The sequence below is a fragment of the Marinobacter suaedae genome (genome assembly GCF_030519635.1).
Classification (GTDB): Bacteria; Pseudomonadota; Gammaproteobacteria; order Pseudomonadales; family Oleiphilaceae; genus Marinobacter; species Marinobacter suaedae.
Window position 1 is genome coordinate 1,262,351 of the sequence record NZ_JAUMIS010000002.1, and the last position, 182,243, is coordinate 1,444,593.

Consider the following 182,243-nt stretch of genomic DNA (forward strand, 5'->3'; position numbering starts at 1 on the left):
GGGGCAGCTGTGGTACTGATGTTGACCACAGCACTGGAGTTATCCTCCACCAGATCGGTGAAGTCCGGCAGCCCACGGGCACCTGCGCTGGAACTCCAGGCACTCAAAACCAATAAAGACAGCATGAGCAGCGCCCCGAACATAGCCTGGGCCCGGAGCGCGGGTGCAGGCTGGACAGCCGCAGTAATTAGTCTCGGCATGACATACTCCCTTGTTTTCAATACCCAAAACGTAATCTTGAGTTGACTGGACTGTTTTTCAACTTACAAAACGGTAGGGTTTGCACGGCAACTACCTGCCAGCGCCTGATGGAATCCGGTTCACCCGCAACAGCCTTGGCTCATAAGCGTCCCCTGAACGGGCGTGGAGCCCCCGTCCGATGAAAAAACCAGCGCCGAGCCCGAGAACGGCGCCGACTATGGCCCAAAGATCCTCCCCCCCGGATAGACTATGGCCGGCCACGCTGGCAACAACCAGCAACACCAGCGGAATGGCGTAGGCCAGCATGGATGCGCCAAGCAGGGCCCGCTCATCAATGCCCAGAGTCACCTCATCCCCGACAACAGCGTTCACCGAATTCGTGACCAGCACCTGATTGGCCCGACCGGATGTCGCCGCGGCAAGCACTCGCTGACCACACCCACTGCGTGCCGAGCAAGTACTGCAGGCGCTCTGGCGAATGGTTTGCACCCAGACGCGACCGTCTTTCACAGCCACAACTTTTCCGGTCTCAGTTATCATCAACTACCTCATTCAACGCCAGCGCATCCTCTACGCGTACCGACTCGGCCACCTGCCGCGCGGTGTCCGGAGGAATCTCGCCTACCACCGTGACCTGATACCGACCTCCACTTATCTCCAGCGCCCGCATGTAAACGGTCGTTGCACCGATTCGGGAGACTCCGGTCGGCATTTGAACATCCCCCTCCGGCTCGACAAACACGGAAAAGGCAGCGATGCCATCGGAATAGGCAATCGCCTGCCCACGCCCTGAGCGAGGCGTGGCTGCGACCATAAAACCATCAGGAAACCAGTCAAGGCTCCAGCCATCGGACGCCGCCAGCTCACCTGCTGATGCGGAGTCGCCCTCGAGCGGAATGGTCACTTCCTGCCCCTTGCTCAGAATCTCAAACTCCTCATCCGCAATATCGTTGGTGATCTCCAGGCTGGTGAACTGGAAGTGCTCCAGCACCGTCCCGTCCGGATACCCTATTTGCCCTTTCACCAGCAATGCGGTCTTCTTTTCCAGCCAGAGACGATGGCTGTACCGATGTCCATCCTTGGCTGTCAGCGTAATCACGACAACCGGATACCCGGCAACCCGCCCCTCGCCGGCAAGCTCCGCGGTGTACCAGCGATTCATGGATACACCGGTACCGGCGTAGGCTTCGGCAAAAGGCCCCGACGGAATAACCTGATCCAGCCGGACCTGCCCCCGACGGGGCAGTACGCAGACCACTTCCATCCCTTTACGAACGATTTCGCCTCCGCCGCCATCCTGGAGAACCAGGCGTTCCTGCACCATACCATCCCGATACCGATGGGCAATTTGCAGGGAGTGCATCTGACTGCCTCGCCCGTATACAAAGACGCCCCGATAAGAGGTCATATTCAGGGCGGGTCCCAGTCGTTCAAGCCACTGGTCCGCGGTCAGCTCCTCGGCCCTCAGGGGTAATATGAGAAAAAACAGAAGGGTTAATAGCGGCCAGCGTATATAGGCGTTGCCGGTTGGGTGTCCATCAGTGTCCGCCTGTTGCTCCATGCTCAACCTCATCAATAACCGCTACCAGACACACTCACCAGACGCGCATAGCCAACGGCACCACGACCGGCAGCCACGCTGTTGTGCTGTGCGTGCTCCAACAGATACCGGCTCATATGATCCCACTGGGCCTGATCCAGCCCCTGCAGAGTGACTTCCGGTGTCTTTTCAACCGGACCGTCGGAGGCCACCACCGCCGGAACGGCAGGCGCGTCCAGGGCTTCCCAGTTGGCTCCGGCTCCGAATCCGACCACAAGGGCCAGCGCCACCATGGCAACCGCCGGCCACTGCCAGCGGGTTCGGGGTGCCGAACGCTCGCCACCCTTTGGAATTCCGGGCACCGGCTTGCCCTCCAGGGCCTGCCAGACACCATAGCTCACATCGAAGCCGTCGACCGGCGAAGGCCTGCTATGCATCAGGCAGCGCACCTGCTGCCAACGCTGCCACTGATCACGGACTTCGCTCTGCCCGTCGTGGGACAGCAGGCGTCTGACAGACAGCTCGTCCGCTTCGTCATCCATCATCGCCGATAGTGTTTCTCTGAGACGATCATCCATAAGAAGCAACCTTGATCATGTCACTGAATGATTGAGCAGCGGTCCGAGCTGCCGATCAACCGCATCCCGCGCACGGAAGATGCGGGAACGCACCGTACCGATCGGGCACTCAAGAATCCGCGCTATATCTTCGTAACTTAAGCCTTCGTACTCACGAAGCAGAAACGCCGAGCGGAGTTCCTCTGGCAGGTGCTCGATCGCATCCTGCAGTTCGGCCTGCAACTCCTGGCGCTGCAAAAGGCGCTCAGGTGAGGCAACATCTCGAAGACGCTGGCCATCCTCAAAGGTTTCCGCCTCGGCAACATCGGCGCTGCCTTGCGGCCGCCGGCCCCGGGATTCCAGGAAATTCTTGGCGGTATTGACCGCAATCCGGTACAGCCAGGTGTAGAACGCGCTGTCACCCCGGAAACGGTCGAGAGCCCGATACGCTTTGACGAACGTTTCCTGAGTCAGGTCCATGACTTCCTGACTGTCGTACACGTAGCGACTGATGATGGAGGCAACCCTCGACTGGTATTTCAGCACCAGCAGATCGAACGCAGAACGTTCCCCGTTGCGCACCTTGCGCACGAGTTGCAGGTCAGTCTGGCTGTCAGGAACGCTGCCCTGTCGCTGATCTTCGTCGGGAGTCATGGAGAATGTGCCGGGCTTCCCTGTTATGCTGACCGGCTCGCCGGTCTTCGTGAGCGCTTTTTGAATCATAGTAGCTGTCCGGCGTTTTCAGGCACGCGATGTCTGGAACCGCGTCAGAGGCCTTTACTGTCAGGCCAAATAGACAGCACGGACAAAGTTTAGTTCAATAGGCATCCACATTATGCCCCTCGATCACAACCCGATGCCACAGTCCTTCGAATACGACGTTCTTATCATTGGCAGTGGTGCCGCCGGCCTGACCGTCGCCCTGAACCTGCCCGAGCATTTGCGTGTCTGCGTGCTCAGCAAGACCGATATCACCAGCGGGGCCACCCTGTGGGCCCAGGGTGGTATTGCCGCCGTCCTGGACGACGATGACTCCACCGAAGATCACGTCAGGGACACCCTGGCCGCTGGCGCGGGTTTGTGTCATGAGGACGCCGTCCGCTTTACCGTCGAACACGGCCGGGAAAGCATCGACTGGCTGGTCAATTCCGGCGTCAACTTTACCCGGGATGAAAACGCCGGCTTCCACCTGACCCGCGAGGGTGGGCACAGCCGCCGGAGAATCATCCATGCGGCAGATGCCACCGGCCACGCGGTATCGACCACTCTGGCGGAACAGGCCGCGGCCCGGCCCAACATCAAGCTACAGTCCAGCCGGGTGGCCATTGACCTGATTACCCATCGTAAGCTGAACCTGCCCGGCAATCGCTGTGTTGGTGCCTATGTCCTGAACCTTGAGGACAATCACGTTGAGCTGTTTCGCGCCCGGTTCACGGTCATCGCCACCGGCGGCGCCTCCAAGGCCTACCGGTACACCACCAATCCGGACGGTGCCTCCGGCGACGGAATCGCCATGGCCTGGCGGGCCGGATGCCGGGTGGCCAACATGGAGTTCAACCAGTTCCACCCGACCTGTCTGTACCACCCCCATGCCAAGTCGTTCCTGATTACCGAGGCGGTTCGGGGCGAAGGCGGCCTGTTGAGGCTGCCCGACGGCAGCCGCTTCATGGATCGATTCGACGACCGGGCCGAGCTGGCACCCCGGGATATTGTTGCCCGCGCCATTGACCATGAAATGAAGCGTCTGGGTGCCGACCACCTGTACCTGGACATCAGCCACAAGCCAGCCGACTTTATCCAGCGCCACTTCCCGACCATCTACGAGAAGTGCCTTGGCTTTGGCATCGATATCACCCAAGACCCGATCCCGGTGGTACCTGCCGCCCATTACACCTGTGGCGGCATCATGACCGATGACCGCGCTCGCTCCGATGTAAACGACCTGTACGTGGTTGGAGAGGCCGCGTTCACCGGCCTGCACGGCGCCAACCGTATGGCCAGCAACTCCCTGCTGGAATGCCTGGTATACGGTCGAGCGGCCGCAGCGGATATTGCCAGCCGGGAGTCTGCCGTGCCGTCGGCGCCAGACGCTCCCGACTGGGATGAAAGCCAAGTGCGTGATTCCGACGAGGATGTTGTAATTTCCCACAACTGGGACGAGCTGCGCCATTTCATGTGGGACTACGTCGGCATTGTCAGAACCACCAAACGACTGCAGCGTGCCAAGCACCGGGTGGATCTGCTGTCCAGTGAAATCGGCGAGTTCTACAGTAACTACAGGGTATCCAACGATCTGCTGGAACTGCGTAATTTGGTCACGGTGTCAGACCTGATTATCTGCTCGGCCCTGCAACGAAAGGAAAGCCGTGGTCTGCACTATACCCTCGACTATCCCGGACTGAGCAGCGAAGCCGGGGATACCGTTCTGGTGCCAACCACCTACCGAACGCTTGCCCCCTGACCCGGGGCTTCGAACCCTGGAAATTTATCCAACCTGATGGAAGTAACTATGTCCGCACCTTCAGACAACTCCGAATTCAACCGCCTCTGGTGGCACAGCCGGCGCGGCATGCTGGAACTTGATGTACTGCTGATTCCGTTTATCGAGGAGGTCTACCGTGACCTTCCTGCGGAAGACCAGGCCCGTTACCAGAAGCTGCTCAGCTGTGAGGACACGGACATGTTCGAGTGGTTCATGCAGCGGAGCCGTCCGGCCGATCCCGACCTTCAACGCATCGTGGACATGATTGTCAACCGTGTTCAACCGGATTGAGCTGCCACTGCGCCCATCCATACTGTCCGGGGTAGTCGCCGCACTACCCTGGCTGGCCATCGCAGCTTTCCTCATTGTCGTTGGCTACACCCGCATTCCCTGGTTTCTGGGCGCGGTACCCGCCGCACTCTGTGGCAGCTGGATTTACTTCCGCCGTATGGGGCAACTGAAAGGCAAGACTGCCGTCACGTCACTCCTGCTGGAACAGGGCCAGCTTTACGCCCAACTGGGCAGTGGTGAGCGCAAGCCGGTGTCACCATCCCCCGCCAGCAGACTCGGCAGACGCCTGTCCCTCTTGAAACTTCGGGCGAACGACTCCACTGTCAGAGCGTATTCCGCCATCCTGATTGACGGCGGCACGATCTGCCATGGGAACGTACCCGGCAACGAATACCGTCGACTGCGAGTCTGGCTAAGACTCGGCCAGCACACCCTAACGACCCGAACTGGAGCAACGAATGACTGACACACAGGCACCGGTTTCCCCGACCACCGCACAGGTTCCCCGGCCAGAATCCGGCTGGGCGGCACTCACGGACCGGGTGATCATTCGAGTCAGCGGCACGGGGACAGACCCGTTTTTGCAAGGCCAGTTCAGTCAGAACCTGGCCGAAGTGGTGCCTGGCTACTCCCCCCGTGCGGCTGCGGCCAATCCCAAGGGTCGGGCCTACTGCCTGACCCGCATGGTCCGGGAAGGCGAGGACATCCTCCTCGACTTACCGGCGGCTCTGGCTGACAGCACGCTTGCTCACCTGCAAAAGTATCTGATGCTGTTCCGCGGCACCTCCGCCAGCATAGAATCGGAGGGCCGCATACTGGGCCTGTTCGGGACTGATGCGGCCAGCGTTCTGGCCGGTGATCGCCTGCCAGAACTAAAAGCCCCGGGCGATACCCTGGCGATAAAGGAAGGCTGCCTCATTCGGGTGGAACCTACCGCAGAGGGTCTTCCGCGTTTTGAGCTGTGGTGCCTGACCGGTGCGGTCGAATTCGCCAACCTCCAGGAGCACTCTCTCGCGGACTGGCAGGCCACGGAAGTGGCAGCGGGAGTCGCGATTCTGAGTCCCGCTACACAGGAAGAATTTGTTCCCCAGATGCTCAACTGGCAGCATTTGGGTGGTGTCCATTTCAAGAAGGGCTGCTATACCGGACAGGAAGTCATTGCCCGAATGCACTTTCTCGGGCAGCTCAAAAAAAGCCTGTTTCGTTTTGCGCTGAACGACGCAGCCACAGCGCCCACGCCAGGTTCTGCCCTGCTCGCCGGTGATCGCTCCGTCGGAACCGTGGTCAATGCCATCCAGTACGGAAACGGCCGTTGCGAGCTGCTGGCGGTGGTCCGGCACGATGCCGATGTGAAGGCGCTCCGCGCAGAAGACGCACCCGATCACTCACTCGAACCACTGCCACTTCCCTACGCCGTTCCAGAGCAAACGCCGCCTGCACGAACAGATACATAAGTCTGCAGAAAGCCAAGGCCAGACTTGCCATAAACTGTTCTTTCGTTGAGAAAAATGCAGACATAGGCGCTCGTTCAATCGGTATTTGTGGCAGCCTAAGGTTTAACGGCATCGCCGCCGTCAAAAACCTGAACGACGTTCGATCACGCAGACATGGATACGTGCCAGGACGATCTGGGCGCCAAGATGGAAGCAGCCATGTCCCGCGTCGTAAGTTCAGCTACTGATAACGAGCCTGCAGATCGGCTCTGGAGGGTAGCGCCCAGTTGATGGGTTGCTGTCCTTTTTGCTGCAACCACTCATTGGCGCGAGAGAAATGCTTGCAACCGAAGAAGCCGCGATAGGCACTGAGCGGCGAGGGATGCGGCCCTTCCAGAACGAAGTGCCGGTTCCGGTCAATGTGCAGACCTTTCTTGCGGGCGTAACTGCCCCAGAGCAGGAAGACCACGCCGTCGCGTTCCCGATTGATGGTTTCCACCACCTTATCGGTAAATCGTTCCCAGCCTTGTCCCTGGTGAGCGCCAGCCTGCCCCTGAACCACCGTCAGAACGCTGTTAAGCAACAACACGCCCTCTTCTGCCCAGGGCTGAAGGCAGCCATGATCCGGCGGTGAAATACCCAGGTCCGCCTGGATTTCCTTGAATATATTCACCAGAGACGGTGGCGCAGGCACCTCCGGCCGAACCGAGAAGCAAAGGCCATGGGCCTGTCCCGGGCCGTGGTAGGGGTCCTGCCCCAGAATCACCACGGATACCTTGTCCAGTGACGTGGTATTGAGGGCGTTAAAACAGTGCTTGCTGGAGGGAAACAGCACCTTGCCCGCCTGCTCTTCCTGGGCCAGGAATTCCGCAAGCCTATGCATGTAGGGCTCGCGGAACTCCGGGGCAAGGTGTTCGGACCAGCCCCGGTCAGGCCTGAGCTGATTTGCCAGAGCCTCGACCGGATGCATGGTTACTTCTCGTCCTGATGAATCTCGACCTTATGCTCCGGACGCATGGCCGGGAACAGAATCACGTCACGGATGGACGGACTGTCGGTCAGCAGCATGGCCAGACGGTCGATACCGATACCTTCACCGGCGGTAGGCGGCAGGCCGTATTCCAGAGCCATGACGTAGTCTTCGTCGTAGAACATGGCCTCGTCATCCCCGGCGTCCTTTTCAGCCACCTGGGCGTGGAAACGCTCAGCCTGGTCCTCGGCATCGTTAAGCTCAGAGAAACCATTGGCCAGCTCACGACCACCGACGAAGAATTCGAACCGTTCGGTGACGAACGGATCGCTGTCCTTGCAGCGGGCCAGCGGAGACACCTCTTTCGGGTAATCGGTGATGAAGGTCGGCTGAACCAGCTTGTGCTCTGCCGTAGCTTCAAAAATCTCGATCTGAACCTTACCCAGCCCCCAGTTGTCCTTCAGCGGGATGCCAAGCGAGTCTGCGACGCGGCGCGCGCTGGCTTCGTCACCCAGTTGACCGGCCTGGATGTCCGGATTGTGCTCAAGGATGGCCTCCACCACAGTCATGCGACGGAACGGTTTGCCGAAATCGTATTCGACAGTTTCCGTGTCGCCATTGGCCAGTTCGCGAGTGTTGACCACAGTCGTGGTGCCCAACACCTCTCTGGTGATCTGGCGCAGCATATCTTCGGTGAGGTCCATCAGGTCGTTGTAATCCGCATAGGCCTGGTAGAACTCCACCATGGTGAATTCCGGGTTGTGCCGGGTGGACAACCCCTCGTTACGGAAGTTGCGATTGATCTCGAACACCCGCTCGAAGCCGCCCACCACCAGACGCTTGAGGTACAGCTCTGGCGCAATGCGCATGTACATATCGCGACCAAGCGCATTATGGTGAGTGATAAACGGACGCGCCGTCGCACCGCCCGGAATCACCTGCAGCATCGGCGTTTCCACTTCCATGAAGCCGCGGGCGTTGAAATAGTTCCGCATGGCATTGATCAGGCTCGTGCGAATCTGGAACGTCTTGCGAGTTTCCTCGTTCACCATCAGGTCCACATACCGGTGCCGGTAGCGGGCTTCCATATCGGTCAGGCCCTTGTGCTTCTCAGGCAGCGGACGCAGTGACTTGGTGAGCAGGACATACTCATCCATCATCACATACAGGTCACCCTTGCCGGACTTGCACAGGGTACCCCGGACTCCAACGATATCGCCCATATCCCAGTGCTTGGTGTCTTTCTGCACGTGTTTGGTGGCGTAGATCTGGATACGCCCGGTCATGTCCTGAACCACTTTGAACGCTTTCCGATCCAGCATCATGCGGCCGGCAATGGCCACCTTGATATCCAGCGCTTCCAACTCTTCCTTGCTCTTGTCGCCGTATTTCTCCTGCAGCTCGGCTGCCGTGGCGTCGCGACGGAAGTCATTGGGGAACGGATTGCCCTGGGTGCGCATGTCCGCCAGCTTGGCGCGGCGCTCGGCAATCAGCTTGTTGTCCTCGTGCTGTGCATTCTGAGTGTGTTCAGTCATGTTGGCTCACTAAAATCGGGGATGTCCGGGTTCGTCTGGCGCTGTTGCTTACAGCGCCATCTTCAGGCTGGCTTCGATGAACTTATCGATGTCGCCGTCCAGCACGGCCTGGGTATTGCTGGTTTCCACCTTGGTGCGCAGATCCTTGATACGACTGTCGTCCAGCACGTAAGAACGGATCTGGCTACCCCAGCCGATGTCGGCTTTGGCGTCCTCGGCCTTCTGCTTCTCGGCGTTGCGCTCCTGCATCTCGCGCTCGAACAGCTTGGCTTTCAGCTGTTTCATGGCCTGGTCTTTGTTCTGGTGCTGGCTTCGGCCAGCCTGACAGGCCACGACAATGCCGGTGGGGTTGTGGGTCAGACGAACCGCCGATTCGGTCCGGTTAACGTGCTGACCACCAGCACCGGAGGCGCGGTAAACATCCACACGCAGATCCGCCGGATTGATTTCAATCTCGAAGCTGTCGTCCACTTCCGGTGACACAAATACCGAAGAAAACGAGGTATGACGACGGTTGCCGGAATCGAACGGCGACTTCCGAACCAGGCGATGAACGCCGGTTTCAGTGCGCAACCAGCCGTAGGCATAGTCACCCTGAATGTGGACCGTGGCGCTCTTGATGCCGGCCACTTCACCTTCCTGCAGTTCGACAATCTCGGCTTTGAAACCGCGACGCTCGGCCCAGCGCAGGTACATTCTCAGCAGCATGTTGCCCCAGTCCTGGGCTTCGGTACCACCGGAACCAGCCTGGATATCCAGGTAGGCATTGTTGGCGTCCATCTCACCGGAAAACATGCGGCGGAATTCCAGCTTCTCGAGTTCCTGATCCAGGCCGCCAAGATCCGACTCGATCTCCTCAACGGTCCCTTCATCGTCCTCTTCCACCGCCATGTCCAGCAGGCTCTCTGCATCAGAAAGACCGTTGGTCAGGTTGTCGATGGTCTTGACGATCAATTCCAGATCGGCGCGTTCCTTACCCAGCCCCTGGGCCCGCTCGGGATCATCCCAGACTGAGGGCTGCTCCAGCTCGCGTTCTACTTCAACCAGACGTTCACTACGCTGGTCGTAGTCAAAGATACCCCCTGAGCGCTTCAGTGCGCTCACGAAGCTCTTTAATCTTCGTCACAATGGGATTAATTTCCATGAAACCCTTACTCGCTCTTGAAAATGGTGAGTAAAAACAGTGGCGGGATTCTACCGGAATTCTGCAGCCAAATCAGCCGCGGTAAACCGAACCCCTAGGCCAGGGGTTCAAGGTGGTCGATCAGCAGCTGCAGGGTTGTCCGGCCACGGAAGGTGTTGGCATCGGGCTTGTAGACCACCCTGGCCCCCGTGCGGGTGAAGTCCGGCACTTCCGGCCCGGTGTTGAAAGCAATACCGTCAACGAGATCGCCGCCTTCCACGGATTTGAGCACCACTTTGAGATGGTTCTCTCCAACAATACGCTGGCTTACCACGTGAAACTCGCCGTCGAACACCGGTTCGGGGAAATGCTGCCCCCAGGGGCCTGCTCGTTTAAGAAGCAGGGCCGTATCCAGACACAGTTCGTCGACACTGAGCGGGCCATCGGTCACGATGGTGGCTTCCAGGTCCTCGGCGTCCAGGGATTCCCGCACGACCTCATCGAAAGCCCGGGAAAATTGCTCAAGGTCCTCGCGAGCCAGAGTCATTCCAGCGGCCATGGCGTGCCCGCCGAACTTTTTGATCATACCCGGATGCCGGGCATCCACAGACGCCAGAACATCCCGAATGTGCAGCCCTGGAATTGATCGGGCCGAGCCCTTGATGTCTTCTCCATTGTCGTCGCTGGCAAAGGCAATGGTGGGGCGATGGGTTTGCTCCCGGATTCTTGCCGCCAGGATACCAATCACGCCCTGGTGCCAGTCCGGATCAAACAGCGCCAATCCCCAGGGCAATCCTTCAAGATCCAGCGACATAGATGCCAGCAGCTCCTGCGCCTGAGCCTTCATATCCCGCTCGATGTTTCGGCGCTCCCTGTTGAAGGTATCCAGCTCTCGGGCGAGGCGTTGCGCTTCCTGTTCGCTGTCGGCCAGCAAACAGGCAATACCCACGCTCATGTCATCCAGGCGACCCGCCGCATTGATCCGGGGCCCTACCACAAACCCCAGATCGGAAGAACTGATGGCCGAGTGATCTCGCCCGGCCACCTCAAGCAGCGCAAGAATGCCCGGTCGCGCGGCCCCCTGACGGATGCGACGAATTCCCTGCTCGACAAAGATCCGATTGTTATGGTCCAGCGGCACAACATCCGCCACGGTTCCCAGCGCCACCAGATCCAGCAGTTTGCCCAGATTCGGTTCCGGCGTGGGCAAGCGTCCGCTGTCCCGCAGCCGTTTTCGCAACCCTGTCAGCACATAGAACATCACCCCGACACCAGCGGCGTTTTTGCTGAGGAATTCACAACCGGGCTGATTCGGGTTCACGATGGCGTCCGCTTCCGGCAACTCCTTCCCCGCGAGGTGATGATCGGTGATCACCACCTTGACCCCCAGATCACGGGCGGCCCTGACGCCCTCGATGGCAGAAATGCCATTGTCTACGGTTACCAGCAGATCGGGCAGATCGCCGTCATCCCGCAACCGTTCGATGATGCCAGGTGTCAGTCCGTAACCATCAGAGAACCGGCTGGGTACCCGAAAATCGACATTCCGGAGCCCCAGCATGGACAACCCCAGCATCGCCACGGCGGTACTCGTCGCGCCATCGGCATCGAAGTCACCCAGGATAACAACGCGCTGCTGTTGCTCCACCGCCTTCGCGAGCAACTCGATAGCTCGGTCCATCCCCTTCAGGGACATCGGTGAGGCGAGGGATCGAAGGGTATAGTCAAGCTGCTCGTCCGAGCTGACACCTCGGGCGGCATACAGACGCTGGAGTATCGGAGGAAGCGATTGCCCCCAGGCCGGAGCCTGCTCCGGCCTGGGGCGTCGAACGATCTTTTTGGGAGTCATGCCGGATCAGGCATTTTTCCAGTGGGAAGCGATGAACTCCTGGACACCGGCAATGTTGTTATCCAGCACGGTGTAACGCTCCTCACGGTCGAACAGGTCTGCCATATGGGCCGGCAACACCGGCTTCACAGTCAGCCCCGACTCGGCAATGGCGTCCGGGAACTTGGCCGGATGCGCGGTACCCAAGGTAATCATCGGCACCTTGTCATCGCGACGACAGTTCCGGGCAGCACGCACACCAATGGCCGTGTGGGGGTCAAGCAGGTACTCGTTCTGCTCGTAGATTTCCCGGATGGTATCGCAGGTCGCCTGGTCGTCCACCGTGTCACTATCGAACAGCTTGCGGGCGTGCCGCCAGCGGTAATCCTCGATACTCACTGGTCCCTTTGCGGCGTCTTCAAGCAGCGTCTTGATGGCCTCGCCGTTACGCCCATGAAGATCGAACAACAGGCGCTCAAAGTTACTGGACACCATGATGTCCATGCTCGGCGACAGGGTGTGCTCCAGCGTACGCTGCTCATAGCGGTTGCCGCTCATGAAACGGTGCAGGATGTCGTTTCGGTTGGTGGCAATGACCAGCTGGGAAATCGGCAGCCCCATTTTCTTGGCCAGGTAACCGGCAAAGATGTCACCAAAGTTCCCGGTCGGTACCGAGAACGCCATACTCCGGTCCGGACCGCCCAGAGCCAGGGACGCCTGAAAGTAGTAGACAATCTGGGCCATGATCCGGGCCCAGTTGATGGAATTGACGGCAGCCAGCTGCGTCTTGCCGCCCAGGAAGCTCTGATTACCAAAGCTATCCTTGACCATGCGCTGACAGTCGTCAAAGTTGCCGCGAACGGCTATGTTGTGAATGTTGTCGCCCAGCACGGTCGTCATTTGACGACGCTGCACTTCAGAAACCCGCTCGTGAGGATGCAGGATAAAGATGTCCACATGCTTGCAGCGGCGGCATCCCTCTATAGCGGCCGAACCGGTGTCACCGGAGGTGGCTCCCATGATCACCACATGCTGGTTGCGCTTTTCCAGCACATAATCCAGCAGGCGTCCCAGCAACTGCAGAGCAAAGTCCTTGAACGCGAGGGTCGGCCCGCGGAACAGTTCCATCACCCACTCGTTGCTGTCAAGCTGGACCAGCGGCGCCACGGCCTTGTGATTGAAGGCCGCGTAGGTTTCCTCCAGCATCTTCCGGAAGTCATCCTCCGGAACCGCGTCATCCACAAACGGATACATCACGTTAAACGCCAGCTCGCTGTATGGGAGCCCGCGCCAACTGCGAATTTCTTCAAGACTGAAATGCGGGAGGGATTCGGGCACATACAGGCCGCCATCGGAGGCCAGGCCAGTTAACAGAACGTCCTCAAAGCCCAATGCGGGAGCTTCACCCCGCGTACTGATGTATCTCACTGGGGTACCTGTCAGTTAAAGTTTTCAGCGCGGATGCGAACCACCTGGCCATCCGTGTCGGCCAGAGCTTCCAATTCTTCGATAGCCTGGTTCATCTGCCGTTCCTGAACCGTGTGGGTCAGGATAATCACCGGTATGCGCCCATCCTTGAGTTCGGATTCTTTCTGCATGATGGACTCAATGTTGATGCCATGCTCACTCAGGATGGAAGAAATGTTAGCCAGCACCCCCGGGCGGTCGAGCGCCGTAATCCGGAGGTAATAAGCCGAATGCACGTCCTCCATGGGCAGCACGGAAAGATCTTCTACTGCTTCCGGCTCAAATCCGAGATAGGGAATCCGCTGCTCGCTGCCGATGGAAACGGCTCGAGCCACATCAACGATGTCAGCGATTACAGCAGAAGCCGTTGCCTCGTCACCGGCGCCTGGACCGTAATACATGGTCTGGCCAACGGCGTCGCCATCCACCAGAACGGCGTTCAGCACGCCATCGACCTTGGCAATGAGATGGCTTTGGGGAATCAGCGTCGGATGAACTCTCAATTCGATACCGTCCTCACGGCGACGGGCAATGCCCAGATGCTTGATGCGGTAACCGAGCAATTCTGCATGGGCGATGTCGTAAGGGGTAATCTTGGAAATCCCCTCGGTAAAGCCTTTCTCAAACTGCAGGGGAACACCAAAACCCGCGGATGCCAGGATGGTCAGCTTATGGGCCGCGTCGATACCCTCAACATCAAAAGTCGGGTCTGCCTCGGCATAACCCAGCTCCTGTGCTTCCTTGAGCACTTCGGCAAACTCGCGACCGGCCCGCATCTCAGTCAGGATGTAGTTCCCGGTGCCGTTGATGATGCCCGCGATCCAGTCAATACGGTTGGCGGCCATACCCTCGCGAATCGCCTTGATCACCGGAATACCACCGGCCACACCGGCTTCGTACGCTACAACCACACCGGCTTTCTGGGCAGCGTCAAAAATTTCGTTGCCGTGCACGGCGATCAGCGCCTTGTTGGCGGTGACCACGTGCTTGCCATTGCGAATGGCTGCCAAGACCAATTCCTTGGCCGTGTCGTAGCCGCCAATCAGCTCAACAACAATATCAACAGAGGGGTCGTTGACGACATCAAAGATGTCGGTGGTGAAAGGAATGTCACCAAGATCCATATCGTCACGGGGACGACGACTGGCGATTCGGATGATGTTAATACTGCAGCCTGCCCTGCCGGCAATCAGCCGGGCATTACGGGTCAAGACATTGAACGTACCGCTACCAACGGTCCCCAGTCCGCAAATTCCGACATTAACGTCCTTCAAACTATTACCCTCTGATCCCGAAAAATTCACTAAGAGGGGGCATAGTATACTGATTAGGGTGCCACTGATAAGCCCCGGCCTGGAAACGCATCAGGACCAGTGCGAGACCCAGGCCGGCATGGCAGAAGGTTGGAAATCAGAGCAAGCCAAGCCCCTTGGCAAGGTTAGCCGCAGGCACGTACCCGCGCACGATGTTACCGTCTTCCAGAATGATCGCCGGTGTACCGGTCACCCCGACGCGACCACCGAGCTGGAATTGCTCCTGCACCGGATTATCACACTTGGCCGGCTCAACCGAACGCCCTCCTTTGGCTGCATCCATCGCTGCCTGCTGGTCTTCGGAACACCAGACCGACACGTATTTATCAAACGACGGCGTACCGGGACCGGAGCGGGGAAAACCATAATAATTGACGGTGATGCCGTAAGCGTTCAACTGCGGAACCTCATCGTGCAGCTTGCGGCAGTAAGGGCAGTCAATGTCCGTAAAGACATCAATCACCGCCTTCTCCTCGCCATCCGCCGGAAAGCTGATCGCCTGCCCATCGCCATAGCTGGCCATCAATTCGTTGCGGCGGTTGGCCCGAGCCTCTTCGGTCACATTGGCGACACCCGCTTCCGTTAACCGAAGCAGATCACCGTTCAACAGATATTTGCCATCGGCTGTACTGTAAATGGTGTCTCCGCTGCTGGTTTCGACCGTGTACAGCCCTTTGGCCTCGGATTCCTCAACAGACTCGATCTTCAAGCCGGGAACCATGGAGGTAAGACGCTCGGCAATAGCATCTTCAACCTCACCAGCCGATACCGACGATGCGATCCCGAAGCCGGAGATCAAACCAACCATAGCAATAACGCTTCGCACATTTAGTCTGGCAACCATAAATACTACCCAGTTAGATGATATTCGGCCGCTGCCGGGCATCGGCAGGCCGCGAAAGGCACGGAGTTGCGACATAGGCATCCGGCAAAAGTTCAGACAACACCATACCCAAAAACACCCCGATCAGCCACGGGGATGATGGGACTGATGCAGGGACTGAAGGCGCTGACGCGCCACATGGGTATAGATCTGCGTTGTCGACAGGTCCGCATGCCCAAGCAACATCTGAACAACGCGGAGGTCAGCACCGTGATTGAGCAGGTGTGTGGCGAAAGCATGACGCAAAGTGTGAGGAGATAAATGTTTGCGGATACCCACCCGGGCAGCGTAATGCTTGATTCGATGCCAGAAGGTCTGCCGGGTCATGGCGGCGGCCCGGCTTCCGGGGAACAGTGCATCGCAGGTTTGCCCCTTGAGCAACTCGGAACGAGCTTCCCTCATGTAGCGGAGCAGCCAGTCAACCGCTTCTTCCCCAAGAGGCACCAGTCGCTCTTTACCCCCCTTACCGGTAATGCGCACCACGCCTTGGCGAAGGTTTACCTGATCCACCATCAGACCCGTTAGTTCGGACACCCGCAGGCCACAACCGTACAGCACCTCAAGCATGGCTTTGTCGCGAAGCTCAATGGGCACGTCAGGATCCGGCTCAGTCAGCAACGCATCGACCTCCTCTTCCGTGAGAGCGTCGGGCAGTCGCCGCGGCAAACGTGGACTCTCGATTCTGAGGGTGGGGTCTTCCGATATACCGCCCTCACGCAGGAGGAAACGATAGAAACGACGTAAACCAGAAAGCCTCCTGGCCGCCGTGGACGCCTTCACACCCTCAACCAGCCCCTGGGACACCCAGGCCAGCACATCCGACCGTTTGGCGTCCAGCAACAGGGGCTGACCCGGACGCATGTCGAGCCATTGAGCAAACCTGGCAAGATCGCTCTGGTAGGCAGATCGGGTTTTCTCACCCAAGCCGTCTTCTAACCAGAGCGCATCGGTAAAACGGGCGACTACCGCCTCATCGTCTGGCCTCACGCCACTCACCTCAAAACCATCACTGCGAAAGGATGCCCCAATTTTCGTGCAGGCACAAAAAAGGCAGCCCGAGGGCTGCCTTTTTCTCCAGTCTACTCAGCTGAGTGCTGATCAGCCCAGCTTCTCCTTGATACGAGCTGCCTTACCAGACAGGTCGCGCAGGTAGTACAGCTTGGCCTGACGCACATCACCGCGACGCTTCACGTTGATGCTGTCGATCAGCTTGGAGTGAGTCTGGAAGGTACGCTCCACGCCCACACCGTAAGAAATCTTACGTACGGTGAAGGAGGAGTTCAGACCACGGTTACGCTTACCGATCACAACGCCTTCGAACGCCTGCAGACGCTCACGGTTTCCCTCGGTAACACGAACCTGAACAACCACGGTGTCGCCCGGCGCGAACGCAGGGATTTCCTTGGTCATCTGTTCCGCTTCAATTTGACTGATGATGTTGTTCTTGCCGCTCATCGTAATGCTCCTGATACCCAATCTTTCAATGCCCTGATTATTCAGAGGCACCCGGTTCGTTCAAAATCTCATCCAGTAGCTGACGCTCTTCTTCCGTAAACACCCGCTTTTCCAGCAGGTCGGGGCGCCGCTCCAGAGTTCGCCTCAGCGACTGCTGCAGTCGCCAACGCCGGATCTGATCATGGTGACCGCCCAATAAAACATCCGGCACTGCCTGACCTTCATAAACTTCTGGCCGGGTGTAGTGCGGACAATCCAGCAAACCGTCAGCAAACGAATCCTGCTCTGCTGACTGCGCATGACCCAGCGCTCCGGGGATGAGGCGCGTAACCGCATCAATCACTGACATCGCAGCCAGTTCGCCACCGGAGAGTACAAAATCACCCAGCGACACTTCCCGATCCACCTCGGAGGCAATCAGGCGCTCATCGACACCCTCGTAGCGGCCTGCAACCAGGATCAGGGACTCATTTGAAGCCAGCGACTCCACACCAGCCTGATCCAGTCTCTCGCCCTGGGGCGACAGGTACACCACGCAAGCCTTACCGGGTGCTGATTCCCGCGCCGCATGAATTGCGTCCCGGAGCGGCTGAATTTTCATCAGCATTCCGGGACCGCCGCCATACGGCCGGTCATCCACGGTGCGGTGCCGGTCATGGGTGAAATCCCGGGGATTCCACGCATTAAAAGTAAGGAGCCCGTCCCGGACCGCCCTACCCGTAATTCCGTAATCCGTTACCGCATTGAACATTTCCGGGAACAGACTGACTGCGCCAATCCACACCCGTCAGAACTCCGGATCCCAGTCTACAGTCATACGACCAGCTGCCAGATCTACGTCTTTCACGACCTGATCTGGCAGATAGGGAATCAAACGCTCCCGCTGATCAATAGAAGCCGATGATGCATGCACGACCAATACATCATTGGAACCCGTTTCCATCAGATGATGCACCTTGCCCAGGCACTCATCATTCACCGTGAAAACGTCGAGACCTTCAAGCTGGTACCAGTAGAACTCACCCTCAGGGAGTTCTGGCAACTCGTCGGTCCCAACCCGCACCTCTGCGCCGCAGTAGGTCCGGGCAACGTCACGGTCATCAATACCTTTAAGCCTGACAACGAGCCCCTGCCCCTGGCGACGCCCCTCTTCAAGCTTTGCAGGAATACGCTTACCGTCCAGATCAAGGATCCAATCCCGGTAGTCCAGTATTCCTTCTTTGGGATCAGTGTAGGAATAGACTTTCAGCCATCCCTTAACCCCGAACACCGAGGTAATCCGGCCGATCACAGTTTCCTGCGAATGCTGTGTCATGACCAGACCCCGGCTTGGAACGAAATTACTTAGCAGCTTTCAGCAGCTGTGCAACACGCTCGCTGGTTTGGGCGCCCTGGCCCAGCCAGAAATCAACGCGGTCGCGATCAACACGCAGACGCTCTTCCTGGCCCCGGGCAACCGGGTTGAAGAAACCAACACGCTCAATGAAACGACCGTCGCGGGAGTTGCGGCTGTCAGTGACTGTCAGATGGTAGAACGGGCGCTTCTTAGAGCCGCCACGAGCCAAACGGATAGTTACCATTTAACTAATATCCTGTCCTGTTGTACGAACTTTGTACGCTTCACACCTCGCCAAACAAGGCTGGCGGGAAGACCCATACTCGAAAGGGCCGCTATTCTATGCTAAAAAATCGCCAATGAAAACAGGGAAACGCCCTGTTTCCCTGTTTTCCTTATACGGCATTTTACATACGCCCGAAGGGTGGCATTCCACCACCGCCACCGCCCGGCGGCATCATACCACCCATGCCGCGCATCATGTTGGCCATGGCACCTTTCTTACTGAACTTTTTCATCATCTTCTGCATCTGCTTGTGCTGCTTGAGCAGCCGGTTCACGTCCTGAATCTGGGTACCGGAACCTGAAGCAATACGGCGCTTGCGGGAGTTATTGATCACATCGGGATAACGCCGTTCCTTGGGCGTCATGGAGCTGATGATCGCCTCCATCTGACCGACTGACTTGTCATTCACCTGCTGCTGGGCCATCTGAGCCATCTGCCCCATACCCGGCAACTTGTCCAGCAGACCGCCAATACCACCCATGTTCTTCATCTGCTGCAACTGGTCCCGGAAGTCTTCCAGATCAAAACCCTTGCCTTTCTTGATCTTCTTGGTGAGCTTCTGGGCCTTCTGTTTATCCAGCTTGCGCTCAGCTTCCTCAATCAGGGAAAGCACATCCCCCATACCAAGAATGCGTGACGCCACCCGGTCCGGATGGAAAGGCTCCAGGGCATCGCTCTTCTCGCCCACACCAAGGAATTTGATCGGCTTGCCGGTGATATGACGGACTGACAACGCCGCACCACCCCGGGCATCACCATCCGTTTTGGTCAGAACCACACCGGTCAGAGGCAGCGCGTCATTAAACGCTTTAGCGGTATTCGCCGCATCCTGCCCCGTCATTGCATCGACGACGAACAGCGTCTCTACCGGCTCAACCGCTTGATGCAGCCGACCGATCTCGCCCATCATCTGCTCGTCAATGTGCAAACGGCCAGCAGTATCCAGAATCACCACATCAATGTGCTTCTTGCGCGCAGCGTCGATCGCACCCTCGGCAATGTCTACCGGATCCTGGTCACCGGTACTCGGGAAAAACTCAACCCCGACCTCACCCGCGAGCGTCTCGAGCTGCTTGATGGCAGCCGGGCGGTAAACGTCTGCGCTCACGACCATTACCGACTTCTTTTCACGCTCTTTCAGGAAGCGGGACAACTTTGCAACGGTGGTGGTTTTACCCGCGCCCTGCAAGCCCGCCATCATGATCACGGCCGGTGGGCGCGTTGCCAGATTCAGGGAGGCACTGCCATCCCCCATCACCCGCTCCAGCTCCTGCTGGACAACCTTCACGAACACCTGGCCAGGCGTCAGGCTGCGCTGAACCTCCTGTCCAATAGCGCGCTTGCGCACACCTTCAACAAAATCCTTGACGACTGGCAGGGCGACGTCTGCCTCAAGCAGGGCCATACGCACTTCGCGGAGCGTGCTCTTGATATTGTCATCGGTTAGCCGCGCCTGACCCGAAATCTTACGCAGGCTACCGGAAAGTCGGTCTTGGAGATTCTCAAACATTTGGCTCTTCCGTACCCCGGATAAATTAAGTGCATGGTCCTCAGAGCCGGATTAGGCTCCTTGATTCCAGTTGCATAATCGCGACATTATAAACAGACTATCGCACTGAAACGACCGGCACGGTCAAATCGGTGCGACAGACCCACCGTTTTCTTACTTTGCAAAGCATTAAATAAGGACAACATGGGAACGCTGATTCTCGCGGTCACCTCTCTTCTTTTATACAGCGTTGGTACCGCATTGCAGGCGCTCCACTTCAGAGGCCGCTTCAACAGTAATCTAGCCATCACCACCGTCATCGGCGCGCTCGCCCTGATCAGTCATGGCTTACTGATCACCCAGAGTGTGTATCACGATGGCGGCTTTGACTTCAGCTTTTTCAAAAGTTCCGTACTGATCTCGTGGCTCATCGTCGTGCTACTGGTGGGACTTAATCTGCGAAAACCGGTTCAGAATCTGTTTTTAGGCGCGTACCCGATTGCAGCGCTGACGATTATCCTTGCCCTGATTACCCACGCTCCGTCCCGACTCGTTTCGGGAGACAGCTACGGAATGCTCTCCCATATTGCCCTGTCCATCACGGCCTACAGCCTGTTCACACTCGCCGCACTTCAGGCCATTCTCCTGTCTGTCCAGAACCGTCAGTTGAAGCACAACTACAACAGCCTTCTGGTACGCAACCTGCCGCCACTGCAAACCATGGAATCACTGCTGTTTGAGCTGGTATGGGCTGGTGTAGTTGTCCTGGTGCTTGCGATCGCGACCGGCGCACTGTTTGTCGAAGACCTGTTTGCCCAGCATCTCGCCCACAAAACCGTCTTCTCGCTGCTGTCACTGGCCGTTTTTGTTGGCCTCCTGATCGGCCGATACACCAAAGGCTGGCGCGGAATGACGGCCACTCGCTGGACCCTCGCGGGCTGTATACTGCTAATGCTAGCGTTCTACGGCAGCAAATTTGTTCTGGAACTGCTGTTTCAGCGCGCAGGCTAACAGCCTGAGGTTCGCGGCTTGACAGCACCCGCAGGCACCCCCTATTTTCCCAACTTGTCAGCCAAATAAGGACACCACTCTTGAACGAAACATCGCTTACCGCGCTGTTTATTCTCCTAGTTGGCCTCATCATTCTCTCCGGTTTCTTTTCCAGCTCCGAAACCGGCATGATGTCACTGAACCGCTATCGCCTGTCCCACCTGGCCAAGACCGGCCACAAAGGCGCCAAGCGAGCACAGCGATTACTGCAGCGAACTGACCAGCTGATCGGTGTCATTCTGATCGGCAACAACTTCGTGAACATCCTCGCGTCATCCATCGCCACCGTCATCGCGATCGAACTTTGGGGTGATGCCGGTATTGCCATTGCCACCATTCTGCTGACGCTGGTCATCCTGGTGTTTGCCGAGGTGACCCCAAAAACGCTGGCAGCCCTCTTTCCGGAGAAGATCGCCTTTCCCGCCAGCTACGTTCTCGCGCCCCTACTAAAACTACTTTATCCCCTTGTGTGGGCCGTAAATCTGTTCACCGGCGCCATCCTGAAGCTTCTGCGAGTGTCGCCAGAGGATGCTGCCAACGATCACTTGAGCCGGGAAGAGCTTCGCACACTGGTGAACGAAGCCGGCAGCCTGATTCCCGCCAAGCACAAGGACATGCTGGTCAGCATTCTTGACCTGGAAAAGGTGACCGTGAATGACATCATGGTGCCCCGTAACGAAGTAGTCGGCGTCGACCTGGATGACGATACCGATACCATTCTGCGTCAGCTCAGAAGCAGCCAGCACACCCGGCTACCGGTGTTCAAAGGCGACATCAATAACATTCAGGGCATCCTCCACCTGAGAAGCGCCTCAAAACTGGTGCAGCAGGAAGAGATCAACAAAGCGATGATCATGCAACTGTGCCAGGAGCCTTACTTCATTCCCGAAAGCACACCGCTCAATACACAGCTTATCAACTTCCAGAAGGGCAAGCGGCGTTTCGGTGTGGTGGTGGATGAGTACGGCGATGTTCTTGGACTCGCCACCCTTGAAGACATACTGGAAGAAATCGTCGGCGAGTTCACGACGGATTACGCCGCCACCAGCCCCGACATTATTCCGCAGGATGACGGCACGTTTATCATCGATGGCACGGCAGCAGTACGAACCATCAACAAAACCCTTGGCTGGAAGCTACCGACGGATGGTCCGAAGACTCTCAACGGACTGATTACCGAGGCACTGGAAAACATTCCGGACACCAACGTTTGCCTGAAGGTCGCAGACCATCGACTGGAAGTGCTGCAAATCAAGGACAACGTGGTGAAGGCCGCCATCGTACACCCGAAAAAACGCCGAAAATCCGGCAAACCGCAATGAGAAGCAGCTAGCCGGGCGAAAGAGACCAGCCGGTGCCAGAATATATGACGAACGTCCCAGCTCGGCGTTTCTGCATGGGCAGTTTGGCAAAAATGCGGTAAATTTAATCAATAACGTAAAATATCAGGATTGAAAGCTCGGTCATGTATCCGGTTGAGGCGCATAAAGGAACCAGCCATGAATAAGCAGCCCGGTATACATTACCTCCGCGAACACAGGGACGCCGCAGCCGTGCCCGTGGAGGTGACACGAATCAAAGACACTGTTGTTGCAGGACTCGGCGATCTGCTGCAGGGCGCCTTCGATGCCGTTGACGACTCGCTGTTTGAGCTGGCCAATAATGCCCGAAGCAACAACGAGCAGAACCGCTATTTCGAAGCCATGCGAGAAATTCGCATCAAGCGAAAGGGCGTTGAAAAGCAGTTTCACGATACCATCGGTTCGCTATTTTCAAACCCTCCACGCATCGGCCAGTTAAACACCGACACACCCAAGCCAGCGGATACAGCCGAGTCGCTCTCTCTGCTAGGTGACGACACCCTGGAAGAACAGGTCGCTCTTAACGTGATGGCCACCAAGGCCAGGGCCCACTTCCAGGGACAACTACTGCAATTGCAGACCCGGTTTAGCGAAGTCTATCCTGGTGCCGGCGAGCAGTCGCCAGTCAATCCAATGGCGCCGGAACACCTCTGCGCCGCCTTCGCAGAGGCGATTCAAAACCTTGATGTCGACATTCGTGAACGCCTGATACTTCTCAAGCAATACGATCGCTACGTTATCTCAAACCTTGGCATGCTTCTGGACGAATCTAACCGGATTTTAATCCAGGCCGGCGTTATTCCAAATTTCCGCTACCATGGCCGCACATCGTCGTCAGAGACCGCCAGCAAGGACGCCAGCCAAAACACCGGGGTCAAAGCTTTCTCCGAAGCGAGCGCCCAGCCGGAGGACCGAAACAACAGCTTGATGTTTGAGCAGATCCGGCAATTGCTGGCTGACCAAAGGGCCGGCCAAGGCGCCCGACTTCGATCTACAGACCCTAACCTCCGGGTCATCGCAGATCATGAACTTGTGGAACTGCTTAACCGCATGCCCTCGCCAGATCCCCGCCCCATCAGCGGCAACCTGAGCGATGGCGATCCGATCACCATTGACCTGCGACACCTGGTTACTCAACTGATCACCAGTGCGGATGCCGCAACAGGCAAAGACGCGGCGCTGAACGAGGCTGACGAGGACCTGATCAACCTGGTGTCCATGTTGTTCGAGTTCATTTTGGACGACTACAACCTGTCAGCGCCGGTTCAGGTTCTGATCAGCCGCCTGCAAATCCCGATCCTGAAAGTGGTCCTGAAAGACAAGGACTTCTTCAACAGGTCTACACATCCGGCCCGCCGATTGCTCAATTCGCTGGCTCGCTCCGGAATTGGCTGGAGCTCCAGTGACGAAAAAGCCAGGGACAAGCTGTACAACCAGATTCATAACACCGTCCAGCGCATACTGAATGAGTTTGACGGTGACATTAGCCTGTTTGAAACCCTGAACCAGGAGTTTGACGCCTTTCTGGAGAAAGAAAACCGTCGTGCCTCGTTGGTCGAACAGCGAACCCGGGAATCCGAGCGAGGTCGAATCAAGTCCCAGAAGGCCCAGGAAACCGTCGACCACCTGCTGAAAGAGAAGGTCGCCCGCTACAAGCTGCCCTACACCATCAACAACATCCTGATGAATGGATGGAGCCGCGTCCTTTTTCTCGCCTACCTCCGGGATGACGCAGAGCATCGCTGGAAAGATCGAGTGCGGGTTGTCGATGACCTCATCTGGTGCCTGCACCCGCATCAGGGCGAACACGAGCGAGATCAATGGGTCAGACTCGTCCCCAAACTGCTTAAAGAAATACGCTCCGGACTCGAAGAGGTTTCCTACAACTCCTCACGCCTCGACGACATGATGGGCCAGATCAAAGTGGAGCTGACCGATGCCTTCCGGGCCAATGGCACTATCGAAACACGGCAGGAATCTCCCGCTCGACAGAATCAGGCATCGCTATCCACGGAGGCACTGCAGCACACCGCCGCCAACCATCAGGCGGAGCTGGAAGATGCAACTGTGGCAGAATACATCACCCAGATTGACAACCTCTCGATCGGTAATTGGGTGGAGTTTCGACTGGTCAACGGTGCCAGCTTCCGCTGCAAACTGTCTGCTGTCATTGAGGATGCAGACAGCTTCGTGTTCGTGAACCGGATGGGCCTGAAAGTTATCGAGAAGAATCGTATCGAACTCGCCCATGAAATGCGGCGCGGCCGCCTTAAACTACTGGAACAGGGCGCACTGGTAGATCGGGCGCTGAACGCGGTTGTCGGCAATTTGCGGAACAAGACAGCCTGACCCGATGAGGGAACCATCGACCCTTTATCAGAGCGTTCCGGCCGAATACAGGATTGGTCTTGCCTTGTCGATGGCCATCCTGTTTCACGCTGTCTTATTATCCTTCCCGTCGGCCCCGCCCTCAAAGCCTGAAGCCCATCGAAATACCGTGAGGTTTGAACTATTGGCGAGCGCTCGCAGCCCCAGTTCCCTGGCCACAACGCCATCAGAGGGATCAAACCGCAATCCACAGTTCGATATCCCTCCGCTTCAGGACGAAAGGTCTTCCGCCATAACTGAGGCAACCACAACCACAGGCCAGCGCAAAGCTAGAGATGTATCGCCGGCGGATACATACCACGCCGAATCAGAGCAGACCAACGCCGCTACGAAACCAAGCGTCATTTCTTCGTCGATGAGCCGCTCATCAGCCAGCAGGCCTCAAACAGAGAATGAACGGAGCGAGGGGGAGGAAAACGGACGGGATACCAATAATCAGGTTTCGACCAACCCTGCGGAGCAAGACCCGTATTTGATCACCCTCGCCAGCCATTTGGGACGAGAGATCGAGAGATTGAGCATACCCGGCGTCAGCCAGCTATCCGAGAAACTATCGCTGGAAGTCGAGCTTCAACTGCTCGGTAATGGCGCGCTCACCAGAGCAAAAATCCTGAAGTCCTCGGGTATCAAGAGACTGGATAATGCGGCCTACCACGCCTCGCTGTCCGCCAGCCCTTACCCGGCACCACCGGCCCACCATAACGACCAGAACCGCTTCGAGGTCGAACTCATTTTTTCCCCGAAACGATTCTGACAGGAATATCAGGCTTCCGTCTGTTTGGCAGCAGCCTTAACCATGGTTGCCAGCTCACCACTCTCGGACATTTCCAGAACGATATCGCAGCCACCAACCAGGTCACCATTGATGTAAAGCTGCGGGTAAGTTGGCCAGCTGGAATACACTTTCAGAGCTTCGCGCAGCTCCTGGTTATCCAGAATGTTAACAAAGGCAAAGCGCTCGCCGCACGCCATCAGCGCCTGAACCGTCTTGGCTGAAAACCCACACTGAGGTGCCTGTGGCGTGCCCTTCATGTACAGAATGATCGGGTTTTCGTCGAGCTGGCTTTTGATAGTTTCGTTAATGTCCATGAACATACACCTCTTGGGTAGATAGAATCGCCCGAAGGCTATTTAACATTCAGTTTGGCAGCATTGTACACGCCCCGCATTCGGCGCACCAAACCCTGAGTTTGCCGGTCCGCAGAAGCACGGAGTGCGCCGTTGTCTTCCTTTTTACGAGGGGCTAGACTTGGAGCCCATTTTTTCCTCGATTTTTCACCTACCCTCGTAAGTTGGGTTTTTGTTGATATGAAGGACCATTGAATGGCGGCAAGGCATTTTCTTACGCTTGATGACATGACAGCGTCCGAGCTGGACAGCTTGGTAAATCACGCCAGCAAGCTCCGGACCGAGTGGCGCGAAGGGAAGGTCCGGGATTCACTGAAGAACCGCGTTCTGTCGATGATTTTCGAAAAATCGTCGACCCGGACCCGGGTTTCGTTCGAGGCTGGCATGGCCCAGCTCGGCGGCTCCGCCATGTTCCTGTCACCGAGAGACACCCAGCTCGGCCGCGGTGAACCCATCGAAGATTCGGCGATCGTTATCTCGAGCATGGTGGATGCGGTGATGATCCGCACCTTTGCCCATGAAACAGTGGAACGTTTCGCCCAGGCCTCCAGGGTGCCGGTGATCAATGCGCTGACCGATGATTTTCATCCCTGTCAGCTTCTGGCTGATATGCAGACCTACCGCGAGCATCGCGGCAGCATCAAAGGCGCGACCGTGGCCTGGATTGGTGATGGCAACAACATGTGCCACTCCTATATGAACGCAGCAGCCCAGTTCGGTTTCCATCTCAATGTAGCGTGTCCGGAAGGCTATGAACCCGATCCGGCCCTGATGGACAAGCACAGCAGTCGCGTTACCCTGTATCGCGAGCCCGCCGAAGCGGCACGGAACGCCAACGTACTGGTTACTGACGTGTGGGCCTCCATGGGTCAGGAAGAGGAACAGAAGGCGAGAGAGCAGGCCTTCAAGCGTTTCCAGATTAACCGGGAACTTATGCAACTGGCCGACAAGGATGTCCTGTTCATGCACTGCCTGCCGGCCCATCGCGGCGAAGAAATTTCCCACGACATGATGGAGCATCCCGGCTCCGTGGTATGGGATGAAGCGGAGAACCGCCTGCACGCTCAAAAAGCGCTGCTGGAATTCCTGATTCTGGGTACGCTGGACTGAACATGACCCTAGGCACCATTGCGCCAGACGACTGGCTACTTGAAGTCAACAACCTGTCTTGCGGCTACGGCGGGGACTCGGTTATCCGCGATGTCAGCTTTGCCCTCAGCCACGGTGACATCGGTTGCCTTCTGGGCCCCAGCGGTTGCGGGAAAAGCACCATTCTTCGGGCTCTGGCGGGCTTTTTGTCGCCAAACACCGGCGAAATCCGACTGCAGTCCCGGGCCATTAGCCTGCCGGGCCGGTCCTTGCCACCGGAAAAGCGCAAAATTGGCATGGTCTTTCAGGACTACGCCTTGTTTCCACACCTGACAATCGCTGACAACGTCGGTTTTGGCCTGAAGGACCTGCCAAAACCGGAAAAACGCCAGAAGGTGATGGAGCTACTTAAACTGGTTCATCTGCAGGACCTGGCAAACAGCTATCCCCACGAACTGTCAGGCGGTCAGCAGCAGCGTGTCGCCCTTGCCCGGGCACTCGCCCCCGAACCCACACTGATCTTGCTCGACGAGCCTTTCTCCAATCTGGATGCAGACCTGCGTCGCAGGCTGAGCCTGGATGTTCGTGAGATTCTCAAAACCCTGGGCATCAGTGCCATTCTGGTCACCCACGACCAACAGGAAGCCTTTGCCATGTGCGACCAGGTGGCCGTGTTGCGAGATGGCCAGATCCAGCAATGGGATGTCCCCTACAACCTGTATCACGAACCCTCTAACCGGTTCGTCGCGAGTTTCGTTGGCCAGGGAGGTTTCATTCCGGGCAAGGCTCTGGGGCCGGACACGATCGAGTCGGAGCTGGGGGTTATCGAGGGCAACCGGGCTTACAAATGGGAAGCGGGCACGCTGGTGGATGTCCTCATTCGACCGGACGACATCGTGTATGATCCGGAGTCCACGCTACGACCGAAAGTGGTTGAGAAAACCTTTGCCGGCACATCGACCCTCTACCGGTTCCGCTGCTCAGAGGAAACTGAGTTCGAGGCGCTGTTCCGCAGCCACCTGGATTTTCACCTTGGCGAATCGGTCCCCGTGCGCGTCGAGGCCGATCACCTGATCGCCTTCGAGCGCACGGGCTAACACCTTTTTTAGTTATTGCAAACGCGCTCTACTGCATCCAGCCAGCCTGAATAGAGCGATTCCCGTAATGCGGGCGTCATCACCGGATGGAATTGGCGCTCGCATTCCCAGAGCGCAGACACTTCATCGAGGCTTTCGTACACGCCGGTTTGCAATCCGGCTAGGAAAGCCGCACCCAGAGCGGTTGTCTCGGTCACTCTCGGGCGGTCAACCGTGACGTTGAGAATATCCGCCAGGAACTGCATCACCCAGTCGTTCACTGACATTCCGCCATCAACCCGTAAACCTTCCAGCGGCGCGCCATCGTTCTGGATAGCCCGAACCAGATCTTTGGTTTGGTAACAGACCGACTGCAGACCAGCCGTAACGATTTCCGCGATGCCCGTGTCACGGGTCAACCCCATGATGGCTCCGCGAGCATGAGGATCCCAGTGAGGGGCGCCCAAACCGGTGAATGCCGGCACCAGGTAAACCGGGTTGTTGACCCCCACCGTTTCCGCGTGGGCCGAGGACTCGCTGGCGTGACTGATAAGCTTCAGACCATCCCGCAACCACTGCATGGCCGCCCCCGCCACAAAAATACTCCCTTCCATGGCATAGCATGGCTTGCCATTGAGGCGGTAAGCCATAGTCGTCAGCAACCGGTTTTCCGACCGAAGGGCCTGATCCCCGGTGTTCAGCATGAGGAAGCAGCCAGTGCCGTAGGTACTCTTGGCCATGCCCGGCTGAAAGCAGGCCTGCCCGATCAATGCCGCATGCTGATCACCGGCAATACCGGCAATGGCTACCGGCGCTCCCAGCCATCTTGACTCTGTGGTTCCAAAATCAGCTGCGCTGTCGAGCACGTCTGGCAAAATGGCTTTCGGCACACGGAACAGCTTCAGGAGCTCGTCATCCCAGGACTGGTCGTGAATATTGAAGAGCGCCGTCCGGGACGCATTCGTAGCATCGGTATAGTGGGACTGGCCATCGGTCAGATTCCATAACAACCAGCTATCCACCGTTCCGAACGCAAGTTCGCCGTCTTCCGCACGCTGACGGGCGCCATCAACATGATCAAGAATCCAGGCCGCCTTTGTCGCAGAAAAGTAGGGATCGATCAGCAGCCCGGTTCTTTCTACCACCAGGTCTTCATACCCGTCAGACTTCAGCTTTGTACACAATGACGCCGTTCGCCGATCCTGCCAGACGATGGCGCGGTAGATGGGCTCGCCCGTTTGACGATCCCACACCACCGTCGTTTCCCGCTGATTGGTAATACCAATGCCCGACAGGCCAGCCGCTTCAATACCTGCTTTTGCCAGGGCCCCACGACACACGGCGAGTGTACTGTCCCAGATTTCGGTCGCATCATGCTCGACCCAGCCGTCCCGTGGGAAGTATTGGCGAAATTCCTGCTGGTCGACACCAACAATGGTGCCCGTTTCATCGAATACGATGGCGCGAGAGCTTGTCGTTCCCTGATCGATGGCAAGCAGATAGCGACTCATGAGTTCCTCCGGTGATTTTTCCCGGAGTTTAGCAACCCGCTCACCTGAGGGAGAGGACTCAGCACAAAAAAATGGAAGGAAAAGATAAAAAAAGGGCCGGAAAACCGGCCCTCAAAATGACGAATGAAACAAGGAAAGTTCGTAAGAACTACAACCTCAAAAGTCATCCCTTACGTTTTCCATTATTGGGAAAAGCCCACTACACGTCAGTAGCGGTTCTGTAGCCGCTTTGTTACATAAGGTGAGAGGGCGAGAAGTGGCTCACACAATGGCGTCCACCGGCTTCTTGCGGGGCCATACAAGGCTGAAACGAGCACCGCCCAAACGCTCACTTCGGCCGACAAATGCCTGCCCACCATGCCAATACAGAATCCGGCGCACAATCGATAACCCCAGACCATAACCACCGGAGGTGCGAGTCCGGCTATCATCCAGGCGGGCAAAGGCTGTGAACACCTTTTCCCAGTCACTTTCAGGGATACCGGGGCCATCATCCTCGACGTCGACCCGGCAGTTATCTTCATCAATGTGGCAATGCACTCTCACCCTGCCGGCCGCATATCTCCCGGCGTTACCAACAAGGTTCTGAATGGCCCGGTGAATATATCGAGGCTCGATATCCGCCATGGCCCACTGCTCTGAACCCTCTTCGATATCCGCCTCAATAGTCAGTGCCGGCCGGATTAACTGCTGCTCGGAGACAACCTGCCGCACCAGATCGGTGACCGATCCTTCCTGAAGAGAAAACACCGGCCCACCTTGTTCAAGGCGGGCATAGGTCAGTATTTCGTCAATCAGTTCATCCAGTTCCTGGATGTCCCCATCAATACCTTCCAGCTGCTTCTCCAGCCGCTTTTCATCCTCACAGTTTTCAATCATCTGAACCCCGAAACGAATCCGGGCAACAGGCGTCCGAAGCTCATGGGACACCGCATGGATCATTTCCCGCTGAACCTGAACCAGTCGCTGAATGTGTTCTGCCATGCCATTGAACGATGCGGCAAGCCGGGAAACCAATGTACCCGAACCAGATTCGACTCTGGCTCCCATCTCGCCACGGGCAATGCGGACAACAACGGACTCAACCATTCGCAAGTTGTTGTCGACCTCCCGAAGTGCAAGTACCAGTACCACCGCCAGCACGCCACCGACGGCCATGACAAGCAGAACAATGACGGGCAAGGCCCAGGGATCAAACGGCCGAGCCATATCAATGCGGAACAACTCCCCGTCGGACAGCTGCATCAACACATGGCCCACGCCGCCAGAGTCGTCACGAAAGAAGACGACACCGCGGCGCAGAACCTGCTCCAGCACTTCATCAGACGGCAGGGTTTCCGGCTCTGAAACCCGGCCTATGCCCACAGCCAGTGCCTCGCCAAGCTGCTTCGCCAGGACCGCCCGGTCATCCGGCATTGCGGCATCGAGATGGCGAAGAACGATCATGGCTGTTGCCTCGGAAACCCCGCGATACAATTCCTCAAATCGAACCTGGATGACCTTGCCATCACCACCCTGGGCAAGTACCCGATAACCTACGCCGGTTTCGAGGGAAACAACCTGATCGTAACCAAGCCGTTCTTCCACCAACGGCGCCAACTTCAACTCATTGATATCAACAATTCTGAAGTCGTAGCCGGCATGGAGCCAGTGCTCCGGAGCATTCAAATCGGGCTCGGCCTGAAGCCAACGCATCAGCGGATCGGGGAAGTGCTCATGCCAGGCCATGGAACGCACGGCGTTAACCCCTACGAACAGGGCAACGCACAGCAGCATAACCAGCACCATGAGGCCGGCAAAGCGGGCATAGAGTTTGAGAAAAAACGTCAGGGACATGTCACAAACCCTGGTGGGCGTCGCCGGTGAACACCCGGGGTGTTGTCACCGGCACTGAGGGCAGCGGAGTCAGGCTTCCTTAACGAACAGATAACCTTTGCTGCGAACCGTTTTGATGCGTCGTGGGTGAATCGGATCGTCGCCAATCTTGGGACGAATTCTCGATACCCGAACGTCGATGGAGCGATCCTGACCGTCGTATTCAATACCCCGCAGGGCGGTAAAGATTTCCTCGCGGCTGAGTACTCGGCCGGCGTTGCTTGCCAGGAGCCAGAGCAAGTCAAACTCAGCGCTTGTGAGGTCAATACTCTCGTCGTTAAGCCAGGCTTCACGCATGGAGCGATCAACAACAAGATCGTTGAACTGGAGACGAACCGGTTCTTCACCACTGGCTTTTTCGTCGCCGCCCTGACCGGACTCCGTCACTCGACGGAGCATCGCACGGATGCGGGCCAGAAGAACACGGGGTTTGACCGGCTTGCCAATGTAGTCATCTGCGCCCATTTCCAACCCGAGAACCTGGTCGAGATCGTCAGTTCGGGCTGTCAGCATAATGATCGGACCGGTGAAAAACGGGCGGACCCGCCGACAAATGGACAGACCGTCTTCGCCGGGAAGCATTAGATCCAGAACCACCAGATCTGGCTGCTCGTTCCGGATACGTTCAACCGCTGCGCCTCCATTGGTCTCGAGCGTCACCTGCAGGCCGTTACTCTCCAGGTACTCCCTGGTCAGCTCTGCCAGTCGTTCGTCGTCTTCGACAATGAGAATTCGCCAACTTTCGTTCGTCTGTTCCACGCCGTCTATCTCTGATTTTGTTATCGCGGGTTTGGAAAGACCACCTGCCACCGGGGGCCGATAGCCTGATGTTTCAGCAATTATACATGCTGCCACCGAATATACATGGAACAACGCTGCTGTTACACCCCGTGACAGAGCTTAGACAAGATAAGTATTAAATGCCTGTCACAAACATGCCACAAAGCAGAATTAATTCTAACAATCAGGCGCAATTGGTCGTTTTAACTCAGAAAAGCGGACGCCCCTGAGCAACCTCGTCATCGGTCGCCGGCCGACGACCGACAATTTCGAGATCAAAATAGAGGGTATAGCCAGCGAGAGGATGATTTGCATCCACTTTCACCAGATTGCCATCGATCGCCACAACCTTGACGACCTGCGCCTGATCGCCGGTGTTGGTCTGGAACTTCATACCCACTTCCAGCTTCTCAATCCCTTCGAACATCGAGCGTGGCACCTTGCGAATCAACTCAGGGTTATGCTCGCCATAGGCCATGGCTGGCGGCACGGTGACCTCAAGGCAGTCCCCTACACCGCGATCCTTCACGGCCTCCTGAATACCTTCAATGATATTCGGGCTCCCATAGACGAAATGGAGGGGTTCGCTCCCTTCTGAAGTATCGACCAGATCACCAAGCTTGTTTTTCAGAACGTAGTGAACCGTGAAAACATCGGGTTTGACACTTGCATCAACCATCAGCCGCTTGAATTTCCTGTATTGGTGGGTGGCTCAGTCAGCTGCAGGCCATAAATCACGAGGCGCTGATCCAGCGTCTGCCTCAACCCTTTCGGGTTGGACAATCCCATGCGATCGAGAAGGGGCTGGTAAATGCCCTCCTCATCCCGCACCCGGATAGCCTGCAATATGGCGCGGAGTTTACCACGACGACTGCCGGTTGCGGCCTTAAGCGCCTTAAGGGCTTTCCCTAACCTCAACTCATCATCCGTAAAATCGCAACCGAATGGGAATGCCGGAAACAGATCGGGCCGTCCTGGCGCAGCCAACGCCTTGCGAACAGCCTCTGGCGTGTTATTGCACCAGGCATCGGGCAATCGAAAGTTCGGATCGACCTTGCCCGCTTTCTGCGCTTGCTTGAGCAATGAAGCCTGGAAACGCGAGTCGGCAATTCGGATCAGTCGCAGATAGACCTGCTCATCAGGCTGTCCCCGCAGATCGGCAATGCCATACTCGGTAATAACCACGTCCCGTAGATGTCGTGGAATCGTGCAGTGGGCGTAATTGAACACAATGTTGGACAGGATCTCACCACCGGATTTCCGGGTTGCCCGCATGGTGAGGATGGATCGCCCGCCCGGTAACTCATGGGCCATAGCAACAAAGTTGTACTGACCACCAACCCCACTCACTACCCGGCCGTCCGCCAGCCCATCCGATACGGCGGCGCCGCTGAGGGTATACATCATCGCCGAATTAATAAACCGGCCATCGACCCGCTGGGCCGCCTTAAGCCGCTGATTGCCATAGCGATGATCGTAGAGCTGATTGATATAGTTGACGCTGGTCATGCACACCTGAGCGCGTTGTTCATCGGTCATTTCCCGAAGTGCCTGGTAAAACCGTTCCGGACCGACATAGAAACCACCGTGCATGACAATACCGCCTCGTAACCGGTCTCCCAGCAGGTAGGCCTCAATGGCCTTGCGCGCGTCTGGGTTATCCAGATCACCTTCCACAGAGTGCTCGCCAATGAGCAATCGGCCACCCCGAAACTCCACGGAGTCCTTGAGAACCCCCAGGCTCACCAGCCAGGTCACGTCTCTGGACCGGAAAGGTGAATCAATCAACTGGTGCTTGCGAAGCACGTCCAGAGACTCGATGGTAATGGCGTCGCTCAGCTCGCCGCGATTGATCAATTCCTGCAGGTCCGCATTGTCGTAAACCTGACGTTTCAGGATGCCGGCCTGCATCAGATACAGGAAGCCATCCACCATCATTTCACTGCAACCATAGAGCCCTTTTTCGAAGGTTCCTGTCCCTCCTTCTGCAGCGACCATTGGAAATTGGCCCGCCACATCAAGGTGATCGAATACCGCCTGCCAATCCGGGTTCTGGGTGTGACGGAGAATTGTGCTGTAGACCAGGGCCGCACCCAAAGAGCCGATACCCACCTGCAGGGTACCGCCATCCCGCAGCAACGCGCTGGCGTAGAATCCGATCAGATGATCCTCGGGACTGATGGCCAATGCTGGAGCCGAGAACAGCGGATAGTCCGTGGAAGGCTGCTCAAACACCACATCGAAATCCGTCTCGCCGACGGCGGCGTGATTTCCCATGTAGGGAAGATTCCGGTTTATTTCCGCCACCAGGGCCACAGGCTGCCCACCCGCTTCCCGCTCCCGCATCAGCGGAATCAGGTCCAGCGTCAGATCCGGATTGCAGCTCAGGCTGGCCCGCCCCGGATCGCCCGCACGCTCTCCGGGAGACACCATTTGCGCAACCACGTTGATCCCCTGGGACATCAGGTCCCGCACGGCGTGGGTGTAATTGCTGCTGACGTAATGACGCTGCTGGGACTGGTTGTTCAGGTAACTGCCGGCCTTGAAGAAGAACTCAGAAACCGTCACGTTGGGCGGCAGGGCATTACTGGACACCGCCCGGGCATAGGCCAGCTCGGGGATTTCACCGTACAGGCGTTCGGTGAAAGGCTCGAGGAAACGCTTCTCGAGGGAGGAACCTCCTCTGGGAGCAAGTAACGACAGAGCCGTTACGATGTGCAGCTTGATATCCGGATCGGCCTTGGCGCGCTCGTAAAGAGCGTTGGCAAACCGAACCGGTTTTCCCAGCCCCAGGGGCATACCGAGAGTAATGCTCTTGCCAACCCGACGAATGACTTCGTCGACGCAAGTCTCGACATCATTCAATCGACGACCGCTTTCCTGCGCCATTCCCAAGCTCCTTCTTATTCTCAGCCCGTTGTTTGACCAATGATGATCACATGGCCGATCAGGAGTGGCAATGTACTCGGAGGGGTTTTGTATTTTTTTTGATCAGAAATTTAGAGAAACACTGATCTGGATCAGAAGATCCACTTGAGATTGAGGCAGGCGCCTTCGTTCAGCAGAGCAACGCCATGGTCTGGCTGGGCAGGTTCGGAGGCAAAGCGCTTGTCGTCATCTCGGCGGGACAGGGACCAGGTCAGTAGACGGGAGCCAAGCTCGGAGAAAACACCGACCGAAACGTCGTCATTGTCATTGCCGGCGAGGCGTTCCTGGGCGCCGATAATCCCTTCAACGGCACTGCTTTCCGAACGCTCCTCAAAGACACGCTCGTCGGCTTCGGCACGAACCACAAAGGCGACCAGATTGAGAACGAGCAGTGCGACAAATAGACGAATAATCATGACACTTCTGAAACCTGAAAAATCGAAACGCGATACGGATATCAACTAATTCTAAAGTCTAATGATTGTGCGCCGAAAAGGTGTGAAGTTGTACACAAAGCAGTCATTTATTTGTCATCTTTTAACTTTCTTTTTGTCAAAAAATAATCCTGAATATTTCCGGATGTAATCGGAGCTGCCTTTGCCCCGGCCTGGTGCCGGGGCGAAAGGACCCAAAAGAGAGCGTCAAGGACAGGGGTAAGTATATGTTTGGTGAAGATTTTCCAAAGACGCCAACAACTCTTCGCTGAGCTCGATGAACGCTGACCCCAGGTTTTCCTGAAGCTGCTCCAATGTCGTCGCACCAATGATATTACTGGTGACAAAACTCCGACTATTTACATAGGCCAATGCCATCTGTGACGGCGACAACCCGTACTCTTTCGCCAAGTCCACGTAGGCTCGGGTGGCAGCCATTCCTTGCTCGCCAGTGTAACGGCTAAACCGCTCGAAGAGCGTCAGTCGCCCGTTCTCTGGCCAGACATCGCCAAGATATTTCCCGGACAGCATGCCAAACGCCAGAGGCGAATAGGCCAAAAGCCCAACACCCTCACGATGGGCAACTTCGGCAAGACCAACCTCGAAAGAACGATTCAACAGGTTGTAGGGGTTCTGGATACTGACGGGCCTGGGCCAGTCATTTTCCCGGGAAAGGCGCAGGTACTCCATGGTCCCCCAGGGGGTTTCATTTGACAGACCAACATGACGAACCTTGCCCTCCCTGACCAGTTCATCAAGAGCCTCAAGAGTCTCTTCTATGGGAGTGAAATGTTCATTCGCCTTGTGCTCGTAACCCAGCTTCCCAAAGAAATTGGCGCCCCGGTCTGGCCAGTGCACCTGGTACAGGTCGATATAATCGGTCTGCAACCGCTTGAGGCTGGCCTCACAGGCCTCGCGGATGTGGTTGCGGGTAAGACGCGGTCCATTTCTCAGATAGGTCAACCCATTGCCCGGCCCCGCCACTTTAGAGGCAATCACCAGATCGTCCCTGCGCCCCCGGCGTGCCAGCCAGTTGCCCAGATAGGTTTCCGTAAGGCCCTGGGTCTCCGCGCGGGGCGGCACCGGATACATTTCGGCCGCATCAATAAAATTCACACCCTCCGAGGTGGCTAAATCCAGTTGCTCGAAGGCTTCCTGCTCGGTGTTCTGTTCGCCCCAGGTCATGGTCCCCAGGCAAATCAGACTGACATCGAGATCGGTCTTACCCAACTTCCGGGTTTCCATAGCAGCTCCTTGTTGATGTGTGACATGAAGAATAGTGAGGGTCGCGCCACGCCCGCGGGTTTCAGTCGAACAATCTCAACTGGGTCACAGGCGCATCGTCATTGCGGAAGCGTACGCCCATTCCAAGCAACCGGACCGGACGGTCGCCCTCGGCGACTAACTCCCGAAACAAAGGCAGATAGTCATCGAGCGCTGGCAACTCAATATGTTCGCGCACCCTTTCCAGCGTATGAGTAGAGAAATCACTGTAGCGTACTTTGACAAACAGCTTGTGGATCGGCTTCTTCCGGCCTTTGCGGGTCAAACGGTGAGTCAGGTCGTCCACCAGCGATGCCATCACCGTTTCACAGGCCGCCCGGTCGGGTAAATCCTGGGAAAATGTCCGCTCAACACTGACTGACTTGGCCACCCGGGAAACCACCACCGAACGCTCATCACGCCCATGGGCCATTTCGTAAAGGCGGTAACCCTGTTTGCCAAAGCGATCAATCATTACTTCCGGCGCCAGAGCCCGGATGTCACCACAGGTTTTTATCCCCAGACCGTACAGTTTTTTGGCCGTCACCTCCCCCACACCGAAAAGCTTTTCAACAGGCAGTTCCATCACAAAGGCATCAACATCTTCCGGACGGACGACAAACAGTCCGTCGGGTTTTTGCCAATCACTGGCAATCTTGGCGAGGAATTTGTTCGGAGCCACTCCCGCCGACACAGTGATGCCCACCTCCTCGAGGATGCGCGCCCGCAGTTTCCGGGCCATCAGCGTTGCGCTGCCCCTGCAATCAGTAACGTCAGTGACGTCAAGAAAGGCTTCATCCAGAGACAAAGGCTCTACCAGGTCGGTCATTTCCCGCAAAATGGCCATCACCTGTTGCGACACAGCCCGGTAACGCGCCATATCCGGCGGGACCGTCACCAGGCCCGGGCACAGGCGGCGTGCCTCACTGCCGGGCATGGCAGAGCGAACTCCAAATGCCCGCGCTTTATAATTACAGGTAGTGACCACACCCCTGCCCCCGTCGCCGCCCACCGCCAGGGGAACATCGCGCAAAGAGGGATCGTCACGCATCTCCACCGCTGCGTAAAAACAGTCGCAATCAATGTGGATGATTTTGCGCTGACTCATGGCTCGGGGCTCACAACAAGACACATGTACATTTATACAGCCTTGTATCTTAAGCTAACATACAGAGAATGTCAGGAAGAGTAGTCATCGCAACACAAAAACATCGCGAGGCCCCATGAGCAATCCAATCCCAGAATCCCGTCGCACCGAAATCGAGGCGGCCGCTTTTCGACGCCTAGTAAAACACCTGCAGGAACACACCGATGTGCAGAACATCGACTTGATGAACCTGGCCAGTTTCTGCCGGAATTGCCTGTCGAAATGGTATCGCGCCGAGGCCCAGGAGCGTGGCTTTGACATTTCCGATCCGGATGCCCGGGAGGAAATCTACGGCATGCCCTATGACGAATGGAAAAGCCGATACCAGTCTGGAGAAAAACAGCAGGCCCCCAAGGAATGATCGTCAACGAAGCTGTACGCATCCACCTGGCGTCGCTGGCGGCAGGTCATGGCGACTTTGCCGGGACGCTGGCACTGGTTGAGCGCTTCTTCGATTATCAGCCTACGGGGTTTCACAATGGGCCACTCGCTAACGCGCCGGGCGAAAACTCCGGCTCCTGCCGGGTGTTCGCCCTGGGGCGGTACTGCAACCTCCCCGAGTCCGACACGCTTGCGCTGTTTGCCGAGCACTACCAGCAGGTCATTAACGACCCATCGGGCAGCAGCCATGCTAACATCCGGCAGTTCATCAGTACTGGCTGGTCGGGCATCCGCTTTGACGTCGAACCGCTCCGGCCGCGCCCAGCGCCCAACACCACGGAAGAGAAACATTCATGACCGATAACGCCAAGGCCGGGGTTACACAGGTTTTCCAGCTCAAGAGTGCCAGCCTATCCATTACCGCTATAGAGCTGTATTTTTTCGATAACGACGAGTTTGAAGCCACACTTCGGGACAAAATCAGTCAGGCCCCGGGCTTCTTCAAGGACATTCCCGTCATCATTGCCCTGGAAAAATACGAAGGCCTGGACAGCGAACTGGATTTTTTCAAAATTATTGGCATCTGCCGCAGGCATAACATGCATGTCGTGGGTGTTCGCGGCGGAACCGACGATCAGCGACGCCTTGCCCGTGGTGCTGCACTGGCGTTGCTGCCGGCCGCCGGCCAGAAAGAACCGGCCCGGGAGCCCGACCCTGCACCACAACAGGTCCAGGAGGCATCACCCGCCGCCCAACCCGCAGTAGAGGTCAAATCGAGCGAAGCCGTGCCGGCAAGGGTTGTCTCCCAGCCAGTTCGTTCGGGCCAGCAAGTGTACGCACCCGAAGGCGATCTGATCATTCTGGCCCCGGTACAAGCCGGCGCGGAAGTCCTCGCGGGCGGCAACATCCACGTGTATGGGCCACTGCGGGGCAGAGCCCTGGCTGGCATCCATGGCGCCCAGAACGCCAGAATTTTTTGCCAATCCCTTGAAGCAGAGCTTGTGTCCATTGCCGGACACTATAAAATTTCAGAAGATCTTCAGAATGACGGCTGGAAAAGCGCGGTTCAAATCCAGCAAAAGGACGATTTGCTGGTGGTAACGCCACTAGACAAAGCCTGACAGTAAGACAAAATACAACAATAGAAGCATTCATTCGGCATATTCCGACGAACTCACCGCGATACAGGAAATGAACCTTGGCTAGAATCATTGTCGTCACCTCAGGAAAAGGCGGCGTTGGCAAAACCACCACCAGCGCCTCAATCAGCACCGGTCTTGCCAAGCGCGGCCACAAAACCGTCGTCATCGATTTTGATGTTGGCCTGCGAAATCTGGACCTGATCATGAACTGCGAGCGACGGGTCGTTTACGACTTCGTCAATGTCATTCAGGGAGAAGCCTCCCTCACCCAGGCACTGATCCGCGACAAGCGGGTTGAGAACCTCTACATTCTTCCTGCCTCACAGACCCGGGAAAAGGAAGCCCTGACCAAAGATGGCGTGGAAAAGGTGATCAACGAGCTGTCTGAAAACTTCGACTACATCGTGTGCGACTCACCTGCGGGCATCGAGCACGGCGCTCTGATGGCGCTGTACTACGCCGACGAGGCAGTTGTCGTTACCAACCCGGAAGTGTCCTCAGTCCGTGACTCCGACCGCATCCTTGGCATCTTGCAAAGCAAATCCCGTCGCGCCGAGATGGGCCAGGATCCGGTCAAGGAACACCTGTTGCTGACTCGCTATAACCCGGCCCGGGTTGAGCGGGGCGAAATGCTGTCCGTTAACGACGTGGAAGAAATTCTGGCCATCCCCCTGCTGGGCGTGATCCCGGAAAGTCAGGTCGTGCTTAATGCATCCAACCAGGGCGTACCGGTCATCCTGGAAGAAGAGAGTGACGCGGGCCAGGCCTACGATGACGCAGTCAGCCGCCTTCTGGGCGAAGAGCGCGAGCACCGTTTCATGACAGCCCAGAAGAAAGGCTTCTTCTCCCGCATGTTCAAGGGAGGTTAAGGCATGAGCTTCCTTGATTATTTCCGGGGCAGCAAGAAGAACACCGCCAACGTCGCCAAAGAGCGCCTGCAGATTATTGTTGCGCACGAACGCGGTCAGCGCGAGCAGCCGGACTATCTGCCGCAACTGCAGCAGGAGCTTCTGAATGTCATTCGCAAGTACGTGCAGATCAGTGATGACATGGTGCAGGTAGAGGTTGACCGGAACGACGACGTCTCCGTTCTGGAACTCAACGTCACCCTGCCCGAGCGGTAATTCGCCAGAGTTCGCCCTTCGCTGGTGGTCCCGACCGGGGCCTACCAGCGGGCGTAATGGTCTTCCATCAGGCCTCGCATGCCCCTGATGGCGATGCACTCTCCGTCATCGCCTGTCATCTGGCCCTCAAACGTCCCGATAAACTGCCGGAAGTTGGACGCCAGCACGACCGCATTCAGCTTTTCCTTGCGCACACCTCCGGGTTGAAAGGTCAGATCAACCCGCCCGTCATCGGTCGTCACTCGCCAGGGTTGCTCAGGGTGATATCGATCAAAGTCGAAACAGGCGATACCCAGCTTCACACAACGGCCATCCAGCCACAGCGCATTTTCGGTCACGCCAGTTTCATTCACCCCCGCCGCCAGATTCAGCCCTATTGATCGCCCATCGGGCAACTGACCGGCCATGCAGGCCCAGTTCCAGGCTGTCTCCCGCCGCATGAAACCACAGCTCCAGTCTACGGAGCCGCGGGTTGCCTCATCCGTACGCCAGACCTCCTGTCCCCAGCGGACCTCACCATCCACTGCGAGCCCAGCTGATTTGCGGGTGAAAACCCACCCGTTATAGCCAGCCGGACTCACCAGGCGAAGCGGATCCGAATCCTGCCGAAGCGTCAGGTCTACCTGAATATTCCCGGGAGCCTTCACCTGGATGTGCCGTCCGTCCACATCGGGCATGATACTCATGTTGACCTTTGCATTGGCGAATATCGCCGCTCCGCGCTCCGGCAGGGGATCAATTTCTACCCCCCGCGCCAGTGGCGCCAGGAACGACTGTTCATGCAAGGTTCCGGTCGAGAAGTCGTACAGGTAGAAAAACCCATTGGCCACCAGCTTGAGATCGACGATCGCGATACCAAACACCCAGTCGGCTCCCATGACACTGACAAACTGGAACTGGTTGAACCGCCAGCGCCGCGCCCATCGGGATCGGGGCCGGTCCATAACAGTTCGAAGGTCATAGTCCTGGAAATTGATCTCTTCGACAGCTCCCTTCAGGAGACCCGGGGTAATCTTTCCACACTCATCAATCAGTTTTTCGACCATCACAAATCCGTCAGCTTGGGCCATTTCTCGTGAGGACACCGCCAGTGAGATACCTGGTTCACAATCCCCGGTTTAAGAAAACTGAACAGCCCGACACCCATGCTAGACTCGGACCACAATTGTCAAGGAAGCATACTTCATGAGAACTACCAGAGCCCAGAGCATTACGGGCTGGATGGCGGCCATGGGCGGCGCACTGCTTGGCTTTTTCGTTTCCGCCTCCACTGCGAGCGCAGAGTTACCGGCAGAGAACGCCAAGGATTGGAAACTGCGCCAGGAAGTCGGCAACATCCGGGTCTATACCATCGACCAGTCCGATTCCAGTTTCAAGGCGTTCAAGGCTGAAGCGCTTCTGGACACCCCCATCGAAAACCTGATGGCGGTCATGATCAACCCCGGCTCCTGCCTGGAGTGGGTTCACAACTGCACCGAATCCTACGCATTTGGAGAGGGCAATTTCCACGACCGCTACGCCTACTCGGTCAACAACATGCCCTGGCCAGTCACCGACCGGGATTACGTGCTTCGCATCCGGACTCAGGGTGACGAGGAAACCGGCGAAATCATCATGGACCTCAATGCAACCCCGAACCAACGTGAGGAGTTCAGGGACCGGATTCGCGTCGACCGCTCTGACACCCTCTACCGTTTCATCCCCAGAGGCGAGCAGACCCGCATGGTCTGGGTTCAGCACACCGACCCAAACGGTTCCCTTCCCGGCTGGCTGGTTAACTCACTTCTGGTGGACATTCCCGTGCGCTCCCTGCAGGCACTGGAACGCGTCGCGAACAAGGAACGCTATCAGGGCTATGAACTGGTCTATGACGAGACTGGCAAACTGACCAGTGTTCGCAACTCAGCTCGTTAGCAAGAAGGGGATGACTCGTCTCCGGTGAGACGATAAGCTTGGGCAAAAGAACCACAAAAGGCAGGCACCGATCCATGACGGTTCTCGCTTACGAGATCATGACTCCCAGCATCAAGGCTGTTCCCCAGGCCTGGACCATGGACCGGCTCGCCCGCTTCCTCATCGACAACGAAATAACCGGCAGCCCGGTCACCAATGACCAGGGCGACATTGTCGGGATTGTCACCCTCAAGGACATCACCGAGTTCCGCTGGAATGCCAACCGGTCTGAAACCGATAACCGTCTGACCCCGGAAGAGGAGGAAGAGGCCAGGCGCCTGCGCATGTTCATTTTCGAGGAAATGAGCAAAGTCCCGGTGGAAGTTCGGGACATCATGACCCCCAGCGTCCTGTCCGTCGACGAACAAACCCCGGTTCACGACATCGCGGACATCATGATGCGCGAACACCTGCACCGGATCTTTGTAAAAAAAGATAAAAAAATAACGGGAATAATAACCACATACGATATGCTCAAGTTAATCTCAGACAAGGAACTGATGCAGCGATGTGCCCTGTAACAACAGCCTGACCAGAGAGGTAGCGCGACCTATGCCCGGAGCACCTGAAGCTCACAAGAAGATGTACGTCCTCGACACCAACGTCCTGATTCACGATCCCAACGCCCTCCTGAATTTTGAAGAACACGATGTCATCATCCCGATGACAGTCCTCGAAGAACTCGACAACCTCAAATCCGGCAAGCAGGCCGTTGCCGCCGATTGCCGCCAGGCCATCCGAAACATCGACAAACTCCTCGGCGATGCCACCCCGAAGGAAATCGAAAAGGGTGTTCCCATTGTCCGTGCCGAAAAAGCGGATCCATTGGGCAGGCTACTGATTCTGATGAGCACGCAGCACTCCGAGACTCACTCGCTGCCAGAGCACCTGAACGACAACAAGATCATCAATACCCTTGCGGCCCTGCAGGAAAAGCACGAAGGCTATGAGATCATCCTCGTCAGCAAAGACATCAACATGCGCCTGAAAGCTCGCGGGTTCGGTGTCGAAGCGCAGGACTACCACAACGACCAGTTGCTGGACGACATTGACCTGTTGCCCAAGGGCTACCACGAGTTCCCCAACTCTTTCTGGGACACCATTGAGAAAGTTGAAACCGTGCAGCGCGAAGGTGTTACTGAACACATCCTCAGGCGAGAGGGCGCGCTGGCACAGTTGCACATCAACGAGTTCGTGATTGACGAGCAGGGCTTCGTGGGCCGGGTTACCGACCTGTCCAGCGATCAAATCGTCATTCGTGACCTGCATCAGCACGACCTGATGGATGAGGAGGTCTGGGGTCTGGTGCCACGGGACATTTACCAGGCACTGGCCCTGAACCTGCTGCTCGACCCGGAAGTCCATCTGGTGAACCTGACCGGCTCTGCAGGCTCTGGTAAAACCATCCTGGCGCTGGCCGCCTGCATCGAAATGACCGTGGCCAGCAAGCTTTACAAGCGCATCATTGCCACCCGCTCCACCCAGGGTCTGGATGAGGACATTGGTTTCCTGCCGGGCACCGAAGCCGAGAAAATGGAGCCCTGGCTGGGGGCCATCGTGGATAACCTCGAAGCCCTGCACGAAGACGACGAGAACATGACGGCAAGCGTGGATTACATCCTCAGCAAGGTGCCACTGCACTTCAAGTCGATGAACTACATCCGGGGCCGGAGCTTCCAGCACAGCCTGATCATCATCGATGAGTCACAAAACCTGACGCCACACCAGATCAAGACGATCATCACCCGGGCCGGCAACGGTTCCAAGGTGATCTGTCTGGGTAACCTGGCTCAGATCGATACCCCGTACCTCAGTTCCCTGAGTTCAGGCCTGACCTATATGACCGAGCGCTTCAAGAATTTTCGTCACGGCGGACACATCCATCTGCAAGGCGTGCCCAGATCGGCCCTGGCGGAATACGCCGAAGCCAACCTCTAACGCAAAACACCCCAACCGGGAATTTACCGGTTGGGGTGTTTGCTCAGGGCTACAGATGCCTTTGTCGCCCACAGGGCGTTGCTGTCTCTGGCGTCAGGCGGTCGCCACCTTCTCCGCCCGCTGGCGCTGCAGCAGAAACGCCACAACCGCCAGCGCGATACCGCCAAGATCGGTCCAGACTCCACCTTCGATCATCAGTAGGGCCGACGCAATCAGCAGAAGCCTGACCAGCCACGGCGCCGCAGCCCGGGCAAACCAGCCCAGCACACCACCGGAGAGCAGATACACACCAAAGGTCGCAGTGATCAAAGCCCGCACAATGTCAAACCAGCCTGCTTCCATCAATAGCGCACTGTTGTAGAAGAACATGAACGGCACGATGAAAGCGGCAATGCCGATCCGGAAAGACGCCACCGAGGTTTCCATGGCATTGGCTCCCGAGATGCCGGCGGCGGCGTAGGACGCCAGGGCCACCGGCGGTGTGATGGCTGACACCACGGCAAAGTAGAACACAAAGAAGTGCGCGGTGAGCGGATCGATACCCAACTGCACCAGGCCCGGTGCCACCACGGATGCCGCCACCGCGTACGCAGCGGTCGTGGGCATGCCCATACCGAGCAATATCGAAATCAGCATGGCAAAGATGAGCGCCAGCAGATGACTTGCCTCCGCCAGGTCCAGGAGCAACACGGAAAAGCGAGCGCCAACCCCGGTCAGTGAAATGACCCCAACGATCACTCCCGCAGCAGCACATACGGCGATGATCTGGACCGACATGTAGGAGGCGATTTCCAGGGCCTTGAGAACACTACGCCATCCCATCTTGTTCGGTGACAGCCAGCTCACCACCGCCGCTGAAACCGTGGCCAGGGTGCCCGCCCGGATTACCGAGTACCCCTGAAACAGGGCCACAATCAGAATCAGGATGGGGATAAACAGGTATACCTGCTTGAGCAGACGCTTCAGGTTCGGCAACTCGTCTTCACGCATGCCGCGCATGCCAAGTTTTTTCGCCTCGAAGTCCACCATGAAAAACACAGAGGCAAAGTAAAGGATGGCCGGGATGATGGCGGCGATAGCAATCTCGGTATAAGGGATACCGGTGATCTCCGCCATGATGAACGCGCCCGCCCCCATGATCGGTGGCATGATCTGGCCACCGGTAGAGGCGGCCGCTTCAACGGCACCCGCCGACTTCTTGCTGTAACCCACCCGTTTCATCAGCGGTATGGTCAGGGAGCCGGTCGATACAACGTTTCCGGCACTGGTGCCGTTGATCATGCCCATCAGACCAGAGGCAAAGATAGCGACCTTGGCGGGACCACCCCGGGAGCGACCAGCGGCCGCAAAGGCGAAGTTTACGAAATAGTCCCCGACCTTCGACGCCTGCAAAAAGGCCGCGAAGATGATGAACAGGATAATGTAAGTCGATGACACTGCGGTCGTTGGCCCGAGAATACCCGCGTCCGTATAGACCTGGCTGAAGAAGCGCTGCACGGACAGCCCCGGATACCCGAGGAAGCCCGGCAGATAGGGCCCAGCAAACACGTAGCCCAGGAAGATCAGCCCTATGACAACCAGTGCGAGGCCCGCGACCCGACGGGTCAACTCCATGATCAGAGCGGTGCCGGCAATCGCGGCGAATGAAATCCCGATGGGCGCAAATGAGGTGCCCGTGGACATCCTCATGGAGGTGTTATAAACCACCAGCAGGTAACCCGCGACAACGATTGAACACACCACCAGGACCAGGTCCGGAAGACTGAAGTGTTCACGATCACGCTGATGGAACCAGGTAACCAGTATGCCGAGCCCGGTCGCGGCCAGCAGCGGCCAGCCGAAATGCCAGGTTTCCAGTTCGGCAGGAATCCGCATGGTTCCACTCTGGATCATCCCGTGGAAAACATACACCTGATAGAGCGCGTAAAGGGCCGGAAGCATCAGCACCCAGGCAGCCCACGTGGTCCAGCGCCGGCGATGCCAGCCTTCTTCAATCGTCACAAATCGCGCGCCGGCATACAGGATGAAGCCAAGCACCAGCGCGCCGGCGATATGCACGATGCGGAAGGACCAGGTTTCCAGTGGCGCAATATTCAGGGTATACAGGTGAAACGCGGAGTAAACGATCGCCAGGAACATCACCAGCTTGAGCAATCCGCCGGTAAAAAGGCGCCTGTTTGCCTCGACAGGTTCCTCGTCCACATCGTGGGCGAGCATATGGTCAGCGTCTTCTGGCAAAGGGGTACTGTTGTTTTTCGGATGCGTGTCTTCGGCCATAAATCAACCTTGGTATGCGGGAACTGCCGCCGGCAAATATAAAAAGGGCCACTCTTGTGGCCCTTCACTACAGCTGGTTACTACTTGATCGCGCCGTCTTCAATGGGGAAACCGTTCTCATTGAACCAGCGAGCGGCTCCTGGGTGCCACGGCAACACGTTGTTCTTGTCGTAGTTCTCAGGAACGGAGTGCCGGGCGGCCTTGTGGATGGATACCATCTTGTCGTTGTTTTCCATGGTCAGCTTAGTAATTTCATACACGAAGCTTTCCGGAACGTCGCAGTTGACCATGGCGAAGTTCCACATGGAGACAACCCGGGACGGCTCGTCCAACGACTGGTAGGTTCCTGGCTGGATGTTGAACTCGGAAACCGGAAACGCCTCGGTAATCTTGGCCGCTTCCTCATCGGTCATGCTGATGATGTTAACGTCGGTCTGAGCCTCAAGCTGGCTTACGGCAGGCACTGGCACACCGGCTGCAAACGCAACGACGTCGATCAGACCATCCTGGAGCTGGCCACCAAGATCAGACCAGCTACCGTTACGGCGCTCGAAGTTGACGCCCAGAGTTTCCATCATCCGGGGGAAATAAGTGTCTGACGTGGAACCGGCAGGGCCAAAGCCGATGGTGGCACCATCCGGAATATCAGAAATAGACTTGATGCCGGAACTGGACAGAGCGGTCACTGAAAACGGCGTTTCGTACATCGGGAACATGGCGCACACATTGTTCATTTTCATACCTGGCGCCAGCGGACTATTACCGTCCATGGATTCCCGCGCCGGGCCAAGCGTGGTCAGACCAAACTTGAGGTCGCCGGTGTGCACCAGGGCCATATTCTGCATCGGACCACCCGTGATTTCACCGCCGCCAGAAACGCCCAGGTTTTCGGCAACAAAGTTCGCCCAGCCAGATCCATAGGCAAAATAGGTTCCCCCCTGACTGGCGGTTCCAACGGTAAAGCTCTCCGGCCAGCCTTCACGGTCCTGAGCCGAAATCGGAGTTGCAACAACGAGAGTAGAGGCTAGCGCAGCCAGAACGGCTTGTTTTTTCATGGTGATCGATCTCCCTTTCTTTATTGTTTATCAGTACTGAGCAAGAAATGATATTGCCCTGTCCGCCCTGATTCGATTCGGGCCAGGCGCACGGAGATTACCTCCAGCATTCGGTTTCCAAACGCAAAACTGATTAGGAAACATCCCGTTATCAGTCTAGCTGGGATATTCGGAGAAAGGTCTAGGACGAAAGTCGAAGGGAATCACCAGCGCCCCTGAAGCGTCGCAACCAGCCGCCGACTTCCGGCCCGGTTCCGATGCTCACACAGGTAAATTCCCTGCCAGGTACCAAGGGCAAGGCGCCCCTGATGAATGGGTAGCGTCAGCGAGGGGCCGATCATGATGTTTTTGATGTGGGCAGGCATGTCATCCGGTCCCTCCATGACATGGGCATAGTGCGGGGCATTCTCCGGCACCATCACATTGAAATGACGCTCCAGATCACCTCGCACATCCGGATCGGCATTCTCGTTGACCGCCAGCGACGCGGAGGTGTGCTGAATGAACAGGTGCAGCAACCCCACTTCACAATGGGTCAGTTCCGGGGCCTGTGCCAGAATTTCATTAGTCACGAGATGAAAGCCCCTGGGCAGGGGCGAGAGCTCAATGATAGTTTGATCCCAAATCATCCCACGCCTCCCGGACACAGGCCTATCGTTGCAAATCGTCCCACGGATGCACCGGAACAACCGCATCGGGCGATTCGTTTTCCAGGGAGCTTCGGAAATAATCCATGGCCTTCTCTGCCTCGCCCAGCTCCTCGAAACGGGCGATGTGATAGATCGCCTCCCCCTCGTTCACCAAGGGGAGGTTATTCACGCAGATCACGATGCCGGAACAGGGCGACAGCACGGTCGCTTCGGATTCCCCGAAAGGGTCTGCCACCATGGCCAGACGCTGGCCTTTGCGTACCTTCTGCCCAAGCCAGGCAATGGGACGCATGATCCCGTCAATGTCGGCCCGCACCCACTGGGATGTAACGGCCGTTTCCGAACGGTTTTTGGGCGCCTTGGGGGCTTTTTTCACCGGGATCATTTCCAGTTCCCGCATTACCCGGATCACTCCCCTGGCACCGCTGGTGATGACCACCTCGTCAAAGCGTAGGGCTTCGCCGCCTTCAAAGGTGATGACGGGAATGTCCAGAGAATCGGCGTAGGCTCGCAAGCTGCCCTCCCGCAGTCCGGCCTTGATGATGATCGGCGCACCAAAAGCGTTGGCCATGCGTTCGGTTTCCGGGTTGTTCAGCTCAGCACGGATTTGCGGCAGATTAAAGCGGTGAATGGCTCCGGTGTGCAGATCGATGATGTGAGTGACTTTCTCCATGATCTGGGTGCGCAGCAAGTACGCAATGCGCCCTCCCAGAGAACCGGTTTCATTGCCCGGAAAACACCGGTTCAGGTCCCGGCGGTCCGGCAGGTAACGGGTGCGCTGGACGAAGCCAAAGATGTTTACGATGGGAACCGCCACCAGCGTTCCCCGGAGATGCCGGAGTGCCGAGTTCTTCAGCACCCGGCGAATGATTTCCACGCCATTGATCTCGTCGCCATGAATCGCGGCACATACCATCATGACGGGGCCGTCCCGGCGACCGTGAATCACCTCCACCGGGATATGCAGCGGCGTATGGGTGTAGAGTTTGGCAACCGGCACTTCCACGGTTTCCCGCGTACCCGGTTTTATCAGCGTCCCTGCTATTTCAAATGGCTCACGAGCCATACATCATCCCCGCCCTTTAGTTCTTGTTTTCCACGGCTTGTAGTTCTTTTCGGTCCAGTTGATGATCATGCCGGCGACATTCTTGCCGGTCGCACTCTCAATGCCCTCCAGCCCCGGTGAGGAATTCACCTCCATCACCAGTGGCCCACGGCTGGAGCGCAGTAAGTCCACACCAGCCACATTCAGCCCCATGGATTTGGCCGCCATGACCGCCGTGCGCCTTTCTTCCGGAGTAATCCGAACCAGGGAGGCCGTACCACCACGGTGCAAATTGGAGCGGAATTCCCCGTCGGCCCCTTGCCGCTTCATCGCAGCGATGACCTTGTCGCCGATCACGAAGCAGCGAATATCCGCACCGCCTGCTTCCTTGATGAACTCCTGCACAAGGATATCGGCTTTCAAGCCCATGAAGGCCTCAATCACACTCTCCGCCGCCTTGCGGGTTTCCGCCAGCACAACGCCAATACCCTGGGTGCCCTGCAGCAACTTGATCACCACCGGCGCACCGCCCACCATTTTGAGCAGCTCGGGCACGTTATCCGGCTTGTTGGCAAAGCCTGTCACCGGCATGCCCACGCCTTTGCGGGCCAGAAGCTGCAGTGAACGAAGCTTATCCCGCGATCTGGAAATTGCGACCGACTCATTAACAGGGAAAACCCCCATCATCTCAAACTGACGCAGCACAGCCGTGCCGTAGAAGGTGACCGACGCACCGATCCGGGGGATGACCACGTCAAACCCGTCCAGGATTTCCTCGTGATAATGGATCTGGGGGTTGGCGGAGGTAATGTTCATGGAACAGTGCAGGCAGTCGATGACATGTACCTCATGCCCCCGATTGATGCCCTCCTCCACCATGCGTCGGGTGGAATACAGATTCTTGTTCCGGGATAAAACCGCAATTTTCATACGTCAGTCCTTAGGTCCGGTTCTCCGGCGAGGTACGAGGCTTCAGGGTGGACAACAGCGCGTCTGGCCATTGCCGTGCGTCCCAACAACATCCGGAAACGCATGGAATCCCTGTTGGTCAGTGTCATTTCAACGGGCCAGCGCTGCTGCCCGACAACCAGCGTTGTTTCGATCACCAGGCGTTCCTCACGGTGGCCACCGGAGTCGGATACCACCCGTTCATCCAGAATCCTGGCATCGCATTCAATCACTTCGTGCAGATCGTTTTGCACCGGATGGACCCAGAATCGGACCCTGCGTTCACCGTTTTCCGTGTAGGGCTCCGTGCGAAACGCGTGCAGGCAGGACGTTCTGGCGCCCGTGTCCACTTTGGCTTTGATCCGGTTGATATCGAGGTCAGGCAGTGCGACCCATTCTCGCCAGCCCAGGGCCATTTTGGCGCTGTCGGTGACCTGCTCATCAGGCTCGATGCCTTTCTCATTTTTCGTCGACATCCAGAATTTCCTTATTATCTTGAGTGTCCGGTCCCAGAAGCTGAACGCGGAACGGTGCGGAGTGGCTGCCCGCGTAGACACTGGTATGTGGGAAGGGGATTTCGATGCCTTCGCGATCAAGCATTTTCTTGATGGCCACCATGATGCTGCTACGCCCATCGAGGACTTTGTCCTGCGGCACCCAGACGGAAAACTGCACGTCTACTGACGATGGACCGAAGGCCGTGACCACGACAAAGGGCTTTGGCTCCTCAAGACAAACCGGCTCGTTTTCGGCCAGTTTGAGCAACAAGGTTTCCACGCGCTCTACATCTTCAGCGTAGGCAATCCCTACGACCAGGTCGAGCCTGCGTATCGGGAACCTCGACCGGTTCACCACTCTGGACTTGATCAGGGTTTCGTTGGGAATACGAACGTAAAGGTTGTCCGGCGTGCGCAGTTTGACACTCAGCAAGTCGATCGCCACCACCTCACCGATGGTTCCCTCCACCTCAATCACATCACCAATCTCGAAGGATTTCTCCATCAACAGGAATAATCCGCTGATCATGTTGGACGCCGAGGTCTGGGATGCAAAACCGAGGGCAACGGTCAGGATACCAGCGGCACCCAGCACCACATCCAGGGAAAAGCCGGCTTCCCGAAGGGCCGCCATGGCAAACAGCAGGACCACCACATAAAACACCAGGCGCCGGATAACGACATTATGGTGCCGGGATGTGCGGTCCCCAATGAGCCGGGAGATACTCCTGGCTGCCAACGAGCCCAGTATCAGCCCAAGAATCACCAGAAACGCCGCATTCAGCCACTGGCTGAGGTCAGTGCTGATCCATCCGAACAGGGCGTCGGTGCCCGCGTTGTCTTCCAATGTCTGCTCCTTGAATTACCCGAACATCCGGTCAAAGGCCCGAATCAGTCGGCCACGGGAAACCCGCTCCCGGGCCGGCCCAACTTGTTGGGCGTCTCCCGCCGCCGGCATCAGGGCCTGGTCCACACGCAGGGTGGCAGAATTCATATCGGTTTCACACTCCACCGTCACACCAGGCGTCCACAGCTGCCCCTTCGAATTCAAGTGAAGCGACAGCAACGGCGTGGGAAGGCTGAAGCGCTCCAGCAGCAGAGGCTCCTTTCGTCGGTTGATGATGGTCACCGGGGTAATGGCTCGCCAGGGTCGCTTGGGCACCGCTTCCAACACCAGACGAGCAAAACTGGCCGATGAATAACAAAGTTCGCCTTCCATTGTGTTGGGACCAACCCAGGTCATGGAGGGCACCGCCAGCGGGACTTCCGTCAGAACCGACTGACTCTCACCAACACAGACCTTCATCCACACCAGGGTTCCAACGTAAATCACACAGCGCTGACCGGCAGGAATGGTCATGGCCTGGTATGGGCGGATCACCGTTGGCAGGGAGGCGACCGCCGGAATGAAAGTGACGGATTCGGTGTCCGTATCGGTGGTCCGGATAAACCGCTGAAGCGGCACGTCGATTGAGGGCAGCACATGACTGACGCCTTCCGTCCAGGTGACCGGGTCTGTTCCCGATTCCAGAGTCTGAGCCCTTACCTGCCATTCGCGATCCAGCAACGTGATCCAGAGGCGAACCTGACCAAGCTCATGATACTGGGTTTGCCCCGACGACAAACTGTAGGGCTTTGCCCACACGCCGTCACTACGGCCCTCGGCTACCGAATCCATGTCTGCTGGGCATCTCCTGTAACAATGAAGCGATACGGCGTCTACTATAATCCAAACACTCGCCCACGACGAATACCCAAGTCTGTGATTTCATTGAATCAATTAGTCGTAGTTACGCCTATTCGCTCCCCGACCACCCAACAGGACAGACGATGAAAGAACTGGTCTGGTTTCGTAACGACTTGCGGGTCGCCGACAACCCCGCCCTGACAGCGGCATGCAAACAGAACAACGGCGTACAGGCCTGCTTTGTGGTCACACCGCGCCAGTGGCAGGAACACGACTGGTCTCCCGCACGGGTTCAGTTCGTGATCGCCCACGCCAACGCTTTAGCCGAGGACCTGGCCGCGCTCGGCATCCCTCTGACGTTGATCCAGGCCCAAACGTTTGACGACAGCGTGGAAAAGCTCGAACAGTTTTGTCGGGAACAGGGCATTGTCCGACTCCACTTTAACGAGGAATACGGCATTAACGAACGCCGCCGGGACAAGCGCCTGAAACAACGGTTGGACGAGCTGGGCGTGAATGTCTGCAAGTATCGCGATCAAACCGTTGCTCCGGTGGGCGCGGTGCTCACCCAACAGGAAGAACCCTACTCCGTATTCACTCCGTTTTCTCGGCGCTGGAAGGCGTGGATTGAGGAAAACCAGCCGGTGGTTTTGCCTCGCCCTGCATCTCAGGGTGCAGCGATCAAGCCAGAAAAGCTGACCGACATCCCGGATGCTTTCCGGGAGGCACCCACGCCCCTCGTCGAAACCGGGGAAACCGCCGCGCATCAGCAACTTGAGACCTTTCTCGAAGAATCCGCCGGTCGGTACAAAGAAGACCGGGATTTCCCGGCTATTGATGGCACCAGCCAGCTTTCGCCCTACCTGGCCAATGGCGTTCTGTCCGGCCGGCAGTGCCTGCTCGCCGCCCGGGAAGCCCAAGGAGGCGGAGGCAACCAGGAGGGATACGTCACCTGGATCAGCGAAATCGCCTGGCGGGACTTCTACATCAACATTCTGTATCACTATCCCCGCATCAGTATGCACCGGGCCTTCAAACCCGAGACCGAGGCGCTGAAGTGGAACGAGCCGGGCGACGCGTTCGAAGCCTGGAAAACGGGTAACACCGGGATACCTGTTGTTGATGCCGCCATGCGCCAGCTCAACAAGACAGGCTGGATGCATAATCGCCTGCGAATGATCGCCGCGATGTTCCTGACCAAGAACCTGTTTATTGACTGGCGGCTTGGCGAAGCCTACTTCATGTCCAAGCTGGTGGATGGATTCCTGGCCTCGAACAACGGCGGCTGGCAGTGGAGTGCCTCAACCGGAACCGATGCGGCGCCCTACTTCCGGGTGTTCAACCCCACCACCCAGAGTGAACGGTTCGACCCGAAGGGGCTGTTCATCCGCCAGTGGGTGCCCGAACTGGCGAAACTGGATAACAAGCGGATTCATGACCCCGGCAAGGGGGGCGTGATTCCCGGCGGGTATCCCAGGCCAATCGTGGACCTGAAGGAAAGCCGGAAAGAAGCAATAGCCAAGTTTCAGGCACTGAAGGATTGATTCAGGGGGGGGCAGGCAACTCAGGAGTCTACAGGAGAGACTGGCAGGCCTTGCCAGGCTCGACATACTCCCAGCTGCGGTCACTGCAGACCGCACACCGGGCACTCAGGATCACGCGCCAGCTTCATGTCCCGCCATTGCATGTCCCAGGCATCCAGAACCAGCAATCGCCCGACGAGCGGTGTCCCCACACCCGATACCATCTTGATGGCTTCCATGGCCTGCGCCGAACCGATCATGCCCACCAGCGGTGCAATCACACCGGCCTGGGAGCAGCTCAGGTCTTCATTACCCTGCTCGGGGTACAGGCAGTGGTAGCAGGGGCTTTCGTTGTCGCGGGGATCAAACACCGCGAGCTGGCCTTCGCCACGGATGGCTGCACCGGATACCAGCGGCACACCGGCTTTCACGCTGGCGCGATTCAGGGCGAAGCGGGTGGCAAAGTTGTCACTGCAGTCCACCACCAGTGATGCTGCGGCAACCTTTTGATGCAACAAGTCCCCATCCAGCCGCTCCGTGATGGCTTCCACAGACACCAGCGGGTTGATCTGCCGCACCCGCTCGGCCAAGGCAGCGGCCTTCGGCTCGCCAAGTTGCAATTGATCGAACCCGATCTGCCGCTGCAGGTTGGCCAGCTCCACTGTGTCGTCATCAACCAGGGTGAGACTCCCTGCACCGGCAGCTCCCAGATACAAGGCAACGGGGCAACCCAGTCCGCCAGCGCCAACCACCAGAATGCTGGCCTCACGCAGCTTTGCCTGACCTGCCACATCAAAACGGGGCAACAGAATCTGCCGGCTGTAGCGAATCAGTTCCTCGTCGCTGAGCATGGAATTGTCCTTATGTTTGCGGTTCCTTAACGCCCTTGGAGGGCCACTGCCCGAGCGTCATACGCTTGTGATTACCATAGTCCTTTCGGCTTTCAACTGCACCAAAACCTCGATCTCGGAAGAGCGCCTGTACGGCATTCGCCTGATCGTATCCGTGCTCCACCAGCAGCCAGCCGCCGGTATTCAGCCAATCCGGCGCCTGGTCGACGATCAGCCGCAAATCGTCCAGTCCATCCTGTCCGGCCACCAGCGCAGATGTCGGCTCAAAGCGCACATCGCCCTCCCCCAGATGGTGGTCATCCGCAGCAATATAAGGAGGGTTCGACACAATGAGATCGAACCGACCTGGCGGCAGGCTCGCAAACCAGGAACTCTGGAACACCTGCACCGGCAGCCCATGCTCCCGGGCATTGCTCTTGGCCAGCTCAACCGCTTCTTCGACAACATCGCAGGCGGTCACCTGCCAGTTCGGTCGTTCACTGGCCAACGCCAGCGCGATGGCGCCGGTACCGGTGCCAAGATCCAGGACATTGGCTGATTCGGGAAGATCAAGTGTCAGGGCCTGCTCCACCAGACACTCGGTATCGGGACGGGGAATGAGGGTAGAAGAGCTTACACGCAAAGGCAGCGACCAGAACTCCTGATGGCCGAGCAAATGGGCGATCGGTCTGCCCGTGATACGGTCGAGCACCAGCCGCTCGAAGGATTCCGTCTGCTCCGGAGTAATTAGCCGCTCGGGCCAGGCACGAAAACTGGTACGACTCAGGCCGGTGATATGGCTGAGCAGAAGCTCTGCATCCAGCCGGGGGCTGTCACCGCCGATGCGCTCAGCGGCCTTTCTTATCAGACTCTCACAGGTCAGTGAGGATTTACTGATCATCAGACAGCGAGGCGAGGAGTTCGGCCTGGTGCTCCTGCTGCAAAGGAACCACCACCGCGTCGAGATCACCGGACACGACCTCGTCCAGCTTATACAGCGTCAGGTTAATCCTATGATCAGTCACCCGTCCCTGGGGGAAGTTATAGGTGCGGATACGCTCGGACCGGTCACCACTGCCCACCAGGCTCTTGCGGGTTTCCGCCACTTCCTTTTGCTGGCGTTCAATTTCAACATTCTGCAACCGGGACGCCAGCAGACTCAGGGCCTTGGCGCGGTTCTTATGCTGGGAACGCTCTTCCTGACACTCCACCACGATGCCCGTAGGCAGGTGGGTAATCCGGATGGCGGAATCGGTTTTGTTAACGTGCTGACCACCCGCCCCAGAGGCACGGAAGGTATCCACCCGCAAATCCGCTTTGTTGATCTCCACCGCTTCGGCCTCATCGGCCTCGGGCATGACGGCCACGGTACAGGCCGAGGTGTGAATACGCCCCTGGGATTCGGTTTCCGGAACCCGCTGAACCCGGTGGGCGCCGGACTCAAATTTCAACGCACCGTAGACGCCCTCACCACCGACCCGGGCAATCACTTCCTTATAGCCACCGTGCTCGCCTTCACTCTCACTCAGAAGCTCCACCTGCCAGCGCCGCTTTTCAGCGTAGCGGCTGTACATGCGGAAAAGATCGCCGGCGAAGATCGCAGCCTCATCACCGCCGGTTCCCGCACGAATCTCGAGGAACACACTCTTCTTATCGTTCGGATCCTTGGGCAACATCAGGCGCTGGAGTTCTTCATCCAGCTCTTCGCTCCTGGCCTGGGCCGCCTCCAGCTCCTCGGCGGCCATTTCGCGCATATCGGCGTCGCCATCCTCCGCCAGCTCCCGAGCGGCTTCAATGTCCGCAAGCGACTCCCGCCAGGCCTTGAAACATTGAACAATCGGCTCAATCTCGGCGAATTCCTGGGACAGCTCCCGGAATTTACTCTGATCGGAAATGACCGAGGCATCGCTCAGCAACGCGCTGACTTCCTCGTAACGATCACTCAGATGATCGAGACGGTTTTCAATCGATGGTTTCATAGTTTTTCCGTGGTGGTCGGCTCGTCGGCTTCCAACGCGTCCAGCTTATGGAGCTCACGCAGCCACTCCGTGACCTCAGGGCGTCCTTCGGTGGTCGCTTTACGCACCTGGACCGAAGGTTCATGCAACAGTTTGTTGGTCAGGCCTCGGGCGAGGCTTCGCAGAATCGTCTCAGGGTCGCCGCCGTTGCGCAGTGACCGGAGAGCTTTCTCCGTTTCCATATCACGCAGAATCTCGGCACGGCGTCGGAACTGCTTGAGCGTCGAAACCGCATCCAGGGCACGCAACTGATTCTGGAAATCCTGAACCCCTGCAGCCACCAGGTTTTCCGCCTCACGGGCAGCCCCTTCGCGGGAACGGATATTCTCTTCGATGACCTGGCGCAGATCGTCCACGGTATAGAGGTACACGTCATCCAGAGACGACACTTCCGGCTCAATGTCCCGGGGAACGGCGATGTCCACCATGAAATAGGGTTTGTGCTTGCGGGTTTTCAGGGCCCGCTCCACCGCGCCTTTACCCAAGATGGGCAAGGAACTGGCGGTAGAGGAAATGATGATATCGACGTCTGCCAGGTGCTCAGGGATATCGGACAACAACAGGCCCTGCCCACCATACTGGCCGGCAAGATTCTGCGCACGTTCCAGGGTGCGATTGGCCACCAGAAACTCGGTAACGCCGGCATCGGACAGGTGCTTTGCCACCAGCTCGATGGTATTGCCCGCCCCGATCAGCAGCGCTTTGTTACGGGACAGGTCGGAAAAGATATGCTGGGCCATACTGACGGCCGCATAGGCGACAGACACCGGGTTCTCACCGATGGCGGTCTGGGTCCGGACACGTTTTGCGACGGAGAAGGTCTGTTCAAACAACCGCGACAGGAAGGACCCGCTGGCCTGGTTTTCCCGCGCCAGGGCATAGGCGTCCTTCAGCTGGCCGAGAATCTGGGGTTCGCCCAGCACCATGGAATCCAGCCCTGCAGCAACTCGCATCATGTGACGAACCGCGTCGCCATCCCTGTGCACATAGAAGGACTGTTCAAGATCCGCCACATCCACATCATGAAAACCAGCCAGCCAGCGCAGGACCAGCGGTGCACAGTCGTCATCACCGGCCAGGTAAAGTTCGGTGCGGTTACAGGTGGAAAGGATGGCAGTTTCACTGGCGCCGGAGGCGGCGCGGAGTTCGGTGAACGCCTCGGCCATTCGCTCGGGCGTAAACGCAACGCGCTCGCGCAGCTCCACGGGAGCAGTACGATGATTGATACCGAGCGTAACCAGTGCCATATCGGGTTTGAACAACCTTACGGATTCAGGGGATATTTTCCGGCATTTTACCGGTCAGAGCCTGCTACTGCCACCATAAAGCCCTGTCGATTCGGGAAGTGCGGACAGGTTGGGCAAGATGAAAGGCTTATGCCATTATAGGGGCTCGGCCACGGCTGCGTGCCTCCTCGGCGTATAACAGTTATTCGCGGCCGTTACGCTTGACGCGCTGTCGACATAATCATGGGAAGATGCATGTACAAATTCGCACCACTGCTGACCAGCTGCCTGATCGCACTTTCGCTCACGGGCTGCGCCAGCCTGACCGGCCCTAACGAAGAGCCGGCAGAGCAAAAGGAACCGGCTCCAGCCGAGGCCGCAGGCGAACAGCAAGAAGCCATCGAATACGCGGAATTCGAGCCGGAAGTACTTTACCTCCTGCTGTCCGGGGAAATTGCAGCTCAACGTGGTCGCTACGACATCACCCTCGTCAACTACCTCCAGGCCGCCAAGCTGTCCCGCGACAAGGGAGTCATCTCCCGCGCGATGCGGATTGCCCAGTCGCTTAATGGCGACAACGCACAGCAGCAACTGGCAAACCTCTGGCTTGAGGTCGAACCAGACAGCGTGGAGGCGCATCGCATCGCCGCCATCCAGGCGGTAAAAAGAAATGAACTGGAAGCTGCGCTCGGGCACATGGAAACCCTGATGGACCTGGGGGCCGATGCCGACTTCGACGCCCTTGCCATCATGGCCAGCAACCTGCCTCCCGAACGGCAGGCAGAGCTTCTGGCCCTTTACAAGGAAATGGCCGAGCAGCACCCCGAATCGGTGGAACTGGAATACAGCACTGCCTTACTGTTGAAAATGAACGGCAGCCCTGACGAAGCTCTCAGCCGCATAGACGCCCTACTCGAGGACAACCCGAACTTTCAGCCGGGCATCACCCTCAAGGGCGATCTCCTCTACCAGACCGGACAGAAGCGGGAAGCCCTCGACTACCTGCTCACCAACACCCGGCGCTATCCATCCAACCGCCAGATGGGCACCCTGTATGGCCGCGTACTGATTAACGAAGGGGAGGTTCGCGCCGCGCAGGACGAGTTCGATCGACTGGTCAACCAGTTTCCGGATACTCCGGGCCTGCGGTTATCCCATGCACTGGTGGCCATTGAAAACGGCGAGACCGATCTGGCCAGGGAAGACCTCACCCAGCTGATTGAAGAAGGTCACCATATCAGCGAAGCCAATTACTACCTCGGACGGATCGAAGACGGCGAAGGCAACATCCAGCCCGCCATCAACTACTATGGACGGGTGGCAGAAGGCAATTTCTACTTTTCCGCACTGGCTCGAAAGAGCGCGCTTCTTGCCGAGAACGACCAGCTCGACGAAGCCGTCAGCAACATACGCAATCTTCGCGAGGCCAACCCGGCACAGGATGAAAATTATCGCCTGCTGGAAGTCAACTTGCTGATGGAACAGGAAGAAGAGCAGACTGCGCTCGAAAGCGCCTCCCGTGCGGTAGAGCTCTACCCCGAAAACATTCAGATCCGCTATGCCCGGGCCATGCTGCTGGACATGCAGGGGCAAACAGCCCCGGCGGAGGAAGACCTCCAGCTCATCATCAACCAGGATCCGGGCAACTCGGTAGCCCTCAACGCACTTGGCTACATCCTGACCACCAAGACTGACCGGCTGGACGAGGCCCGCAATTACATCGAACGGGCCCTGGCACTGGACCCGGAGAACCCGGCCATCCTGGACAGCATGGGCTGGGTCCTGTTTCTTGAGGGCGATGTAGAGCAGGCACTGGACTACCTGTCCCGAGCATGGTCCGAATACACCGATCCGGAAATCGCCGCTCACTATGGCGAAGCACTGTGGACAACTGGCGCGCGCGAGCAGGCCCGCATCATCTGGAAAGAAGGGCTGGATATGGATCCGGATCACGAGATTCTCAGGGAAACCATCGAACGACTGACCGAAAGCAGCGACAATTAATGACACAGCTGATCCGCTTCTGGCTGCTCCTTCCATTGATCGCTCTCGTTTCCGCCTGTACCACCATACAGGTGGAACCATTACCAGAAGGCATGACCGACCAACCCCCAGCCAACTGGACCGGGCGAAGCGAACAGCTTCGCCAGTTCGACCACTGGCGGTTGATGGGTAAACTGGCCATCCGCCAACCCTCTGACAGTGGTACGGCCCTGATTAACCAGTGGGTACAGAAGGGCGAGGTTTACGACCTCGCCCTGTCGTCATCGTTCCTCGGCATGGGCAGCACTCGACTGAAAGGTACGCCGGGATTCATTGAACTGACCCTTCCCGGTGGCGACATCTACCAATCCGGTGATCCGGAAGCCCTGGTCGAAGCAGCCACCGGCTGGCAACTGCCGCTGAACCATCTGATCTGGTGGATACGTGGACTGCCTGCCCCGGGCGAGGATTTTCGACTGCTGTTCGGCACCGATCAGCAACTGGCCATCATTCGCCAATCCGGCTGGGAAATCCGCTACGACCGCTGGCAAAAATTCTTGCCCAGCCACCCGAGTCTGCCTGCGAAAATCACCGCCCTGAAGGACGACAAACGGGTTCGACTGGTCATCAGCGATTGGCGAGAACTCGGAAACACAAAGTGAAGACCTCGATTACCCTGCCATCTCCGGCAAAGCTGAACCTGTTTTTGCACATCGTTGGCCGCCGACCGGATGGCTATCACGAACTGCAGACCCTGTTTCAGTTTCTGGATTACGGAGACGACCTCACGTTCACCCTGACCCCCGACCAGCCGGGAGTCCGCCTGACCGAATCTCTTCCTGGCGTTGCAGAGGAAGACAATCTGATCATCCGGGCAGCCAATGCGCTGATCGACCAGGCCAGACACCCTCTTCCGGGCGTGACCATCAGCATCGACAAGCGCCTTCCCATGGGGGGCGGACTTGGAGGCGGGAGTTCCAATGCAGCCACCACACTGGTAGGACTGAATCACCTCTGGGAGCTAAACCTGTCTGCCGATGCACTGGCGGACATCGGCCTGGGCCTGGGCGCCGATGTGCCGGTATTCGTACGCGGCCATGCCGCCTTCGGTGAAGGCGTTGGCGAGCAGCTCACACCAGCCAATCCTCCCGAAGACTGGTTCGTTGTTCTCAAGCCAGACTGCAGCATCAACACCGGCAAGATTTTTTCCGAGGAAGGGTTGACAAGGGACACCCCGAGAATCAAAATAGCGCCCGCTTTTGAGGGAGACGCCTCGAGGTACCGAAACGACTGTGAGGATGTAGTTCGCAAACTGTATCCTGAGGTTAAAGAAAGCCTGGACTGGCTGACACAATTCGGACCTGCAAGATTAACCGGAACCGGGGCTTGCATTTTTGGACGTTTCCCGACAGAATCCGCAGCCCGGATTATCTGGGAAAGCAAACCCTCCGGCATCACGGGGTTCGTAGCTAGAGGGGTGAACATTTCACCTCTACACGAAAAGCTGACAGAGCTAAACTGATGCCAAGAAAGCACGATACTGGGGTGTCGCCAAGTGGTAAGGCAACGGGTTTTGATCCCGTCATGCGCAGGTTCGAATCCTGCCACCCCAGCCACCTCTCTCCCGCTCGCTCTGAATCAAACGCTGATACTGAGAAGGATGCCGTCGTGTCCAAACTGATGATTTTCGCTGGCAACGCCAATCCGGAACTTGCCAAGGCCATCGCGCAGAAACTGCACATTCCCATGGGCCAGGCCACCGTTGGCCGTTTCAGCGACGGCGAAACCGCTGTCGAAATCAACGAAAATGTGCGCGGCCATGATGTCTTCATCATCCAGCCGACCTGCTACCCGACCAACGATAACCTGATGGAACTGATCGTGATGGCTGACGCACTGCGTCGTGCCTCCGCGACTCGCGTTACTGCGGTAATCCCCTACTACGGATACGCACGCCAGGATCGCCGGGTACGCTCTACCAGGGTCGCCATCAGCGCCAAAGTCGTTGCCGATATGATTTCCAGCATCGGCGTGGATCGCGTACTGACCGTCGATCTGCACGCCGACCAGATTCAGGGCTTCTTCGACATTCCAGTGGACAACATCTACGCGACCCCGGTCATGCTCGAAGACATTGAAAAGCAGCGTTTTGAAAACTTCGTTGTGGTTTCACCAGACGTTGGCGGTGTCGTTCGCGCCCGCGCCGTGGCGAAGAAACTGGACGACGCCGACCTGGCCATCATCGACAAGCGTCGCCCGAAAGCGAACGTAGCCCAGGTCATGCACATCATCGGTGACGTCAAAGACAAGACCTGCATCCTGGTAGACGACATCATCGATACCGCCGGCACCCTGTGCAAAGCGGCCAACGCGCTCAAGGAGCATGGTGCTTCCCGCGTGGTTGCCTACATCACCCACCCGGTACTGTCCGGACCGGCTATCGATAACATCAACGCCTCCACCCTGGATGAACTGGTTGTCTGCGACACCATTCCGGTGGATGACAAAGCCCGGAATTGTGATAGAATCCGCGTCCTCGGAATGGCCGGACTGCTGGCAGAGTCGATTCGTCGCGTCAGCAACGAAGAGTCCATCAGCGCCATGTTCGATAACGCCTGAACGACGTCCGGGAAACCGGGTTCAGGCCAGGAACGCAGTTAACGGATCGGGAGCCTACCATGGGCTCCCGATCCTTTTCGTCGGTCGGGAAAAGATTCCCGGCTATATTAACCATCATCTGAACCGAGCCTGGTCGCGGGCCGATCAGATGACACGTGAGGTAATACCATGTCTCAGGATTTTGTGATTGAAGCATTTCCTCGTGACGATCAGGGGAAAGGTGCGAGCCGCCGCCTGCGTCGCGAAGAGCGTAAGATTCCGGCCATCATCTACGGCGGCGGAAAAGACGCTGTTGCCATTTCCATCTGGCACAACGAGCTGAAGAAGGCCCTCGAAAACGAAGCCTTCTTCTCACACGTTCTGACCGTCGATATCGCGGGTAAGAAAGAAAGCGTCATCCTGAAGGATCTGCAGCGTCACCCGTACAAGCCGATCCTGACCCACGCTGACTTCCTGCGTGTGGACAAGGACCACGACATCCACGTCAACGTACCGCTGCACTTCATTAATGAAGAAACAGCGTCTGCCGTGAAGAATCAGGGTGGTATCGTGACCCACCAGATGAACGAAGTAGAAGTGATCTGCCGTCCGCAGAACCTGCCTGAGTTCATCGAAGTGGACATGCAGGACGTAGAGATGGACCAGGTTATTCACCTGAGCGACCTGAAACTGCCCAAGGGTGTTGTTATCGCTGCGTTGCAGCAAGGTGAGGACCACGACCTGCCGGTTGTTGCTATTCACATGCCCAAGGGCACCAAGGCTGACGAAGCCGAGGACGCCGAAGGCGAAGGTGAAGGCGAAGAAGGCGGCGAGGAGTAAGTTCTCCCGGGGCGACGGCACATGGCACAGGACATTCTCATGGTGGTGGGGCTGGGTAACCCCGGTTCCGACTATGAAAATACCCGCCACAATGCCGGCGCCCTGTTCGTCGAGGCACTGGCCCGCCATGCGGGCCAGTCGCTGCGCCCCGAGCGCAAGTACCACGGGCTGTACGCCCGCATTCACTGGCAGGGCATGGACCTGCATCTTCTGAACCCCACCACCTTCATGAACCGCAGCGGCCTCTCCATCAAGGCACTGGCGGATTTCTTCAAGATCACCCCCGAGCAGATTCTCGTCGCCCACGACGAACTCGACCTGCCACCCGGTACCGCCAAGCTGAAAAAAGGCGGCGGACACGGTGGACATAACGGCCTGCGGGATACCATCAGCCATCTGAGCACTCGCGATTTCCAACGCCTGCGCCTCGGTATCGGACACCCCGGCGACAGCCGACAGGTGACCGGCTACGTTCTAGGCCGATTTGGCAAGCGTGAGCATGAGCAACTGGACGCTGTGATTGATGAAGTGATTCGGGTGTTACCGGATGCGGCCAATGGCAAACTGGCGGCTGCCATGAACCGGCTGCACAGTTTCAAGTCCGAGTAACTCTTCCCCCCTGCCCGAGGGCCTGGCGGCACCAACTCCGTATTCCTCCTACTCGCACCCCGGTGCCTCGACCGGTATAATCCGGCCACATTTTTTCAAGCATCAGCAGAGGCATTCCATGGGCTTTAACTGCGGCATCGTTGGCCTTCCCAACGTCGGCAAATCCACCCTGTTCAACGCGCTGACCAAAGCCGGCATTGGCGCCGAGAACTTTCCGTTCTGCACGATTGAACCCAACGCCGGCGTGGTCCCCATGCCGGACCCGCGCCTGAACAAACTGGCCGAGATCGTCAAACCCGAGCGCGTGGTGCCCACCTCCATGGAATTTGTGGACATTGCAGGCCTGGTGGCCGGTGCCTCCAAGGGCGAAGGCCTGGGCAACCAGTTCCTCGCCAATATTCGCCAGACCGATGCCATTGCCCACGTGGTCCGCTGCTTCGAAGACGACAACGTTATCCATGTCGCTAACAAGGTACACCCGGCTGCCGACATAGAGGTCATCAACACCGAACTGGCGCTGGCCGACATGGACACCGTCGAGAACGCCATCAAACGGGTACAGCGCGTCGCCAAGAGCGGTGACAAAACGGCCAAAGCCCAACTTGAGGTGTTCGAGAAACTTCTGCCGGTGTTGAACGAGGGTAAGCCCGTGCGCGGCATGGATCTGGCCGACGAAGAAAAAGCGCTGATCCGGGAGCTGTGCCTTCTGACCGTCAAGCCCACCATGTACATCGCCAACGTCAGCGAGGACGGGTTCGAGAACAATCCGTACCTGGATGAGGTAAAGGCCATCGCGGCAGAGGAAGGTGCCGTTGTCGTGCCCATCTGCAACAAAATTGAAGCCGAAATTTCCGAACTGGAGGATGACGAAAAGAGCATGTTCCTGGATGAAATGGGCATGGAAGAGCCTGGCCTGGACCGCGTGATTCGCGCCGGCTACAACCTGCTGGGCCTGCAGACCTATTTCACCGCCGGCGTTAAGGAAGTCCGCGCCTGGACCACCAAGATCGGCGCCACAGCGCCCCAGTCTGCCGGCGTGATTCATACCGATTTCGAGCGGGGCTTTATCCGGGCAGAGGTGGTCAGCTACGACGATTACGTGGCAGGCAACGGCGAAGCCGGTGCCAAGGAAGCGGGTAAATGGCGCCTGGAAGGCAAGGATTACATCGTTAAGGACGGCGACGTTATTCACTTCCGTTTTAACGTGTAATTTTTGCTGGAAAAAGCTGGCCGGAGGCCTTGACAGCCCCCGCACAAATGCTGAAAATACGCGCCTCGTTTGGGGCGATGCCCAGAACGATTTGGCAAGGTAGCTCAGTTGGTTAGAGCACAGCACTCATAATGCTGGGGTCGGCGGTTCGACTCCGCCCCTTGCTACCAGTTTTTCGAAAGCCCGCTTCCTAGCGGGCTTTTTTTTGCCTCCATGGTGACCCGCCCTGACAAGAGCCAGTCGACATATCGACTCCCGCGACGAAACATTGAACCAGCTCCGAAAAAGGAGTCCGCAAGGTACCGTCGCGTCTACGATGGGAAACGATGATAACCTACGTGGAACGGATACCCACCTATGCCCCAGGATTTCAGCGGCCCCAGACAGATAAAACTGCCCGGATACACATGTCTGGCGTTCAACGAACACAGTAAGGGTGTCCCCGTTGTTCTGATCCACGGACTGATCAGCTCGGTGTATTTCTGGCACCCGCCCCATTTATCCGTGTTTGGCGACCGTCCGGTCTACGCCATTGCCCTGCCCGGGCACTACCCCTCAGCAAGCCTTTCAAGCTCAGAGCAGATTAATGAGCAGCGACTCACGAACGCCCTGCTTGAGCAGATCAACACACTGATCGGCGACCAGCCATGCATCCTGGTCGGCCACTCCACAGGCGGGCAGGCCGCCCTTTTCGCCGCAACCCGGCATCCTGATCGTGTCCTGGGCGTCATCGCGATGGGAAGTGCCTTAACGGGGCAGGAAGAAAACGGGGTATATGCCGCCTTTCAGTGGCTGGCAACCCGGTTGGGCCAGGTGGGGCGAGGCCTCGTGTCCATGATTCTGAAGATGAATGCCCTCTCGGAGCCCATTCATCGGCTGTTCTTGCGGGATGTTGTGGCCTCTCCCGGGGAGTTTTTCGCCCACGCGGAGTTTCCGGGTTACCTGCAGTACTATTTCCCGGCGATGCAGAAAATCTGCCGGCGTTCCATGGGCATCTACTTCCGGGACCTGGTGAGGCTGGACCTTACCCCTCACCTGCCATCACTCAAGCGTCCAGCTCTCGTTCTATGCGGTAACAAAGATCCGTATGTTTCTATCGAGCGCACACACGAACTTGCAGATGCCGTTCCCGGCTCGCGAAAGGTGTTCATTGAAGGAAGTGGACATATGCCGATGTTCGAGAACTGGCCGGCGTACTCGAAAGCCATCACTGAGTTCATTCAGGGAATTCAGGACCGCGGCCGGACCAAGGCGCAGAATCTGGTCGACAGAGGACATCCTCCCATTCCAGCCATACTTGGCCCATAACTAAAGAGTCAATGTGCGATCATCGGCACGTAAACCTGCACACTCCTCGCCCCTAGTAATACCGATTGGCCATCAGATCATTTTGCCCACCAGAGACCTGAATCCAGGCAGCCAGGGCATCGCCATCAGCACCCAGGGCGATGCCAGGCTCAAAGAGAGCACCGGAAACACCACTGATGCGTTCCCGGTCTTCCCACGCATTCTCGCCACGATCAAAACTTCGGGCATTTATGTAATACCCACCATCCTCACGCTGCACCCACACCACAACGGCATCGCCATTGGCAGCCGCCGCAACCTTTGGGTCGTCGGCCTGGTCAGCCGTGGTCTGAAGGTTGGTGATTCCCTGCCAGCCACCACTGAACCGGTTTACCTGAATGCGATAGCGTCCGTCACTGAATTGTCGCCATGTAACAAAGGCGTTGCCGCGACCATCCGTGGCTATGTGGGGCTGAACACCGTTGGGGACGCCCGAGCCGATAGGCACCGCACCCGACCATCCTCCGGAGCCCACCACGCGACTTGCGTAGATATTCTGGTTGCCACCATCCGACTGCCGCCAGACAACAAAGGCCCGGCCTGACTGGTCCATCGCTAACTCCGGTGGGGCCGCGGGGTTCACGCTGGGGCCAACGGGCTCCGGACCACGCCATCCAGAACCTGTAATGAATCGATTCGCGTAGACAGTGAAGGTATTGAAGATGCTGAAAAAACTAACCCGCTGTCGCCAGACGACCACCGCGTTACCATTGGCATCCATGGCGACTTGCGGCCGGCGACTGTGATCAGAAAGGTTTTCAAGACGCACAGGATCACCCCAGTCGCCCCTTCCCGCCAACCGACTCGCGTAGATGTTGTTCGAGAGAGCCCCACGTTGCTGCCAGACTGCGATAGCCCCACCCCGGGCGTCCATAGCCACTCTGGGATTACTGGCGTCGTCACCCCCGATGCGGGTGTCTTTCTCCCAACGTCCACGGCCTGCGTCGAATCGTCGAGCGTAGACGCGATCGTTGTTCTCCTTACTCCAGACCACCACCGCATTGCCTGAAGGATCCATTGCCACATGGGGCCTGGCGCTGTCTTCCACCTTCCCTTTGATGCGCTCGATACTGCGCCATGAGCCGTCATCCCCATCGAATATTCGGGCATATAGGTCCTCGTCCTGGACCCAGACAACAATGGCATCGCCTCTTGCGTTGCTGGCCAGTTGGGGCCCGATGACCGGGCCTGAGTCTGCGTCCAGGACAACCGCGTCTGCCCAGTATGGCCCGGAGGTGGTAAAGGACCATCGGTATGCTTCCCCCAGGGGGCTCCCGTTCAGATCAGCAACCTGATCATCCACAACTGCGTCGATGAGGGCTGTCTTTGGCAAGCGGTCTTCAGGTGAAAAATTCAGGGTATTGGTTTCCGCATCAAACCGAACGGCGCCGGGAACAGCCTCACCACCAGCGCTCAGCGTCAGGCTGCTGCCGGAAATACTGGTGCCAAGGATGTCTTCACTAAACCGGACGCTGATATCAGCGGTGCGATCGACCTCGCCGGCATTGTTTTCCGGCGTAGTGGCAATAACCCTCGGCGGGCTTAGACGGGGTTCCGGGCCGCCGCTCGGATCGGGGTCAGATCCACCGCCCCCCGGATCGGCCCCGGGTATCTGGGCCGCCCCGGAGCCGGTATCCTCTTTAAAGGTTGTCTCACTTTCGGTACAGCCAAACACGAGAGCACAGAGCGCCAGGATCACAGCGCTGGACGACGGTTTGGTATTCATGGCTCGGCTTCCTTGATCGCGCCAGGCGGAAGGTCGAAGGTCTCTTGGTGTCCAATTAACCAAGTAGTATAGAAACAATGTGATACTACGCACACTTTAAAACAACATTAAGAATGGTCTGCCCTGCCTTATTCGCAGGCAGCCGCTCAGTGGGGCAACTCCAGCCGCCCCACTGAGCGCCCACGTCAGTCATACCGGTTCGTTTGCAGCGCACTTCCGCTGTCGTTCACTTCGACCCAGCCAGCTACTGCGTCGGCATTCGGATCCATCACGATCTCCGGCGCAAACAGCTCTGTGGATGCACCGCTCAGGCGGGTGATGCTCCCCCACCCCCCTTCACTGGCCACGTAGGTCCGGGCTTCCGCGAAGAATCCACTGCCCTCACGCTGAGACCAGACAACAACCGCATCACCGCTTCCGCTGGTGGCGATACTGGGCACATCCGCCCGCTCAAGGCTGGCCTGTATCGTCGTCGCTCCCTGCCAACCGTTGCTAAACCGGTTAACCTGGATGCGAGAGCCACTGTTGTCGTAACGCTGCCAGACCACAAAGGCATTTCCCGGGCCAGCGGCTGCTATATCCGGCCGGGTGACGCTGGCACCGGCAATACCGATGCGTTCAGCCACGTCCCAGTGACCAGACTCCGTCGTGGACGTCGCATAGATGCCCTGGCTTCCGCCATCGTTCTGGCGCCACGCGACGAAAGCCCGCCCCGCCGAGTCCACCGCCACCTGAGGTGACGCGACCGAATTGACGCCGTCACCGAGCGCTGCCACGCCCTGCCACACCCCGGAAACAAGCCGGTTGGCATGAACATCAAACGTGCTGAGGCTGCCGAAGGCAGATACCCTCTGTCGCCACACCACGACGGCATCGCCATCGGCAGTCATGGCAACTGTGGGTTGGTGGCTTTCGTCGGGATGAGTATCAATCCGATCGAAGGCTGCCCAGTTCTCACTGCCTGCGGAAAGACGGCCGGCGAAGATACTCAATGCCAGGCCATCGCGCTGCTGCCATACGGCCAGCGCATTACCTTGGGCATCCATGGCCACCTGCGGATAACCTGCCTCCCCGGCCAGATTGCCAACACGGCGTTCGCTTTCCCAGCTACCCAGCAGGGTGTTCCATCGCCTTGCGTAAAGTGCCCCATCGTCAGCGTTATTCCAGATCACAACGGCGTCACCCCTCGGGCTCACGGCAACATGAGGCCTCGCTGTAGCGCCGGCATTGCTGCCCACACGTTCTGCACTCAACCAGTTTCCAGAGGCTGCATCAAAGCGGCTGGCGAAGACATGCTGGTTCTGCACCCACACCACGAGGGTATCGCCGTCGTCATTGGCAGCAAACTGCAGTTTCGAGAGCGGGCCGGAACTGACCTGCAGCACTTCCCCATCACCCCAGGAAGCGCCTTCGGTCATGAAGGACCAGCGGTACTCGGCACCCAGCACATTGCCTTCAATATCCGCCACGCCCTCGTCGACGGTTGCCTCTACCCGAGTCGACTTCGGCAGCTTTTTCTCTGGCGCAAAGGCCAGAGTATTTGACCGGGCATCGAACTGCAGAGCCCCATCAATTGGCTGACCATCGGCACTGAGAGTCAGGCTGTTGTCACTGACACTGGTAACCAGAATGTCTTCTCCAAACTGGGCACTGACCGTACCTGTCCGGTCAACGTCGAGCGCTTCGCTCTCGGGCGTTGTAGCGATAGCGATCGATGTTGACGCTCCTACCAAGGGCTCCTGGAACGTCAGCGGTTCGAACGCAAGTGATTGCCCCTCAACGAGCAGTGGACCTGTATCGCCATCAGGTTCCGGTTCCGGTTCCGGCTCAGGTTCCGGCTCAGGTTCTGGCTCCGGTGGTGGCGGAGGTGGCGGCCCCGGCTCTGGCTCCGGCTCCGGCTCTGGCTCCGGTTCAGGCTCCGGTTCAGGCTCCGGTTCAGGCTCAGGCTCAGGCTCAGGCTCAGGCTCAGGCTCAGGCTCAGGCTCAGGCTCAGGCTCAGGCTCCGGTTCAGGTTCCGGCTCAGGCTCTGGTTCCGGCTCAGGCTCTGGTTCCGGCTCAGGCTCTGGTTCCGGCTCAGGCTCTGGTTCCGGCTCAGGCTCTGGTTCCGGCTCAGGCTCTGGTGGTGGCGGAGGCGGAGGTGGTGGAGGCTCAGGTTCTGGCTCCGGTTCCGGTTCCGGTTCTGGCTCCGGTTCCGGTTCAGGCTCCGGTTCAGGCTCCGGTTCAGGCTCCGGTTCAGGCTCCGGTTCAGGCTCCGGTTCAGGCTCCGGTTCCGGTTCACCCGGAAAAGGCATTCTCGGCTCGCCCGGCGACGGAGCAGCCCTGGGAGGAGGAGCCGTATCCGGGTCCTCCTTGAACGTCGTTTCGCTCTCGGTACAGCCAAACCCGAATGTGACCAGCACCCACAGTGAGGTCCTGAACAGCGGTTTGGTTTTCATTGCTCGGCTTCCTTGATCTCGCCAGGCGTGGGACATCTTTGTCCCCGGGTAGTCTAGCAGTATAGGAAATACGTGACGTACCGCACGTTTTTCGCGACAGATAACCCCCGAAAAAGTGACGGTGACACCCCCCCTTCTCCCCGCATCGACATTGGCATAAGCTCCCTACTCTGCCGAGGAGAACCGTATGTCTGCCGATGACGATGTCGCTGGCTTTTCAGTCGAGCGCCTTGAACGCATTGCCGCTTATCTGGATCACCATTACCTGCAACCGCGCAAGCTTCCTTGTGCAGTCACGCTGGTAGCCCGCCACGGGAAAGTAGTATGGCAACGCGCGCAGGGCTGGATGGATGTAGAGCGCCAGAGACCCCTGGCTGATGATACGATTTTCCGGATCTACTCGATGACCAAGCCGGTCACCTCCATTGCCATGATGCAGCTTTATGAGAGGGGCCTGTTCAAGCTGGACGATCCCGTGCACCGTTATATTCCGGGGTGGCAGCGTCTGGAAGTCTACGACAACGGGCACTGGCCCGATTTCCAGACCCGTTCTCTCAGCAAGCCGATGACCATTCGGGATCTGATGACCCATACTTCCGGGCTGACCTATGGCTTCCTGGAGCAAACGCCGGTAGATGCCGCGTATCGTCGTCTGAAGCTGGATGGCAGCGGCACCCTGACGCTGGACAAGCTGATCCAGCGCCTGACCGATCTGCCACTGGAGTTCTCACCCGGTACTGCCTGGAATTACTCGGTATCCACCGATGTGCTGGGTTACCTGGTCCAGCAACTATCCGGCCAGTCGCTGGCTGACTATTTCCAGCAGCACATTTTTCGCCCACTGGGCATGGACGACACCGGTTTTCATGTTCCACCAGAGAAACGATCGCGCCTTGCCGCCTGCTACCTGCACCAACCGGGTGACCAGATGAAGCTGCAGGACGACCCGGAGCGCTCCCGCTACTTGCGCGAACCCCGTTTCCTGTCCGGGGGCGGGGGACTGGTGTCCACCCTGGACGACTACCACGCTTTCGCCCAGGCTCTGTGCCAGGGCGGTGAATACCGCGGGCGCCGTATCATCCGCCGTGACACCCTGGATCTGATGCGCCAGAACCACCTGCCGGACAATAAAGACATCCCGGCACTGTCGATCGGTCCATTCAGCGAATCATCCCGAATTGGCAATGGTTTTGGGCTCGGCTTTGCCGTCAGAATTGCCGAATCGCCCCACTCAACCGTGGGCTCCATTGGCGAGTTTGGCTGGGGAGGTCTGGCAGGCACCTATTTCCAGGTTGACCCAGCCAACGAACTGGTCCTAATTTTTATGACACAGTTGATGCCTTCGTCGGCCTACCCGGTTCGGGAGGACGTCCGCAAACTGGTATACGACGCAATGATCTGACCGGTAATTTACCGGACACGATTCAATCCAGAAAGGAATTACCCAACAACACCAACAACCAACCTGCAAGGACGTTGCAATGAAACTCGAAACGCTCGCTCTGCACGCCGGATTCAATGGCGATCCCACGACTCATGCGGCCACCACGCCCATCTACCAGACCACATCGTTCACCTTTGACAATACCCAGCATGGGGCTGACCTCTTCGACCTGAAAGTCCCGGGCAACATCTATTCGCGCATCATGAATCCAACCAATGCGGTGCTGGAAGAACGGATGACACAACTGGAAGGTGGCGTCGGCGCACTCGCACTGGCCTCGGGCATGGCCGCCATCACCTACTCCCTGCAGACGATCTGTAAGGTTGGTAACAACATCGTCAGCACCAGCCAGCTGTATGGTGGCACCTACAATCTGTTCGCCCATTCATTGCCCAACCAGGGCATTGAGTGTCGCATGGTGCCCCACGATGACTTCGACGCGGTGGAAAAGGCGATCGATGAGAACACTCGCGCCCTGTTCTGCGAGTCCATCGGTAATCCGGCGGGCAACATCGTCGACATTCAGCGCTGGGCCGAGATCGCCCACCGCCACGGCATTCCCCTGATGGTGGACAACACCGTCGCAACCCCCTTCCTGTGTCGCCCCATCGAGTACGGTGCAGATATCGTCATCCACTCGCTGACCAAGTACATCGGTGGGCACGGAACGACCGTGGCGGGCATCGTCGTGGATTCCGGCAAGTTCGACTGGAAAGCCAGCGCCGACAAGTTCCCGATGCTGAACGAGCCGGATCCGTCCTACCACGGCGTGGTGTACACCGAAGCCCTTGGCCCTGCCGCCTTCATTGGCCGATGCCGGGTCGTCCCCCTGCGCAACACCGGTGCGGCCCTGTCACCGTTCAATGCCTTCCTGATCATGCAGGGGCTTGAAACCCTGTCTCTCCGTATGGAGCGCCACTGCCAGAATGCCGAGACAGTTGCCAGCTTCCTGGAACAGCACGAGGCGGTTGAGTGGGTCAATTATGCAGCCTTGCCGAACAGCCCCTACAAAGCCACCTGTGACAAGATCTGTGGCGGCAAGGCCTCTGGCATCCTGAGCTTTGGCATTCGGGGCGGGCTGGAAGCCGGTGCAAAATTCATTGATGCCCTGCAGCTGATTTACCGTCTGGTGAACATCGGCGATGCGAAATCCCTGGCCTGCCACCCGGCGAGCACTACCCACCGCCAGCTGGGGCCGGATGAGTTGCGCAGCGCCGGCGTCAGTGAGGACCTTGTCCGGCTGTCCATTGGCCTTGAACATGTGGACGACATCATCGCAGACATCACTCAGGCACTGGCGGCTTCCCAGGCCTGACCCAGACACCGGGTACGACCAATGTCGTGCCCGGTCGATCCCCGTGATTGCCCGTACCCGCCTTGTATCTCCGGGGGCCGGACATTACTCTTAAATGCCCCGCAAGCCTCAACAAAAGAGTCCGGTAGGAATGAGCGACAGCGCAAAACCCCGCATTACCAGTGGTTCCAAATTTCGCAGTGAGCACGGCTTTTCTGCCATCAAGGATGGTGTGAAGCGATCCTCCGGCGACAACTCCGAGAACCGCCCGCTGGAACGCAAGCCAAAGTGGCTGCGGGCCCGCATGCCCGGCGGGGAGCGCTATGAAGCCGTTCGTCGCAACGTTCAGGAACACCGACTGAGTACCGTTTGCCAGGAATCCCATTGCCCCAATATCGGCGAGTGCTGGACCGCGGGCACCGCCACCATCATGGTGATGGGATCGGTCTGTACCCGGGCCTGCAAGTTCTGCGCTGTCGACACCGGGAATCCCAAGGGGTGGCTGGATCACGAAGAGCCCGAGAATACGGCCAAGTCGGTCGAACTGATGGGGCTTCGCTACATCGTGCTCACCTCCGTCGACCGTGACGACCTTGCCGATGGCGGTGCCAGCCACTACGCCGCCTGCGTGGCGGCCATCAAACAGCGCACACCCGAAGTGGCGGTCGAAGCACTGACCCCCGATTTCGACGCGGTAATGTCGGACGTCGAGAAAGTGGTGGATTCAGGACTCGACGTCTTCGCCCAGAATGTCGAAACCGTGGAGCGGCTGACCCAACGCGTCCGCGATCCGCGCGCTGGCTACCAGAAAACCCTGAGTGTTCTGAAACACGCCAAGGATTACCGCCCGGACATCCTGACCAAGACCAGCCTGATGCTGGGCCTGGGCGAAACCGAAGACGAAATTCTGCAAACCATGGACGACCTGCGTGCCATTGGCGTGGACATCCTTACTCTGGGCCAGTACCTTCGCCCGACACCCAACCACCTGCCGGTTGAGCGTTACGTCACCCCCGAGGAGTTCAACCGTTACCGGGAAATCGGTCTGGAAAAAGGTTTCATGGAAGTGCCGTCCGGCCCCATGGTCCGCTCCAGTTATCGGGCCGACAAGGTGTTCGACAAGAACAACCTTGGCCTGGCGGTGCCAGACGTTCCTGCGTCGGCCAATGCGATGCAAATTCCTGTCAAATCCCTCGACTGACGCCCACGGATCGCCGATAACCCGCCCCGAAAGGTCACAGTTTACCGGCATTTATGGCAAACTCTGCGCTCGTTTTTGCGCAGAGTTGTCCATCCATGAACCGGCTTTCCAATCTGTATAATCGCCTGATACTGCCACACCCGCTGATGGTGCTGGCCGCCCTCGCCCTTCTCTTGGGCCTGGCAGCCCTTCGTTTTGACCAGTTCCGCCTCGATGCTTCGGCCGAATCCCTGGTTCTGGAGAACGACCGATCACTGGAACAGTACCGTCAGGTGAACCGGCGTTTCACCACCTCCGACGATTTCCTGGTGGTTACCTACACGCCCCACGACACGCTTTTCTCCGAGCAGGGTCTGTCGGATCTGCGCGGTCTGCGGGACGAACTTCAGGCACTGGACGCCGTTGGCTCGACCAACAGCATCCTCAATGTGCCACTGCTCCACAGCCCGGACCTGACGCTGGACACCGCCGACTCAGAAATCAAAACCCTGGACGAGCATGACGTTCCGCCTGAAACCGCGCGCGGTGCCCTGCTCAACAACCCGCTGTACCCCAACCTGCTGATCAGCGAGGACGGTCAGACCACCGCCATTCAGGTCAATCTACCCACCCCAGAGAAATACTTTGAATTACTGAACGAACGCAATCGACTGCGTGACCTCTTGGCCGCCGGCGATGCAAGCGCCGGGCAACAGACTCAATACGAAAGGGCGCGGGACGCTTTTATCGGTTATACCGAGCAACTCGGAAAGGAGCGGGACGCCACCATTAATCGCGTTCGAGACATTCTCGACCAGCATCGCCACAAGGCTGATATTCACCTTGGCGGTGTACCCATGGTGGTTTCGGACATGATCCGGTTTATCCAGAACGACCTGTCCACCTTCGGTCTGGGCGTTCTGGTGTTCCTGTTGGTGACGCTGGCGATCATCTTCCGCCAGTGGCGCTGGGTGCTGGTGCCCCTGCTGTGCTGCAGCTTTACCGTGTGGTTGATGATTGGCTTCCTTGGCTGGGCACAGTGGCCGGTGACGGTGATTTCCTCAAATTTCGTCGCCCTGCTGCTGATCATGACCCTGTCACTGACCATCCACCTGATCGTGCGCTACCGGGAGTTCCAGCACGACGAACCGGAAGTCGCCGCCCGCGATACGCTCCGCAAGACCGTGTATGCCATGGTCAAACCCTGTTTCTACATGGCAATCACCACCATTGTGGCGTTTGGCTCCCTGACCTTCAGCGGTATCCGCCCGGTCATTGATTTTGGCTGGATGATGACCCTCGGCCTCGCCGTGGCCTTCCTGATCACCTTCGTGGTCTTCCCGGCGCTTCTGGCGTTGCTACCGCCGCCTCTTGACAAGCGGGTGACCTCCGACCGAATTCCCTTTACCGATGCTTTCGCCCGCTTTACCGAACGGTTTGGCTCATTGGTGCTCGTGGGATCGCTGGTCATCGCAGTACTGTGTGTGATCGGTATCAGCCGACTGACGGTGGAAAACAGCTTCGTCGATTACTTCAAGTCATCGACGGAAATCCACCAGGGCATGGTGACCATCGATAACCGGCTGGGCGGCACCACGCCGCTGGATGTGGTGATTACCGACGACCTGCCGCCTGAAGACGCGGCGGTGGATGGCGACCCCTTTGCCAGCAGTTGCGATCCGTTTGTCGACGATTGTGGCGGCGCCGAGGAGTACCGGGACACCTGGTACACCTATCAGAAAATGAGTCGGCTGGAGAAGGTCCACAGTTATCTGGAGAGCCTGCCGGAAACCGGCAAGGTGCTGTCCATCGACACCACTCTCGCGATTCTGGCCACGATCAATCAGGGCGAGCCTCTGGACGCGCTGGAACTGGCGTTTGTACCGGCGGCCGTGCCGGACGATCTCAAGGATATTCTGCTCACGCCCTACATTTCCGAAGAACACGACCAGGCCCGTTTCAGCATCCGTATCCTGGAAACCATGCCAGACCTCCGGCGCCAGGCACTGCTGGATCGCATCAGAGAGCACCTGACCACGGAACTGGCCTTCGAGGATGACCAGGTGCTCTTCACCGGCATGACCGTGATGTACAACAATATGCTGCAAAGCCTGTTCGACTCCCAGATCAAGACCATTGGTGTGGTGCTGCTGGCCATTCTGGTGATGTTCCTGCTGCTGTTCCGGTCGCTGAAGCTGGCGCTGTTGGGTATTGCCCCCAACCTCATTGCCGCCGGATCGGTCCTGGGGCTGATGGGTTGGCTGGGCATTCCGCTGGATATGATGACCATCACCGTCGCGGCCATCACCGTGGGCATTGCCGTCGACGACACCATCCACTATATCCACCGGTTCCGTGTGGAAATCCGTAAGGACGGTGACTACCTGGCCGCCATGCATCGCTGCCATCGCAGCATCGGCCAGGCGATGTTCTACACCTCCCTGACGATCATCTCGGGCTTCTCCATCCTGGTGCTGTCAAACTTTATTCCGACCATCTACTTTGGTCTGTTCACCGGCTTCGCCATGTTCATGGCACTGGTTGGCGCACTGACATTGCTGCCGCGCCTGATTGTCCTGACCAAACCCTTCGGTCCGGAAGGCAGTTCCAGCAACACCCAGACTGCCAACTGACACAAAAAAGGCCGCATCAAATGATGCGGCCTTTTCATTTCAACGATACAGGCAGAGCCGTATTACTGCCCCGGCTGCTGCATCATCTGACGCTGTTGTTGCATCTGCTGTTGCATCTGCTTCATCCGGCGGTCCAGTTCGTCACGCTGCTCATCAGTGAACACGCTGTCTACTTTGGCCTGCATCAGGGTCGACAATGCAGCGATTTCACCAGTCAGCTCGCCCAGCTCCTCGGCACTTTCACGAATCGTGGCTTCATCGTAGTCGGCCTTGATTTCGGCCTGCAGTGCCTGCTGTAGTGTCCGGGCTTCCTGCTGAAGCTCGCCAATCTGCCCCTGCATCTCGTCAATAATGCCGCGGATCTCTGTTTGCTGGTCATCCGACAACCCTACCAGCTGCGCCAGCTGATCTACCTGGTCGGGCTGACCAGCCGGGGCCTGCGCAGCTACCGGCGCTGACAAAGACAGAGCGATGAGTGCCGAACCAATCAATTTACCGAGCTTCATAAACTTCTCCGTTAATGGGGTAGCCTAACTCAAGAGGCCACAAACATGTATTTTTCTCGTCACAGGTCGTACACCCTAAAACATCCGGGCCCGCCTTTGCATCCCATTCCTGCCCCTTTGTGGTGGATTTCTCGTATGCATTTCCGTTTGGCGCTGCCCGGGTGACTCACATCCGGGCAGCCTTCAACAAGTGAAAAACTGGCCATTCCCCTTCATAATGGCGCCGTTCAATCACCGGCGGAGTAGCAATCATGGCAATTAACTGGTTTCCCGGGCATATGCACAAGGCCCGCAAGGAGATCAAACAAGTCATGCCCCAGATGGATCTGATCATCGAAGTGCTCGATGCCCGGATACCGTTCAGCAGCGAAAATCCGCTGGTGCCGGCCCTGCGTGGAGACAAACCCGTCATCAAGGTTCTGAACAAGCGCGACCTGGCGGATCCGGAGATCACAGAACGCTGGCAGACCTGGCTTGAGCGCGAGCGGGGGGTTCGCACCATCACCCTCACCCACAACCAGCGCCACGAAGCCCTCGGCATCCTGGAGCTGGCCCAGGAGATGACGCCCGACCATGATCGGCAGAAAAGCGCCCTTCGGGTAATGATTCTGGGCATTCCGAATGTCGGGAAATCCACCATCATAAACACACTGGCTGGCCGCCCGGTGGCAAAAACCGGCAACGAGCCGGCCGTTACCCGGGCCCAACAGGCCATCAAGCTGCCAGATAACATCCTGCTGTACGATACCCCGGGCTTTCTCTGGCCCAAACTGTCACCGGAGGCCAGTGGTTACCGGCTTGCCGTCAGCGGTGCCATTCGCAGTGCCGTACTGGATTTCGAAGACATCGCTCTGTTTGAAGCGGACTACCTGATACAGGCCTACCCGGAGCTGGTGCAGGCGCGCTACGGACTGAATCCATTGCCGGAAGACGGACTTGGGCTGATGGACGCCATTGCCGCCAAACGGCGCTTTTTCGGTCGAGGCAGCATACCCGACCTGCACAAGGTATCGGAGGTGCTGCTGAACGAGTTCCGCAGCGGTACATTGGGTCAGATCTCTCTGGAAACACCGGAGATGGTGGAACAGGAACTGGCTGAGGCCGAACGCGAAGCTGCCGAAAAGGCTGCCCAGAAAACGGCTCAAAAGGATGTTAAGGGGAAGAAGAAAGGCCGCACCGGCAAACGTTGAACCAGCCAGTGGTGACGTATTCGGATGGCAGGGCATCGAACATGTCACGGGCCGTTCGTACAAAATGGGGCTGGTCGTAGAATCCGGCGTCCAGGGCGAGCTGGGACACGGTTTTTCCCCGCTCCCAGTGGGCCAATACCTGGTTCACCTTCAGGTGCAACAGAAACCGTCGCAGGGGAACACCCACCTGCTGCCGAAATAAATGGCTGAGCCGCGACGGTGACAGCCCCACCGAAGCCGCCAGTGAAGCCACCTGAATTCTTTCAGGCAACTCGGCCCTCAGTAATCCACACACCTGTTGAACCCGGTCATCCAGTGGTTCGGGCCTCTCGCCCAATGCCTGCAAGATATTCAGCAGAGCCTCATGCACCCCGGCACAGCCCATGTCCGCGATGCTATCCAACTCCTCTACTGAATGGGAGACCTCAACCCAACTCCGCTCCTCAAGCAAATGACACAGCGAACGCCAGTAACGGCTGTCCGGGTCCAGTTGGGCGCACCACATTCGGGTATCGCCTGGCTCCAGGGACTGCTCCACATCCGGTGCGACGAGAACAGCGCGCGTCATTCGCCAGTGGCCATCCACGCGGATACGGAAACACCCATCCAACCCCACCAGCCAGGACGCACTGATGTGCCGGTGCGGACGATTGGGCATCAGGCGCCCGACCACGTGCCAGTGATCGGGCCATAGAAACAGGGTGCCGTGGGGCGATTGCTGCATAACCAAGCCAGTCATAAATTTCGTTGTCTGCCCGAAGCATACCGCAGGCCGGCGCAATCGCCATCCGCTACCAGCAAACCGTCAATTAATGGTTCTGGGCTGGTGTGTTGCCACCGGTACCCTGGGCGTGGGGCACGGGAATCCCCAGCTTGGCCGCAAATTCAACACTGACGAAAATCGGGCCAATCAGCAGAAACACCAGGTCTTCCACGAAGGACGGCTTCTTACCCTCGACCTTGTGGCCGTATACCTGAACGGCCCAGGCCAGCACCCAGATAATAAGACTGGTCCAGAACAGCGACCATCCCGCGGCCTTCACACTCAGGATTGCCCAGACGGACACCGCAAACCAGCCCACCATCAGCAGGAATACCCAGAACGACAATCGCAGGTACAGAATGCCGGAGAGCACGCCCAGCAGGGTGGCGCCGTTTACCCATTCCGCCGCTGCCCCACTCAGGCCGAGCCAGCTACCAATGGGCACCAGCCATAGCAGGCCCAGAGTCGAGATAAGAATGGCGGGTACACAGACAATATGAATCCACTGATTGAGTGGATTCTGGTGGCTGTCTCCGTAGTCACTCAAAAATTGCTGCAACGAACGCATGTCAATTCTCCTTGTTGTTGTCCCATCAGATACCGTCACTTTACCAGTAGATAAACTCTCGGACTTGTACGAAACAGCTATGGCTCTAAAACCAGCGCGAACGGCCGTCTCTTACCAAGGTCAAATATCCCCCGGAGCACCCAGGGCCTACACTGTCCCCTATTCCACGATTTCAACCGCCCCGATGCATTAAACGGGGCAACAGGAGGAGCATATGAGACGCGTTGTCGTCACCGGCATGGGCATCGTGTCCTGTCTTGGAAACAGCCTGGAGGAGGTTGTTGAGAGCCTGAAACACGGACGGTCCGGCATCGGTTTCAACCAGACCTACGCCGACAAGGGATTTCGCAGCCAGGTTTCCGGTTCACCGGACATCGACACATCCGTTATCGACCGGAAGATACGGCGCTTCATGGGGCCATCCGCCATGTACAGCTACCTGGCCATGGAACAGGCCATCGCCCAGGCCGGCCTGACCGACGAGTTGATTTCCAACGATCGGACCGGGCTCATTGCCGGTTCCGGCGGCGCCTCCTGTTCCAGCCAGGTGGAAGCCACCGACACAATGCGGGAGAAAGGCGTCAAACGTATCGGCCCGTATATGGTGCCGCGCATCATGACCAGCACCGTATCGGCGTGCCTGGCCACGGCCTACAAGATCCGGGGTGTGAACTATTCCATGTCCTCGGCCTGCGCCACCAGCGCCCACTGCATCGGCCACGCCATGGAACAGATCCAGGCCGGCAAGCAGGACATCGTGTTTGCAGGCGGCGGTGAGGAAGAAGACTGGAGCCTGACCATGATGTTCGACGCCATGGGCGCACTTTCCACCAAGTACAACGACGCCCCTGAGACAGCCTCCCGCCCGTTCGACAGCGGGCGCGATGGTTTCGTGATCGCCGGCGGCGGCGGGATGATGGTATTGGAGGAACTGGAGCACGCCCGCAAACGCGGTGCAACGATTCTGGCGGAGCTGACCGGCTATGGTGCAACGTCAGATGGCTACGACATGGTCGCCCCCTCCGGCGAGGGTGCCCAGCGCTGCATGCAGCAGGCAATGGCCACCATTCGCGGCAAGGTGCAGTACATCAATGCCCACGGCACCAGTACCCCAGTGGGGGATGTGGCGGAAATGGGCGCATTGCGAAACACCTTTGGCGATGATGTGCCCGCCGTCTCCTCAACCAAGTCCCTTTCCGGGCACTCCCTGGGCGCCGCGGGCGTACACGAAGCCATCTATTCGCTATTGATGCTGCAGCACGGATTCATTGCCGGAACCGCCAATCTGCAGAATCTGGATGAAAAGATTCAGGGGCTGCCTATCGTGGGGCCCGAGTCCCGAGAGGCCGATCTGTCCACCGTGATGTCGAACAGTTTCGGGTTCGGAGGCACCAACGCCACCCTGGTGTTCGAAAAACTGATGGACTGAATCTTCGGAGGCACCAGCCGGGCCTGTGTCTCACGGCCCGGCAATACGTCAGTCCAACGATTGGCAAAGACACCGTTACGTATTAAGGTACGGGTTTGTCAGGGATAAGAACGAACGGATCGTCTCGCTATGGCCCAACCTATCCGGCTCCATCGGACCTCCTCACCACTCAAAGCCTCATGTCACCAGTGCAGTCTCAGCAATCTGTGCCTGCCTCTGGCTGTGGAAGAAAATGAGCTTGATCGACTGGAAGACATTGTCCAGCAAGGGCGCATTTTCAATCGTGGTGAGCACATCTTTGATCAGAGCACGCCGTTCCGCGCCTGTTTTGCAGTGCGCAGCGGGTCCGTCAAGACCTCCATCATCACTGAAAGCGGCGAAGAACAGATTACCGGGTTCTTCATGCCGGGCGAACTGGTCGGGCTCGACAGCATGAGCCACGAGACCTATGCCTGCACCGCACGGGCCCTTGAACGCACCAGTATCTGCGAGTTTCCGGTTGATAAGCTGGAAGAGCTGACCGGCAAAATGCCGGAACTTCAGCACCACATGTATCACCTGATGAGCCAGGAAATCCAGAACGGCCATCAGCTGGCCATGTTGCTGAGCAAGAATACGGCTGAGGAGCGCATCGCCGCTTTGCTGCTGTCCCTGTCCTCCCGTTTTGAGCGTCGTCGGATGTCAGGCACCCACTTCAGCCTGCCGATGGCTCGCAGTGATATTGCCAATTTCCTGGGCCTTGCCGTGGAAACGGTGAGCCGGGTCTTCACGAGATTTCAGAACCAGGGACTGATCAAGGCGCGAGGCCGGGACGTGGAACTGCTGGATGTGGATGCTCTGCAACTGGTGGCTCGCGATTCTACCCGGCAGGACTAACGGCCGGCCTGGTTAGTTGGCCGGCACCCTTTCCGCTTTCGTTGCAGGCTCTGTCAGCATGGCGGCTTCGTCCGCCAGAAACGACCGCCAGGGCTGCTGCTTGATGCCAAAGGTATTACGGATTTTGGTGCAGATTAACGTGGTATTGAGCGGTTCCAGCTGAGCCCAATCCGGCACGTCATCCACGACCCTTGTGCTCTCCGGGATACCGGGCAAACCCACAATCACCTGTCCCAGTTCGTACAGATTCACCTCTTCGGCACCTGCATACTGATAGGTCCCCCAAACCTCAGCGCCGCAATCGAGCTGAAGAATGACAGCAGCCATCACCCGGGCCAGATCGGCCACGGCAACCGGCAATCCCCGGCAGCGACCCGGCATGGACAACGCATTCCCGGCAGAGGCGCTCGCCTGAACCTTGCGAATAAACCGCGACAGACTCCACCCGGTACGCAAGATAATGTGCCTCGGCAACAGCGTGCGCAGAGCCTGTTCACACTCCCACTGCCAGTTACCCAATTCATTGAAAGGCTGCCCCGGGTTCGAGGTGATGTAGCCCCGCTGCTTGCGACCATCGAAGACATAACACGAGGACAACTGGAACAGGGCAATGTCCCGGTCCCGGGCACATTCGGCCAATGCCACTGGTAAGGAAAAGGCCGCCTTGTGGGTGTCTTCCGGATCTTTCTGGGCATCCTCCGGATCCACCAGCCAGAGTGCGTTGACGATCAGGTCGGTATCTTCCGGAACCCAGCTCTGTACCGCGTGAAGATCGGCGCTGGCCGGGTCACTGACCAGCAGTGGAGTCACCTGCAACGGAGTGTTGCGCAGGCGTTCGAGCAGCAACGTCCCAAGTGGACCATAATCATGAACAACAAGTACGTGCACGACGAGTTAACGCCTCCAGACTATTACAGATATGACGGCAGCCCCGAAAAGGTCAGCCAATGGCTTCTTGAAGCCGAGGCATACAATAACAGCTTGTCCGGGCTACCGGCAGTTTATATCGTTATCTTCACTTATGAGTAAGTAACAGGAAACAAGATGCTGAAACAACAGAGCCACATTGTGGCGCCGATTCCGGATGAACTACGCACCCGAGCTCTGTACACCGTCAGCCAGCTCCGCAGCCGGGGCAAGGCCGACAAGGAAGCCATCGATCAGCTTTACTCCCTGATCGTCGAACTGACCGAGAACGGGCTCGACTTCTTCTTCATCGAACCGCTGCGCCGCCTGAGAGCGGGCAGCATGATGATGGGCATGGCCAACATGGGCATCGGCAGCATGCTGAAAGGCAGCAAGATGGTAGTCCACAAAGTGCTCAAGAAGCTCGACGACAGAAGCCTGGCGGCCATTCTCGATTTCATTGAAGAAATCATTCACGAACCCGAACAGGCCTGATTAAAGCGTCTGCTATTGATACAGCCTGGGAACCCGGGCTGTAATGCCGGTCAGCAACTCGTAGGCAATGGTTTCGGCACAGCGCGCGACGTCATCCACACTGACGTTTGGGCCCCAAAGTTCCACCGTGTCGCCCTCGGCAGCATCCGGTGCCCCACTCAGATCCACCGCCAGCATATCCATCGAGACCCGACCAATCAGGCGGATTTTCTGCCCCCGAATGGCCGCCGGAGTGTCGGTGCCCGCATGCCGGGGATAGCCATCCCCATATCCAATACTGACCATACCCATTCGCATGTCACGATCGGCAATAAAACCGGCCCCATAGCCAACGCTTTCACCCTTGCAGAGGGTACGCGTGGAAATGAGCGGCGCCTCGAGGGTCATCACTGGCTTGAGCCCGAGCTCGGGGCCAGTTCTAGCCGCCATGGGTGAGCTGCCATACAGCATGATCCCTGGCCGGCTCCAGTCAAACAAAGGCTGACCCGGGATAAAATGCGCGCCGGAGTTACCCACACTTCTCATGTAATCCGGCCAGGGCGCTGTTGCGTCCACGAAACTGGCGGTCTGCTGGGCGGTCATCGAACTCGACTCATCATCGGCGCAGGCGAAATGGGTGACAAAGCCCAACAAACTTTTGTTTGCGCCAATGGCCTCCAATCGCCCCATCACATCAGCCAGCCCTCGCGGCGCATAGCCGAGACGGTTCATGCCACTGTTTACTTTCAACCAGAAGGGGCCGCGAGAGACGCTTTTTTCGACCCAGCCAAGTTGCTGCTCACTGTGCAGGACCGGCTCAAAGCCTTGCTCAGCGCAACGCTCGATGTCGCCAAATTCATGAGGCCCCTGCAACAGAACCACCGGCTGGGTATGCCCGGCACTGCGAATTGCCTGCGCCTCCTGCAGGCTGGCCACCGCAAATTTTGGCGCCAGATCAGCCAGCGCAGAGGCGACCTGAACAATCCCGTGCCCGTAACCGTCCGCCTTGATCACGGCCATGGCTTGAGCAGAACCGGCCCGTTCCGACGCCAATTGATAGTTGTAGCGCAGGGAGTCCAAGTGAATTCGTGCAACAGTACTTCGCGGCATTAATACTCTCCGTCAAAATCGCCATAATCACCGTGTGCCAGGTCTTCGAACTTGGTGTACTTACCAATGAAGGCCAGGCGAACCGTACCAATAGGGCCATTACGCTGCTTACCAATGATGATTTCAGCAATGCCTTTGTCCGGCGTGTCTTCGTTGTAGACCTCATCCCGGTATACGAACATGATGACGTCCGCATCCTGCTCGATCGCCCCGGATTCACGAAGGTCCGAGTTTACCGGACGCTTGTTCGGGCGTTGCTCCAGACTCCGGTTGAGCTGCGACAGAGCCACTACAGGGCAATTCAATTCCTTAGCGATACCCTTGAGCGAGCGCGAGATTTCGGAAATTTCCGCCGTCCGGCCTTCGGTATTGCCCGGCACCCGCATCAGCTGCAGGTAGTCCACCATGATCAGGCCCATCTTGCCGTCATTTTCCCGGGCAACACGACGGGCGCGGGAACGCATTTCAGTCGGACTCAGTCCCGGGGTGTCATCGATGTACAGGGGCTTATCCTTCAACAGGCTCACTGCCGATGTCAGCCGAGGCCAGTCGTCTTCTTCGAGCTTACCGCTTCGCACCTTGGTCTGATCAATACGACCGAGCGACGACAGCATCCGCATGGCCAGAGAATCCGCGGGCATTTCCATACTGAACACAAGAACCGGCGTGCCCGTACTGATCAGAGAGTTCTCTACCAGGTTCATGGAAAACGTGGTCTTACCCATGGAGGGACGACCCGCTACGATGATCAGATCCGCCGGCTGCATACCGGATGTCTTTTCATCCAGATCCCGGAAACCGGTCGTCAGCCCCGTGGTTTGTTCGCCGGATTCAAACAATTCCTCGATACGACTCAGGGCCTTGGTCAGGATCGGGTTGATCGTCTGTGGTCCCGTGCCCTGTTTGTTACGGGACTCGGCAATCTGGAACACACTCCGTTCTGCCTCATCCAGTACCTCATCACTGGTGCGCCCCTGTGGATTGAACGCAGAGTCTGCGATAGTCCCGGACACCTCGACCAGCTGACGGAGCACCGACCGCTCGCGCACGATAGTGGCGTAGGCCTTGATGTTAGCCGCACCCGGAGTTTTCTCGGCCAGCTCCGCAAGATACGAAAGTCCGCCGGCGTCTTCGATATCACCCGCGCGCTCCAGAAACTCGGCCAGGGTAACAACATCCAGGGGCTCACTTTCGCTGGCGAGACGTTCGACGGCACCGAAAATCAGGCGATGATCCTGACGGTAAAAATCCTCGGCGGAAATCAGTTCCGAGACCTCATCGAATCGCCGGTTATCCAGCATGAGACCGCCCAGGACCGCCTGCTCCGCCTCAACAGAATGCGGCGGCACTTTCACACGACTGGTTTCAAGATCAGTAGTAGAGGATTTCAGATTGGACTTGGCCATAACGACGTCTTCAGTTTGATACCACGAAGCTGACAGTTTACGGGCTGGGCTTCGATTTTGGGAGTGCTTGTTTTTGCCATGATACATACAAAAACGGGCCCGGAGCCATTGACGGCCCGGGCCCGTTTACATCAAGCCAGGCCGGGAGATCCCGGCCCGCCAGAGGGACGTTGACGATTATTCGGCAACGACCGCCAGCTTGATGGTCACTTCAACGTCAGAGTGCAGCTGAAGGTCGATGTCGTACTCACCAGTAACCCGCAGCGGGCCTTCCGGCAGACGCACTTCGCTCTTCTCTACCTCGGTACCACCGGCAGTCACCGCATCCGCGATGTCACGCACACCGATAGAACCAAACAGCTTGCCTTCATCACCCGCTTTGGAGGTGATGGTGAAGGACGCACCTTCCAGAGCCTCGGCGCGAGCCTGGGCAGCGGCCAGCTTCTCAGCGGCAGCCTTTTCCAGCTCTGCACGACGCTCTTCAAACGCCTTCACGTTCTCTGCGGTAGCAGGAACGGCTTTGCCATAAGGAAGCAGGAAATTACGACCGTAACCGGCCTTAACCTTAACCTTGTCACCCAGTGAGCCAAGGTTTGCAACTTTCTCGAGCAGAATAACTTCCATCTCGTTAACCTCTTCGTGCTTTATTCAGCCGGTCCGGAAGGCTTGATGCGCCCCCGAAAATCCAGCCAGCTATCCACAAAAGCCAAAAACACCAACAGAATCATCAGACTTGGCCCCAACAGAACCAGAGCGATGTAAAACATCACCAGCCATTGGCCACTCAGCTGCTTACGTCCCACGAAACCATGCACCAATGCCACACCAGCAATAAATAGCGGTGTACCCGCTACCCAGACCAGCAACATGGCGTTAAGCCCGAGCATCGGGCCAACCACCATGACGACCGCACAGCCCACCGCAATGGCAGGTGACAATCGCAGGGCATGGAATTCCTCTCGGAATCCGCCGGGGTTATACAGCCCGGCTTGCCAAGCCCTCGCCAGCATTGTCATGGCAATACCTGTTGCCAGGTACGTGCCCGCCATGCTGGCGTTCATGGTCTCCCGAACGACTTTTTCGAGGTTATCCCCGAGCGTCTGGGCGACCTGGGCATTGTAGTCTTCGTAAAAACTGACCCCGGCGCGGACCAGTTCGTCCAGCAATCCGGGATACACCACAGGCAACAACAGGCCCGTGATGATGGCCAGAAAGCTCCCCGCAAGCAGGGCTCTTTCCCAGGACAGCGTGGTTCTGAGCACCGACGCCATCAGCATTACCTGAAGCAGCACAGCCAGAGCCGTTGGGTCCTGCCCAAACCAGCTCCAGCCCAGCGCCGGAAGCAATGCCCAGAGGCCAATATTGAACCCCTGGCTGATGCCAAGCCTGAGAATCACCAGACCGACAACAGCTGCGCCAATCCAGAACAGCAAAGGCAACGCCGTCGTTATGACGGCTACCCCGCTGGCCTGCAGGGGACCTCGCATTACATACTGCGCGAGTGCACGCATGGTCCCAAGTCCTGTCTATCTGTTATTAGTGATCGTGGCTGTCCGAGTACGGCAGCAGTGCCAGGTAGCGGGCACGCTTGATAGCGGTAGCCAGCTGACGCTGATAACGTGCTTTGGTGCCGGTGATGCGGCTGGGCACGATTTTGCCGGTTTCAGTGATGTAGCCTTTCAGGGTGTCCAGATCTTTGTAATCGATCTCTTTAACACCTTCTGCCGTGAAACGGCAGAACTTACGACGTCTGAAAAAACGAGCCATAACGGTAACTCCTCAACTCCGATTAATTACTCTTCTTCGTCCTGGGTTTCAGCTTTACGGCGATCTTCGCCTTCAGCTGAACGACGCGGACGATCCTCTCCACCGCCACGACGGTCTTCACGGGACTCGGCAGCTTTCATCGGAGACAGGTCGGTAACTGCTTCATCACGACGCAGAATCAGGTCGCGGATGATGGCATCGTTGAACCGGAAGTTGTGAGTCAGCTCGTCCATAGCGGCCTTTGAACATTCAATGTTCATCAGCACGTAATGAGCTTTATGAATCTTGTTGATCGGGTAAGCCAGGTGACGACGGCCCCAATCTTCCAGGCGGTGAACCTGACCGCCATCTTCACTGATAATACTGGTGTAACGCTCGATCATCGCGGGCACCTGCTCGCTCTGATCCGGGTGCACCATAAATACGATTTCGTAGTGACGCATGAGTTCTCCCTACGGATTTAACAGCTTCCTTTTCGACCCACGGGCGAAGCCTGCGAGCCAAACATGAAAGCAAGGAGGAAACAGCCGGAGCTGTCAGTTTCAATTTTTTGCTTTCGGTTCAGCCTCATACGTACCGAGACTGACCGAAGGCGAGACGCGGAGTGCCTGTTATTCAGACAAAAACACGCCATCCCCAGAAAAAGGGGTGACGTATTCTAGGCACCCAAAGACAGATGTGCAAGCATTAACCAAGTCGCTGGCGTAGCGCTTCGTACAGGCAGACACCGGTAGCCACAGAGACGTTCAGGCTGTCTACATGGCCCAACATGGGGATATTGATCAGTTGATCACAATGCTCCCGCGTCAGCCGGCGCATACCCTTGCCCTCAGCCCCCATCACGAGCGCAACGGGACCCTTGAAATCAGCCTGATAGAGAGTCGCCTGAGCCTCCCCTGCGGTTCCGATCAGCCAAACCCCCTCGTCCTTTATAGTCCGCAGAAAACGGGCAAGGTTGGTCACCCGAACGAAGGGCACGGTCTCAGCCGCTCCGCACGCAACCTTACGCGCCACAGGTGTCAGCGAGGCAGACTTGTCTTTTGGAACAACAACTGCCTGAACCCCAACCGCGTCGGCCGTGCGCAGACAAGCCCCGAGATTGTGGGGATCCGTCACACCGTCCAGGACCAACAAAAAGGCCGGGGCATCGGCGGCGGAAAGCATCGAGAGCAGGTCATCTTCCGTCCACTCACGGCTCTCGCTCACCGCCGCAACAATGCCCTGGTGAACCCCGGACACCCTTTCATCCAGCTCTCTCCGGTGCACCACTTTCCAGGCAACACCCAGATCCTCCAGCGTCTCAGTAATCCGTCCGACGCGCTTGTCCTGCCTTCCGGTCTGGATCCAGACCCTTTGCAGCCTCTCGGGCTCTCTTTTAAGCACAGCTTCAACGGCGTGCCAGCCAAACACATAATCTTTCGACACGAGCTAAGGCCCCTGTTACTTGCTGGATTTTCTGGGGCGGCGCAGCCCGCCCGATGAGCGATCACCATCCCCTTTTTGTTTTTTTCCGGCCTCACGGGCCGCCTCGGCCACCAGGCGATCTTTGGCACTGCCGGCTTGTGGCTTGCGGCCGTCCTTGCGCGCTGACGCAGACTGCCCATTGGACGACGACTTCCGACGACCTGTTTTCTTGCCAGACGCTTTCTCAGCACGCTTCGATTTTTTACCGGCCTCACGCCGAGAAACCTCGAGGGCATCAAGATCTGCTCGACGGCGCCGCGGCTGACTGACCAGCTCCAGGTCGATCTTCCGATCCTCGAGATCCACTCGTACCACTTTAACCCGGACTTCGTCCCCCAACCGGAAGCTCACCGCTGTTCGCTCACCGATCAGCCGGTGTTTCGCCGAATCGTGATGGAAGTAATCACCACTGAGGGTGGAGACATGCACCAACCCCTCGATGTAGACATCGTTCAACTCCACGAAGAAGCCAAAGGGAACAACTGCCGCAATGATGCCATCAAATTCCTCACCGACGTGATCCCTGAGGAACTCACACTTCAACCACGCCATAACATCCCGGGTGGCATCGTCGGCCCGGCGCTCGGTCATGGAGGTGTGTTCACCCATCTGAACCATTTGCGCATGATCGTAGGGGTATTCAGCCAGTTCCGGATCCTGGTGGGGAGGCGTCACCACATCCTTGGTCACGTCCGGATTATGAATCCGCGACTTGATTGCCCGATGAACAATCAGATCCGGATAACGACGAATGGGCGAAGTGAAATGCGTATAGCTGGCAAAACCAAGCCCGAAGTGTCCGCTCTCGTCGGGACTGTACACAGCTTGACTGAGCGACCGGAGCATCACCGTCTGTATGACGTGGGCATCCGGGCGATCAGCCACCTGAGCAAGGAGGGCCTGATAATCGGCGGAGGTCGGCTTGTCACCACCCCCAAGGAACAAGCCAAGTTCCCCCAGGAAAAGGCGCAGAGCCATCAGGCGATCTTCCGAAGGACCATCGTGCACCCGATAGAGCGCCGGCATTTTGTGCTTTTTCAGGAATCGGGCCGTCGCTACATTGGCGCACAGCATGCACTCTTCGACAATCTTGTGAGCATCGTTGCGATGGATCGGCACGATCTCTTCAATTTTGCGCTGGGCATCAAACACGACCCGGGTTTCCGTCGTCTCAAAATCAATGGCACCACGCTCTGTTCGAGCCTTACGCAACAACTTGTAGAGGGCGTAAAGGTTATGCAGATGCGGCAACAGATCCGCATACTGCTCCGCCAACCGGTAGCCAGGTTCAGAATCCGGCCGCTCCAGCATGTCGCTGACCTTGGTATAGGTCAGCCTCGCATGGCTGCGCATGACGGCCTGATAGAAGGTGTAACCGCTGATACTACCGGCTGCACTGATGGTCATATCCGCCACCATGCACAAACGGTCCACGTCCGGATTCAGCGAACACAGCCCGTTCGACAGTTTCTCCGGCAGCATGGGCACCACGTGATCCGGAAAATACACCGAGTTACCACGGCGCACGGCCTCGTCATCCAGCGGCGAGCCGGGGCGGACATAGTGCGATACGTCCGCTATGGCCACTACCAGGCGGTAACCACCCCGAGGGCGAGACTCACAGTAAATGGCGTCGTCAAAATCGCGAGCTGTTTCAGCGTCGATGGTCACAAGAGGCAGGTCACGAATATCGACACGATTGGCCTTATCCTTCTCCTGGACCTCATCAGGAATGGCCGCAACCTGATCTCCGAGTGCCTGGGACCAGGCATGTGGGATATCGTAAGACCGGATGGCCACATCGATTTCCATGCCCGGTGCCATGTGCTCACCCAGGACCTCAACCACCTTACCGGTCGGCTGACGCCTTATCGTGGGCTGACGCAGGATCTCAACCACCACATACTGACCGTGCCTGGCGTTGCCGGCACTCTCATCCGGCACCAGAACCTCTTGGTTTATGCGGCTGTTTTCCGGAACCACGAAATTGATGCCACTCTCTTTGAAGAAGCGACCGACCGTCTGCTGGGTACGATGCTCCAGTACCTCAACAATCACGCCCTCCCGGCGCCCCCGGTCATCCACCCGATCAACCCGGGCTGCGACCCGGTCGCCATGAAAGACTTGCCGCATTTGACGGGCAGTAAGAAAAAGATCACTTCCGCCGTCATCCGGGGACAAAAAGCCGAAACCGTCCTTGTGGCCGATGATTTTCCCGGTCACCAGATCCGCTTCTTCAATGGGCAAGTAAGCGCCGCGTCGGTTGCAGATCAACTGGCCATCACGACACATGGCAATCAAACGACGGCGCAGCGCCTCAATGCCATCTGCAGACGCTTGTCCTAACTCTGAACACAACGTCTCGTGAGTCGCAGGAGCCCCCCGGTCCTTGAGATGGGCGAGGATAAATTCACGACTCTGGATAGGGTTGTCGTACTTCTGCGCCTCACGACTTGCGTGAGGGTCACTTACATTTTTCTTCCTGGAAACCATTCGAATCCTTGTTGAAAGCGGCACGGATGTGTCGTATGGCGTGAAGTATAACGCTGGTAACGCCTCCCTGCCCAACAAGGACTTACCACGGCATAAAACAGGGAGTATTAGCTTGAGAAAATTTTTCCCAAAAAATGTTTGACAGGTTTTGAGGGAATCATTAAAGTACGCGCCATCGGTTGAGGGGCACTCCTCAACAGCGGCAGACGAGCGAGGTTTTCAACAAACCGAGCGGCTCTGCAAATCACCTGCCGAGGTGGTGAAATTGGTAGACACGCTAGCTTCAGGTGCTAGTGGGGGCAACCCCGTGGAGGTTCAAGTCCTCTCCTCGGCACCATTTCTTTCCTCAAGAAATGGCGATATTCCTAAACTTCCCTTAAAGATTAATCACTCATCAAGTATTGACCTTATCTGTTCTGCTTGCGCGTCTTAAATAGGCGGGAGAAAGTGACGGGGCGCCGTCTATTGCAGCCGTCCTATCAGGTGGTCTGATAGTCTTTGATAGGAATATCTAACCGAAGCAAACAGCCCACTGCTAGCCGGCTCAAACACACGACTGCAGCCCTTAACCCCTGCATACCTAAGCAACTCAGCTTTGGCAATCAGATTGGGCTGTTCCGGCACAAAGCCTGGACCTTCGACAGCTTCATAAAACATTTGCCACTCAAAACCACTGTCCACATTCACATTGGGCAACCCAGCCATATCTTGGTCGAGAAACCCAAATCTTAGTAAGCGCTGGACACCAAAGCTATCCGAGGGCAGATCAATCCCGAATGAGCGTACATCAAGTTCAGAGACTGCATTGTCGAGACTGCCTGAACTCGTGGTGAAGGCGTACGGTTGATAAGCACTGACGAGGTGACTTGCCCCAGCATCGGATTCCGCTGGAGGTGGACAAGCCGAAACGCCACCCACGAAGTCTAGGGATGCGATGTCGCCATCACTATCCGAGAGAGAAAACCCGGAAAGTGCATGCACAGCCGACGATGAATTGGTGACATATTCCCTGGTGAAGAGCGAATCGTTTGCCCCCCGCATCTGCGAAACCAACTTCACCTCGCCACCAATAAATTCCCAGATATAGGTGACTTCCGGCACACCACCAAGCTCTGAACCAGCCTCAATGCCGAGGTTCTGGTGACACGTCGTCGCGCTATCGAACAAGATTCGCTGATTATCCCAGTCAAACTCAAGACGCTCATCGACTTCGCGATCATTGTTGAACTGCATCAAGCTCTCATTGAACGCAAGCGAGACTGAAGGCATCCACTGAGTATCCAACTCCGCCATATATCCGTTGTGTTTTACTAAGCGCGCCAATTCAGCCATGGAGGGAACGATACATCCGTCGACGTCCACCGATTGAATCCGGCCATCTTCACTATAAAAGAAAGTGAGCTGTGCAGATTCATCCAGACTCGATCCTGATATGGGCAAATTGCTCTGAGAACTGGGGTAGGCATAAATCCGTTGGCCGGTCACCAAAACCGGATCATTCAGATCAATGGAGGCACCGGGAAGACTAAGCGCCTTTATATCGACATTCGGATACCCACCCTGCAACGCGGCATTATCCACCAGATCAACGAGTGTGCTGGCGTATTTAACCAATGAAATACCAAGGAGGTGAGCCGCTTCCTCGCTTAAAAAGCGCTCGGTTCCATTGGCATTTGCCTGCTCCAGAACGCCGCTGTAGCTTTCGGGAAACTGGCTCGCCAAAAACCGTGCAAAAGTCTGAGCATAAGCATGCGCTTGTTCATCCCCTGCCTGAATATAATCACGGACCAAGTTAAGACTAGAGAGCCCTTCAGGCAGACTGCTGCCTGAAAAATCGGGCAAGAAAAACATTCTTCGAAAACGCGCCAACATGCTCAAGGGGGTAACATTACGGACTCCGGGGGCAGCCGATAGCATATAGGCGCCCTCCACCGGAACGTCCCCGCTATGGGCTTCCTCCAGGGTTTTACCGGGCAAAATCAGCGCAAACAAAGGGTAATCCCTCGGATCAAGATTCGGCCCTACGTCTGCAGAAATCTCAAACTCTGAGATATCCAGGGAGAACCTGCCGCCAGCCCCACTCATAGCTGTTGGCTCGCCCGATTCCAGCACTACCTCATTGCCGTTATCCAGAGTGATAAGCATCGGCCCCGATGTGTACTGACTGTCACCATCCATATCCAGCCAAACCCGGGCATTTTTTAGGTAACCATCAATGACCCGCCCAGTGTATGGAGCCAATTCCGCATACCTATCTCCATCAAACTCCCGCCCATCCACAGGCGATACAGCGGACTCTTCGCCGCAACCAGCGAGAGCGAGGGCAATTACAGGGACAGAGAGAGAAGGAAAGCGTTTCATTGCGGCAACCATTTATCCTTTTTAGAGGTTGTGCCGCTACTTTAGGTGAAGTGGGTACCGGAGACCTTGACTGGTTTGGCAAATTGTAAACTTAAGTATCAGAGGTGTTATTTTCGACCGTGGTAGCGCGACGCCTCCGGTGGATGAAGATGTTTCCTTCAGATAGGGCCGTTCGCGCATCTCTCAGAAAAGACCTCAAGGTCAGGGATGTCCCCTTGAGGTCAGAGGGCCAGGCAATACTCAGCTTCCTCAGAGACGCTTTTCTGAAATCTGCAGAGAGTGCCCCGGAATAGATGGTTAAAACTTTTCCCTGAAGTGGCCACTCTCAAAAGGAGCGAGCCACAATCTCCTTCATGATTTCATTGGTGCCGGCATAAATACGCTGCACCCGGGAATCCGCCCAGGCCCGGGCAATGGGGTATTCCCACATATAGCCATAGCCGCCATGGAGTTGGACACACTCGTCCATCACACGGCATTGCAGATCTGTGGTGTGTTGCTTGAGCATGGCAGCCGTCGGGATATCCAGCTTCTTGTCCAGATGCAGCTCAAGGCACCGGTCAGTAAAGACCCGGGCAGCAGTGATTTCCGCCTTCAGCTCCGCCAGCTTGAAGCGCGTGTTCTGGAATGCGATCACGGGCTTTTCGAACGCCTTGCGCTCTTTCACGTAATCCAGCGTCCACTGCCATGCAGCCTCGGCCGCCGCCACCGCCGCAATGGCTACCTGCAGACGCTCGGCGGGGAGTTCCTGCATGAGCTGAAAGAAGCCCTGCCCTTCCATCGGGCCCAGCAAGTGAGTTAACGGCACGCTCACGTCCTGGAAGAACAGCTCGGAGGTGTCCTGCGCTTTCATCCCTACTTTCTGCAGATTCTGTCCTTTTTCGAACCCATCCCATTCGGATTCAACGAGCAGCAGACTGATGCCCTTGGCGCCTTCACGCGGATCGGTTTTAGCCACTACGATGACCAGATCGGCCAGCTGTCCGTTGGTAATAAAGGTCTTGGAACCGTTGAGGATGTATTCATCACCCTGTTTTACCGCTGTCGTTTTGATGCCTTGCAGATCGGACCCGGCGCCCGGCTCCGTCATTGCGATGGCGGTGATCATCTCGCCGGAAACCAGCTTGGGGAGGTAGTGCTTTTTCTGATCTTCAGTGCCGTGATTGAGAATATAGGGCGCCACGATGTCTGAATGAAGGCCCCAGCCAATACCGGACAATCCGGCTCGCGAGACTTCCTCCATGACCACAGCACTGTACCGGAAATCCGCGCCGACACCGCCATATTCCTCCGGAATCGTGGGGCACAGGAACCCGAGTTCTCCGGCCTTGTGCCAGAGCTCACGGCTGACCTGCCCATCCTTTTCCCACTGCTCGTGGTAGGGCGCGGCTTCCTGCTCAAGGAATTTTCGGACAGAATCCCGGAAACTCTCCAGATCGGCATCGAAAAGGGTGCGTGGAATCATGTGGAACCTCGGTACTTGGCCAGTGTTGTGTTTATATGGCACCAAGTCTCGGCCGAGGGGGCTCAGGTCTCAATGGTGAAAACCATCAATCGGGCTGACCAAAAGCATCGCTGCCGCCCGAATCAGCTGTCCCGTTTGCGCTCCGCACGTGCTTCACCCCAGCGGGGCATCAGGGTTTGGGGAACATCAAGATGATCCAGAAGTCGGGCCACGACAAAGTCGACCAGGTCCTGGACTGATTCAGGTTTGTGATAGAACCCCGGACTGGCCGGCAAGATCACCGCACCCATGCGGGTGAGCTTGAGCATGTTTTCCAGGTGAACTTCCGAGTAAGGCGCTTCCCGGGGAACCAGAATCAGAGGCCGGCGCTCTTTCAGCGCCACGTCCCCTGCCCGTTCGATGAGATTGTTGCTGGCACCGGTCGCCAGAGCAGACAGCGTACCGGTGCTGCAGGGACAGACAATCATCGGCGCCTTTTCACCGGAACCCGACGCCGGCGGCGCAAACCAGTCTTCCCGACCGAACACCAACACTTGCCCGGACTCGGCTCCGGCCCATTCGGCGAGGGCCGCCTGCATGGCCGGAGGTGTGCCCGGGAGCTTGAGGTCGGTTTCAGTGGCGATCACCACCTGTGCCGCCCGGCTCACCATCACGTTGACCCGGCAACCGGCCGCCACCAGACACTCCAGCAGCCGCAACCCGTACTGGGCTCCGGACGCTCCCGTTATCGCCAGATTGATCGTTCGAACCTGTTCAGACATCCCGTTCATCCCCGTTCCTGCGATCTCAGCCAAGACGACGCTTCAGCTCGCCCACCAATTTGCCGTGAATTCCGCCAAAGCCACCGTTACTCATGATGACGATGTGACAAGGCCCTGACAGATCTGCAAGCGCCTGATCAATCAATCCCTCCACGGTGGATTCAACGCGATGCTGGTCTGACGTTGCTCCGGCAGCGCACCACTCCGACACCAGCGTTTCCAGCCAGTCCATGTCGTTGAGATTCGCCCACAACACCTGATCGGCGGCCGCGGCGCTCGGCAACAAGGTTTGCTGGTGAACCCCCTGCTTCATGGTATTGGAACGGGGCTCGATGAGCGCCACGATGGGCTCCTCGCCCACCTGCGCACGCAGCCCTTCGAGCGTGGTGGCTATCGCGGTGGGGTGATGAGCGAAATCATCGTAGACGCGCACACCTCCAACATCCGCCAGGAGCTCCATGCGTCGCTTAACGCCGGAGAATCGACACAAGGCAGCCACCGCATGATCCGGAGTCACGCCCACATGCCGCGCTGCCGCGATCGCCGCCAGCGCATTACGCACATTGTGCATGCCGGTTTGCGGCCAGTTGACCGTTGCGACCGGCTGCTCATGATGTATCACCATGAACCGGCTCCCGTCTTCTGACAACAGCTCGGCACGCCAGTCCGAGGCCCGGGAAATCTCACTGCCGATGGCCGTATCCTGCACCGGGCTCCAGCAGCCCATCGCGAGGGCGTTATCGAGGTGCTCGTCCACTGCGGGGCGAACAATCAACCCTTTGGAGGGTACGGTGCGGACCAGGTGGTGGAACTGCCGCTCGATGGCTTCCACGTTGTCAAAAATGTCCGCATGATCGAATTCCAGATTGTTCAGAATCAGGGTATGCGGTCGGTAGTGAACAAACTTGGAACGCTTATCGAAAAACGCACTGTCGTATTCATCGGCTTCAATGACGAAAAAATCGCTTTTGCCCAGCCGGGCCGACACCGGAAAGTCTTTGGGCACACCACCAACGAGGTATCCCGGCTCGAATCCTGCCTGCTCCAGTATCCACAAGAGCATGGAGGTTGTAGTTGTCTTGCCATGGGTGCCCGCCACCGCCAGAACCCAGCGATGACGCAGGACCTCACGAGCCAGCCATTCTGGTCCGGACATGTAATCGATATTCTGGTTGAGCACCGCCTCAACCTCGGCGTTACCCCGGGACATGGCATTGCCAATCAGCACCAGATCCGGCTTCGGTTCCAGGTGATCGGCACTATACCCTTCCATCAGCTCGATTCCCTGTGCCTCAAGCTGGGTGCTCATGGGCGGGTAGACCCCCTGATCCGAACCGGTGACCGTATGCCCCAGCTCTCGGGCCAGGACAGCCAGACTCCCCATAAAGGTGCCGCAGATGCCCAGAATATGAATATGCATGCCAGAATACTTCCTTAGTCTTAAAGTCCGACAAGACTCCCGTATCCGTTCCACCCCGTCAAGAGCCGCGCCATCCGCAATCCTGCTCATGAAAATCGGCGCCTTTTGGCGTATCATCTGCGCGATTATCGAACCAGCAGGAGGCTTCAGCCCAAGATGGCCATCAAGAATGCATTCTACGCTCAGTCTGGCGGTGTGACCGCCGTCATCAACGCCAGTGCCTGTGGCGTCATTGAGACCGCCCGCAAACATCCGGACAAGATTGGTAAGGTGTTCGCCGGTCGCAATGGCATTCTGGGTGCGCTTAAGGAAGAGCTGATTGATACCAGCCTGGAGAGCGACGACGCGATTCACGAGCTGATTCATACACCGGGCGGCGCCTTTGGCTCATGCCGCTACAAGCTCAAGAACATCTCCGAGAATCGCCGTGAATACGAGCGCCTGATCGAAGTCTTCCGTGCTCACGACATTGGCTATTTCTTCTATAACGGCGGCGGCGACTCCCAGGACACCGCGTATAAGGTGTCCCAGCTCGCCGACAAGATGGGCTACCCGATTACCTGTATTGGTGTGCCCAAAACCGTCGACAACGACCTGCCGTTTACCGACTGCTGTCCGGGCTTTGGTTCCGTGGCCAAGTACATCGCCACCTCCACCCTGGAAGCCAGCCTGGACATCAAGTCCATGTGCGAGACATCCACCAAGGTATTCATCCTGGAAGTGATGGGCCGTCACGCTGGCTGGATCGCAGCAGCAGGTGGCCTGGCAGGCCAGCGTGAAGGCGAACCCCCTCACATCATCCTGTTCCCGGAAATTCCGTTCGATCGCGAAGCCTTCCTGGCTCGCGTTGACCACTGCGTCAAAGAATATGGCTACTGCGTCATCGTGGCATCCGAAGGCGCCCAGTACGAAGACGGTCGCTTCCTCGCGGACGCCGGTGCCAAGGATGCCTTCGGCCACACACAGCTGGGTGGCGTCGCGCCGGCGCTGGCCAACATGGTAAAGCAGGCACTTGGCCACAAATACCACTGGGCCGTCGCAGACTACCTGCAACGTAGCGCCCGCCACATTGCCTCCGGCACCGACGTTGAGCAGGCCTATGCGGTAGGAAAGGCGGCCGTAGAAATGGCCGTTAGCGGCAAGCAGGCGGTTATGCCAACCATCGTTCGCGAGCAGGGTGGACCCTACAGGTGGAAGATTGGTGAAGCGCCCCTGAGCGAAGTCGCCAACCAAGAGAAAAAGATGCCTATCCACTACATCACGGATGACGGCTTCGGCATCACTCAGGACTGCCGTGAATACCTCTCCCCACTGATTGCCGGTGAAAGTTTCCCGCCGTTTGATAACGGCCTGCCACGAGTCGCCAAGCTGAAAAATCAGCTGGTGGACAAGAAGCTGAAAACCGACTTCGAGATTTAATCCGCTCCAAAAAAACGCCCGGCCTGAGAGCCGGGCGTTTTTTATTAGTGCACAAATTCAAATGCTCAAGTTGCCAGCGCTGCTTCATTCTCACGAACAAAGGCGAAGAAATCATCGCACCCGCCGATGTACCGGTCTCCCACCAGAATTTGCGGTACCGTGTAAACCGGTCGACCGATCTTTGCTGCGATATCTTCCTTAGTCAGACCCTCTTCCATCATATCCACCCAGGTGAATGGCAGCCCCTTGGCTTCACACAGGCCTCTCGCCCTCAGGCAGAAACCGCAACTGGCACGGCCGTAGATCGTAACCTGATCCATAACTCACTCCTGCGCATCAGAGTTACTGATGCATGCTAATAATTGATGGCGGAATGATCTCACGACTAAGAAATTTTGAAAATTGAGGCTTTAAATGACAGCCATAGGGCGGAGCCATGGATGACGGACTTTCGCCCCTGTAACGGACGGCCCAGATTGGCCTCAGCGCGATCACAAAGACAAAGAGTTTGAATTGGAGGGAGAGCTGTCTCATCGTATGAGATAACTTTCGTGAAGAAATTTGAAATCTTCCCTCAAGGAGACCCGATTGGCGTATTTAACGCTTTTCCTGACGGCCTTTGCCGCTGCCACCCTTCTCCCTGCGTACTCTGAAATTCTGTTAGGCACACTCGTCAGTCAGGGACTGTCGTACTGGTGGCTCTGGTTCTGGGCCACGCTCGGCAATACCCTGGGCTCCGTGGTTAACGGGGTTATCGGCAGGCAAGTGGATCGCTTTAAGGAAAAACGCTGGTTTCCCATTACTGAACAGCAGTTGGAACAGGCGCGGGCGCGCTTCAACCGCTATGGTCAGTGGTCCCTGCTGCTGGGCTGGCTGCCACTGGGCGGGGATGCACTGACACTGGTGGGCGGCATTATGCGCGTGCCGTGGCTCAATTTCGTCATTCTGGTGGGCATCGGCAAAGGCCTGCGCTACGCCTTTGTGCTCTGGCTGGTTGCCGAAGCGTCATCGGCCGGATCCTGATACAGATATTTGCGCAGCAAATGTTCGCCATTGAATTCCGAGTGCAGGACGGCAATGAAGGTGTAGACGCCAATCAGTTTGCGGTTCAGGAACACAAATTCTTTTGGCGGTACCCGGAAATAGCGGCTGATGGCTGATCGAGCCGCACGGCGGGCGACCCTTGATGGCAAGTCACTCTGTTTCCAGCGGTACTCTCCCTGCCCGTTGACCGCGTAGTCGGGCCATTCGTTGTGGTCGGGCGCCAGCGGCTCCAGCACCGACATACAGACCGACCCGAATGTTTCCAGCACCTCCTCTGGCCAGTCCCGGCTCATGAAGCGAAGTTTCACGCCCCCGTCGATGACGGCATCCAGATCGTTCTCGTAGGAGGCCCGAATCATCTGGCGCACCGGATCAAGGAACTCATCGGTATAGGACTGCACTGCACCGAAATCCAGCAGGACGACACGGTCGTAACCCGGGTCGTCACCGTCCTCGCCGGCGAAACGGATCCGGTAATTGCCAAAGTTGGGATCGGTCTGGATCTCGCCCCAGACAAACAGCTCCCGAAAGAACAGCTCCAGCGCGGCCTTGCCCAGCGCACTCCGCCGCTCCAGAGGCAAGTCCCTGACGGGCTTCGAGTTGAGCGAGTGGCCATGCTCGAAGGTGGATGCAATGATGTGGGCGGTCGAGTACTCCTGCAACACACGCGGTACGATGAAGCGCGGGTCGGACGACAGCATCTTTCGGAATTTCTCGGTGGTTCTGGCTTCCAGGCGATAGTCCACCTCGCGGTGCATCATCTCCCGGACCTCTTCCAGCCAATCATTGAACTCGGGCCCCATGCTGACCAGCCGGGCCACTTTCAAGAGCTGGGCGACGGCATTCAGATCACTGTCCACGGCATCCGCCACACCCGGATACTGGACTTTCAGTACCAGCTCCAGACCATCGCTGCGACGGACCGCCCGGTGCACCTGTCCCAGTGACGCAGCTCCGATCGGATCGGGATCCACGTCCAGTTCGGCCAGTCTATCGTTTCCCAATTCATCCTTGAGAACCTTCTCAATAGCAGGCCACTCCAGCGATGTCGTTTGATCTTCCAGCGTGTGCAGAGCTTCTGTGACTTCCTCCGGCAGGAAGTGCTCACCATACAACGCCATAACCTGACCGATCTTGACCACACTGCCCTTCAGCTGCCCAAGTTCGTGCACCAGGAAACGGGCCTGGTTCGACAGCATCGCGCGGTGCTTCTCTTCCCGCTTTTCCTTACTGCCTATCCAGTTGGTGGCCATATGCGAGGCCAAGCGTGTACCAGCGAAAAGACCAGCCCTCGTCAGGCTGAGCCTGCGCTCGAAGCTGCCGGTTTTGATGCGGGAGACAGATTTTCCTGAACGTCTGGATGACATGGGCGACCTATCCGGTTCCGAGAATTTTGCCGTTCACGACGGCTTGGACCATTATACGAATAGCTGCGCGGCGTAACCTAACCCGTCCGCCAGCAGCACAACGGCCTCCAGGCCAATGCGCCTGCAGTGCCGAAACGATAGACCTGTGTATTGGTTACAGTTTACGCGTGCATTACGGTTCTGGCCCAGCTTAGCGCTTCAGAACCGAGACAACGAGCGGTTACCAGGCAAATGACAAAAACAACAAGACAAATCATGAACAGAGACACACCAACGACGCCCGATACAGGCGAATGTCGGGTTCCGGGCGAAATCCCGGTACCGATCCTGATCAATTGGCTGACGGCTGCCGCCATTCCGCTGCTCGTGTTCTTTGCCTGGCGCTCTGGACTTCAAGGTGACTGGATCACCTCGCCGCTGCTACTCACAGTGGCAGTTCTGCTCGCTTTCAATAGTGTCCTGTACTGGACGCTCGAGAACATCACCCTGCTCCGTCGCGGCTTCCTCATCCTGATTACCGTGTTATTCACATACCTGGCCGTGCAGGGGCCGGAAAATGGCGCGGCGATCCTCTGGCTGTTTGCCTACCCCCCCATTGTCTTTTACATTCACGATGCCCGGACCGGTGTCATTGCCTGTGCAGGTGGTTTTATTGGCCTGGTGTTGCTATTCAGTCCCGTCGGTGACGCCCTGTTTGCCCCTGCCCATGACCCGAGCTTCCGGCTGCTGATGCTTGCTGCGCTGGGGTTCGAGATGTTCACCTGTTTCGTACTGGACCAGAGTCGTCGCCGGGCCCGGCAGGAGCTGATCAGCCTGGCATCGAAGTTTGAATATGCGGCCAAGCACGACACCCTCACCGGCCTCGCCAACCGCCGGGAAGCCGTAGCGCAACTGGAGCAGGAATTCGCCCGTTATCGACGGAACGCCCGCACGTTCGCCATCCTGCTCATGGACATCGACCTGTTCAAATCGGTGAACGATACCCATGGTCACCATATCGGCGATCAGGTGATTGTCTTGGTGGCCCAGACCCTGCGTGATCAGTGCCGCAAGATCGACACCATGGCCCGTTGGGGTGGCGAGGAATATCTGGTGGTGTTGCCGGAAACGGAAACCGGGGAAGCCCTTCAGATGGCCGAACGTATTCGCAAGCAGATTGCGACCTCATCCGTCGATGTGGATGGTCAACCAGTGGCGGCCACGATCAGCGTTGGCGTGGCCAGCATTCATCCGTCGGAGTCCATTGACGGCCTCCTGCAGCGCGCCGACGAGGCCCTGTACAAGGCAAAATCACTGGGACGAAACCGGGTCTGCGCCCACGAGGCCGAAGCCCCCGCCTGACATCTAGCAGGCGGGACCAGGACCTACCAGCCCTCCCGGTGCTCAACCTCTGATGCGCCCAGTCCCTCGCACAAATGCGCGACCAGCCGCCTTTCGAGATCAGCCACCGTGGCACCCGGAACAGAGTCCCTAACCTGGCTCATGGGCATACCAGCGTAGCCACAGGGGTTGATTCGGGCAAAGGGTTCCAGGTCCATATCCACGTTCAAAGCCAGTCCATGGAAGGAACATCCCCGTCGAACCCTCAGACCAAGCGAAGCGATCTTGGCATCACCGGTGTAGACCCCGGGTGCATCCGGTCGGGGTGCTGACTCGATATCCAGCTCAGCAAGTGTTCGTACGAGCGCCTGCTCAATCTTGTCCACCAGTGCGCGAACCCCGAGCTTGCGCCGGCTCAGGTCGATCAAAAGGTAAATGACCAGTTGGCCGGGGCCGTGATAGGTCACCTGCCCGCCCCGGTCGACCTGGACGACCGGAATATCGCCCGGTGCCAGGATGTGCTCAGCCTTACCCGCCTGCCCCTGGGTATAGACGGGCGGATGCTCGAGGCACCAGAGCTCATCCACAGTACTGTCGTCGCGATCCGCCGTGAATGACTTCATGGCTTCCCAGGTTTCCAGATAGGGCTGTTGCCCAAGGGAACGAACAATCAGATTCTTCATATCGTGATGAAAACAACAGCCCTCCGGATAGATACTCTTGCTGGGAACGCCTAGGAGCCCAGCAATGGAAATTTGAAATTTTCAAAACCGTCGGAAGCGTAAACGGTGCAACCATTGATGCAGTTGGCCTCATCACTGACCAGGAACGCAACCACATTGGCGATTTCCTCAGGCTGAGTAAACGTCTGGCGCATCTGCTCCCGACGGATATGGTCCCACAGCCCAAGCTCTTCGTATTTGCGCAGCAACGGCGTATCCACTCGCCCTGGTGCAACCGCACACACCCGGATGCCCGCCGGACCAAGCTCCAATGCGGCGCACTTGGTCATCATGTCTACGGCGGCTTTACTGACGTTATACGTAAAGGTCAATTCGGACGCCATATGACCATAGACCGAGGAAGTGTTAAGAATGACACCTCCGGTTCCCTGGGTCCTGAATTGCCGTGCGCCCGCCAGAATGCCGTAATACACGCCCTTCTGATTTACCGCCGTCACGCCCTCAAAATCCGCAATGGGGTCGTGATCAAGCAACGGCTTCGGAACACCGATTCCCGCATTGTTGATGACGATGTCCAGATGCCCGAACCGTTCTGCCGCCCGAGCCATCATTCCGGCAACCTGATCGTAGTCGGTCACATCCACGACCACCGTATCCACCGCATCGCCATGTTCTGCCTTTACTGCCGCCAGCCCTTCCTCTGACAGGTCAACCGCCAGTACCTTGCCGCCCTCACTGACCAGCTTTTTCAGAATTTCCAGGCCTATTCCACCGCAGGCGCCGGTCAGAACCGCAACTTTTCCATTCAGTCTGTCCATCTTACTCTCCTAAAATACCAACTGAGTTTTGCTCAACCATCAATGTAGGCGGCAACCTGGCCTCTGAACAGGAATGGTAGTGACAGGGAAGAATGTCGCAGATCAGTGAAAACAGCCGGACCAGAAACCATTGTGCCTCTGGCCCGGGCAACAGGCGGAAGTTATTGGAGACGCAAAGCGCCCTCAAAGCACCATATGTACGCGGCCACTGGCCTTGAGTTCCTCAAACAGCGCTTTGAGTTGGGGCTCGCCGGTGGCGACGATCTTCAACTGGACCGATGAAAATCGGCCCTTGCTGCTCTCGTTGACTGAAATACGGGATTCGTCGATACCGGGTGCGTGACGCTCGACCACTTCGACCACAAAGTCGGTGAAATCCGGCGCGGCGTTTCCAATGACCTTGATGACATAGTCACAGGGAAACTCGATTTTTGGTGCTTTCGGCTCACTCATGCCGTGATACTCCCCAGGGGACGCTGGTCACCCTCACTGAAATAACTGGAAGAAGAAGAGCTTGATGGCGTCCCAGATGCGTTTGATAAAACCACCTTCCGGCACATCGGTCAGCGCCAGCACCGGCTGATCCACCAACACTTCTCCTTCAAGGGCTACCCGGACACGGCCAAGCTCGTCTCCCGCCTTAATGGGGGCCTTGATGACAGAATCCAAGTCCACGGTGGACTCAAGGTTGCCGCGGGAACCTCTCGGAATGGTGACAAAGGCGTCCTCAATCAAACCAACCGACAACTGGTCAGACTGACCACCCCAGACCCGGGCTTCCATGAGCTCCTGGCCGGCACTGAACAGACGCTCGCTTTCGTAATAGCGGAAGCCGAAATTGAGCATCTTCTGGACTTCCTGGGCGCGGGCTTCGGCACTGCTGGTACCCATCACCACGGCGATAAACCGGGTATCGTTGCGCTTGGCTGAGGCCACGAGACAGTAACCCGCTTCTTCCGTATGACCGGTTTTCAGGCCATCCACGCTGTCATCACGCCACAGCAGGCTGTTCCGGTTGGGCTGGCGAATGTTGTTGTAGGTGAACTGTTTTTCAGCGTAGATCGGGTAGTTTTCCGGGTAATCGTTAATGATTGCCTTGGCGAGCAATGCCAGGTCGTAAGCCGTGGAGTAATGGTCTTCCGCCGGCAAACCGGTGGCGTTGGCAAAACTGGTGTCCTTCATGCCCAGCAGTTGGGCCTGCTGGTTCATGATATCGACGAAGGCCCCTTCACTGCCGGCGACGAACTCCGCCAGCGCCACTGAAGCATCGTTGCCAGACTGAATAATGACGCCCTTGAGCAGGGTTTCCACCGGTACGCTGGTACCTTCACGCACGAAAGTACGAGATCCCTCGGTCTTCCACGCCCGAACACTGATCGGCACCATATCGGACATACTGATCCGGCCCTCGTCCAGCTCCCGCTCGACGATGTACGCGGTCATCATCTTGGTCAGGCTGGCCGGTGGCAGTCGTTCATGGCTGTTTTCCTCCATGATGATCTGACCACTTTTCGGATCCATGAGTACGTAGGAGCTGCCGGCAATCTGGGGCGGCGATGGGATCAGCACGGCCTGGGCCAATGCGTTGCCCGAAAGCAGCAGAATAAGGATCACGGAAAAAGAATGAAGCAATCGTTTAAGGGCCATGAGTCTTTTCGTTCGTCGTCAGGTGTGTTTCGTGGAATTCGAAATCAGTGATGATCAGTCAGTACGATGGTCTGTGAAAACCCGCGGTCTTCCAGCAGACTCTGTGTCCGGCGGGCGCTGTCTTCATCGATAAACGGGCCTACCTGCACCCGGTGGAAACGTCCGGCGCCGGTGTCAATCGAACGAACCCGCATCGGGTCCTGGAGTACGGCGCGCGCCTGCCCGAGAAGCCGCTCGGCCGGATCCCGGCTGCTGAACGAACCCAGCTGGACAAACAACGCCTGGTTGGCTGAGCCGACCAGTCCACCGGCCGCAACGGGGTTATCCGCGGGTCGTACGTTGTCTCCGGGCACAAACGGCTGGCCCGCGAGGAACATGGAACCATCAGGCCGGACCGTAATGGCTGCCACTTCAACCCGTGCGGTGCCCCGGGCCTGGTATCCCAGTTTCTTCGCCGCAGCGTAGGACAGATCAATCAGCCGATCACCGTGAAAAGGGCCGCGGTCATTCACACGAACAATGACCGAACGTCCGTTGTCCAGGTTCGTTACGCGCGCATAACTCGGAATTCTCAGGGACTTATGCGCTGCTGTCATGGTGTACATGTCAAAAACCTCGCCGTTCGAGGTCTTGTGACCGTGAAATTTTTCTCCATACCAACTGGCCGTTCCGCGGGCTACATAGCCGTCGTTACTGCCAAGCACATTGTACTGTTTGCCCCAGACGGTGTAGGGAGATTTATTGCCCGCCCGCCTTGGTTTCTCATACATCGGACGGGCATCCACCAGCCCTGAGGCATCGAAATTGCCTGCCGGTGCGCGGTCCTGAGTCAGGGTATAGCGTGATGAATGGTCAGTTTTCGGTGCCGAACCACATCCGCCCAGCACCAACGCACTCACCACAAACATACATGAAAACAGGAGCCTGTTGTTCACCGTCCGGATTTCCTCTTGTTATTCGCCAGATCAATGCCGCTACTGGACTTGCTTCTACATTGTAACGGGTTATATCTCAGATTCACCATTACCCTGCCGCCACGATTACCTCGCAGGTTCAGGCAGTAATCATTCTTCGGTGTGTCTGGATGGACATGAGAACACCAAAGGCCGCCATCAGCGTCACGCCCGACGTCCCCCCGTAACTGATCAGTGGCAGAGGCACGCCGACCACCGGCAGCAGCCCACTCACCATGCCTACATTGACGAAAATGTAAATAAAGAAGGTCATGGTCAGGGCACCGGCCAGCAACCGGCTGAAGGAATCCTGCGCGGTCACGGAGATGTACAGGCAGCGCAGGATAATCAGGAAATACAGAATCATGAGTACGGTCACCCCGATGAACCCGAACTCTTCCGCCAACACCGCCACGATGAAATCCGTATGGCTCTCCGGCAGGAACTCCAGGTGAGACTGGGTGCCCTGCAGCCAGCCTTTGCCCTCGATGCCACCGGACCCGATGGCGGTTTTCGACTGAATGATATTCCAGCCCGCGCCGAGCGGATCACTCTGGGGGTCAAGCAAGGTCAGCACCCGCTGCTTCTGGTACTCACGCATGACGAAGAACCACATGGCCGGCGCAGACACGCCCACCAGCGCCGCGAATGCAGCAATGAGCTTCCAGCTGATGCCGGCAAAGAACACCACGAAAATGCCGGCCATGCCCACCAGCAACGAGGTACCAAGGTCCGGCTGCTGCATGATCATCACCATCGGCACCAGCACAATCGCCAGACCGACGAATACATGCCGGTTACGAGGGGGTAAATAGTGCCGTGACAAATACCAGGCCGCCATCATCGGAACCACCAGCTTCATGATTTCCGATGGCTGGAACCGGGGCAGCCCCGGCAGTGCCAGCCAGCGCTGGGCGCCCTTGGCACCCACCCCCACCAGCAGGACGGCGATCAGGGCGCCGACCCCCGCAATGTAGAGCCACGGCGCCCAGCGCCGGAACACCGCCGGGTCAAGCTGAGCGAAAACGAGCATGACGACAAAAGCCACCCCCAGACGAATGCCCTGCGCCTTGACGACATCGATGTTCCTGTCAGCTCCGCTGTACAGGATAAACAACCCGCCACAGACCAGTGCGGTCAACAGGAACAGCAGGAGCGGATCAAGATGCAAGGCCGCCCAGATGCCTCGCGGACGCCCCAGCCCGCCGTTTCCGGCAGAATCTACAAGATCATTCGCTGCCATCGTTTACTCCCTGGGATCGTACATCACTCACCAGCGACTCTGGCTGCTGGCCAAACTCCAGCAGCCAGGCATCAAAAAGCTCTCGGGCAACCGGTGCGGCCGTGCTGCTGCCTCCGCCGCCGTTCTCTACAATGACGGCTACGGCAATCTTTGGATTGTCAACCGGTGCAAAGCCCACGAACAGGGCATGGTCTCGCAGACGCTCCCTGATTTCCTCGGCATCGTATTCTTCATCTTCTGCCAGACTGAACACCTGAGCAGTCCCGGTTTTTCCGGCCATACGATAGGACGAATCCGCTCCGGCTTTGCGTGCGGTGCCCTTGCGACCGTGCATGACCTCCTCCATGGTCCTGACGACAAACTCCCAGTCATCCGGGTTATCCAGTTTCAGCGGCTCGTGGGTTTGTTCCGGCAGATACGTCTCCACCGGCGTATCGCCCTCGATATCCCGCAGAAGCCGCGGCTCAGACCAGATGCCACGATTAGCAATCAACGACGTGGCGGTTGCCAGCTGCAGAGGGGTCGCCAGCATGAAGCCCTGACCTATCCCCAGGTTGACCGAGTCCCCCGGATACCAGGGCTCATTACGCATGGCCCGTTTCCAGTCCCGGGAAGGCAGCAAACCACTGAGCGCCCCGGAAACATCCAGTGCGGCGTCTTCCCCGAAGCCAAAGTGGGACAGGTAGCTGTGCATGGTATCCACGCCCATTTTCACAGCCACCTCATAGAAATAGATATCGCAGGACTCCGCCATGGCATCCATCAGGTCGACCCAGCCATGACCACCGCGCTTCCAGTCGCGATACCGGCGCCCGCTCTCGTTCAGACGGAAGTAACCCGGGTCCCAGATGGTGTAATCCCGGGTAGTTACGTCACTGTCCAGTGCGGCAATCGCCAGCATCGGTTTGAGGGTGGAACCCGGCGGGTATTGCCCTCGCAAGGCTCTGTTGAACAGTGGCTTGTCCCTGCTCTCGCTCAGGGCCCGGTAATCTTTGACACTGATACCGGTCACAAATTTATTGGCGTCGAAGCCCGGCACGCTGGCCAGCGCGAGGATTCCCCCGGTCTCCGGCTCAATGGCCACGATGGCACCACGCCGGCCATCCAGAAGTTCGTGAGCCCGTTGTTGCAATCGCAGGTCCAGATGCAGTTTCAGGTCTTCACCCGGCACCGGATTTTCCCGCTCAAGCACCCGGAGCGTCCGCCCTCGTGCGTTGGTTTCTACGTGCTGGTAGCCCACCTGACCGTGGAGAATTTCCTCGTAGAAGCGTTCAATCCCGGATTTGCCGATGTAGTTGGTGCCGGCGTAATTGACCGGGTCAATGCGCTGAAGCTCGTCCCGATTAATGCGGCCGACGAAGCCCAGGGCATGGGCCGTCAGTTCGCTGTGTGGGTAGTAGCGGACCAGCTCTGCCTTGACCTCTACCCCCGGCAGCTCGTGTCGGTGCACCGCCAGACGGGCGATTTCCCCGTCAGTGAGATCGTAGCGGAGCGGGATTTCCTGGAACGGCCGACGAGGCTCGCGAAGCCGGCGTTCGAATCGCTCCAGATCCTCTTCGGACACATCGAGAATGTTACCCAGGTTGGCGATGGTTTCGTCCATGCCGTCAACCCGCTCTGGCACCAGGGTTACGCTGAATACGGGCCGGTTTTCGGCCAACAGAATGCCGTTACGATCGTAGATCAGGCCACGGGGAGGCGGAACCGACTGTACTTGCACCCGGTTCTTGTCGGAAAGCGTGGTGTAGATATCGTGTTCGATTACCTGCAGCTGGTACATACGGGCCAACAGCCCTGTCAGGCAAACGAACACCAGCGTCAGCATGACCATGGTACGACGCTGGAAAAGGCGTCGCTCTGCGGCGGTATCCTTGAATTCACCCCACGGCATGATAACGTCCTAGGCCCGGTGATAAGGATGGTTGCGGGTGATCGACCAGGCCCGGTACAGCTGTTCGGCCACCACAATACGAACCAGGGGATGAGGCAGGGTTAGCGGCGAAAGTGACCATTGCTGATCGGCCCGTTGGCGACAGGCGTCGGCCAAACCGTCCGGCCCGCCAACAAAGAAACTGACGTCCCGACCATCCTGCTGCCAGTTTTCCAGCTGACTGGCCAGTTTTTCAGTGGTCCACGGACGGCCGCCTACCTCCAGTGCAACCACCCGGTCTTTCGGACCAGCGGCGGCCAGAAGGGCGTCACTTTCCTTTTGCATCAGTCTGGGGATATCCGGGTTTTTGCCTCGGTGGGCCATAGGAACCTCCACCAGTTCCAGAGGCAGCTCCGGCGGCATCCTGCGGGCGTAATCGCTATACCCCGTACTGACCCAGTCGGGCATCTTCTGCCCCACGCAGATCAGACGTAAACGCATGCTTATTCGCTGCCCGCAGCACCCAGGTCCGGAGCATCTCGCCAGAAGCGCTCCAGATCGTAGAATTCCCGCGTTGCGGGCATCATGACGTGGACAACAACATCCCCGAGGTCGACCAGAATCCAGTCGCTGGTGGCACCGCCCTCAACGTTGCTGGCTCGTACGCCTTCTTCCTTGGCGTCCGCGACCACTGAGTCGGCCAGAGATTTTACATGACGGTTAGACGTTCCGGATGCCAGAACCATGAAGTCGGTAACGCTGGTACGGTCACGGACATCAATCACACTGACATCCTGTGCTTTTACTTCTTCAAGTGCGTTAACGACGAGATCTTTCAGCTGCTCTGCGTGCATAATCACCCTGTTAGACGGGACCTGCCGGAATGGCATCCCCATAAGCCCTATTCAGACGCGATTGTAGCACTAAAAGTTCCTGTCGGGGCACGCACTGTACAGTCCCTGAGCACGAATCTCCCGCCAGACCGATTCAGGAAGTAAATAACGAGGTGATCGACCGTCGCCAATGCGTGCGCGTATGTCGGTGGCCGAAATGTCCAGCAACGGCAGGTCGAGCGCCAGCAGTCTCCCGCACGGCCGGTCATACAACGCGTCAGGCGCAGACACGCCCCGTTCCGCCAGCAGCCGGGCCGGCTCACCATGCGCATCCAACTGGTAGCCGGGCCGCCGAACAATAATGATGTGGGCAAGCTCGGGGATCGCCCGCCACTCCCGCCAGCGGTCAAAGCCGGCAAACGCATCGGTACCGACGATGATCGCCAGCGGCGTGTCCTGCCCTCGCTCCGCACGCAATTGGCGCAGGGTGTCCGCCGTGTAGGACGCCCCACCCCGCCGTAGCTCGCGATCATCCACGACCAACTGAGGCTCACCATCGACTGCCAGCTCCAGCAGGCGCAAACGTTGCTCGGAAGAGGCGCCTGTCCCGCCACGGTGTGGTGGGATATGGCAGGGCATCAGATGGACTTGTTCACCACCGAGCCGATCACTCACCTCCAGCGCCATGCGCAGGTGACCATGATGCACGGGATCAAAGGTGCCGCCGTATACGAGATGCATGGAGATCAGGTCCGGATGTGGCCGTCCCCGAAGACCACGTATTTCTGGGAAGTCAGTCCCTCAAGCCCAACCGGGCCGCGGGCATGGATCTTGTCCGTCGAAATCCCGATCTCGGCACCCAGGCCATACTCGAACCCATCCGCAAAGCGAGTGGACGCGTTTACCATCACCGACGCGGAATCCACCTCGGTCAGGAACCGGCGCGCCCGGGTATAGTTCTCAGTGATAATGCTGTCCGTATGCTGGGAGCTGTAGCGATTGATGTGCTCGATCGCGCCATCCAGCCCGTCCACCACCCGAACGGCCAGGATTGGCGCCAGATATTCGGCTTCCCAGTCGCCTTCCACCGCCACACTGGCCTCAATCACTCCCCGGGTCCGGTCACAGCCTCTCAACTCCACACCTTTGGCCACAAACTCGGACGCCAGCATCGGCAAGATATCCTTGGCGATTTCCGCATCCACCAACAGGGTCTCCATGGTGTTACAAGTGCCGTAACGCTGGGTCTTGGCATTGACCGCTACACGAATCGCCTTTTCCGGATCGGCATGGCTGTCGATGTACACGTGACAGACACCATCCAGGTGCTTGATCACCGGCACTTTGGCGTCCCGGCTGATACGCTCGATCAGCCCCTTGCCACCCCGGGGTACGATCACATCCACATGCTCCGGCATGGTAATAAGCTCACCCACGGCAGCCCGGTCTGTGGTCTTGATCACCTGCACCGCGGTTTCCGGCAGGCCGGCCTCCGCAAGGCCCTTAGCCAGGCATTGAGCAATAGCCTGGTTGGAATGAATGGATTCGGAGCCACCGCGCAGGATGGCCGCATTGCCAGATTTCAGGCACAGACTGGCGGCTTCCACCGTCACGTTCGGGCGTGATTCGTAGATGATGCCGATAACCCCAAGCGGCACGCGCATTTTGCCAACCTGAATTCCGGAGGGGCGGTAGGTCATGTCGGTAATTTCGCCCACCGGATCCGGCAGCGTCGCGACCTGGCGCAACCCCTCGATCATGGTGTCGATGCGCTCCGGGGTCAGTTCCAGCCGGTCGAGCATGGCTTTGTCCAGTCCACGCTGTTCGCCGTCTCGCAAGTCCTTTGCGTTGGCCTCAGCCAGCTCACTGCGGGCTGCATCCAGCTCGTTCGCAGTTGCCAGCAGGGCGTGGTTCCGCACCGCGGTGGTGGAACGAGCCACCTCGCTTGCCGCCGCACGGGCCTGCTGCCCGATTTCGGCCATGTAAGCTGCTATATCCATTCAATTACCTTCACGTTTTCGAGCAGAATTCAGTAATAAGAGCTAACTTTACCTTGCCCGATTCAAGTACGCACCCTAAACGGATATGATAGCGACGCAGCAATGCCAACACGTCAGGGAGCAGAGAGGAAGGACACCATGGCCCAACTGGCCGAAAAATTCCTGTTGAGCAGATTGTCCCGCGCCGGTTTCGTGGCTCTGATCGCCATTGGCGTACTTGGTTTTACCCTGGGGAAGCCTGTAACCGCCGTCGCAGCGATTGCCGGAGCCGGCATTGTCATCTGCTCCAGGACCTTCCGTCTCAATCGAAAGAACGCACCCTGGCCCCGTATCCAGCAGGTTCTCTACTTTGCTTTCCTGGGTTTGCTGATCGCCAGCCTGTGGACCGGCCCCTGGGAGCTCAGGCACTGGATTTACGGTCTGCCACTGCTGACCTTCGCGCTGCTCCCGATCGGCATCGCCGCACTGATCAGTCTTCTGGTACTGGCCGTGGTGATCGTTACTCTGCCACTGGCTGAAGGCGAGCCGGAGCGACACCAGATGATCAGTGCCTTCCTGCTAACGCTGCTGCTCTCCGCTCTGCTGGTTTTCCTCAGGGAATACAAGGCCCGCCAGCTGGTGCCTCTGCGCCGGACCGACGAACTGACTCAGGCCGCCAGCCGGGAATACCTGTCCGCTGACCTGCACAAGGAGATTCAGCGCAGTGAGCGCGAGGGCATCGACATGTCCATCATCATGATTGGTCTCGATACTCATCTGACCGATCAGGCCCCCCCGGACAAGGACATCCGTTCCATCCTGCCACGCATTGGCCGCTACCTGCACTCACAGCTCCGGGATTTTGACACCTACTACCGGGTGGCCGATCTCCAGTTCCTGATTATCCTTCCGGGTGTGCCTACAGCGGATGCCATTGCCCGCTCGGACACCATCCGAAAAGGCCTGAACACACTTCTGGAGTCCTACTCACTGAAACTCACCGTCAGCGCCGGGATCGCCGGGCTGAACATTGGTGACGATGCCGACAGCCTGCAACAGAGCGCCGCCAACGCCCTGCGCCGAGCCCAGCAACAAGGTGGCGACCGCACCCAGGCTTACAGCGCCTGGAGTCAGGCGGCGCCTTCCGGACCGGCTTCTGCGGAGGGGACCGCCTGATGACCGAAACGCAACTTCGCACCTGTACCCACGGCATCGGTTACGGTCTCGCCACCCTCTTTATTTTCATGCTGGCCCTGCAGAACCTGCGTTACGGGTTTTACGAGCTGTTTTACCTGGCGGCGACGCTGGCAGGCCTTACCCTGATTGGCCTCGCCTACACGATCCTGTGTCGTCAGCGCCAGCTGTCGGCCAAGGGGCACCTGCTGCTTCTGATTGGACTGAACAGCGGTCTGCTTGCGGCCCTTGTCACCTTGGACAACGCCGGCATCATCCACTGGGCCATGCCCCTGCTGGTGCTCAACCTCCTGATACTGCCTCTGCGACAGGGGGTCTCCTTGTCACTGCTGCTTCTGCTTCCGGCCTCCGCCATCTTGCTGTTCGAAGGCCCACTGATAGACGCCATTACCCGCATTGCGGGCCTTTTCATTCTGCTGACAGCAGCCGCACTTTACATCTGGCACTACGACCATATGGCGCAATCCGCAGAAGATCTGGCGATCACCGATCCCGTAACCGGCGCCCACAACGCACGCTTCCTGGACGAGTCGCTGCAAAAAGAAATCAGCCGCGCCATCGCCACCGGTCATCCGCTGTCGGTGATTAATCTCAGCATTGATTATGTTGACGAACTGGTGGACCTGCATGGTAGGAACAGCCTGCAGACGCTCTACCAGGACATGACCGGACAATTGTTCACGGTGATTCGTGCCGGCGACACACTGTACACATTGAACGACACCGAGTTCTTCCTGATTCTTCCGTTCACGCCGGAAGAAGGGGTTCGGGTCATCGCCGAACGAATTCGCCGGACCATCTCCGAACACCACTGGCCTGACATTGGCAAGGCCACCGTTTCGATTGGCTGCACAACCCGAGGCAATGGCGACACCCGCACCGACGCCCTTCGCAATCGCGCCAACCAGGCCATGCTCAATGCCAGGAAACGGGGTTCTGATTCGGTCTGGTTCAGCGCGGGAGAGACCGTTACGGCATGAACGACGGCTGGCTAAGCGAGCTGTCCGCCTGGCTGACCCTGCACCCCGGCTGGCTGGCCCTCGCGCTGTTCCTGACCGCCTTTATTGAATCCCTGGCCATCGCCGGTGTCATTGTGCCCGGCGTCGCCATCCTCTTTGCCTTTGCAGCGCTGGCAGGCCAGATCGAAATGCCTCTGATACAGGCGCTGATCTGGGCCGGACTCGGCGCAATCGCAGGCGATGTTCTGAGCTTTGCCATCGGACGCAAACTGCAGGGCAGATTACATACCGTCTGGCCATTCAGCCGTTATCCCGCGCTGATCTCCAAGGGTGAATCCTTTTTCCTCGAGCACGGCGGCAAGAGCGTGGTGATCGGTCGGTTTGTCGGGCCGGTGCGACCTGTCATCCCGTTGGTGGCTGGCACTCTCAGCATGCCTTGGCAACGCTTCCTCACCTTCAATATTTTTTCCGCCGTCGGTTGGGCCCCGGTGTACATTTTGCCCGGGTTTATGGTGGGCAGTGCGCTCGCGAGCGAGATCAGACCGCCTGCCCACTTTTACCTGGTGGTGGGCATCAGCCTCGCCGCCGTAGCGGTGGTCTACCTGCTGCTGATCCAGTTCCAGCTTGGCCTCACGGATGGCGGACGACTCTATCACTGGTTGGAAGATAAGATGGGAAAGTACGACGCCACTCATCGTTTCTGGCGCCTGTACACCAACCACCGCCCTGCCCGCGCCGGGGAGTTTCCTCTGGCCTCACTGATCCTCGCAGTGGGTGCAGCGGGGCTGCTGCTGATCTGGGGACAACTCGCCACCCAGACCGACGCTCTGATTCCGTTCGACCAGCAGGCCCTGCACTGGTTTGAACAACTCCGACAGCCGCTCCTGGAGGGGCCGGCCATCGCCGCCACCATGCTGGGGGATGCTCCCGTGCTGCTGACTGGCGCCGGCCTGATCTGCCTGACCCTGGTATTTCGGGGGTATTATGCCGCAGCGCTGCATGTGGCCTTTGCTGCCTTACTGACCTTTGTTCTGGTCTGGCTGCTGAAATCATCCCTTGGCATTGTCCGCCCCGAAACCGTCGCCAACCCACCGGACTCGGGGGCCTTCCCGAGCGGCCACAGCGCTGGCATCACTGTATTCGTCACACTGCTGGCCAGCTTCGTCGCCGCTGAAAGCCGACCGGGAAAGCGCTGGCAGGTGTATGTGCTGTGCTCACTACCACTGATCCCCGTCGCACTCAGCCGACTGTACCTCGGGGTGCACTGGTTTACGGACATCATCGGGGGGATTTTACTGGGGCTGGCCGTCACCGGCGCGGTAAGAGCCAGTTACAGCCGCTATGATCGGATTCACCTGTCGCCAGACCTGTCGATGACGCTGGCAACACTCGTCTGGGCCGGGTTCACAATCAGCTACATGATCACGAACTGGCCGGTCGCACAGGCCAGCTTCCAGCCACTCTGACCGGCATGTGACTACCCCTCTTCCAGGGCTTCCAGCAACTCCTGAAGCCGACTGAGGCGTTCAAGCGGGTCCTGCAACTCCACCAGTCGCTGTTTTTCCTGCTTATCAAACGGCAGCAACTCGGTCAGTCGCCATCCTACCTGCCGGGCATCTCCGTAATCGACGTCCATTTCCAGGTCACGCACTACCGGATGCCTGAAAAGCGCCCGGAGTACTGAGGGCAGCTCCCCAAACCGCTCCGGCACATCGCTGTCTGCCTCGTCGAGCAACATTTCCACATCACCGATATTCAGGCCATCTTCCTGCTGCCAGCTGCGCACGACCGTGACCTTGGCAACACCCTCGGCAGTGATACCCAACAGGCCATTGTCCAGTTGCTGGAAGTCGATGATCCGGACATAGGTGCCAATATCGTAAAAGGCCGCAGCGGAATCCGTTTCCCTGCCATCCCGAAGCAAGACCACGACAAATCCGCGATCTTCCTTTAAACAACGGGTCAGCATGTCGATGTAGCGGGGTTCAAAAAGCTGTAAAGGTATCCTGCCCTTGGGAAGCACGATGGAGTTCAGCGGAAAGAGAGGTACATTCATAGTTACAGTGGGCCCCGTCGGCGACCAGACATAAAAGAATTAGCGTATGGACAGCAGTTGCTGCACATCTTCAACACGAGCCCGTGCCTCCGTCAGTAGCTGGAGACTTTTCGAGGCATTGAGTCCCAGTGCTCCAAGTCTGCGGTAGGCAGGTACTTCGGTGAAGGGTGGCAGCTGGGCACCCTGATGCGAGCCAATCATCGAGTGCATCTGCGCGACAATAACGACATCCACCAACTGGGGGGACTCTTCCCTGCATTCGAACTGCCAATCCTCAGCATGCCGGGCGGATTCGACAAACGCTGACGGAAACGACCAGCTCTCCAGCACTGAGGCACCCACATCACCGCGAAGTTCCCGGACTACCTTGGCGAGCAGCGATTCCTCTTTACACAGATTAGCATGCCGTTCGGAGTGAACCAGTACCGGGACCGAGCCAATATCGTGCAACAGTCCAGCAAGCATGGCCTCTTCCGGATTCAGCCCGGCGATCTGGTCCGCCAGCACCCAACACAGCGCGGCAACTTCCCGGGAGTGTCGCCAGAGTTGCTCCATGGCAGATTTCAAAGCAGGGGGCTGCGCCGTGGATACCTCACGCATGGCGAAAACCGTTACCAGCTGACGTGTCGTTGGCATGCCGAGGCGGAGCACTGCGCCCCGGACGCTCGTCACCTCACTGAACCCGCGGTAAAGAGGGCTGTTGCAGGCCCGAATCAGCTTGGCTGCAATGGCGGGATCCGCAGAGATGGCTTGGATCACTGCCTCCGGCGAGGAGTTATCATCATCCACCACCCGACAGATCTTCCAGGCCACATCGGGAAGACTGGGTACCGTTACCTGATTGGCCCGGAGCTCGCTATAAAAAGACATGAGCAGCGCGTGTTCACGGTCTTCATCCATTACCGCCACCTCATGCGAACCGCCGTCAGGCCGAGCCAGTGGCGCTTCCTGCAACAACTGAGTCAACATGCGTCCCTCAACAGACACGATCTCGCAGGGCGCGGCAGCAATGACATCATAAAGCCGGGGCTGTAGCCGGGCGATAGGTGCGGCAGCCTCGGGCGAATGGGCGTCAACCAGGGTTTTCTGACCGCCGCCGGCCAACAGCTCCACCATGCCTTTCAGCAGGAACAGCTGTTTGCCGTCCCGTCCACCCCGCTCCGCCAGCTTCTGACCAGCTCCAAACTGCCGGTGCTCAACCCGACTGGCCAATAGCACCAGCTGGTCATCACTGAGCCGGGCCAGCGGCCCGAACTCCCTGAGCCGAGGGAGCAAGCCATCTTCTGCGGCCATCGGCGACGTTATGCTCCGACCCTCGGTCATTTTTAGCTACTCCCGTTGAAACTTTTCAAGAAATGCCGCCCCTCAAAACATCCATGCGAAGGGATTCTAATCTGGTATTCTTCATTTTTGCACAATGCCTTACGATAACGTCCAACTGAAATAAAAGAGAGATCACAGCACCATGCCACAGTATCGATCGCGGACATCCACTGCCGGCCGCAACATGGCCGGCGCCCGAGCCCTCTGGCGCGCCACCGGCATGAAAAACGAGGACTTCGGCAAACCCATTATTGCGGTTGCCAACTCCTTTACCCAGTTCGTGCCGGGCCACGTCCACCTGAAGGACCTGGGCCAACTGGTGTGCCGCGAAATTGAGGCCGCCGGCGGCGTTGCCAAAGAGTTCAACACCATCGCCGTGGACGATGGCATCGCCATGGGCCACGACGGCATGCTCTATTCCCTGCCCTCCCGCGAGATCATCGCCGACTCGGTGGAGTATATGGCGAACGCTCACTGCGCCGACGCTCTGGTATGCATTTCCAACTGTGACAAGATCACCCCGGGCATGCTGATGGCCGCCATGCGCCTGAACATCCCCACCATATTCGTTTCTGGCGGCCCGATGGAAGCCGGCAAGACCAAGCTCTCTGAACACAAGCTGGATCTGGTAGACGCCATGGTGATTGCCGCCGACCCCAGTGCCGACGACGAAACCGTGGCCGAATACGAGCGCAGCGCGTGCCCAACCTGCGGCTCCTGTTCCGGCATGTTTACTGCCAACTCAATGAACTGCCTGACCGAGGCCATTGGCCTGGCCCTGCCGGGTAACGGCTCCATGCTGGCTACCCACGCCGACCGGGAACAACTTTTCCTGAAAGCCGGACGTCAGATTGTGGAGAATACCCGCCGCTATTACGAGGAGGACGATGCCAGCGTGCTGCCACGCAGCATTGCCTCCATGGCCGCGTTTGAAAACGCCATGACCCTCGACATCGCCATGGGCGGCTCCACCAACACCATCCTGCACCTGCTGGCAGCCGCCCAGGAAGGCCTGGTGCCGTTTACCCTGAACGAAATCGACCAGCTTTCCCGACGCGTGCCCCAACTGAGCAAGGTGGCCCCCAACTCACCGAAATACCACATGGAAGACGTGCATCGTGCCGGCGGCATCATGGGTATCCTCGGCGAACTGGAGCGGGGCGGACTGATCAACACGGACCTGCCCACCGTCCACAGCAAGACACTGAAAGAGGCACTGGATACCTGGGACATCATGCGCTCCCCGTCTGCCGAGGTGGTGGAATTCTACAAGGCAGGCCCGGCCGGCATCCCGACCCAGACCGCCTTCAGCCAAAGCACCCGCTGGCCCAGCCTCGATGGTGACAGGGAGAACGGCTGCATCCGCTCCGTGGAACATGCGTACTCCTCCGAAGGCGGCCTGGCCGTGCTCTACGGCAACATTGCCCTGGACGGCTGCGTGGTCAAAACCGCCGGCGTGGACGAAAGCATCTTTGTCTTTGAAGGTTCCGCCCGCGTGTTCGAGAGCCAGGACTCTGCGGTGGCCGGCATTCTCAGCGATGAAGTCAAGCCCGGCGAGGTGGTTATCATCCGTTACGAAGGCCCCAAAGGTGGTCCGGGCATGCAGGAAATGCTGTACCCGACCAGTTACCTGAAATCCAAGGGCCTGGGTAAACAGTGTGCGCTGCTGACCGACGGTCGTTTTTCAGGAGGCACCTCGGGCTTGTCCATCGGGCACGCCTCGCCGGAAGCCGCTGCCGGCGGCGCCATTGGTCTGATTGAAAACGGCGACCGCATTCGCATTGACATCCCCAACCGCTCCATCAATGTGCTTCTGGATCAAAGCGAGCTGGATCGTCGCCGCGAGGCGCGGGACACCAGAGGCTGGAAACCAGAACTGGCTCGGGACCGCAAGGTATCTGCAGCACTCAAAGCCTATGCCTTGCTTGCCACCAGCGCAGACAAAGGCGCGGTTCGGGACCTGAGCAAACTGGACTAACCATCCAGGCACAAAAAAGCCCGCCAAACCGGCGGGCTTTTTGCGTCAGGCGGGGCGGTTTACCACAGTGACCAGCCGTCGTCCTCGTCTTCTTTGGCAGCGTCTTTGGCCGCTTTTGTGTCGGCAGTTTTGGTTGTTTCAGCCGATGCGGAGGCCTGTTCGGTCTTGGCCGGCGCGCTGCTTGTGCTGGCCGCAGCAGCAACCTGAACAGATACGATACCCAGCGCTTTCTTGGTGGCGTCATCAATCGCACCGGTGACGGCAATACCGCTGTCCATCTGGAATTTCTTGAGCGCCGCCTTGGTGGCGTCGTCCATTGTCGGGCTTACGTTTGCGATGCTGTATCCTGCGCCGTAAAGAGCGTTTTTCAGTGCAACGGTTTCATCTGCGGCAAATGCTGCGGGCGCCAACCCGAGCATTGCAGCTGCGCCCACCGCAACCGCCATACGGCTCATAGGATTGATTGTTTTTTTCATGCTACTCACCTGCATACTCCTGATATCTCACCGATACCCATTCTTTATTGTTGTGTGGTGCCGATCTCCACAGGCTGGGGCAAAGTGTGAACATCGTATCACACTTTACAAGAAGTTCATCTTGGACCGGATTCAGCATCACCCGGCTCACCGGCTGACGGTTCCTCAGCCTCTGAGTCCTGCCCAAACTCACGAATGAATATTCCCCAGAAGGCCATGAAAAGGGCAGCGACCAGCGGCCCCATGACAAACCCGTTCACCCCGAACATAACGATTCCTCCCAGGGTCGACAACAAGACAATGTAATCGGGAAGTTTCGTATCTCGTCCGACCAGCACAGGGCGTAACAAATTGTCTGCCAGACCGATGACGACAACACCGAATACCGTCAGTACCACCGCCTGCACAACATCACCAACGGCCGCCAGATACACTGCCGCCGGCACCCAGACCAGCGCCGCCCCGACCGCCGGCAGCAGCGACACGACGGCCATCACCACACCCCAGAGCAGCGCTCCACTGATCCCAAGAACCCAGAAAATGAGACCACCAAGTGCGCCCTGAATGATGGCGATCAGCAGGTTGCCTTTCACCGTCGCCCGGGTTACCTCGGCAAACTTGGCAAACAGCAGGCGTTCACGCTCATCGCCCAGCGGCAAGGCCCGGATAATCAGCTCCACCAGCTTGTCGCCATCCCGCAGAAGGAAAAACGCGAGATACACCATCAAGGCAAGTCCCAGGAAAAACTGGAAGGTGTTCTGTCCCACGCCAATGGCCTGCTTGGCCAGGAACTGGCTACCGCCGACAAACAGGCTGACGGCACGATCACGAAGTTCAGCGAAATCAACGCCGAAAGGCGCCAGGAAGGCTTCGATCGCAGGGAAAGAATCGTTGACCTGATCGATGTACTCACCGGGCCGAATTTCCCCACTCTGGATCCGCTGATACAGCCCCACTCCCTCGGCAATCAGGGAGGTCACCAGCACCAACACCGGAATCACCACGATCACCATGCAGCAAACCAGGGTAATCAAGGCATTGAGGTTCGGTCGGTCGCCAAGCTTACGGATCAGTAATTGCTGCACCGGATGAAAAATGAGTGCGATCGCAACAGCCCAGAAAATGGGACCAAAGAACGGCTTCATCAACAGGACAAAAGCCAGCGACACCCCAACTAGCAGGGCCAGAAAAGTCCGTGTTTCCAGTTTTGCGTACATACGGTCGCGATTCCCTTACCAACGAAACGATCGAAAATAGAGGACGGCAAAGGTGAGTGATACCTGCCGTCGGGCCTAGCGTATCATGGTGGCATGGCCATGACAGACCACTTCGGGTTATAGTGGTCGGCTGTTGATTGATATTTAAACAGGCTGTTCTGGTGGAATTGGAGCAATTTACCGAAGAGACGGCCCTGGAGGCCGCGACTGAACTTCGCCGGGTTCTGGCTGCCCGCACTCACCGCCGCAAGGTGATGGGGCAAGAAGTCGTTGTTCCTGGCCAGCTGGGCGAAGCCCTGCAGCTGCCACGCACCATCAACCGTTTACAAAGCAAACAACAAAAACAGCGGGAACTGGGTCTGAGCGAATTCCAGGAGTTGTGGCCAACCCTGTCGCCATCCACCCGAAAAAAAGTACTGGGCGGCATAGGCTGGTACGACCCGAAGGAACTGGATTGGGACGACAAGCGCTCCAATCGCCGGCCGGTTGTCGACCCCAGCAACTAACGCGTCTTTCATCCCGCAGACTTTAAACTTTCACATCCTGTCCATACTGTGAAATAAACAGGAGGATTTTATGACTATGAACGAACAACAAATCTTTACCGCGGTCGCCGCTGAAAACAGCGCCGTCCCGACGCTTTTGTGTGGACATTGCCACTCCACGCTATCAAGGGCAAAAATTTTCCGAACCGAACGCGATACCGCCGCGCCCGGTATTGATTGCCAGACAATTGGCTACTGCTCAGCAGACGATTGCGGTGCCGTTAACTGCTGTGACGAGGCCATGAGTGCCTTCGAAAATTGTGACCAACTACTCGGCCTTGCCAGCTGAATCAAAGCGGCAACGCACTGTTACGCAAGTCAAACACATAAACCCCCTATCTGAATTATCCTTCCTTTCTACGATTGCCCCCGGAGGCTTTTAACCGTTAACCGGCCTCCGGCAATCTCGCAACCAATCAGTCAGGACAGTCGATGGCATGCGTATTCTGAGAACCGATGAAGGCCGCTTTGCGGACCTCCCGGACTACCCGTTTGCGCCAAATTATCTGGATGTGGCTCCGAACCTCAGGATGCATTATGTCGACGAGGGTCCGGCCGATGCGTCTCCGGTTTTGATGCTGCACGGTGAGCCGTCCTGGTCTTACCTGTACCGGCATATGATTCCGCTGGTTGCCAATGCCGGCCACCGGGTACTTGCGCCCGATCTGATTGGTTTCGGCAAATCCGACAAGCCCGCCTCGGTGGATGATTACAGCTACGACCGGCACATGACCTGGCTGGTGAACTGGTTGGATCAGCTGGAACTGAGCAACATTACGCTGGTATGCCAGAACTGGGGCTCACTGCTCGGATTGAGACTGGCGGCGGAAAACCCGCGCCGGTTCGACCGGATCATCGTTGGCAACGGCATGCTGCCTACCGGTGAAAACCGCGTGACCACCACCTTCACGCTCTGGAAGACCTTTGCCACCCACAGCCCCTGGCTGCCCATCGGGCGGGTGGTTCAACTGGGGACCGACCGGATGCTGTCGAAAGGCGAACTGGCGGCATACGAAGCGCCGTTCCCGTCGGCGGAATACAAGGCCGGCGCCCGGGCTTTCCCCAGGCTGGTACCGGTTTCCAGTGACGACCCATCCAGTGCGGCGAACCGCGAAGCCTGGCGGGCCCTGGAGAAATGGCGCAAGCCCTTCATCACCTGCTTCAGCAGCGGCGACCCGATTACCCGGGGCAGTGATCGCTACATGCAACGTCGCATTCCAGGTGCCTATGGCCAACCGCACACCACACTTCGCGGCGGCCACTTCCTGCAAGAAGATTCACCAAGGGAATTCGCCAGCATCATCACCGATGCACTGAAATCCCAGAGGGCGGCCTGAACAGCCGCCCTTGCTGGGCTTCAGCCGAACACAGTTACCGTCTGGCGGCTGAGCGCCACCAGTTCACCACTGGCGGTCCAGATGCCGGCATGGGTGTGGCCATACCCTGCTCCCGCCTGGTCAATGCCGGCTTTGTACAACAGCCAGTCACCGGACTTTATCTCGGGCCGGGGATGCAGGATATCCAGTGCCCAACTCAGGGAGCTTGCCGGCGCAGGCCCTTTCAGATGCGGCAACAGTGCCGGCGGCCAGGCATCCACCAGTGCCACGATATGAGCATCCTCGAGTGATAGGGGTTCATCCCGGAATTGCATCCAGCCGCCCATTTCTCGTCCGCCCTTGCCACTGAGCGGCATGTGCCCGAACGCCCAGCGCATCTCAATGTGCTGGGTGAACGCCGGTGTCACGCCCTCGATATAGGGCAAGGCCTGACACTGTTCAACAGGGGTTGCCTTGGGCGCAGGCAGGGCATCCACCTGCACCGCGGATTCACGATCTCCGCCAAAGCTGGCCAGACATACCAGCCGGGGCTCACCGTTCTGGACAATTCGCCCCTGAACCTGGGTCACAGCCCGCCCCTCTCGCAATACCTCTGCCTCGCAGCGGGCTGGCACACCTGGCGCCACAGGACCCACAAAAGACGTCTGCAAAGAACGCATGGCACGGCCCTCGCCGACCAGCGCGGCCATGCGTTCAAAGACCAGCGCCGCAAGGAGGCCACCAAAGCTTGCCCGCCCTTGCCCCCAGCTTCCGGGAATAACCACCTCGTTGTCTGAGCGCACCGCCGCAAGCAATTGATCAAACGTCATCGGAAACCCCATTAGCAAGCTATCAAAACCGAGAGACTGCCCCACCCGGCGCCTAAAATCAACGTTCGGGCACCGGCAACTACCTACAGTGCACCGGCTTCCTCACATATCAAACCAGCGCTAAAGCGACTATACTTCGTTCACGCCATGCATTGCCTGTCAATGCGTTACCCTTCCGAATTCCGAGTGAATCAATGTCAGATATTTCCTTCGCCGAGCTGGGTCTTGACCCGGCAGTGCTTGAAGCCGTAACCGAAGTGGGCTACGAAAAGCCTTCGCCCATTCAGGCTCAATCCATTCCAGCGTTGCTGGCCGGCAACCATCTCCTGGGCGTCGCCCAGACCGGCACCGGAAAAACCGCCGCGTTCGCCCTGCCACTGCTCAGCCGCATTGACGCCACGAGCCGTGATCCCCAGTTGCTGGTCCTGGCCCCCACACGGGAACTGGCCATTCAGGTAGCAGAAGCCTTCACCACCTATGCCAGCAAGTTCAGCCAGTTCCACGTTCTGCCCATTTACGGTGGCCAGGACTTCCAGCCCCAGATCCGCGGCCTGAAGCGTGGCGCCCAGGTTATCGTGGGCACGCCGGGCCGGATGCTGGATCACCTGCGCAAGGGCACTCTCAAGCTGGACAAGCTCAAGGCGCTGGTGCTGGACGAAGCTGACGAGATGCTTCGAATGGGCTTCATTGATGACGTTGAGGCCATCCTCGCGAAAACACCGGATAACTGTCAGCGGGCGCTGTTCTCAGCAACCATGCCGCCGCCGATCAAGAAAGTGGCCCAGACCTACCTGCGGGATGCCACTGAAGTAAAAATTGAAAGCGAAACCCGCACCGTCGAGCGCATTGCGCAGTACGTGCTGCCGGTCTACGCCGAGCGGAAGCTGGACGCCCTTACCCGGATTCTGGAAGTGGAGCCGTTCGACGCGTCCATCATCTTTGTCCGCACCAAGGCGGAAACCACGCTGCTGGCTGAAAAGCTGTCGGCACGGGGTCACGGCGTCGCACCGCTCAATGGCGATCTGAACCAACGCCAGCGTGAACAGACCGTCGAAGATCTCAAGCGGGGCAAAAAAGACATCATTATCGCCACCGATGTGGCAGCCCGTGGCCTCGATGTACCCCGGATCACCCACGTTATCAACTACGACGTGCCTTACGATACCGAGGCCTACATCCACCGCGTTGGACGTACCGGCCGTGCCGGTCGAACCGGCAAAGCCATTCTGCTGGTCACCCCGCGGGAGCGCAGCTGGCTGAGGACCCTGGAGCGAGCCACCAACTCGCCCATGCAGAGCTATGAACTGCCATCGCCCAAAGAACTTCTGGAAATGCGCGAGCAGCAGTTCGAAACCCAGCTGATGGGTTTTGCCGAAGACGCCAAGCTGGCCAAGGCCATTGCTCTGATGGACGACATTGCCGAGCGTAACAACATGGACATGGCCATGGTGGCTGGCGCACTGGCCTGCTGGATGGAAACAGCTCAGCCAGGCTCCCTGCCACTGGAGCAACCCGAAGCACTGCCGGTGGTATCCAGCAAGCCGCCCCGTCGGGACGGTAAAGGCGGACGTCCGGGTGGTGATCGCCGCAAGGGTGGTTTCAAAAAGGGCGGCCCCAGAGGCCAGGGACGTGATGGCGGGCGTGGAAAGCCGCCCGGGAAGGGAGGCAGTCGAAGCGGCAAGCCGGCGGGCAAGCGCCCGCCTCGTAAGGCCTAAGACCGACGCTGGTAAACGACGAAGCTGTAGTCGTAGGGATTGTTGTCGGACGCGGAGAAATCCTCCCGTCCGATTTCCTCCCAGCCATCCCAGTTCACTTCCGGGAAGAACGCATCCCCTTCAACATCCGCGTGCACCTGGGTGATGTACATCCGGTCCACCTGAGGCAGAGCTTCGGCATAAATCTGCCCTCCTCCAATAATCATCACTTCATCCACGCCATCCAGTTGGGCCTGAGCACCGGCTTTCAACAGCGCCTCTTCCAGCGACGCCACACGCACAGTTCCTGCCGGTGCCGGCCAGTCATCCTGGCGCGTAATGATCAGGTTCATACGGCCGGGCAAGGGTCGACCAATGGAATCCCAGGTCTTGCGCCCCATGATGATCGGCTTACCCATGGTAGCCTGTTTGAAGTAGCGCAGATCACCCGGGAGATACCAGGGCAGCTTGTTGTTGCGGCCGATGACCCGGTTCTGGGACATAGCAACGATGAGGGCTTTCCTCATTTCAAAACCTCTTGCTTTCGAATTAGCGAGCACCAGATAGCGCTGCTCGAAACACGCTCGAACACATCCTTGTGACGCTTGAGCTACGCCATCCCTGGCTCCGCACAGTTTCGAACAGCGCTACCTGCCACTCGCGATCAAAGTGATGTAAAAGCCTGCCCAGGCTTAAATCGCGATCGGCGCCTTGATCACCGGATGAGGGTCATATCCCTCGAACTCGAAGTCTTCCAGTTCGTAATCGAAGATGGACTCCGGCTTGCGCTTGATCACCAGTTTCGGCAGAGCCCGCGGCTCACGCTTGAGCTGCTCGAACACGATGTCGTCGGTCAGGTGGTTCTGGTACAGGTGACAATCGCCGAAGGTGTGGACAAACTCGCCCACATCCAGATCGCACTGCTGGGCAATCATGTGGGTCAGCAAGGCATAGGAGGCAATGTTGAACGGCACGCCCAGGAACAGGTCGGCGCTGCGCTGATAGAGCTGGCAGGACAGCTTGCCGTCGGTCACGTAGAACTGGAACAGGCAATGGCAGGGAGCCAACGCCATACGGCCTTCTCGGACGTTGTCCTGCGGGCTGATGGCTTCATCCGGCAATTCGGCCGGATTCCAGGCGGACACGATCAGTCGGCGGGAATTGGGCTTGGTCCGGATTTGCTCAATGACTTCGCTGATCTGATCCACTACTCGGCCATCCGGGCATTGCCAGCTGCGCCACTGCTTCCCGTAGATCGGGCCCAGGTCGCCATCTTCCAGTGCCCACTCGTTCCAGATGGATACCTTGCGCTCTTTGAGCCAGTTGTTGTCGGTGGAACCTTTCAGGAACCACAGCAGTTCGTAGATGATGCTGCGGAGGTGCACCTTCTTGGTGGTCACCAGCGGGAAGCCTTCCTGCAGGTTGAAACGGATCTGGCGTCCGAACACCGAACGGGTGCCTACTCCGGTGCGGTCACCCTTATCAAACCCATTATCAACAACGTCCTGCATCAAATCGAGATAGGCCTTCATTCAGCATGTCTCCGGTAAGCAATCAACATCAGGGCAATACCCGCGATAATCATCGGCGTGGACAACACCTGCCCCATGGTAAGCCAGTCAAAGGCGAGGTATCCGAGCTGCGGATCCGGCTGGCGAACGAACTCCACCATAAACCGGAATACCCCGTAAAAAATCAGGAATGCCCCCGACACCGCCATCCGCGGTCTCGGTTTGGCCGAGAACCACCAGAGAATGACGAACAGGGCCACACCTTCAAGGGCAAACTGGTAAAGCTGGGACGGATGACGGGCCAGGCTGTCCGGCGCGGTGCGGAACACCATGCCCCAGGGCACGTCTGTGGCCTTGCCCCACAGCTCACCGTTTATAAAGTTTCCAATCCGACCGGCACCCAGACCGACCGGCACCAGAGGCGCTACGAAATCGGCAATGCGCCAGAACCCGGCACCGACCTTGCGACCATACCACCACATAGCCAGCATCACGCCGAGCAGGCCACCGTGGAACGACATGCCCCCTTCCCACACCCGGAACAGCCAGAGCGGGTCCGCCAGGAAAGCATCGAAGTTATAGAAAATCACATAGCCAAAGCGGCCACCAAGGATAACGCCAAGGGCAATATAGAAGAGCAAGTCACCCATCTGCTCTTCATTGATGGGCGACCAGGGCTTGCGGGTACGCAGACGGCCAAGCCACCAGCCCACGACAAAACCGACCAGATAGGTCAGGCCATACCAGTGTATTTTGAACGGACCAATGGCAATGGCCACCGGGTCAATCTGCGGATGCTGCAGCATCAACAACCTCTCAACTCAGAAGAAAACGAAGCCCGACCAGTAAAAGAAATACCGCAAAGATGCGCTTGAGCAACATCGCGTCCAGCCGGTGAGCCAGCGACGCACCTACTTTGGCGAACAGCACACTCGTCGCGATAATGCCCAGCATCGCCGGCAGGTAAATAAAGCCCAGACTGTATTCCGGCAGCGCGGCATTGTTCCAGCCCGTCCCGATATTACTCAGCGCACCGGCTACGGCGATAGGCAAACCACACGCGGCCGAGGTGCCAACCGCGCTCTGCATCCGCACGTTGCACCAGTTCAGGAAAGGAACGGTCAAGGTGCCGCCACCGATGCCAAAGATGGCGGACGCCCAGCCGATTCCACCGCCAGCCGTGGCCAGCCCGGCGTTACCGGGCACATCTCGCCCTGGTTTCGGCTCGGCCCCCAGCAGCATCTTGATGGCCACGAGGATGACAAACACCCCAATGACCATTTCCAGCACTGGGCCACTGAGCAGGGACGCTGTCCAGGCACCCAGGATAGCGCCAATGACAATGCCGACCGCCATCGGGCGAAATACATCCCACCGGACAGCGCCACGGCTGTGGTGTGAACGCACCGAGCTGATCGAGGTAAACACAATGGTGGCCAGCGACGTACCCACGGCGAGATGCGCCGCCACCTCCGGACTCACCCCCTGAATTCCGAAGCTGAAAATCAGCACCGGTACGATGATCAGGCCACCGCCAATACCAAACAACCCCGCCAGAGTGCCCGCCAAAGCCCCAAGCGCCAGATAGGAAACTACTACGTACAACAGACTCATCGGCGTATCCCTACCCCAAGAAAACAAGGCTGGTATGATACACACCGCAACCGCCAACTTCATTACTTCCGGGAGTACCGACCAGCAGCATGTGTCTGATCGCGTTTGCCCTTCACCAGAACCCCCACTTTCCACTGGTGGTCGCCGCCAACCGGGACGAGTTTTTCCGCCGCCCGACCGCCCCGATGGATTGGTGGACGACGGACAACGACATCGCCGTGCTCTCGGGCCGCGACCTGGAGGCCGGCGGCACCTGGCTGGCGATCACCAGGGATGGTACGGTCAGCGCAGTCACTAACGTGCGGGATGGTTCGCCCGAGCGCGGGCTAAGAAGTCGGGGCGAGCTGCCGCTCCGGGCACTGGCGGAGCCGCCAGCCGAATTCCACTCAGAACTCTCAAGCGCCACCGACCAATACGCCGGCTTCAACCTGATTCGGCTGACCGATCAGTCCGGCTGGTACTACAGCAATCGGGATGCGCACCCGGGCCGCTCCGTCCACCGGGGTGTCTATGGCCTGAGTAATCACCTGCTTCAAACGCCCTGGCCGAAACTCCTGCGCCTGCGGGAAGCCGTCGGCACTCTCGTCACCTCGGCGTCCCCGGACGCCGACGAACTGCACAGCCAACTGCGCCGACTACTGCAGGACACCACCCCGGCGCCCGATCACCTCCTACCCGACACGGGTGTCGGGCTGGACACCGAACGTTTTCTCTCCTCACCGTTCATCGAGGGCGACACCTATGGCACCCGCTGTACCACGATTATCACCCTGTCGTCCGCCGGGCACATGACCGTCAGCGAACAATCCTGGGGCCCGCAGGCACACCCCCTGGAATGCCGTCACTTCCACTGGCAGCGATAACCGTAGCGCTCTGATATAATCCGCCCAATTCTCATATCCACTTTCTGACATCCTCCCGGAGACCCCGATGGCTGAAGAACAAAACGCCACCACCATCGCCGATTTCGAAAAATCCCTCGATGAGCTGGAAAAGCTGGTCCGGGATCTGGAGCAGGGCGAGCTGTCGCTGGAGCAGTCACTGGCGGCGTTCGAACGCGGCGTGAAGCTGACGCGGCAATGCCAGCAAGCCCTCAAGTCCGCCGAACAGCGGGTGGAACAGCTGGTGCAAAACAGCGATGGGTCGCTTGAGACCCGTCCCTTCAGCCCGGACGACAACAGCCAATGAGCAAAGGGAAACACTCGGGGCTGGATTTCCTCGATGCCTGCCAAGCCCGTGTCGACGAAGAACTGGATCGCTGCATCGAGCGCAGCAGCGCCTCCAACCGGCTCCAGGAAGCCATGCGATACAGCGTGCTTGGTGGCGGCAAACGTATTCGCCCAGCCCTGTGCCTGGGTGCCGCCAGCGCCGTTGGACACACGGGCGATAACGCCCTGGTGCCGGCCTGCGCCCTGGAACTCATCCACGCGTACTCACTGATCCATGACGATCTACCCGCCATGGACGATGATGACCTGCGCCGGGGCCGGCCAACCACCCATATTGCCTTCGATGAGGCCACCGCCATTCTGGCGGGCGATGCCCTGCAAACCCTGGCTTTCAGCTGGCTGACAGAGACTGGAAGCTTTGATGCCGAGACCAGGCTCGCGATGGTTCGCGAACTGGCCCGGGCAAGCGGGCACAAAGGCATGGTCGGAGGACAGGCCATTGACCTGGAATCGGTCGGACAAAAGCTGACACTCAGCCAGCTGGAAACCATGCACCGGCACAAGACCGGCGCACTGATCGAAGCAAGTGTTATCCTTGGAGCGCTGTCGAGCGGCTCGGTTTCGGACGCAGAGCAGGCCTCACTGACCGAGTACGCCAAGGCACTTGGCCTGGCGTTCCAGGTTCAGGACGATTTGCTGGATATCGAAGGCGACACTGAAATCATCGGCAAGCCTCAGGGCTCCGATATGGCGCGAGACAAACCCACCTACCCCGCGCTGCTTGGCATTGAAGGTGCCCGCGAGCATCTCGACGCGTTACTGAACCACGCACTGAACAGCCTGCGGGATTTCGGCCCCGAAGCTGATCCGCTGAGGGCCATGGCCAATTACATAGTGGCAAGGACCCATTGATCAGGGGCGCCCAAAAAGCGCACACTCAACGATGACAAAGTAGCAGTGACTGGCCCGATAAGTGTGAAACAGCCCGACCTGTTCCCTTATAATGCCATCCTGTTGCCGAATACTCTGGAATAGACCCGAGCAGATGCAGGAAACCTACACCTTCAAGGAAATCCCCTCTCAGCGGCCCAATACCCCGTTGCTGAACCGGATCGATTCACCGGCCCAGCTTCGCGACTTGCCGGCTGAGCAGCTCACCCAGCTCGCCAGAGAGCTTCGGGCCTTCCTACTGTGGTCAGTCGGACAGACCGGTGGCCATTTTGGCGCTGGCCTCGGTGTACTGGAACTGACCGTTGCACTGCACTACGTCTTCAACACCCCCGAAGACCGGTTGGTCTGGGACGTGGGTCATCAGGCCTACCCCCACAAAATCCTCACCGGTCGCCGCGAACAGATGGATACCATCCGTCGAAAGGGCGGACTGGCCGGTTTCCCCAAACGGGGCGAGAGCGAATACGATACCTTCGGTGTGGGACACTCCAGCACCTCCATCAGCGCAGCCCTGGGCATGGCCATTGCGGCCCGCATGCAGAACACCGGGCGCAAGAGCATCGCAGTGATTGGTGATGGCGCAATGACCGCCGGCATGGCCTTTGAAGCCCTCAATCACGCCGGTCACCTGCACGCCGACATGCTGGTGGTACTGAACGACAACGACATGTCGATCTCCCACAATGTAGGCGGCCTGTCCAACTACTTCGCCAAGCTGCTTGCCAGCCGGACCTACAACCAGATGCGTGACAGCAGCAAGAAGGTGCTGCAGAGCACACCGCACCTGATGGCCCTGGCCAGGAAGACCGAAGAACACTTCAAGGGCATGATTGCTCCCAGCACTCTGTTTGAAGAACTGGGGTTCAATTACATCGGCCCCATCGATGGCCACGATCTGCCCCTGTTGGTAGAAACCCTGGAGAACATCCGGGAACTGGACGGCCCGCAATTCCTGCACGTGGTCACCACCAAAGGCAAAGGCTTTGCCCCGGCGGAAGCCGATCCCATTGGTTACCACGCGATCAACAAGATTGAACCGGTTCCCCCCAGCAAACCGGAACCGGTTCCCGCCCAGCCTGCACGCCCCAAATACGCCAACGTGTTTGGCCAGTGGCTGTGTGACGCGGCGGAGCAGGATGATCGGGTAGCCGGCATTACCCCGGCCATGTGTGAGGGTTCGGATCTGCTCGAATTCTCGAAGCGTTTCCCGGATCGCTATTTCGATGTCGCCATCGCTGAACAGCATTCAGTGACCCTGGCTGCTGGCCTGGCCTGTGATGGTGCAAAACCAGTCGTGGCGATTTACTCCACCTTCCTGCAACGGGGCTACGATCAGCTCGTGCACGATGTCGCCATCCAGGACCTGGATGTTCTGTTTGCCATTGACCGGGCTGGCCTGGTCGGTGAAGACGGCCCCACCCATGCTGGCGCCTTCGACATCAGTTATCTGCGTTGCATTCCGAACATGGTGATCATGACACCGTCGGATGAGAATGAGACCCGGCAGCTGCTGCACACCGGGCTGGTCTACAACGGCCCCGCCGCCGTGCGTTACCCGCGAGGCACTGGCCCCGGCGCAACGATCGAGCAGGCGCTCTCCGGGTTTCCGATAGGAAAAGGGCGCACCGTACGGGAAGGCTCAGGCATTGCAATCCTGAATTTCGGCACCCTGCTGTCATCGGCACTGGAAGCGGCCGAAGCATTAGACGCCACCGTGGCGGATATGCGCTTCGTGAAACCCCTGGATGAAGCGATGGTGCTTGAGCTGGCAGAACAGCATGAGCTGCTGGTGACACTGGAAGAGAACACCATTGCCGGCGGCGCGGGCAGTGCGGTCACCGAATTCCTCAACAGCCAGGAAGTGGTGATGCCGGTTTTGCAACTGGGCCTGCCTGACGTATTCATCGACCACGGTAAGCACGGTGAACTGCTGAGTGACTGCGGACTGGATGCCAAGGGCATCCGCAAGGCTATTGCCGAGCGGATGGAACGGCTACAGCACCAGAGCCTGAAAGTGGTGAAGTAGAGGGTTCAGAGCCCGACGAACTGACAATCAAAAGCCCACCGTTTGGTGGGCTTTTTTCGTATCCGCCGGGCAAGCTCCGTCAGTCTTCAGGGTCGTCGTCCTGATGGGTATCGAGCCAGTGCCCAAGCTTGTTTTGCTTGGTCGCCAGATAGCCTTCGTTATGGGGATTCTGGCCGACATGCAGGGGCACCCGCTCCGCGATGGTAATCCCGTATGAGCTCAGGGCCTTCACTTTGCGCGGATTGTTGGTCATCAGCCGCAGGCTTTTGATACCCAGATGCTCCAGCATATCCTTGCACATGCTGTAGTCCCGAAGATCCGCAGAAAAGCCCAGTTGCTCGTTGGCCTCAACCGTATCAGCTCCCTGATCCTGAAGGTGGTAAGCACGAATCTTGTTCAGCAGGCCGATACCGCGGCCTTCCTGGCGAAGGTACAGGAGAATGCCACGACCTTCCCGCGCAATACTGCGCAACGCTTCTTCCAGCTGATAACCACAGTCGCAACGCATGCTGTAAAGCGCATCACCAGTCAGGCACTCCGAGTGGGTTCGCGCCAGCATCGGTTCATCGCCATCCAGCTCTCCCAGGGTCAGGGCCACGTGCTCTTTGCCCGTGCCCGGCTCCTCGAAACCGTGCATGTCGAACACCCCGAACGGGGTTGGCAACCGGCAAGTCTGGATGTAACGAACAGCCACAGTCGTTCCTCGTGGTTCAGTCAATCGGGCGCGCATTCTAACACGCACCCCTCCCATGGCGTAGCCCTACCAGAATGGACAGACCAGACGCCCAGAAATGTCCGGAGCTTACGTTAACTGGCGGTGAACAGATTATCCCTGAGCAATCCAATGGCCACTGCGGCCGCCTTTTTTCTCCAGTAACCGGACCTGACCGATTTCCATGCCCCGATCCACCGCCTTACACATATCATACAGCGTCAGCGCGGCGACACTCGCGGCAGTCAGCGCCTCCATCTCAACCCCGGTTTGCCCGGCCAGCTTGCAACGGGTGAGCACATGAACGGACGCGCCATCGTCGCCGGGGGTTAATTCAACCTTCACGGAGGTCAGGTTCAGCGAGTGGCACAGCGGAATCAGATCGTGTGTTTTCTTGGCCGCCATGATGCCGGCGATCCGGGCGACCGCGAGCACATCGCCCTTGGGATGCTCGCCCTCGACGATCATGGTCAGCGTCTCCGGGGCCATGCGAATGGTCGCCTCGGCCCTCGCCTCACGCTCGGTCACAGCCTTGTCTGTGACGTCCACCATTCTGGCCTCGCCCTTGTCATCCAGATGAGTCAACTTGCTCACATCGATCCCTCATTTATGTTGAAAACGCTTACTCACAGTATGGCAGGCACCCGGTTGTCAGGCCCCTACCTGGTCAATCTTCCGAACACCAGAAACGGATTCCCGCTATTCCCTGACCACCTCTCTCTGTCGCCTTGGGCACATCAGAAGCGCTCAGGCCGCCCAGTGCATAAACCGGCACCCTGGCGCGCTGAGCCATCTCCTCAAATGCCAACCACCCGATCCCCGGGGCTTCGGGATGACTGGGTGTGGGCAGAACCGGGCCAAGGGTGACATAGTCCGCCCCCAGGGTTTCCGCGTGCGCAATCTCCTCAGCGGTGTGGCAGGACACCCCAAGCCACACGCCGGATGGCACCGGCCGCGCATCCAACACCCTGGCCTGGCGCCAGGGAAGATGCAGGCCAGCGATGCCAGGCAGAGCCTCAAAACGGTCCGGGGCACCATGGACGATCAGGCCGGCACCGGCAGACTGGCATGACAACAACACGCCACCCAACAGTTTCCGATACCGCTGTACATCAAGCTCCGGTGCTCTCAGGACCAGTAGGTCCGGTCGTTTGCGCTCTAAGGCACGGCAAAGCTTTCCGGCGCTGTCACCATTAGCCTCAATGGAACCACTGATCGCCAACTGGCGAGGCAGACGAACAGCCCGGATAATCGGTCGGTTCGCTGCGGGAAACTCTTCATCACGAAAGTCTTCAGGCCGGAGCCACTCGATGGGCTGCCCTTCCCGCCCCTCTGGCTCGCCCTCAGCCTCGCTCGTACGCCAGACATCCAGAAAAACCTGTTTATCGCCATAGTCGTGGCGAATACCGATGACCGGCTCCAGCGAAGCCTCAGGCACCGACAAACCGGTTTCCTCGGCAATCTCCCTCACCAATGCCTGCTGAACGGTCTCGCCCGCCTCAACCTTGCCCCCGGGAAACTCCAGCAAACCACCCTGATGGGTGTGATCCGGACGCCGGGCAATCAGCACCCGACCTTGCCGCTCGATCACAGCAACCGCGACGTGGACTTCCTTCCTGGCTTTGGTGACGTCGGCCATGGTCAGGTTCGGTACTCCGCATTAATGGTGACGTAATCGTGGGACAGGTCGCAGGTCCATACAGTCTCATTGACCTGTCCGCGCTTGAGATCGATGGTGATGGTGATTTCTTCCTGATCCATGACCGCCTGACCACGCGCTTCCGAATAATCCACTGCACGACCGCCATTTCGAACCAGGCAGACGTCTCCGAGGAATATCTCCAGGGCGTTCAGGTCGAGATCAGGCACTCCGGCACGACCGACCGCGGCGAGAACCCGCCCCCAGTTCGGATCCGAAGCAAACAGCGCGGTTTTGACCAGCGGGGAATGAGCAACGGTGTACGCCACATCCAGGGCTTCCTGGGAAGCTTTCGCCCCCTGTACGTCGATGGTGACAAACTTGCTGGCGCCCTCGCCATCTCGAACGATGGCATGGGCCAGTTCCAGATAGACCGCCCAGAGCGCGTCACGAAGATTGTGCAAAGCTGGACTGTCCGCCGTAATCTCTGGGCCGGAGTAGTGCCCGCTGGCGACCAGCATGCAGCAATCGTTGGTCGAAGTGTCACCGTCAATGGTGATCCGGTTAAAGGAGCTCTCCCCCAGCTCCGACGCCAGCGTGCGTAGCAAGCCGGGCTCAATCTTCGCATCGGTGGCGATAAAACCAAGCATGGTCGCCATGTTGGGACGGATCATCCCTGCCCCTTTGCTGATGCCCGAGATAGTGACTGTGTGGCCATCCAGATCAATTTTACGGGTAGCCCCCTTGGGCCGGGTATCGGTGGTCATAATCCCGGCGGCTGCCTCTCGCCAGTGATTCTCATCCACGCCGGCGAGCGCCTGAGGGATGGCACCTGTAATCCGTTCGACCGGCAGAGGCTCGCCAATCACGCCCGTTGAAAACGGCAAAACCTCTTCAGGACTAACCCCGGCTGACTTTGCCAGGGCCTCACAACAAGTTCTGGCGTCGGCCATACCCTGAGCCCCCGTTCCCGCGTTGGCATTACCAGTGTTGATCAGCAGGTACCGTGGCGGTTTCGCGGCCAGATTCTCCCGGCTCAGGGTAACCGGCGCTGCGCAAAATGCGTTCTGAGTGAAAATACCGGCCGTCCTGCTACCAGGCGCCAGTTCAAACACCACCAGATCCTTACGGCCGGGGGTCTTGATACCCGCGCTGGCAACACCCAGACGCACGCCTTTTACCGGTAAAAATTCAGGCAACTCTCCGGGGCCTACTGCCATTGTCTCTCTCCTCTGACAATCCCAAACCAGACGATGTAAAACGGAAAAACCCGCAGCCTGATAACATCAGGGTGCGGGCTTGAACCTCCGAGTCAGTGCCGGCGATCAGCTGACCTTGCCATGGCACTGCTTGTATTTCTTACCGGAGCCGCAAGGGCACGGTTCGTTCCGGCCCACTTTACGCCCCTCACGCACGAACGTTTCCGGCGTAGCCGGTTGTGCCGAACCTTCACCAGAGTCGTCACCCTGGGCCTGGCTTTGTGCCGCACTGGTTTCGTCGTGGCGCAATTTTGCTTTTGCCAACTCGTTCTCAAGAGCCTCTTTACGGCGACGCTCTACCGCTTCCATTTCTTCCTGGCTCTGAACACGCACGTGACACAGGATCCGGGCCACATCACGCTTCATTGCCTCAAGCATTTCCTGAAACAGGTTGAACGCCTCGCGTTTGTATTCCTGTTTCGGATTCTTTTGGGCGTAGCCACGCAGGTGAATACCGCGGCGCAGATGGTCCATGTTGGACAGGTGCTCTTTCCAGAGCGTATCCAGCACCTGCAGGAAAACCTGCTTCTCAAACTTGCGCATGGCTTCAGCGCCGGCAATCTCTTCCTTCGCCTTATAGGCCGCGACGATTTCGTCGAGGATTTTCTGGCGCAGGGTCTCTTCGTGGAGCTTGCTGTCTTCGTCCAGCCACTTCTGAACCGGCAGCTCGATTGCCAGCTCGGACTGCAACTGCGCCTCCAGACCAGCGACATCCCACTGCTCTGCCATGCTCTGGGGCGGAATGTATTCGCTGATCAGTGAATCGACCACGTCTGCGCGAACAACGTCGACCATATCGGAGACGTCTTCCGAGGACATGACTTCGTTGCGCTGCTCGTAGATAACGGTCCGCTGGTCGTTGGCTACGTCATCGTATTCAAGCAGGGTCTTACGCATGTCGAAGTTGCGTCCTTCAACCTTGCGCTGGGATTTTTCAATGGCATTGGTGACCATGCGATGCTCGATGGCCTCGCCCTTCTTCATACCCATGGCCTGCATCAGGTTCTTGACCCGCTCAGGCGCAAAGATCCGCATCAGGTTATCTTCCAGTGACAGGAAGAAACGGGAAGAACCGGGATCGCCCTGACGACCGGCACGACCGCGCAACTGGTTATCGATCCGGCGAGATTCGTGACGCTCGGTACCGATGATGTGCAGACCACCGGCTTCCAGCACCTGATTGTGACGCTCGGTCCACTCGGCTTTCATGCGCGCGACCTGTTCTTCGGACGGATCGTCCAGGGCCGCCACTTCGTATTCCCAGTTACCGCCCAACACAATATCAGTACCCCGGCCCGCCATATTGGTGGCAATGGTCACGGCACCGGGACGGCCCGCCTGGGCAATAATGAGCGCCTCAGACTCGTGCTGTTTGGCGTTCAGGATCTTGTGGTCAATGCGGGCCTTTTTCAGGAGCATGGACAACAATTCGGACGCTTCGATGGAGGCCGTACCTACCAGGATGGGACGACCTTCGGCCGTTACGTCCTTGATCTCATCAATGATCGCGTGGAACTTCTCTTCCTGGGTCAGGTAGATAAGGTCATTGTAATCAATCCGCTGGATCGGCTTGTTGGGCGGAATCACCACCACATCCAGGCCGTAAATCTGGCGGAATTCGAACGCTTCGGTATCGGCTGTACCGGTCATGCCGGCAAGCTTGTTGTACAGACGGAAGTAATTCTGGAAGGTTGTTGAAGCCAGGGTCTGGCTCTCGGCCTGGATGTTGACCCCCTCTTTGGCTTCGATCGCCTGGTGCAGCCCTTCACTCCAGCGACGGCCCGGCATGGTCCGGCCGGTGTGCTCATCGACGATAACAACCTGTCCGCCCTGAACGATGTAATCCACATCTTTCTGGAACAGGTGATGGGCCCGGAGTGCCGAGTGCACGTGATGGAGCAGGCTCAGGTTCGAAGCGGAGTAAAGGCTTTCTCCTTCAGCAAGCAGTTCCTTTTCGAGCAGCAGCTGCTCTACTTTTTCGTGACCGGACTCGGTCAGCTCCACCTGGCGGGCTTTCTCATCGAGGGTGAAATCACCGCTGGCCTCGCCTTCTTCGGAAATTTCGCCTTTATCAAGAAGCGGAATCAAGGTGTTAATGGACTTGTACAGCTTGGAGCTGTCTTCGGCCGCACCGGAAATAATCAATGGGGTCCGAGCCTCGTCGATGAGGATGGAGTCCACCTCATCGACGATGGCAAAGTTCAGGCCTCGCTGGACCTTATCTTCGCTACTGAACGCCATGTTGTCGCGCAGGTAGTCGAAGCCGAATTCGTTGTTGGTACCGTAGGTGATGTCAGCCTGGTAGGCCGCGCGCTTTTCTTCGGAAGATTGGCCCGAAACCACAACGCCCACCTGCATACCCAGGAAGCGGTAGAGTTTGCCCATCCACTCGGCATCCCGGCGGGCCAGGTAATCGTTCACTGTAACAACATGCACGCCCTTACCGGACAACGCGTTCAGGTACACCGCCGCGGTCGCCACCAGTGTTTTACCTTCACCGGTCTTCATTTCCGCAATCCGGCCTTCGTGCAGGGTCATACCACCGATCAGCTGGACATCGTAATGGCGCATCCCCATAACCCGGCGGCTGGCCTCTCGAGCAGTCGCAAACGCCTCTGGCAGAAGGGCGTCCAGTGTCTCGCCTTCGTCCAGTCGACGACGGAACTCAGCGGTCTTTCCTTGCAACTCGGTGTCGGACAAATTACCCAGCTGTTCTTCAAGCTCATTGATGCGCAAGACATCTTTACGCATCCGCTTGATCTCTCGTGAGTTTTTACTGCCGAACATCTTTGTTGCAAGCTTTGTGAACATATACCACTGCTTCTTTGGTTTAACGGGGGAGCCGGCATTCTAACCTTATTTCGTAACAGGAAAAAAGACGACCCTGTTTAACGAGGCGAGTGCCAGACGACGAATGCGCAGAATCCGACGGTGCGGACGCAAGTCCGACCGACGGAGTGAAGTTCAAAACAAGGAAACGAACAGATGCGATATCGCCCGCATCACTTGCTGGAGCGGGCGATATATTTGACCGGATCTTTGGAGCGACCGTTGTGCAGAACTTCGAAATGAACATGGGGACCGGTTGATCGGCCTGTACTACCCATCAGGGCAACAACCTGACCTTTCTGAACCACATCCCCCTTGTTAACGACGACTTCCTTGCAGTGGCCGTAACGGGTCACCAGGCCATCGCCATGATCTATCTCAACGAGGTTCCCATAACCATAACGTTCGCCCGCCCAGGTCACGACACCGCCGGCGACAGAGATGATGTCACTGCCATCTTTGCCGGCTAAATCCACGCCATCGTGCCAGGTCCGCTTTCCGGTAAAGGGATCCGATCGGTAGCCATATTTGGACGACAACCAACCCCAGGTGATCGGCCGACCCTCGACGTACATCTCTTCATCGAGTTTTTGCCGTGAGGCCAGCTTGTCCAGCAAGCGCAACTGCTTTTCCCGGTCTTCGATCAGGTTTTCCAGTCGTCCAATCATGGACATCAGATCAGGCGCAGAAAACGACTCCTTATCGCCCGAATCTTCCGGACCACCTACGGCGGCGGGCTCACCGAAACTGAACTCCTCACTGGCGACCAGTCCGGATTCCACAAATCGTTGACCGAGTGCATCCAGACGCAACAGGCGCCCCTGCATCTCGCCGAGGCGAAGGGTCAGCGCATCAATCTGCTGCTGGGCCGCCTGCTCAACTTCAGCCAGTTCGACCTGCTGCTCGTCCAACCGCGCTTCCCAGTGCGCAACCAACCCGGACGGATTCGCAGCCAACGCACTCGCCTGGTTCAGAGCAAACTGGTACCCGGCCCAGCCGGCAGCACCAATCAACGCCGACACCAGCACTACCATGCCGACAATCAGCATGCCGTTTAGTGTCAACACACGGGACCTCCCGTGGTGCTTGCCAACAAGAATTATGTTCATATCATCATTTGAATCTGTCATTGAGCTGCAACCTCCTGTCCATGCTGTTGCGCTCGGGAACTATCCACGGGGCTTGCCATCCATGACAAAGCGTTGCGCCAAAAGGCACGCACCCGGGTACAGCTGTTAAGTTACCCTGAAAGTAAAAGAAGTCTAAACTAGGGACTACGCACAAACCGTGCCTAAAGTGTAACCAAACGTTAATGGATCCGCGAGAGAAACGCCTACATGTCGCGAAAAAACGCTCAAAAAACGGGCATCGACAGCCTCAGCGGAGCGCCCGGCCTCAACGAACTTTTAAAGAAAGCAGAACTTCATCGCCAGGCTGAATCTCAAGTTCTGGAAGCCATTCCGCCAGAACTGGCCCAAGGCACACGATTCGTCAGTTGCCATGAAGGCGAACTGATTTTATCGGCAGAGAATGCCAGTAAAGCATCCCGAATCCGGTTCCGCCAGCATGAAATAATGGAAAAGGTACGCGCGAACGAATTGTTCCAGTACGTCTGGAAGCTCAAGGTGAAGGTGGCACCCCCACGTTTTAGCGAACGTCCAGCGCACAAAAAGGAGCCTTTGAGCAAAGAAAATGCCCGGCTCCTCAAAGAGGAGGCCGGGCACACGAAGGATAAAAAACTACGCGAGGTTCTCGAAAAACTCGCTAGTCACGTTCGTGACTGAAACACTTTATCTCAAGCCGGAGCGGCCAACACGGGCTTCATGTAAGAGATAGGCGCGGTCGCTTCGTCATCGAAGGTCACCACTTCCCATGCATCTTCTTCTGCCCGCAGCTTACGCAGCAGCTTGTTGTTCAGGTCGTGACCGGACTTGATGCCACGGAACTCACCGATCAGGCTGTTGCCCAACAGGTACAGATCGCCGATTGCATCCAACACTTTGTGCTTGACGAACTCGTCGTCGTAACGAAGACCGTCTTCGTTAAGGATCTTGTAGTCGTCAACCACGATGGCGTTGTCAACACTTCCACCCAGAGCCAGGTTCATTGCCCGCAACTTCTCGATGTCCCGCATAAAACCAAAGGTCCGAGCGCGACTCACTTCCTTCACAAACGAAGTACTTGAGAAATCGACGGTAGCGGTCTGTGCCCGCCCCTTGAAAACGGGGTGATCGAAATCGATGCCGAAGCTGACTTTAAATCCGTCGAACGGAAGGAAAGTCGCCTTCTTGTCACCTTCTTCGATGGTCACTTCACGCTTGATGCGAATAAACCGCTTGGCAGCGTCCTGCTCGGCAATGCCGGCAGACTGAAGCAGGAATACGAAAGGTCCGGCGGAGCCATCCATAATCGGCACTTCAGCGGCGCTGAGTTCCACAAAGCAGTTATCGATGCCGAGACCAGCCATAGCGGACAACAGATGCTCTACCGTCGCCACCCGGACACCGTCTTTTACCAGCGTCGTGGACAGCGTGGTCTCACCCACATTTTCCGCACAGGCACGGATCTCGGCCGCTGGCTCGAGGTCGGTCCTGCGGAAGATGATACCCGTGTCAACGGGTGCAGGCTTCAGGGTCAGGTATACCTTTTCCCCGGAATGCAGTCCTACACCGGTGGCACGGATCGTGTTTTTAAGTGTCCGTTGTTTGATCATCGATTCATCATTCCGTCACAAAAATTCGGTATTCAAAGCAATTATTCGGCTCGAAGAATACCAGAAAGCGAAACTGAACACCATTTGACCAATTTGGCTTTGCGTCAACTTTACAATAAGCCAACGCTTGGTAATCAGCGCGTTACCCTGCCTGAAGGCCCTACTCCCTTATCTGGGCCCTCTCAGGGATTCTTCCTCACAAGCTATCAGTCTGCCTGCCGACGGAGGAATGCGGGAATATCGAGATAGTCGACTCCCTGCTCTTCGCTTTCCTTGCTCTGGTCAATGGCCACATTTCCCTGAGAAGCCGCACGGCGACGGAGAACAGCCGGACGATCCAGTTGGTTGTAGTCGGTCTTGCCATCCAGGCTGCGAGTATTGTCCACCACCTTGGTCGGCTTCTCGCGCTCGCCACCCAGACCGGTGGCAACCACGGTCACCTTCAGCTCCTCGGTCATTTCCGGATCGATCACGGTACCGACAACCACCGTCGCTGCATCAGAAGCAAACTCGCGAACAATGTCACCAACCTCGGAGAACTCGCCCAGGTTAAGATCCATACCGGCAGTGATGTTGACCAGAATACCTTTGGCACCCTGCAGGTTGATGTCTTCCAGCAGCGGGCTTCGAACAGCGGCTTCAGCAGCCTCACGAGCGCGGTTTTCGCCAGTCGCCCGACCGGTACCCATCATGGCCATGCCCATCTCGGACATCACGGTTTTCACGTCGGCAAAGTCGACGTTGATCATACCGTTTCGGGTAATCAGATCGGCAATGCCCTGAACAGCGCCCAGCAGCACGTCGTTGGCGGCGGCGAACGCGTCCAGCAGACTGGTTTTCTTGCCCATGACCGCCAGCAGTTTTTCGTTCGGGATGGTGATCAGGGAATCGACATTTTCTTCCAATTCCTTCAACCCGGACTCGGCCACGCTCATACGCTTGCCGCCTTCAAACATGAACGGCTTGGTGACCACGGCGACCGTCAGGATGCCCAGTTCCCGGGCGACATCCGCCACGATCGGCGCAGCGCCGGTACCAGTACCACCGCCCATGCCGGCGGTGATGAACACCATATCCGCACCGTTCAGGGATTCGGCGATACGGTCCCGGTCTTCCAGCGCTGACTGACGGCCGACTTCCGGGTTCGCACCCGCGCCCAAGCCCTTGGTGATGTTGCCGCCCAACTGAATAATCTGGCGGGCGTCCAGGTCGGTCAGGGCCTGGGCATCGGTATTGGCGCAGATAAACTCAACGCCTTCCACGTCGCTATTGAGCATGTGACGCACGGCGTTTCCACCACCGCCGCCTACACCCACGACTTTTATCACAGCGCTTTGCTGGACGTTATCTACAAGTTCAAACATTTCCCCAACTCCTTCGTGTGAGTTCTCAAGCCTTTCAGGCTGTTGTTCACGATTATATTTTCGAGATACCTTCGTTTACTTCACTTACTGCCAGCCGGATACCGTCAAAACTGACCGGTAAACCAGGCCTTCATTCGCTCAACCAGCGACGGCGTTTCTTCGCTCTTGAGCACCGGCGTTCGCCCCAGATCCATCTGGCGAAAGCCGTGAATCAACAACCCGACGCCAGTGGCGTAAATCGGGTTATTGACAACTTCGGTCATGCCCGACACCGCCTGCGGAGACGCAAGCCGGACCGGCATGTGGAAAATTTCCTCGGCCAGTTCCACCACACCTTCCATGGTGGAGGAACCACCGGTAATCACGATCCCCGCTGGAATCAGGTCCTCAAACCCGGACCGGCGCAGTTCAGACTGCACCAGGGTAAAGAGCTCTTCGTAACGGGGCTCGACCACTTCTGCCAGCGCCTGACGAGACAGATCCCGAGGGGCCCTGTCACCCACGCTCGGAACCTTGATGGTTTCATCGGCACCGGCCAGCTGAGTCAGTGCACAGGCGTACTTGATCTTGATCTCTTCCGCGTTCTGGGTCGGCGTGCGAAGCGCCATGGCGATATCATTGGTGACCTGGTCCCCGGCAATAGGGATCACAGCGGTGTGGCGGATCGCGCCGCCGGTGAACACGGCAATGTCGGTGGTACCGCCACCGATATCCACCACGCATACGCCCAGCTCTTTTTCGTCCTCGGTGAGGATGGCGTGGCTGGAAGCCAGCTGCTCAAGGATGATGTCATCGACCTCGAGGCCGCAGCGCTTGACGCACTTTTCGATGTTCTGCGCCGCGTTCACCGCGCAGGTCACCAGGTGCACCTTGGCTTCAAGACGCACACCGGACATACCCAGGGGTTCCTTGATGCCTTCCTGGCTGTCAATGACGAACTCCTGCGGCAGGATGTGCAGTATTTTCTGGTCGGCGGGAATGGCTACCGCCTGGGCAGCATCGATCACCCGGTCGATGTCCGCCTGGGTCACTTCCCGGTCCCGAATGGCGACGATGCCATGGGAGTTCAGGCTCTTGATGTGGCTCCCCGCGATCCCGGCATACACAGAGTGGATCCGGCAACCGGCCATCAGTTCGGCTTCTTCCACCGCACGCTGGATGGCCTGAACGGTGGTCTCGATGTTCACGACCACCCCGCGCTTCAGCCCCCGTGAGGGGTGGGAGCCAATGCCCACGACCTCGATGGTGCCGTCCATTTTGCGCTTACCGACAATCGCAACTACTTTCGACGTGCCGATATCAAGGCCGACAATCATATTTTCCGTTTCAACCGATGACATGTATCTCACCAAACCGTGGTCTGAATTAACCTTTCTTATGATCTCGGACTGGAGGCAGGCTCCGCCGCCTTCCACTGCACTGCCACACCGTTGGTGTATCGTGCGTCCACCCGACTGACTTCTTCCGACCGGGCAACCAGCCGGCTTTCATAAACGTTGATAAACCGCTCAAATCTTTCTTCCACCTGGTCCCGGCCGAGGACGACCTCAATACCGTTACCCAGTTTCAGAGTCCAGGCACCACGCTCCTCCAATGCGAGCCCTGCCAGGCCCAGACCGTGTTCAACCAGGCGCTCACTGAGCGTCTGGGCCATTCGGATGACATCACGCACCCGCTCGTCCGGCCCTGCGAGGTACGGGAGCCTGCCCGCAACCTGCAAATTGGAGGGCGCGAACACCTCGCCAGTCCGGCTTACCAGCCGGCCGTCACCCCAGTACGCGAGCGGCTTCTTCTCGCGAATATCGATTTCCAGGCGATCGGGCCAAACCCGTCTGACCGCTGCCGATTCCACCCAGGGGCGCTGCTCCAGATGCGCTTTAATCTCCGACAGGTCCGTGGCGAAGTAACTCTTGCCAATCCAGTTGCCCGCCGCCCTTTCAATGGCCACCCGGCTGTCGCCAATCAACTCGCCTTTCACATCCACGGCCAGAATCTGCTGGTCCATGGCGCCGAGTATCTTGCCGGTACCCCAGGGCACCATCGCCGCCAGCAACACGATCACCGCTCCCATACCCACCTGAAGCCAGGGCACGGCGCCCAGCACTGCTCTGAACACACCGAACCGGTCCCGCTCAGGCTCAAGGGAGGTCGCCCCCCTTCGCCGCGGGGGATCGGGCGGAACCGCCCGACTCCGGATCAGCAAATGTTCAAGCATTGGCCTCCTCCAGGGTGTCCTCGAGAATACGCACCACCAGTTCCTCAAAGCTGATGCCCGCGGCCTTGGCGGCCATCGGCACCAGGCTGTGATCGGTCATACCCGGCACGGTGTTCAACTCCAGCAACCAGAACTGCCCATCGGCGTCCTGCATGATGTCTACCCGTCCCCAGGTCCGGCAGCCGACAACCTGAAACGCATCAACAGCCAAATGTTGCAGTCGAACCTCGTCGTCCGGCGACAGGCCACAGGGAATCTGGTAACGGGTGTCATCAGCCAGATACTTGGCGTCGTAGTCGTAGAACTCGTGGTCTGTGCTCAGGCCAATCGCCGGCAGGGCCTGGCCCTGCAGCACACTCACGGTAAACTCCGGCCCCTCGATCCATTCTTCGACAAGCACCAGCGAATCCCGTTCGGCGGCGGCACGATAGGCACTGACCAGTTCGTCGGCAGAGCGCACCTTGCGAATACCGATACTGGAGCCTTCCCGGGAAGGCTTGACGCTCAAGGGTGTCCGGAGTTCCGCGACAATCTTTTCGGCTTCGCCTTCGGAGGCCATGGTCCGGAACTTCGGCGTTGGCAGTCCGCAACCTTCAAACACGTACTTGGTGCGCAACTTGTCCATGGCCAGCGCCGAGGCCAGAGTCTCACTGCCGGTAAATGGAATGCCCGCCTGGGACAGAATCGCCTGCAGGGTTCCGTCCTCGCCGCCACGGCCATGCAGCGCGATAAAGACCCGATCAAAGTCCGGATTCTCGACGGTCTTCAACAAGCAGCCGCGCACATCTACGGAGAAGGCATCAACGCCAGCGGACAGCAGCGCAGACAGCACGGCCTTGCCACTGTTCAGGGAAACGTCCCGCTCGGCGGAGTCACCACCCATAAAGACCGCCACCCGGCCCAGTTTCCGGACAAGCTCCGGATCGGCCTGATACGCTTGCGGCTCAGTACGTTGCATATCACTCACCAGAAATCACTCCCGCTGCAGCCAGTCTTGCAGCTACACCGCCAATATCGCCGGCACCCTGCGTGATCAGCAGGTCGCCGTCCTGGAGCACGTTTTTCAACAGACTCTCAATTTCGCTGTTCTCTTCCACGAAAACCGGCTCCACCTGCCCCCGCTGCCGAATACTCCGGCACAGGGCGCGGCCGTCGGCACCGGTTATCGCCGGCTCGCCGGCGGAATACACTTCCATCAGGAGGAGGCCGTCCACTTCCGACAGCACCCGGACGAAATCCTCGTAGAGATCCCGGGTCCGGCTGAACCGATGCGGCTGATAGAGCATGACCAGCCGACGCCCGGGCCAGGCATCGCGGGCAGCTCGAATCACCGCCTCCACCTCGGTGGGATGGTGGCCGTAATCGTCCACCAGCGTGACCGAGCCGTTCGGCGTTTGATAATCGCCATACACCTGGAAACGACGCCCTACGCCGGCAAAACCGGACAGCCCCTGGCAAATGGCATCATCGGCCACACCTTCATCGGTGGCGACGGCGATGGCCGCCAGTGCGTTCAGTACGTTATGGCGGCCCGGCATTTTCAGGCTCACGCTCAGATCACTGCGGCCACCGGGGCGTTTAACGATGAACCGGGTACTCAGTCCATCAGATTCAATCTGCTCGGCCCGGTAGTCCGCCTCCGGGTTGTCGATGCCATAGGTGATGATTGCCCGGGAAATCCGGGGGATGATCTCGCGCACGTAGGCATCATCCACGCACATCACCGCAACGCCGTAAAACGGCAGGTTGTGCAGGAAATCCACGAACGTCTGCTTGAGTTTTTCCACATCGCCGCCGTAGGTGTCCATGTGATCGGCTTCGATGTTGGTCACCACGGAAATCACTGGCGTCAGGTGCAGGAACGACGCATCGCTCTCGTCGGCCTCAGCCACCAGATAGCGGGAACCGCCCAGCTGGGCGTTGGTACCGGCACTGTTCAGCTTGCCGCCAATCACAAACGTGGGGTCCATACCCGCCTCGCCCAGCACCGACGCGATCAGGCTGGTAGTGGTGGTTTTCCCGTGGGTTCCCGCCACCGCAATGCCGTGACGGTAACGCATAATCTCCGCCAGCATCTCTGCACGGGGCACGATCGGCACACGGCGACTGCGGGCAGAAACCACTTCCGGGTTGTCTGCCGCCACGGCCGTCGACACGACCACGACGTCAGCCTTGGAGCTGTTCGCTTCGGTGTGGCCAATGTGAATTTCCACACCCATGGCTTTCAGACGTGCCGTCACTGCGCTTTCTTTCAGGTCAGAACCCGACACGTCGTAGCCCTGGTTCTTGAGCACCTCGGCAATACCGCTCATGCCGGCGCCCCCGATACCCACGAAATGGATGTGGCGGATCCGGCGCATCTCGGGCACCTGATAAACCAGTGGCTGATTGTTGGCATCAGTCATTGGCGGCCTCCAGACAGTAATTCACAACTCTCTCCGTTGCGTCAGGGCGGGCCAGAGTCCGTGCGGCCTTCGCCATATTCATTACCCGGTTGCGATCCCTGGCCAACCCCGCCAGCGTTTCCGCAAGACTTTCTGCTGTCAGTTTGCTCTGGGGGATCAGAATCGCCGCACCGGCGCTTACCATTTGCTGCCCGTTCTTGGTCTGGTGGTCATCCACCGCATGAGGGAACGGCACGAGGATGGCGCCGGCGCCTGCCGCACACAGTTCGGACACGGTCAGTGCACCGGAGCGGCAGACCACGATGTCCGCCCACTCGTAAGCCTCCGCCATGTCCTTGATGAACGGCTCGACACTAGCCTCAACCCCGTGACGTTCATAGGCCGAACGGGCCTGTTCAACTTTCTTCTCGCCGCACTGATGGCGAACCTGAGGCCGTTCTGCCTCGGACATCAGCGCAAGCGCCTCCGGTAGTGTCTCGTTAAACACCTGGGCACCCAAGCTGCCCCCCACCACGAGCACCCGCAGGGCCCCATCGCGCTTGGCCAGGCGCGTGTCCGGGTCAGGCAGCGCTGACAGCCCCTCGCGAATCGGGTTACCAGTGCAGCGAGTTACCACGCCGGCCTCAAAGCTGCCCGGAAAGGCTTCCAGCACGGTTTCCGAGAAGCGAACCAGCAAACGGTTGGTCATACCGGCAATGGCGTTCTGCTCGTGGATCACCAGCGGTGTCTTGGTCAGCCAGGCGGCCACCCCACCCGGACCAGTGACAAAACCGCCCATGCCCACCACACAGTCGGGCTTGATCTGGCGAACAATGGTGAAAGCCTCACCCAACGCTCGCATCAGACGGAATGGTGCCAACAAGAGGGCCAGCTTGCCCTTGCCCCGCAGGCCAGAAATGTGGATGAGAGACAGGGGGATGTCGGTATCACCAATCAACCGCTCTTCCATGCCACCCTGGGCACCCAGCCAGTGGACTTCGTGCCCCTTTTTCTCCAGCGCCCGGGCAGTTGCCAGTGCCGGGAACACATGCCCCCCGGTGCCACCCGCCATCATCAGGAAACGACGAGGTTCAGTCATACACAGCGCCTCCCCGAACTCTGGGCTCCGTCTTCGCAGCAGCCTGCCGCTCTTGATCCAGCCGTTCCATTTCAATCCGCGCCAGGACACCGATGCACACGCACACGATCATCAGGCTTGAACCACCGTAGCTGACGAGCGGAAGTGTCAGCCCCTTGGTGGGCAACAGGCCTGTGCTGACGGCAATATTGATGGTGGCCTGGAGGCCGATCAGCAACGTCAGGCCATAACCGAAACAGGCACCGAACGGCATGCCGGCTTTTTCCGCCCGACGGGCAATCACGAATCCGCTCACCACCAGAACGGTGAACAGCGCCAGGACGGCCAATGATCCAATCAGACCAAACTCCTCGGCAATGATGGCGAAGATAAAGTCGGTGTGGGCCTCCGGCAGATAAAACAGCTTCTGAATGGAATTGCCCAAACCAACACCGCCCCAGTCACCGCGACCAAACGCAATCAGGGACTGGGTCAGCTGGTAGCCACTGTCAAACTGGTCTTTCCACGGATCCAGGTAACTGACCACTCGCTTGAGACGGTACGGCTGCGTGACCACCAGAAGGGTGCCCAGAGCACCCAGCACCACGATCAGGGGCACAAAGCGGGTCAGGCGGACACCACTCAGGAAAATCATGCCGGCAGCCGCGGTCACCAGTACCACGGTGGCCCCGAAGTCCGGCTGGATCACCAGCAGCATGGAGGCCACACCCAGCACAATGAGCGGCTTGAAGAATCCCATCCAGGTATTGAGCAGCTCATCCCGACGACGCACGACATAGCCGGCGAGGTAGGCAATCAGGCACAGCTTGGCAACTTCCGACACCTGGATATTGAACAGGCCAAAAGGAATCCAGCGGGTGGAGCCATTAACCGTCCGGCCCAGAGGCGTCAGAACCAGTACCAGCACCAGCAGGCCAATGCCAAGAAGCAACCATCCGCTGCGCTCCCACCAGGCCATCGGAACATTCACCGCTACCAGCGCCATCACGCAGCCCATGGCAGCGAACAGTATCTGCCGGACCACATAGTGGTAGCTGTTGTTAACGGTCTCGGTGGCCATGTCCATGGACGCAGAGGAAATCATCACCATACCCAGCACCAGCAACGCGATGGAGCTGATCACCAGCATCGGCAGCGGACGAATGTCACCCAACCATTGATTGTGATCTGGCATTGCTACCCCTGCCTGCATCACAAAGCCTCCACCCGAGCGCGGAACTGGTCTCCGCGGTCGGCATAGTCACGAAACATGTCAAAACTGGCGCACGCCGGGGAAAACACCACCCGGTCGCCCGCGTTGGCAAGCTCCCTGGCCGCTACCACAGCGTCCGCCAGCGAGTCTGCGAACTGAATATCGACACCGTCGCCCACCGCTTCTGCAATCAGGCCCGCATCCCGACCAATCAGCACCAGGGCCCGACAATGCTGGCGAACCGGCACCTGCATCGGTGCAAAATCAGCGCCCTTGCCATCGCCGCCGGCAACCAGCACGATCTTGCCCTGATCGGGCACGAGGCTTTCAATAGCCGCCACCGAGGCCCCCACATTGGTGCCCTTGGAATCGTTGATGTAATCCACACCATCCAGCTCACGCACAAACTCGCACCGATGAGGCAGGCCACGGAACTTGCGTGCCACATCGAGCATGACGTCCATGGGCAGGCCCGCCGCCATGCCCAGCCCCAGCGCCGCCATCACATTGCTCAGGTTGTGCCGGCCCATCAGTTTCAGTTCGCTGGCGAGCAGCAAGTTGTCCAGACCATAGGTAATCCAGGTACCCTGATCATCATCCCGGGTACTGAAGGTCTCCGGGTTTACCCGATTGAAGCCAAAGCAAATGAACGTCAGGGTGTCTCGCGCCATCGGCGTGCTCAGCGCGTCGTCCAGGTTGACCACCGCATTGCGACAGCCCCGGAAAATCCGCTGCTTGGCCTGGTAATAGGCCATTTTGTCCGGATAACGGTCCATGTGGTCGTCGCTGATATTCAGTACTGTCGCGGCCAGGGCGTTCAACTCTTCGGTGGTTTCCAGCTGGAAGCTCGATAGCTCCAGCACATACAGATCCGCGCCCCTGCCCAACAGGTCCAGCGCTGGGATTCCGATGTTGCCGCCAACTTCGACCTTTCGGCCCGCTGCCCGGGCCATGTCACCGACCAGGGAAGTCACCGTGGTTTTTCCGTTGGAACCGGTAATCGCCACAATCGGCGCGTCTGCCGCCTCGGCAAACAGATCAATATCCCCACGGATTCGGGCACCGGCCTGAGCCGCTCCGGCGATGGCCGGCTCGGCAATACTGATACCGGGGCTGACCACAAGCTCATTGAAACCGCGGAAAAGTTCCGGATCGAACGGCCCCAGGTGAATGGCCACATCCGGCCATCCGGCCTTGAGCTCATCCAGGCCCGGTGGTGCGTTACGACTGTCAGCCACCGCAATCTCACGGCCTTGTTCGGACAGATAGCGCACGCAGGAAAGCCCGGTTTTACCGAGCCCTACGACCAGCGTGCGACGATCCGAAACAATGACACTCATAATCGCTACGTACCCTTAACGAATCTTGAGACTGGCAAGGCCAATCAACACCAGAACAACGGTAATAACCCAGAAACGGACAATCACCCGGGGTTCCGGCCAACCTTTCAATTCAAAGTGATGATGCAATGGCGCCATGCGGAAAATCCGCCGGCCGGTAAGCCGGTAGGAGCCCACCTGAAGAATCACCGAAATGGTTTCCATCACGAACACTCCGCCCATGATGAACAGTACGATTTCCTGCCTGACAATGACCGCCACCACGCCGAGGGCGGCACCCAAAGCCAGCGCACCAACATCGCCCATGAACACCTGCGCGGGATAAGTGTTGAACCACAGGAATCCCAGCCCGGCACCAACAATGGCGCCACAGAATACAATCAGCTCACCGGTACCCGGCAAATGAGGGATCAACAGGTAATCGGCAAACTGGGCGTGTCCCGACAGATAAGCAAAGATGGCCAATGCGGCCGCCACCATTACCGTGGGCATGATCGCCAGACCATCCAGGCCATCGGTCAGGTTGACCGCGTTACTGCTGCCGACAATGACGAAATAGGTCAACAAAATGAACACCACCGGCCCGAGGGTCAGCGATACCTGCTTGACGAACGGCACGTACAGGGACGTTTCCTGAGGCAAGGCGGCGCTCATATACAGGGCAATAGCGGCACCGGCACCAATGACCGACTGCCAGAAATATTTCCAGCGGGCGGGCAGGCCGCGAGGGTTGCGCTCAACCACCTTCCGGTAGTCATCCACCCAGCCCACGGCGCCGAACAGCAGCGTGACCAGCAGGGTGACCCAAACATAGCGGTTGCTAAGGTCGCCCCACAACAAGGTACTGATGCCAATGGCGACCAGAATCAGCGCACCGCCCATGGTGGGGGTGCCGGCCTTGCTCAAATGGGTTTGCGGGCCGTCGTCCCTGACCGCCTGACCAATCTGGTACTGGCTGAGCTTCCGGATCATGTAGGGACCGATGATCAGGGAAATCAGCAGGGCCGTGAGCGTGCCAAGTATCCCCCTCAGGGTGAGATACTGAAACACGGTCAGGGCCGAGAAATACTGTGACAAAACCTCTGTTAGCCAGAGCAGCATGAGTTATTCACCTTTTTCCGAATTCCCTCCACCACGCGATCCATGGCGGAACTGCGAGAACCTTTCACCAACACCGTCATGGGAGACTGCTGGCTGGCAACAATCGCCTCAACAGCCTCGTCGTGGGTCTGGAAACTTTCTACCGCTGAACCGAATCCCTGGACATAGCCCTCGCAGCCAGGCCCGACGGTCAGCAACCGATCAATATTTTGTTTGCGGGCGAACTCACCCACTTCGTGATGCAACGCCAGGGCATCCTCGCCCAGTTCTGCCATCGCACCCAGCACCGCAACACGTTGCCCGTCTCTTGAGGCCAGCACACTCAGTGCCGCCTTGATAGACGACGGATTCGCGTTGTAGCTGTCATCAATGACCGTCAGCCCAGGCGCCAATTGCATGCTCTGCAGGCGCCCCTTTACTGGCTGCAGCGCTCCGAGCCCCTCAACGATGGCATCGTCATTGGCACCCAGTTCGCGGGCAGCTGCAATGGCGAGGGCCACGTTGGTGAGATTGTGCTCTCCCTCGAGCGCAAGGTACACCGTGCAGCGCCAGTTTCCGGGGCCAGTTACCCGCAGGCGCTGACCTTCACCATCAAACGCCTCCGCGACGCTGCGATAATCGGCTTCCGGGTGGTCAAGGCGGCTGACACTGGCCACCCGGCGCCCACCGGCGCGGGCCTTCCACTGGTCAAAGGCCGGATCGTCACGATTCAGTACCACCAGACCGCCGTCCTCGACGCCATCGATGATCTCGCCCTTGGCGAGAATGATGTTCTGGTAACTACCAAAGCCCTCAAGGTGCGCCTGACCCGCGTTGGTCAGAATGACTACCTGGGGCCGGGTAATAGCCACGGTATGGGCGATTTCTCCCAGACCACTGGCACCCAGTTCAATAGCACCGTACCGATGTCCAGGGGTTAAACCAAACAAGGTCAACGGCACGCCGATGTGGTTGTTCAGGTTGCCCGAGGTAGCCAGGGTCGGCCCCATCCGGGACAGGATCGCTGCGGTCATTTCCCGAACGGTGGTCTTGCCACTGCTGCCAGTCACCGCCACCAGTCGCGCAGCACTGGCGTCGCGATTCCCGGCCGCTAGCCTGGCCAGAGCATCCACCGTATCCGCCACGATGAGCTGGGGCAGATCAACGGATGCATCTTCTGTGTCCACCACGGCTGCGACAGCACCCAGTTCTTTTGCCTTCTGCAGGAACCGGTGCCCGTCAAAGTTGTCACCCCGCAGCGCCACGAACAGCTCGCCGCGCGCCAGTGACCGGGTATCCGTAGAGACACCAGTAAACGTGCTGTTCTCCAGCCCTTCCGCAGAGCTGGTCGCGCCCATCCATTGACGGGCTTCTTGCAGTGAGAAAGCGCGCATCATGACGCACCTCCCTGGTCTTTCAGTGCCAGCTGCACCTGTTCCGCATCATTAAACGGATGCTTGGTACCCGCTATGTCCTGGTAAGTTTCATGGCCCTTGCCGGCGACCAGCACCAGATCATCCGGCCCCGCCATCTGCACGGCATGACCGATAGCCTCGGCCCGATCATGAATCACCGTTGCTGTGTCCGGTGAGCTGAAGCCGCCAAGTATGTCCCGAACAATGTCCGAGGGGGCTTCGGTTCGGGGATTGTCATCCGTGACGATGACAATGTCGGCACCTTTTTCTGCTTCACGAGCCATTTCCGGCCGCTTGCCGGAGTCCCGGTCGCCGCCGCAGCCAAATACACAAATCAATCGACCCGCCACATGAGGCCGCAACGCGGACAGTGCATTGGCCAGGGCATCGGGAGTGTGCGCGTAATCCACCACGACCCGGACACCATCGGTGCCAAAAAAGGATTCCAGCCGCCCCGGGGGCGGAGTGAGACTCCGCACGGCCTGCTGCACCCGCTCAACCGGGGTCCCCAGGCTCAGGACCGTTGCCATCGCCGCCAGCAGGTTACTTGCGTTGAAGCTGCCCATCAGCGGCACGGAAATAGCAAAAGCCCCCCACTGACCGTCTACCGTTGCCTTGAAACCGTCATCCGTCGGGGCAAAGTCAGTGAGCCACAATTCCGTCTGGGATTCGTGCAAACTGTAACGAACCCGATCGCAACGACCCTGAAGCTGCTCGAACAGTTGCCGTCCGAAGGGGTCGTCAAAATTGATCACTGCGAAATTCAGTTCTTCACGGAAAAACAGCTTCGCCTTGGCTTCGCCATAGGCATCCATGGTGCCGTGATAATCCAGGTGATCCCGGGTCAGGTTCGTGAACACCGCGGCCCGGAAGACCAGATCCGCGACCCGCCCCTGATCCAATGCATGGGAAGACACTTCCATGACCGCAGCCCGGCCACCGGCACTGACAATGCGCGACAGTTCCCGGTTCACCCGCACGACGTCAGGCGTCGTGTGGGTGGCCGGCGTCAGAGCGGCCGGCATGCCGTACCCTACCGTCCCCATCACGCCACAAGGCATCCCGGTAGCGTTGAGAAGGCCTGCAATATATTGAGTAACAGATGTTTTTCCATTGGTCCCGGTTACACCCACCAGCGCAAGCCGCTGGGAGGGATGCTCATAGAACCGGTCGGCAATTTTGCCCAGCAATCCGCGCAGGCCAGCCACGGGCACGACCAGAGCACCGCGATACTCACGGCACTCACCGGCCTGTCCTGATTCCAGAAGAACCACCGTTGCACCTGCAGCCACGGCATCACCGACGTAATGGTCCGCTGGCGTAGTGGTACCCGCCAGGGCCACAAACGCATCACCGGATTTTACATCCCGGCTATCCGTTTTCAGGCCATGAATGGTGACGTCGAAGACCGACGGCACCGGAACAATATCGTGTAGCAGCGTACTGAGGGATGTGATGCACATAAGTTTAGCCTCGCTCCCCAACCGGCAGGCCGGCCGTCTGACGACTCCCAACCTCCAGCTCAGGCTTCACGTTCAACAAGCGGAGCGCATCACTCATAACCCGTGCGAAGACCGGCGCGGCCACCTCCCCACCATAGTACTCTCCTGATTGCGGCGCATCGACCGCCACAACGGCAACAATCCTGGGATTTTCAATCGGCGCCATGCCGGCAAAAATCGCCTTGTATTCGCTATCCTGGTAGCCCTGCTCGCCCACCAGGTGTACGGTTCCGGTCTTGCCGCCAGCGGAGTAGAAACCCGGCTGTGCGCGCTTTCCGGTACCGTTTTCAACCACTTCGCGCAGCATGTTTCGAACCTGGTGAGTCACCTTTTCCGAGATAACCCGGTGGCCCTGCGGCTCGCCGTCCAGCTTGATCAGACTCAGGGGATGACGGATGCCTCCATTAGCAATGACCATATACGCTTGAGCAAGCTGTAAGGCATTAACACTCATGCCGTAGCCGTAGGACAGCGTCGCCTCTTCCACCGGACGCCATTTGGGCGGAGACGGCAGCACGCCCACCGCCTCACCGGGGAATCCAATACCCGTTGGCTGACCGAGACCAAGCCGGCTGTACAGATCACGAATGGCATCACCACCGATGTCCGTGGCGATCTTGCTGATACCCACGTTGCTGGACTTGGCGATGATATCGGTCAGATCCATCACACCGTAATTACGATGATCCCGGATCGTAAAACGACCAAAGCGCCGGAACCCCGGCGCCGTATCAATGGTGGTTTCCGGTTGATAGTTGCCCGATTCCAGGGCCGCCGCCATCGTAATTGGCTTCATGGTCGACCCGGGTTCGAACAAATCCGTGATCGCTTTGTTCCTGAGATTTTCCGCCGCCAGCTGATTTCGATCATTCGGGTTGTAAGCCCCCTGATTCACCATGGCCAGCACTTCGCCGGTGTCCGAATCCAGCATCACCAGCGTGCCGCCTCTCGCGTTGTGGGCGTTCACGACCGCCTTGAGTTCGCGGTATGCCAGATACTGGAGACGCAGATCAATACTTAACTGAAGGCCGTTACCCGGGCGGGCGTCACGGATCAATGTAAGATCCTTGATCACGCGTCCCCGGTTATCCTTGAGCACCCGCTTCTTGCCCGGCTCGCCAGACAACCACTGGTTATAGGCCAGTTCCATTCCTTCCTGACCACGTTCATCAATATCGGTAAAGCCAACGACGTGAGCGGTCACTTCGCTGGCCGGATAATAACGACGGTATTCCTGTCGTGAGTACACCCCATCGATATCGAGTTCTGTCACCTGTCGCGCCAGTCCAGGCTGTACTTTCCGACGTAGGTAAATGAATTCCCGTCCGGCATAGCGTTTCAGACGCTTACGCAACGTGGCTTCATTCAGTCCAAGCAGACGGGCGAGATGAGTCAGACGGTCCTGATCCGGATCGATTTCAGAAGGGTTTGCCCAGATGGTCTGCACGGGCGTGCTAACAGCCAGGGGCTCCCCGTGCCGATCAGTGATCACGCCACGATGAGCGTCAATCGTTTCGACCCGGATGGTTCGAACGTCACCCTGCTTGCGGAGAAATTCGTTATCAACGACATGCAAGTCAACCAGCCGCCAGCCGAGCACCCCCACCACCAGCAGGAAAACACCCAGCACGGAGCCGTAACGCCAGGCTTTCAGACCAGACGCCAGCCGCTGACTCCATGTCATTGTTGTTCCCTGACCGGACAAATCGATCACCCCGACGATTATTGTTATCGCTAATTATTTTTGGTTTACCGGCGCAACCATCGGCACCAGCACAATATCCTCACGCCCCGGAACCACCATGCCAAAGCGTTCCGCAGCAAGTTGTTCGACCCTGCCATGGGCACTCAGTGCACTTTGCTCCAACAGCAGCTGGCTCCATTCCCGCTGGTAGAGATCGCGCTCATCCTGTAACTGGGACAACGTATTGAAGAGCTCACGGTTCTTGTGGGCGCTGACCACCACGCCAATGGACGATGCCACCAGCACAGCCACCAGCACGAGGGAAACGAGCACACTCCGCTCCCTGGTCGCACCGAATACCTGCCGGGAAATACGGACGGCCGTCGCTACACCGTCGCGAACCCGAACTTTGCTCGACCTTGCGGCCTTTGCAGGCTGTTCTATGGCTACAGCACCCATCAAGCCATCCCCTGTGGACTCTTAATCGTTGTTAACGCGCTCAAGCACCCGCATAACGGCACTTCTGGCGCGAATATTTTCTTCAATTTCGCCGGCACTGGCCTTCATGGCCTTGCCAACCAACCGGAACGCGGAAGCTTCCTGCTCCGCGGTCACCGGAATGCCTTTCGGGAGCCTGGGCCCCTTGGCCAGATCCCGCATAAATCGCTTGACGACCCGGTCCTCAAGCGAATGAAAACTGATCACCACCAGACGGCCGCCCGGAGCCAGACGCTCCGCTGCCAGTTTCAGCCCCCTCTCCAGATCTTCCAGTTCGCGATTAATAAAGATGCGAATGGCCTGGAATGTGCGGGTAGCCGGGTGTTTGTGTTTTTCCTTTTTCGGCACGGAATCGGACACCAGCTCAGCCAGTGCACGGGTCGTCTCAATGGGCTCCTCACCGCGACGGGCAACTACTGCCCGGGCGATGCGACGGGAAAACCGCTCTTCTCCGTAACGCCACAGGACATCGGCGATATCCGCTTCGCCAGCCTCCGCCAGCCACTCGGCTGCACTCGGGGACTGGGTCGGATTCATCCGCATGTCCAGGGGCCCATCCCGCAAAAAGCTGAAACCACGAGATGCGTCATCCAGCTGCGGAGAGGACACACCAAGATCCAACAACACACCATTCACGGCATCCCAGTGGCGGGACAGCAGTGCCTGATCAAGATCAGCAAAGGAGCCGTGAAACCATGCAAACCGGGAATCACCTTCCGCCAACTGCTTCGCCGCGCGAATGGCCTCAGGGTCTTTATCGATGCCGAGCAATTGGCCGTGCTCACTCAGGCGCTCGAGAATCAGCCGGCTATGTCCACCGCGCCCGAAGGTGCCATCGACATAGAGACCTTCCGAATCATTGACGAGATAGTCGACCGCCGAGTCCAGAAGGACCGATCGGTGAGCGAAAGCCGCCCCGTCCTTCTGGGTGCGATCGTCCGTCATAGGCTGAGCGCCTCCATTTCCGGCGGCATTTCATCGTCGTCGGATGACTCATCCAGCCAGGCAAACCAGCGCTCCTCACTCCAGAGCTCCAACTTCTTTCCCTGACCAATCAGCATCAGCTTTTTCTCTAGATGGGCGTAACTTCTTAACGTGGGGGGAACCAAAATCCGCCCCGCCGAGTCCAACTCCATGGGTGCAGCGTTACCAAGCAGCAGGCGCTGAAGCCGACGAGCAGCCCGGTTCATATTGGGCAGTGCTTCAATTTTCGGGCGCAGTTCTTCCCACTCGGGCTCCGGATAGATAAGCAGGCACCGCTCTTCATCGGCGTTAGCAGTCACCACAATGCGGCCGTCACAAAGCTGCGCGAGTTCTTCTCGCACCTTTGCCGGGATCGCCAGGCGCCCCTTCGCATCCATGTTGATGGCATGACTGCCCAGAAATCTGCTCATTTGTCCCGTCTTTTGGGCTACCGTGCCCACAAAAAACCACTAGAAACCACTTTTTCCCACTTTTGCACACTATAGGAACACACCTCATACAATGCAAGCGCCGACAATAGCGCCACACCATAAAAAAAACCCTTTAAGACAATAAGTTACAGATGGGGATTGAGAAAAAAGAGAGACATTAAGGAAAGAAAATATTAAAAATCAACCACCTGCAGAATAAAACGGACATACAGGATGAGGTTTAAGAATTTTTGGCTATAATGAGAACTGTCTTCAAAAGATGCACATAGCAACCCTTGAAGAGAAGAAGTGAGAGCTCGCCGATAAGCCGGGTTCTGTCGTGGACAGTCATTCATCTAGGACCTGCGTCACCACAGGCCTCAAGCAACCTACCCGAGTCCAGCGCGGGCCACGCCATAGGACTCCTATTTGGTCTTGCTCCAGGTGGGGTTTACCTTGCGAGTAATGGCAAAATTTCAACATTTATAGTGTACCAAACTTTGTACCATTCCGCCCCCCAACCCCCTCACACCAAATCTGATACCAAAACACAGTCTTGGAACTATCGTTACCGCCCCCGACATGAAAGCTCCAACGTATTGATTTCCTTATCACATCGCTGTCACCTCAAAAACTGACTATCTGGTTAGTAAGCGTAAGCCTATGTTTTTAAAGTATATTTTGTTGACTTCGAGACACCCGCAATCTAAAACAAAAGAACACCGCAAGATATGCGCACCTCTCGCGGCGTGGAGAACACTGGAACGCGTTAACAAAAGAGGAACGATGATGAACCCAGCAAGAACGAGAAATCCAACAATGCCGCACCTCGATGCGCGGGAGGCATTCAAGTTGGCTATCAAAATCTTAAGAGCCTTCAAGACCAATCCCACACCAATTGACGCCATTGCCAAGCTTTTGGGGTACACCAATGCACGGAATGGCGCTGCAGCCCCGCTCATTGCGACACTGTTCAGCTATGGACTGCTTGTTTCTGCGGGAACTGGAATCGCAGTCGTACCAAAAGAGTTATTCATGATGCTCAAAAAAACCCGGAAGAAGGCTTTTCGCACGACGATTGTACGAACTCCCCCAGTCTTCAGCGCATTACTAAACGTTTGCGATAAGGGCCTTCCGCATGATGCAAAGCTTGAGGCGGTGTTGATTCGACAGGGTTATTCACTGAAAGCCCGGACTAAATGCATTGAAAATTTTAAGAAGTCTGTGAAGTGGGCCGGCCTCTTCGAAACGCAACAAAACAAAGCAGCGGAGGTAATTCATCTTCATTCTACGCCAACGCAACGCCCCCCACTGGAGGTAGACGCCAACGGGAAGATGACCGTCCACTTGCCGACCATGACCCGGGCACAAAAAGCAGTCGCGATGGCGATTATGAGGAACTTCAACTAATTGTTGTTCTTTTTGGGGAGCCAAGCAGTCCCCCACTTCTAACCTCTCCTACCGCGCTAACCTCCCATTGTCTTTCAAGCCAAAATGCACTGATCCAGGGACTCTCAGCAAACTTGCTGCAAACTCTAGCTTGTATTTGTTCAACAAATTTTTGAGAAGCCAAGTATATAGGAAAGGCTAGGATTTCCCCCCGGTGGGGCCGGTGTTAATCGATAAACCCTGCCGCTCTTGCTTCAGAGAGCTTCTTTCGCAACTTTTCTCTACTCTTCTGCAGATTGCGATGCGTCTCCTCGCACAAGTCCCCCTCTTTGGCTTGCAACTTTCCCTCCAACCACTCAAGCTCTTCACTCATTTTGGCCGGAGGTGTACCCAACCAACCGTCAACATGACGAGTCATTGCCCACCCAACAACGCTCGCCAAACAGACCACGTAAAGGATAGTGTGAGCAACTCTATCCAACTCACCTGACACCAAGGACATGGCGGAAATTACTGTAATTGCTATCCAACTGCCTTGAACGATTGGATTCAACCTCACTAATTCTGTCCTCCTTTCAAAATTGAAAACTTCTCCAGCCCCACTTACGAACTATTAACTAACTTGCAGAGAAGAGTTCAGGCTGAGGCTACAACTAGTGCCCCCCCATGATTCTATGTCCGATTTATTTATCTTAGTTTCGTACATATGTCCGTTTTTATTTTTGAAGTATTTCGGACAGACCTATAGATTAGGAGTACGAATATTATAAGTTTCGGACAGGAGGAAGGTCGTGCTAATTGGTTTCGCGAGGGTATCCACCAAAGACCAAGACCTTGAGACACAACTACAGCAGCTCCAAGAGGCCGGTTGTGACAAGGTTTTCCATGGGAAACACTCTGGAGCGTCATCTCAAAATCAAGCCAAGCTTAGAGAACTGGTTGACTACGTTAGAGATGGCGACATTGTCGTGGTGACAAAACTGGATAGGTTAGGAAGGTCACTGAAGGCTATTTTGAACACCCTCGACGAGATTCACGCACAGGGAGCTAGGCTCAAAACCCTGGACGGCTCAGTAGATACAAGCCAAAACACTCCGTTTGCTACCGCAATGGTTCATCTACTGGGTACATTTGCCGAGCTAGAACGGAATCTTATTGTATCCAGAACGACCGAGGGCAGAGAGGAAGCGAAGAGCAAGGGAGTTCGCTTTGGGCGCAAACCTTCACTGACGGACGAAGACCAGCGGAAAGCTATCAACATGCTGAATAACGGAACTTCAGTAAGAGCCACCGCAAAGGCCATTGGAACCACTCGCCAGACTATCTATCGCCTCAGAGCTAAAACCTCCCCATAAGACCAAGTAACGAGGGTCAGTACATCTACCCCACGGACTGACCCTCACCTTTCGTTTATCAAGCCGACCGCCCTATGAGGCATCGTACCCTGGGCCCAGACTCTGATAGCGTTACCATCCGCAGACTAACAATGCCCCGCTCTCCACGATTCCTGCCTCTACCTCTGACTTAACACTCAATTCAAGACGAATGACAGGCATCGAAGCCCCCCTTTCATAATCAGCGTTTTTTGGGTCGCCACTATTGGGGAATAAGCAAGTAGCCGTCCGTCTTTCGGCAACTGTGCTTGTGCCCTTTCTACAAGTAACCCATTGGAAAGGTATCTATGACCAAGAGACGAGTACGCCGTATTTCGGGGCAAATCGTTTATCCCGCATCGTTCTGCCCCATGTCTTATGAGGCGCTAAAGGAGGCCCAGAGGAAGATTGAGACAACGGAGGGGGTCACTTACAGCCTGTCTGTATTAATGCGTGCTATGGCGCTGAGAGCAGCCGAGAGAGAGGACCTCCAGGCAGACCAAAGGTTTCATGATTTATGCCGATGGTGCGCATCAAAAGGTAAGCGGACAGAACGGAGGGAGACTGCCAAATGAGAGCATCACTCCCCAAGACAATCTACTCCCCTCAGCTTAACCACAAACTATCCTCTACCATCGACACCCCCATTATGACTTCCACCATCCAACCATCGGAGGCGCGCATTGGGCTTGTAGGTAAGCCGCTAGACGAACTTACACACCCTATTCTTCGGAACCAACGTCACCCTGAGAAGTACCATCAATCGTTTGCCGCAATACTCCTTGCGCTCAGCAGCTGTATCTCATGTGAAGAGAACAAATCAGAGGATTTTCAGACAGCCATATGTCTACCGAAGGCAAAAGGAGCGTTCGAATGTCCAACTCGCTACCGTCAGAACTCGATAGGTTATGGCCCTTGGGCAACCACCATCGATTGGCTGGCAAATAAGAAATACTTGCGGAAAGTAGCGGGTGGCTATCGCGGGAAAAACCACTTCCAAGGCCTAACCAGCGCCTACGCCCCGACTGAGAAAGCGAGACTATGGTTGAGGGAGCATAGCGACGCTCTCCACCCCGATTTCTTATCGACAAAACATGAGCCTCTGCATTTGCGCGACAACAAGAAACGTCTTGTTGACTACAAGGACTCCGAGCACACGGCATTACTAAGAGCCCAAATTCAACGAATCAACCAAGCAAACATGTCACACACAATCACCCTTCCCACTACTGAGGAGAACCGAGGCTCATTTCACCCGGCAGAGCTAGAGGCAAAAAGGATTTTCCAGGAGGATTTCGAAAGTGGAGGTCGTATGCATTACCCCCTTCAACAGCTGAGCGGAGAGAAGCGGCGTCAGCTTATGATTGACGGGGAAGAAGTCATAGAACTTGATTTTCGCTCGCATCAAGCTCGAATGCTCTATCACATTAATGGGACAGAAGCTCCCGAGGACTGTTATTACCACGCCTCGCTACCGAGAGACATCGTGAAAGGAGCCTTCCTACGCATTATGCACTGCAAGAACCGCCAGCAAACCATAGGCTCTCTCAGGAACATGTTAAGAGAGACTCAAACGCGCGACATTTCTGCGCATGGATTGCTCGAAGACATGCTGGATATTCACCCCATAATCCGAGACGCAGCATCTCGTTGCCTATGGCAAAACCTTCAATACCGTGAAAGCTCTATAGCGGTAAACATCATGGGAAAGTTCGCCCAGCACCAAAAGGCATGTTTAGGCGTTCATGACTCATTCGTTGTGAGACGAAGGGACAAAGGCTTACTCAACGAGATGATGATTACTGAATACCAGGAAATCATGAATGGCTATAGCCCTGTGGTGTCAGAGAGTTAGTCTCTGGGATGTTATGAGGTGGGTGGTCTGTCTACGACAATGACCACTACACTTGAAGCAATACCTAAGGTGAGCCTAGGGAACTCCTGAGGAGATACCGAGGGGAATACCCTAGCTCACCTATGCCCATTAACAGGGAAGTAAAACCATATCTTATTCATAAACTTACAAGCCCACCGAGAGGTTATCCACTTCCGTAGCAGATACAGTCAACGACTGAGAGTATGTCTTTAAGGGGAAAGGTATGCGTGTACCTATCAGTTTGTCCGGCTCCCCGCTTTTCATGACCTACTACCTGCTGAACAAGAACTGTATCGTTGCCAGCAGCCCGCGCGCTGGTGATGAAAGTATGTCTCACAGAATGGAATACCAAGCGCTCTCCATGGTCGTTGGTTTTAGCATTCAGCATCGAACCGAATAGATCAGTTACTCGGTTGGGGTTGTGGAATGCCGTCTCAAACAAACGACCCTCTTGGACAGCTACCCAAGTAAGAAAGCCTTCTTGGAGCAACCGGCTGTGGATTGGTACAGCACGACGAGCAGCCCTAGTTTTACCATCCTTCACGACAAAGTAATGACGCCCAGTGTCAGGGCAACGCTTTATGTCAGCTTTCGTCAGACTCGCCAGCTCACTCCTACGAGCGCCTGAATACAGAGCCATTAGCAGGAACCAGCGGAACCACTCAGGCTTGTCTTCCATTTGAGCGAGCAAAGCGCGTACTTGCGCATCGGTCAAACAACCGTACCGATTGTCCTCATGAGCCCACCTGAGGCCTTCTGTGGGCGAAGTTTCCAGAACATCCAACTCCTGTTTCAGATAACGACTGAAGAGGCTTTGACAGAGCTTCAGGTGCTCTTTTACGTATTTGGCAGACACCCTGTCCTGAGGCGGCACTGATAGGCTGCAGAGCCTTTTCAACGATTCTCCTTTGTATGCCCTCAAGTTTCCCTTGGGCAGACGTGAAATTCGCTCTAGGGCACCTTTAATGTCCTGCTTCCGGATAGACGCGACAGAAACATTACCCAAGAAATATCTAAGGTTGGCGTACATCCTCTGATTCAGCTTTGTCCTTTTCTCCGTCCATGACTTCCAAAGACAGAATTGTTCCCAAGCTTCATCCAACATAGGAGCATTCGGCGAAGTCTTTAGATTATCTACGGAGGCCCTGGGCTCCACGGGCATTGGGCGGAGGGCCGCTACCTTTGCTCGAACCCACTCACCTATTTGACACGCAAAATCAGACAATCTCTGGCAAAGGTCTCTCGCCACTTCAGCGGAATTGCATAGCCTGAGCAATCGAATCAGTGGAAGCTTGTCGGACACCATAGACCACGCATCAGTCAAGGAGTCCGTACGGAGGCTGCGTTTAACCTCTCGGGGTAACGAGGGGCATAGCTGCCGGATTCGAGGAGGGATAACGAAACGGAAGTAGTAAGTCTTCCGCCTCAGATATACATACGGAAATTCAGTTTGTACCAGCTCTTGTACCATGAGTTAGTGCCTCCGATTGATTAGGCCATAACTCACTGATACAAAAGCACTAAATAGGAAATCGAGCTCGCCGATAAGCCGGGTTCTGTCGTGGACAGTCATTCATCTAGGACCTGCGTCACCACAGGCCTCAAGCAACCTACCCGAGTCCAGCGCGGGCCACGCCATAGGACTCCTATTTGGTCTTGCTCCAGGTGGGGTTTACCTTGCCGTGCCCTGTTGCCAGTCACGCGGTGCGCTCTTACCGCACCATTTCACCCTTACCGGCGCCCGAAGGCGCTTAGGCGGTATACTTTCTGCTGCACTTTCCGTCGGCTCACGCCGCCCAGGCGTTACCTGGCACCTTGCCCTGCGGAGCCCGGACTTTCCTCCCCCGGCGAAACCGGCGGCGACTGTCTGGCGAGCTCGGGCGAGACAATACTCTCGCCACCTCAGCCTTGCAAGCGAAACTCATCTCCGGCTAACGATCCTTGAGCTCAAGCGCCCGCTGGTACATCTCGTTCTTGGGGCGCCCCGCCAACTCAGCGGCCACCTTGGCCACCTTTTTTACCGGCAGCTCGGGCAACAAAAGCTGCAGCAGTCGGTCCACATCGAGCTGCGAGGAATCATCCTCGCGCCCGGTCGACTCGAAGCCGCGCACCATAACCACAAATTCACCCCGGCTGCCATGAGGATCGGCCTCCAATGCCTCACGCACCTCTGCGATGGTGCCGGCATAGAAGGTTTCAAATGTCTTGGTCAGCTCTCGCCCCAATACCAGCTCACGCGTTTCGCCCAATACGGCTTCCATATCCGCAACAGCATCCAGAATTCGGTGGGGGGATTCATAGAACACCAGGGTGGCGGATTCACGCCCCAATCCCTCCAGCGCCGCCCGCCTCCCGGCCCGCTTCGCCGGCAAAAAGCCAGAAAACAGAAATCGATCGGTGGGCAAGCCCGCGGCGCTCAGAGCCGCAACCAGGGCACAAGGACCAGGAACCGGTGTCACGCGACACCCTCGCTCCCGTGCAATTCGCACCAGCACAAACCCCGGATCAGAGATCAGCGGTGTTCCTGCATCGGAGATCAACGCCACATCCTGACCACCCTCAAGCAGAGCGATGAGCGATTCGGCGCGATCTTTTTCATTGTGATCGTGCAGGGCAATCAAACGCTTCTGGATCCCCAGATGCTGCAGCAGACGGCCGCTATGACGGGTATCTTCTGCCGCCACCACATCCACCGATGCCAGCACCCTCGCCGCCCGCGGCGACAGGTCATCCAGATTGCCGATGGGAGTGGCAACAATGTACAGCGTGCCGCCAGCCTTCGACCTTTGCTGACCAGCCACTTCAACACTTGAATTCAAAGCACACGCCTCACTGTTGTTGTACGCCACACGATGACACTAACGTCATGTGAATCGATACGGGAACTGTTAAACTTGCCACCGTTAGATCGGTGCCACAAGCCCAATTATCCGGAGTATTCAGAGCTTGCCATGACCAGAACCCGTATCCACCACCGAGCCCTTGCCGCCATCTTTGCCATGGCCCTCATGTCCGCCGGGTGCGCCAGCGTGAACCTGCAGTCCCATGTTGCACAAACCCCGGAACAGGCCCTCGAGCTAGCCCAGCAGGAAGCGAACCGTGATACTGCACAGCGCTATCTGCTGCGCACGGCAAGCGATTTCCAGGACACCGGTGACCACCAGGCCGCGCGCACCATACTCCAGAACGCCCAGCTCAGCCAGCTCCCCCCGGATCTGGCCAATGAGAAACGCCTGCTCGCCATGGCAAGCGCAACCACTCTTGAGGATAGTCAGTGGGCACAGACCCTGGCTCAGGATCTGACGCCCCAGAGCATTACCTCCTACGAAACCGCGCTCATTCCCAAAGCAGCCTCCTTGCAGGCTGAAACCTTTGCACTGGCCGGCGACCCTTTGTCGGCCGCAGCGACCCTGGTGCTTCTGGGCCAGACCGACAGCTCCACCAGCCCTCAGCGCATCCACGATCAAGTGTGGCTGTACCTGAAAGAGGTTCCAGACCAGGAATTGCAGGCTGCGTCCAACATGGCGATCGGGTACGAAGAACAGGGCTGGTTCGAACTGGCTTCCGCCCTTCGATCCCCGGGCATGGAACTGGATGATCAGGGCCGGGCAATTCGTCGCTGGCAAAATGACTGGCCCGGCCATCCGGCAGCCCAGGTATTACCCAGCGAACTCGGCCTGATCGCAACACTGGTTGAAAGCCGCCCCGAAAACATCGCACTGGCGCTGCCTTTGAGCGGCCCACTCGCTACGGCCGGTGAAGCCATCCGAGACGGCTTCCTGGCGGCCTACTACCTGGACGCCTCCGTAGACCGCAGCACCACCGATATCCGCATCGTCGACACGTCCAGCGGCCCCTTTAGCGAGGTATACCAGGAACTGGCCCAGCAGGAAGTGGACCTGATCGTCGGCCCACTGGAAAAGGACGCGCTGATCGGCCTGAGCACCATGAATACCCTGCCAATCCCAACCCTAGGCCTTAACTACCTGCCCACGGACACGCGCATTCCGGATGGTCTCTACCAGTTCGGCCTGTCCGCCGAGGATGAAGCAAGACAGATCGCCGATCGCCTGAGTGCAGAAGACATCCGGAATACGCTTGTCCTGATTCCTCAGGGCGAATGGGGCGACCGTGTCGAGAACGCCCTCCGGACCCGGCTGGACGAAAACGGCGGTGTTGCACTAGACATCCAGCGTTTTTCCCGCGACGACAACCTCAGAGCGGTGACAGCCGATCTTCTCGGCATCACCGTATCCCGGGACCGCGCTGTGGCAGTAGAGCGAACCATTGGCCTGGACGTGGAGTTCGAACCCCGTCGCCGCCAGGATGCCGAAGCCATCATCATGGTGGCGGACCCAACCATCGCACGACAGTTCAAACCACTGTTTGCATTTTACTTCGGCGGCGAGCTGCCGGTGTATTCCCCGTCCATTATTTATGAAGGCAATCCGGATCCGGCGCGGGACAGAGACCTCAACCGGGTCAAGTTTACCGACATCCCCTGGACGCTGAAGGACAGCCAGCTGAAGACCACCGCGTCACAACAGCTGAACAACACACGGGGACAACTCGGTCGCCTGTTTGCCATGGGGGCCGATGCCTGGCAACTGAGTAAACGGCTTCCCCTGCTGCGCCAGGTTGAGAACTCTTCTCTGGAGGGCCAGACCGGCGTGCTCACCATGTCTGACAACGGCAGCATCCGGCGCCAACAGCTCTGGGCCCAGTTCCAGAATGGCGCGCCACGCCTGTTGCCAGACCTTGAGCCACCACTGGTCGAAACCCCAGAGGTTGACGAGGAAGCCGGCACAGAGATGCCACAACACCAGTAACACCCAAGGACTTAACGCATGATGGCCAGGGAAGGCTCCAAAACACTGGGGGATCACTACGAGGGCGTGGCCGAGCGCTATCTGACCCAGAAGGGTGTACGGGTAGTCGGCAGAAAGGTGACAAACCGGGGCGGCGAAATTGACCTGATCGGCTATGACAACGAAACCCTCGTATTCTTCGAGGTTCGCTTCAGGGGCCATGGAAGTCTCACGGACCCGGCCAGCTCGGTTAATTACGCCAAACAGAAAACGCTGCTCAAGGCCGTTTCCTTCTACCTCCACAAGCATCAGCTCTGGAACGCCATGAGCCGCATTGACGTCATCGCCATACGTCCAGGGACTGTCAAAAAATACCGGGTACAATGGATCAGAAATGCAATTGAGGCAGGTTAACAGAACACCATGACGGACACCGAGCAACTCATCAACCAGTGGTTTGCAAGCCATATGGAGCACACCGCGATGGCCGCCAGCAGTGCAGGCCCGGCGATCGAAACGGTGGCAGACGCCTTCGTCCATGCGCTGCTCCAGGATGGCAAAATCATCACCTGCGCCAACGGCACGTCCAACATTCTGGCCCAGTACTTTTGCACCGCCCTGCTCAATCGCTTTGACCACGACCGCCCAGCCCTGCCAGCGATTAACCTGGGTGCGGACGCAACGACCTTCTCTGCCATTTGCCGGGATAACCGCTTTAACGAAACCTTTTCACGGCAGGTACGAGCGGTTGGCAAACCTGGCGACCTGCTGTTCGTCATCGCCGACGACGGACACAAGGCCAACCTTATTCAGGCCATCCAGGCCGCCCATGATCGTGAAATGAATGTGGTGGTCCTGAGCGCCCGGGAGAAATCCGACATCACGTCCTTGATGCACCCGGAAGACCACGAAATCGCACTTAACGATGTGCCATCGACGGAAGCAGCACCATTGCTGCTGGTGATCATCAACGCACTGTGCAGCCTGATCGATGCCAAACTGTTTGGCGGATAAAGAAAAAGCCAGCATTTAGCTGGCTTTTTCTGAGGGGTATTACTTCACTACTTTGAGGGTTGGACGCCCCGAAGGCCGCTCCTCTTCTCCCTGCCGGGAGTCCGGCTTGCTACCGGTACCATCCGGGTCAGGCGATCCCGGCTCATTCCCAAAGACCATACCCTCGCCATTTTCCTTAGCGTAGATGGCAATGACTGCGTGCAATGGGATAAACACTTGCATGGGAACCCCACCAAAGCGGGCACTGAACTCCAGCGCCCCGTTACCAATCACGAGGCTGCGAACCGCCCCCGGGCTGATGTTCAGTACAATCTGGCCATTCGCCACATGCTCGGTTGGTACCTGAACTCCCTGAACGCTGGCATCCACCAGAATATAAGGCGTGCAGTCGTTATCCAGAATCCACTCGTTGAACGCACGAACAAGATACGGTCTGCTGGCCGTCATGGTGATGTTGCTGTCTGCCACGAACTCTCTCCTGGCCCCGACGGGAACCGTTCAATCAGCCACGCATGTCTTCTTCAACATCGGACAGGCTTGCCTTGAAGCTCTCACGACTGAAGATGGTATCCATGTACTTCTGCAGCGGCTTCGCCTGCTTGTCATTCAGATCGATGCCAAGCGCGGGCAGGCGCCAGAGAATCGGCGCGATACAGCAATCAACAATGGTGAACTCTTCGGACAGGAAGAACGGCATTTCGCCAAACAGCGGTGCAGCCGCCAGCAAGCTTTCCCGAAGCTCTTTGCGGGCTGCATCAGACGCCTTGGCACCCGGCTCAGCCAGAATCTGGTCAACCAGACCACACCAGTCCTTCTGGACCCGATGAATCATCAGGCGACTGTTCGCGCGGGCAACAGGGTAAACCGGCAGCAGCGGAGGATGCGGGAACCGCTCGTCCAGATACTCCATCATGATATTCGGCTCGTAAAGCACCAGATCACGATCCACCAGGGTTGGCAGGGCGTTATACGGATTCAGATCAGCCAGTTCCGCGGGCGGATTGTCCGGATCCACATCGACAATATCGACGGTTACACCCTTTTCGGCCAACACAATGCGCACCCTGTGGCTGTAATGACTGGCCGGGTCAGAGAAAAACGTCATTGATGACCTCTTGGTCACAACGCCCATAGAATTACCTCACGAGTAAACAAACCGGGAAACCATCCCGAAAAACGCAAAACTCCAGCAGGACAGATACTGCCTGCTGGAGAACAAAGCCGGGAATTATACCCTATTTCTTAGTGCACGTCCTTCCAGTACTCGCGGTTCAGCAAGTACGCAAAGATAAAGAAGATCGCGACAAAGATCAGGACAAACATCCCAAGGCGCTCACGCTCAACACGGATGGGATCCGCCATGTAGGACATGAAATTGGTCAGGTCGTACATGGCCTGATCGAACTCTGCCGCCGACATGCTCCCTTCGATCGCGTACTCCGGACAAACATCACCGTTATTGATGTTACCGGACAGTGGCTCCACGCTGGCGTCAACACCAATGCTTGGCTCCACGGCACACAACCCCTGCAGATCAACCATAACGTGAGGCATACCAACGTTGGCATATACCACGTTGTTCACGCCCAGGGGACGGCTGTCATCCTGGTAGAAACCACGCAGGTAGGAGTAGACCCAGGACTCGCCACGCAAGCGGGTTTCCAGCGTCAGATCGGGGGGCGGCGCACCAAACCAGTCAGCCGCCATGTCCTTGTTCATGGAGTTCTTCATCAGCTCACCGATCTTGGCGCCGGTGAAGATAAGGTTCTCCTCGAACAACTCCGCGGGGATCTCAAGGTCATCGGAAACACGCTTGTAGCGAGCGTATTCCATGGAATGACAGCCCATGCAGTAGTTGGTGAACAGGGCTGCGCCGCGCTGCAACGATTCCTTGTTGGTGTGATCCGTCTCGATGTGATCAAGCGGAACGGATGCGCCCGCCGCCAGTCCGAGAGCTGGCAGGGCTGCTATGAAAAGACCAAAAATCAGCTTTCTCATTATCCTGTCACCCTCTCTGGCACTGGCTTGGTTTTTTCCATGCGCGTGTAGAACGGCATCAGAATGAAGTAGAGGAAGTAGAGCACGGTCAGGATCTGGGCGACCATGGTTCGACCCTCTGTTGCCGGAACCAGACCGAGGTAACCCAGCACCACGAAGCTGACCACAAAGATCGCCAATGCAATCTTGCTCAGCACGCCCTTGTAACGCATGGAGCGAACCGGGCTGCGGTCGAGCCAAGGCAGGACGAACAGGATCGCAATCGCCGCACCCATCACAACTACACCCCAAAATTTCGCGGACAGACCAAACAGGTCGACCGTAACCGCACGCAGCATGGCGTAAAATGGCGTGAAGTACCAAACCGGCGCAATGTGCTCTGGGGTCTTCAGCGGGTTAGCCGGCTCGAAGTTCGGTTTCTCAAGGAACAGGCCGCCCATTTCCGGGAAGAAGAACACCACGATAAAGAAGATAAAGAAGAACACACCCACGCCCAGCAGGTCGTGAACGGTGTAGTAAGGGTGGAACGGGATACCATCTTTCGGAATGCCGTTTTCATCCTTGTTTTTCTTGATATCGATCCCGTCCGGGTTGTTCGACCCCACTTCGTGCAGCGCCAGAATGTGCAGAACCACCAAGCCAAGCAGAACGATTGGCAAGGCAACCACGTGCAGCGCGAAGAATCGATTCAGGGTGATACCGGACACCAGGTAGTCACCACGAATCCAGAGCGACAGATCTTCACCGATTACCGGAATAGCACCGAACAGGTTAACGATAACCTGGGCACCCCAGTAGGACATCTGCCCCCAAGGCAGCAGGTAGCCCATGAAGGCTTCTGCCATGAGCACCAGGTAGATCAGCATACCGAAGATCCAGATCAGCTCACGCGGCTTCTGGTAGGAGCCGTACATCAGGCCACGGAACATGTGGAGGTAGACCACCACGAAGAACGCTGACGCACCGGTGGAATGCAGGTAACGGAGCAACCAACCCCACTCGACGTCGCGCATGATGTATTCGACCGAAGCGAACGCACCCTCCGCGGAAGGATTATAGCTCATGGTCAGCCAGATACCCGTGATCAACTGATTCACCAGCACCAGCATCGCCAGCGACCCGAAGAAGTACCACATGTTGAAGTTCTTCGGCGCGTAGTATTTGCCAACATGCTTGTTCCAGGCGTCTATGACGGGCAGACGTTCATCCACCCAGTGAAGTAGCTTTTGCATCACGCCGCCTCCGGATCAAGACCAATGGTAAGAGTCGCGTCATCGTCAAAGCGATAAGGCGGAACCTCCAGGTTATCAGGAGCAGGCTGCGCACTGTAGACGCGGCCAGCCAGGTCGTAGCGGGAACCATGGCACGGACAGAACAGACCGCCCAACCAGTTATCGCCCAGATCCGCAGGCGCGACTTCCGGACGATAGGACGGAACACAACCGAGATGAGTACAGAGCCCGACCAGAACCACAAATTCCGGCTTCAAAGACCGGTAAATGCCGTCAATGTACTCGGGCTGCTGCGGTGCCTCGGATTGGGGATCCTTGACCGCATCGTTAAGTTTTTCAATGTTCGCCAGCATTTCTTCGGTGCGACGGATTATCCACACCGGCTTACCGCGCCACTCGACGGTAATCTGCTGACCTGGTTCAATCTTACTGACATTGACGGTTACCGGCGCACCTGCCGCTTCCGCTTTCGCACTGGGATTCCAGGACGCCACAAACGGAACCGCTGCACCAATAGCACCGACGCCACCCACCACGGACGTAGCGCCGATCAGAAACCGACGTCGACCCTGGCTTACGTCGCCATTACTCATTATGGTCTTCTCCCATCAGGCGATGTCACAGCCTGCAAGAAAGCCGGCAATGTGCATCAAAAAGGACTTCACAACCCAAAAATATAAGCGCCCAAATGGTAATGAAATTACCAAGTGCTTACAAGTCGGACACCTCCGGAGGAGGCCGCCCAATCTGCGCTAAAAACGCCTATTTACAGACCTGGATCAAAAAAAAACCCGGTCAAACTGACCGGGTTTTCTGTGTCCTGCTCCAGCAGAATTAACGCTTGGAGTACTGCGGACGCTTACGTGCTTTACGCAGACCCACTTTCTTACGCTCAACTTCACGAGCGTCACGGGTAACGTAACCAGCCTGACGAAGGGCCGGACGCAGAGTCTCGTCATAATCCATCAGGGCGCGGGTCAGGCCGTGGCGAATAGCGCCAGCCTGGCCACTGATACCACCACCTTTTACGGTGATCTTGATATCAAAGCGATCTGTGGACTCCGTCAGAACCAGCGGCTGACGAACGATCATCCGCAGAGTCTCACGACCGAAGAAATCTTCGATAGAGCGACCGTTGATGGAGATGTTACCGCTTCCCGGCTTGATGAACACCCGTGCCGAGGATGTCTTGCGGCGACCAGTACCGTAATTTTGTGCTACAGACATATCCGCCTTCCGTTAAATGTCGAGTTCTTTGGGCTGCTGGGCTGCGTGAGGGTGCTCAGCGCCGGCATAGACTTTCAGCTTTTTGAACATGGCGCGGCCGAGCGGGCCTTTCGGAAGCATGCCTTTGACAGACTTCTGAATGATTTGCTCGGGAGCCTTGTCGACCAGCTTCTCGAAGTTGATGGACTTGATTCCACCCGGAAAGCCGGTGTGACTGTAGTACATCTTGTCAGATGTCTTGTTCCCAGTAACCCGGACCTGGCCTGCGTTGATAACAACGATGTAATCGCCAGTGTCTACATGAGGGGTATACTCAGGCTTATGCTTGCCCCGCAGACGACGGGCGATTTCGGTTGAAAGACGACCCAGCGTCTTGCCGGCTGCGTCTACAACGTACCAGTCACGTTTTACTGTTTCTGGTTTCGCACTCAGAGTCTTCATTGATTCCGCCTTGAACGCTATAAAAGAAACGTTAAAAACACCGCCGCCGGTACTTGAAACAACATCCGGAGGAGGCTCGATATTTAAACTTACTTTGGCAGTGACACCGTTCGGGGCTGAGACAGTGACATCGCCTTGAAAAGCCAGGGCGCGAAGTATACTCGAACACCCCAGGAAAGCCAACCCTAACCCCGCTTGTTTCGTTATTTCCCTACGTCGCCCGGTTGCCAGCCGTAAAGTCGGCGCACATTATCCAGCAAACGCGGGGCAAGCGACGCCACCGCCTCGCCTCGAAGTTCAGCCAGGGCCTCGAGCACCCGCCCAAGGTACGCCGGTGAATTCCGGCCCCGCTCTACCCCTTCGGGCGCCATATCCGGCGCATCCGTTTCAAGAACCAGGCTATCCACGGGCAATCTGGTCATCGTCTCCCGGGTTTTCCGGGCCCGGGGGTGGGTAATCACCCCGCCAACCCCAATGAAGCACCCCTGGTCAACTAACTTGCAGGCCTGCTGGTAGCTGCCGGAAAAACCGTGCACCAGAGCACGACCACGCCACCGGGTCCGATTCAACACTCCATGGACTTCATCATGGGTTCGAACCGAATGAATCACTAACGGAAACTGCCGCCGGGCAGCGATAGCAACCTGCGCCTCAAACCACGGCAACTGGCCATCAAGATCACCGTGCAGACGGTCCAGACCACACTCACCTAACGCCACACAACGATCAGGCCGCTCGCCAAGGGCCTCATCGAGCGCCCTCAGATCGTCATCGTTGTGCTCGGCAACGAACCAGGGGTGAATACCCAAGCAGTAATACAGCCCGTCCTGGGCGTGGGCTGTATCCCTGACTCGCCCCCAATGACCACGCCGGACGCCGGGAATCACCAGACCGGCAAGACCCTCGCGCCGCGCCTTCGACAGCTCTGCCTCCCGACAACCGTCAAAGCGCGGAAAATCCAGGTGGCAATGGGCGTCGATAAACTGCACAGTCTCTCCCGACCGGGCGCGTCAGTGCTCCCGGGTCTTGTGGAACTTGATGTCCGGATAACGCTCCTGCGCCAGATTCAGGTTCACCATGGTCGGCGCGATATAGGCGAGCCGATCACTGCCATCCAGTGCCAGGTAGTCGTTATTCTTGCGCTGAAACTCATCCAGGGTGCGCTCGTCCGAAGCCGTCACCCAGCGCGCCGTCGCCACGTTAATGGGCTCGTAGATGGCTTCAACCTTGTATTCGCTCTTGAGGCGGGCAACCACCACATCAAACTGCAGGACACCGACTGCGCCGACAATCAGGTCGTTATTACGCTGCGGACGAAATACCTGCACCGCCCCCTCCTCAGACAGCTGAATCAATCCTTTCTGAAGCTGCTTGGCCTTCAAAGGGTCCTTGAGGCGAATGCGACGGAAAAGTTCCGGAGCAAAGTTCGGAATGCCGGTGAACTTCATGTCCTCGCCAGCGGTGAAGGTATCCCCCAACTGAATCGTACCGTGGTTGTGAAGCCCGATAATGTCGCCGGCAAAGGCCTCTTCAGCGTGCTCACGATCACCGGCCATAAAGGTCAGCGCATCCGAAAAGCGAACATCCTTACCAATTCGCACGTGACGCGCCTTCATGCCCTGCGCGTACTTGCCCGACACAATCCGCACGAAGGCAATCCGGTCCCTGTGCTGCGGATCCATATTCGCCTGAATCTTGAAGACAAAGCCAGAGAAGCCATCCTCCGTCGGCTCCACAGGGCGCTGATCCGTTTCCCGGGGCTGCGGCGTAGGCGCCCACTCAACGAGGCCATCCAGCATGTGATCCACGCCGAAGTTACCGAGCGCCGTACCGAAGAACACCGGTGTCAGCTCACCTGCAAGGAAGGACTCCAGGTCGAACTCATGGGATGCCCCCTTCACCAGCTCGATCTCGTCCCGCAGATCGGCAGCATAGGCACCGATCACTTCATCCAGCTCAGGATTGTCCAGGCCAGCAATGATCCGTTTCTCCTGGATGGTATGCCCCTGCCCCGACTGATAGAGAATCACTTCATCCCGAAGCAGGTGATAGACCCCTTTGAAGTTCTTCCCCATGCCGATGGGCCAGGTAATCGGCGCACAGGCAATTTTCAGAACATCCTCAACCTCGTCCATCAACTCCACCGGATCGCGGGTATCGCGGTCCAGCTTGTTCATGAAGGTAAGGATCGGGGTGTCCCGCAGACGGGTCACTTCCATCAGCTTGATGGTTCGCTCCTCAACACCCTTGGCACTGTCGATGACCATCAGGCAGGAATCCACTGCGGTGAGGGTACGATAGGTATCCTCCGAGAAATCTTCGTGCCCCGGTGTATCGAGCAGGTTGACCAGCTTTCCGCCGTAGGGAAACTGCATCACGGACGTGGTCACCGAGATACCACGCTCCTTCTCCATCTCCATCCAGTCAGACTTTGCGTGCTGGCCGGATTTCTTCCCCTTTACCGTCCCGGCTTTCTGGAGCGCCTGCCCGAACAGCAGAACCTTTTCCGTAATCGTCGTTTTACCGGCATCCGGGTGCGAGATGATCGCGAAAGTGCGGCGATTGGCCACTTCCTGGGAGAGCTTCGACATAGCGTAAAGGCAACCTGAATCAGATGAGATTAAAGGCGGGTATTATAGGGGCTAAGAGAAACTGACGCGAACCGGGGAAATAGGTTAATCCCGCAGGCTAAAGGCCATTACCCGAGCATCTTCCCGTCCCTGGGCGGCCGGATAATAATCGGGCCTGCGGCCGATCTGCCGAAACCCTTCACTCTTATAAAGATGGTAAGCCGCGTCGTTGCTGACCCGGACCTCGAGGATGATCTGCCAGATATGATCAAGGGAGGCCTCTGCCACCAGGTGTCGAAGCAGCCGCCGACCGATACCCTGCCCCTGAACCTTTGGAGACACGCACAGATTGAGCAGGTGCGCCTCATCAAACAGGTAGGCGACAACGGCAAATCCCAACAGACGCTCTTCTACCCACGCAGTCCACAGTCGATAGTTGCCACGGAAGCTGTCCCGAAAAATGGCTTCCGTCCAGGGAAAACTGTGGCCCTGACGCTCGACTTCGAGTACATCCGGCACATCGACTTCCAGCATCGGTTTAATGAGGACGTCGAAATCTGAAGCTTTCTGCTCTGACATATTAACTGGCGAAGGGTTTCAGTTGCTCCCACAATGCTCGCTTCTGATTGGGATCCGACGCAAGCTCTGCCAGCGTCAGCGGAAACTGGACGTCTGATTTACATCCGGCGAGACGCTGAAGCCAATCGCCTTCCGCTTCGGGCAGAAGCGACCCTAGGACTATGACCTTCTGTCCCTCAATCTGACTCAGGGCATGCTTAAGTACCGATTGAAGGTCCGAAAGAGCGTTACCGGGGGCCCGAAGGTTATTGAATAGCGGCCAGCTGATGGGCCCAGACGATTCAACGGAATGCTCCCCGATGCTTTTCAGGATGTTCTCCGCCAGTGCCTCCTGCAGCTTGAGACTCGCCCCGCTCGACAAATCAGAAATCAGGACAAAGCGCTTGCCCTTCCACAATTTCAACGCCAGCTTCAGAGGCGCCCCAGCTGACACCGCCTCGACGTCTTCGACCAGGGGCTGCTTCTTTGGCGCCGACACCTCTGGCTCCGGAGCCTTGACTGGAGACGCAGACTTTTGCACCGGTTGCGCGGACTCCGCTCCGGACTCCTTACCACCAACCAATGCCTGAAGGTTTGAAACCCGAGCCTTTGCCGCCCCCTTGTCAGCGGGCCCGGATGGCTTCGTTATCGGAGCTGGCCTGACAGGAATCGGAAGGTCGGCAAGCGCCTCATCAGCCCGGCTATCGGTGGCTGGCTCCGGCTCATGAAAGACGAATTCTGGGCTTGGCGCGGCACCGGGCAGGGGCTCCCGGGCATACCAGAGGCTCACCCCGACCATGCCAAGATAAAACTGCCGTTCGTTTTCCGATCGAATCATAGCGACTACTCAGACACTACCGTTTTGGGTTCAGACATCCGATACCTGGGGATGCTGACGAATACCGCCACTGCTAATGAGGTTAAGCGCCTCTATATAAGCCTTGGCGGACGCGATAATAATGTCGGTATCCGAACCCACGCCATTGACGATCCGGCCTCCACGTTCCAACCGGACGGTCACTTCGCCCTGGGCATCAGTACCACTGGTGATGTTATTTACTGAATACAGCTGCAGATTGCAGCCGGAATCCACCAGGGATTCGATCGCCTTGAATGTTGCATCGACAGGACCGCTTCCTTCAGCTTCAACCTTGTGCTCTTTTCCATCGACCGTCAGCGTCAGCTCGGCCTTCGGGATAACACCGGTCTCAGAGCACACCCGCATGCACACCAATCCATATCGTCCGACGTCTTCTTTTTGCCGCGTATCACTGGCAATCGCCTGCAAATCTTCATCAAAGATTTCGTGCTTGAGATCAGCCAGTGCCTTGAAGCGGGTAAACGCCTCATTCAGTTCCGTCTCCGTCTCGAACTGAATGCCTAGTTCCAGCAACCGGGTGCGGAACGCATTGCGGCCTGAATGCTTACCCAACACGAGACTGTTGGTGTGCCAGCCGACATCTTCCGCACGCATGATTTCGTAGGTTTCGCGGTGCTTCAACACACCATCCTGGTGAATACCGGATTCATGGGCAAATGCATTCGCTCCCACTATCGCCTTGTTCGGCTGTACCGGGAAGCCAGTGATGGTGGAAACCAAACGGGAGGCTGGGACGATGTGCGAGGTATCTATACCGGTATCGATATGGAACAGATCCTGGCGAGTGCGCACCGCCATGACAATCTCTTCAAGCGAGGCATTACCGGCACGCTCGCCCAGACCGTTTATCGTACATTCGACCTGGCGTGCACCATGAGATACAGCCGCAAGGGAGTTCGCTACAGCCAGCCCCAGATCGTTGTGACAGTGCACGGAGAAAATAGCTTTGTCGGCATTGGGGATCCGGCTCATCAACTGCCCGATGGTCTCCCCAAACTGCTCCGGAATGGCGTAGCCAACCGTATCCGGGATATTGATGGTGCGCGCACCCGCGTCAATCGCCGCCTCAATGATTCTACAAAGAAAATCCAGCTCGGAACGACCGGCATCCTCACAGGAAAACTCGACGTCTTCTACGTGGTTACGGGCTCGTTTAACCGCGCGGACTGCCTGCTCGACAACCTCATCCGGCTCCATTTGAAGCTTGTGCCTCATATGAATGGGAGAGGTCGCAATAAAGGTATGAATTCGCCCCTTCGCAGCTGGCCGAATCGCCTCGGCGGCGCGATCGATATCTTTATCCAATGCGCGCGCAAGGCTACAGACCGTCGACTCCTTGATGGACTCCGCAATGGCCTTGACCGCCTCGAAATCCCCCTGACTCGCGATGGCGAAGCCCGCCTCAATGACATCCACCCGCAGCTTCTCCAGCGCCTTCGCAATCCGGAGCTTCTCCGCCTTGTTCATGGTGGCGCCGGGACTCTGCTCCCCATCCCGGAGAGTGGTATCAAATACAACCAGGTGTTCGTTGGTGGACATTCCTCGACTCCATCAAAAATACTGTCTCATGATCGCAGGAGTATATCACCCGAAACACGTTTTTGCGGGCAATAAAAAACCCCCGGCAGCGGTGCTGTCGGGGGTTTTGGTATTAGGAGTCTGACGATGACCTACTCTCGCATGGGCAATGCCACACTACCATCGGCGCAGGCCTGTTTCACTTCTGAGTTCGGGATGGGATCAGGTGGTTCC

General features: G+C 57.7%; 174 protein-coding genes, 3 tRNA genes, 1 rRNA gene and 1 other RNA gene (1 of these 179 cut by a window edge). 61 read left to right on the top strand and 118 right to left on the bottom strand.

Translation table 11 applies throughout. From position 1 onward, the window contains the following. The 5 genes from QVZ43_RS14605 to rpoE all read right to left on the bottom strand — a co-directional run. Positions 1–143 carry the beginning of a DegQ family serine endoprotease gene (locus QVZ43_RS14605; RefSeq protein WP_302910668.1) on the bottom strand. The gene continues 1,276 nt to the left of window position 1, outside the view, so 143 of the gene's 1,419 nt are visible here — the first part of the coding sequence; the start codon lies at positions 141–143; its stop codon lies off the left edge, out of view. 148 nt (positions 144–291) lie between these two features. After that, positions 292–741: a SoxR reducing system RseC family protein gene (locus QVZ43_RS14610; RefSeq protein WP_223792833.1), complete on the bottom strand. Its 450-nt coding sequence runs from the start codon at positions 739–741 to the stop codon at positions 292–294. Further along, a complete protein-coding gene (locus tag QVZ43_RS14615; protein ID WP_302910528.1) occupies positions 731–1,762 on the bottom strand; it encodes a MucB/RseB C-terminal domain-containing protein in 1,032 nt (343 codons plus the stop codon). The genes QVZ43_RS14610 and QVZ43_RS14615 overlap by 11 nt, the downstream gene beginning before the upstream one ends. 11 nt (positions 1,763–1,773) lie before the next feature. Beyond that, positions 1,774–2,319: a sigma-E factor negative regulatory protein gene (locus QVZ43_RS14620; protein ID WP_302910529.1), complete on the bottom strand. Its 546-nt coding sequence runs from the start codon at positions 2,317–2,319 to the stop codon at positions 1,774–1,776. A gap of 15 nt (positions 2,320–2,334) precedes the next feature. Further along, positions 2,335–3,021, bottom strand: a complete 687-nt coding sequence (gene rpoE, locus QVZ43_RS14625) for an RNA polymerase sigma factor RpoE (RefSeq protein ID WP_302910530.1) — start codon at positions 3,019–3,021, stop codon at positions 2,335–2,337. A 133-nt stretch (positions 3,022–3,154) separates the two neighbouring features. Here rpoE and nadB point away from each other — a divergent pair, with 133 nt between their 5' ends. The 4 genes from nadB to ygfZ are packed head-to-tail and all read left to right on the top strand — an operon-like array spanning position 3,155 to position 6,525. Then, a complete protein-coding gene (gene nadB / locus QVZ43_RS14630; RefSeq protein WP_302910669.1) occupies positions 3,155–4,759 on the top strand; it encodes an L-aspartate oxidase in 1,605 nt (534 codons plus the stop codon). A gap of 48 nt (positions 4,760–4,807) precedes the next feature. Next, positions 4,808–5,071 carry an FAD assembly factor SdhE gene (locus tag QVZ43_RS14635; protein WP_302910531.1) on the top strand — a complete coding sequence of 88 codons (264 nt, stop codon included), beginning with the start codon at positions 4,808–4,810 and terminating at the stop codon, positions 5,069–5,071. Continuing rightward, entirely contained in the window at positions 5,046–5,537 is a 492-nt protein-coding gene (locus tag QVZ43_RS14640) for a hypothetical protein (RefSeq protein WP_302910532.1), read from the top strand. Before QVZ43_RS14635 ends, QVZ43_RS14640 begins: the two co-directional genes overlap by 26 nt. Next, positions 5,530–6,525: a CAF17-like 4Fe-4S cluster assembly/insertion protein YgfZ gene (gene ygfZ, locus QVZ43_RS14645; RefSeq protein WP_302910533.1), complete on the top strand. Its 996-nt coding sequence runs from the start codon at positions 5,530–5,532 to the stop codon at positions 6,523–6,525. Before QVZ43_RS14640 ends, ygfZ begins: the two co-directional genes overlap by 8 nt. A 220-nt stretch (positions 6,526–6,745) precedes the next feature. Here ygfZ and ung read toward each other — a convergent pair whose 3' ends face one another. The 13 genes from ung to ffh form a co-directional block, all read right to left on the bottom strand. Continuing rightward, on the bottom strand, positions 6,746–7,474 hold the full coding sequence (ung, locus tag QVZ43_RS14650; RefSeq protein ID WP_302910534.1) for a uracil-DNA glycosylase: 729 nt from the start codon (positions 7,472–7,474) through the stop codon (positions 6,746–6,748). A 2-nt stretch (positions 7,475–7,476) separates the two neighbouring features. After that, on the bottom strand, positions 7,477–9,009 hold the full coding sequence (lysS, locus tag QVZ43_RS14655) for a lysine--tRNA ligase (RefSeq protein ID WP_302910535.1): 1,533 nt from the start codon (positions 9,007–9,009) through the stop codon (positions 7,477–7,479). Positions 9,010–9,057: 48 nt separating this feature from the next. Further along, a protein-coding gene (gene prfB / locus QVZ43_RS14660; protein WP_223792825.1) for a peptide chain release factor 2 occupies positions 9,058–10,153 on the bottom strand; the annotation gives its coding sequence in 2 pieces (ribosomal slippage) (positions 9,058–10,080 and positions 10,082–10,153; 1,095 coding nt in all). Between the two features lie 94 nt (positions 10,154–10,247). After that, positions 10,248–11,981: a single-stranded-DNA-specific exonuclease RecJ gene (recJ, locus tag QVZ43_RS14665; RefSeq protein ID WP_302910536.1), complete on the bottom strand. Its 1,734-nt coding sequence runs from the start codon at positions 11,979–11,981 to the stop codon at positions 10,248–10,250. A 6-nt stretch (positions 11,982–11,987) separates the two neighbouring features. Continuing rightward, the gene (thrC, locus tag QVZ43_RS14670; RefSeq protein WP_223792823.1) at positions 11,988–13,388 is read right to left on the bottom strand and encodes a threonine synthase; all 1,401 of its coding nucleotides are present in this window, start codon (positions 13,386–13,388) and stop codon (positions 11,988–11,990) included. 11 nt (positions 13,389–13,399) lie between these two features. Continuing rightward, positions 13,400–14,701 (bottom strand): homoserine dehydrogenase, encoded by a 1,302-nt coding sequence (locus QVZ43_RS14675; protein WP_302910537.1) that lies wholly within the window; start codon positions 14,699–14,701, stop codon positions 13,400–13,402. A gap of 136 nt (positions 14,702–14,837) precedes the next feature. Next, the gene (locus QVZ43_RS14680) at positions 14,838–15,584 is read right to left on the bottom strand and encodes a thioredoxin fold domain-containing protein (RefSeq protein ID WP_302910538.1); all 747 of its coding nucleotides are present in this window, start codon (positions 15,582–15,584) and stop codon (positions 14,838–14,840) included. 123 nt (positions 15,585–15,707) lie between these two features. Beyond that, the gene (gene xerD / locus QVZ43_RS14685) at positions 15,708–16,610 is read right to left on the bottom strand and encodes a site-specific tyrosine recombinase XerD (RefSeq protein WP_302910539.1); all 903 of its coding nucleotides are present in this window, start codon (positions 16,608–16,610) and stop codon (positions 15,708–15,710) included. A gap of 111 nt (positions 16,611–16,721) precedes the next feature. After that, positions 16,722–17,078, bottom strand: a complete 357-nt coding sequence (gene rplS / locus QVZ43_RS14690) for a 50S ribosomal protein L19 (protein ID WP_223792819.1) — start codon at positions 17,076–17,078, stop codon at positions 16,722–16,724. Between the two features lie 37 nt (positions 17,079–17,115). After that, a complete protein-coding gene (trmD, locus tag QVZ43_RS14695; protein ID WP_302910540.1) occupies positions 17,116–17,862 on the bottom strand; it encodes a tRNA (guanosine(37)-N1)-methyltransferase TrmD in 747 nt (248 codons plus the stop codon). 3 nt (positions 17,863–17,865) lie between these two features. Beyond that, the gene (gene rimM, locus QVZ43_RS14700) at positions 17,866–18,393 is read right to left on the bottom strand and encodes a ribosome maturation factor RimM (RefSeq protein ID WP_302910541.1); all 528 of its coding nucleotides are present in this window, start codon (positions 18,391–18,393) and stop codon (positions 17,866–17,868) included. A gap of 25 nt (positions 18,394–18,418) precedes the next feature. Then, the gene (gene rpsP / locus QVZ43_RS14705) at positions 18,419–18,658 is read right to left on the bottom strand and encodes a 30S ribosomal protein S16 (protein ID WP_223792816.1); all 240 of its coding nucleotides are present in this window, start codon (positions 18,656–18,658) and stop codon (positions 18,419–18,421) included. A gap of 163 nt (positions 18,659–18,821) precedes the next feature. Further along, positions 18,822–20,210, bottom strand: coding sequence for a signal recognition particle protein (gene ffh, locus QVZ43_RS14710; RefSeq protein WP_302910542.1), 1,389 nt, complete (start codon positions 20,208–20,210; stop codon positions 18,822–18,824). Positions 20,211–20,393: 183 nt separating this feature from the next. Between ffh and QVZ43_RS14715 the strand changes: the two genes are divergently transcribed. From QVZ43_RS14715 to QVZ43_RS14730, 4 genes are all read left to right on the top strand, one after another. Beyond that, the gene (locus tag QVZ43_RS14715; RefSeq protein ID WP_223792814.1) at positions 20,394–21,200 is read left to right on the top strand and encodes a cytochrome C assembly family protein; all 807 of its coding nucleotides are present in this window, start codon (positions 20,394–20,396) and stop codon (positions 21,198–21,200) included. 80 nt (positions 21,201–21,280) lie between these two features. Beyond that, entirely contained in the window at positions 21,281–22,561 is a 1,281-nt protein-coding gene (locus QVZ43_RS14720) for an HlyC/CorC family transporter (protein WP_223792813.1), read from the top strand. A 177-nt stretch (positions 22,562–22,738) separates the two neighbouring features. After that, positions 22,739–24,949, top strand: a complete 2,211-nt coding sequence (locus tag QVZ43_RS14725; RefSeq protein ID WP_302910543.1) for a DUF1631 domain-containing protein — start codon at positions 22,739–22,741, stop codon at positions 24,947–24,949. Between the two features lie 70 nt (positions 24,950–25,019). Continuing rightward, positions 25,020–25,742 carry an energy transducer TonB family protein gene (locus tag QVZ43_RS14730; RefSeq protein WP_302910670.1) on the top strand — a complete coding sequence of 241 codons (723 nt, stop codon included), beginning with the start codon at positions 25,020–25,022 and terminating at the stop codon, positions 25,740–25,742. Positions 25,743–25,750: 8 nt separating this feature from the next. Here the strand turns inward: QVZ43_RS14730 and grxD are convergent, their stop codons facing one another. Continuing rightward, positions 25,751–26,077: a Grx4 family monothiol glutaredoxin gene (gene grxD / locus QVZ43_RS14735; protein ID WP_223792810.1), complete on the bottom strand. Its 327-nt coding sequence runs from the start codon at positions 26,075–26,077 to the stop codon at positions 25,751–25,753. Positions 26,078–26,311: 234 nt separating this feature from the next. Here grxD and argF point away from each other — a divergent pair, with 234 nt between their 5' ends. Together argF and QVZ43_RS14745 are read left to right on the top strand one after the other, a co-directional pair. After that, entirely contained in the window at positions 26,312–27,226 is a 915-nt protein-coding gene (gene argF / locus QVZ43_RS14740; protein ID WP_302910544.1) for an ornithine carbamoyltransferase, read from the top strand. 2 nt (positions 27,227–27,228) lie between these two features. Continuing rightward, positions 27,229–28,302 carry an ABC transporter ATP-binding protein gene (locus QVZ43_RS14745; protein WP_223792808.1) on the top strand — a complete coding sequence of 358 codons (1,074 nt, stop codon included), beginning with the start codon at positions 27,229–27,231 and terminating at the stop codon, positions 28,300–28,302. An 8-nt stretch (positions 28,303–28,310) separates the two neighbouring features. Here QVZ43_RS14745 and glpK read toward each other — a convergent pair whose 3' ends face one another. The 8 genes from glpK to dinB all read right to left on the bottom strand — a co-directional run bounded on the left by glpK (position 28,311) and on the right by dinB (position 38,180). Next, a complete protein-coding gene (gene glpK, locus QVZ43_RS14750; protein ID WP_302910545.1) occupies positions 28,311–29,792 on the bottom strand; it encodes a glycerol kinase GlpK in 1,482 nt (493 codons plus the stop codon). A gap of 261 nt (positions 29,793–30,053) precedes the next feature. Further along, the gene (locus QVZ43_RS14755; protein ID WP_302910546.1) at positions 30,054–31,628 is read right to left on the bottom strand and encodes an ATP-binding protein; all 1,575 of its coding nucleotides are present in this window, start codon (positions 31,626–31,628) and stop codon (positions 30,054–30,056) included. Between the two features lie 69 nt (positions 31,629–31,697). Beyond that, entirely contained in the window at positions 31,698–32,426 is a 729-nt protein-coding gene (locus tag QVZ43_RS14760) for a response regulator (protein WP_223792805.1), read from the bottom strand. A 229-nt stretch (positions 32,427–32,655) separates the two neighbouring features. Beyond that, positions 32,656–33,126, bottom strand: a complete 471-nt coding sequence (locus QVZ43_RS14765; protein ID WP_302910547.1) for an FKBP-type peptidyl-prolyl cis-trans isomerase — start codon at positions 33,124–33,126, stop codon at positions 32,656–32,658. Next, a complete protein-coding gene (locus QVZ43_RS14770) occupies positions 33,126–35,336 on the bottom strand; it encodes an acetyl-CoA hydrolase/transferase C-terminal domain-containing protein (protein WP_302910548.1) in 2,211 nt (736 codons plus the stop codon). Before QVZ43_RS14770 ends, QVZ43_RS14765 begins: the two co-directional genes overlap by 1 nt. A gap of 131 nt (positions 35,337–35,467) precedes the next feature. Then, positions 35,468–35,791 (bottom strand): hypothetical protein, encoded by a 324-nt coding sequence (locus tag QVZ43_RS14775; protein ID WP_302910549.1) that lies wholly within the window; start codon positions 35,789–35,791, stop codon positions 35,468–35,470. A gap of 225 nt (positions 35,792–36,016) precedes the next feature. After that, positions 36,017–37,054: an NADP(H)-dependent aldo-keto reductase gene (locus tag QVZ43_RS14780; RefSeq protein ID WP_302910550.1), complete on the bottom strand. Its 1,038-nt coding sequence runs from the start codon at positions 37,052–37,054 to the stop codon at positions 36,017–36,019. 61 nt (positions 37,055–37,115) lie between these two features. Then, positions 37,116–38,180, bottom strand: coding sequence for a DNA polymerase IV (dinB, locus tag QVZ43_RS14785; protein WP_302910551.1), 1,065 nt, complete (start codon positions 38,178–38,180; stop codon positions 37,116–37,118). A 115-nt stretch (positions 38,181–38,295) separates the two neighbouring features. Between dinB and QVZ43_RS14790 the strand changes: the two genes are divergently transcribed. The 5 genes from QVZ43_RS14790 to minE all read left to right on the top strand — a co-directional run bounded on the left by QVZ43_RS14790 (position 38,296) and on the right by minE (position 40,866). Further along, positions 38,296–38,580 (top strand): DUF1244 domain-containing protein, encoded by a 285-nt coding sequence (locus tag QVZ43_RS14790; RefSeq protein ID WP_223792799.1) that lies wholly within the window; start codon positions 38,296–38,298, stop codon positions 38,578–38,580. Then, entirely contained in the window at positions 38,577–38,957 is a 381-nt protein-coding gene (locus QVZ43_RS14795) for a HopJ type III effector protein (RefSeq protein WP_302910552.1), read from the top strand. The genes QVZ43_RS14790 and QVZ43_RS14795 overlap by 4 nt, the downstream gene beginning before the upstream one ends. Further along, positions 38,954–39,721: a septum site-determining protein MinC gene (gene minC / locus QVZ43_RS14800; protein WP_302910553.1), complete on the top strand. Its 768-nt coding sequence runs from the start codon at positions 38,954–38,956 to the stop codon at positions 39,719–39,721. Before QVZ43_RS14795 ends, minC begins: the two co-directional genes overlap by 4 nt. A 77-nt stretch (positions 39,722–39,798) precedes the next feature. Beyond that, entirely contained in the window at positions 39,799–40,611 is an 813-nt protein-coding gene (minD, locus tag QVZ43_RS14805) for a septum site-determining protein MinD (protein WP_223792796.1), read from the top strand. 3 nt (positions 40,612–40,614) lie between these two features. Further along, a complete protein-coding gene (gene minE / locus QVZ43_RS14810) occupies positions 40,615–40,866 on the top strand; it encodes a cell division topological specificity factor MinE (protein ID WP_223792795.1) in 252 nt (83 codons plus the stop codon). 41 nt (positions 40,867–40,907) lie between these two features. On the opposite strand, the gene QVZ43_RS14815 is transcribed toward minE, so the two are convergent. After that, positions 40,908–41,936 (bottom strand): DUF2804 domain-containing protein, encoded by a 1,029-nt coding sequence (locus QVZ43_RS14815; RefSeq protein WP_302910554.1) that lies wholly within the window; start codon positions 41,934–41,936, stop codon positions 40,908–40,910. Positions 41,937–42,051: 115 nt separating this feature from the next. On the opposite strand from QVZ43_RS14815, the gene QVZ43_RS14820 reads away from it, so the two are divergent. The 3 genes from QVZ43_RS14820 to QVZ43_RS14830 all read left to right on the top strand — a co-directional run bounded on the left by QVZ43_RS14820 (position 42,052) and on the right by QVZ43_RS14830 (position 44,757). Beyond that, entirely contained in the window at positions 42,052–42,780 is a 729-nt protein-coding gene (locus QVZ43_RS14820; RefSeq protein WP_302910555.1) for an START domain-containing protein, read from the top strand. Positions 42,781–42,854: 74 nt separating this feature from the next. Beyond that, positions 42,855–43,340, top strand: a complete 486-nt coding sequence (locus QVZ43_RS14825; protein ID WP_223792792.1) for a CBS domain-containing protein — start codon at positions 42,855–42,857, stop codon at positions 43,338–43,340. Between the two features lie 61 nt (positions 43,341–43,401). Beyond that, a complete protein-coding gene (locus QVZ43_RS14830; protein WP_223793702.1) occupies positions 43,402–44,757 on the top strand; it encodes a PhoH family protein in 1,356 nt (451 codons plus the stop codon). Between the two features lie 93 nt (positions 44,758–44,850). Here the strand turns inward: QVZ43_RS14830 and QVZ43_RS14835 are convergent, their stop codons facing one another. The 8 genes from QVZ43_RS14835 to QVZ43_RS14870 all read right to left on the bottom strand — a co-directional run bounded on the left by QVZ43_RS14835 (position 44,851) and on the right by QVZ43_RS14870 (position 52,907). After that, positions 44,851–47,034 carry a TRAP transporter permease gene (locus QVZ43_RS14835; RefSeq protein ID WP_302910556.1) on the bottom strand — a complete coding sequence of 728 codons (2,184 nt, stop codon included), beginning with the start codon at positions 47,032–47,034 and terminating at the stop codon, positions 44,851–44,853. An 80-nt stretch (positions 47,035–47,114) separates the two neighbouring features. After that, the gene (locus QVZ43_RS14840; RefSeq protein ID WP_302910557.1) at positions 47,115–48,089 is read right to left on the bottom strand and encodes a TAXI family TRAP transporter solute-binding subunit; all 975 of its coding nucleotides are present in this window, start codon (positions 48,087–48,089) and stop codon (positions 47,115–47,117) included. Positions 48,090–48,292: 203 nt separating this feature from the next. Continuing rightward, the gene (locus QVZ43_RS14845) at positions 48,293–48,718 is read right to left on the bottom strand and encodes a secondary thiamine-phosphate synthase enzyme YjbQ (RefSeq protein WP_302910558.1); all 426 of its coding nucleotides are present in this window, start codon (positions 48,716–48,718) and stop codon (positions 48,293–48,295) included. A 22-nt stretch (positions 48,719–48,740) separates the two neighbouring features. Then, positions 48,741–49,805, bottom strand: a complete 1,065-nt coding sequence (locus QVZ43_RS14850) for a succinylglutamate desuccinylase/aspartoacylase family protein (protein WP_223792788.1) — start codon at positions 49,803–49,805, stop codon at positions 48,741–48,743. A 3-nt stretch (positions 49,806–49,808) separates the two neighbouring features. Beyond that, a complete protein-coding gene (rimK, locus tag QVZ43_RS14855) occupies positions 49,809–50,714 on the bottom strand; it encodes a 30S ribosomal protein S6--L-glutamate ligase (protein WP_223792787.1) in 906 nt (301 codons plus the stop codon). Continuing rightward, positions 50,711–51,208, bottom strand: coding sequence for an ATP-dependent zinc protease family protein (locus QVZ43_RS14860; RefSeq protein WP_302910559.1), 498 nt, complete (start codon positions 51,206–51,208; stop codon positions 50,711–50,713). Before QVZ43_RS14860 ends, rimK begins: the two co-directional genes overlap by 4 nt. Further along, the gene (locus tag QVZ43_RS14865) at positions 51,192–52,076 is read right to left on the bottom strand and encodes a mechanosensitive ion channel family protein (RefSeq protein WP_302910560.1); all 885 of its coding nucleotides are present in this window, start codon (positions 52,074–52,076) and stop codon (positions 51,192–51,194) included. The genes QVZ43_RS14860 and QVZ43_RS14865 overlap by 17 nt, the downstream gene beginning before the upstream one ends. A 15-nt stretch (positions 52,077–52,091) precedes the next feature. Further along, entirely contained in the window at positions 52,092–52,907 is an 816-nt protein-coding gene (locus QVZ43_RS14870) for a hypothetical protein (RefSeq protein ID WP_302910561.1), read from the bottom strand. A 152-nt stretch (positions 52,908–53,059) separates the two neighbouring features. On the opposite strand from QVZ43_RS14870, the gene phrB reads away from it, so the two are divergent. Further along, positions 53,060–54,460, top strand: coding sequence for a deoxyribodipyrimidine photo-lyase (gene phrB / locus QVZ43_RS14875; protein ID WP_302910562.1), 1,401 nt, complete (start codon positions 53,060–53,062; stop codon positions 54,458–54,460). Between the two features lie 80 nt (positions 54,461–54,540). Here the strand turns inward: phrB and QVZ43_RS14880 are convergent, their stop codons facing one another. The 4 genes from QVZ43_RS14880 to hemA are packed head-to-tail and all read right to left on the bottom strand — an operon-like array spanning position 54,541 to position 58,534. Then, the gene (locus QVZ43_RS14880) at positions 54,541–55,290 is read right to left on the bottom strand and encodes a HesA/MoeB/ThiF family protein (protein ID WP_302910563.1); all 750 of its coding nucleotides are present in this window, start codon (positions 55,288–55,290) and stop codon (positions 54,541–54,543) included. Positions 55,291–55,300: 10 nt separating this feature from the next. Further along, the gene (gene prmC, locus QVZ43_RS14885; RefSeq protein WP_302910564.1) at positions 55,301–56,170 is read right to left on the bottom strand and encodes a peptide chain release factor N(5)-glutamine methyltransferase; all 870 of its coding nucleotides are present in this window, start codon (positions 56,168–56,170) and stop codon (positions 55,301–55,303) included. Next, the gene (gene prfA, locus QVZ43_RS14890) at positions 56,160–57,248 is read right to left on the bottom strand and encodes a peptide chain release factor 1 (RefSeq protein WP_302910565.1); all 1,089 of its coding nucleotides are present in this window, start codon (positions 57,246–57,248) and stop codon (positions 56,160–56,162) included. Before prfA ends, prmC begins: the two co-directional genes overlap by 11 nt. After that, complete coding sequence (gene hemA, locus QVZ43_RS14895; RefSeq protein ID WP_302910566.1) at positions 57,245–58,534, bottom strand: glutamyl-tRNA reductase; 1,290 nt, start codon at positions 58,532–58,534, stop codon at positions 57,245–57,247. The genes prfA and hemA overlap by 4 nt, the downstream gene beginning before the upstream one ends. Positions 58,535–58,768: 234 nt before the next feature. Between hemA and QVZ43_RS14900 the strand changes: the two genes are divergently transcribed. The 10 genes from QVZ43_RS14900 to QVZ43_RS14945 all read left to right on the top strand — a co-directional run bounded on the left by QVZ43_RS14900 (position 58,769) and on the right by QVZ43_RS14945 (position 67,061). Beyond that, complete coding sequence (locus QVZ43_RS14900; RefSeq protein ID WP_302910567.1) at positions 58,769–60,517, top strand: tetratricopeptide repeat protein; 1,749 nt, start codon at positions 58,769–58,771, stop codon at positions 60,515–60,517. Positions 60,518–60,525: 8 nt separating this feature from the next. After that, on the top strand, positions 60,526–61,158 hold the full coding sequence (gene lolB / locus QVZ43_RS14905; RefSeq protein WP_302910671.1) for a lipoprotein insertase outer membrane protein LolB: 633 nt from the start codon (positions 60,526–60,528) through the stop codon (positions 61,156–61,158). Further along, the gene (gene ispE / locus QVZ43_RS14910) at positions 61,155–62,018 is read left to right on the top strand and encodes a 4-(cytidine 5'-diphospho)-2-C-methyl-D-erythritol kinase (protein ID WP_302910568.1); all 864 of its coding nucleotides are present in this window, start codon (positions 61,155–61,157) and stop codon (positions 62,016–62,018) included. The genes lolB and ispE overlap by 4 nt, the downstream gene beginning before the upstream one ends. A 19-nt stretch (positions 62,019–62,037) precedes the next feature. Then, a tRNA-Gln gene (locus QVZ43_RS14915) sits at positions 62,038–62,112 on the top strand. Positions 62,113–62,164: 52 nt separating this feature from the next. Then, a complete protein-coding gene (locus tag QVZ43_RS14920; RefSeq protein WP_223792776.1) occupies positions 62,165–63,115 on the top strand; it encodes a ribose-phosphate pyrophosphokinase in 951 nt (316 codons plus the stop codon). Positions 63,116–63,283: 168 nt separating this feature from the next. Then, the gene (locus QVZ43_RS14925) at positions 63,284–63,934 is read left to right on the top strand and encodes a 50S ribosomal protein L25/general stress protein Ctc (protein WP_223792775.1); all 651 of its coding nucleotides are present in this window, start codon (positions 63,284–63,286) and stop codon (positions 63,932–63,934) included. A gap of 21 nt (positions 63,935–63,955) precedes the next feature. Beyond that, positions 63,956–64,543, top strand: coding sequence for an aminoacyl-tRNA hydrolase (gene pth, locus QVZ43_RS14930; protein ID WP_223792774.1), 588 nt, complete (start codon positions 63,956–63,958; stop codon positions 64,541–64,543). 118 nt (positions 64,544–64,661) lie between these two features. Next, the gene (gene ychF / locus QVZ43_RS14935; RefSeq protein WP_223792773.1) at positions 64,662–65,753 is read left to right on the top strand and encodes a redox-regulated ATPase YchF; all 1,092 of its coding nucleotides are present in this window, start codon (positions 64,662–64,664) and stop codon (positions 65,751–65,753) included. 93 nt (positions 65,754–65,846) lie between these two features. Then, positions 65,847–65,923 (top strand) — tRNA-Met (locus tag QVZ43_RS14940). Positions 65,924–66,110: 187 nt separating this feature from the next. Then, complete coding sequence (locus tag QVZ43_RS14945; RefSeq protein ID WP_302910569.1) at positions 66,111–67,061, top strand: alpha/beta fold hydrolase; 951 nt, start codon at positions 66,111–66,113, stop codon at positions 67,059–67,061. Between the two features lie 52 nt (positions 67,062–67,113). Here QVZ43_RS14945 and QVZ43_RS14950 read toward each other — a convergent pair whose 3' ends face one another. Together QVZ43_RS14950 and QVZ43_RS14955 are read right to left on the bottom strand one after the other, a co-directional pair. Then, positions 67,114–68,826, bottom strand: coding sequence for an Ig-like domain-containing protein (locus QVZ43_RS14950; RefSeq protein WP_302910570.1), 1,713 nt, complete (start codon positions 68,824–68,826; stop codon positions 67,114–67,116). 185 nt (positions 68,827–69,011) lie between these two features. Further along, complete coding sequence (locus QVZ43_RS14955) at positions 69,012–70,559, bottom strand: Ig-like domain-containing domain (RefSeq protein ID WP_302910571.1); 1,548 nt, start codon at positions 70,557–70,559, stop codon at positions 69,012–69,014. Between the two features lie 32 nt (positions 70,560–70,591). Between QVZ43_RS14955 and QVZ43_RS14960 the strand changes: the two genes are divergently transcribed. The 5 genes from QVZ43_RS14960 to QVZ43_RS14980 all read left to right on the top strand — a co-directional run bounded on the left by QVZ43_RS14960 (position 70,592) and on the right by QVZ43_RS14980 (position 77,812). Further along, on the top strand, positions 70,592–71,179 hold the full coding sequence (locus tag QVZ43_RS14960) for a hypothetical protein (RefSeq protein ID WP_302910572.1): 588 nt from the start codon (positions 70,592–70,594) through the stop codon (positions 71,177–71,179). Between the two features lie 269 nt (positions 71,180–71,448). After that, positions 71,449–72,663 carry a serine hydrolase domain-containing protein gene (locus tag QVZ43_RS14965; RefSeq protein WP_302910573.1) on the top strand — a complete coding sequence of 405 codons (1,215 nt, stop codon included), beginning with the start codon at positions 71,449–71,451 and terminating at the stop codon, positions 72,661–72,663. Between the two features lie 79 nt (positions 72,664–72,742). Beyond that, entirely contained in the window at positions 72,743–74,020 is a 1,278-nt protein-coding gene (locus tag QVZ43_RS14970; RefSeq protein ID WP_223792764.1) for an O-acetylhomoserine aminocarboxypropyltransferase/cysteine synthase family protein, read from the top strand. 130 nt (positions 74,021–74,150) lie between these two features. Beyond that, positions 74,151–75,200, top strand: coding sequence for a lipoyl synthase (lipA, locus tag QVZ43_RS14975; protein WP_302910574.1), 1,050 nt, complete (start codon positions 74,151–74,153; stop codon positions 75,198–75,200). 95 nt (positions 75,201–75,295) lie between these two features. Next, positions 75,296–77,812: an efflux RND transporter permease subunit gene (locus tag QVZ43_RS14980; RefSeq protein WP_302910575.1), complete on the top strand. Its 2,517-nt coding sequence runs from the start codon at positions 75,296–75,298 to the stop codon at positions 77,810–77,812. 62 nt (positions 77,813–77,874) lie between these two features. Here the strand turns inward: QVZ43_RS14980 and QVZ43_RS14985 are convergent, their stop codons facing one another. After that, on the bottom strand, positions 77,875–78,318 hold the full coding sequence (locus QVZ43_RS14985) for a Spy/CpxP family protein refolding chaperone (RefSeq protein WP_223792761.1): 444 nt from the start codon (positions 78,316–78,318) through the stop codon (positions 77,875–77,877). Positions 78,319–78,569: 251 nt separating this feature from the next. Here QVZ43_RS14985 and ylqF point away from each other — a divergent pair, with 251 nt between their 5' ends. Continuing rightward, positions 78,570–79,508, top strand: a complete 939-nt coding sequence (ylqF, locus tag QVZ43_RS14990; protein ID WP_302910576.1) for a ribosome biogenesis GTPase YlqF — start codon at positions 78,570–78,572, stop codon at positions 79,506–79,508. On the opposite strand, the gene QVZ43_RS14995 is transcribed toward ylqF, so the two are convergent. Further along, on the bottom strand, positions 79,471–80,247 hold the full coding sequence (locus QVZ43_RS14995) for a helix-turn-helix domain-containing protein (protein ID WP_302910577.1): 777 nt from the start codon (positions 80,245–80,247) through the stop codon (positions 79,471–79,473). The two genes, ylqF and QVZ43_RS14995, sit on opposite strands and share 38 nt — an antisense overlap. Before the next feature lie 70 nt (positions 80,248–80,317). Further along, complete coding sequence (locus tag QVZ43_RS15000; protein ID WP_302910578.1) at positions 80,318–80,839, bottom strand: Mpo1 family 2-hydroxy fatty acid dioxygenase; 522 nt, start codon at positions 80,837–80,839, stop codon at positions 80,318–80,320. A gap of 214 nt (positions 80,840–81,053) precedes the next feature. Here QVZ43_RS15000 and fabB point away from each other — a divergent pair, with 214 nt between their 5' ends. Both fabB and fnr read left to right on the top strand, forming a co-directional pair. Continuing rightward, a complete protein-coding gene (gene fabB / locus QVZ43_RS15005) occupies positions 81,054–82,268 on the top strand; it encodes a beta-ketoacyl-ACP synthase I (RefSeq protein ID WP_302910579.1) in 1,215 nt (404 codons plus the stop codon). A gap of 129 nt (positions 82,269–82,397) precedes the next feature. Next, entirely contained in the window at positions 82,398–83,144 is a 747-nt protein-coding gene (gene fnr / locus QVZ43_RS15010) for a fumarate/nitrate reduction transcriptional regulator Fnr (RefSeq protein WP_302910580.1), read from the top strand. A gap of 12 nt (positions 83,145–83,156) precedes the next feature. Here the strand turns inward: fnr and QVZ43_RS15015 are convergent, their stop codons facing one another. Next, entirely contained in the window at positions 83,157–84,032 is an 876-nt protein-coding gene (locus QVZ43_RS15015) for an SDR family oxidoreductase (protein WP_302910581.1), read from the bottom strand. Positions 84,033–84,188: 156 nt separating this feature from the next. Here QVZ43_RS15015 and QVZ43_RS15020 point away from each other — a divergent pair, with 156 nt between their 5' ends. After that, on the top strand, positions 84,189–84,545 hold the full coding sequence (locus QVZ43_RS15020) for a hypothetical protein (protein ID WP_223792754.1): 357 nt from the start codon (positions 84,189–84,191) through the stop codon (positions 84,543–84,545). A 12-nt stretch (positions 84,546–84,557) separates the two neighbouring features. Here the strand turns inward: QVZ43_RS15020 and alr are convergent, their stop codons facing one another. From alr to rnr, 8 genes are all read right to left on the bottom strand, one after another. Then, positions 84,558–85,634: an alanine racemase gene (alr, locus tag QVZ43_RS15025; protein ID WP_302910582.1), complete on the bottom strand. Its 1,077-nt coding sequence runs from the start codon at positions 85,632–85,634 to the stop codon at positions 84,558–84,560. Next, the gene (dnaB, locus tag QVZ43_RS15030; protein WP_223792752.1) at positions 85,634–87,040 is read right to left on the bottom strand and encodes a replicative DNA helicase; all 1,407 of its coding nucleotides are present in this window, start codon (positions 87,038–87,040) and stop codon (positions 85,634–85,636) included. The genes alr and dnaB overlap by 1 nt, the downstream gene beginning before the upstream one ends. A 177-nt stretch (positions 87,041–87,217) precedes the next feature. After that, the gene (rplI, locus tag QVZ43_RS15035) at positions 87,218–87,664 is read right to left on the bottom strand and encodes a 50S ribosomal protein L9 (protein WP_223792751.1); all 447 of its coding nucleotides are present in this window, start codon (positions 87,662–87,664) and stop codon (positions 87,218–87,220) included. Between the two features lie 20 nt (positions 87,665–87,684). Next, a complete protein-coding gene (locus QVZ43_RS15040) occupies positions 87,685–88,551 on the bottom strand; it encodes a YybS family protein (RefSeq protein ID WP_223792750.1) in 867 nt (288 codons plus the stop codon). Between the two features lie 25 nt (positions 88,552–88,576). Beyond that, positions 88,577–88,807: a 30S ribosomal protein S18 gene (gene rpsR / locus QVZ43_RS15045; protein WP_206645447.1), complete on the bottom strand. Its 231-nt coding sequence runs from the start codon at positions 88,805–88,807 to the stop codon at positions 88,577–88,579. Between the two features lie 26 nt (positions 88,808–88,833). Continuing rightward, entirely contained in the window at positions 88,834–89,250 is a 417-nt protein-coding gene (rpsF, locus tag QVZ43_RS15050; protein WP_223792749.1) for a 30S ribosomal protein S6, read from the bottom strand. Between the two features lie 244 nt (positions 89,251–89,494). Continuing rightward, positions 89,495–90,232 (bottom strand): 23S rRNA (guanosine(2251)-2'-O)-methyltransferase RlmB, encoded by a 738-nt coding sequence (gene rlmB / locus QVZ43_RS15055; protein ID WP_302910583.1) that lies wholly within the window; start codon positions 90,230–90,232, stop codon positions 89,495–89,497. Between the two features lie 15 nt (positions 90,233–90,247). Next, complete coding sequence (rnr, locus tag QVZ43_RS15060) at positions 90,248–92,764, bottom strand: ribonuclease R (protein ID WP_302910584.1); 2,517 nt, start codon at positions 92,762–92,764, stop codon at positions 90,248–90,250. Between the two features lie 250 nt (positions 92,765–93,014). Here rnr and QVZ43_RS15065 point away from each other — a divergent pair. Beyond that, positions 93,015–93,101 (top strand) — tRNA-Leu (locus QVZ43_RS15065). A gap of 125 nt (positions 93,102–93,226) precedes the next feature. Here QVZ43_RS15065 and QVZ43_RS15070 read toward each other — a convergent pair. The 4 genes from QVZ43_RS15070 to mpl form a co-directional block, all read right to left on the bottom strand. Beyond that, entirely contained in the window at positions 93,227–95,137 is a 1,911-nt protein-coding gene (locus QVZ43_RS15070) for a hypothetical protein (protein ID WP_302910585.1), read from the bottom strand. 313 nt (positions 95,138–95,450) lie between these two features. Further along, the gene (locus tag QVZ43_RS15075; protein WP_223792745.1) at positions 95,451–96,590 is read right to left on the bottom strand and encodes an acyl-CoA dehydrogenase family protein; all 1,140 of its coding nucleotides are present in this window, start codon (positions 96,588–96,590) and stop codon (positions 95,451–95,453) included. 122 nt (positions 96,591–96,712) lie between these two features. After that, on the bottom strand, positions 96,713–97,360 hold the full coding sequence (locus tag QVZ43_RS15080; protein ID WP_420890921.1) for a flavin prenyltransferase UbiX: 648 nt from the start codon (positions 97,358–97,360) through the stop codon (positions 96,713–96,715). A 16-nt stretch (positions 97,361–97,376) separates the two neighbouring features. Then, positions 97,377–98,771 (bottom strand): UDP-N-acetylmuramate:L-alanyl-gamma-D-glutamyl-meso-diaminopimelate ligase, encoded by a 1,395-nt coding sequence (mpl, locus tag QVZ43_RS15085; RefSeq protein WP_223792743.1) that lies wholly within the window; start codon positions 98,769–98,771, stop codon positions 97,377–97,379. Positions 98,772–98,927: 156 nt separating this feature from the next. Here mpl and QVZ43_RS15090 point away from each other — a divergent pair, with 156 nt between their 5' ends. Next, complete coding sequence (locus QVZ43_RS15090; RefSeq protein ID WP_302910587.1) at positions 98,928–100,190, top strand: 6-phosphofructokinase; 1,263 nt, start codon at positions 98,928–98,930, stop codon at positions 100,188–100,190. Between the two features lie 65 nt (positions 100,191–100,255). On the opposite strand, the gene QVZ43_RS15095 is transcribed toward QVZ43_RS15090, so the two are convergent. Next, the gene (locus QVZ43_RS15095) at positions 100,256–100,510 is read right to left on the bottom strand and encodes a GrxA family glutaredoxin (protein ID WP_302910588.1); all 255 of its coding nucleotides are present in this window, start codon (positions 100,508–100,510) and stop codon (positions 100,256–100,258) included. A 268-nt stretch (positions 100,511–100,778) separates the two neighbouring features. On the opposite strand from QVZ43_RS15095, the gene QVZ43_RS15100 reads away from it, so the two are divergent. Next, positions 100,779–101,213 (top strand): YqaA family protein, encoded by a 435-nt coding sequence (locus QVZ43_RS15100; protein WP_302910589.1) that lies wholly within the window; start codon positions 100,779–100,781, stop codon positions 101,211–101,213. Here the strand turns inward: QVZ43_RS15100 and QVZ43_RS15105 are convergent. Then, positions 101,162–102,601: an ABC1 kinase family protein gene (locus QVZ43_RS15105; RefSeq protein WP_302910590.1), complete on the bottom strand. Its 1,440-nt coding sequence runs from the start codon at positions 102,599–102,601 to the stop codon at positions 101,162–101,164. The two genes, QVZ43_RS15100 and QVZ43_RS15105, sit on opposite strands and share 52 nt — an antisense overlap. A 255-nt stretch (positions 102,602–102,856) precedes the next feature. Between QVZ43_RS15105 and QVZ43_RS15110 the strand changes: the two genes are divergently transcribed. Next, positions 102,857–103,942 (top strand): GGDEF domain-containing protein, encoded by a 1,086-nt coding sequence (locus QVZ43_RS15110; protein WP_302910591.1) that lies wholly within the window; start codon positions 102,857–102,859, stop codon positions 103,940–103,942. Positions 103,943–103,965: 23 nt separating this feature from the next. On the opposite strand, the gene lipB is transcribed toward QVZ43_RS15110, so the two are convergent. The 11 genes from lipB to QVZ43_RS15165 all read right to left on the bottom strand — a co-directional run bounded on the left by lipB (position 103,966) and on the right by QVZ43_RS15165 (position 113,968). After that, the gene (gene lipB / locus QVZ43_RS15115; RefSeq protein WP_302910592.1) at positions 103,966–104,604 is read right to left on the bottom strand and encodes a lipoyl(octanoyl) transferase LipB; all 639 of its coding nucleotides are present in this window, start codon (positions 104,602–104,604) and stop codon (positions 103,966–103,968) included. Between the two features lie 50 nt (positions 104,605–104,654). Continuing rightward, positions 104,655–105,422 (bottom strand): SDR family NAD(P)-dependent oxidoreductase, encoded by a 768-nt coding sequence (locus tag QVZ43_RS15120; RefSeq protein ID WP_302910593.1) that lies wholly within the window; start codon positions 105,420–105,422, stop codon positions 104,655–104,657. Positions 105,423–105,605: 183 nt separating this feature from the next. After that, positions 105,606–105,875, bottom strand: a complete 270-nt coding sequence (locus QVZ43_RS15125; RefSeq protein ID WP_302910594.1) for an HP0495 family protein — start codon at positions 105,873–105,875, stop codon at positions 105,606–105,608. 33 nt (positions 105,876–105,908) lie between these two features. Next, positions 105,909–107,069, bottom strand: a complete 1,161-nt coding sequence (locus QVZ43_RS15130) for a D-alanyl-D-alanine carboxypeptidase family protein (RefSeq protein WP_223792734.1) — start codon at positions 107,067–107,069, stop codon at positions 105,909–105,911. Positions 107,070–107,113: 44 nt separating this feature from the next. Next, a complete protein-coding gene (locus tag QVZ43_RS15135) occupies positions 107,114–107,977 on the bottom strand; it encodes a septal ring lytic transglycosylase RlpA family protein (RefSeq protein ID WP_263282914.1) in 864 nt (287 codons plus the stop codon). A gap of 145 nt (positions 107,978–108,122) precedes the next feature. Next, positions 108,123–109,265, bottom strand: a complete 1,143-nt coding sequence (gene rodA, locus QVZ43_RS15140; protein ID WP_223792732.1) for a rod shape-determining protein RodA — start codon at positions 109,263–109,265, stop codon at positions 108,123–108,125. Continuing rightward, positions 109,252–111,156: a penicillin-binding protein 2 gene (mrdA, locus tag QVZ43_RS15145; protein ID WP_302910595.1), complete on the bottom strand. Its 1,905-nt coding sequence runs from the start codon at positions 111,154–111,156 to the stop codon at positions 109,252–109,254. Before mrdA ends, rodA begins: the two co-directional genes overlap by 14 nt. Positions 111,157–111,165: 9 nt before the next feature. After that, positions 111,166–111,636, bottom strand: a complete 471-nt coding sequence (gene rlmH / locus QVZ43_RS15150) for a 23S rRNA (pseudouridine(1915)-N(3))-methyltransferase RlmH (RefSeq protein ID WP_302910596.1) — start codon at positions 111,634–111,636, stop codon at positions 111,166–111,168. Positions 111,637–111,638: 2 nt separating this feature from the next. Beyond that, the gene (rsfS, locus tag QVZ43_RS15155) at positions 111,639–111,989 is read right to left on the bottom strand and encodes a ribosome silencing factor (protein WP_223792729.1); all 351 of its coding nucleotides are present in this window, start codon (positions 111,987–111,989) and stop codon (positions 111,639–111,641) included. A 69-nt stretch (positions 111,990–112,058) separates the two neighbouring features. Beyond that, complete coding sequence (nadD, locus tag QVZ43_RS15160; RefSeq protein WP_302910597.1) at positions 112,059–112,709, bottom strand: nicotinate-nucleotide adenylyltransferase; 651 nt, start codon at positions 112,707–112,709, stop codon at positions 112,059–112,061. A gap of 5 nt (positions 112,710–112,714) precedes the next feature. Continuing rightward, positions 112,715–113,968, bottom strand: coding sequence for a glutamate-5-semialdehyde dehydrogenase (locus QVZ43_RS15165; protein ID WP_302910598.1), 1,254 nt, complete (start codon positions 113,966–113,968; stop codon positions 112,715–112,717). Positions 113,969–114,106: 138 nt separating this feature from the next. Between QVZ43_RS15165 and QVZ43_RS15170 the strand changes: the two genes are divergently transcribed. Genes QVZ43_RS15170 through QVZ43_RS15180 form a run of 3 tightly spaced genes read left to right on the top strand, consistent with a single transcriptional unit; the run spans position 114,107 to position 117,566 of the window. Next, positions 114,107–115,123 (top strand): GGDEF domain-containing protein, encoded by a 1,017-nt coding sequence (locus QVZ43_RS15170; protein WP_302910599.1) that lies wholly within the window; start codon positions 114,107–114,109, stop codon positions 115,121–115,123. After that, positions 115,123–116,121: a GGDEF domain-containing protein gene (locus QVZ43_RS15175; RefSeq protein WP_302910600.1), complete on the top strand. Its 999-nt coding sequence runs from the start codon at positions 115,123–115,125 to the stop codon at positions 116,119–116,121. Before QVZ43_RS15170 ends, QVZ43_RS15175 begins: the two co-directional genes overlap by 1 nt. After that, positions 116,118–117,566, top strand: coding sequence for a bifunctional DedA family/phosphatase PAP2 family protein (locus QVZ43_RS15180; RefSeq protein WP_302910601.1), 1,449 nt, complete (start codon positions 116,118–116,120; stop codon positions 117,564–117,566). Before QVZ43_RS15175 ends, QVZ43_RS15180 begins: the two co-directional genes overlap by 4 nt. Positions 117,567–117,577: 11 nt before the next feature. Here the strand turns inward: QVZ43_RS15180 and QVZ43_RS15185 are convergent, their stop codons facing one another. After that, a complete protein-coding gene (locus QVZ43_RS15185) occupies positions 117,578–118,156 on the bottom strand; it encodes an LON peptidase substrate-binding domain-containing protein (RefSeq protein WP_223792723.1) in 579 nt (192 codons plus the stop codon). Between the two features lie 39 nt (positions 118,157–118,195). After that, entirely contained in the window at positions 118,196–119,479 is a 1,284-nt protein-coding gene (locus QVZ43_RS15190; protein ID WP_338140900.1) for an HDOD domain-containing protein, read from the bottom strand. A gap of 142 nt (positions 119,480–119,621) precedes the next feature. Between QVZ43_RS15190 and ilvD the strand changes: the two genes are divergently transcribed. Beyond that, complete coding sequence (ilvD, locus tag QVZ43_RS15195) at positions 119,622–121,457, top strand: dihydroxy-acid dehydratase (RefSeq protein WP_223792722.1); 1,836 nt, start codon at positions 119,622–119,624, stop codon at positions 121,455–121,457. Positions 121,458–121,516: 59 nt separating this feature from the next. Here ilvD and QVZ43_RS15200 read toward each other — a convergent pair whose 3' ends face one another. Both QVZ43_RS15200 and QVZ43_RS15205 read right to left on the bottom strand, forming a co-directional pair. After that, the gene (locus QVZ43_RS15200; RefSeq protein WP_302910602.1) at positions 121,517–121,933 is read right to left on the bottom strand and encodes a peptidoglycan-binding domain-containing protein; all 417 of its coding nucleotides are present in this window, start codon (positions 121,931–121,933) and stop codon (positions 121,517–121,519) included. A 116-nt stretch (positions 121,934–122,049) separates the two neighbouring features. Beyond that, on the bottom strand, positions 122,050–123,150 hold the full coding sequence (locus QVZ43_RS15205) for an AI-2E family transporter (protein ID WP_302910603.1): 1,101 nt from the start codon (positions 123,148–123,150) through the stop codon (positions 122,050–122,052). 161 nt (positions 123,151–123,311) lie between these two features. Between QVZ43_RS15205 and QVZ43_RS15210 the strand changes: the two genes are divergently transcribed. From QVZ43_RS15210 to QVZ43_RS15220, 3 genes are all read left to right on the top strand, one after another. Continuing rightward, complete coding sequence (locus tag QVZ43_RS15210; RefSeq protein ID WP_302910604.1) at positions 123,312–123,656, top strand: hypothetical protein; 345 nt, start codon at positions 123,312–123,314, stop codon at positions 123,654–123,656. 76 nt (positions 123,657–123,732) lie between these two features. Then, complete coding sequence (locus tag QVZ43_RS15215) at positions 123,733–123,984, top strand: hypothetical protein (RefSeq protein ID WP_223792718.1); 252 nt, start codon at positions 123,733–123,735, stop codon at positions 123,982–123,984. Between the two features lie 148 nt (positions 123,985–124,132). Next, positions 124,133–125,032, top strand: a complete 900-nt coding sequence (locus tag QVZ43_RS15220; RefSeq protein WP_223792717.1) for a haloalkane dehalogenase — start codon at positions 124,133–124,135, stop codon at positions 125,030–125,032. Between the two features lie 20 nt (positions 125,033–125,052). Here the strand turns inward: QVZ43_RS15220 and QVZ43_RS15225 are convergent, their stop codons facing one another. After that, positions 125,053–125,841 carry an acyl-CoA thioesterase gene (locus QVZ43_RS15225; RefSeq protein WP_302910605.1) on the bottom strand — a complete coding sequence of 263 codons (789 nt, stop codon included), beginning with the start codon at positions 125,839–125,841 and terminating at the stop codon, positions 125,053–125,055. A gap of 194 nt (positions 125,842–126,035) precedes the next feature. Between QVZ43_RS15225 and QVZ43_RS15230 the strand changes: the two genes are divergently transcribed. Beyond that, positions 126,036–127,556, top strand: coding sequence for a DEAD/DEAH box helicase (locus tag QVZ43_RS15230; protein ID WP_223792715.1), 1,521 nt, complete (start codon positions 126,036–126,038; stop codon positions 127,554–127,556). On the opposite strand, the gene QVZ43_RS15235 is transcribed toward QVZ43_RS15230, so the two are convergent. The 4 genes from QVZ43_RS15235 to QVZ43_RS15250 all read right to left on the bottom strand — a co-directional run bounded on the left by QVZ43_RS15235 (position 127,553) and on the right by QVZ43_RS15250 (position 130,660). Beyond that, entirely contained in the window at positions 127,553–128,062 is a 510-nt protein-coding gene (locus tag QVZ43_RS15235) for a dihydrofolate reductase (RefSeq protein ID WP_302910606.1), read from the bottom strand. The genes QVZ43_RS15230 and QVZ43_RS15235 overlap by 4 nt on opposite strands. A gap of 165 nt (positions 128,063–128,227) precedes the next feature. Further along, positions 128,228–129,067 (bottom strand): thymidylate synthase, encoded by an 840-nt coding sequence (locus tag QVZ43_RS15240; RefSeq protein ID WP_302910607.1) that lies wholly within the window; start codon positions 129,065–129,067, stop codon positions 128,228–128,230. After that, positions 129,064–129,852 (bottom strand): prolipoprotein diacylglyceryl transferase, encoded by a 789-nt coding sequence (gene lgt, locus QVZ43_RS15245; RefSeq protein WP_302910608.1) that lies wholly within the window; start codon positions 129,850–129,852, stop codon positions 129,064–129,066. Before lgt ends, QVZ43_RS15240 begins: the two co-directional genes overlap by 4 nt. Before the next feature lie 10 nt (positions 129,853–129,862). Next, positions 129,863–130,660, bottom strand: coding sequence for a sulfite exporter TauE/SafE family protein (locus QVZ43_RS15250; protein ID WP_223792711.1), 798 nt, complete (start codon positions 130,658–130,660; stop codon positions 129,863–129,865). 89 nt (positions 130,661–130,749) lie between these two features. Here QVZ43_RS15250 and QVZ43_RS15255 point away from each other — a divergent pair, with 89 nt between their 5' ends. From QVZ43_RS15255 to dxs, 4 genes are all read left to right on the top strand, one after another. After that, positions 130,750–131,523, top strand: coding sequence for an NRDE family protein (locus tag QVZ43_RS15255; protein WP_302910609.1), 774 nt, complete (start codon positions 130,750–130,752; stop codon positions 131,521–131,523). A gap of 67 nt (positions 131,524–131,590) precedes the next feature. Further along, a complete protein-coding gene (locus QVZ43_RS15260) occupies positions 131,591–131,848 on the top strand; it encodes an exodeoxyribonuclease VII small subunit (protein WP_223792709.1) in 258 nt (85 codons plus the stop codon). Continuing rightward, entirely contained in the window at positions 131,845–132,741 is an 897-nt protein-coding gene (locus QVZ43_RS15265) for a polyprenyl synthetase family protein (RefSeq protein ID WP_302910610.1), read from the top strand. Before QVZ43_RS15260 ends, QVZ43_RS15265 begins: the two co-directional genes overlap by 4 nt. Positions 132,742–132,874: 133 nt before the next feature. Continuing rightward, positions 132,875–134,806 carry a 1-deoxy-D-xylulose-5-phosphate synthase gene (gene dxs, locus QVZ43_RS15270; RefSeq protein ID WP_302910611.1) on the top strand — a complete coding sequence of 644 codons (1,932 nt, stop codon included), beginning with the start codon at positions 132,875–132,877 and terminating at the stop codon, positions 134,804–134,806. A 79-nt stretch (positions 134,807–134,885) separates the two neighbouring features. Here the strand turns inward: dxs and ribA are convergent, their stop codons facing one another. From ribA to QVZ43_RS15300, 6 genes are all read right to left on the bottom strand, one after another. Continuing rightward, positions 134,886–135,500: a GTP cyclohydrolase II gene (gene ribA / locus QVZ43_RS15275; protein ID WP_302910612.1), complete on the bottom strand. Its 615-nt coding sequence runs from the start codon at positions 135,498–135,500 to the stop codon at positions 134,886–134,888. A gap of 132 nt (positions 135,501–135,632) precedes the next feature. Beyond that, entirely contained in the window at positions 135,633–136,112 is a 480-nt protein-coding gene (moaC, locus tag QVZ43_RS15280; protein WP_302910613.1) for a cyclic pyranopterin monophosphate synthase MoaC, read from the bottom strand. Positions 136,113–136,185: 73 nt separating this feature from the next. Continuing rightward, on the bottom strand, positions 136,186–137,157 hold the full coding sequence (locus QVZ43_RS15285) for a Nudix family hydrolase (RefSeq protein ID WP_302910614.1): 972 nt from the start codon (positions 137,155–137,157) through the stop codon (positions 136,186–136,188). Positions 137,158–137,159: 2 nt separating this feature from the next. Then, the gene (gene argJ, locus QVZ43_RS15290) at positions 137,160–138,377 is read right to left on the bottom strand and encodes a bifunctional glutamate N-acetyltransferase/amino-acid acetyltransferase ArgJ (RefSeq protein ID WP_302910615.1); all 1,218 of its coding nucleotides are present in this window, start codon (positions 138,375–138,377) and stop codon (positions 137,160–137,162) included. A 105-nt stretch (positions 138,378–138,482) separates the two neighbouring features. After that, positions 138,483–141,227, bottom strand: a complete 2,745-nt coding sequence (gene secA, locus QVZ43_RS15295; RefSeq protein WP_302910616.1) for a preprotein translocase subunit SecA — start codon at positions 141,225–141,227, stop codon at positions 138,483–138,485. 191 nt (positions 141,228–141,418) lie between these two features. Next, a complete protein-coding gene (locus QVZ43_RS15300; RefSeq protein ID WP_302910673.1) occupies positions 141,419–142,354 on the bottom strand; it encodes a M23 family metallopeptidase in 936 nt (311 codons plus the stop codon). A gap of 228 nt (positions 142,355–142,582) precedes the next feature. Here QVZ43_RS15300 and QVZ43_RS15305 point away from each other — a divergent pair, with 228 nt between their 5' ends. Next, positions 142,583–143,029, top strand: coding sequence for a DUF721 domain-containing protein (locus QVZ43_RS15305; RefSeq protein WP_223792700.1), 447 nt, complete (start codon positions 142,583–142,585; stop codon positions 143,027–143,029). An 11-nt stretch (positions 143,030–143,040) separates the two neighbouring features. On the opposite strand, the gene lpxC is transcribed toward QVZ43_RS15305, so the two are convergent. The 16 genes from lpxC to mraZ form a co-directional block, all read right to left on the bottom strand. Further along, positions 143,041–143,958: a UDP-3-O-acyl-N-acetylglucosamine deacetylase gene (gene lpxC / locus QVZ43_RS15310; RefSeq protein WP_223792699.1), complete on the bottom strand. Its 918-nt coding sequence runs from the start codon at positions 143,956–143,958 to the stop codon at positions 143,041–143,043. A gap of 206 nt (positions 143,959–144,164) precedes the next feature. Next, entirely contained in the window at positions 144,165–145,322 is a 1,158-nt protein-coding gene (gene ftsZ / locus QVZ43_RS15315) for a cell division protein FtsZ (RefSeq protein ID WP_223792698.1), read from the bottom strand. Between the two features lie 104 nt (positions 145,323–145,426). Next, positions 145,427–146,662: a cell division protein FtsA gene (gene ftsA / locus QVZ43_RS15320; protein ID WP_223792697.1), complete on the bottom strand. Its 1,236-nt coding sequence runs from the start codon at positions 146,660–146,662 to the stop codon at positions 145,427–145,429. 35 nt (positions 146,663–146,697) lie between these two features. Then, complete coding sequence (locus QVZ43_RS15325) at positions 146,698–147,537, bottom strand: cell division protein FtsQ/DivIB (RefSeq protein WP_302910617.1); 840 nt, start codon at positions 147,535–147,537, stop codon at positions 146,698–146,700. Further along, complete coding sequence (locus QVZ43_RS15330; RefSeq protein WP_302910674.1) at positions 147,530–148,495, bottom strand: D-alanine--D-alanine ligase; 966 nt, start codon at positions 148,493–148,495, stop codon at positions 147,530–147,532. The genes QVZ43_RS15325 and QVZ43_RS15330 overlap by 8 nt, the downstream gene beginning before the upstream one ends. A gap of 1 nt (position 148,496) precedes the next feature. After that, positions 148,497–149,942, bottom strand: a complete 1,446-nt coding sequence (murC, locus tag QVZ43_RS15335) for a UDP-N-acetylmuramate--L-alanine ligase (protein WP_302910618.1) — start codon at positions 149,940–149,942, stop codon at positions 148,497–148,499. Next, positions 149,935–151,020, bottom strand: a complete 1,086-nt coding sequence (murG, locus tag QVZ43_RS15340) for an undecaprenyldiphospho-muramoylpentapeptide beta-N-acetylglucosaminyltransferase (RefSeq protein WP_302910619.1) — start codon at positions 151,018–151,020, stop codon at positions 149,935–149,937. The genes murC and murG overlap by 8 nt, the downstream gene beginning before the upstream one ends. After that, complete coding sequence (gene ftsW, locus QVZ43_RS15345; protein WP_223792693.1) at positions 151,013–152,212, bottom strand: putative lipid II flippase FtsW; 1,200 nt, start codon at positions 152,210–152,212, stop codon at positions 151,013–151,015. The genes murG and ftsW overlap by 8 nt, the downstream gene beginning before the upstream one ends. Further along, positions 152,212–153,552, bottom strand: coding sequence for a UDP-N-acetylmuramoyl-L-alanine--D-glutamate ligase (gene murD / locus QVZ43_RS15350; RefSeq protein WP_302910620.1), 1,341 nt, complete (start codon positions 153,550–153,552; stop codon positions 152,212–152,214). The genes ftsW and murD overlap by 1 nt, the downstream gene beginning before the upstream one ends. Positions 153,553–153,567: 15 nt before the next feature. Next, complete coding sequence (mraY, locus tag QVZ43_RS15355) at positions 153,568–154,653, bottom strand: phospho-N-acetylmuramoyl-pentapeptide-transferase (RefSeq protein ID WP_223792691.1); 1,086 nt, start codon at positions 154,651–154,653, stop codon at positions 153,568–153,570. Continuing rightward, positions 154,638–156,029 (bottom strand): UDP-N-acetylmuramoyl-tripeptide--D-alanyl-D-alanine ligase, encoded by a 1,392-nt coding sequence (locus QVZ43_RS15360; RefSeq protein ID WP_302910621.1) that lies wholly within the window; start codon positions 156,027–156,029, stop codon positions 154,638–154,640. Before QVZ43_RS15360 ends, mraY begins: the two co-directional genes overlap by 16 nt. After that, entirely contained in the window at positions 156,026–157,510 is a 1,485-nt protein-coding gene (locus QVZ43_RS15365; RefSeq protein ID WP_302910622.1) for a UDP-N-acetylmuramoyl-L-alanyl-D-glutamate--2,6-diaminopimelate ligase, read from the bottom strand. Before QVZ43_RS15365 ends, QVZ43_RS15360 begins: the two co-directional genes overlap by 4 nt. Positions 157,511–157,514: 4 nt before the next feature. After that, positions 157,515–159,254, bottom strand: a complete 1,740-nt coding sequence (locus QVZ43_RS15370) for a peptidoglycan D,D-transpeptidase FtsI family protein (protein WP_420890922.1) — start codon at positions 159,252–159,254, stop codon at positions 157,515–157,517. Between the two features lie 33 nt (positions 159,255–159,287). Continuing rightward, positions 159,288–159,692, bottom strand: coding sequence for a cell division protein FtsL (gene ftsL, locus QVZ43_RS15375; protein ID WP_302910624.1), 405 nt, complete (start codon positions 159,690–159,692; stop codon positions 159,288–159,290). A gap of 21 nt (positions 159,693–159,713) precedes the next feature. Continuing rightward, positions 159,714–160,676 (bottom strand): 16S rRNA (cytosine(1402)-N(4))-methyltransferase RsmH, encoded by a 963-nt coding sequence (rsmH, locus tag QVZ43_RS15380; protein ID WP_302910625.1) that lies wholly within the window; start codon positions 160,674–160,676, stop codon positions 159,714–159,716. Then, positions 160,673–161,125, bottom strand: a complete 453-nt coding sequence (gene mraZ, locus QVZ43_RS15385; protein ID WP_302910626.1) for a division/cell wall cluster transcriptional repressor MraZ — start codon at positions 161,123–161,125, stop codon at positions 160,673–160,675. Before mraZ ends, rsmH begins: the two co-directional genes overlap by 4 nt. Positions 161,126–161,911: 786 nt before the next feature. Here mraZ and QVZ43_RS15390 point away from each other — a divergent pair. The 3 genes from QVZ43_RS15390 (at position 161,912) to QVZ43_RS15400 (ending at position 165,742) form a co-directional block, all read left to right on the top strand. After that, on the top strand, positions 161,912–162,535 hold the full coding sequence (locus QVZ43_RS15390; RefSeq protein ID WP_302910627.1) for a hypothetical protein: 624 nt from the start codon (positions 161,912–161,914) through the stop codon (positions 162,533–162,535). A 770-nt stretch (positions 162,536–163,305) separates the two neighbouring features. Beyond that, entirely contained in the window at positions 163,306–163,869 is a 564-nt protein-coding gene (locus QVZ43_RS15395) for a recombinase family protein (protein ID WP_302910628.1), read from the top strand. A 589-nt stretch (positions 163,870–164,458) separates the two neighbouring features. Further along, positions 164,459–165,742 carry a hypothetical protein gene (locus QVZ43_RS15400; protein ID WP_302910629.1) on the top strand — a complete coding sequence of 428 codons (1,284 nt, stop codon included), beginning with the start codon at positions 164,459–164,461 and terminating at the stop codon, positions 165,740–165,742. A gap of 184 nt (positions 165,743–165,926) precedes the next feature. On the opposite strand, the gene QVZ43_RS16510 is transcribed toward QVZ43_RS15400, so the two are convergent. The 3 genes from QVZ43_RS16510 to rsmI all read right to left on the bottom strand — a co-directional run bounded on the left by QVZ43_RS16510 (position 165,927) and on the right by rsmI (position 168,582). Then, on the bottom strand, positions 165,927–167,234 hold the full coding sequence (locus QVZ43_RS16510; protein WP_420890923.1) for a tyrosine-type recombinase/integrase: 1,308 nt from the start codon (positions 167,232–167,234) through the stop codon (positions 165,927–165,929). A gap of 58 nt (positions 167,235–167,292) precedes the next feature. Continuing rightward, positions 167,293–167,642, bottom strand: an RNA gene (gene rnpB / locus QVZ43_RS15410) — RNase P RNA component class A. Positions 167,643–167,694: 52 nt separating this feature from the next. Further along, positions 167,695–168,582, bottom strand: a complete 888-nt coding sequence (gene rsmI / locus QVZ43_RS15415; protein WP_302910631.1) for a 16S rRNA (cytidine(1402)-2'-O)-methyltransferase — start codon at positions 168,580–168,582, stop codon at positions 167,695–167,697. Positions 168,583–168,714: 132 nt separating this feature from the next. Here rsmI and QVZ43_RS15420 point away from each other — a divergent pair, with 132 nt between their 5' ends. From QVZ43_RS15420 to QVZ43_RS15430, 3 genes are read left to right on the top strand one after another with little or no spacing between them, the layout of a single operon-like run. Next, complete coding sequence (locus QVZ43_RS15420; protein ID WP_302910632.1) at positions 168,715–170,592, top strand: penicillin-binding protein activator; 1,878 nt, start codon at positions 168,715–168,717, stop codon at positions 170,590–170,592. Between the two features lie 21 nt (positions 170,593–170,613). Further along, positions 170,614–170,985, top strand: coding sequence for a YraN family protein (locus tag QVZ43_RS15425; protein WP_302910675.1), 372 nt, complete (start codon positions 170,614–170,616; stop codon positions 170,983–170,985). A gap of 9 nt (positions 170,986–170,994) precedes the next feature. Beyond that, the gene (locus QVZ43_RS15430; protein WP_223792682.1) at positions 170,995–171,585 is read left to right on the top strand and encodes a D-sedoheptulose-7-phosphate isomerase; all 591 of its coding nucleotides are present in this window, start codon (positions 170,995–170,997) and stop codon (positions 171,583–171,585) included. Positions 171,586–171,624: 39 nt separating this feature from the next. Here QVZ43_RS15430 and QVZ43_RS15435 read toward each other — a convergent pair whose 3' ends face one another. The 13 genes from QVZ43_RS15435 to rrf form a co-directional block, all read right to left on the bottom strand. After that, complete coding sequence (locus QVZ43_RS15435) at positions 171,625–172,032, bottom strand: ClpXP protease specificity-enhancing factor (protein WP_263282911.1); 408 nt, start codon at positions 172,030–172,032, stop codon at positions 171,625–171,627. Between the two features lie 55 nt (positions 172,033–172,087). Continuing rightward, on the bottom strand, positions 172,088–172,717 hold the full coding sequence (locus tag QVZ43_RS15440) for a glutathione S-transferase N-terminal domain-containing protein (protein ID WP_223792680.1): 630 nt from the start codon (positions 172,715–172,717) through the stop codon (positions 172,088–172,090). Positions 172,718–172,827: 110 nt separating this feature from the next. Continuing rightward, a complete protein-coding gene (locus QVZ43_RS15445) occupies positions 172,828–173,583 on the bottom strand; it encodes a cytochrome c1 (RefSeq protein WP_223792679.1) in 756 nt (251 codons plus the stop codon). After that, positions 173,583–174,815: a cytochrome b gene (locus QVZ43_RS15450; protein WP_263282909.1), complete on the bottom strand. Its 1,233-nt coding sequence runs from the start codon at positions 174,813–174,815 to the stop codon at positions 173,583–173,585. Before QVZ43_RS15450 ends, QVZ43_RS15445 begins: the two co-directional genes overlap by 1 nt. Then, positions 174,815–175,408, bottom strand: coding sequence for a ubiquinol-cytochrome c reductase iron-sulfur subunit (petA, locus tag QVZ43_RS15455; RefSeq protein ID WP_223792677.1), 594 nt, complete (start codon positions 175,406–175,408; stop codon positions 174,815–174,817). Before petA ends, QVZ43_RS15450 begins: the two co-directional genes overlap by 1 nt. 241 nt (positions 175,409–175,649) lie before the next feature. Then, on the bottom strand, positions 175,650–176,042 hold the full coding sequence (rpsI, locus tag QVZ43_RS15460; protein ID WP_223792676.1) for a 30S ribosomal protein S9: 393 nt from the start codon (positions 176,040–176,042) through the stop codon (positions 175,650–175,652). 12 nt (positions 176,043–176,054) lie between these two features. Next, entirely contained in the window at positions 176,055–176,483 is a 429-nt protein-coding gene (gene rplM / locus QVZ43_RS15465; RefSeq protein WP_206645375.1) for a 50S ribosomal protein L13, read from the bottom strand. A 203-nt stretch (positions 176,484–176,686) separates the two neighbouring features. Then, positions 176,687–177,472, bottom strand: a complete 786-nt coding sequence (locus QVZ43_RS15470; RefSeq protein WP_302910633.1) for a TatD family hydrolase — start codon at positions 177,470–177,472, stop codon at positions 176,687–176,689. 21 nt (positions 177,473–177,493) lie between these two features. Next, entirely contained in the window at positions 177,494–179,074 is a 1,581-nt protein-coding gene (prfC, locus tag QVZ43_RS15475; protein ID WP_223792674.1) for a peptide chain release factor 3, read from the bottom strand. Between the two features lie 84 nt (positions 179,075–179,158). Next, a complete protein-coding gene (rimI, locus tag QVZ43_RS15480) occupies positions 179,159–179,632 on the bottom strand; it encodes a ribosomal protein S18-alanine N-acetyltransferase (RefSeq protein ID WP_302910634.1) in 474 nt (157 codons plus the stop codon). Position 179,633: 1 nt separating this feature from the next. Then, complete coding sequence (locus QVZ43_RS15485; RefSeq protein ID WP_302910635.1) at positions 179,634–180,449, bottom strand: 2-isopropylmalate synthase; 816 nt, start codon at positions 180,447–180,449, stop codon at positions 179,634–179,636. Positions 180,450–180,479: 30 nt separating this feature from the next. After that, positions 180,480–182,030, bottom strand: a complete 1,551-nt coding sequence (locus QVZ43_RS15490) for a 2-isopropylmalate synthase (protein ID WP_302910636.1) — start codon at positions 182,028–182,030, stop codon at positions 180,480–180,482. Between the two features lie 118 nt (positions 182,031–182,148). Further along, positions 182,149–182,243, bottom strand: a 5S ribosomal RNA gene (gene rrf / locus QVZ43_RS15495); the annotation flags it as partial.

What these genes read in the sequence shown, in the direction of transcription:
- QVZ43_RS14610 (WP_223792833.1), bottom strand. Translation starts at nt 741, where the DNA reads ATGATAACTGAGACCGGAAAAGTTGTGGCTGTGAAAGACGGTCGCGTC.
- QVZ43_RS14615 (WP_302910528.1), bottom strand. Translation starts at nt 1,762, where the DNA reads ATGGAGCAACAGGCGGACACTGATGGACACCCAACCGGCAACGCCTAT.
- QVZ43_RS14620 (WP_302910529.1), bottom strand. Translation starts at nt 2,319, where the DNA reads ATGGATGATCGTCTCAGAGAAACACTATCGGCGATGATGGATGACGAA.
- rpoE (WP_302910530.1), bottom strand. Translation starts at nt 3,021, where the DNA reads ATGATTCAAAAAGCGCTCACGAAGACCGGCGAGCCGGTCAGCATAACA.
- nadB (WP_302910669.1), top strand. Translation starts at nt 3,155, where the DNA reads ATGCCACAGTCCTTCGAATACGACGTTCTTATCATTGGCAGTGGTGCC.
- QVZ43_RS14635 (WP_302910531.1), top strand. Translation starts at nt 4,808, where the DNA reads ATGTCCGCACCTTCAGACAACTCCGAATTCAACCGCCTCTGGTGGCAC.
- ygfZ (WP_302910533.1), top strand. Translation starts at nt 5,530, where the DNA reads ATGACTGACACACAGGCACCGGTTTCCCCGACCACCGCACAGGTTCCC.
- ung (WP_302910534.1), bottom strand. Translation starts at nt 7,474, where the DNA reads ATGCATCCGGTCGAGGCTCTGGCAAATCAGCTCAGGCCTGACCGGGGC.
- lysS (WP_302910535.1), bottom strand. Translation starts at nt 9,009, where the DNA reads ATGACTGAACACACTCAGAATGCACAGCACGAGGACAACAAGCTGATT.
- recJ (WP_302910536.1), bottom strand. Translation starts at nt 11,981, where the DNA reads ATGACTCCCAAAAAGATCGTTCGACGCCCCAGGCCGGAGCAGGCTCCG.
- QVZ43_RS14680 (WP_302910538.1), bottom strand. Translation starts at nt 15,584, where the DNA reads ATGGTTGCCAGACTAAATGTGCGAAGCGTTATTGCTATGGTTGGTTTG.
- rplS (WP_223792819.1), bottom strand. Translation starts at nt 17,078, where the DNA reads ATGAGCGGCAAGAACAACATCATCAGTCAAATTGAAGCGGAACAGATG.
- rimM (WP_302910541.1), bottom strand. Translation starts at nt 18,393, where the DNA reads ATGACACAGCATTCGCAGGAAACTGTGATCGGCCGGATTACCTCGGTG.
- rpsP (WP_223792816.1), bottom strand. Translation starts at nt 18,658, where the DNA reads ATGGTAACTATCCGTTTGGCTCGTGGCGGCTCTAAGAAGCGCCCGTTC.
- ffh (WP_302910542.1), bottom strand. Translation starts at nt 20,210, where the DNA reads ATGTTTGAGAATCTCCAAGACCGACTTTCCGGTAGCCTGCGTAAGATT.
- QVZ43_RS14715 (WP_223792814.1), top strand. Translation starts at nt 20,394, where the DNA reads ATGGGAACGCTGATTCTCGCGGTCACCTCTCTTCTTTTATACAGCGTT.
- QVZ43_RS14725 (WP_302910543.1), top strand. Translation starts at nt 22,739, where the DNA reads ATGAATAAGCAGCCCGGTATACATTACCTCCGCGAACACAGGGACGCC.
- QVZ43_RS14730 (WP_302910670.1), top strand. Translation starts at nt 25,020, where the DNA reads ATGGCCATCCTGTTTCACGCTGTCTTATTATCCTTCCCGTCGGCCCCG.
- grxD (WP_223792810.1), bottom strand. Translation starts at nt 26,077, where the DNA reads ATGGACATTAACGAAACTATCAAAAGCCAGCTCGACGAAAACCCGATC.
- argF (WP_302910544.1), top strand. Translation starts at nt 26,312, where the DNA reads ATGGCGGCAAGGCATTTTCTTACGCTTGATGACATGACAGCGTCCGAG.
- QVZ43_RS14745 (WP_223792808.1), top strand. Translation starts at nt 27,229, where the DNA reads ATGACCCTAGGCACCATTGCGCCAGACGACTGGCTACTTGAAGTCAAC.
- glpK (WP_302910545.1), bottom strand. Translation starts at nt 29,792, where the DNA reads ATGAGTCGCTATCTGCTTGCCATCGATCAGGGAACGACAAGCTCTCGC.
- QVZ43_RS14755 (WP_302910546.1), bottom strand. Translation starts at nt 31,628, where the DNA reads ATGTCCCTGACGTTTTTTCTCAAACTCTATGCCCGCTTTGCCGGCCTC.
- QVZ43_RS14765 (WP_302910547.1), bottom strand. Translation starts at nt 33,126, where the DNA reads ATGGTTGATGCAAGTGTCAAACCCGATGTTTTCACGGTTCACTACGTT.
- QVZ43_RS14770 (WP_302910548.1), bottom strand. Translation starts at nt 35,336, where the DNA reads ATGGCGCAGGAAAGCGGTCGTCGATTGAATGATGTCGAGACTTGCGTC.
- QVZ43_RS14775 (WP_302910549.1), bottom strand. Translation starts at nt 35,791, where the DNA reads ATGATTATTCGTCTATTTGTCGCACTGCTCGTTCTCAATCTGGTCGCC.
- QVZ43_RS14780 (WP_302910550.1), bottom strand. Translation starts at nt 37,054, where the DNA reads ATGGAAACCCGGAAGTTGGGTAAGACCGATCTCGATGTCAGTCTGATT.
- dinB (WP_302910551.1), bottom strand. Translation starts at nt 38,180, where the DNA reads ATGAGTCAGCGCAAAATCATCCACATTGATTGCGACTGTTTTTACGCA.
- QVZ43_RS14790 (WP_223792799.1), top strand. Translation starts at nt 38,296, where the DNA reads ATGAGCAATCCAATCCCAGAATCCCGTCGCACCGAAATCGAGGCGGCC.
- QVZ43_RS14795 (WP_302910552.1), top strand. Translation starts at nt 38,577, where the DNA reads ATGATCGTCAACGAAGCTGTACGCATCCACCTGGCGTCGCTGGCGGCA.
- minC (WP_302910553.1), top strand. Translation starts at nt 38,954, where the DNA reads ATGACCGATAACGCCAAGGCCGGGGTTACACAGGTTTTCCAGCTCAAG.
- minE (WP_223792795.1), top strand. Translation starts at nt 40,615, where the DNA reads ATGAGCTTCCTTGATTATTTCCGGGGCAGCAAGAAGAACACCGCCAAC.
- QVZ43_RS14815 (WP_302910554.1), bottom strand. Translation starts at nt 41,936, where the DNA reads ATGGCCCAAGCTGACGGATTTGTGATGGTCGAAAAACTGATTGATGAG.
- QVZ43_RS14820 (WP_302910555.1), top strand. Translation starts at nt 42,052, where the DNA reads ATGAGAACTACCAGAGCCCAGAGCATTACGGGCTGGATGGCGGCCATG.
- QVZ43_RS14825 (WP_223792792.1), top strand. Translation starts at nt 42,855, where the DNA reads ATGACGGTTCTCGCTTACGAGATCATGACTCCCAGCATCAAGGCTGTT.
- QVZ43_RS14830 (WP_223793702.1), top strand. Translation starts at nt 43,402, where the DNA reads ATGTACGTCCTCGACACCAACGTCCTGATTCACGATCCCAACGCCCTC.
- QVZ43_RS14835 (WP_302910556.1), bottom strand. Translation starts at nt 47,034, where the DNA reads ATGGCCGAAGACACGCATCCGAAAAACAACAGTACCCCTTTGCCAGAA.
- QVZ43_RS14840 (WP_302910557.1), bottom strand. Translation starts at nt 48,089, where the DNA reads ATGAAAAAACAAGCCGTTCTGGCTGCGCTAGCCTCTACTCTCGTTGTT.
- QVZ43_RS14845 (WP_302910558.1), bottom strand. Translation starts at nt 48,718, where the DNA reads ATGATTTGGGATCAAACTATCATTGAGCTCTCGCCCCTGCCCAGGGGC.
- QVZ43_RS14850 (WP_223792788.1), bottom strand. Translation starts at nt 49,805, where the DNA reads ATGGCTCGTGAGCCATTTGAAATAGCAGGGACGCTGATAAAACCGGGT.
- rimK (WP_223792787.1), bottom strand. Translation starts at nt 50,714, where the DNA reads ATGAAAATTGCGGTTTTATCCCGGAACAAGAATCTGTATTCCACCCGA.
- QVZ43_RS14860 (WP_302910559.1), bottom strand. Translation starts at nt 51,208, where the DNA reads ATGTCGACGAAAAATGAGAAAGGCATCGAGCCTGATGAGCAGGTCACC.
- QVZ43_RS14870 (WP_302910561.1), bottom strand. Translation starts at nt 52,907, where the DNA reads ATGGATTCGGTAGCCGAGGGCCGTAGTGACGGCGTGTGGGCAAAGCCC.
- phrB (WP_302910562.1), top strand. Translation starts at nt 53,060, where the DNA reads ATGAAAGAACTGGTCTGGTTTCGTAACGACTTGCGGGTCGCCGACAAC.
- QVZ43_RS14880 (WP_302910563.1), bottom strand. Translation starts at nt 55,290, where the DNA reads ATGCTCAGCGACGAGGAACTGATTCGCTACAGCCGGCAGATTCTGTTG.
- prmC (WP_302910564.1), bottom strand. Translation starts at nt 56,170, where the DNA reads ATGATCAGTAAATCCTCACTGACCTGTGAGAGTCTGATAAGAAAGGCC.
- prfA (WP_302910565.1), bottom strand. Translation starts at nt 57,248, where the DNA reads ATGAAACCATCGATTGAAAACCGTCTCGATCATCTGAGTGATCGTTAC.
- hemA (WP_302910566.1), bottom strand. Translation starts at nt 58,534, where the DNA reads ATGGCACTGGTTACGCTCGGTATCAATCATCGTACTGCTCCCGTGGAG.
- QVZ43_RS14900 (WP_302910567.1), top strand. Translation starts at nt 58,769, where the DNA reads ATGTACAAATTCGCACCACTGCTGACCAGCTGCCTGATCGCACTTTCG.
- QVZ43_RS14925 (WP_223792775.1), top strand. Translation starts at nt 63,284, where the DNA reads ATGTCTCAGGATTTTGTGATTGAAGCATTTCCTCGTGACGATCAGGGG.
- pth (WP_223792774.1), top strand. Translation starts at nt 63,956, where the DNA reads ATGGCACAGGACATTCTCATGGTGGTGGGGCTGGGTAACCCCGGTTCC.
- ychF (WP_223792773.1), top strand. Translation starts at nt 64,662, where the DNA reads ATGGGCTTTAACTGCGGCATCGTTGGCCTTCCCAACGTCGGCAAATCC.
- QVZ43_RS14945 (WP_302910569.1), top strand. Translation starts at nt 66,111, where the DNA reads ATGCCCCAGGATTTCAGCGGCCCCAGACAGATAAAACTGCCCGGATAC.
- QVZ43_RS14950 (WP_302910570.1), bottom strand. Translation starts at nt 68,826, where the DNA reads ATGAATACCAAACCGTCGTCCAGCGCTGTGATCCTGGCGCTCTGTGCT.
- QVZ43_RS14965 (WP_302910573.1), top strand. Translation starts at nt 71,449, where the DNA reads ATGTCTGCCGATGACGATGTCGCTGGCTTTTCAGTCGAGCGCCTTGAA.
- QVZ43_RS14970 (WP_223792764.1), top strand. Translation starts at nt 72,743, where the DNA reads ATGAAACTCGAAACGCTCGCTCTGCACGCCGGATTCAATGGCGATCCC.
- lipA (WP_302910574.1), top strand. Translation starts at nt 74,151, where the DNA reads ATGAGCGACAGCGCAAAACCCCGCATTACCAGTGGTTCCAAATTTCGC.
- QVZ43_RS14980 (WP_302910575.1), top strand. Translation starts at nt 75,296, where the DNA reads ATGAACCGGCTTTCCAATCTGTATAATCGCCTGATACTGCCACACCCG.
- QVZ43_RS14985 (WP_223792761.1), bottom strand. Translation starts at nt 78,318, where the DNA reads ATGAAGCTCGGTAAATTGATTGGTTCGGCACTCATCGCTCTGTCTTTG.
- ylqF (WP_302910576.1), top strand. Translation starts at nt 78,570, where the DNA reads ATGGCAATTAACTGGTTTCCCGGGCATATGCACAAGGCCCGCAAGGAG.
- QVZ43_RS14995 (WP_302910577.1), bottom strand. Translation starts at nt 80,247, where the DNA reads ATGACTGGCTTGGTTATGCAGCAATCGCCCCACGGCACCCTGTTTCTA.
- QVZ43_RS15000 (WP_302910578.1), bottom strand. Translation starts at nt 80,839, where the DNA reads ATGCGTTCGTTGCAGCAATTTTTGAGTGACTACGGAGACAGCCACCAG.
- fabB (WP_302910579.1), top strand. Translation starts at nt 81,054, where the DNA reads ATGAGACGCGTTGTCGTCACCGGCATGGGCATCGTGTCCTGTCTTGGA.
- fnr (WP_302910580.1), top strand. Translation starts at nt 82,398, where the DNA reads ATGGCCCAACCTATCCGGCTCCATCGGACCTCCTCACCACTCAAAGCC.
- QVZ43_RS15020 (WP_223792754.1), top strand. Translation starts at nt 84,189, where the DNA reads ATGCTGAAACAACAGAGCCACATTGTGGCGCCGATTCCGGATGAACTA.
- alr (WP_302910582.1), bottom strand. Translation starts at nt 85,634, where the DNA reads ATGCCGCGAAGTACTGTTGCACGAATTCACTTGGACTCCCTGCGCTAC.
- dnaB (WP_223792752.1), bottom strand. Translation starts at nt 87,040, where the DNA reads ATGGCCAAGTCCAATCTGAAATCCTCTACTACTGATCTTGAAACCAGT.
- rplI (WP_223792751.1), bottom strand. Translation starts at nt 87,664, where the DNA reads ATGGAAGTTATTCTGCTCGAGAAAGTTGCAAACCTTGGCTCACTGGGT.
- QVZ43_RS15040 (WP_223792750.1), bottom strand. Translation starts at nt 88,551, where the DNA reads ATGCGTGCACTCGCGCAGTATGTAATGCGAGGTCCCCTGCAGGCCAGC.
- rpsR (WP_206645447.1), bottom strand. Translation starts at nt 88,807, where the DNA reads ATGGCTCGTTTTTTCAGACGTCGTAAGTTCTGCCGTTTCACGGCAGAA.
- rpsF (WP_223792749.1), bottom strand. Translation starts at nt 89,250, where the DNA reads ATGCGTCACTACGAAATCGTATTTATGGTGCACCCGGATCAGAGCGAG.
- rnr (WP_302910584.1), bottom strand. Translation starts at nt 92,764, where the DNA reads ATGGTTTCCAGGAAGAAAAATGTAAGTGACCCTCACGCAAGTCGTGAG.
- QVZ43_RS15070 (WP_302910585.1), bottom strand. Translation starts at nt 95,137, where the DNA reads ATGGTTGCCGCAATGAAACGCTTTCCTTCTCTCTCTGTCCCTGTAATT.
- QVZ43_RS15075 (WP_223792745.1), bottom strand. Translation starts at nt 96,590, where the DNA reads ATGATTCCACGCACCCTTTTCGATGCCGATCTGGAGAGTTTCCGGGAT.
- QVZ43_RS15080 (WP_420890921.1), bottom strand. Translation starts at nt 97,360, where the DNA reads ATGAACGGGATGTCTGAACAGGTTCGAACGATCAATCTGGCGATAACG.
- mpl (WP_223792743.1), bottom strand. Translation starts at nt 98,771, where the DNA reads ATGCATATTCATATTCTGGGCATCTGCGGCACCTTTATGGGGAGTCTG.
- QVZ43_RS15090 (WP_302910587.1), top strand. Translation starts at nt 98,928, where the DNA reads ATGGCCATCAAGAATGCATTCTACGCTCAGTCTGGCGGTGTGACCGCC.
- QVZ43_RS15095 (WP_302910588.1), bottom strand. Translation starts at nt 100,510, where the DNA reads ATGGATCAGGTTACGATCTACGGCCGTGCCAGTTGCGGTTTCTGCCTG.
- QVZ43_RS15105 (WP_302910590.1), bottom strand. Translation starts at nt 102,601, where the DNA reads ATGTCATCCAGACGTTCAGGAAAATCTGTCTCCCGCATCAAAACCGGC.
- QVZ43_RS15110 (WP_302910591.1), top strand. Translation starts at nt 102,857, where the DNA reads ATGAACAGAGACACACCAACGACGCCCGATACAGGCGAATGTCGGGTT.
- lipB (WP_302910592.1), bottom strand. Translation starts at nt 104,604, where the DNA reads ATGAAGAATCTGATTGTTCGTTCCCTTGGGCAACAGCCCTATCTGGAA.
- QVZ43_RS15120 (WP_302910593.1), bottom strand. Translation starts at nt 105,422, where the DNA reads ATGGACAGACTGAATGGAAAAGTTGCGGTTCTGACCGGCGCCTGCGGT.
- QVZ43_RS15125 (WP_302910594.1), bottom strand. Translation starts at nt 105,875, where the DNA reads ATGAGTGAGCCGAAAGCACCAAAAATCGAGTTTCCCTGTGACTATGTC.
- QVZ43_RS15130 (WP_223792734.1), bottom strand. Translation starts at nt 107,069, where the DNA reads ATGGCCCTTAAACGATTGCTTCATTCTTTTTCCGTGATCCTTATTCTG.
- QVZ43_RS15135 (WP_263282914.1), bottom strand. Translation starts at nt 107,977, where the DNA reads ATGTTTGTGGTGAGTGCGTTGGTGCTGGGCGGATGTGGTTCGGCACCG.
- rodA (WP_223792732.1), bottom strand. Translation starts at nt 109,265, where the DNA reads ATGGCAGCGAATGATCTTGTAGATTCTGCCGGAAACGGCGGGCTGGGG.
- mrdA (WP_302910595.1), bottom strand. Translation starts at nt 111,156, where the DNA reads ATGCCGTGGGGTGAATTCAAGGATACCGCCGCAGAGCGACGCCTTTTC.
- rlmH (WP_302910596.1), bottom strand. Translation starts at nt 111,636, where the DNA reads ATGCGTTTACGTCTGATCTGCGTGGGGCAGAAGATGCCCGACTGGGTC.
- rsfS (WP_223792729.1), bottom strand. Translation starts at nt 111,989, where the DNA reads ATGCACGCAGAGCAGCTGAAAGATCTCGTCGTTAACGCACTTGAAGAA.
- nadD (WP_302910597.1), bottom strand. Translation starts at nt 112,709, where the DNA reads ATGCATCTCGTATACGGCGGCACCTTTGATCCCGTGCATCATGGTCAC.
- QVZ43_RS15165 (WP_302910598.1), bottom strand. Translation starts at nt 113,968, where the DNA reads ATGGATATAGCAGCTTACATGGCCGAAATCGGGCAGCAGGCCCGTGCG.
- QVZ43_RS15170 (WP_302910599.1), top strand. Translation starts at nt 114,107, where the DNA reads ATGGCCCAACTGGCCGAAAAATTCCTGTTGAGCAGATTGTCCCGCGCC.
- QVZ43_RS15175 (WP_302910600.1), top strand. Translation starts at nt 115,123, where the DNA reads ATGACCGAAACGCAACTTCGCACCTGTACCCACGGCATCGGTTACGGT.
- QVZ43_RS15180 (WP_302910601.1), top strand. Translation starts at nt 116,118, where the DNA reads ATGAACGACGGCTGGCTAAGCGAGCTGTCCGCCTGGCTGACCCTGCAC.
- QVZ43_RS15185 (WP_223792723.1), bottom strand. Translation starts at nt 118,156, where the DNA reads ATGAATGTACCTCTCTTTCCGCTGAACTCCATCGTGCTTCCCAAGGGC.
- QVZ43_RS15190 (WP_338140900.1), bottom strand. Translation starts at nt 119,479, where the DNA reads ATGACCGAGGGTCGGAGCATAACGTCGCCGATGGCCGCAGAAGATGGC.
- ilvD (WP_223792722.1), top strand. Translation starts at nt 119,622, where the DNA reads ATGCCACAGTATCGATCGCGGACATCCACTGCCGGCCGCAACATGGCC.
- QVZ43_RS15200 (WP_302910602.1), bottom strand. Translation starts at nt 121,933, where the DNA reads ATGAAAAAAACAATCAATCCTATGAGCCGTATGGCGGTTGCGGTGGGC.
- QVZ43_RS15205 (WP_302910603.1), bottom strand. Translation starts at nt 123,150, where the DNA reads ATGTACGCAAAACTGGAAACACGGACTTTTCTGGCCCTGCTAGTTGGG.
- QVZ43_RS15215 (WP_223792718.1), top strand. Translation starts at nt 123,733, where the DNA reads ATGAACGAACAACAAATCTTTACCGCGGTCGCCGCTGAAAACAGCGCC.
- QVZ43_RS15220 (WP_223792717.1), top strand. Translation starts at nt 124,133, where the DNA reads ATGCGTATTCTGAGAACCGATGAAGGCCGCTTTGCGGACCTCCCGGAC.
- QVZ43_RS15225 (WP_302910605.1), bottom strand. Translation starts at nt 125,841, where the DNA reads ATGACGTTTGATCAATTGCTTGCGGCGGTGCGCTCAGACAACGAGGTG.
- QVZ43_RS15230 (WP_223792715.1), top strand. Translation starts at nt 126,036, where the DNA reads ATGTCAGATATTTCCTTCGCCGAGCTGGGTCTTGACCCGGCAGTGCTT.
- QVZ43_RS15235 (WP_302910606.1), bottom strand. Translation starts at nt 128,062, where the DNA reads ATGAGGAAAGCCCTCATCGTTGCTATGTCCCAGAACCGGGTCATCGGC.
- QVZ43_RS15240 (WP_302910607.1), bottom strand. Translation starts at nt 129,067, where the DNA reads ATGAAGGCCTATCTCGATTTGATGCAGGACGTTGTTGATAATGGGTTT.
- lgt (WP_302910608.1), bottom strand. Translation starts at nt 129,852, where the DNA reads ATGCTGCAGCATCCGCAGATTGACCCGGTGGCCATTGCCATTGGTCCG.
- QVZ43_RS15250 (WP_223792711.1), bottom strand. Translation starts at nt 130,660, where the DNA reads ATGAGTCTGTTGTACGTAGTAGTTTCCTATCTGGCGCTTGGGGCTTTG.
- QVZ43_RS15255 (WP_302910609.1), top strand. Translation starts at nt 130,750, where the DNA reads ATGTGTCTGATCGCGTTTGCCCTTCACCAGAACCCCCACTTTCCACTG.
- QVZ43_RS15260 (WP_223792709.1), top strand. Translation starts at nt 131,591, where the DNA reads ATGGCTGAAGAACAAAACGCCACCACCATCGCCGATTTCGAAAAATCC.
- QVZ43_RS15265 (WP_302910610.1), top strand. Translation starts at nt 131,845, where the DNA reads ATGAGCAAAGGGAAACACTCGGGGCTGGATTTCCTCGATGCCTGCCAA.
- dxs (WP_302910611.1), top strand. Translation starts at nt 132,875, where the DNA reads ATGCAGGAAACCTACACCTTCAAGGAAATCCCCTCTCAGCGGCCCAAT.
- QVZ43_RS15285 (WP_302910614.1), bottom strand. Translation starts at nt 137,157, where the DNA reads ATGGCCGACGTCACCAAAGCCAGGAAGGAAGTCCACGTCGCGGTTGCT.
- argJ (WP_302910615.1), bottom strand. Translation starts at nt 138,377, where the DNA reads ATGGCAGTAGGCCCCGGAGAGTTGCCTGAATTTTTACCGGTAAAAGGC.
- secA (WP_302910616.1), bottom strand. Translation starts at nt 141,227, where the DNA reads ATGTTCACAAAGCTTGCAACAAAGATGTTCGGCAGTAAAAACTCACGA.
- QVZ43_RS15300 (WP_302910673.1), bottom strand. Translation starts at nt 142,354, where the DNA reads ATGAACATAATTCTTGTTGGCAAGCACCACGGGAGGTCCCGTGTGTTG.
- QVZ43_RS15305 (WP_223792700.1), top strand. Translation starts at nt 142,583, where the DNA reads ATGTCGCGAAAAAACGCTCAAAAAACGGGCATCGACAGCCTCAGCGGA.
- lpxC (WP_223792699.1), bottom strand. Translation starts at nt 143,958, where the DNA reads ATGATCAAACAACGGACACTTAAAAACACGATCCGTGCCACCGGTGTA.
- ftsZ (WP_223792698.1), bottom strand. Translation starts at nt 145,322, where the DNA reads ATGTTTGAACTTGTAGATAACGTCCAGCAAAGCGCTGTGATAAAAGTC.
- ftsA (WP_223792697.1), bottom strand. Translation starts at nt 146,662, where the DNA reads ATGTCATCGGTTGAAACGGAAAATATGATTGTCGGCCTTGATATCGGC.
- QVZ43_RS15325 (WP_302910617.1), bottom strand. Translation starts at nt 147,537, where the DNA reads ATGCTTGAACATTTGCTGATCCGGAGTCGGGCGGTTCCGCCCGATCCC.
- QVZ43_RS15330 (WP_302910674.1), bottom strand. Translation starts at nt 148,495, where the DNA reads ATGCAACGTACTGAGCCGCAAGCGTATCAGGCCGATCCGGAGCTTGTC.
- murC (WP_302910618.1), bottom strand. Translation starts at nt 149,942, where the DNA reads ATGACTGATGCCAACAATCAGCCACTGGTTTATCAGGTGCCCGAGATG.
- murG (WP_302910619.1), bottom strand. Translation starts at nt 151,020, where the DNA reads ATGACTGAACCTCGTCGTTTCCTGATGATGGCGGGTGGCACCGGGGGG.
- ftsW (WP_223792693.1), bottom strand. Translation starts at nt 152,212, where the DNA reads ATGCAGGCAGGGGTAGCAATGCCAGATCACAATCAATGGTTGGGTGAC.
- murD (WP_302910620.1), bottom strand. Translation starts at nt 153,552, where the DNA reads ATGAGTGTCATTGTTTCGGATCGTCGCACGCTGGTCGTAGGGCTCGGT.
- mraY (WP_223792691.1), bottom strand. Translation starts at nt 154,653, where the DNA reads ATGCTGCTCTGGCTAACAGAGGTTTTGTCACAGTATTTCTCGGCCCTG.
- QVZ43_RS15360 (WP_302910621.1), bottom strand. Translation starts at nt 156,029, where the DNA reads ATGATGCGCGCTTTCTCACTGCAAGAAGCCCGTCAATGGATGGGCGCG.
- QVZ43_RS15365 (WP_302910622.1), bottom strand. Translation starts at nt 157,510, where the DNA reads ATGTGCATCACATCCCTCAGTACGCTGCTACACGATATTGTTCCGGTG.
- ftsL (WP_302910624.1), bottom strand. Translation starts at nt 159,692, where the DNA reads ATGGGTGCTGTAGCCATAGAACAGCCTGCAAAGGCCGCAAGGTCGAGC.
- rsmH (WP_302910625.1), bottom strand. Translation starts at nt 160,676, where the DNA reads ATGACGGACGATCGCACCCAGAAGGACGGGGCGGCTTTCGCTCACCGA.
- mraZ (WP_302910626.1), bottom strand. Translation starts at nt 161,125, where the DNA reads ATGAGCAGATTTCTGGGCAGTCATGCCATCAACATGGATGCGAAGGGG.
- QVZ43_RS15390 (WP_302910627.1), top strand. Translation starts at nt 161,912, where the DNA reads ATGATGAACCCAGCAAGAACGAGAAATCCAACAATGCCGCACCTCGAT.
- QVZ43_RS15400 (WP_302910629.1), top strand. Translation starts at nt 164,459, where the DNA reads ATGAGAGCATCACTCCCCAAGACAATCTACTCCCCTCAGCTTAACCAC.
- QVZ43_RS16510 (WP_420890923.1), bottom strand. Translation starts at nt 167,234, where the DNA reads ATGGTACAAGAGCTGGTACAAACTGAATTTCCGTATGTATATCTGAGG.
- QVZ43_RS15420 (WP_302910632.1), top strand. Translation starts at nt 168,715, where the DNA reads ATGACCAGAACCCGTATCCACCACCGAGCCCTTGCCGCCATCTTTGCC.
- QVZ43_RS15425 (WP_302910675.1), top strand. Translation starts at nt 170,614, where the DNA reads ATGGCCAGGGAAGGCTCCAAAACACTGGGGGATCACTACGAGGGCGTG.
- QVZ43_RS15430 (WP_223792682.1), top strand. Translation starts at nt 170,995, where the DNA reads ATGACGGACACCGAGCAACTCATCAACCAGTGGTTTGCAAGCCATATG.
- QVZ43_RS15435 (WP_263282911.1), bottom strand. Translation starts at nt 172,032, where the DNA reads ATGACGGCCAGCAGACCGTATCTTGTTCGTGCGTTCAACGAGTGGATT.
- QVZ43_RS15440 (WP_223792680.1), bottom strand. Translation starts at nt 172,717, where the DNA reads ATGGGCGTTGTGACCAAGAGGTCATCAATGACGTTTTTCTCTGACCCG.
- QVZ43_RS15445 (WP_223792679.1), bottom strand. Translation starts at nt 173,583, where the DNA reads ATGAGAAAGCTGATTTTTGGTCTTTTCATAGCAGCCCTGCCAGCTCTC.
- QVZ43_RS15450 (WP_263282909.1), bottom strand. Translation starts at nt 174,815, where the DNA reads ATGCAAAAGCTACTTCACTGGGTGGATGAACGTCTGCCCGTCATAGAC.
- petA (WP_223792677.1), bottom strand. Translation starts at nt 175,408, where the DNA reads ATGAGTAATGGCGACGTAAGCCAGGGTCGACGTCGGTTTCTGATCGGC.
- rpsI (WP_223792676.1), bottom strand. Translation starts at nt 176,042, where the DNA reads ATGTCTGTAGCACAAAATTACGGTACTGGTCGCCGCAAGACATCCTCG.
- rplM (WP_206645375.1), bottom strand. Translation starts at nt 176,483, where the DNA reads ATGAAGACTCTGAGTGCGAAACCAGAAACAGTAAAACGTGACTGGTAC.
- prfC (WP_223792674.1), bottom strand. Translation starts at nt 179,074, where the DNA reads ATGTCGAAGCTCTCCCAGGAAGTGGCCAATCGCCGCACTTTCGCGATC.
- rimI (WP_302910634.1), bottom strand. Translation starts at nt 179,632, where the DNA reads ATGTCAGAGCAGAAAGCTTCAGATTTCGACGTCCTCATTAAACCGATG.
- QVZ43_RS15485 (WP_302910635.1), bottom strand. Translation starts at nt 180,449, where the DNA reads ATGATTCGATCGGAAAACGAACGGCAGTTTTATCTTGGCATGGTCGGG.
- QVZ43_RS15490 (WP_302910636.1), bottom strand. Translation starts at nt 182,030, where the DNA reads ATGTCCACCAACGAACACCTGGTTGTATTTGATACCACTCTCCGGGAT.